The organism is Sinorhizobium sp. FG01 (genome assembly GCF_002531875.1).
Classification (GTDB): domain Bacteria; phylum Pseudomonadota; class Alphaproteobacteria; order Rhizobiales; family Rhizobiaceae; genus Sinorhizobium; species Sinorhizobium fredii_C.
On record NZ_NWTB01000007.1, the window covers coordinates 115,343 to 343,256 of the forward strand.

Annotated in this window: 209 protein-coding genes, 2 tRNA genes, 2 pseudogenes and 2 riboswitches (2 of these 215 cut by a window edge); of the genes and pseudogenes, 109 read left to right on the top strand and 104 right to left on the bottom strand. The window is 64.0% G+C overall.

Annotated elements, in window-relative coordinates; translation table 11 throughout:
* From CO656_RS12925 to CO656_RS12955, 7 genes are all read right to left on the bottom strand, one after another.
* Nucleotides 1-366 carry the 5' portion of a GMC family oxidoreductase N-terminal domain-containing protein gene (locus tag CO656_RS12925; protein WP_097526049.1) on the bottom strand. It extends 1,290 nt beyond the left edge of the window, so the window shows 366 of its 1,656 coding nt (coding positions 1-366); it begins with the start codon at nt 364-366; its stop codon lies off the left edge, out of view.
* 89 nt (nt 367-455) lie between these two features.
* Nucleotides 456-1,229, bottom strand: coding sequence for a 3-ketoacyl-ACP reductase (locus tag CO656_RS12930; RefSeq protein ID WP_097526050.1), 774 nt, complete (start codon nt 1,227-1,229; stop codon nt 456-458).
* The gene (locus CO656_RS12935) at nt 1,226-2,746 is read right to left on the bottom strand and encodes a GMC family oxidoreductase (protein WP_097526052.1); all 1,521 of its coding nucleotides are present in this window, start codon (nt 2,744-2,746) and stop codon (nt 1,226-1,228) included. The genes CO656_RS12930 and CO656_RS12935 overlap by 4 nt, the downstream gene beginning before the upstream one ends.
* Nucleotides 2,743-3,855 carry an ABC transporter ATP-binding protein gene (locus CO656_RS12940; RefSeq protein WP_097526054.1) on the bottom strand — a complete coding sequence of 371 codons (1,113 nt, stop codon included), beginning with the start codon at nt 3,853-3,855 and terminating at the stop codon, nt 2,743-2,745. Before CO656_RS12940 ends, CO656_RS12935 begins: the two co-directional genes overlap by 4 nt.
* Before the next feature lie 4 nt (nt 3,856-3,859).
* Nucleotides 3,860-4,741, bottom strand: coding sequence for a carbohydrate ABC transporter permease (locus CO656_RS12945; protein ID WP_097526056.1), 882 nt, complete (start codon nt 4,739-4,741; stop codon nt 3,860-3,862).
* Complete coding sequence (locus CO656_RS12950) at nt 4,741-5,619, bottom strand: sugar ABC transporter permease (protein WP_037418313.1); 879 nt, start codon at nt 5,617-5,619, stop codon at nt 4,741-4,743. The genes CO656_RS12945 and CO656_RS12950 overlap by 1 nt, the downstream gene beginning before the upstream one ends.
* 239 nt (nt 5,620-5,858) lie before the next feature.
* A complete protein-coding gene (locus CO656_RS12955; protein ID WP_234819771.1) occupies nt 5,859-7,091 on the bottom strand; it encodes an ABC transporter substrate-binding protein in 1,233 nt (410 codons plus the stop codon).
* Between the two features lie 343 nt (nt 7,092-7,434).
* Between CO656_RS12955 and CO656_RS12960 the strand changes: the two genes are divergently transcribed.
* Nucleotides 7,435-8,511, top strand: a complete 1,077-nt coding sequence (locus tag CO656_RS12960) for a LacI family transcriptional regulator (RefSeq protein ID WP_097526057.1) — start codon at nt 7,435-7,437, stop codon at nt 8,509-8,511.
* A gap of 107 nt (nt 8,512-8,618) precedes the next feature.
* Here the strand turns inward: CO656_RS12960 and CO656_RS12965 are convergent, their stop codons facing one another.
* From CO656_RS12965 to CO656_RS12985, 5 genes are read right to left on the bottom strand one after another with little or no spacing between them, the layout of a single operon-like run.
* Complete coding sequence (locus CO656_RS12965) at nt 8,619-10,127, bottom strand: aldehyde dehydrogenase family protein (protein ID WP_037418304.1); 1,509 nt, start codon at nt 10,125-10,127, stop codon at nt 8,619-8,621.
* Nucleotides 10,127-10,906, bottom strand: coding sequence for an enoyl-CoA hydratase/isomerase family protein (locus tag CO656_RS12970; protein WP_037418301.1), 780 nt, complete (start codon nt 10,904-10,906; stop codon nt 10,127-10,129). Before CO656_RS12970 ends, CO656_RS12965 begins: the two co-directional genes overlap by 1 nt.
* Nucleotides 10,899-12,518 (bottom strand): acyl CoA:acetate/3-ketoacid CoA transferase, encoded by a 1,620-nt coding sequence (locus CO656_RS12975; protein ID WP_097526059.1) that lies wholly within the window; start codon nt 12,516-12,518, stop codon nt 10,899-10,901. Before CO656_RS12975 ends, CO656_RS12970 begins: the two co-directional genes overlap by 8 nt.
* On the bottom strand, nt 12,518-13,519 hold the full coding sequence (locus CO656_RS12980) for a Gfo/Idh/MocA family oxidoreductase (protein ID WP_037418295.1): 1,002 nt from the start codon (nt 13,517-13,519) through the stop codon (nt 12,518-12,520). The genes CO656_RS12975 and CO656_RS12980 overlap by 1 nt, the downstream gene beginning before the upstream one ends.
* Nucleotides 13,516-14,559 (bottom strand): LacI family DNA-binding transcriptional regulator, encoded by a 1,044-nt coding sequence (locus tag CO656_RS12985; protein ID WP_097526061.1) that lies wholly within the window; start codon nt 14,557-14,559, stop codon nt 13,516-13,518. Before CO656_RS12985 ends, CO656_RS12980 begins: the two co-directional genes overlap by 4 nt.
* Before the next feature lie 292 nt (nt 14,560-14,851).
* Here CO656_RS12985 and CO656_RS12990 point away from each other — a divergent pair, with 292 nt between their 5' ends.
* Entirely contained in the window at nt 14,852-16,024 is a 1,173-nt protein-coding gene (locus CO656_RS12990) for a dihydrodipicolinate synthase family protein (protein WP_037418337.1), read from the top strand.
* Between the two features lie 51 nt (nt 16,025-16,075).
* On the opposite strand, the gene CO656_RS12995 is transcribed toward CO656_RS12990, so the two are convergent.
* A complete protein-coding gene (locus CO656_RS12995) occupies nt 16,076-17,413 on the bottom strand; it encodes an aspartate aminotransferase family protein (protein ID WP_097526062.1) in 1,338 nt (445 codons plus the stop codon).
* A 146-nt stretch (nt 17,414-17,559) separates the two neighbouring features.
* Here CO656_RS12995 and CO656_RS13000 point away from each other — a divergent pair, with 146 nt between their 5' ends.
* Nucleotides 17,560-18,108 (top strand): cupin domain-containing protein, encoded by a 549-nt coding sequence (locus CO656_RS13000; RefSeq protein WP_097526064.1) that lies wholly within the window; start codon nt 17,560-17,562, stop codon nt 18,106-18,108.
* A 220-nt stretch (nt 18,109-18,328) separates the two neighbouring features.
* Here CO656_RS13000 and CO656_RS13005 read toward each other — a convergent pair whose 3' ends face one another.
* Genes CO656_RS13005 through CO656_RS13020 form a run of 4 tightly spaced genes read right to left on the bottom strand, consistent with a single transcriptional unit; the run spans nt 18,329 to nt 23,996 of the window.
* On the bottom strand, nt 18,329-19,561 hold the full coding sequence (locus CO656_RS13005; RefSeq protein WP_097526067.1) for a pyridoxal phosphate-dependent aminotransferase: 1,233 nt from the start codon (nt 19,559-19,561) through the stop codon (nt 18,329-18,331).
* Nucleotides 19,562-19,580: 19 nt separating this feature from the next.
* On the bottom strand, nt 19,581-21,113 hold the full coding sequence (locus CO656_RS13010; protein ID WP_097526069.1) for an aldehyde dehydrogenase family protein: 1,533 nt from the start codon (nt 21,111-21,113) through the stop codon (nt 19,581-19,583).
* A 47-nt stretch (nt 21,114-21,160) separates the two neighbouring features.
* Nucleotides 21,161-22,582, bottom strand: coding sequence for an FAD-binding oxidoreductase (locus tag CO656_RS13015; protein WP_097526072.1), 1,422 nt, complete (start codon nt 22,580-22,582; stop codon nt 21,161-21,163).
* Between the two features lie 13 nt (nt 22,583-22,595).
* A complete protein-coding gene (locus CO656_RS13020; protein WP_097526074.1) occupies nt 22,596-23,996 on the bottom strand; it encodes a VOC family protein in 1,401 nt (466 codons plus the stop codon).
* Between the two features lie 112 nt (nt 23,997-24,108).
* Here CO656_RS13020 and CO656_RS13025 point away from each other — a divergent pair, with 112 nt between their 5' ends.
* The 4 genes from CO656_RS13025 (at nt 24,109) to CO656_RS30810 (ending at nt 35,770) form a co-directional block, all read left to right on the top strand.
* Nucleotides 24,109-25,002, top strand: a complete 894-nt coding sequence (locus CO656_RS13025) for a LysR family transcriptional regulator (RefSeq protein WP_037418277.1) — start codon at nt 24,109-24,111, stop codon at nt 25,000-25,002.
* A 347-nt stretch (nt 25,003-25,349) separates the two neighbouring features.
* Complete coding sequence (gene ndvB, locus CO656_RS13030; protein ID WP_097526075.1) at nt 25,350-33,962, top strand: cyclic beta-(1,2)-glucan synthase; 8,613 nt, start codon at nt 25,350-25,352, stop codon at nt 33,960-33,962.
* A 195-nt stretch (nt 33,963-34,157) separates the two neighbouring features.
* The gene (opgC, locus tag CO656_RS13035; protein WP_097526076.1) at nt 34,158-35,312 is read left to right on the top strand and encodes an OpgC domain-containing protein; all 1,155 of its coding nucleotides are present in this window, start codon (nt 34,158-34,160) and stop codon (nt 35,310-35,312) included.
* 131 nt (nt 35,313-35,443) lie between these two features.
* Entirely contained in the window at nt 35,444-35,770 is a 327-nt protein-coding gene (locus CO656_RS30810) for a nitrilase-related carbon-nitrogen hydrolase (RefSeq protein ID WP_272938897.1), read from the top strand.
* A gap of 572 nt (nt 35,771-36,342) precedes the next feature.
* Here CO656_RS30810 and CO656_RS13045 read toward each other — a convergent pair.
* Entirely contained in the window at nt 36,343-38,100 is a 1,758-nt protein-coding gene (locus CO656_RS13045) for a glucan ABC transporter ATP-binding protein/ permease (RefSeq protein ID WP_037418268.1), read from the bottom strand.
* A 368-nt stretch (nt 38,101-38,468) separates the two neighbouring features.
* Between CO656_RS13045 and CO656_RS13050 the strand changes: the two genes are divergently transcribed.
* Entirely contained in the window at nt 38,469-39,209 is a 741-nt protein-coding gene (locus CO656_RS13050; RefSeq protein WP_037390409.1) for an autoinducer binding domain-containing protein, read from the top strand.
* Between the two features lie 184 nt (nt 39,210-39,393).
* On the top strand, nt 39,394-42,849 hold the full coding sequence (gene pyc, locus CO656_RS13055) for a pyruvate carboxylase (protein WP_097526077.1): 3,456 nt from the start codon (nt 39,394-39,396) through the stop codon (nt 42,847-42,849).
* Nucleotides 42,850-43,178: 329 nt separating this feature from the next.
* Here the strand turns inward: pyc and CO656_RS13060 are convergent, their stop codons facing one another.
* From CO656_RS13060 to CO656_RS13070, 3 genes are all read right to left on the bottom strand, one after another.
* Entirely contained in the window at nt 43,179-43,940 is a 762-nt protein-coding gene (locus CO656_RS13060; RefSeq protein ID WP_037418262.1) for an amino acid ABC transporter ATP-binding protein, read from the bottom strand.
* Entirely contained in the window at nt 43,937-44,617 is a 681-nt protein-coding gene (locus CO656_RS13065; protein ID WP_097526078.1) for an ABC transporter permease subunit, read from the bottom strand. The genes CO656_RS13060 and CO656_RS13065 overlap by 4 nt, the downstream gene beginning before the upstream one ends.
* A gap of 105 nt (nt 44,618-44,722) precedes the next feature.
* Nucleotides 44,723-45,496, bottom strand: a complete 774-nt coding sequence (locus CO656_RS13070) for an amino acid ABC transporter substrate-binding protein (RefSeq protein ID WP_097526211.1) — start codon at nt 45,494-45,496, stop codon at nt 44,723-44,725.
* A gap of 270 nt (nt 45,497-45,766) precedes the next feature.
* On the opposite strand from CO656_RS13070, the gene CO656_RS13075 reads away from it, so the two are divergent.
* The 3 genes from CO656_RS13075 to ispG all read left to right on the top strand — a co-directional run bounded on the left by CO656_RS13075 (nt 45,767) and on the right by ispG (nt 49,450).
* Nucleotides 45,767-46,549: a DeoR/GlpR family DNA-binding transcription regulator gene (locus CO656_RS13075; protein WP_097526079.1), complete on the top strand. Its 783-nt coding sequence runs from the start codon at nt 45,767-45,769 to the stop codon at nt 46,547-46,549.
* Nucleotides 46,550-46,625: 76 nt separating this feature from the next.
* Entirely contained in the window at nt 46,626-47,819 is a 1,194-nt protein-coding gene (locus CO656_RS13080) for an MFS transporter (RefSeq protein WP_179864761.1), read from the top strand.
* Between the two features lie 377 nt (nt 47,820-48,196).
* A complete protein-coding gene (ispG, locus tag CO656_RS13085; protein WP_097526080.1) occupies nt 48,197-49,450 on the top strand; it encodes a flavodoxin-dependent (E)-4-hydroxy-3-methylbut-2-enyl-diphosphate synthase in 1,254 nt (417 codons plus the stop codon).
* A 182-nt stretch (nt 49,451-49,632) separates the two neighbouring features.
* Here ispG and hisC read toward each other — a convergent pair whose 3' ends face one another.
* Both hisC and CO656_RS13095 read right to left on the bottom strand, forming a co-directional pair.
* A complete protein-coding gene (gene hisC, locus CO656_RS13090; protein ID WP_097526081.1) occupies nt 49,633-50,688 on the bottom strand; it encodes a histidinol-phosphate transaminase in 1,056 nt (351 codons plus the stop codon).
* 6 nt (nt 50,689-50,694) lie between these two features.
* A complete protein-coding gene (locus CO656_RS13095) occupies nt 50,695-51,609 on the bottom strand; it encodes a polyprenyl synthetase family protein (RefSeq protein ID WP_097526082.1) in 915 nt (304 codons plus the stop codon).
* A gap of 150 nt (nt 51,610-51,759) precedes the next feature.
* Here CO656_RS13095 and mtgA point away from each other — a divergent pair, with 150 nt between their 5' ends.
* From mtgA to rpmF, 3 genes are all read left to right on the top strand, one after another.
* Complete coding sequence (mtgA, locus tag CO656_RS13100; protein WP_097526083.1) at nt 51,760-52,533, top strand: monofunctional biosynthetic peptidoglycan transglycosylase; 774 nt, start codon at nt 51,760-51,762, stop codon at nt 52,531-52,533.
* A 76-nt stretch (nt 52,534-52,609) separates the two neighbouring features.
* Nucleotides 52,610-53,257, top strand: coding sequence for a glutathione S-transferase family protein (locus CO656_RS13105; RefSeq protein ID WP_097526084.1), 648 nt, complete (start codon nt 52,610-52,612; stop codon nt 53,255-53,257).
* Between the two features lie 194 nt (nt 53,258-53,451).
* The gene (gene rpmF, locus CO656_RS13110; protein WP_026186748.1) at nt 53,452-53,637 is read left to right on the top strand and encodes a 50S ribosomal protein L32; all 186 of its coding nucleotides are present in this window, start codon (nt 53,452-53,454) and stop codon (nt 53,635-53,637) included.
* 139 nt (nt 53,638-53,776) lie between these two features.
* Here the strand turns inward: rpmF and phaR are convergent, their stop codons facing one another.
* Complete coding sequence (gene phaR / locus CO656_RS13115; RefSeq protein WP_037390320.1) at nt 53,777-54,355, bottom strand: polyhydroxyalkanoate synthesis repressor PhaR; 579 nt, start codon at nt 54,353-54,355, stop codon at nt 53,777-53,779.
* Nucleotides 54,356-54,579: 224 nt separating this feature from the next.
* Between phaR and CO656_RS13120 the strand changes: the two genes are divergently transcribed.
* From CO656_RS13120 to CO656_RS13155, 7 genes are all read left to right on the top strand, one after another.
* Nucleotides 54,580-55,761 carry an acetyl-CoA C-acetyltransferase gene (locus CO656_RS13120; RefSeq protein WP_037418236.1) on the top strand — a complete coding sequence of 394 codons (1,182 nt, stop codon included), beginning with the start codon at nt 54,580-54,582 and terminating at the stop codon, nt 55,759-55,761.
* Nucleotides 55,762-55,869: 108 nt separating this feature from the next.
* On the top strand, nt 55,870-56,595 hold the full coding sequence (locus CO656_RS13125) for a beta-ketoacyl-ACP reductase (protein WP_097526085.1): 726 nt from the start codon (nt 55,870-55,872) through the stop codon (nt 56,593-56,595).
* A gap of 860 nt (nt 56,596-57,455) precedes the next feature.
* Nucleotides 57,456-60,470 (top strand): helicase-related protein, encoded by a 3,015-nt coding sequence (locus CO656_RS13135; protein ID WP_179864766.1) that lies wholly within the window; start codon nt 57,456-57,458, stop codon nt 60,468-60,470.
* Nucleotides 60,471-60,477: 7 nt separating this feature from the next.
* Nucleotides 60,478-60,888 carry an RNA-binding S4 domain-containing protein gene (locus CO656_RS13140; protein ID WP_097526088.1) on the top strand — a complete coding sequence of 137 codons (411 nt, stop codon included), beginning with the start codon at nt 60,478-60,480 and terminating at the stop codon, nt 60,886-60,888.
* Nucleotides 60,889-61,304: 416 nt separating this feature from the next.
* Nucleotides 61,305-61,643 (top strand): ferredoxin FdxA, encoded by a 339-nt coding sequence (gene fdxA, locus CO656_RS13145; protein ID WP_037390327.1) that lies wholly within the window; start codon nt 61,305-61,307, stop codon nt 61,641-61,643.
* 404 nt (nt 61,644-62,047) lie between these two features.
* Nucleotides 62,048-62,614, top strand: a complete 567-nt coding sequence (locus tag CO656_RS13150) for a CarD family transcriptional regulator (protein WP_018235988.1) — start codon at nt 62,048-62,050, stop codon at nt 62,612-62,614.
* 482 nt (nt 62,615-63,096) lie between these two features.
* Nucleotides 63,097-63,963: an RNA polymerase factor sigma-32 gene (locus CO656_RS13155; RefSeq protein ID WP_064252367.1), complete on the top strand. Its 867-nt coding sequence runs from the start codon at nt 63,097-63,099 to the stop codon at nt 63,961-63,963.
* A gap of 16 nt (nt 63,964-63,979) precedes the next feature.
* Here CO656_RS13155 and ampC read toward each other — a convergent pair whose 3' ends face one another.
* From ampC to thiB, 5 genes are all read right to left on the bottom strand, one after another.
* Nucleotides 63,980-65,164 (bottom strand): class C beta-lactamase, encoded by a 1,185-nt coding sequence (ampC, locus tag CO656_RS13160; protein ID WP_097526089.1) that lies wholly within the window; start codon nt 65,162-65,164, stop codon nt 63,980-63,982.
* 150 nt (nt 65,165-65,314) lie between these two features.
* On the bottom strand, nt 65,315-66,826 hold the full coding sequence (locus tag CO656_RS13165) for a M48 family metalloprotease (RefSeq protein WP_037418120.1): 1,512 nt from the start codon (nt 66,824-66,826) through the stop codon (nt 65,315-65,317).
* Nucleotides 66,827-67,131: 305 nt separating this feature from the next.
* Complete coding sequence (locus CO656_RS13170) at nt 67,132-67,854, bottom strand: ATP-binding cassette domain-containing protein (RefSeq protein ID WP_097526090.1); 723 nt, start codon at nt 67,852-67,854, stop codon at nt 67,132-67,134.
* Nucleotides 67,851-69,473 carry a thiamine/thiamine pyrophosphate ABC transporter permease ThiP gene (gene thiP, locus CO656_RS13175; protein ID WP_097526091.1) on the bottom strand — a complete coding sequence of 541 codons (1,623 nt, stop codon included), beginning with the start codon at nt 69,471-69,473 and terminating at the stop codon, nt 67,851-67,853. The genes CO656_RS13170 and thiP overlap by 4 nt, the downstream gene beginning before the upstream one ends.
* A gap of 7 nt (nt 69,474-69,480) precedes the next feature.
* Nucleotides 69,481-70,509 (bottom strand): thiamine ABC transporter substrate binding subunit, encoded by a 1,029-nt coding sequence (gene thiB, locus CO656_RS13180; protein ID WP_097526092.1) that lies wholly within the window; start codon nt 70,507-70,509, stop codon nt 69,481-69,483.
* Nucleotides 70,510-70,557: 48 nt separating this feature from the next.
* Nucleotides 70,558-70,673: riboswitch (TPP riboswitch) on the bottom strand.
* A 155-nt stretch (nt 70,674-70,828) separates the two neighbouring features.
* Between thiB and CO656_RS13185 the strand changes: the two genes are divergently transcribed.
* The 4 genes from CO656_RS13185 to CO656_RS13200 all read left to right on the top strand — a co-directional run bounded on the left by CO656_RS13185 (nt 70,829) and on the right by CO656_RS13200 (nt 74,702).
* The gene (locus tag CO656_RS13185) at nt 70,829-71,308 is read left to right on the top strand and encodes a GNAT family N-acetyltransferase (RefSeq protein ID WP_097526213.1); all 480 of its coding nucleotides are present in this window, start codon (nt 70,829-70,831) and stop codon (nt 71,306-71,308) included.
* Between the two features lie 84 nt (nt 71,309-71,392).
* Nucleotides 71,393-72,043 (top strand): thiamine diphosphokinase, encoded by a 651-nt coding sequence (locus tag CO656_RS13190; RefSeq protein ID WP_037418112.1) that lies wholly within the window; start codon nt 71,393-71,395, stop codon nt 72,041-72,043.
* A 4-nt stretch (nt 72,044-72,047) separates the two neighbouring features.
* Nucleotides 72,048-73,874 (top strand): ABC-F family ATP-binding cassette domain-containing protein, encoded by a 1,827-nt coding sequence (locus CO656_RS13195; protein ID WP_097526093.1) that lies wholly within the window; start codon nt 72,048-72,050, stop codon nt 73,872-73,874.
* 81 nt (nt 73,875-73,955) lie between these two features.
* Nucleotides 73,956-74,702, top strand: coding sequence for a sulfite exporter TauE/SafE family protein (locus CO656_RS13200; protein WP_097526094.1), 747 nt, complete (start codon nt 73,956-73,958; stop codon nt 74,700-74,702).
* Here CO656_RS13200 and trmD read toward each other — a convergent pair.
* The 6 genes from trmD to CO656_RS13230 all read right to left on the bottom strand — a co-directional run bounded on the left by trmD (nt 74,684) and on the right by CO656_RS13230 (nt 79,160).
* Nucleotides 74,684-75,400 carry a tRNA (guanosine(37)-N1)-methyltransferase TrmD gene (gene trmD / locus CO656_RS13205; protein WP_097526095.1) on the bottom strand — a complete coding sequence of 239 codons (717 nt, stop codon included), beginning with the start codon at nt 75,398-75,400 and terminating at the stop codon, nt 74,684-74,686. The genes CO656_RS13200 and trmD overlap by 19 nt on opposite strands.
* A gap of 10 nt (nt 75,401-75,410) precedes the next feature.
* Nucleotides 75,411-75,974 carry a ribosome maturation factor RimM gene (gene rimM / locus CO656_RS13210; RefSeq protein ID WP_097526214.1) on the bottom strand — a complete coding sequence of 188 codons (564 nt, stop codon included), beginning with the start codon at nt 75,972-75,974 and terminating at the stop codon, nt 75,411-75,413.
* Between the two features lie 134 nt (nt 75,975-76,108).
* Nucleotides 76,109-76,483 (bottom strand): 30S ribosomal protein S16, encoded by a 375-nt coding sequence (rpsP, locus tag CO656_RS13215; protein WP_037418100.1) that lies wholly within the window; start codon nt 76,481-76,483, stop codon nt 76,109-76,111.
* 37 nt (nt 76,484-76,520) lie between these two features.
* Entirely contained in the window at nt 76,521-76,856 is a 336-nt protein-coding gene (locus CO656_RS13220; RefSeq protein WP_037418097.1) for a chorismate mutase, read from the bottom strand.
* Between the two features lie 12 nt (nt 76,857-76,868).
* The gene (gene ffh, locus CO656_RS13225; protein WP_037418094.1) at nt 76,869-78,431 is read right to left on the bottom strand and encodes a signal recognition particle protein; all 1,563 of its coding nucleotides are present in this window, start codon (nt 78,429-78,431) and stop codon (nt 76,869-76,871) included.
* Nucleotides 78,432-78,707: 276 nt separating this feature from the next.
* Nucleotides 78,708-79,160 carry a MarR family transcriptional regulator gene (locus CO656_RS13230; protein WP_097526096.1) on the bottom strand — a complete coding sequence of 151 codons (453 nt, stop codon included), beginning with the start codon at nt 79,158-79,160 and terminating at the stop codon, nt 78,708-78,710.
* A gap of 126 nt (nt 79,161-79,286) precedes the next feature.
* Here CO656_RS13230 and CO656_RS13235 point away from each other — a divergent pair, with 126 nt between their 5' ends.
* The 6 genes from CO656_RS13235 to CO656_RS13260 all read left to right on the top strand — a co-directional run bounded on the left by CO656_RS13235 (nt 79,287) and on the right by CO656_RS13260 (nt 85,626).
* On the top strand, nt 79,287-80,294 hold the full coding sequence (locus tag CO656_RS13235) for an MBL fold metallo-hydrolase (protein ID WP_097526097.1): 1,008 nt from the start codon (nt 79,287-79,289) through the stop codon (nt 80,292-80,294).
* A 90-nt stretch (nt 80,295-80,384) separates the two neighbouring features.
* Nucleotides 80,385-81,287, top strand: a complete 903-nt coding sequence (gene dapF, locus CO656_RS13240; RefSeq protein WP_179864767.1) for a diaminopimelate epimerase — start codon at nt 80,385-80,387, stop codon at nt 81,285-81,287.
* Nucleotides 81,284-82,558, top strand: coding sequence for a tRNA (N(6)-L-threonylcarbamoyladenosine(37)-C(2))-methylthiotransferase MtaB (gene mtaB, locus CO656_RS13245; protein ID WP_097526099.1), 1,275 nt, complete (start codon nt 81,284-81,286; stop codon nt 82,556-82,558). The genes dapF and mtaB overlap by 4 nt, the downstream gene beginning before the upstream one ends.
* A gap of 15 nt (nt 82,559-82,573) precedes the next feature.
* Nucleotides 82,574-84,253: a signal recognition particle-docking protein FtsY gene (gene ftsY / locus CO656_RS13250; protein ID WP_097526100.1), complete on the top strand. Its 1,680-nt coding sequence runs from the start codon at nt 82,574-82,576 to the stop codon at nt 84,251-84,253.
* Between the two features lie 150 nt (nt 84,254-84,403).
* Nucleotides 84,404-85,036 carry a septation protein A gene (locus CO656_RS13255; RefSeq protein WP_037418204.1) on the top strand — a complete coding sequence of 211 codons (633 nt, stop codon included), beginning with the start codon at nt 84,404-84,406 and terminating at the stop codon, nt 85,034-85,036.
* On the top strand, nt 85,033-85,626 hold the full coding sequence (locus CO656_RS13260) for a DUF2585 domain-containing protein (RefSeq protein WP_097526101.1): 594 nt from the start codon (nt 85,033-85,035) through the stop codon (nt 85,624-85,626). The genes CO656_RS13255 and CO656_RS13260 overlap by 4 nt, the downstream gene beginning before the upstream one ends.
* Nucleotides 85,627-85,885: 259 nt before the next feature.
* On the opposite strand, the gene CO656_RS13265 is transcribed toward CO656_RS13260, so the two are convergent.
* The 5 genes from CO656_RS13265 to ccmA are packed head-to-tail and all read right to left on the bottom strand — an operon-like array spanning nt 85,886 to nt 88,777.
* Entirely contained in the window at nt 85,886-86,497 is a 612-nt protein-coding gene (locus tag CO656_RS13265; RefSeq protein ID WP_037418080.1) for a DsbE family thiol:disulfide interchange protein, read from the bottom strand.
* Nucleotides 86,494-86,670, bottom strand: coding sequence for a heme exporter protein CcmD (gene ccmD, locus CO656_RS13270; RefSeq protein ID WP_083853990.1), 177 nt, complete (start codon nt 86,668-86,670; stop codon nt 86,494-86,496). Before ccmD ends, CO656_RS13265 begins: the two co-directional genes overlap by 4 nt.
* The gene (locus tag CO656_RS13275) at nt 86,667-87,437 is read right to left on the bottom strand and encodes a heme ABC transporter permease (protein WP_097526102.1); all 771 of its coding nucleotides are present in this window, start codon (nt 87,435-87,437) and stop codon (nt 86,667-86,669) included. The genes ccmD and CO656_RS13275 overlap by 4 nt, the downstream gene beginning before the upstream one ends.
* Before the next feature lie 60 nt (nt 87,438-87,497).
* The gene (ccmB, locus tag CO656_RS13280; RefSeq protein WP_097526103.1) at nt 87,498-88,157 is read right to left on the bottom strand and encodes a heme exporter protein CcmB; all 660 of its coding nucleotides are present in this window, start codon (nt 88,155-88,157) and stop codon (nt 87,498-87,500) included.
* A complete protein-coding gene (gene ccmA, locus CO656_RS13285; protein WP_037418072.1) occupies nt 88,154-88,777 on the bottom strand; it encodes a heme ABC exporter ATP-binding protein CcmA in 624 nt (207 codons plus the stop codon). Before ccmA ends, ccmB begins: the two co-directional genes overlap by 4 nt.
* 269 nt (nt 88,778-89,046) lie before the next feature.
* On the opposite strand from ccmA, the gene acnA reads away from it, so the two are divergent.
* From acnA to CO656_RS13300, 3 genes are all read left to right on the top strand, one after another.
* Nucleotides 89,047-91,737: an aconitate hydratase AcnA gene (acnA, locus tag CO656_RS13290; RefSeq protein ID WP_097526104.1), complete on the top strand. Its 2,691-nt coding sequence runs from the start codon at nt 89,047-89,049 to the stop codon at nt 91,735-91,737.
* Nucleotides 91,738-91,950: 213 nt separating this feature from the next.
* Entirely contained in the window at nt 91,951-92,724 is a 774-nt protein-coding gene (locus CO656_RS13295; protein WP_097526105.1) for a thioredoxin family protein, read from the top strand.
* Between the two features lie 450 nt (nt 92,725-93,174).
* Nucleotides 93,175-93,579 (top strand): DUF2794 domain-containing protein, encoded by a 405-nt coding sequence (locus CO656_RS13300; protein WP_179864768.1) that lies wholly within the window; start codon nt 93,175-93,177, stop codon nt 93,577-93,579.
* Between the two features lie 153 nt (nt 93,580-93,732).
* Here the strand turns inward: CO656_RS13300 and CO656_RS13305 are convergent, their stop codons facing one another.
* From CO656_RS13305 to CO656_RS13320, 4 genes are all read right to left on the bottom strand, one after another.
* Nucleotides 93,733-94,290 carry a GNAT family N-acetyltransferase gene (locus CO656_RS13305; protein WP_097526106.1) on the bottom strand — a complete coding sequence of 186 codons (558 nt, stop codon included), beginning with the start codon at nt 94,288-94,290 and terminating at the stop codon, nt 93,733-93,735.
* A 117-nt stretch (nt 94,291-94,407) separates the two neighbouring features.
* Nucleotides 94,408-95,145 carry a Bax inhibitor-1/YccA family protein gene (locus CO656_RS13310; protein ID WP_037390358.1) on the bottom strand — a complete coding sequence of 246 codons (738 nt, stop codon included), beginning with the start codon at nt 95,143-95,145 and terminating at the stop codon, nt 94,408-94,410.
* A 211-nt stretch (nt 95,146-95,356) separates the two neighbouring features.
* Nucleotides 95,357-97,912, bottom strand: coding sequence for an ABC transporter permease (locus CO656_RS13315; protein WP_097526107.1), 2,556 nt, complete (start codon nt 97,910-97,912; stop codon nt 95,357-95,359).
* Entirely contained in the window at nt 97,909-98,634 is a 726-nt protein-coding gene (locus CO656_RS13320) for an ABC transporter ATP-binding protein (protein ID WP_037418060.1), read from the bottom strand. The genes CO656_RS13315 and CO656_RS13320 overlap by 4 nt, the downstream gene beginning before the upstream one ends.
* A gap of 69 nt (nt 98,635-98,703) precedes the next feature.
* On the opposite strand from CO656_RS13320, the gene CO656_RS13325 reads away from it, so the two are divergent.
* Nucleotides 98,704-99,345 carry an arylesterase gene (locus tag CO656_RS13325; RefSeq protein WP_097526108.1) on the top strand — a complete coding sequence of 214 codons (642 nt, stop codon included), beginning with the start codon at nt 98,704-98,706 and terminating at the stop codon, nt 99,343-99,345.
* 112 nt (nt 99,346-99,457) lie between these two features.
* Entirely contained in the window at nt 99,458-100,045 is a 588-nt protein-coding gene (gene thpR / locus CO656_RS13330; protein WP_097526109.1) for an RNA 2',3'-cyclic phosphodiesterase, read from the top strand.
* On the opposite strand, the gene CO656_RS13335 is transcribed toward thpR, so the two are convergent.
* Entirely contained in the window at nt 99,985-100,458 is a 474-nt protein-coding gene (locus tag CO656_RS13335; RefSeq protein WP_179864769.1) for a low molecular weight protein-tyrosine-phosphatase, read from the bottom strand. The two genes, thpR and CO656_RS13335, sit on opposite strands and share 61 nt — an antisense overlap.
* 71 nt (nt 100,459-100,529) lie before the next feature.
* On the opposite strand from CO656_RS13335, the gene CO656_RS13340 reads away from it, so the two are divergent.
* The 4 genes from CO656_RS13340 (at nt 100,530) to rlmN (ending at nt 103,666) form a co-directional block, all read left to right on the top strand.
* Complete coding sequence (locus tag CO656_RS13340; RefSeq protein ID WP_097526111.1) at nt 100,530-100,847, top strand: 4a-hydroxytetrahydrobiopterin dehydratase; 318 nt, start codon at nt 100,530-100,532, stop codon at nt 100,845-100,847.
* Nucleotides 100,848-100,922: 75 nt separating this feature from the next.
* The gene (locus tag CO656_RS13345; protein ID WP_097526112.1) at nt 100,923-101,300 is read left to right on the top strand and encodes a YkvA family protein; all 378 of its coding nucleotides are present in this window, start codon (nt 100,923-100,925) and stop codon (nt 101,298-101,300) included.
* Nucleotides 101,301-101,695: 395 nt separating this feature from the next.
* Nucleotides 101,696-102,199, top strand: coding sequence for an invasion associated locus B family protein (locus CO656_RS13350; protein WP_037418046.1), 504 nt, complete (start codon nt 101,696-101,698; stop codon nt 102,197-102,199).
* Nucleotides 102,200-102,430: 231 nt separating this feature from the next.
* Nucleotides 102,431-103,666: a 23S rRNA (adenine(2503)-C(2))-methyltransferase RlmN gene (gene rlmN, locus CO656_RS13355; protein WP_097526113.1), complete on the top strand. Its 1,236-nt coding sequence runs from the start codon at nt 102,431-102,433 to the stop codon at nt 103,664-103,666.
* Between the two features lie 25 nt (nt 103,667-103,691).
* Here the strand turns inward: rlmN and CO656_RS13360 are convergent, their stop codons facing one another.
* On the bottom strand, nt 103,692-104,333 hold the full coding sequence (locus CO656_RS13360) for a LysE family translocator (protein ID WP_097526114.1): 642 nt from the start codon (nt 104,331-104,333) through the stop codon (nt 103,692-103,694).
* A gap of 166 nt (nt 104,334-104,499) precedes the next feature.
* Here CO656_RS13360 and CO656_RS13365 point away from each other — a divergent pair, with 166 nt between their 5' ends.
* A complete protein-coding gene (locus tag CO656_RS13365; protein WP_097526115.1) occupies nt 104,500-105,717 on the top strand; it encodes an argininosuccinate synthase in 1,218 nt (405 codons plus the stop codon).
* Between the two features lie 415 nt (nt 105,718-106,132).
* On the opposite strand, the gene CO656_RS13370 is transcribed toward CO656_RS13365, so the two are convergent.
* Both CO656_RS13370 and CO656_RS13375 read right to left on the bottom strand, forming a co-directional pair.
* Nucleotides 106,133-107,371: a multidrug effflux MFS transporter gene (locus tag CO656_RS13370; protein WP_097526116.1), complete on the bottom strand. Its 1,239-nt coding sequence runs from the start codon at nt 107,369-107,371 to the stop codon at nt 106,133-106,135.
* Nucleotides 107,368-107,841: a MarR family transcriptional regulator gene (locus CO656_RS13375; protein WP_037418035.1), complete on the bottom strand. Its 474-nt coding sequence runs from the start codon at nt 107,839-107,841 to the stop codon at nt 107,368-107,370. Before CO656_RS13375 ends, CO656_RS13370 begins: the two co-directional genes overlap by 4 nt.
* A gap of 276 nt (nt 107,842-108,117) precedes the next feature.
* Here CO656_RS13375 and rplS point away from each other — a divergent pair, with 276 nt between their 5' ends.
* From rplS to CO656_RS13410, 5 genes are all read left to right on the top strand, one after another.
* Nucleotides 108,118-108,651: a 50S ribosomal protein L19 gene (rplS, locus tag CO656_RS13385; RefSeq protein WP_064242464.1), complete on the top strand. Its 534-nt coding sequence runs from the start codon at nt 108,118-108,120 to the stop codon at nt 108,649-108,651.
* Between the two features lie 129 nt (nt 108,652-108,780).
* Nucleotides 108,781-109,590: a basic amino acid ABC transporter substrate-binding protein gene (locus CO656_RS13390; protein WP_097526117.1), complete on the top strand. Its 810-nt coding sequence runs from the start codon at nt 108,781-108,783 to the stop codon at nt 109,588-109,590.
* A 175-nt stretch (nt 109,591-109,765) separates the two neighbouring features.
* Nucleotides 109,766-110,584: an amino acid ABC transporter permease gene (locus tag CO656_RS13395; RefSeq protein WP_037418189.1), complete on the top strand. Its 819-nt coding sequence runs from the start codon at nt 109,766-109,768 to the stop codon at nt 110,582-110,584.
* Between the two features lie 433 nt (nt 110,585-111,017).
* The gene (gene leuC / locus CO656_RS13405) at nt 111,018-112,427 is read left to right on the top strand and encodes a 3-isopropylmalate dehydratase large subunit (protein ID WP_097526118.1); all 1,410 of its coding nucleotides are present in this window, start codon (nt 111,018-111,020) and stop codon (nt 112,425-112,427) included.
* A 143-nt stretch (nt 112,428-112,570) separates the two neighbouring features.
* Nucleotides 112,571-113,110 carry a histidine phosphatase family protein gene (locus tag CO656_RS13410; protein ID WP_097526119.1) on the top strand — a complete coding sequence of 180 codons (540 nt, stop codon included), beginning with the start codon at nt 112,571-112,573 and terminating at the stop codon, nt 113,108-113,110.
* A 12-nt stretch (nt 113,111-113,122) separates the two neighbouring features.
* On the opposite strand, the gene CO656_RS13415 is transcribed toward CO656_RS13410, so the two are convergent.
* Nucleotides 113,123-113,671 (bottom strand): L,D-transpeptidase, encoded by a 549-nt coding sequence (locus CO656_RS13415; RefSeq protein ID WP_097526120.1) that lies wholly within the window; start codon nt 113,669-113,671, stop codon nt 113,123-113,125.
* Between the two features lie 144 nt (nt 113,672-113,815).
* On the opposite strand from CO656_RS13415, the gene CO656_RS13420 reads away from it, so the two are divergent.
* Together CO656_RS13420 and CO656_RS13425 are read left to right on the top strand one after the other, a co-directional pair.
* Nucleotides 113,816-114,499: a response regulator transcription factor gene (locus tag CO656_RS13420; RefSeq protein WP_037390380.1), complete on the top strand. Its 684-nt coding sequence runs from the start codon at nt 113,816-113,818 to the stop codon at nt 114,497-114,499.
* Nucleotides 114,500-114,561: 62 nt separating this feature from the next.
* The gene (locus tag CO656_RS13425; RefSeq protein WP_097526121.1) at nt 114,562-115,017 is read left to right on the top strand and encodes a Crp/Fnr family transcriptional regulator; all 456 of its coding nucleotides are present in this window, start codon (nt 114,562-114,564) and stop codon (nt 115,015-115,017) included.
* Nucleotides 115,018-115,047: 30 nt separating this feature from the next.
* On the opposite strand, the gene CO656_RS13430 is transcribed toward CO656_RS13425, so the two are convergent.
* From CO656_RS13430 to tesB, 6 genes are all read right to left on the bottom strand, one after another.
* A complete protein-coding gene (locus CO656_RS13430) occupies nt 115,048-115,854 on the bottom strand; it encodes an exodeoxyribonuclease III (protein ID WP_097526122.1) in 807 nt (268 codons plus the stop codon).
* A 129-nt stretch (nt 115,855-115,983) separates the two neighbouring features.
* Nucleotides 115,984-116,646 carry an outer membrane lipoprotein carrier protein LolA gene (locus tag CO656_RS13435; RefSeq protein WP_097526216.1) on the bottom strand — a complete coding sequence of 221 codons (663 nt, stop codon included), beginning with the start codon at nt 116,644-116,646 and terminating at the stop codon, nt 115,984-115,986.
* Between the two features lie 115 nt (nt 116,647-116,761).
* Nucleotides 116,762-119,416, bottom strand: coding sequence for a DNA translocase FtsK (locus CO656_RS13440; RefSeq protein ID WP_097526123.1), 2,655 nt, complete (start codon nt 119,414-119,416; stop codon nt 116,762-116,764).
* A 338-nt stretch (nt 119,417-119,754) separates the two neighbouring features.
* Entirely contained in the window at nt 119,755-121,182 is a 1,428-nt protein-coding gene (locus CO656_RS13445; RefSeq protein WP_037418009.1) for an ammonium transporter, read from the bottom strand.
* A gap of 26 nt (nt 121,183-121,208) precedes the next feature.
* Complete coding sequence (locus CO656_RS13450; protein ID WP_014766401.1) at nt 121,209-121,547, bottom strand: P-II family nitrogen regulator; 339 nt, start codon at nt 121,545-121,547, stop codon at nt 121,209-121,211.
* Nucleotides 121,548-121,798: 251 nt separating this feature from the next.
* A complete protein-coding gene (tesB, locus tag CO656_RS13455) occupies nt 121,799-122,677 on the bottom strand; it encodes an acyl-CoA thioesterase II (RefSeq protein WP_097526124.1) in 879 nt (292 codons plus the stop codon).
* Nucleotides 122,678-122,860: 183 nt separating this feature from the next.
* On the opposite strand from tesB, the gene CO656_RS13460 reads away from it, so the two are divergent.
* Nucleotides 122,861-124,075, top strand: a complete 1,215-nt coding sequence (locus CO656_RS13460) for a ubiquinone biosynthesis hydroxylase (protein ID WP_097526125.1) — start codon at nt 122,861-122,863, stop codon at nt 124,073-124,075.
* 21 nt (nt 124,076-124,096) lie between these two features.
* On the opposite strand, the gene CO656_RS13465 is transcribed toward CO656_RS13460, so the two are convergent.
* Nucleotides 124,097-124,303 carry a DUF1737 domain-containing protein gene (locus tag CO656_RS13465; RefSeq protein WP_097526126.1) on the bottom strand — a complete coding sequence of 69 codons (207 nt, stop codon included), beginning with the start codon at nt 124,301-124,303 and terminating at the stop codon, nt 124,097-124,099.
* Nucleotides 124,300-125,205 (bottom strand): CoA ester lyase, encoded by a 906-nt coding sequence (locus CO656_RS13470; protein WP_097526127.1) that lies wholly within the window; start codon nt 125,203-125,205, stop codon nt 124,300-124,302. Before CO656_RS13470 ends, CO656_RS13465 begins: the two co-directional genes overlap by 4 nt.
* Before the next feature lie 101 nt (nt 125,206-125,306).
* On the opposite strand from CO656_RS13470, the gene CO656_RS13475 reads away from it, so the two are divergent.
* The 8 genes from CO656_RS13475 to CO656_RS13510 all read left to right on the top strand — a co-directional run bounded on the left by CO656_RS13475 (nt 125,307) and on the right by CO656_RS13510 (nt 131,534).
* Nucleotides 125,307-125,549 carry a hypothetical protein gene (locus CO656_RS13475; RefSeq protein WP_097526128.1) on the top strand — a complete coding sequence of 81 codons (243 nt, stop codon included), beginning with the start codon at nt 125,307-125,309 and terminating at the stop codon, nt 125,547-125,549.
* A 123-nt stretch (nt 125,550-125,672) separates the two neighbouring features.
* Nucleotides 125,673-126,278 carry a 3-isopropylmalate dehydratase small subunit gene (gene leuD, locus CO656_RS13480; RefSeq protein ID WP_097526129.1) on the top strand — a complete coding sequence of 202 codons (606 nt, stop codon included), beginning with the start codon at nt 125,673-125,675 and terminating at the stop codon, nt 126,276-126,278.
* An 11-nt stretch (nt 126,279-126,289) separates the two neighbouring features.
* On the top strand, nt 126,290-126,670 hold the full coding sequence (locus CO656_RS13485) for a RidA family protein (RefSeq protein ID WP_097526130.1): 381 nt from the start codon (nt 126,290-126,292) through the stop codon (nt 126,668-126,670).
* A gap of 48 nt (nt 126,671-126,718) precedes the next feature.
* Entirely contained in the window at nt 126,719-127,558 is an 840-nt protein-coding gene (locus tag CO656_RS13490; RefSeq protein ID WP_097526131.1) for a MoxR family ATPase, read from the top strand.
* Nucleotides 127,555-127,854 carry an NUDIX domain-containing protein gene (locus tag CO656_RS31395; protein ID WP_337441791.1) on the top strand — a complete coding sequence of 100 codons (300 nt, stop codon included), beginning with the start codon at nt 127,555-127,557 and terminating at the stop codon, nt 127,852-127,854. The genes CO656_RS13490 and CO656_RS31395 overlap by 4 nt, the downstream gene beginning before the upstream one ends.
* Before the next feature lie 334 nt (nt 127,855-128,188).
* Nucleotides 128,189-128,266, top strand: a riboswitch (SAM riboswitch).
* 61 nt (nt 128,267-128,327) lie between these two features.
* The gene (gene metA / locus CO656_RS13500; protein WP_097526132.1) at nt 128,328-129,251 is read left to right on the top strand and encodes a homoserine O-succinyltransferase; all 924 of its coding nucleotides are present in this window, start codon (nt 128,328-128,330) and stop codon (nt 129,249-129,251) included.
* Nucleotides 129,251-130,435 (top strand): VWA domain-containing protein, encoded by a 1,185-nt coding sequence (locus CO656_RS13505; RefSeq protein WP_097526133.1) that lies wholly within the window; start codon nt 129,251-129,253, stop codon nt 130,433-130,435. The genes metA and CO656_RS13505 overlap by 1 nt, the downstream gene beginning before the upstream one ends.
* An 82-nt stretch (nt 130,436-130,517) precedes the next feature.
* A complete protein-coding gene (locus CO656_RS13510; protein WP_097526217.1) occupies nt 130,518-131,534 on the top strand; it encodes an aldose epimerase family protein in 1,017 nt (338 codons plus the stop codon).
* A gap of 447 nt (nt 131,535-131,981) precedes the next feature.
* On the opposite strand, the gene CO656_RS13515 is transcribed toward CO656_RS13510, so the two are convergent.
* Together CO656_RS13515 and CO656_RS13520 are read right to left on the bottom strand one after the other, a co-directional pair.
* Complete coding sequence (locus tag CO656_RS13515; RefSeq protein WP_097526134.1) at nt 131,982-132,674, bottom strand: hypothetical protein; 693 nt, start codon at nt 132,672-132,674, stop codon at nt 131,982-131,984.
* A 150-nt stretch (nt 132,675-132,824) separates the two neighbouring features.
* A tRNA-Gly gene (locus CO656_RS13520) sits at nt 132,825-132,899 on the bottom strand.
* A 252-nt stretch (nt 132,900-133,151) separates the two neighbouring features.
* Here CO656_RS13520 and CO656_RS13525 point away from each other — a divergent pair.
* The 4 genes from CO656_RS13525 to CO656_RS13540 all read left to right on the top strand — a co-directional run bounded on the left by CO656_RS13525 (nt 133,152) and on the right by CO656_RS13540 (nt 135,725).
* Entirely contained in the window at nt 133,152-133,661 is a 510-nt protein-coding gene (locus CO656_RS13525) for a prolyl-tRNA synthetase associated domain-containing protein (RefSeq protein ID WP_037418183.1), read from the top strand.
* Nucleotides 133,662-133,722: 61 nt separating this feature from the next.
* Nucleotides 133,723-134,700, top strand: a complete 978-nt coding sequence (gene trxA, locus CO656_RS13530) for a thioredoxin (protein ID WP_097526135.1) — start codon at nt 133,723-133,725, stop codon at nt 134,698-134,700.
* A 145-nt stretch (nt 134,701-134,845) separates the two neighbouring features.
* A complete protein-coding gene (locus CO656_RS13535; RefSeq protein WP_037389940.1) occupies nt 134,846-135,526 on the top strand; it encodes an LON peptidase substrate-binding domain-containing protein in 681 nt (226 codons plus the stop codon).
* A gap of 10 nt (nt 135,527-135,536) precedes the next feature.
* Complete coding sequence (locus CO656_RS13540; protein ID WP_018235934.1) at nt 135,537-135,725, top strand: Trm112 family protein; 189 nt, start codon at nt 135,537-135,539, stop codon at nt 135,723-135,725.
* A 36-nt stretch (nt 135,726-135,761) separates the two neighbouring features.
* Here the strand turns inward: CO656_RS13540 and CO656_RS13545 are convergent, their stop codons facing one another.
* On the bottom strand, nt 135,762-136,196 hold the full coding sequence (locus CO656_RS13545; protein ID WP_037389938.1) for a metallopeptidase family protein: 435 nt from the start codon (nt 136,194-136,196) through the stop codon (nt 135,762-135,764).
* Nucleotides 136,197-136,364: 168 nt separating this feature from the next.
* On the opposite strand from CO656_RS13545, the gene CO656_RS30815 reads away from it, so the two are divergent.
* From CO656_RS30815 to CO656_RS13570, 6 genes are all read left to right on the top strand, one after another.
* On the top strand, nt 136,365-137,318 hold the full coding sequence (locus CO656_RS30815; protein ID WP_234819764.1) for a hypothetical protein: 954 nt from the start codon (nt 136,365-136,367) through the stop codon (nt 137,316-137,318).
* On the top strand, nt 137,254-138,774 hold the full coding sequence (locus CO656_RS13550; RefSeq protein WP_272938898.1) for a DUF6504 family protein: 1,521 nt from the start codon (nt 137,254-137,256) through the stop codon (nt 138,772-138,774). The genes CO656_RS30815 and CO656_RS13550 overlap by 65 nt, the downstream gene beginning before the upstream one ends.
* Nucleotides 138,771-142,124 (top strand): error-prone DNA polymerase, encoded by a 3,354-nt coding sequence (locus CO656_RS13555; protein ID WP_097526137.1) that lies wholly within the window; start codon nt 138,771-138,773, stop codon nt 142,122-142,124. Before CO656_RS13550 ends, CO656_RS13555 begins: the two co-directional genes overlap by 4 nt.
* Nucleotides 142,125-142,418: 294 nt before the next feature.
* Nucleotides 142,419-142,730: a (2Fe-2S)-binding protein gene (locus CO656_RS13560; RefSeq protein WP_037417961.1), complete on the top strand. Its 312-nt coding sequence runs from the start codon at nt 142,419-142,421 to the stop codon at nt 142,728-142,730.
* Nucleotides 142,696-143,181, top strand: coding sequence for a bacterioferritin (gene bfr, locus CO656_RS13565; RefSeq protein ID WP_018235917.1), 486 nt, complete (start codon nt 142,696-142,698; stop codon nt 143,179-143,181). The genes CO656_RS13560 and bfr overlap by 35 nt, the downstream gene beginning before the upstream one ends.
* 540 nt (nt 143,182-143,721) lie before the next feature.
* Nucleotides 143,722-144,888: a calcium-binding protein gene (locus CO656_RS13570; protein WP_234819765.1), complete on the top strand. Its 1,167-nt coding sequence runs from the start codon at nt 143,722-143,724 to the stop codon at nt 144,886-144,888.
* A gap of 67 nt (nt 144,889-144,955) precedes the next feature.
* On the opposite strand, the gene CO656_RS13575 is transcribed toward CO656_RS13570, so the two are convergent.
* The 14 genes and pseudogenes from CO656_RS13575 to rplU form a co-directional block, all read right to left on the bottom strand.
* Entirely contained in the window at nt 144,956-145,486 is a 531-nt protein-coding gene (locus tag CO656_RS13575; protein ID WP_037417951.1) for an RNA pyrophosphohydrolase, read from the bottom strand.
* A gap of 46 nt (nt 145,487-145,532) precedes the next feature.
* Nucleotides 145,533-146,738: a divergent polysaccharide deacetylase family protein gene (locus tag CO656_RS13580; RefSeq protein ID WP_037417948.1), complete on the bottom strand. Its 1,206-nt coding sequence runs from the start codon at nt 146,736-146,738 to the stop codon at nt 145,533-145,535.
* 146 nt (nt 146,739-146,884) lie between these two features.
* Complete coding sequence (locus tag CO656_RS13585; RefSeq protein WP_037417945.1) at nt 146,885-148,207, bottom strand: S41 family peptidase; 1,323 nt, start codon at nt 148,205-148,207, stop codon at nt 146,885-146,887.
* Entirely contained in the window at nt 148,197-149,624 is a 1,428-nt protein-coding gene (locus CO656_RS13590) for a murein hydrolase activator EnvC (protein ID WP_234819766.1), read from the bottom strand. Before CO656_RS13590 ends, CO656_RS13585 begins: the two co-directional genes overlap by 11 nt.
* Before the next feature lie 95 nt (nt 149,625-149,719).
* Nucleotides 149,720-150,202 carry a 23S rRNA (pseudouridine(1915)-N(3))-methyltransferase RlmH gene (rlmH, locus tag CO656_RS13595; RefSeq protein ID WP_037417938.1) on the bottom strand — a complete coding sequence of 161 codons (483 nt, stop codon included), beginning with the start codon at nt 150,200-150,202 and terminating at the stop codon, nt 149,720-149,722.
* A 161-nt stretch (nt 150,203-150,363) separates the two neighbouring features.
* Nucleotides 150,364-150,810, bottom strand: coding sequence for a ribosome silencing factor (gene rsfS / locus CO656_RS13600; protein ID WP_097526218.1), 447 nt, complete (start codon nt 150,808-150,810; stop codon nt 150,364-150,366).
* A gap of 89 nt (nt 150,811-150,899) precedes the next feature.
* A complete protein-coding gene (locus CO656_RS13605) occupies nt 150,900-151,508 on the bottom strand; it encodes a nicotinate-nucleotide adenylyltransferase (protein WP_037417934.1) in 609 nt (202 codons plus the stop codon).
* A gap of 14 nt (nt 151,509-151,522) precedes the next feature.
* A complete protein-coding gene (locus tag CO656_RS13610) occupies nt 151,523-152,806 on the bottom strand; it encodes a glutamate-5-semialdehyde dehydrogenase (RefSeq protein WP_037417931.1) in 1,284 nt (427 codons plus the stop codon).
* Nucleotides 152,799-153,980, bottom strand: a complete 1,182-nt coding sequence (gene proB / locus CO656_RS13615; RefSeq protein WP_097526139.1) for a glutamate 5-kinase — start codon at nt 153,978-153,980, stop codon at nt 152,799-152,801. The genes CO656_RS13610 and proB overlap by 8 nt, the downstream gene beginning before the upstream one ends.
* Nucleotide 153,981: 1 nt before the next feature.
* On the bottom strand, nt 153,982-154,992 hold the full coding sequence (gene obgE, locus CO656_RS13620; RefSeq protein ID WP_037417924.1) for a GTPase ObgE: 1,011 nt from the start codon (nt 154,990-154,992) through the stop codon (nt 153,982-153,984).
* A gap of 175 nt (nt 154,993-155,167) precedes the next feature.
* Nucleotides 155,168-155,752 (bottom strand): GNAT family N-acetyltransferase, encoded by a 585-nt coding sequence (locus tag CO656_RS13625; protein WP_097526140.1) that lies wholly within the window; start codon nt 155,750-155,752, stop codon nt 155,168-155,170.
* Complete coding sequence (locus tag CO656_RS13630; protein WP_037417909.1) at nt 155,749-156,396, bottom strand: GNAT family protein; 648 nt, start codon at nt 156,394-156,396, stop codon at nt 155,749-155,751. The genes CO656_RS13625 and CO656_RS13630 overlap by 4 nt, the downstream gene beginning before the upstream one ends.
* Before the next feature lie 131 nt (nt 156,397-156,527).
* Complete coding sequence (rpmA, locus tag CO656_RS13635) at nt 156,528-156,797, bottom strand: 50S ribosomal protein L27 (RefSeq protein ID WP_012709652.1); 270 nt, start codon at nt 156,795-156,797, stop codon at nt 156,528-156,530.
* Nucleotides 156,798-156,896: 99 nt separating this feature from the next.
* Nucleotides 156,897-157,208 (bottom strand): annotated as a pseudogene (gene rplU / locus CO656_RS13640) (50S ribosomal protein L21); the annotation flags it as partial.
* Nucleotides 157,209-157,509: 301 nt separating this feature from the next.
* Here rplU and CO656_RS13650 point away from each other — a divergent pair.
* Nucleotides 157,510-157,599 (top strand) — tRNA-Ser (locus CO656_RS13650).
* A 26-nt stretch (nt 157,600-157,625) separates the two neighbouring features.
* On the opposite strand, the gene CO656_RS13655 is transcribed toward CO656_RS13650, so the two are convergent.
* Both CO656_RS13655 and CO656_RS13660 read right to left on the bottom strand, forming a co-directional pair.
* Nucleotides 157,626-158,402, bottom strand: a complete 777-nt coding sequence (locus CO656_RS13655) for a DUF429 domain-containing protein (protein ID WP_037417828.1) — start codon at nt 158,400-158,402, stop codon at nt 157,626-157,628.
* A 40-nt stretch (nt 158,403-158,442) separates the two neighbouring features.
* On the bottom strand, nt 158,443-158,952 hold the full coding sequence (locus CO656_RS13660; RefSeq protein WP_097526219.1) for a hypothetical protein: 510 nt from the start codon (nt 158,950-158,952) through the stop codon (nt 158,443-158,445).
* Nucleotides 158,953-159,142: 190 nt separating this feature from the next.
* On the opposite strand from CO656_RS13660, the gene CO656_RS13665 reads away from it, so the two are divergent.
* Entirely contained in the window at nt 159,143-159,304 is a 162-nt protein-coding gene (locus tag CO656_RS13665; protein ID WP_097526141.1) for a hypothetical protein, read from the top strand.
* A 100-nt stretch (nt 159,305-159,404) separates the two neighbouring features.
* On the opposite strand, the gene CO656_RS13675 is transcribed toward CO656_RS13665, so the two are convergent.
* Entirely contained in the window at nt 159,405-160,727 is a 1,323-nt protein-coding gene (locus CO656_RS13675) for an amidase (protein ID WP_097526142.1), read from the bottom strand.
* 284 nt (nt 160,728-161,011) lie between these two features.
* Between CO656_RS13675 and CO656_RS13680 the strand changes: the two genes are divergently transcribed.
* The 5 genes from CO656_RS13680 (at nt 161,012) to ppa (ending at nt 166,339) form a co-directional block, all read left to right on the top strand.
* Entirely contained in the window at nt 161,012-161,422 is a 411-nt protein-coding gene (locus CO656_RS13680) for a KTSC domain-containing protein (protein ID WP_234819775.1), read from the top strand.
* Nucleotides 161,319-162,878, top strand: a complete 1,560-nt coding sequence (locus CO656_RS13685; RefSeq protein ID WP_097526143.1) for an alkaline phosphatase — start codon at nt 161,319-161,321, stop codon at nt 162,876-162,878. Before CO656_RS13680 ends, CO656_RS13685 begins: the two co-directional genes overlap by 104 nt.
* A 129-nt stretch (nt 162,879-163,007) precedes the next feature.
* Nucleotides 163,008-164,834 (top strand): translational GTPase TypA, encoded by a 1,827-nt coding sequence (gene typA / locus CO656_RS13690; RefSeq protein ID WP_097526144.1) that lies wholly within the window; start codon nt 163,008-163,010, stop codon nt 164,832-164,834.
* A gap of 202 nt (nt 164,835-165,036) precedes the next feature.
* The gene (locus tag CO656_RS13695; RefSeq protein WP_097526145.1) at nt 165,037-165,543 is read left to right on the top strand and encodes a GNAT family N-acetyltransferase; all 507 of its coding nucleotides are present in this window, start codon (nt 165,037-165,039) and stop codon (nt 165,541-165,543) included.
* A gap of 262 nt (nt 165,544-165,805) precedes the next feature.
* Complete coding sequence (ppa, locus tag CO656_RS13700; RefSeq protein WP_037417814.1) at nt 165,806-166,339, top strand: inorganic diphosphatase; 534 nt, start codon at nt 165,806-165,808, stop codon at nt 166,337-166,339.
* Here ppa and CO656_RS13705 read toward each other — a convergent pair whose 3' ends face one another.
* Both CO656_RS13705 and CO656_RS13710 read right to left on the bottom strand, forming a co-directional pair.
* Nucleotides 166,340-166,663, bottom strand: a complete 324-nt coding sequence (locus CO656_RS13705) for a DUF167 domain-containing protein (RefSeq protein ID WP_097526146.1) — start codon at nt 166,661-166,663, stop codon at nt 166,340-166,342.
* 1 nt (nt 166,664) lies between these two features.
* Nucleotides 166,665-166,958 carry a YggT family protein gene (locus CO656_RS13710; protein WP_012709685.1) on the bottom strand — a complete coding sequence of 98 codons (294 nt, stop codon included), beginning with the start codon at nt 166,956-166,958 and terminating at the stop codon, nt 166,665-166,667.
* 129 nt (nt 166,959-167,087) lie between these two features.
* Between CO656_RS13710 and CO656_RS13715 the strand changes: the two genes are divergently transcribed.
* On the top strand, nt 167,088-168,335 hold the full coding sequence (locus tag CO656_RS13715) for an MFS transporter (RefSeq protein WP_097526147.1): 1,248 nt from the start codon (nt 167,088-167,090) through the stop codon (nt 168,333-168,335).
* Nucleotides 168,336-168,480: 145 nt separating this feature from the next.
* Here CO656_RS13715 and CO656_RS13720 read toward each other — a convergent pair whose 3' ends face one another.
* The 6 genes from CO656_RS13720 to hemC all read right to left on the bottom strand — a co-directional run bounded on the left by CO656_RS13720 (nt 168,481) and on the right by hemC (nt 174,494).
* A complete protein-coding gene (locus CO656_RS13720) occupies nt 168,481-169,245 on the bottom strand; it encodes a glutamine amidotransferase (RefSeq protein WP_097526148.1) in 765 nt (254 codons plus the stop codon).
* A 2-nt stretch (nt 169,246-169,247) separates the two neighbouring features.
* Complete coding sequence (locus CO656_RS13725) at nt 169,248-169,733, bottom strand: TerB family tellurite resistance protein (protein ID WP_037417803.1); 486 nt, start codon at nt 169,731-169,733, stop codon at nt 169,248-169,250.
* 30 nt (nt 169,734-169,763) lie between these two features.
* Nucleotides 169,764-171,389, bottom strand: a complete 1,626-nt coding sequence (locus tag CO656_RS13730) for a heme biosynthesis protein HemY (RefSeq protein ID WP_097526149.1) — start codon at nt 171,387-171,389, stop codon at nt 169,764-169,766.
* Nucleotides 171,390-171,408: 19 nt separating this feature from the next.
* Nucleotides 171,409-172,689 (bottom strand): COG4223 family protein, encoded by a 1,281-nt coding sequence (locus CO656_RS13735; protein WP_097526150.1) that lies wholly within the window; start codon nt 172,687-172,689, stop codon nt 171,409-171,411.
* Nucleotides 172,690-172,850: 161 nt separating this feature from the next.
* Nucleotides 172,851-173,561 carry a uroporphyrinogen-III synthase gene (locus CO656_RS13740; RefSeq protein ID WP_097526151.1) on the bottom strand — a complete coding sequence of 237 codons (711 nt, stop codon included), beginning with the start codon at nt 173,559-173,561 and terminating at the stop codon, nt 172,851-172,853.
* A gap of 3 nt (nt 173,562-173,564) precedes the next feature.
* Nucleotides 173,565-174,494 (bottom strand): hydroxymethylbilane synthase, encoded by a 930-nt coding sequence (gene hemC, locus CO656_RS13745; protein ID WP_097526152.1) that lies wholly within the window; start codon nt 174,492-174,494, stop codon nt 173,565-173,567.
* A 175-nt stretch (nt 174,495-174,669) separates the two neighbouring features.
* Between hemC and tsaD the strand changes: the two genes are divergently transcribed.
* The 5 genes from tsaD to CO656_RS13770 are packed head-to-tail and all read left to right on the top strand — an operon-like array spanning nt 174,670 to nt 178,244.
* Nucleotides 174,670-175,764 carry a tRNA (adenosine(37)-N6)-threonylcarbamoyltransferase complex transferase subunit TsaD gene (gene tsaD, locus CO656_RS13750; protein ID WP_097526153.1) on the top strand — a complete coding sequence of 365 codons (1,095 nt, stop codon included), beginning with the start codon at nt 174,670-174,672 and terminating at the stop codon, nt 175,762-175,764.
* A gap of 10 nt (nt 175,765-175,774) precedes the next feature.
* On the top strand, nt 175,775-176,776 hold the full coding sequence (locus CO656_RS13755; protein WP_097526154.1) for an NAD(P)H-dependent glycerol-3-phosphate dehydrogenase: 1,002 nt from the start codon (nt 175,775-175,777) through the stop codon (nt 176,774-176,776).
* Nucleotides 176,777-176,807: 31 nt separating this feature from the next.
* Nucleotides 176,808-177,101: a YciI-like protein gene (locus CO656_RS13760; protein ID WP_037417790.1), complete on the top strand. Its 294-nt coding sequence runs from the start codon at nt 176,808-176,810 to the stop codon at nt 177,099-177,101.
* Nucleotides 177,102-177,108: 7 nt separating this feature from the next.
* Nucleotides 177,109-177,540, top strand: a complete 432-nt coding sequence (locus CO656_RS13765; protein WP_037417789.1) for an EVE domain-containing protein — start codon at nt 177,109-177,111, stop codon at nt 177,538-177,540.
* A 35-nt stretch (nt 177,541-177,575) separates the two neighbouring features.
* The gene (locus tag CO656_RS13770; RefSeq protein WP_037417788.1) at nt 177,576-178,244 is read left to right on the top strand and encodes a methyltransferase; all 669 of its coding nucleotides are present in this window, start codon (nt 177,576-177,578) and stop codon (nt 178,242-178,244) included.
* 291 nt (nt 178,245-178,535) lie between these two features.
* On the opposite strand, the gene CO656_RS13780 is transcribed toward CO656_RS13770, so the two are convergent.
* Nucleotides 178,536-179,183 (bottom strand): hypothetical protein, encoded by a 648-nt coding sequence (locus CO656_RS13780; RefSeq protein ID WP_097526155.1) that lies wholly within the window; start codon nt 179,181-179,183, stop codon nt 178,536-178,538.
* Nucleotides 179,184-179,488: 305 nt separating this feature from the next.
* Here CO656_RS13780 and sdhC point away from each other — a divergent pair, with 305 nt between their 5' ends.
* The 17 genes from sdhC (at nt 179,489) to CO656_RS13865 (ending at nt 197,627) form a co-directional block, all read left to right on the top strand.
* On the top strand, nt 179,489-179,881 hold the full coding sequence (gene sdhC, locus CO656_RS13785; RefSeq protein ID WP_097526156.1) for a succinate dehydrogenase, cytochrome b556 subunit: 393 nt from the start codon (nt 179,489-179,491) through the stop codon (nt 179,879-179,881).
* Between the two features lie 13 nt (nt 179,882-179,894).
* The gene (gene sdhD / locus CO656_RS13790) at nt 179,895-180,275 is read left to right on the top strand and encodes a succinate dehydrogenase, hydrophobic membrane anchor protein (RefSeq protein ID WP_037417785.1); all 381 of its coding nucleotides are present in this window, start codon (nt 179,895-179,897) and stop codon (nt 180,273-180,275) included.
* Nucleotides 180,276-180,281: 6 nt separating this feature from the next.
* Nucleotides 180,282-182,123 (top strand): succinate dehydrogenase flavoprotein subunit, encoded by a 1,842-nt coding sequence (gene sdhA, locus CO656_RS13795; RefSeq protein WP_097526157.1) that lies wholly within the window; start codon nt 180,282-180,284, stop codon nt 182,121-182,123.
* A gap of 18 nt (nt 182,124-182,141) precedes the next feature.
* The gene (locus CO656_RS13800) at nt 182,142-182,921 is read left to right on the top strand and encodes a succinate dehydrogenase iron-sulfur subunit (protein ID WP_037417782.1); all 780 of its coding nucleotides are present in this window, start codon (nt 182,142-182,144) and stop codon (nt 182,919-182,921) included.
* A gap of 146 nt (nt 182,922-183,067) precedes the next feature.
* Entirely contained in the window at nt 183,068-183,667 is a 600-nt protein-coding gene (gene msrA / locus CO656_RS13805; protein WP_097526158.1) for a peptide-methionine (S)-S-oxide reductase MsrA, read from the top strand.
* Between the two features lie 138 nt (nt 183,668-183,805).
* Nucleotides 183,806-184,342 carry a protease inhibitor Inh/omp19 family protein gene (locus CO656_RS13810; protein WP_037389823.1) on the top strand — a complete coding sequence of 179 codons (537 nt, stop codon included), beginning with the start codon at nt 183,806-183,808 and terminating at the stop codon, nt 184,340-184,342.
* Nucleotides 184,343-184,457: 115 nt separating this feature from the next.
* On the top strand, nt 184,458-185,612 hold the full coding sequence (zapE, locus tag CO656_RS13815; RefSeq protein ID WP_097526159.1) for a cell division protein ZapE: 1,155 nt from the start codon (nt 184,458-184,460) through the stop codon (nt 185,610-185,612).
* A 179-nt stretch (nt 185,613-185,791) separates the two neighbouring features.
* Nucleotides 185,792-186,757: a malate dehydrogenase gene (mdh, locus tag CO656_RS13820; protein WP_064242549.1), complete on the top strand. Its 966-nt coding sequence runs from the start codon at nt 185,792-185,794 to the stop codon at nt 186,755-186,757.
* Nucleotides 186,758-186,870: 113 nt separating this feature from the next.
* Nucleotides 186,871-188,064 carry an ADP-forming succinate--CoA ligase subunit beta gene (gene sucC / locus CO656_RS13825; RefSeq protein ID WP_037417773.1) on the top strand — a complete coding sequence of 398 codons (1,194 nt, stop codon included), beginning with the start codon at nt 186,871-186,873 and terminating at the stop codon, nt 188,062-188,064.
* A 17-nt stretch (nt 188,065-188,081) separates the two neighbouring features.
* Entirely contained in the window at nt 188,082-188,984 is a 903-nt protein-coding gene (gene sucD, locus CO656_RS13830) for a succinate--CoA ligase subunit alpha (protein ID WP_097526160.1), read from the top strand.
* A 239-nt stretch (nt 188,985-189,223) separates the two neighbouring features.
* Nucleotides 189,224-192,220, top strand: coding sequence for a 2-oxoglutarate dehydrogenase E1 component (locus tag CO656_RS13835; protein ID WP_037417768.1), 2,997 nt, complete (start codon nt 189,224-189,226; stop codon nt 192,218-192,220).
* 61 nt (nt 192,221-192,281) lie between these two features.
* Nucleotides 192,282-193,523, top strand: coding sequence for a 2-oxoglutarate dehydrogenase complex dihydrolipoyllysine-residue succinyltransferase (odhB, locus tag CO656_RS13840; RefSeq protein WP_097526161.1), 1,242 nt, complete (start codon nt 192,282-192,284; stop codon nt 193,521-193,523).
* A gap of 162 nt (nt 193,524-193,685) precedes the next feature.
* Nucleotides 193,686-194,327 carry a LysE family translocator gene (locus tag CO656_RS13845; RefSeq protein ID WP_097526220.1) on the top strand — a complete coding sequence of 214 codons (642 nt, stop codon included), beginning with the start codon at nt 193,686-193,688 and terminating at the stop codon, nt 194,325-194,327.
* A 1-nt stretch (nt 194,328) separates the two neighbouring features.
* Nucleotides 194,329-194,832: a hypothetical protein gene (locus CO656_RS13850; protein ID WP_097526162.1), complete on the top strand. Its 504-nt coding sequence runs from the start codon at nt 194,329-194,331 to the stop codon at nt 194,830-194,832.
* Nucleotides 194,829-195,581, top strand: coding sequence for an SDR family oxidoreductase (locus CO656_RS13855; RefSeq protein WP_097526221.1), 753 nt, complete (start codon nt 194,829-194,831; stop codon nt 195,579-195,581). Before CO656_RS13850 ends, CO656_RS13855 begins: the two co-directional genes overlap by 4 nt.
* 39 nt (nt 195,582-195,620) lie before the next feature.
* A complete protein-coding gene (gene lpdA, locus CO656_RS13860; protein ID WP_095678016.1) occupies nt 195,621-197,027 on the top strand; it encodes a dihydrolipoyl dehydrogenase in 1,407 nt (468 codons plus the stop codon).
* 111 nt (nt 197,028-197,138) lie between these two features.
* Nucleotides 197,139-197,627 carry a DUF2867 domain-containing protein gene (locus CO656_RS13865; protein WP_097526163.1) on the top strand — a complete coding sequence of 163 codons (489 nt, stop codon included), beginning with the start codon at nt 197,139-197,141 and terminating at the stop codon, nt 197,625-197,627.
* Here the strand turns inward: CO656_RS13865 and CO656_RS13870 are convergent.
* Nucleotides 197,620-198,699: a TraB/GumN family protein gene (locus CO656_RS13870; protein WP_037417753.1), complete on the bottom strand. Its 1,080-nt coding sequence runs from the start codon at nt 198,697-198,699 to the stop codon at nt 197,620-197,622. The genes CO656_RS13865 and CO656_RS13870 overlap by 8 nt on opposite strands.
* A 227-nt stretch (nt 198,700-198,926) precedes the next feature.
* Nucleotides 198,927-199,859: a tyrosine recombinase XerC gene (locus tag CO656_RS13875; RefSeq protein ID WP_097526164.1), complete on the bottom strand. Its 933-nt coding sequence runs from the start codon at nt 199,857-199,859 to the stop codon at nt 198,927-198,929.
* A gap of 143 nt (nt 199,860-200,002) precedes the next feature.
* On the opposite strand from CO656_RS13875, the gene CO656_RS13880 reads away from it, so the two are divergent.
* Complete coding sequence (locus CO656_RS13880; protein WP_097526165.1) at nt 200,003-200,914, top strand: GNAT family N-acetyltransferase; 912 nt, start codon at nt 200,003-200,005, stop codon at nt 200,912-200,914.
* Nucleotides 200,915-200,966: 52 nt separating this feature from the next.
* A pseudogene (locus CO656_RS13885) lies at nt 200,967-202,078 on the top strand (AAA family ATPase).
* Nucleotides 202,079-202,158: 80 nt separating this feature from the next.
* On the opposite strand, the gene fsa reads toward CO656_RS13885, so the two are convergent.
* The gene (gene fsa / locus CO656_RS13890) at nt 202,159-202,812 is read right to left on the bottom strand and encodes a fructose-6-phosphate aldolase (RefSeq protein ID WP_037417741.1); all 654 of its coding nucleotides are present in this window, start codon (nt 202,810-202,812) and stop codon (nt 202,159-202,161) included.
* Between the two features lie 175 nt (nt 202,813-202,987).
* Here fsa and CO656_RS13895 point away from each other — a divergent pair, with 175 nt between their 5' ends.
* The 7 genes from CO656_RS13895 (at nt 202,988) to CO656_RS13925 (ending at nt 211,020) form a co-directional block, all read left to right on the top strand.
* Nucleotides 202,988-205,192, top strand: coding sequence for a primosomal protein N' (locus tag CO656_RS13895; RefSeq protein ID WP_037417738.1), 2,205 nt, complete (start codon nt 202,988-202,990; stop codon nt 205,190-205,192).
* Between the two features lie 119 nt (nt 205,193-205,311).
* The gene (locus tag CO656_RS13900) at nt 205,312-205,698 is read left to right on the top strand and encodes a hypothetical protein (protein WP_037418140.1); all 387 of its coding nucleotides are present in this window, start codon (nt 205,312-205,314) and stop codon (nt 205,696-205,698) included.
* 251 nt (nt 205,699-205,949) lie between these two features.
* Nucleotides 205,950-206,516, top strand: coding sequence for a F0F1 ATP synthase subunit delta (locus CO656_RS13905; RefSeq protein ID WP_097526166.1), 567 nt, complete (start codon nt 205,950-205,952; stop codon nt 206,514-206,516).
* Entirely contained in the window at nt 206,516-208,045 is a 1,530-nt protein-coding gene (gene atpA, locus CO656_RS13910; RefSeq protein ID WP_037417733.1) for a F0F1 ATP synthase subunit alpha, read from the top strand. Before CO656_RS13905 ends, atpA begins: the two co-directional genes overlap by 1 nt.
* A 27-nt stretch (nt 208,046-208,072) precedes the next feature.
* Nucleotides 208,073-208,954 carry a F0F1 ATP synthase subunit gamma gene (locus CO656_RS13915; protein WP_097526167.1) on the top strand — a complete coding sequence of 294 codons (882 nt, stop codon included), beginning with the start codon at nt 208,073-208,075 and terminating at the stop codon, nt 208,952-208,954.
* A gap of 24 nt (nt 208,955-208,978) precedes the next feature.
* Nucleotides 208,979-210,496, top strand: a complete 1,518-nt coding sequence (gene atpD / locus CO656_RS13920) for a F0F1 ATP synthase subunit beta (protein WP_097526168.1) — start codon at nt 208,979-208,981, stop codon at nt 210,494-210,496.
* 119 nt (nt 210,497-210,615) lie between these two features.
* Nucleotides 210,616-211,020: a F0F1 ATP synthase subunit epsilon gene (locus tag CO656_RS13925; RefSeq protein ID WP_037389780.1), complete on the top strand. Its 405-nt coding sequence runs from the start codon at nt 210,616-210,618 to the stop codon at nt 211,018-211,020.
* A 311-nt stretch (nt 211,021-211,331) separates the two neighbouring features.
* Here the strand turns inward: CO656_RS13925 and CO656_RS13930 are convergent, their stop codons facing one another.
* On the bottom strand, nt 211,332-212,435 hold the full coding sequence (locus CO656_RS13930; protein WP_097526169.1) for a saccharopine dehydrogenase family protein: 1,104 nt from the start codon (nt 212,433-212,435) through the stop codon (nt 211,332-211,334).
* Nucleotides 212,436-212,559: 124 nt separating this feature from the next.
* Here CO656_RS13930 and CO656_RS13935 point away from each other — a divergent pair, with 124 nt between their 5' ends.
* The gene (locus CO656_RS13935; RefSeq protein WP_037389775.1) at nt 212,560-212,991 is read left to right on the top strand and encodes an Lrp/AsnC family transcriptional regulator; all 432 of its coding nucleotides are present in this window, start codon (nt 212,560-212,562) and stop codon (nt 212,989-212,991) included.
* A 7-nt stretch (nt 212,992-212,998) separates the two neighbouring features.
* Here the strand turns inward: CO656_RS13935 and CO656_RS13940 are convergent, their stop codons facing one another.
* From CO656_RS13940 to CO656_RS13960, 5 genes are all read right to left on the bottom strand, one after another.
* Entirely contained in the window at nt 212,999-213,895 is an 897-nt protein-coding gene (locus tag CO656_RS13940; RefSeq protein WP_097526170.1) for a DUF6030 family protein, read from the bottom strand.
* Between the two features lie 185 nt (nt 213,896-214,080).
* Complete coding sequence (locus tag CO656_RS13945) at nt 214,081-214,932, bottom strand: metal ABC transporter permease (protein WP_037417723.1); 852 nt, start codon at nt 214,930-214,932, stop codon at nt 214,081-214,083.
* Complete coding sequence (locus tag CO656_RS13950; RefSeq protein ID WP_097526171.1) at nt 214,929-215,789, bottom strand: metal ABC transporter permease; 861 nt, start codon at nt 215,787-215,789, stop codon at nt 214,929-214,931. The genes CO656_RS13945 and CO656_RS13950 overlap by 4 nt, the downstream gene beginning before the upstream one ends.
* The gene (locus tag CO656_RS13955) at nt 215,786-216,715 is read right to left on the bottom strand and encodes a manganese/iron ABC transporter ATP-binding protein (RefSeq protein WP_037417717.1); all 930 of its coding nucleotides are present in this window, start codon (nt 216,713-216,715) and stop codon (nt 215,786-215,788) included. The genes CO656_RS13950 and CO656_RS13955 overlap by 4 nt, the downstream gene beginning before the upstream one ends.
* Nucleotides 216,712-217,617, bottom strand: coding sequence for a metal ABC transporter substrate-binding protein (locus CO656_RS13960; protein WP_097526172.1), 906 nt, complete (start codon nt 217,615-217,617; stop codon nt 216,712-216,714). Before CO656_RS13960 ends, CO656_RS13955 begins: the two co-directional genes overlap by 4 nt.
* 123 nt (nt 217,618-217,740) lie before the next feature.
* Here CO656_RS13960 and CO656_RS13965 point away from each other — a divergent pair, with 123 nt between their 5' ends.
* Complete coding sequence (locus tag CO656_RS13965; protein ID WP_037417711.1) at nt 217,741-218,169, top strand: Fur family transcriptional regulator; 429 nt, start codon at nt 217,741-217,743, stop codon at nt 218,167-218,169.
* Between the two features lie 46 nt (nt 218,170-218,215).
* Here the strand turns inward: CO656_RS13965 and CO656_RS13970 are convergent, their stop codons facing one another.
* From CO656_RS13970 to glpD, 9 genes are all read right to left on the bottom strand, one after another.
* Complete coding sequence (locus CO656_RS13970; protein WP_097526173.1) at nt 218,216-218,818, bottom strand: nucleoside deaminase; 603 nt, start codon at nt 218,816-218,818, stop codon at nt 218,216-218,218.
* 80 nt (nt 218,819-218,898) lie between these two features.
* Nucleotides 218,899-220,371 (bottom strand): nucleobase:cation symporter-2 family protein, encoded by a 1,473-nt coding sequence (locus tag CO656_RS13975; RefSeq protein WP_097526222.1) that lies wholly within the window; start codon nt 220,369-220,371, stop codon nt 218,899-218,901.
* Between the two features lie 280 nt (nt 220,372-220,651).
* The gene (locus CO656_RS13980) at nt 220,652-222,376 is read right to left on the bottom strand and encodes an ABC transporter substrate-binding protein (protein ID WP_037417705.1); all 1,725 of its coding nucleotides are present in this window, start codon (nt 222,374-222,376) and stop codon (nt 220,652-220,654) included.
* A gap of 80 nt (nt 222,377-222,456) precedes the next feature.
* Entirely contained in the window at nt 222,457-222,738 is a 282-nt protein-coding gene (locus CO656_RS13985; protein WP_097526174.1) for a DUF2160 domain-containing protein, read from the bottom strand.
* Between the two features lie 30 nt (nt 222,739-222,768).
* Nucleotides 222,769-223,593 carry a carbohydrate ABC transporter permease gene (locus tag CO656_RS13990; protein WP_018235192.1) on the bottom strand — a complete coding sequence of 275 codons (825 nt, stop codon included), beginning with the start codon at nt 223,591-223,593 and terminating at the stop codon, nt 222,769-222,771.
* A 20-nt stretch (nt 223,594-223,613) separates the two neighbouring features.
* Nucleotides 223,614-224,480 carry a sugar ABC transporter permease gene (locus CO656_RS13995; protein ID WP_037417699.1) on the bottom strand — a complete coding sequence of 289 codons (867 nt, stop codon included), beginning with the start codon at nt 224,478-224,480 and terminating at the stop codon, nt 223,614-223,616.
* Nucleotide 224,481: 1 nt separating this feature from the next.
* On the bottom strand, nt 224,482-225,552 hold the full coding sequence (locus tag CO656_RS14000; protein WP_097526175.1) for an ABC transporter ATP-binding protein: 1,071 nt from the start codon (nt 225,550-225,552) through the stop codon (nt 224,482-224,484).
* A gap of 22 nt (nt 225,553-225,574) precedes the next feature.
* The gene (locus tag CO656_RS14005; RefSeq protein ID WP_037417693.1) at nt 225,575-226,645 is read right to left on the bottom strand and encodes an ABC transporter ATP-binding protein; all 1,071 of its coding nucleotides are present in this window, start codon (nt 226,643-226,645) and stop codon (nt 225,575-225,577) included.
* 41 nt (nt 226,646-226,686) lie between these two features.
* On the bottom strand, nt 226,687-227,914 hold the 3' portion of the coding sequence (gene glpD, locus CO656_RS14010; RefSeq protein ID WP_097526176.1) for a glycerol-3-phosphate dehydrogenase. Its footprint extends 290 nt past the window's final position; only the last 1,228 of its 1,518 coding nucleotides appear in the window; its start codon lies beyond the right edge, outside the window; it ends in the stop codon at nt 226,687-226,689.

Sequence of the window (227,914 nt, forward strand, 5' to 3'; positions counted from 1 at the left end):
GAAATAGGGAAGCACGCTGCGATAGTCCCAGCCGGCGCAGCCGTCCTCGCTCGCCCAGAGATCGTAATCGACGGCATTGCCGCGGGTGTAGAGCTGCGCATTGATCGACGAACCGCCGCCGATCACCTTCGCCTGCGTATAGCGCAGCACCCTGCCCTTCATGTGCTTCTGCGGCACCGTGTGCCAGCCCCAGCTCGCCACGCCCTTGGTCATCTTGGCAAAGCCGGCCGGCATGTGGAACAGCGGATTCCAGTCGCCGCCGCCGGCTTCCAGCAGCAGCACCTTGACCGTCGGATCCTCGCTCAGCCGATTGGCAAGCACGCAGCCGGCCGGGCCGGCACCGGTGATGATGTAGTCGAATGCCATTCTCCGTTCCTCCGCCGCCTCTATTGGAACGTTCCAAATAGAAGTCGTGATAAATCTGGCGGACGCCTCTGACGAGACGCTCCTTGCTGCTAAAGTCGACTGATCGACAGGCCCCCATCGGCCTGAATGACTGAGCCGGTGGCGAAAGCAAATTTGCCGCTGGCGAGGCCGGCAACGATATTGCCGATATCCTCGGGCTCGCCCCAACGCTTGACCGGTACCAGCCCGCCGGCGATCAGCGCATCGTATTTGCCGGAGACGGCGGCGGTCATGTCGGAGCGGATGATCCCCGGGCGCACCTCGAAAACCGCGATGCCAGTCTCGGCGAGCCGCAGCGCCAGGCCTTGGCTGAAGGCGGCAAGGCCCGCCTTGCTCATGCAGTAGTCGAGCCGCTCCGGCGAGGTCATCGCCGCGGAGACCGAGGTGATGTTGATGATCGAACGTGGCGCGCCCGCCTCGACCGCAAGCATGGCCTTCAAAACGGCTTGGGTAAAAAAGACCGTGCCGCGCAGGTTGATCCCGACGATCGTGTCGAAATTCTCCGGCTTCAGGTCGAGGAAATCGCCGCGCACCACGGAGGCGATGCCGGCATTATTCACAAGGCAGTCGATCCTGCCGAAGGCGGTGATCACCGCGTCGACGGTTGTCTGGTGACCGGAAAGATCCGCAATGTCGGCCCGGAGGAAGATGGCGCGTGCCCTGAGCGCCTCAAGTTCGGCGATGACCGGCGCCACGCCGTCCGCGTCACCGATGCCGGTAATCGCGATATCGAAACCACCGGCCGCAAGAGCCCGGGCGATGCCGAGGCCGATGCCGCGGCGGCCGCCGGTGACGATCGCGACGGGGCGAGCCTTGTCCGTCATGCCCGGAGATCCTCCCTAACGATATGATCGGCGACGCGCAGCGCCTGGGCCGCGACCGTCAGGGCCGGATTGACGGCGGCGGAGGTCGGCAGGAAGCCTGCATCGACGACGAAGAGGTTCGGATGGTCGAAGGCGCGGCAATGGACGTCGAGCGGCGCCTGTGCCGGGTCATTGCCGATCCGCACCGTTCCGCACTGGTGCGACGGCGTCCGCTTGTCGAAGGCGCGCGCCAACACCACCGGAAAGCCTGCCTGCTTCAGCACCGCCTTCAGCTTGGCGACGAGCTTCAGATGCGCATGCCAGTTGGTGCGTACCCATTGGAGCAGGATGCGGTCGCCGTCGACCATGATGCGGCTTTCGGGCGACGGCAGATCCTCGCTCATGGCGTAGAAGTCGATGGCGCGGGAAGAAACCTGGCCGAGCAGCCATTCGGGCATCGACCGCATGTTGGCCTTCAGGATCGCGCCGGAGACGCGGCCGAGGAGCTGGATATTGCCGAGCGGCGGCCCACCCTCGCCATCGGAAAGATAGAAATCGTTGAGGCCGAAGGTCTTCTGGTAGACGGAATCGTTGCGATACCAAGGGCTGAGCGCGATCACCGCGCTCGAATTGTGGTTCATGAAATTGCGGCCGACCTGGTCGGAGCGGTTGGCGAGGCCGGCCGGGTTGCGGTCGTCCGCCGAGCGCAGCAGCAGAACGGCCGATTGCACGGCGCCGGCGGAGAGAATGACGAGCTTTGGCGAGAGACTGTGTTCCACACCGTCTTTGACATAGTGCACGGAAGCAATCGCCTTGCCGTCTGGCGCCGTAGTCAGCAGCGTAACCCGCGAACCGGTCTGCAGGCGGACATTCGGATATTCGAGCGCCGCAGTCAGCGCCGCCGTCTCGGCGTCCATCTTGCCGTCGAAACTGTTCGGATGTGCGTCCCAGGGCGTCTTGCCCTTGGCGAGCCAGCGGTCGATATCGATGCCGAGCGGCAGCGAATAGGGATGCAGGCCGTTTTCGCGCAGCCGCTTGCGCACCTTGGCGATCGCCGGCTCGTCCGGCACCGGCGCATGCGGATAGTCGTTCGAATGCGCCGGTTCGGTCGGGTCCTCGCCGAGGCGTCCGCGCACCTGGTAGAGCGCTTCCGCCCTGGCGTACCAGGGTTCGAGCTCCTCATAGGAAAAGGGCCAGGCGGGCGAGACGCCGTCGAGATGCCGCATCTCCTCGAAATCCTCGCGGCGGTAGCGTGTGAGCACCGCCCCGTAGAATTTCGAGTTGCCGCCGACATTGTAGTAGTTGCCGGGGTTGAAGTCGGCGCCGCCCGCCTCGTACCAGGTCTCCTTCGGCCGGAAATGTCCGCGCTGGAAGATCGCCCGCTGGTCGCGATTGACCGGCAGGTCCTCGATGTGGTGGCCGGCCTCGAGGATGAGGATTTCGGCGCCCGAAGCGGCAAGTCCCGCGGCCACCGTGGCGCCGCCGACACCCGAACCGATGATGACGATATCCGGCTGGCTCTGCATGCTCTGGCTCATGCGATCCGCATCTGGCTCTCGGGGTCGAAGAACACCGCCTTGTCGAGATTGAAGGCGAGCCGCGACGTCTGGCCGGGGGCGATGCGGGCGTCTGCCCTGAGCCGCGCGACGATTTCCTTGCCCCCGAGACGGGTCACCGCGAAGGTATCGGAACCCGCGGGTTCGACCACCTCGATCAGGCAGTCGCCCTCGGCGACGAACTTCGCATTGCGGTCGGCGCCGTCCGGATCGGTCAGTGCCTCAGGACGGATGCCGAAGACCACGTCACGGCCAGCATAGGCGGAGAGCGCACCGTCATGCGGCATGGCGAGCTTCAGCGGCTCGGCATTCGGCCGCTCCAGCGTGACCGCGACGTTCGCCCCGGCCGCTTCGATCCGCGCCTTCAGCAGGTTCATCGCCGGCGATCCCATGAAATCGGCGACGAACATATTGGCCGGGTTGTTGTAGATCTCGGCCGGCGTTCCGAACTGCTGCAGCACGCCGTCCTTCAACACGGCGATCTTGGTGGCGAGCGTCATCGCCTCGATCTGGTCATGCGTCACATAGACGATCGTCGTCTTCATGCGGTGGTGCAGGCGCTTGATTTCGGTGCGCATGTCGACGCGCAGCTTCGCGTCGAGGTTCGACAGCGGCTCGTCGAAGAGGAAGAGTTTCGGGTCGCGCACCAGTGCCCGGCCCATGGCGACGCGCTGGCGCTGTCCGCCGGAAAGCTGGCCGGGCTTGCGCTCGAGCAGATGACCGATCTGCAGCATGTCGGCGACCTGCTTGATCGCCTTGTCGCGCTCATCCTTCGGCACGCCGCGGATTTCCATGCCGAAGGCGATGTTCCCGGCGACCGTCATATTCGGGTAGAGCGCATAGGACTGGAACACCATGGCGATGTCGCGCTTCGACGGGTGCAGCCCCGAGACCGAGCGGCCGTCGATGGCGATGTCGCCCGAGGTGATCGGCTCCAGCCCAGCGATCGTGTTGAGCAATGTCGACTTGCCGCAGCCAGACGGGCCGACGAGCACGAGAAAGCCGCCCTGTTCGATCTCGATGTTGATATCCTTCAGGATCTCCAGTGAGCCGTAGGATTTGCGCAGATTGCTGATTTTCAAGAATGACATGGGCTTACCCTTTCACGGCGCCGGACATCAGCCCGCGGACGAAGTAGCGGCCGGACACGATATAGACGATGAGCGTTGGCAGGGCGGCGAGGATCGCGCCGGCGAAGTGGACGTTGTATTCCTTGACCCCCGTCGACGAGCTCACCAGGTTATTGAGCGCCACCGTCATCGGCGTCGAATAGGGGCCGGAGAACGAGGCACCGAACAGGAAGTCGTTCCAGATATTGGTGAACTGCCAGATGACCGAGACGACGATGATCGGCCCGGAGGACGGCAGCATGATCCGCCGGAAGATCTGGAAGAAGCTCGCTCCGTCGATCTGCGCGGCGCGGACTAATTCGGTCGGGAAGGCCTCGTAATAGTTGCGGAAATAGAGCGTCGTGAAGCCGATGCCGTAGACCACATGGACGAGGATCAGCCCCCAGATCGACCCCGCAATGCCGAGAATGCCGAGGATGCGCGCCATCGGGATCAGCACGATCTGGAACGGGATGAAGCAGGACAAGAGCAGCATGCCGAAGAAGATGTTCGCTCCCGGGAAGCGCCACTTGGTCAGTACATAGCCGTTGAGCGCACCGATGATCGTCGAGATCGCAACGGCCGGAACGACCATCAGGATCGAGTTGATGAAGAAGGGGCGGAGACCGGTCGGCTGCACGCCGATCTGCGCCGTCGACCAGGCGGAAAGCCAGGGCTCGATCGTCCAGGTCTGCGGCAGGTTGAGCATGCCCCCCTGGCGAATTTCGTCGAGCGGCTTCAGGGAATTCACCACCATCACGTAGAGCGGCAGCAGCGAATAGAGCGCGAAGAGGATCAGCGCCAAGTAGATCAGCGCCCGAGTCAGGCGGTTGTGCGAGATGACGTTCTCGGGACTGGGAGCGCCCATCAGCGTTTTCCTCCCCGGATTTCGGAATAGAGATAGGGGACGATGATCGAGAAGATCATCACTAGCATGATGATTGCCGACGAGGCGCCGATCGCCATCTGATTGCGGGTGAAGGTGTAGGAATACATGAAGGTCGCCGGCAGCTCCGTCGCCTGCCCCGGCCCGCCGCCGGTCAAGGCGATGATCAGGTCGTAGGCCTTGATGGCGAGATGGGCGAGAACGACGAAAGCCGAGAGGAAGACCGGCCGCATCAGCGGTATGATGATCCGCCGGTAGATGGTCGGCGTCGTCGCCCCGTCGATCTGGGCGGCCTTGATGATCTCGTTGTCGACGCCGCGCAAGCCCGCCAGGAACATCGCCATGATGAAGCCGGTCGACTGCCAGACGGCGGCGATGACGACGCAATAGATCGCGTAGTTGCGGTCCTTGATCCAGTTGAAGGAGAAGCTCTCCCAGCCCCACAGATGCATGGTGTTCTCAAGCCCGATGCCGGGGTCGAGGAACCACTTCCAGGCGGTGCCGGTGACGATGAAGGAGAGCGCCATCGGATAGAGATAGATCGGCCGGAGAAACCCTTCGGCGCGGATCTTCTGGTCGAGCAGGATCGCCAGCGCCAAGCCGAGCACCGAGCAGATGACGATATAGAGCGTCGCGAAGATCGCCAGATTGCTGACCGCCCGCCACCAGTGCGGCAGCGCCCAGAGCCGGCTGAAATTCGTGAGCCCGACGAAATTGTAGGACGGCAGCATCTTGCTGTCCGTCAGCGACAGGAAGCCCGTATAGACGATGAAGCCGTAGACGAACACCAGAACTATGAGAAAGCTGGGGGCGAGCACGAGCTTCGGCAGAAGCTCCTGCAGCCGGGTGCGGCTATCCATGTTTGTTACCACCGTATCGTTTCTTTTTTGCCCCTCATCCGCCTGCCGGCACCTTCTCCCCGCACGCGGGGAGAAGGGATATGCCGCGGCGCCTCCGCCCCCTCCCTCCCGGGAAAGGGGACAGCTCAGCCCTCAGGAGATGAAAGGCACGCCGAGCTCGCTGTTTGTCCCTTCTCCCCGCAGGCGGGGAGAAGGTCTCGGCAGCGGGATGAGGGGCAAGCCCCTCCCCCGCACCACCCTTACTTCGCAGCCTCGACCGCCGCGGCGAGTTCCTTCACCGCCTCTTCGGAGCTGAGCTCGCCGTTGAACTGGCGGGTCACCACGTCGTAGATGGCGTTCTTGACGGCGGCCGGGTTGGCGTGGCCATGCGCCATGGAGCCCATGAGCGTGCCGTTGGCATTGGCTTCGGCAAGGTCCTTGATGCCCTTCTTGCCGCAGGCGTCGAAGTCGGTATCCGGAACGTCGGTGCGGGCCGGAACCGATCCCTTGACGACGTTGAAGGCCGACTGGAAGGTCGGGCTTTCGATCGCCGAGGCCATCTGCAGCTGCGCCGGGACCTTGTCGTCCGAGACCTTGAACATCGCGAACTGGTCGGAGTTGAAGGTGACCGAGCCTTGCGTTCCCGGGAAGCGCATGCAGACGAAATCGGTGCCCGGCACCTTCTTCGCCTTCAGGAATTCGCCCTTCGCCCAGTCGCCCATGAACTGCAGGCCGGCCTTGTTCTCGATGACCATCGCCGAGGCGAGGTTCCAGTCGCGGCCGGAGAAGTTGTCGTCGACATAGGATCTGAGCTTCGTCATCCGATCGAAGGCTTCCTTCATCTTGTCGCCGCCGAGCGTCGCCGGATCGAGGTCGATGAAGGCCTTCTTGTAGACGTCGTTGCCGAGCGAAAGCACGACCGCGTCGAAGATCGTCGCATCCTGCCAGGGCTGGCCGCCGTGAGCGACCGGAGTGATGCCCTGCTCCTTGAACTTGTCGAGCAGCGCGATCAGCTCATCCCAGTTGGCCGGCTCCTTGCCGCCGGCCTTGTCGAGCGCCGCCTTGTTGATCCAGACCCAGTTGGTCGAATGGACGTTCACGGGAGCGGCGATCCAGTGGCCGTCATATTTGGAGAACTGCTGCAGGGCGGCGGGAACCACCTTGTCCCAGCCCTCCTTGGCGGCGATCTCGTCGAGGTTGCCGAGCGCCCCTTCCTTGGCCCAATCGAGAATGTCGAAGCCGAGCATCTGCACCGCCGTAGGCGCATTGCCCGAGGTGACGCGGGCGCGCAACACGGTCATTGCCTCGGTGCCGCCGCCGCCGGCCACCGGCATATCGGTCCAGGTGATGCCCTTACTTTCTAGGTCCTTCTTCAGAACGTCGAGCGCCGCCGCTTCGCCACCGGACGTCCACCAGTGCAGCACCTCCACGTTCTCTGCTGCGCGCGCGGCGGTTGCCGCCAACATCAGTGCTGCAACAGCCGTCGTCGTCATCAACTTGCGCATCGTTTCCTCCCGTTTGCAAGTTACCGAAGCGGAAATCTCCTCCGCCTTGCTTGATTTGCCGCCCACTCTCAGGGGCAGCTTGGGCTTGCGGCATGCACCGCCCGCTCAATTTAAAACGTTACAAATCGCCACGAGTCAAGCGGACCCGCCGTTCGACCACTCTTCCGCCGAAACAGTCTGAGTTACCTGCGTTCTGCGGCACAACGCAGATGCTGCGGCGCAGCAGAAAATCCGCGCTAGGACGGTTTAAATCGTTTGCATCATACGATTGCCTGATGGTTGGCGTCACGTTACAAATGCCGCTCTTGACCGCTTGCAGGGAAGCATTCGTTTGGCCGATCCTACGAAACCCGTTCGCCCGGAAGGAACCGCGCAAAGGCGCGGCAAGCCCACCCTGCGCACCATCGCCGACATCACCGGTCTCGCCGTCACCACGGTCTCGCGGGCGCTTGCCGATGCGCCGCAGATCTCGCTCGAGACGCGCCAGCGGGTGCGTCAGGTGGCGCTCGACATCGGCTACTCCCCGGACCGCGCCGCCCAGCGCCTGAAGACCGGGCGCACCAACGTGATCGCGGTGCTGCTCGCGCCGCACGAAGAGATCCTCGGCTACGGCACTTCGGTCATGGCCGGCATCGCCCGCGCGCTGCAGGGCACCGCCTACCACCTGATCGTCATGCCGAACTTCCTCGATGCGGCGAATATCGATGCGGTGAACTACGTTATCCGCAACGGCATGGCCGACGGGTTGATCTTCTCGCGCACCGAACCTCTCGATCCGCGCGTCAAGCTGCTTTCGGAGGCCGGCTTTCCCTTCGTCACCCACGGCCGCACCGAGCTTGCCACCGCGCATCCCTTCGTCGACTACGACAATTTCACCTTCACCTATGAGGCGACGCGGCGGCTGATCGCCAAGGGCCGCCGCAAGCCGGCGCTGATCAGCGGCCCGTCCGATTTCACCTTCAGCGGCCACATCCTGCATGGCTTCATGACGGCTGTGCGCGAGACGGGCTGCGCCTACGAAATCCTCTCCGACATCGACCTCGACAGTCCGGCGGGCGCGATCCGCGACCGGATCCGCCGGCGCCAGACCGAGAAGGATCCGCCGGACGGCTTCACCTGCGGCGGCGAGGTCTGCGCCTTGGCGACGATCACCGGCATGAGCGATTGCGGCCTGAGGCTGGGGCTCGAATACGACATCGTCGCCAAGCAGACCTCGCCGCTGCTCGGGGCCATCCAGCCGCAGGTCGACACCATCTATGAGGACCTGACCGAGACCGGCGCGCATATGGGACGCATCCTGCTGCACCGCATCGGCGGCAGTACCGATATCGGCGAGCTGCAATTGCTGCTCGACCCGGAGCTTCGCTTCAAGATGCCCGCCGAAGTCCCGGGAGACGGCGCGGTCTGACTGGCGGGCGGTCGACGAGCCAAGGCACGGCATCCGCCTCCCCTGCCTCATCGTTGCTGCGAACCTAGCGAGTAATCGCATCTTCGACCTGCCTCCCGATCCCGATCTCAGCGCGGCATCCACCAGCTGGTGCGCCGGCCGATATGCATGTTGAGCGTCTTGGTTTCCGTGTAGTCTTCCACCGCATGCCGCCCGAGTTCACGCCCGAGACCCGACTGGCGGTAGCCGCCAAAGGGCAGTTCGGAGGCGCCGTCCATGAAGGTATTCATCCAGATCGTGCCGGCACGTACACGCCGCCCGATCGTCAGGCACGTGTCGAAGTCGCGGCTCCAGACGCCGGCCGAGAGCCCATAGTCGATCGAATTGGCGATGCGGATCGCCTCCTCGGTCGTCTCGAAGGTGAGGACCGAGAGGACCGGCCCGAAAACCTCCTCGCGCGCCACCGCCATTTCCGGACGGACGGACGAAAGAATGGTCGGCGCCATGAACTGGCCCATGCCGAGATCGAGCGCTGCACCGCCGTGGCTGACGGCCGCCCCCTCGCCCGCGGCGGCAGTTACATAGCCGGCGATCTTTTCCAGATGCTGCGGCGTGATGATCGCGCCGACCTGCGTCTCCGGATCGAGCGGGTCGCCGACCTTGACCTTGGCCGACAGGCTGGCGATCCGGGCCGTGACCTCCTCGGCGATGTCGCGATGCAGGATCAGCCGCGAGCCGGCATTGCAGCATTCGCCGGCATTGAAATAGGCGCCGAACACCGCCGCATCGACGAACTCGTCGAGATTGGCGTCGGGGAAGACGATCTGCGGGTTCTTGCCGCCGAGTTCGAGTGACACCTTCTTTAGGGTCTGCGCCGCATTCGCCATGGTCAGCCGCCCCACCCCGGTCGAGCCGGTGAAGGAGACCATGTCCACATCCGGATGGGTGGTGAGCGGCGCACCTGCCTCCGGCCCGGTGCCGACGATGATGTTGACAACGCCTGCCGGAACTCCTGCGGCCTCGAGAATTTCGCCGAGGACGAGGGTCGAGGCGGAGGTGAGTTCCGAAGGCTTGACCACTGACGTGCAGCCGGCGGCCAGCGCGAAGGGCAACTTCTGGCTGACGATCAGAAAGGGGAAGTTCCAGGGCGTGATGATCGAGACGACACCGATCGCCTCGCGCAGCACGACGCCGAGGGTTCCGTCGCCGAGTGTGTTGTAGCTTTCGCCGGAAAGCTCGCGGGCGAGCGCTGCGGCATAGCGCCAGATATCGGCCGCACCCGCGAGTTCACCCTTGGCCTGGCTGATCGGCTTGCCGGATTCGATCGCGTCGAGAAAGGCAAGCTCCTCGGCGCGCGCGGCAATCATGTCGGCAGCGCGGAGCAGGATCAGCGAGCGTTCGGATGCCGTCATGCGCGGCCAGGGACCGTCGTCAAAGGCGCGTCGCGCCGCGGCGATGGCGCGCTCGGCATCCACCTTGGTCGCCGCGGCATAGCGGCTGACGACGACGCCATGACCGGGCGCCACGCGCTCGATTGTCCGGTCTTCGGTGCCGGCCATCCATTGGCCGTCGATCAGCATGCGGAATTCGCGGACCGTGTAGTCGCCAAGCGGCTTCGGCCTCAGCAGAACCATCATCACCATTCTCCCTTGAAGCGCGCTTCGCGCTTTTCGCTGAAGGCCGCGACGCCTTCCCTGAGATCGCCGGTCTTGGCGACGAGGATCGAACCCAGCGTCTCGACGGCGGCACCCTTGTCCTCGCCATTCGCCGAAGCGATCATCAGCTTCGATATTTCGAGCGCCGCCGGGCCGCGGCGAGCGATCCGCCCGGCATAATCCCGCGCCGCGGCCATGACCGTACCGGTCTCGACCACGGCATCGACGAGCCCTTCGGCCCTCGCCGCCTCCGCCGAGAACATCTCGCCGCCGAGCACCATGCGCCGCACGATCTGCGCGCCGAAACGGGCAACGAGGCGCTGAGTGCCGGACCAGCCGGGCACCATGCCGAGGCTCGTTTCCGGCAGGCCGATCTTCACCTGGCTTTCGGCGATGCGGATATCCGCCGCCGCGGCCAGTTCGAGGCCGCCGCCGAGCGCATGGCCGTTTAAGGCGGCGATCACCGGCATGCGCAGCGTCGCGAGGCGCTCGAAAACCCGGTGGCCGAAGCGCACCCAGTCATGGCCGAAGGCGACGGCATCCATGCCGCCCCAGGCCTTGATGTCGCCCCCGGCGGAGAACGCCTTGCCCTCGCCCGTAAGGATCGCGGCGCGCACGTCGCGATTTGCCTCGACCGCATCGCAGGCGGAAGCGAGCGCCTTCAGCATGTCGATGTCGAAGGCATTGAGTTTTTCCGGCCGCGCGACGGTCATCGTCGCGACGGCACCGTCGATCTCGATACGGATGCGCTCGTCAGCCATCAGCACCTCCCCTGATCTCGCGCCGGCGCTTCGCCGGCAGCTTGAGCCCCAGCGGCGCCTGGTGGAAGAGCGCCGCGTCCATCACCCTCAGCCTGTCGGAAACCACCAGCGGGAATTCCGACTGGTCGAGGATATGCGCCTCAATGTCGACGCCCGGCGCAATCTCGGTGAGCAAGAGGCCCTCGGCCGTCAGCTTCATGACGCAGCGCTCGGTGACGTAGGTGATGTCCTGCCCCTGCTCGATGGCCCGGCGTCCCGAGAAGGTGACGTGCTCGACCTGATTAACGAGCTTCTTGAGCTTGCCTTCCTTCTCGATGACGAGTCGCCCGTCCGTGACGCCAAGTTTCGCGCCGGCGTTGAACATGCCGGAGAAGACGATCTTCTTCGCCCGCGCGGTGATGTCGACGAAGCCACCGGCGCCGGCGGTCACATGCGGGCGGAAGCTGAGCTTCGAGACATTGACCGAGCCGCTACGGTCGATCTCCAAGAAGGAGAGCAGCGACGCGTCGAAGCCGGCGCCCTGGAAATAGGTGAACTGGTAGGGCGACGGCATGAAGGCATCGGCATTGGAGGCGCAGCCGAAGGCGAAGTCGAGCAGCGGCACACCGCCGACCGCGCCCTGTTCGATCACCCAGGTGACGGCACCATGCAGCCCCTCTTCCAAGAGGATGCGCGGCACGTTGGCCGAGATGCCGAAGCCGAGATTGACGGCGCTTCCCGCCTCGAGCTCCTGCGCGACGCGGCGGGCGATCACCTTCTGGATATTGAATTCCGGGACGCGGAAACTGTCGAGCGGCCGGAAGATCTCGCCGGAAATCGCCGGATCGTAGAGCGTCTGTGTCGTCTGCTTCTGATCCGGATCGACGACGACGTAATCGACGAGCACGCCCGGCACCCGCACGTCGTGCGGTTTGAACGAACCTTCCTTGGCGATGCGCTTCACCTGGGCGATGACGATGCCGCCATTGTTGCGGGCGGCGAGCGCCTGGTCGAGCCCGCCGAGATAGGCGCCCTCGTGCTCATAGGTGAGATTGCCGCGCTCGTCCGCGGTGGTCGCGCGGATGATCGCCACCTCTGGCGCGATCGCCTTGAAATAGAGCCAGTCCTCGCCCTCGAAGGTAATCTTCTTCACCACCGGTTCGGCGGCGGCGGCAGCATTCATGGCGCAGCCTTCGCGCGACGGATCGACGAAGGTGTCGAGACCCACCTTGGTCATCACGCCCGGGCGTTTTGCCGCCGCCTCGCGGTGCATGTCGAAGAGGATGCCGGATGGAATGTTGTAGGCCGCGACTTCATTCGCGCCGATCATCTGCCAGATCAGCGGTGGCTCGGCACTCGAGGGGCCGGAAGGATAGGAGCCGCCGATGATCGTCTTCAGCAGACCCTTCCGGGCGATGTAATCGACCCCCTTGATGCCGCTCATGTCGCCGGCGGCAATCGGATGCAGCGTCGTCAGGTCGCGCGGGTGGCCGGTCGCCTCGAAGCGCTCGCCGATCGCCTTCAGCATCAGGTCCGGGCAGCCGAGACCGCTCGAAGAGGAGACCGAAACGACGGCGCCGTCCGGGATCATTGCAGCCGCTTCTGCCGGCGAAATATGCTTGCTCATCGACATCAGAGTCCCGTTTCGATGTGGGCGGCGACGCCGGTGGCCGCGGCCTTGACGACGGCGAGGCCGGTGGCGAGCGACCAGACTCCGTCCTCGCCCGTCGCCGACGGCCGGCCGTTTCCTTCGATTGCGGCATGGAAGGCGTTGAGGGCCGTTTCGTAGAGATTGCGGTGGTCGAGCGGCAGCTCGACCTCGCCCTCTTCATTCCTCAGCGTCACGGTGCCGACCGGGCGCTGGGTCATGACGTTGCGGCCGATCAGCGAACCGTCGGTGCCGTGCACTTCGAGCCCGGTCTCGGCATATTTCGTCGTGAAGGCATCGTGGAACTGGGCGATCACGCCGGAGCGGAAGCGCAGGACCCCCATGACGCCATCCTCGAGCCCCTCCTTGCCCATGCCGGCGCTGTGGCTGATGGCCACCGCCTCGATTGGATCGTCGTCGAGAATGAAGCGCAGCGTATCGGCATCGTGCACGGTGATGTCGAGGATCACGCCGCCGCCGGCTTCCGGCTTGTCGAGCCGCCAGCCCTGGAGGTGCGGCGGCAGATAGACGGCGTGGAACACCCGTGCCGCAATCGGCCTGCCAATCCGGCCGGCGGCGATCGCCTCGCGCATCGCCCGGTGCGTGGCGGCGTTGCGCAGGTGATGGTTGGTGCCGAGCACCACGCCGGCCTCGCATGCCTTCAGCACCATCTCGCAGCCGTCGTTGAGGTTCATCGCCAGCGGCTTCTCGCACAAAACATGCTTGCCGGCGTGAATCGCCGCGAGCGCCTGGTCGTGATGAAGCTCGTTGGTCGTCGAGATATAGACGGCATCGACCTCCGGATCGCCGACCAGGTCGTCGATACCGGTGACCGCCTTCGCGATGCCGTTTTCCGCGGCATAGGCCCGGCCACGCTCCTCGCTCGAACTCAGCACCGAAACGACCTCGCCGCCGGCGGCACGGATCGCCCTGATCACCCATTCGCGCGCGATGGTGCTCGCGCCGATCAATCCCCATCGGATCATGACGATATCTCCTTCACTCTGCCTTCGACGAGGCCGCCGCAGCTCTGGCGAACGACGAGCCGCACCGGGTTGATGATCGCTTCAGGCTCGGCACGCCCGGCATTGATCTGCTTCAGCAGCAGTTCCGCCGCGCGCTCGCCCATGCCCTGCGGCTGGACGGAGACGGTGGTCAGCGCCGGCACCGCGGTCTTCGCCTCGATCACGTCGTCGAAGCCGATCACCGCGAAATCCGCTCCCGGCTCCAGCCGCCGCGCCCGCAATCCATCGCAAACGCCGAAGGCGACGGCATCGTTGAAGCAGAGTGCGGCGCTCGGCCGTTCCTTCAGCATCATCGCCTGCTCGATCGCCGTGACGCCGCCGGCCCGCGACGGTGCCGAGCCGATGATCAGTTCGTCGAGTACCGGGACGCCCGCCTCGCGAAGCGCATCGCGATAGCCGCGCATGCGCGCCTCGAAGACGGCCGTATCGGGGAAGCCCCCAAGAAATGTGATCCGCCGGTGGCCGCGCTCGATGAGATGGCGAACCGCTGCCATGGCTCCGGCCTGGTTGTCGGAGGTGAGCGACGAGACGCCGGCGCCGGCGATGTCGCGCACGACGAGGACGACGGGAATGCCGCTCGCGACGAGCGGGGCGAGGTCGGCCGCTTCCGTGCCGCGTGCCGGCGAGATGATCAGCCCGGAGACCCCATGCTCGCGCATCGAGGCGATGACCTCGCGCTGGCGCTCGATCTTCTCGCTCGTATTGGCAAGGAACTGGACGAAGCCCGCCGACTGCACCACCGCATCGACGCCGACGGCAAGCTCCGCGAAGAAGCTGTTCGTCAGGTCGTTGACGACGATGCCGATGATCTTCGACTTCGCCTGGCGCAGATTGGCGGCGCTGCGATTGTAGACATAGCCGAGATCGCGGATCGCCGCATTTACCTTGGCCCGCGTCGCCTCGTTGACGAGCGGGCTTCCCTGCAGGACGAGCGACACGGTCGACTTCGACACGCCGGCGGCGCGCGCTATGTCGACAACGGTCACCCGCTCCTTCGCCATCACCGTTCTCCCATCGGATTTCATCTGTTGCATCCTTAATAATTGGAACGTTCCAATTCCGTCAAGAGGCTTCCGTTCACTTTTCTTCCGGCGTCGTGGAGATCATGGAACACCTATCATCTATAGGAACCGACTTGAAACGCGTTGCATGTCAGTGCTTTTGAGTGTTCACTGCGCAGACAAGATGCCGCGCCGCCCCATCGGCGCTACGGCGTGAGGACAAAATTTCCGCCTTGCAATTTGGAACGATCTAAATTACTCGTTGCCGCAAATCTGAAGAGGATCAATGCCGATGACCAGCCTTTTGCTGCCGCGCCAGGACGGCTCGCTCGAAGAATACCGGCTCCAGGGAACCCCGATCGGCCGGCCGACTGCGGTGCCGACGTTCAACCGCATCGCCTATGCGGCCGCCCATGTCGTTTCCGATCCGCTGCGCGATGCCGATCCGTGGGGCAAGCCGGCGATCGATTGGGACGCGACGATGGCCTTCCGCCATCATCTATGGGGGCTTGGCTTCAAGATCGCCGAGGCGATGGACACGGCGCAGCGCGGCATGGGGCTTGCCTGGCCGGCCGCGCAGCAACTGATCCGCCGTTCGCTTGCCGAAGCGCGCAGCGTTGCCGGCGCCGATCTCGCCTGCGGCGCCGGCACCGATCATCTCGCTCCCGCGGACGCACGGTCGATCGAGCATGTCATTGCCGCCTATGAGGAGCAGGTCGGCTTCGTCGAAGGCGAGGGCGGCCGGGCGATCATGATGGCAAGCCGGGCGCTCGCTCGCGTGGCCCGCTCCGGGGACGACTACCGGCGCGTCTACGGCCATATCCTCGCCCAGGCGAAGGACAAGGTCGTGCTGCACTGGCTCGGCGACATGTTCGACCCGCAACTCAAAGGTTATTGGGGCTCCGAGAATTTCGAGGAGGCGCTCGAAACGGTGCTGTCGATCATCAGGGAGAACAGCGCCAAGGTCGAAGGCATCAAGATCTCGCTGCTCGACAACGCCAAGGAAGTAGCGCTGCGCAACGGCCTGCCGGAGGGCGTGCTCTGCTTCACCGGCGACGACTTCAACTATGCGGAACTGATCGAGGGCGACGGCGAAAAATACAGCCATGCGCTGCTCGGCATCTTCGACGCCGTCGCGCCCTCGGCCTCGAAGGCGCTGGCGGCGCTTGCGGGCGGCGATCTCGCCACCTTCCGCGGCGTAATCGAGCCGACAGTGCCGCTGTCCCGCAAGATCTTCGAGGCGCCCACCCAATATTACAAGGCCGGCGTCGTCTTCCTCGCCTGGCTGAACGGCCACCAGCGCCATTTCACCCTGCCGGCCGGGCTGCAGTCGGCCCGCGGGCTCTCGCACTATGCGGAGATCTTCCGCCTCGCCGACCGGGCCAATGTGCTCGACAGGCCGGAGCTGGCGGCGGCACGGATGCGCAGCCTGATGGCGGTTCTGGGGGTAGAGCAGGCGGCTTGACGTCGGCTGGCCCCTCCCTTGGAGGGGCCGTGTGCAAGCGCACCGGGGCCGTTACTTCACCCTTTTCAAGGCATCGCCGAGGATCGAGACGATCTCGCCGAATTGCTGCTTCTCGACAATCAGCGGCGGCGAGAAGGCGATGATGTCGCCGGTGACGCGGATCAACAGACCCTTTTCGAAGCAATCGACGAAGACGTCATAGGCGCGGGCGCCGGGCGCGCCGTCGCGGGATTTGAGTTCGATGCCGGCGATCAGGCCGATGGTGCGGATGTCGATGACATGCGGCAGGTCCTTCAGCGAATGCATCGCCTCGTGCCAGTCCTCCTGCAGTCCGGCGGCGCGGGTCATCAGGCCCTCGTCGCGATAGATGTCGAGGGTGGCGATGCCGGCGGCGCAGGCGGCCGGATGGCCGGAATAGGTGTAGCCGTGGAAGAGCTCGATCTGGCTTTCCGGCCCCTGCATCAGCGCGTCGTGCACCTTGCGGCTGGCAAAGACCGCGCCCATCGGGATTGCGCCGTTGGTCAGCCCCTTGGCGGTGGTGACGAGGTCCGGCGTGACGCCGAAATAGTCGGTCGAGAAGGCGGCGCCGAGGCGGCCGAAGCCCGTGATCACCTCGTCAAAGATCAACAGGATGCCGTGCTTGTCGCAGATGGCGCGGAGCCGCTCGAGATAGCCCTTCGGCGGGATCAGCACGCCGGTCGAGCCGGCGACGGGCTCGACGATGCAGGCGGCGATCGTTTCGGCGCCGTGCAGGGCCACCAGCCTTTCGAGATCGTCGGCGAGCTCCGCCCCATATTCCGGCTGGCCCTTGACGAAGGCGTTCTTCGCAAGATCATGGGTGTGGCGGAGATGATCGGAACCGGGAAGCTGCGGGAAGACGCGGCGATTGTTGAGGATGCCGCCGACCGAGATGCCGCCGAAGCCGACGCCGTGATAGCCGCGCTCGCGGCCGATCAGACGCGTGCGGGTGCCCTGGCCGATCGAGCGCTGATAGGCGAGCGCGATCTTCAGCGCCGTGTCGACCGATTCCGAGCCCGAGCCGGTGAAGAACACCCGGTCGAGCTTGGCGCCGGCCGGGCCCGGCGCAATTTCGGCCAGCCGCTGGGCGAAGTCGAAGGCGATCGGATGGCCCATCTGGAAGGACGGGGCGAAGTCCATGGTCGAAAGCTGCCGCTCGACGGCGGCGGCGATCTGCCGGCGGCCGTGGCCGGCATTGACGCACCAGAGGCCGGCGGTGCCGTCGAGAATCCTGCGTCCGTCGACGCTGGTGTAATGCATGCCCTCGGCCGAGGCGAGCAGGCGCGGCGCCGCCTTGAACTGGCGATTGGCGGTAAAGGGCATCCAGTAGCTGTCGAGAACCGGTGTGTTGGGCTTATTGTGGGCGTCCATGGCATCCTCCTATCAGGTGCGGGATTGACGCCACGATTTCGATTGCCAAACAAGTCTTTTTCTTCAGTCAACTAAGCTATTGAATTTCATGGGTAGCTTTTGATAGAGTTTCGATATTCCGAACAACGTCAACACCGAAATCTGCCATGAACGTCGATATCGGCAGCCGCCTGCGGCATGTGCGGCTGATGCACAATCTCTCCCAGCGGGAACTGGCCAAGCGGGCGGGCGTCACCAACTCGACCATTTCGCTGATCGAAGCGAACGCCTCGAACCCGTCGGTCGGTGCGCTGAAGCGGATTCTCGACGGCATTCCGATCGGGCTTGCCGAATTCTTCTCCTTCGAGCCGGAAAAGCCGCGCAAGGCCTTCTACGCGGCCGAGGAGCTGGTGGAGATCGGCAAGGGGCCGATCTCCTATCGCCAGATCGGCGACAACCTCTTCGGCCGCAGCCTGCAGATCCTGAAGGAGTGCTATCAGCCCGGGGCAGACACCGGCAAGGTGCCGCTGGTGCATGAGGGCGAGGAGGGCGGGATCGTGCTTTCCGGCCGCCTTGAGGTGACCGTCGACGATGAGCGCCGCATCCTTGGGCCGGGCGACGCCTATTATTTCGAAAGCCGGCGCCCGCACCGCTTCCGCTGCGTAGGGCCGGTGCCCTGCGAGGTGATCAGCGCCTGCACGCCGCCGACGTTTTGAGGGCAAAGAGGCCGCGGCGACGACAGCGCGAGAATGCCCCTCCCCAACCCCTCCCCACAGGTGGGAGGGGCTTTGGTGCGCGTGGCGCCCGGGCTGCCATTTTCCCAAGCTCGACCCTGCTGCAACGATGCAAGAGAGGCGAAGTGAGTGCGGCGGGTTAAGCCCCTCCCACCTGTGGGGAGGGGTCGGGGAGGGGTCTTACGACCCGTACTCACCAGACTTAAGAAAGCCGCGCACAGGCCGCGGCAATGCGGGTGAGCGCCTCCTTCAGCTCCGCTTCCGAGGTCGCGTAGGAGATGCGGAAGAAGGGCGAGAGGCCGAAGGCCGAGCCGGGGACCACGGCGGCGTGGGCGTCGTCGAGCAGATAGGCGCAGAAATCCGCATCGGTCTCGATCCGCTTACCGGAGGGCGTCACCCGGCCGAGCATGCCGGCGCAGCCGGCGAAGGTGTAGAAGGCGCCTTCCGGCACGCGGCAATCGAGGCCGTCGATGGCGTTCAGACCGCTGACGACGAGATCGCGGCGGCGCTGAAAGCTCGCGGTGCGTTCCTTCAGGAAATCCTGTGGTCCGGTCAGCGCCGCAACGGAGGCTGCCTGGCTCACGGAGGACGGGCAGGAGGTCGCCTGGCTCTGGACGACGGCCATCGCCTTGATGAGGGCGCGCGGGCCGCCGGCATAGCCGATCCGCCAGCCGGTCATGGCATAGGCCTTTGACACCCCGTTGACGGTCAGGGTGCGGTCTTTCAGCCGAGGTTCGAGTTGGGCGGGGGTGACGAAGCGGAAGCCGTCATAGACGATGTGCTCGTACATGTCGTCGACGAGCAGCCAGACATGCGGATGCTGCAGCAGAACGTCGAGCAGCGGCCGGTAGTCGGCTGCGCTGTAGGCGGCACCGGACGGGTTCGAAGGCGAGTTGAGCAGTACCCAGCGGGTCTTCGGCGTGATCGCCGCTTCGAGCTTTTCCGCTGTCAGGCGGAAACCGGACGATTGATCGCAGGCGATCAATACCGGCTTACCCTCGCAGATCTGCACGATGTCCGAATAGGAGGTCCAGTAGGGCGTCGGGATGATCACCTCGTCGCCGGGGTTGATCGACGCCATCATGGCGTTGAAGAGGATCTGCTTGGCGCCGGTGGCGACGGTGATCTCGTCCAACTCGTAGGCGATGCCGTTCTCGCGCTGGAGCTTTTCGCTGATCGCCTTCTTCAATTGCGCCGAGCCGTCGAGCGCCGTGTACTTCGTCTCGCCACGCCGGATCGCTTCCCAGGCGGCCTGCTTGACGTGGTCGGGCGTGTCGAAATCCGGCTCGCCGGCGCCGAGGATGATCACCGGCTTGCCGTCGCGCTTCATGGCGCTGGCGCGCGCGCCGATCTTCAGGATTTCCGAGACGCCGATCGTGGCGATCCGTGAGGCGGGCTGAAAACCCGCCTCCTTGACCGTTGCATTGATGGTCATGACCGATCCTGTGCGATGATTATTCGATGTCGAACGACACGCCCTGAGCCAGCGGCAGAGCCTTCGAATAGTTCACCGTGTTGGTGGCGCGGCGCATATAGGCCTTCCAAGCGTCGGAGCCGGATTCGCGGCCGCCGCCGGTCTCCTTCTCTCCGCCAAAGGCGCCGCCGATCTCCGCACCGGACGTGCCGATATTGACGTTGGCTATGCCGCAGTCGGAGCCGTCGGCCGAGAGGAAGCGTTCGGATTCCTGCATATCGCGGGTGAAGATCGACGACGAGAGGCCTGCCGCGACCGCATTGTGATCGGCGATCGCCGCGTCGAAGTCGCTATACTTCATGACATAGAGGATCGGCGCGAACGTCTCTTCGAGCACGGGGCCTGCCTGCTTCGGCATTTCGACGAGCGCCGGTTTGACGTAGTAGCCGTTGTCGTAGCCGAGCTCGACGCGTTCGCCGCCGGTTACCGCGCCGCCCTCCGCCTTGGCCGCGGCAATCGCCTTCTGCATGTTGTCGAAGGCGGCCTTATCGACGAGCGGTCCGACCAGCGCGGCCGATTCCAGCGGGTTGCCGACGGAGACCGACTGATAGGCCTTCTTCAGCCGCGGCACGAGCTGGTCGTAGACGCTTTCATGGACGAACAGACGGCGGAGCGTCGTGCAGCGTTGGCCGGCGGTGCCCATGGCGCCGAAGGCGATGGCGCGCAGCGCCATATCGAGATCGGCGGAGGGGCAGACGATGCCGGCATTGTTACCGCCGAGCTCGAGGATCGAGCGGGCGAAGCGCTTGGCAAGCCGCGGACCGACCTCACGACCCATGCGGGTAGAGCCGGTTGCCGAGACGAGCGGAACCTTCGGATGGTCGACGAGCACTTCGCCGATCGTGCGGTCGCCGATCAGCACCTCGGAGAGGCCGTCAGGCGCATCGCCGAAGCGGGCGAGGGCGCGTTCGAGGATAGCCTGCGATGCAAGGGCGGTCAGCGGCGTCTTTTCAGACGGCTTCCAGACGACGGCATTGCCGCAGACGAGCGCCAGTGCCGCATTCCACGACCAGACGGCGACCGGGAAGTTGAAGGCCGAGATGATGCCGACGACGCCGAGCGGGTGCCAGGTTTCCATCATGCGGTGGCCCGGACGCTCGGTGGCGATCGTCAGGCCGTAAAGCTGACGGGAAAGGCCGACGGCGAAATCGCAGATGTCGATCATTTCCTGGACTTCGCCGAGACCTTCCGACGGGATCTTGCCGGCTTCGAGCGAGACGAGGCGGCCGAGGTCGGCCTTGAAGGCGCGCAACTCCTCGCCGAGCAGACGGACGAGCTCGCCGCGCTTCGGCGCCGGCACCAGCCGCCAGGCGCGGAAGGCCTCATCGGCTTTCTCGATCTTCCTGGCGGCTTCGGCGGCCGAAACGGTCCTGAGGCTGGCGATCTGCTCGCCGGTGACGGGGCTGTAGGAGGGCATGTCACCGCCCGTATAGAGCTCCTTGGCGACACCCATCTTGTCGAGGAGGGCGGCTGCCTCCTTTGCGACATCGATCTTCTTCGCTGCAATGTTCATCTGTCTAACTCCCGTGTTTTCCTTGTTGGCGCGGGCTGCGCGGCGACCTAACCGAAGCGCACGCTGCCGAGCTTGCCCGGCGAGGTGATCGTCTTCAGGCCGGCGGCCATCTCTTTCAGTTTTTCCGGCGTGTAGAGATCGTAAACTGCCTGGTTGCGGCGACCGATTGCATGCTCTGCGCTGAAGCTGCCTCGATATTGCTCGACCGCGACCGTGAAGACCCATTCGCGCAGGCGCTGTTCGAAGGTCGCATCGGTCAATAGCGGGCTATCTTTCGCAGCGACCAGATTGAAGTGAACGCCGCCGTCGCCGATATGGCCGAAATCGCAAACCGTCACGCCGGGAAATTTCTCCGGCATTTCCGCCTTCATATGGTCGCAGAAGGCCATGATGTCACCCCGGCGGAACGACAGATCGAAGGCGATCAGCTTGCCGAGGTGCTTTACGCCCTCAGAAAGCGCATGGCGCAGTGCCCAGGTCTCGTGCGGCCGCCCGATGAAGGCGTCGGCGAGCGGCGCTTCCTCCAGCTCCCAGATTTCCGCCAGCGCAGATTCGAGAACCGCATCGAGCGGTTGCTCGCCCTCGCGCGGCGCCCATGTTCGGAAGATTTCGGCGAGGATGACGTAGTCGGGAATATTGCCGCCCTGGAACGGATTCCTGAGCGACGGCACATGGGCGAAAGCGGCGGCGATGGCGTTTTTCGACATGCCCTCGAAGGCGGAAAGATAGGCGCCGAGGCGCTCTTCCACGGCCTTCAAGAGCGGCAGCACTTGCGCCCCGCTTGCCGGCACGAGGAAGGCGGTCGCCACCTGCTTCGGAAGTCGCTCGAGGTTGAGCACGCACTCAGTGACAATGCCGAAGGCGCCGGAGGTGCCGATGAAGAGCTGCTTCCAGTCGACGCCGGTATTGTTCTTGCGCAGCTCCGAGTCGAGGTCGAGCACCGTGCCTGCCTCGTCGGCAAGAACCACCTTCAGGCCCAGCGTGTTGCGGCGGACGTCGCCATATTTCAGGAAACGCGAGCCGCCGGTGTTGGTGCCAATCATGCCGCCGAGACGCGGATCGGCGCCGAGGTCGATCGGGAAGAACAGGTCGTGCTCCTCGAGCTTCCTGTTGAGATCGGAAAGACGGAAGCCGGCATCGACGCGAACCGAGCGATTGTCGAGGTCGAGCTCGAAACGGCGGGTGAGCCGATCGAGGCTGAGCACCATTTCAGTGCCGGAACCATCGGGCGTCGAGCCGGAGACGAGACCGGTATTGCCGGCTTGGGGGATGAGCGCGATGCCGTTGCGCACGCAATAGGAAACCGCGGCGGAAGCTTCGGCCGTCGTCGCTGGACGCAAGACGGCGGCGGCGCGACCGCGGTCGTAGCGCGCGCCTACCTCATAAGCTTCCATATCCTGCTGGCGCTCAACGACGCCCTTGTCGCCAAGGAGCTGCACGAGCGCGTCCATATGGTCCGGTTCAATCATCCTTGACCTGTCGTCATTCGGCGGCCATGGCGGCGGTCAAGGCCTTAAGGCAGGCCTCGATCGATGCCTTTTCAATGCCGGCATAGTGGGCGAACTCATCGAGAACGGCGGCGCCGAGATCCGTCTCGAAGCGCTTCTGGTTGGGGCTTGCGACGAATTCCTGCTGCGCGCCGTCGCCGAGGTTCGACTGGAAGATACCGGCGGCGCTGACCGGAAGGAAGTCCTCGTAGACGATCGGATCGAACTGAACGAGGCCTTCGGCGATCAGCCTGTCGAGATCGCGGCGGCCGGGAAGCTTCGTCTGCCGGCCTTTTTCGGTCAGAGAATAGCTGAAATAGCCGAGACCCGCTTCACGGATTTCCGCCCAGCTGTCCGGAAAGCCCCTGAATGCGTCGGCGAGCGCCGCTTCATAATCCCGGGCATTGGAGCCATCGGCGGCGGGGCGCACGATGCGGCGCGATTCATCGAGCAGCCGGTCGTAGAGGCCGCGGCCCTTGGGGGTCAGCGCTATGCCGCGCTGTTCGATCTCGCCGAAGCGGGCCGTGTGGGAACCAGGCTTCCAGCCGCCACCGGCGTCGAGGAAGGAAACGGCTTCCTCGAGCGCCTTGAAGGACGTCTGGCGGAGCAGGATGGGGCAATGGCGGGTCGGCGGCCCTTCGACGACGGCCTTCGGCGCGATCCCGTATTCCGGCATCAGCGCCTGCACACGGTCGATGTCGAGGGTGCGCGGCGTCAGGTGGTTGATATGCGGCCCTTTGAACGAGACGACGTCGGCGATCAGTCGGTGGGCGTCATGCAGGCGCTTGTACATGTCGGCGCTGACATTGGCCTTGTCGTGCCAGCGGAAGGTCTCCAGTACCTCGGCGACGAAGCGCTCGGCATCCTTCTTGTCGAGCCCGCCGTCGCGCTCGGCCTTTTCGGTGAGTTCGACCGCGGCAGGCGTGAAGATCCGGCGCTCCTTGAGGATCGCGTCGGCCTCGGAGCGCAGCGTCTCGTCGGCGATCAGATCCAGCCGCAGCAGCGAGGTGAAGACGCGGAACGGATTGCGCTTCAGCGACGCCTCGCCGACCGGGCGGAAGGCGGTGGAGTGCACCGGAACGCCGGCGGTGGAAAGGTCGTAGTAACCGACCGGATACATGCCCATCACGGCGAAGACCCGGCGCATCATCGAGAGCTCCGCCGGTGTGCCGAGGCGGATCGCCCCGTGCCGCTCCTCGGAGATACGGTCGAGCGTATCGGTCGCCTCGAGACGCTCCTTGAGCGCCGCATCCGCCGAAAGCGTGTCGGCATTGACCTTCGCCACCAGTTCCATCAGCGTCCCGTAGGCGGGAACCTCGTTGCGATACATCGCCGACATCGCGGCGGAAAAGGCCGAGCGGATATCGTCGGCGGATACGAAACTATTTTCTTTCACTGGGGCTCGCCTCGCGCTAAGGGTGACGACAAGATCATTCTTAATTCTGATCATATCGGAAGGTGACGGGCTTTGATCGCGTTGCTTCCGACTATGTTGATGCGAGGCTGGAATGAAGTTAAGCCGACGACTGGTTCCCGACGTGACGACGCTGCAGGCCTTCGAATGCGCAGCGCGCCACGGCAGCTTCACCCAGGCCGCGGCCGAGCTCAATCTCACCCAAAGCGCCGTCAGCCGGCAGATCAAGGATCTTGAAACGCAGCTGGGCGTGCTGCTCTTCGAGCGGGTCCGCCAGCGGGTCATCCTCTCGGATGCGGGCCAGAAATTCCTGCCGGAAGTTCGCCGCCTGTTACACCAGACCGAGGAGTTGATGGTGCGCGCCATGGCCTCGGCGCGGGCCGATTCGAGCCTTTCGGTCGCCTCGTTGCCGACCTTCGGCAGCCGCTGGCTGGTGCCGCGCCTGCCCGATTTCCTGAGGCGCTATCCCGGTACGGTGTTGAACATCGCCTCGCGCTCCGCACCGTTCGATTTCGACGAGCAGAATTTCGATCTGGCGATTCACTACGGCCAGCCGGTCTGGGCGCGAGCCACCTGCAGCTATCTCTGCAGCGAGGTCATCGTGCCGGTGGCAAGTCCGACGCTTCTCGCCGCGAATTCGGTCGAGGCGCTGGAAGACATCGGCGGCGGCCCGCTGCTTCATCTCGCGACACGGCCGAAGCTCTGGGCGCAATGGTTCGATGCGAACGGCATCGACAGTCACGGTGCCTATCGGGGCAACCGCTTCGACCAATTCGCGATGGTCATCGAAGCGGCTACCGCAGGTCTCGGTTTTGCCCTTTTGCCCCGTTATCTGATCGAGCAGGAACTCGCCGCAGGCACGCTGCGGATTGTACTCGATCGACCGATGCAGACGGAAAACAGCTATTATCTCGTCGTGCCGGAAGGCAAACTGGAAAACCCGATCAGCCGCGCCTTCCGGGAATGGATCAGCGAGCAGGTCGGCTGACGCAGCCGGGGAGGGTGGAAAGCAGCCTTTCCGTGGGTCCCCCTTGGGATTGCGACGCTGCCATATACCAGGAAGGGGCCGGACTTGAGGGAAGCATTCATCGAGCCAGCGGGAGCGCGCCGCCGCGCCGCATCGTTGCCGCGGCCGTCCCGCGCAAATCGTCCAAGACGGTGCTCGCAATCCTTGCAAGCCGAAGGCACTGCGGCTAAAAAATGCCACTTTCATGCATCACGCGGCCGTGACATCCAGCGCGCCGTCGGCTTTGCGATATCTAAGCCCCAGGTCCCGGCCGGCGCCTGCTTCCGCGGGTACCCGGCCCCGGGATGATGAGGGCGGATGGGGGACACATGACTGTGTCTAGAAACGCGCCGGCGCCGCCTGGATCTTCCGGGCCGCAGCCACTTCGGCAGATCAACGAGAACCGGGCCCATCAACCCCGGTTGGAACAAGAATCCATACCCATGCTGCAACAAACGACGTCGTCCAACACACCGCGCGAACCGGAAGCGAAGCAAATCGATTACAACGATTCGATCCGTTCGACCTATTTCTCGATCGACGACCTCAGGGCATGCGGGGCCGAGCTTGCGTTGAACGGCGTTTCCTCCCTGCCGGGGTTCTTTCCCTTCGAGTTCCGCACCAGGCATCGGGAGAACGAAAAGGAAATCTTCCGCGTCTACCGGGCGACGGCGGCCGATGTCGAAGCCGGGGCCTCGATCACTCCGGCGGCCGAGTGGCTGCTCGACAACCACCACGTCGTCGAGGAAGCGATCCAGGAGGTCCGGCGCGACTTTCCGCGAAAATTCTACCGCCAATTGCCGACGCTGTCGGTCTCCGGAACGACCATACCGCGCACCATGGCGCTTGCCTGGCTCTTTGTGGCCCACACGCACAGCACAGTTTCGCGGGAGACCGTCACCGCGATGGTGGAAGGCTTCCAGGAGCATGAGACCTTAAAGATCGGCGAGTTGTGGGCACTGCCGTCGATCCTTCGCTTCGTGCTCATCGAAAACCTCAGACGCATCGCGATCCGCGTCGAACGCTCACGCGGCATGCGGCGGAAGGCGAACGAGGTGGCCGACCAGATCATCCGCCTCGGCGATCCGGATCGATGCCGGGCGCTGCTGGCGGACTCGGAAGCGCTCGCCGCCGACAATACCTTCATCGCCCAGCTTCTCTACCGCATGCGCGACGGGTCGCAGACCTCCGGCGCGGTCATCGCCTGGATCGAGGAGCGGCTGGAGCGCCGCGGCACCGACGTCGAGGAGGCGCTGGTTGCCGAGCAGAACCGCCTGTCGTCCGGGAATGCGACGATGAGCAACATCATTCGCGGCCTGCGCGAAATCGACGACACCGACTGGGCCGTCTGGTTCGAGAGCGTCAGCAAGATCGACGCGACGCTGCGCGAAGGCTCCGACTATTCGGCGCTCGATTTCGGCTCGCGCAACAAGTATCGCGACACGATCGAAAAGCTCGCCCGCCGGTCCGGCTACAGCGAGCACGAGGTCACCGAAACCGCGATCGAGATGGTCGAGGAGGCGAAGGCCGCCGCCGCCGTCGAGGCTCCGCTGCATGAGCCTAATGTCGGCGCTTTCCTAGTCGGCAAACGCCGCAAGGATCTGGAGAGGCGGATCGGCTATTCACCGTCGGTGCTGCAGCGGATGATCCGCCTGGTGCGCAAGCTGGACTGGTTTGCGATCGCCGGGCCGAACATCCTCCTGACCATCCTGGCGATGATCGCCGTCTATGCCTTCGCCAGCCCGATGGACATTCCGAGCGGCGCCAAGCTGATCATGCTGCTGCTTTTCGCGCTCCCGGCCTCCGAGGGCGCGATGGGCCTGTTCAACACGCTCGTCACGCTCTTTGTCAGGCCGTCGCGGCTCGTCGGCTACGAATTTCTCGACGGCATACCCGAGGATGCCCGCACGCTGGTCGTGGTGCCGTGCCTGATCGCCAAGCGCGACCACGTCGACGAACTGGTGCGCAATCTCGAGGTCCACTATCTCGCCAACCCGCGCGGCGAGATCTATTTCGCCCTCTTGAGCGACTGGGCAGACAGCAAATTCGAGGAGACGCCCGCCGATTCGGATGTGCTCGAATACGCGAAGCGCGAGGTGGCGGCGCTCTCGGCCCGCTACGCCTATGACGGCAGGACCCGCTTCTTCCTGCTGCACCGCCGCCGGCTCTACAACGAGGCCGAAGGCGCCTGGATGGGCTGGGAGCGCAAGCGCGGCAAGCTGCACGAGCTCAACCTGCTGCTGCGCGGCGATCGCGACACCTCGTTCCTCCAGGGCGCCAACACCGTGCCGGAGGGCGTGCAATATGTCATGACGCTTGATTCCGACACGCGCCTGATGCGCGACGCGGTGACGAAGCTGGTCGGCAAGCTTTACCACCCGATCAACCGGCCGGTCGTGGATCCCCATGGCCAGAAGGTCGTCGCCGGCTACAGCCTGCTGCAGCCGCGCGTGACGCCGTCGCTGACGACGGGCAGCGAGGCCTCGGCCTTCCAGCGCATCTACTCGATCAACCGCGGCATCGATCCCTATATCTTCACCGTCTCCGACGTCTACCAGGACATCACCGATGAAGGCAGCTTCACCGGCAAGGGCCTCTACCACGTTGATGCCTTCGAAGCTGCGCTCAAGGGGCGCATCGAAGAGAATGCGGTGCTCAGCCACGACCTGCTCGAGGGCTCCTATGCGCGCTGCGCGCTGGTCACCGACATCGAGCTCGTGGAGGACTTTCCGACCCGCTACGAGGTGGAAATGTCGCGCCAGCACCGCTGGGCGCGCGGCGACTGGCAGCTCCTGCCTTACATCTTCAGCCTGGCGAACGGCCTCTCCATGCTCGGCCGCTGGAAGATGTACGACAACCTGCGCCGTTCGCTGATCCCCGTCGCCTGGCTCGCGGCCTCCGTCATGGGTTGGTACTACATGGAGCCGGCGGATGCGCTGATCTGGCAGATCGTGCTGATCTTCAGCCTGTTCGTCGCCCCGACGTTGTCGCTCATCAACGGCATCATGCCGCGCCGCAACGATATCGTCGCCCGCGCGCATATCCACACGGTGCTTTCCGACATCCGTGCCGCCAATGCCCAGGTCGCGCTGCGCATCGTCTTCATCGCCCACAATGCGGCGATGATGGCGGACGCGATCGTCCGCTCGCTCTACCGCACCTTCGTCAGTCGCAAGCTGATGCTCGAGTGGCGCACGGCCGCGCAGGTCCAGAGCGCCGGCCATGGCTCGATCGGCGACTATTTCCGCGCCATGTGGACGGCGCCGGCTCTCTCCCTCGTCTCGCTAGCGCTCGCCGCCATCTCCGACACCGGGCTGCCCTTCATCGGCATTCCCTTTGCCCTGGTCTGGGCGGCGTCGCCGGCGGTCGCATGGTTCGTCAGCCAGTCGGCGGAAACCGAAGACCAGCTCGTCGTCTCCGACGAGGCGATCGACGAGATGCGCAAGATCGCCAGGCGCACCTGGCGCTATTTCGAGACCTTCGTAACCGCCGAGCAGAACTTCCTGCCGCCGGACAATTTCCAGGAAACGCCGCAACCGGTGCTGGCGGAACGCACCTCGCCCACGAATATCGGCGTCTATCTTCTCTCGGTGATGTCGGCGCGCTCCTTCGGCTGGATCGGCTTCGAGGAGACGATCACCCGGCTCGAGCAGACCATTGCGACGATCGATCGCATGCCCAAATACCGCGGCCATCTGTTCAACTGGTACCGCACGCGGGGCCTCGAAACGATGGAGCCGCGCTATATCTCGTCGGTCGACAGCGGCAATCTCGCCGGTCACCTGATCTCGGTCTCGTCCATGTGCCGGGAATGGGCCGAGGCGCCCTCCGCCCATGTCCAGGGCAATCTCGACGGCATCGGCGACGTAGCGGCGATCCTTGCCGAGGTTCTGGCCGAATTGCCGGACGACCGCAAGACTGTCCGGCCCCTCAGGAAGCTGATCGAAGAGCGTATCGCCGGCTTTCAGAACGCGCTCGCCGCGGTCAAGCGGGAGCACGAATTCGCGTCGATCCGGGTCATCAACCTGGCGGTGCTTGCCCGCGACATGCACAAGCTGACCCTCAATCTCGACCACGAGGTCCGCAGCGCCCAGAGCGGCGAAGTGGCGAAGTGGGCGGGCTCGCTGGTGGCGACCTGCGAGGCGCACATCGCCGACGGCGTCTTCGATCTGGGTGCGATCGATTCGCTGCGCCAGCGCCTGCTGGTGCTGAAGGACCGGGCCCGCGACATCTCCTTCTCGATGGATTTCAGCTTCCTGTTCCGGCCGGAGCGGCGGCTGCTGTCGATCGGCTACCGGGTGAACGCCAACGAGCTCGACGAGGCCTGCTACGACCTCCTGGCTTCGGAAGCGCGGCTGACCAGCCTGTTTGCGATCGCCAAGGGGGATCTGCCGACCGAGCATTGGTACAAGCTCGGACGGCCGATCGTGCCGATCGGTGCGCGCGGCGCGCTCGTCTCCTGGTCCGGCTCGATGTTCGAATATCTGATGCCGCCGCTCGTCATGCAGGAGCGCCAGGGCGGCATCCTGAACCAGACGAACAATCTGGTGGTGCAGGAGCAGATCAACCATGGCCGGCGTCTCGGCACCCCGTGGGGAATCTCCGAGGCTGCGTTCAACGCGCGCGACCACGAACTGACCTACCAGTACACCAATTTCGGCGTGCCGACGCTTGGCCTCAAGCGCGGTCTCGGCCAGAACGCGGTGATCGCGCCCTATGCGTCGATTCTGGCCTGCATGTACGATCCGAAGTCGGCGCTCGCCAATCTCGCGCGCCTGCGCGAGGTCGGGGCGCTGGGTGCCTATGGCTACCATGATGCGGTGGATTTCACGCCAACGCGGGTGCCCGAAGGGCAGAAATGCGCCGTCGTGCGCAACTACTATGCCCACCACCACGGCATGTCGATCGCCGCGGTCGCGAACGTCGTCTTCAATGGACAGTTGCGCGAATGGTTCCACGCCGACCCGGTCATCGAGGCGGCGGAACTGCTGCTGCAGGAGAAGGCGCCGCGCGACATTCCGGTGATGGCGGCCAAGCGCGAGCCCGAATCGCTCGGCAAGGGCCAAGCCGACCTGCTTCGCCCGGAGGTCCGGGTCATCGAAGACCCGCTGTCGCAGGATCGGGAGACGGTTTTCCTGTCGAACGGCCACTATTCGATCATGCTGACGGCGAATGGCGCCGGCTATGCGCGCTGGAACGGCCAGGCGGTCACCCGCTGGAAACCGGATCCGGTAGAAGACAGGACGGGAACGTTCATCTTCCTGCGGGACACCGTGTCCAGCGAGTGGTGGTCGGCGACCGCCGAGCCGCGCCGCATCGAGGGCGAGAAGACGCTGACCCGCTTCGGCGACGACAAGGCCGAATTCGTAAAGACAGTCGGCGATCTGACGAGCGAAGTCGAATGCATCGTCGCCACCGAACACGATGCCGAAGGCCGCCGGGTGATTCTGCTCAATACGGGCACGGAAGACCGCTTCATCGAGGTCACCTCCTATGCCGAGCCGGTGCTTGCCTATGAAGACGCCGACAGCGCGCATCCGGCCTTCTCGAAAATGTTCATCCGCACCGAGATCAGCCGGCAGGGCGACGTCATCCGGGTGTCGCGCAACAAGCGCGGCCCCGGCGATCCCGATATCGAGGTCGCGCATCTCATCACCGACAATGCCGGGAGCGAGCGCCACACCCAGGCGGAAACCGACCGTCGCCGCTTCCTCGGCCAGGGCCGCACTTTGTCGGAGGCCGCTGCCTTCGACCCGGGCGTGAGCCTGTCGGGCACGGACGGCTATACGCTCGATCCGATCATGGCGCTCCGGCGCGTCGTCAGGGTTCCGGCCGGCAAGAAGGTCAGCGTCATCTTCTGGACGATCGCCGCCCCGGACCGCGAGGCGGTCGACCGGGCAATAGACCGCTATCGCCACCCGGAAACCTTCAATCACGAACTCATCCATGCCTGGACCCGCAGCCAGGTGCAGATGCGCCATGTCGGGATCAGCTCGAAGGAGGCGGCGAGCTTCCAGATGCTCGGCCGCTATCTCGTCTATCCGGACATGCATCTTCGCGCCGACTCGGCGAGCGTCAAGAGCGGCCTCGCCTCCCAGGCGGCGCTATGGCCGCTGGCGATCTCCGGCGACTTCCCGATCTTCTGCCTGAGGATCAACGACGACGGCGATCTCAACATCGCCCGCGAGGCGCTCCGCGCGCAGGAATATTTGCGGGCCCGCGGCATTACCGCCGATCTGGTGGTGATCAACGAGCGCGCCTCGTCCTATGCGCAGGACCTGCAGCACACGCTCGATTCGATGTGCGAGAACCTGAGGCTGCGCGGCCTGTCGGACGGCCCGCGCCAGCACATCTTCGCGGTGCGCCGCGACCTGATGGAGCCGGAGACCTGGTCGACGCTGATCTCGGCTTCGCGTGCCGTCTTCCACGCCCGAAACGGCACGATCACCGACCAGATCGCCCGGGCCGCCGCCCTCTACGCAAAGCCTGCGGAAGAGGCGAAGGAGCGGCCGCAGATGCTGCTGCCGGTGAACCAGGATGGAGCCGGCGGACGGGAGGCGACCGTCTCCGGCGAGGATCTCGAGTTCTGGAACGGCTTCGGCGGCTTTGCCGACGACGGCCGCGAATATGTCGTGCGGCTGCGCGGCGGCGAAGCGACGCCTCACCCGTGGATCAACGTCATGTCCAACGAGGGCTTCGGCTTCCACGTCTCGGCCGAGGGGGCAAGCTTCTCCTGGAGCCGCAACTCGCGCGACTACCAGCTGACCCCCTGGACCAACGACGCCGTCGTCAACCGTCCGGGCGAGGCGATCTTCATCCGCGATATGTCCAGCGGTTCGGTGCTGACGCCCTATGCTTCGCTCTCGCGGCGCAAGTCGGCGATCTTCGAGGCGCGCCATGGCCTTGGCTATTCGCTCTTCAGGAGCAAGCAGGACGAACTCGAGATCGAAGCGGCCCATACCGTGCACCGGTCGCTGCCGGCCAAGCTGGTCCGGCTGTCGATCGTGAACCGCGGTTCGGCGACCCGCAAGCTGCGCATCTACGGCTATGCCGAGTGGGTGCTCGGCAACAATCGCAGCCGCACCGCGCCTTTCGTGCTCAGCGAATGGCAGGCTGCTTCGAAGGCGCTTCTCGCGACTAATCCCTATAGCATCGATTATGCCGGACGGACGGCCTTCTTCGCCATCGACGGCGCGCCGGCGAGCTACACGGCGAGCCGCCGCGAGTTCCTCGGCCGGAGCGGCGCAATCCTTGCCGCGCAGGCCGTGCTGTCGGGGGCCGAGCTTTCCGGGGCGATGGAAGTGGACGGCGATCCCTGCGCCGCGCTTGCGACGGATCTCACCATCGAGCCGGGCGCCGAGCGGCAGATCACCTTCTTCCTCGGCGACGCCGACAGCAAAGACCAGGTGGACGGAATTCTCCAAGAATTGCGTGTCGGTTCCTTCGACGGAACGCTGGAGGCGTCGAAGGCCTTCTGGAGCGAGTTCACCGGCGTCGTGAAGGTGAAGACACCCGACCGGGCCTTCAACCACATGGTCAATCATTGGCTCCCCTACCAGAGCCTCGGCTGCCGGATCATGGCACGCTCGGCCTTTTACCAGGCGAGCGGCGCCTTCGGCTTCCGCGATCAATTGCAGGATACGCTCGCCTTCCTCACGCACCGGCCCGAACTGGCACGGGCGCAAGTGCTGAACGCCGCTTCCCGGCAGTTTGTCGAAGGCGACGTGCAGCATTGGTGGCTGCCGGGCTCCGGCGCCGGCGTCCGCACGATGATTTCCGACGACGTCGTCTGGCTCGCCTATGCGGTGGCGCACTATTGCACGGTCACCGGCACGAAGGACATTCTCGACGAGAAGCTGCCCTTCATTGTCGGGCCGGCGCTCGAGGAGGGACAGCACGACAGCTTCTACACGCCGGAAATCGCCGATGAGGTCGCCGACATTTACGAGCATTGCGCCCGCGCTCTCGATCTCGCCATCAAGCGGACCGGGGCCAACGGCCTGCCGCTGATCCTCGGCGGCGACTGGAACGACGGCATGAACCGCGTCGGCGAGGCCGGCGAGGGCACGAGCGTCTGGCTCGGCTGGTTCCTGGCGGGCGCCTTGCGGGCCTTCCTGCCTCATGCGCGCGAACGCAAGGACGAAGCCCGCATCGCGCGCTGGGAGACGCATCTCGATATCGTCAAGCGGGCGCTCGACGAGGCCGGCTGGGACGGCGACTACTATCGCCGCGGCTATTATGACGACGGCACGCCGCTCGGCTCGGCGGAAAACAACGAATGCAGGATCGATTCGATCGCGCAATCGTGGAGCACGCTCTCGGGCGAGGGTGACGCGGAGCGTTCCAGGCGCGCCATGGACGCTGTGTTGGCGGAACTCGTCGATCCGGAAAAGCGCATCGTCCGGCTGTTCACGCCGCCGCTCGAAAAGACCAAGCAGGATCCGGGCTACATCAAATCCTATCCGCCGGGCGTGCGCGAGAATGGCGGCCAGTATACCCATGCGGCCACCTGGGTCGTGCTGGCCTTCGCCACCCAGGGGCGGCCGGAGGAAGCCTGGCGGGCCTTCCAGATGCTGAACCCGATATCGCATGCGCGCAGTCGCGAAGACGCCGAGCATTACCGCGTCGAACCCTATGTGGTCGCCGCCGATATCTATGGCGAGGGCCCGATTGCCGGCCGCGGCGGCTGGACCTGGTATACGGGTTCGGCGGGCTGGCTCTACCGCGCCGGCCTCGAGGGCATCCTCGGCATTCGCCAGCGAGGCGACAGGCTGGCGATCCAGCCGGTCCTGCCCGAACAGTGGGACGGCTATTCCGCCGACGTCCGGCTGAACGGCGCCACGCACCGGATTTCCGTCAGCCGCGACAAAAAAACCGGTGGGGTGATCGTCAGCGTCAATAATAGTGTCACAAAAAACGCGCATGAAGGCATTTTGCTGTAAGCTCCGGAATTGAATCGGAGAGGAACCGGCTTTGTACCGAACGTGCGAGGCCGGTTTCTCTTTGCGCCAATTTTGGAGCGCGCCCTGACTTTCGGGCCGCGATTTCATCGACGCTGCCAAGCGCCCTTTGAGGGCGGCGGCGTCCGGTTTTCAACAAGGGGTGGGGCGGGGCGCCAAATCCCGGATAAGGACCGCATGCTGCAAAAGACTTCTTGGGGCGGCATAGACCGGATCGGAACCGCCCCGGTCACGACAGGGCGCGACACACGCCTCGACGTGTTTAGAGCGCTCTGCCTGTTGACGATCTTCATCAACCACGTTCCGGGCCAGTATCTCGAATACCTCACCCACAAGAACATCGGCTTTTCCGACTCGGCAGAGGCCTTCGTGCTGATTTCCGGCCTTTCGGTCGGCGTCGCCTATTGCGGCCGGTTCGTGGCGGGCGCGCGGTTGGCGCTGACCCTGAAGGTGTGGCGGCGGGCGCTGACGCTCTATGTCGCGCATATCATGACGAGCGTGGTGACGCTGGCAATCTTCGCCGGCGGCGCCCTCTATTTCGGCCGCCAGGATCTGATCGGCGAGATCAACATCCGCCCGATCGTCGATCAGGCCGAGCAGGGCATCGTCGCCATGGTGCTGCTCGGCCACCAGCTCGGCTACAACAACATCCTGTCGATGTATGCGGTGCTGTTCCTGATGCTGCCCGGCATGCTGTGGCTGAATGCCGTCAGCCCGCGATTGCTGTTCGGATTCTCGGCAACGCTTTGGCTGGCCGCCGGCTGCTTCAAGCTGGTGCCGTACAATTTCCTCGACGAGGGCTATTGGTTCCTCAATCCGTGGTCCTGGCAGTTCCTGTTCGTGATCGGGATCATCGCGATGACCCATGTGCGCCGCGGCGGCAGCCTGCCGCGCAGCTGGTGGCTGATCGCGCCTTCCGCAGCCTATCTGATGATATCGGCCGCCTGGGTGCTGTTTTCCTGGTGGAACATCGACCTTTCCTTCGGCCTGCCGGCAGTGCTCACCGGCTTCGACAAGACCTTCCTGTCGCTGACGCGGCTGCTGCACGTGCTGGCGCTTTCCTACCTTTTGGCGATCACTCCACTCGTCAGCCGCCTGACGCGGCTCGACACCAATCATCCGCTGGTGATGATCGGGCGCAATTCCCTGGCGGTTTTCATCTTCGGAACGATCCTCGCCATGGCGGGGCAGGTGCTGCTCTTCGTCACCGGCAAGAACCCGATCATCGGCTCCCTCTTCGTCGTCGCCGGTATCGGCCTGCACTTCGTCTATGCCTATTACCTCGACTGGCTGAAGGAGGTAGGGAGTACGAAGCCGCTGAGGGTGGCATAAGAGCGCACGGATTGGGTCGATTTGCATGAATTCGATGTGGCGTAAGATGCGTCCGAGGCCTCATCGATTAGCGGATGTGGAGGGCTCATTCCTTGAAAGTGCCCACAGCATAGACGCCGGCATCGGCGGCGATTTCGCAAAACGCAACTGCAATAGGCGAGATGATCAGGAGCGCGGCGCTTCAAGGCGCGCGGCTGATCAGCTTCTGCGAAGGCGCGCTGTCGGGCTACGGGAAGGCGCAAATAGGAAGTCCTGATCATTGGCGGGACTTCGATTGGGATCGACAGGAAACCGCGCTTCGGGGTATGGCCGAAGTCTGCAGGCAATTCCGCATCTTTGCTGTCGTCGGTGCTGCGCATCGGCTCTGCGGAACCTACCCGCCGCACAACGGCCTCTACGTGTTCGCGGACGATGGGAAGCTGCTGACGAGATACGATAAGAGATCTCTGCGAGCTTGACGGCTGGTATACGCTAGGACTGCAGCCGGTCACGTTCGAGGTCGATGGTTATCGTTCGGCTGCGCGGTGTGCATCGAGTCGCAATTTCCGGAGATATTCGCCGAGTACGAGCGTCTTGGTGTCGATGCGGTTCTATTTTCCTCCTATGGCAGTTCCCCACATTTCCAAATCGCGCTGCAGGCGTATGCGGGGCTGAACTGCGTCTGGATAGCGGCCGTGACGCCAGCACAGGCTGCCCATGAGGGGGCCGGTGGGATGATCGGCACCGATGGGAGGTGGATCAGTCGAGGCTCGGACGCACTTGAGCCGAGCCTCGCGGTAGCAATGCTCGATCGGGCAGATCCAGCTTATGAAATCGCGCTTCAAAGAGCGCGCCCCTGGCATGCCAAGGCAAGGCAGGGAGACATTTACCGGGAAAAGATGGTGGACGACCCGAGAAGCCTAGACAGGAGCGTCTATTAACCTCGCGCGGACGAGAAGCACATGCGCCTTCCGCGGCCATCGCATTGCCCCAAAAGGAAATGCCCCGAAACGGGTCCGGGGCATTCGTTTGTTCGCAGGCAAGATGGGCGTCACGCCGCCGTGAGGCTCTTGCGGACATCCTCGTCCGTCAGGATACCGCTTGCCCTGAGCAGCGCCGCGAAGCGGCCGTTGCTCTGGCTGAGTTCGCTGAAGCCGCCCATTTCGACGATCCGGCCTTGATCCATGAAGATTACCAGGTCGGCCTCGCGCACCGTCGACAGGCGGTGGGCGATGATGAAGGTGGTGCGGTCCTTGCGCAGCGCATCGATCGCCTCCTTGACGCGCGCCTCGGTTTCCACGTCGAGCGCGCTGGTCGCCTCGTCGAGCACCAGGATCGGCGCGTTCTTGAGGATGGCGCGGGCAATGGCGATCCGCTGGCGTTCGCCGCCGGAGAGCCGGTTGCCGCGCTCGCCGACCATCGTGTCGTAGCCGTTGAGGCGGCCTTCGATGAAGTCGCTCGCGGCGGCAGCCTCGGCGGCGGCCATCACTTCTTCCAGCGAAGCATCCTCGCGGCCGAGGCGGATGTTGTCGCCGATCGAGCGGTTCATCAGGCCGGCGTCCTGGAAGACGGTGGCGATCGAACGGCGCAGCGACTTGCGCGTCACCGTCGAGATATCGACGCCGTCGATCAGGATCTGGCCGTGCTTCGGCTCATGGACCCGCTGCAGCAGGTTGACGAGCGTTGTCTTGCCAGCACCGGTCGGGCCGACGATCGCGACCGTCTGGCCGGCCTTGGCCGTGAACGAGACGTTGCGCACGCCCTGAGCGGAGTTGGCGAAGTCGAAGGAGATGTCGCGGAACTCGACTTCGCCGACGACGCGGGTGAGTTCCTTGGCGCCGGCCGGTTCATCGCGTTCGCGGACCGAATCTTCGAGCTTGTAGAAGTCCTCGAGCTTGGCGCGCGCCTCGAAGATCTGCGTCACGAAGGCCTTCATCTGGTCGAGACGGCCGATCAGCAGGTTGGCGAAGCCGATGAAGGCGATGACCTCGCCGACGCCCAGTTCGCCGCGCTGCACCAGGACGGTGCCGATCACGAGGATCGCCATCATCGAGATGGTCGAGGCGACGCGGTGGAGTGCGCTCGCCAGTGCCCACCAGTCAAGCACCGGGAACTGCGCGGAGAGGAGCCGCTCGGTGAACTTCTTGAGTTCCCGCGTTTCCGCTTCGATACGGTTGTAGCTGTGAACCACGGAAACGTTGCTGATCGAGTCGGAGACGTGAGAGAAGACCGTATGATAATGGTTCTCGACCGAAGCCTGGCCATCCTTCGTGCGCTTCATCACGGCCTTGCTGATCAGCACATAGGCGGCGCCGAGCACGACGAGGACCATCGACAGGCGGAAGTCCATGGCGAAGGCGGTCGGCACCAGCAGTACGAGCGCCACCGCGGTCGCAAGGTGCTGGCGCATGAATTCGAGCCACAGGCCGAAGAGGGTCTCGCAGGCACGCAGCAGCGTGTGCAGCGCATTGGAGGTGCCGCGCTGGCTATGCCAGGAGAGCGGCATGGAGACGATTCGGCCGAAGGCTTCCGTCAGCAGCGTCGCCCGGCGGCCATGTGCAAGGCGGTCGGCCCCGCGGGAGACGAGCACGAAGGCGATCGTGTTGAAGACGCCGAAGCCGGCCCACATAAGCAGCATCGGCGCGACGTCTTTCTGCGTGGAGATCGCGTCGATGATACGGCCGAAGAGGATGGGTTCGGCGATCGTGATGACAGCCAGGACGATATTGGCGATGACGATCGCCCCGACACGAAATTTGTGGACAGCAAGATACTGAAGCGCTCTTGCATACACCTGGAATAAAGACACTGTCTCACCCCTTCTGGGCATCGGATTTTCTGCCGCAACAGTCCTGCGGCACTGCGTTGCGCCCTTGCCGATCAGCGCAGGATTGCCCTGGTAGACCGACAAAGCCGCGCGAGACGGCCCTTGAGAAAAACCTGCGGAAAACGCGGAGCGGGCAAATCAGACGGCTTGATCATCCGGTCCAAGGGAGGAATTGGTGGACGATCCATCGTTCGCAATCTCTTGCCACGACTCCGATTTTTTGCAGGTTTCGTACAGGACCGGGCGTGATAAGAAGAATTATCGCGGTTGCAACATGAATGGCTTCTGAACGGCGTATTCATAGAAGAATTCGCAAGCGCTCGCTGTCCGTTCCGACCACAGGGTGTTCCATGAATATAACGTTGCTCGTACAGTTTCTGGCGCTTCTGGAGGAGATGAAGACGCGCGAGGAAATCCTGCCCGAGTTCGAACGGCTGCTCGACCGCTGCGGCTTCGATTTTTACGGCGTCGTGCGCCAGCCCAAGCCGCACGAGAACCCGCTGCGGTTGCTGCTCGCCGGCCGATGGCCGGAGGGTTGGCCGCAGATCTACATCCGCAAGAAATATGTCGTCATCGACCCGACGATCCGCTATCTCGGCCACGCCCAGCGCGGCTTCCGCTGGCGCGACACGCTCGTCGCCTTCCGCTCCGACCCGCACCGCAAACGCATGGAAAGCATGATGGTCGAGGCCCGCAATCACGGGCTTTTCGACGGCTACATCTTTCCCGTGCACGGCCGGCGCGGGTTGATGGGCAACCTGACCGTCGGCGGCCGGGTGGTCGATCTGAGCCCGGTGGAACTGAGCCTTTTCGACGCGATCGCCAAGCGGCTGTTCTGGAAACTGCTCGAGCTGACCGATCCGGAGATCATGGCGGAGCTCGTCTCGCGCGTCGAGGTGCAGATGACGCGGCGCGAAATGGAGGCGCTGAACTATCTCGCCGACGGCATGACCTCCAACGACATCGGCAAGGTGCTCGACATTTCGAGCCACACGGTCGACTGGTACATGAACGGCATCCAGGAAAAGCTGAAGGCGAAGAACCGCCATCACGCGGTTGCCATCGCCTTCCGGCTGGGGCTGATCTCCTAGCTTCTCAAGTAAAAATCGCCGCCCCAGACTCCTTCTGGAACTGTCCGTACGATCCGAAGCTCCGCCATGACCCAATGGGTTAGGCTTCGTGTCGCATCTGAAATTGCACTTCATTCCTTGACTCGCTAATAGTTCTTTTCGCGGGTGCAGCATTCCGCGTTTCCAAGTCTATGAGGAGTCCGACTTGTCCATTTCGAAGATCCTTGTTGCCAACCGTTCCGAAATCGCCATCCGCGTCTTCCGCGCGGCCAATGAGCTGGGGCTTAAAACGGTCGCGATATGGGCTGAGGAGGACAAGCTGGCACTGCACCGTTTCAAGGCGGACGAGAGCTATCAGGTCGGACGCGGCCCGCATCTTGCCCGCGACCTCGGGCCGATCGAGAGTTATCTGTCGATCGACGAGGTGATCCGCGTCGCCAAGCTGTCGGGCGCCGACGCCATCCATCCGGGCTACGGGCTCTTGTCGGAAAGCCCGGAATTCGCCGAGGCCTGTGCCGCAAACGGCATCACCTTCATCGGACCGAAGCCGGAGACGATGCGCCAGCTCGGCAACAAGGTCGCGGCCCGCAACCTGGCGATCTCGATCGGCGTGCCGGTCGTGCCGGCGACCGAGCCGCTGCCCGACGATCCCGACGAAATCAAGCGGCTTGCGGAGGAGATCGGCTATCCGGTGATGCTGAAGGCCTCCTGGGGCGGCGGCGGCCGCGGCATGCGGGCGATCCGCGATCCCAAGGACCTGATCCGCGAGGTGACCGAGGCCAAGCGCGAGGCCAAGGCCGCGTTCGGCAAGGACGAGGTCTATCTGGAAAAGCTGGTCGAGCGGGCCCGCCACGTCGAAAGCCAGATTCTCGGCGATACGCACGGCAATGTTGTGCATCTGTTCGAGCGCGACTGCTCGATCCAACGGCGCAACCAGAAGGTCGTCGAGCGCGCCCCGGCCCCCTACTTGAGCGAGGCCCAGCGCCAGGAACTCGCTGATTACTCGCTGAAGATCGCCGAGGCGACGAACTATATCGGCGCCGGCACGGTCGAGTATCTGATGGATGCCGACACCGGCAAATTCTACTTCATCGAGGTCAATCCGCGCATCCAGGTCGAGCACACGGTGACCGAGGTCGTCACCGGCATCGATATCGTCAAGGCGCAGATCCACATCCTCGACGGCTTTGCCATCGGCACGCCGGAATCGGGCGTGCCGAAGCAGCAGGACATCCGCCTCAACGGCCATGCGCTGCAGTGCCGCATCACCACGGAAGATCCGGAGCAGAACTTCATCCCGGATTATGGCCGCATCACCGCCTATCGCGGCGCCACCGGCTTCGGCATCCGCCTGGACGGCGGTACCGCCTATTCCGGCGCGGTGATCACCCGCTACTACGATCCGCTTTTGGAAAAGGTCACCGCCTGGGCGCCGAAGCCGGACGAGGCGATCCAGCGGATGAACCGGGCGCTCCGCGAATTCCGCATCCGCGGCGTCGCCACCAACCTCACCTTCCTCGAGGCGATCATCGGTCACCCGAAGTTCAAGGACAACAGCTACACGACGCGCTTCATCGACACGACGCCGGAGCTGTTCCAGCAGGTGAAGCGCCAGGACCGCGCCACCAAGCTCTTGACCTACCTCGCCGACGTCACCGTCAACGGCCATCCGGAGGCGAAGGGCCGGCCGAAGCCGAACGACGATATCGCCGCCCCGGTCGTGCCGTTCATCAATGGCGAGGCGAAGCCCGGCACCAAGCAGAAGCTCGACGCGCTCGGGCCGAAGAAATTCGCCGAATGGGTGAAGGCGCAGCCGCAGGTGCTGCTGACGGACACGACCATGCGCGACGGCCATCAGTCGCTCTTGGCGACGCGCATGCGCACCTATGACATCGCCCGGATCGCCGGCACTTATGCAAGGGCGCTGCCGAACCTGTTTTCGCTCGAATGCTGGGGCGGCGCCACCTTCGACGTGTCGATGCGCTTTCTGACCGAGGACCCGTGGGAGCGGCTGGCGATGGTGCGCGAGGGCGCGCCGAACCTGCTCCTGCAGATGCTGCTGCGCGGCGCCAACGGCGTCGGCTACAAGAACTATCCGGACAATGTCGTCAAATACTTCGTTCGCCAGGCGGCCAAGGGCGGCATCGACGTGTTCCGCGTCTTTGACTGCCTGAACTGGGTCGACAACATGCGCGTCTCGATGGATGCGGTCGCCGAGGAGAACAAGATCTGCGAGGCGGCGATCTGCTACACCGGCGACATTTTGAATTCCGCCCGGCCAAAATACGACCTCAAATACTATACCGATCTCGCGGCGGAGCTGGAGAAGGCCGGCGCCCATATCATCGCCGTCAAGGACATGGCCGGTCTCCTGAAGCCGGCCGCCGCCCGGGTGCTGTTCAAGGCACTGAAGGACGCGACCGACCTGCCGATCCACTTCCACACGCACGACACGTCCGGCATCGCCGCCGCGACGGTGCTGGCGGCGGTCGAGTCCGGCGCCGATATCGTCGATGCGGCGATGGATGCGCTTTCCGGCAACACCTCGCAGCCCTGCCTCGGCTCGATCGTCGAGGCGCTGTCGGGCTCCGAGCGCGACCCCGGGCTGAACCCGGAATGGATCCGCCGCATCTCGTTCTACTGGGAAGCGGTGCGCCACCAATATGCGGCCTTCGAGAGCGACCTCAAGGGGCCGGCCTCTGAAGTCTACCTGCACGAAATGCCCGGCGGCCAGTTCACCAATTTGAAGGAACAGGCCCGCTCGCTCGGCCTCGAGACCCGCTGGCACGAGGTGGCGCAGGCCTATGCCGACGCCAACCAGATGTTCGGCGACATCGTCAAAGTGACGCCGTCCTCGAAGGTGGTCGGTGACATGGCGCTGATGATGGTCTCCCAGGACCTGACGGTTGCCGACGTCGAGAACCCGGCGAAGGACATCGCGTTCCCGGATTCGGTCGTGTCGATGCTGAAGGGCGATCTCGGTCAGCCGCCGGGCGGCTGGCCGGAGGCGCTGCAGAAGAAGGCGCTGAAGGGCGAGGCGCCCTATACGGCGGTGCCGGGTTCGCTGCTGCCGCCGGCCGATCTCGACGCGGAACGCAAGACGATCGAGGAGAAGCTCGGCCGCAGCGTCGATGACTTCGAGTTCGCTTCCTACCTGATGTATCCGAAGGTCTTCACCGACTATGCGCAGGCCTGCGAGACCTATGGTCCGGTCAGCGTGCTGCCGACGCCCGCCTATTTCTACGGCATGGCGCCGGGCGAGGAGCTCTTCGCCGATATCGAGAAGGGCAAGACGCTGGTCATCCTCAACCAGGCGCAGGGCGAGATTGACGAGAAGGGCATGGTAAAGATGTTCTTCGAACTGAACGGCCAGCCGCGCTCGATCAAGGTGCCGGACCGCAACCGCGGCGCTTCCGCCGCCATCCGCCGCAAGGCCGAAGCCGGCAACGCCGCCCATCTCGGCGCGCCGATGCCGGGCGTCATCTCGACCGTCGCGGTTCACCCCGGCCAGCCGGTCAAGGCCGGCGACGTGCTGCTCTCCATCGAGGCGATGAAGATGGAGACGGCGCTGCACGCCGAGAAGGATGGCGTCGTTGCCGAGGTGCTGGTCCGGGCCGGCGATCAGATCGATGCCAAGGATCTGCTGGTGGTGTTTGGCTGATAAGGGCAACCCTTCAATACAAACGGCCGGAGTGATCCGGCCGTTTGTATTTGCTGTAAGGCGAAGGTGACAACGGTCTGCAGCGGAGCCCAGCTTCCCCCGTCGTCATCCTCGGGCTTGACCCGAGGATCCATGCACGAGCTGCAACCTTCACGGAGCGGTCCACACGCAGGACCCTTGCGACTGGGTTCGGAACGCGATGGACCGGATGCTTGCGTGTGGATCCTCGGGTCAAGCCCGAGGATGACGATGGAGAGGGGAGATGCCCTCCCTGCTAAGCGTGCGCGCAGCCGTGCCATGGGAAAGCCGTCGTCACGGCGAACATTCTCTCAGATATCATAGCTCATCGGCGCACTGAGCGAGGCGATGAACCTTTTCGTGCGCTCCCGCTCTGGCGTCGAAAAAATCTTGCGCGGCGGGCCGCTTTCGACGACGACGCCGGCGTCGAGGAAGACGACGTGATCGGCGACGCGGGAGGCGAGGCGGAGGTCGTGGGTGGCCATGATCATCGTCGTGCCTTCGCGCGCGAGGCGGCTGAGCACCTCCACCACTTCTTCCGCCAATTCCGGGTCGAGCGCAGAGGTCGGCTCGTCGCAGAGGAGAACGCGCGGCGAGGGGGCGAGCGCCCGGGCGATTGCCACGCGCTGCTGCTGGCCGCCGGAGAGCGTCGCCGGCCAGGCATCGGCCTTGTGGGCCATGCCGACCTTTTCGAGGAGTTCGAGCGCCCGGGTGCGGGCCCGGTCGGCCGGCCATTTGAGAACGGTGACGAGGCCTTCCATGACGTTGCCGAGGGCGGTCTGGTGCGGGAAGAGCTGGAAGTTCTGGAACACCATGCCGGTCTGCCGGCGCAGCCGCTGGATCGCCTGCCAGCCGACCTTGCGGCCGGGGGCGAAGTCAAGCCGCTCGTCGCCGAGGCGGATTGCGCCGCTGGTGGGGATTTCCAACAGGTTGACGCAGCGCAGAAGCGTGCTCTTGCCGCCGCCGGAGGGGCCTACCAAGGCTGTGACGGTTCCTTCCGCCAGGCTGACGCTGATGTCGTTCAGGACCGCGTTGGTGCCGAAGCGCTTTACGATGTGCGTGAGCTCGATCATGCGCGCGCCTCCAGGAAACCGCCATAGCGGGCGAAGCGTTTCTCCAGCCTCACCTGGAGAGCGGAAAGCACGGAACTCATCACAAGATAGATCAGCGCTGCCTCGATATAGAGGATCAGGGGTTCATAGGTCGTGGCGACGATGCGCTGCGCCGTCTGGAAGAGCTCCGGTACGGTGATCGCCGCGGCGAGCGAGGTGTCCTTGACCAGCGATATGAAGGTGTTCGACAGCGGCGGCACGGCAACGCGGCCCGCCTGCGGCAGGATTGTCCGGCGCATCGCCTGGCTCCAGCTCATCCCGATCGAATAGGCGGCTTCCCATTGCCCGCGCGGCACGGAGGAGATCACCGCACGAATGATCTCGGACGTGTAGGCGCCGATGTTCAGCGTGAAGCCGATCAGCGCCGCCGGAAAGGCGTCGAGCAATATGCCGAGGCTCGGCAGGCCGTAGAAGATGACGAAAAGCTGAACGAGCAGCGGCGTGCCGCGGATTACCCAGACATAGAAGCGCGCCACGGCGACGAGGGGCGCCGGTGCGAACAGCCTGACGATGGCGGTGACGAGGCCCAGCAGCAGCCCGAGAACGAAGGAGAGCAGGGTCAGCGGCACCGTGAAGATCAAGCCGGCCCAAAGCAGGGTCGGCAGCGATTCCGCCATGAGGTTCAGCCAGTTGGGCAAGGGGAAGCCTTTCAAGACGCGCGGATCCGCTCCGGGGCCGGAACGGATCGTAACTCATAGGGCGAGATCAGGAAAAGTGGGAAGCGCCTTTCCGCTCGCCGGCGCTTACTTGGACACGTCAGCGCCGAAATATTTCTGCGAGATTTTCTCGTAGGTGCCGTCGGCCTTGATTTCGTTGAGCGCCTTGTTGATGGCTTCGAGCAGCTCCGGTTCGCCCTTGCGGATGATGATGCCCGAATAGTCGGCATCGGCCTGCTCGGCAGCGACCTTCACGGGGGCGTCCGGCTTTTGCTTCTTGAAGTCGAGGAAGGACAGGCTGTCGTTGATGGTCGCGTCGGCGCGGCCGGTCAAGACGAGCTGGATCGACTGGTCGAAGCCGTCGGTGCCGACGAGCTCGGCGCCCGAGGCTTGCGCAAGCTTGCCGAAGTTGCTGGTCAGCGATTGGGCCGACTTCTTGCCCTTCAAGTCGGTGAAGTCCTTGATCTCCTCGTTGTCGGCCTTGACGATCAGCACCGCCTTGGAAGCGATATAGGGCTCGGAAAAGTCGTATTTCTTCTTGCGTTCCTCGGTAATGCCGACCTGATTGATGACGGTGTCGTAGCGGTTGGCGTCGAGGCCGGCGATCAGGCCGTCCCACTTGCCTTCGAGGAACTCGGCCTTGACGCCGAGGCGCTCGGCGACCGCCTGGCCGATCTCGACGTCAAAGCCAACGAGCGTGCCGTTCGCATCATGATAGCTGAAGGGGGCATAGGTGCCCTCGGTGCCGATCTTCAGCACGCCGGCCGATTTGATGTCGTCGAGATTCGACCCTGCCTCGGCCGGCGCAAAGGCGGCAAGTTGCAGCAGGGCGGCAGCGAAAAGTGTCGGAAGGAGCTTCATTGTCTTGTTTCCATCTTTGTTGTTCTCCGGCCCGTCATCCGGATTGCGGGCGAGACTCGCACAAAATCCGGGCCGCCAGAGCGCATAAAAGACCAATCCCCAGCCGGTTCGGTAGAATATTTTCTCAGGCGAACCGTCCGCCGCCGGAACGGACCCCATAAGAACCTTCAGGCGGCGTGCCTGTTCCCAATGATCCAAGGTTGAAACTGCACGGCAAGAGTGGTACTCACGTTTAAAGCGATTCATGCACGTTTATGCACGATTAGGAAAATGGCGATCGAACTGCTGCTCCGCGAAAGAAAATCCCTGATCCGGGAGCGCCTGAGAACCAATGGCCGCGTTCTGGCGGCGGATCTCGCGCGCGAACTCAACGTTTCCGACGACACGATTCGGCGCGACTTGCGCGAAATGGCCGCGGCTGGTCTTTGCGAGCGCGTCTATGGCGGCGCCCTGCCGATCGCTCCGGACGCAGGCTCGTTAAGCGAGCGAGCGGCGCTCGCTCCGGAACGCAAGGCGTCGCTGGCGCGGGCATCGGTCGGCTTCATAGAGCGCGGCATGACCGTGTTTCTTGATGCGGGCTCGACCAATCTGGCGATCGCCCGGGTGATCGCCCCGGACCTCACGGCGACGATCGTCACCAACACGCCGCTGATCGCCTCCGCCTTGATGGAAAAGCCGGGGCTCGACCTTATCCTGATCGGCGGACCCCTCGACCGTGCGGTCGGCGCGGCGGTCGGGGCGAGGGCACAGCGTGACGCCGCGTTGCTGCGGCCCGATCTCTGCCTTCTCGGGACATGCGGTGCCGACGCCGAGGCGGGGCTGACGGCCTTCCATTTCGAGGATGCGGAATTCAAGCGGCTGATCGCCTCGCGCAGCCGCTCGGTGCTTGCCGCCATCACGACGGACAAGCTCGGCACGGCCGCGCCGCATGCCGTGGTCGGTATCGACGCCGGTTCGACTCTCATCCTCGAGGCGGATGCACCGGAGGCCGAGATCGCCGCATTCACCGCGCGAGGGGCACGTGTCGTTCTTGCGGGCGAGCGCGCCGGATGAGCATCGCGGCACAGCCCGAACGGCAAACGTATCAGAATCAGTTTGAGCCGGCTTGTCCGGCAGCGGAAGGTTAACAATGGATCAGCGCACAGACACCGCCCCGAAGGTCGCAGTCCGACAGGGCTACATGTCGAAGAACCGGCTCGCCGTCTCCCTCCTGTTCCTGATGAACGGCTTCGTCACCGGCAGCTGGGCCCCGAAGATCCCCGAATTCAAGGATCGACTCGGGATCGGCGAGAGTGTGCTCGGCCTCCTTATCCTCGTGTTCGGCATCGGCTCGCTGGTGCTGATGCCGATCGCCGGTGGCTACATTGCTCGCATCGGCTCGCAGAAGGTGGCCAAGGCCACGGCGATCATCCTCTCGCCCCTGCTGCTCGTGCTGACGCTGGTGCCGAACGTCTGGGCGGCGGCGCTCGGCATGTTCCTGCTCGGCGGCTTCGTCGGCGCCATGGACGTGGCGATGAATGCCAATGCCGTCGAGGTCGAGAAATCGATGCGCCGCGCCATCATGTCCTCCTGCCACGCCTATTGGAGCCTCGGCGGTCTGATCGGCGCCGGCATCGGCGGCTTCCTGATGGCCCGCGTCGGCGTCCTGCCGCATGCGATCGTGGTGACTTGCCTCTGCGCCGCGATCCTTGCTGCTGCCTGGCCGATGATCCTTGCAGATCAGCCGCATCCCGCGGCCGCCAAGGAGAAGCTCAGACTGCCGATGACGCCGCTGCCGTGGCTTGTCGGCCTGATGGCGCTGTTCTCCATGGTGCCGGAAGGGGCTGTGCTCGACTGGGGCGCCCTCTATCTCCGCAATGAACTCGGCGCCTCGGTCGAGCTATCGGGCTTCGGCTTTGCCGCCTTCTCGGCGACGATGGCGGCGATGCGTTTTGCAGGCGACCATGTGCGCGATCGCTTCGGGGCGACGACGACGCTGCGCGTCTGCACCGTCACTGCGCTGGTGGGAATGGTTCTGGCGGGGCTTGCGCCGAATGCGGCCTTAGCGGTTCTCGGTTTTGCGATCGCCGGCATCGGCATTTCCAACATGGTGCCGATCGCCTTTTCGGCCGGCGGCAACATGCCCGGCCTGCAGCCGGGCATCGGCCTCGCCGTCGCGACCACCATGGGCTATTCCGGCATGCTGTTCGCGCCGTCGCTGATCGGCTTCATTGCCGAGCACAGCGGTTTCGCGGTGATCTTCGCATCGCTCCCCGTTCTCTTCGTCGTCGTGCTTCTCCTGTCGCACCACGCCGTTCATGCGGATCAAGGCGGGGAGCATTAGATCGCCGTTGCACGGAACGCGGCTGGCACAGGCGACTGCCCCTCAACCGGCCTGCCGGCCACGTTCTCCCCGCAGGCGAGGCGAAGGTGACTCGCGGCTTGTTCCGAACTCCCTCGTCCGCTCGGCGTATGCTGTCGGCCGTGCTCTGCGGCGAAAGGGGAGCGAGGCTTGCGGCAGACCCCTTCTCCCCGCCTGCGGGGAGAAGGTCGCGGCAGCGGGATGAGGGGCGCTTCCCGCGCCGTCGGTCGCCGCCATCAATTCGCCGTCAGCGCATGATGTTGCCGTTGACAAGTACGCTTTCCTTCGCCACCTGAATGACGAAAGCCGGAGCGGTTTCCGTATCACGCTCCGCCCGCGGGATCCAAAGAGAGGCCTTCATGTCTTCTGCCTTCGATTTCGAGCCAAAGCCGCGCCGTGCCTCGGTCGCCGTCGATGTCGGCGGCGTCATCGTCGGCGGTGCCGCGCCGGTCGTCGTCCAGTCGATGACGAATACGGATACGGCCGATATTGACGCAACGGTCGCGCAGGTGGCGGCTCTTCACAAAGCGGGCTCGGAACTGGTGCGCATCACCGTCGACCGCGACGACAGTGCGGCCGCCGTGCCGAAGATCCGCGAGAGGCTGCTGCGGCTCGGCATGGACGTGCCGCTCGTCGGCGACTTCCACTATATCGGCCACAAGCTCCTGGCTGACCATCCGGCCTGCGCCGAGGCGCTTGCCAAATACCGCATCAATCCGGGCAATGTCGGCTTCAAGGACAAGAAGGACAAGCAGTTCGCCGAGATCATCGAGATGGCGATCCGATACGACAAGCCGGTGCGCATCGGGGTGAACTGGGGCTCTCTCGACCAGGAACTGCTGACGCGGCTGATGGACGAGAACCAGGCCGCGGGCTCGCCGCTGACGGCGCAAGAGGTGACGCGCGAAACGATCGTGCAGTCGGCTCTCCTCTCGGCGGAATTGGCGGAAGAGCTCGGCCTGCCGCGCAACCGCATCATCCTTTCCGCCAAAGTCTCCGGCGTTCAGGACCTGATCGCCGTATATGCGCTGCTTGCCGCCCGCTCCGACCATGCACTGCATCTCGGGCTTACCGAGGCCGGCATGGGCACCAAGGGCATCGTCGCCTCCTCGGCCTCGCTCGGCATCCTGATGCAGCAGGGGATCGGCGACACGATCCGCATCTCGCTCACCCCCGAGCCCGGCGGCGACCGCACCCGCGAGGTGCAGGTGGCGCAGGAGCTCCTGCAGGTGATGGGCTTCCGCCAGTTCATTCCCGTCGTCGCCGCCTGTCCCGGCTGCGGCCGCACCACCTCCACCGTCTTCCAGGAACTTGCCCAGAAGATCCAGGAGGACATCCGCGCCAGCATGCCAGTCTGGCGCGAGAAGTATCCGGGCGTCGAGGCGCTGAAGGTCGCCGTCATGGGCTGCATCGTCAATGGCCCCGGCGAGAGCAAGCATGCCGATATCGGCATTTCGCTGCCCGGCACCGGCGAGATGCCGGCCGCACCGGTCTTCATCGACGGCCAGAAGGCGATGACCTTGCGCGGCCCGAAGATCGCCGAGGACTTCCAGCTTCTCGTTGCCGACTATATCGAGAAACGCTTCGGCCACGGCCAGGCGGCGGCGGAGTAGCGCCGTCATCTGCCCCTCATCCGGCCTGCCGGCCACCTTCTCCCCGCAAGCGGGGCGAAGGGGACTTGCGGTGACGCTTCAACCCCCTCACGCCGTTTGCGGGGGAGGGCTAGTCCTCGGGTTTAACCCGGGTTAAATCCGAGGAGAGGGGCGGCCGCACTCGCTCGAGACAGGCCGCGGCCTCAGAGAACCTCGTCGAGCGCCGCGACCAGTCTTGCGCATTCCTCGTCGGTGCCGATGGTGATCCGCAGGAAGTCCGCGATTCGCGGCTTGGCGAAATGGCGGACGATGACGGCGCGTTCGCGCAGCTTCGCGGACAGCGTCTGTCCTTCATGGTCCGGATGACGGGCGAAGACGAAATTCGCCTGCGACGGCAGGACCTCGAAGCCGCGCCTTTCCAACTCATTGGTCAACCTCGCGCGCGTCGCGATGATCTTGCCGCGGGTTGCCTCGAACCATGCGTCGTCCTTGATCGCAGCCGTCGCACCGGCCTGGGCGGCGCGGCCAAGCGGGTAGGAATTGAAGCTGTCCTTTACGCGCTCGAGCGCCTCGATCAGCGCGCGCTGGCCGATGGCGAAACCGACACGCAGGCCGGCCAGGGCCCGCGACTTGGAAAAGGTCTGCACGACCAGCAGGTTGTTGTATTTCGGCACGAGGTCGATCGCCGATTCGCCGCCGAAGTCGATATAGGCCTCGTCGATCACCACCGGCTGGTCGGGGTGCTCCGCCACCAGTCTTTCGATCTCGGCAAGCGGCAGGCCGATGCCGGTCGGCGCGTTGGGATTGGGAAGGATGATCGCGCCTGAGGCGCGGCGATAGTCGGCAATGTCGATGCGGAAGGCCGCATTGAGCGGCACTTCGATCGCTTCGATGCCGAAGAGCCCCGCATAGGTCGGATAGAAGCTGTAGGAAATGTCCGGATAGAGCAGCGGCTCGTCGTGCTTCAGCAGTGCGGCGAAGGCGTGCGCCAGCACCTCGTCGGACCCGTTGCCGACGAAGACCTCGCCGGCCGAGACGCCATAGCGTGCGGCGATCGCCTCCCTCAGGCCCAGTGCGACCGGATCCGGATAGAGCCGGAGATCGGCGCTTGCCGCCGTCCGGATCGCCTCGAGCGCCTGCTCCGAGGGCCCGTAGGGGCTCTCATTGGTGTTGAGCTTGACGAGGTTTGCAATGCGCGGCTGCTCGCCCGGAACATAGGGCTTCAGCGTCGAAACGATCGGCGACCAGAATTTGCTCATTTTAGTTCAGTTCCTCCGGTTCGCGATGAAACGGGCGGTTTCGACGAGAACGGCCGAACGGCTGCCGTAGGGCGCCAGCAGTTCTTCCGCCTCGACCACCAGTCTTTCAAGCTCTCGTTCGGCCCAGGACTGGCCGTGTAGGGCGACGAGCGTGCCCTTGCCGCGGGCGGCGTCCTTGCCGGTGGCCTTGCCCATGGCCTCGGCGTCGGCGGTGAGGTCGAGAAGGTCGTCGGCAAGCTGGAAGGCAAGGCCGATCTTCTCACCGAAGGCGCGCAGGCTTCTGCGATCCTCGGCCGCGGCGTCGGCAATGATCGCCCCCGCCTCGCAGGCGAAACGGAGGAGGGCGCCGGTCTTCATCGCCTGCAGCGTGACGATCCCCGCCTCGTCGGGGGCATCCTTCTCGGCGGCGAGGTCGAGCGCCTGGCCGCCCGCCATACCGCCATGGCCGGCGGCGCGCGCCAACGCAAGCACAAGCGCCGTCTTCTGGCGGTCGGCAAGCGGCGTTTCCGGTGCCGCGATGATGTCGAAGGCAAAGGTCAGGAGACTGTCGCCGGCAAGGATCGCCGTTGCTTCGTCGAAGGCAATGTGCACGGTCGGCTGACCGCGCCTCATATCGTCGTCGTCCATCGGCGGCAGGTCGTCATGGACGAGCGAATAGCAATGCACGCATTCGAGCGCCGCACCGATTTTGATCGCTGCCTCGGGGCTGCCGCCGAGAAGGGCGGTGCTTTCGGTGACGAGGAACGGGCGCAGCCGCTTGCCGCCGTTGAGCACGCCGTGGCGCATGGCCTCGAGCAGCCGTGGCGGGCGGGCAATTTCGTCCGTCTGGGCGGCAGGTCCGAGGAGTCCGGAAAGCTGGCTCTCCACCGCCAGCGCCGCGGCCTTGAGGCGCTGCGCAAAAAATGTTGTCTCGTCTTGCATGAGAGGCTCTTTGGCACGGGGAAGAGCGGCTTTCAACGGACTTTGTAGTCGCAGTTCGCGCGTTTTGTTCGGGATGAGTGCACAGCCGCCCTTGTCTTTCTCGGAGAAAGGCCGTTCAACTTTCGCGTTTCATGAAATAAGAGTGGGGGAATGGACAGAGGGGTAGACAGTCAGGCGGTGGACATCGTTCCGGAAGAACGCGAGGAGGGCGAGTTGTCCGCCGGCCGCTGGTCCACCTTGCGCCGCACCTGGCGAACGCGGCGCCGGCGTCTCGTTCTCGCGGCACTCTCCATTCTCCTGCTTCCCTACCTGCTTATCTTCGTCTACCTCGCCGATTTCATCCATCCTGTTTCCACATTGATGTTGCGCGACCTCGTGCTGCTGCGCGGCTATGACCGGCAGTGGGTGGAGTTCGACGATATCGCGCCGGTTCTCGTCCAGTCGGTGATGATGTCCGAGGACGGCCAGTTCTGCGCTCACAACGGGGTCGACTGGACGCAGATGCGCGGCGTCGTCGAGGATGCGCTGGATGGCGAGCAGACCCGCGGCGCCAGCACCATCCCGATGCAGACGGTCAAAAACCTCTATCTCTGGAACGGCCGCTCCTTCATTCGCAAGGGCTTGGAACTGCCGCTCGCCGTCGTCGCCGATCTCGTCTGGAGCAAGCGGCGGATGATGGAAATCTACCTGAATGTCGCCGAGTGGGGCGACGGCATCTACGGCATCGAAGCCGCGGCGCAGCATCATTTCGGCGTTTCCGCCGCCAAGCTTTCGCGCCGCCAGGCCGCTCTGCTCGCCGTAGCGCTCCCCAATCCGATCGACCGCAATGCCGGCAAGCCGGGGCGGGGATTGAGGCGTCTCGCCTCGGTGATCGAGCGCCGCGCCGGCCGGTCCGGCGACTACATCACATGTCTTTATGATTGAGATGAAGGCAATTCATTGGTCCTGCCGCCGGTGATGTGGCAATCCTCTCGCCGAAACCAAATACAGTGAGGGATCCATGGCCAAGCTCGTTCTTTATGTCGGCAACAAGAATTATTCGTCCTGGTCGCTTCGGCCATGGCTGGCGCTCGAAGGCTGCGGCATCCCCTTCGAAGACGTCGTCATTCCTTTCGACTTTCCGGCGGGAAACCCGAAATTTCACGAGATCTCGCCGACGGGGCGCGTGCCGGTGCTTCACCACGGCGATACGCGCGTCTGGGAATCGCTGGCGATCATCGAGTACGCGGCCGAGCTCTTCCCGGAAGCCGGCCTCTGGCCGGAGGACCGCGAGGACCGGGCGCGGGCGCGCAGCTATTCGATGGAGATGCTCTCCGGCTTCCGTGCGTTGCGCGGCGCCTGCCCGATGAACATCCGCCGGTCGGTGAAGGCGATCGAGCTTCCCGATGGGGTCATGGCGGACGTTGCGCGGATCGAAGCGATCTGGCGGGAAGCGATCGCCTGCTCCGGCGGACCGTTTCTCTTTGGCCGTTTCACCGCCGCCGACGCGATGTTTGCCCCCGTCGTCAACCGTTTGGAAGTGTACGAACTGACGATCGATCCGGGAACGCTCGCCTATATGGAAGCCGTCAAGTCGCACCCGGCCTTCCGCAAGTGGGAGGAGGCGGCCAAGGCAGAGCCGTGGATCGTGCCAGAGGACGAGGCTTGAAGCCGGAGCGGACGCGGACGGAGAACCGCTTCACACTTTTCCTCGACCCGCTCCCATTCGAAAATTTGCGCGCGGGGACTGGTCAAACCGTGGTCGGCCATGTATAAGCGCGCGAAATTTCCGAGATCGACATCTGTTTGACCCGGCCATTTTCGGCTGCTGAACAGTGTTTTGCCCGATAAGTGGAGAATGAAATGGCTGTACCGAAAAGAAAAACGAGCCCGTCCAAGCGTGGCATGCGCCGTTCCGCTGACGCCCTCAAGGCTCCGACCTACGTCGAAGACAAGAACTCCGGCGAACTGCGCCGTCCGCACCACATCGACCTGAAGACCGGCATGTATCGCGGCCGTCAGGTGCTGACGCCGAAGGAAAACGCATAAGCGTTTCCGCTGGCGGATGAAGTTCGAAGGGTCGGCTCTGCCGGCCCTTTTTTCGTTGCTGCGGTCGGGATCATCCTTGAGAACCCCTCCCGACCCCAGGGGGAGGGTTGGGGAGGGAATCTTCGTTCGCGAGGAAACGTCAGCCCAAGTTGTCGAGCTTCGTCTGCAATGCGCGCAGTTGTTCCTTGAGCTCGTCGATGTCCTTCGCCTCGGCCTTCTTGCTTTCCTTGGCCGGAGGAGCGGCCATGAAGGGCGAGAACATCTGCATCGCCTGATGGAACATTTCGGTGTTGCGCTTGACCTGCTCCTCGACGAGCTGCAGCGGTACCTGCAGGTTCTTGCCGAGCGGCGTGTCGCCGAAAGCCTTGTTGATCTGCTCGCGCATTTGGGCCTGCTGTTCCGTGAAGGCCTGCATCGAATGTTCGAGGTAGCTCGGCACGACCATCTGCATCTGGTCGCCGTAGAAGGAAATCAGCTGGCGCAGGAAGGAAATCGGCAGAAGCGTGTTGCCGGTCTTCGATTCCTGCTCGAAAATGATCTGCGTCAGCACGGAATGGGTGATGTCTTCGCCGGACTTGGCGTCCTGCACGATGAAGTCCTCGCCCCTCTTCACCATCACCGCCAGATCGTCGAGGGTTACATAGGTGCTCGTGCCGGTATTGTAGAGCCGCCGGTTGGCGTATTTCTTGATAACGATCTGGCCTTCGTTCTTCGCCATCAGGGTCTCCTCTACCCATCATCCCGTCTTTATTGTGTTTTTTAAGAGTATCCGCAAAAGAGCGCCGCTGACAATCTCTTTGTGCGTTGCGGCGACGCAGGTGCAAAAGGTGATGAACGGCGCCGGCCGTGAAGCTTTTGTTGCAGAGCATCAAGACGTTTGACTTGCGCTCCTGCCTTTGCCAGTCTGCTCGTCCAGGCAAAGGAAACAAGAGGAAACGTCCCATGAGCAATCCCTCCATCGTGATCGCCAGCGCCGCTCGCACCGCAGTCGGGTCCTTCAACGGCGCCTTCGGCAACACTCCCGCTCATGAACTGGGTGCAACGGTCATCAAGGCGGTCCTCGAACGGGCCGGAGTCGAGGCGGGCGAGGTCGACGAGGTGATCCTCGGCCAGGTGCTGCCGGCCGGCGAGGGGCAGAACCCGGCGCGTCAGGCGGCGATCAAGGCCGGTCTGCCGCAGGAAAAGACCGCCTGGGGCATGAACCAGCTCTGCGGCTCGGGCTTGCGCGCCGTCGCCCTCGGCATGCAGCAGATCGCCACCGGCGATGCGAACATCATCGTTGCCGGCGGCATGGAGTCGATGTCGATGGCGCCCCATTGCGCGCATTTGCGCGGCGGCGTCAAGATGGGCGACTACAAGATGATCGACACGATGATCAAGGACGGCCTGACCGACGCCTTCTACGGCTACCACATGGGCATCACCGCCGAGAACGTCGCGCGCAAGTGGCAGCTTACCCGCGAGGAGCAGGACGAATTCGCGCTTCGTTCGCAGAACAAGGCGGAAGCCGCACAGAAGGCCGGCCGGTTCGCCGACGAAATCGTTCCCTTCGTCGTCAAGACCCGTAAGGGCGACGTGACCGTCGACCAGGACGAATATATCCGCCATGGCGCCACGCTGGATTCGGTCGCCAAGCTCAGGCCCGCCTTCGACAAGGAAGGCACGGTAACCGCCGGCAATGCCTCCGGGCTCAATGACGGCGCGGCCGCGACGCTGCTGATGACCGAGGCGGAAGCCTCCAGGCGCGGCATTCAGCCGCTCGCCCGCATCGTCTCCTGGGCAACCGCCGGCGTCGATCCGCAGATCATGGGCACCGGCCCGATCCCGGCCTCCCGCAAGGCGCTCGAGAAGGCCGGCTGGGCGATCGGCGACGTCGAACTCGTCGAGGCCAACGAAGCCTTCGCGGCCCAGGCCTGCGCGGTCAACAAGGATCTCGGCTGGGATCCGTCGATCGTCAACGTCAACGGCGGCGCGATCGCCATCGGCCATCCGATCGGCGCGTCCGGCGCCCGGGTTCTGAACACGCTGCTCTTCGAGATGAAGCGGCGCGGCGTTTCCAAGGGCCTTGCGACCCTCTGCATCGGCGGCGGCATGGGCGTCGCCATGTGCGTCGAGCGCCTGTAGCAGTTCGCGGCATGCAAGGGCATCCGCCCTGTTTGATCGAGCGTGCGGCCTGGAGCTCCGGGCCGCCGAAGGACAATTTTTGACAGTTAACCCAAGTGGGAGGCAAAGATGAGCAGGGTAGCATTGGTTACGGGTGGGTCCCGCGGTATCGGCGCTGCGATTTCGGTGGCACTGAAGGCGGCCGGCTACAAGGTGGCCGCCAACTATGCCGGCAATGACGAAAAGGCCCAGGCCTTCAAGCAGGAAACCGGCATTCCGGTCTATAAATGGGACGTCTCCAGCTATCAGGCCTGCGTTGACGGCATCGCCAAGGTGGAGGCGGATCTCGGGCCGGTCGACGTTCTCGTCAACAATGCCGGCATCACCCGCGACGCGATGTTTCACAAGATGACGCCGGAACAGTGGGGCGAAGTCATCAACACCAACCTCACCGGCCTCTTCAACATGACCCATCCCGTTTGGTCGGGCATGCGCGACCGCGGCTTCGGCCGCGTCATCAACATCTCGTCGATCAACGGCCAGAAGGGGCAGATGGGCCAGGCGAACTATTCCGCAGCCAAGGCCGGCGATCTCGGCTTTACCAAGGCGCTGGCGCAGGAGGGCGCGGCTAAGGGCGTGACCGTCAATGCGATATGCCCCGGCTATATCGGCACGGAGATGGTGCGCGCGGTACCGGAGAAGGTGCTGAACGAAAGGATCATCCCGCAGATCCCGATCGGCCGCCTCGGCGAGCCTGACGAGATCGCCCGCTGCGTCGTGTTCCTGGCATCCGACGAGTCGGGCTTCATCACCGGCTCGACGATCTCGGCGAATGGCGGGCAGTATTTCGCCTGACACCCGCGGAGTCTCGGCATCATGCGGCGCTCTTCGGGGCGCCGCTTTCCTTTTCCGTCCGTTGCCCGAGCTGCGGCGCGGCGTCGGGCGAGACCGGACTCGCGGCCGGTGATCCCCGACACACTATATCTGGTAGCGCACTAAGCGGACGTCGCGCCGTTGCCGCCCGGAAGGGAGAGTCGCACCGATTCATCCGGCTGTCCGAAATGGCGATTCCTATTCCGGGAATCGAGGCGGCAAAAATGCAATTTTGGTCAAAATTTTTCAGCTGTTCCAGAGTCTTGGATTCGGAATCCTTTGAACCGGTTGCGTCATCGGACGCCGGAAAGCGGGCGCTTGAGAAGCGTGAAGCGCGCGCCTCGTCAACAGATTCAGCATATGGTGCGATTCGGCTCGACGTGGTCTATATGTAGCCGTGAACATACAGAGAATCGGCGCGAGTCAGCGATTCGTCTCCGATTCGTTCCACCGCTGTTCCAAGTGGCGATATTCGCATGGAAACTGAGCCCCAAGATATGGCCGGCAACAGCCTGGATTGTTTTATTGCTCGCGCCCCCTTGCGCTCGCGCTCGTGCATGGGCATCTGTTGCCCGCCGGGGTGCTGGCGCTCCGGCTCCTACTGCATGTACCTTAAATCGGAGCCGATTTAAGGATAAAAACATGCAGCAATCAGAAGTGCTGCAGCGACCTTTGTGCGTGTGGAAGACGTGCGGCGCTGTGGAGCATTTTGCAGTCAGGTGGACTCACCTGACGTTGCACAAATGCGGCAAAGACAAAAAGATAGAGCGGGAGCGCGAACGCATGTGAGCGAATCCCGCTCTAGAGACTGCCCGGGATCGATGACCTTGTCCTTTCAATCCATGATCCTGAGCGGCCGCGGGGTTGCCGCGGTCCTCGGACCCACCAATACCGGCAAGACGCATTATGCCATCGAGCGCATGGTCGCGCATGACAGCGGCGTCATCGGGTTGCCTTTGCGATTGCTTGCTCGCGAGGTCTATACGCGCCTCGTCGAGAAGGTCGGGCACCACAATGTCGCGCTGATCACCGGCGAGGAAAAGATTGCGCCGCATCGCGCCCGCTATTCGGTCTGCACGGTGGAGGCGATGCCGCGCGAAACGACGGCTTCCTTCGTCGCGATCGACGAGGTGCAGCTCGCCGGCGACCTCGAGCGCGGTCACATCTTCACCGACAGGCTCCTGCATCTGCGCGGACGGGGAGAGACGCTCCTCCTCGGTGCCGCGACCATGCGGCCGATCCTCGAGCATCTTCTGCCCGGCATCACGGTGGTCGAACGGCCACGCATGTCGCAGCTTCTCTATGCCGGCTCGAAGAAGATCACCCGGCTGCCGCATCGCTCGGCGATCGTCGCCTTTTCGGCCGACGAGGTCTATGCCATCGCCGAGCTCATCCGGCGGCAGCGCGGCGGCGCCGCGGTGGTGCTCGGCGCGCTCTCGCCGCGGACCCGCAATGCCCAGGTGGCGCTCTATCAGGAGGGCGACGTCGACTATCTGGTGGCGACCGACGCTATCGGCATGGGGCTCAATCTCGATGTCGACCACGTCGCCTTCGCCCAGGATCGCAAGTTCGACGGCTACCAATACCGCAACCTCAATCCGGCCGAGCTCGCCCAGGTTGCCGGCCGCGCCGGCCGACACATCCGCGACGGCACCTTCGGAGTGACAGGCCGCGTCGACCCCTTCGAGGACGAGCTCGTGCACCGGATCGAATCGCACGAATTCGATCCGGTCCGGGTGCTGCAATGGCGCTCCAAGGCCGTCGACTATTCCTCGCTGAAGGCGCTGAAGCACAGCCTCGAGGCGGCACCGGCCGTATCCGGTCTGACGCGGGCCCTTCCGGCCGTCGACCAGCAGGCGCTCGAGCACCTGGCGCGCTATCCGGAAGTCGTCGACGTCGCCACGACCGCGGAACGGGTTGAGAAGCTGTGGGAAGCCTGTGCGCTTCCCGATTACCGCCGCATCACGCCGGCGCAGCACGCCGACCTGATCGCGAGCATCTATGCCGATCTCGTCCGCCATGGCGCTGTCAATGAGGACTTCATGGCCGAGCAGGTCCGCCGCGCCGACCATACGGATGGCGAGATTGACACACTTTCGGCGCGAATCGCGCAGATCAGGACCTGGACCTATGTGTCCAACCGGCCCGGGTGGCTTGCCGATCCGACACACTGGCAAGAAAAGACGCGGGAAATCGAAGATCGATTGTCCGACGCGTTACATGAAAGGTTGACGAAACGCTTCGTTGACCGCAGGACATCTGTGCTCATGAAGCGCCTGAGAGAGAATGCGATGCTGGAAGCAGAAATCAGTGTGAATGGTGATGTCTTCGTCGAAGGGCACCACGTGGGTCAGCTAACCGGTTTTCGGTTCACGCTCGTGGCCGGCAGCGAAGGAACGGATGCCAAGGCTGTCCAGGGTGCTGCCCAAAAGGCGCTGGCGCTGGAATTCGAGGCCCGCGCCGCCCGCCTGCATGCGGCCGGCAACAACGATCTGGCGCTCTCGTCGGACGGACTCGTGCGCTGGCTCGGCGATCCCGTGGCGCGGCTTGCGGCAAGCGACCACGTCATGCGGCCCCGCGTCATCCTGCTCGCCGACGAGCAGCTGCAGGCGAATGCCCGCGACCACGTCGTGGCGCGGATCGAGCGCTTCGTGAACCATCACATCAGCACGGTCCTGAAGCCGCTCGACGACATCTCGCGCGCCGAGGATCTCGAAGGCCTGGCGAAGGGTCTCGCCTTCCAGCTCGTCGAGAATCTCGGCGTCCTCTTCCGCCGCGACGTCGCCGAAGAGGTGAAGTCTCTCGACCAGGAGAGCCGGGCGTCGATCCGCAAATACGGCGTCCGCTTCGGCGCCTACCACATCTTCCTTCCGGCGCTCCTGAAGCCGGCGCCTGCGGAGCTGATCACGCTTCTCTGGGCGCTGAAGAACGACGGCCTCGACAAGCCGGGCTACGGCGAACTGATCCCCATGCTTGCCGCCGGCCGGACCTCGGTCGTCACCGACGCGTCCTTCGAGCGGACCTTCTACAAGCTTGCCGGCTTCCGCTATCTCGGCAAGCGCGCCGTTCGGATCGATATCCTGGAGCGTCTCGCCGACCTCATCCGCCCGCTCCTGCAATGGAAGCCGGGCGCAACGCCGCGGCCGGACGGCGCCTATGACGGCCGCCGTTTCACGACGACGACCTCGATGCTCTCGATCCTCGGCGCGACCCCCGACGACATGGAAGAGATCCTCAAGGGTCTCGGCTATCGCGCCGACAGCGTGACCGCCGAGGAAGCGGCGGCCTTTCTGGCAAAGCAGGACGGCACGCCGGCGGAGGCCGCGCCGACCGACGAGGCGGCCGGGGAGCATGTCGAAGCCGATGCGGACGCCGCGGCGGAACCTGCCGAGGAGGATGCGGCACCGGCGGAAGTGGATTCGGCAGAAGCCGCTCCGGCCAAGGCAGAAGCCGCCTCGACGGAGGCGACCAGCGACGAGTCTCCCGTGGCGGAGCAGCCGGAAGAGCCGGCCGAGCCGAAGCCGGTGCTTCTGTGGCGGCCGGGCACGCGTCAGGACAACCAGCGCAGCGGCCGCCATCAGGGAGACCAGCGCCGCAGCGGCCAGCGCTACGGTGAGCGTCACGGTCAGGGCGAGGCAAGGGAAGGCGGCCGCAAGGGCGGTGCACCGGCGCGCGGCAAGGCTCAGGACGGCAAGCCGGGCGGCCAGCGCAAGGAGCGCCAGGACCGTCACGAGCGTCACGACCGGTCGGACCGGTCTGGCAAGTTCGACAGCCGCCCGCCGCGCAAGGAGAAGCCGATCGATCCGGATTCGCCCTTCGCGAAGCTCGCCGCGCTCAAGGAGCAACTGAAAAAGTAGGCGGACCATGGAGAAACAGCCAGCCTCATCGCCTGCCGCGCGCCAGCGGCTCGACAAGTGGCTGTTCTTCGCCCGGCTGACCAAATCGCGCTCGCTCGCCCAGAAGGCGATCGAGGCCGGCCATGTGGCCGTCAACGGCGTCCGGACGACGCAGCCGTCGGCGCAGATCAAGGCCGGCGACAGGCTGGAGCTTTCGCTCGAACGGCGCGACCTCGTCGTGCGGGTCCTGCTGCCGGGTAACCGGCGAGGTCCCTATGAGGAGGCGCGGCTGCTTTACGAGGACCTGACGCCGCCCGCACCCGCCGAGCGTCGCACAGCCTTTGAACAGGCAACCCGCGATCGCGGCGCAGGACGGCCGACGAAACAGGAGCGGCGCGAGACGGACCGGCTGAGGCCCGATTTCGGCGACGACGACTAGCGTCCTCCATCGTGGTTTGGGCGGCGGTCGTGGTACGGGAGATGCCGTCGCGGCTGTCCTCTGAGGGGCCGTCCAGCAACTTTGGATGCTTCGATCCGATAGTCCGGCGATGCTGGAAAACTCTGCCCTTTTCGCGGCAAAAGTCGAGTGGATTATTCTTGCAAAGGCCGCTTAAAGCCTTTACGTCACAAGCCATGTTGCAGCACCCCGCGCCGTTCGGGCGCGCAAGGGTCGCTGTGTGAAATTTGAAATGCTGCATGGTCTTATCCTTGAACCGGTGCCGATTTAAGGAACCCTGCAGGAGGTGGCACTTGCGGTTTGCTTCGGGCAGCTATGCGCGCCGGACATTCCTAGCATGCGCGGACGATCGAGCATTGCCGACTGCCATCTGATGAGAGCATTGGCTGGAGTACCTCATGACGTATGTCGTGACCGACAATTGCATTCGCTGCAAGTACACGGACTGCGTGGAAGTCTGCCCGGTGGACTGCTTCTACGAGGGCGAGAACTTTCTCGTCATCCATCCGGACGAGTGCATCGATTGCGGCGTGTGCGAACCGGAATGTCCCGCAAATGCGATCAAGCCGGATACCGAGCCAGGCCTCGACATGTGGTTGAAATTGAACGCCGATTTTGCGACGCAGTGGCCGAACATCACGGTCAAGCGCGACCCTCTGCCGGAAGCGAAGGAGATGGACGGCGTCGAAGGGAAGTACGAGCAGTATTTCTCCGAGAAGCCCGGCCAGGGCGACTGAGGCCCGGCCGCTCGGTTCGCCGCGGCTGACGGAGCGCTAAACGCGCGAGGCCGGAAATCTGGGGAAATCCCATCGGTGCCTCGCAGGTGCGAGCATGGCGGCTTGATCGTTGCCATGCAGCAAATTATTGATTTCCGCTCTTTTTTATGATAGGTTCCAGACACTGATCCACAGAGGGTGCTTTTGCGCGCCCGAAAACCAGCACGAAAGCAAATCGATTTCCACGGCGCGGCACTTTCAAAATAGGCAACGTTCCGTTGCTCGTGACTGCGACGCAAGAAGCCGTTTGCATTTCGTTGGACGGACCAGGATTGACCCCACCCGGCGGTATCCCCGTCTATCCGGGCCTCACGACCCGGCCCGGCCGATCGAGGCCGGTGCGCACTAGGGAGTGTTTGAAACGAATGACGACCCAGCAGAAAAAATCTTCAACGCGCCAAGGCTTCAAGACCGGTGAATCGATCGTTTATCCGGCTCATGGCGTTGGTCAGATCGTGGCGATTGAGGAGCAGGAAGTCGCCGGCATGAAGCTCGAGCTTTTTGTCATCGATTTCGAAAAGGACAAGATGCGTCTCAAGGTGCCGGTGGCTAAGGCCGTCAGCATCGGGATGCGCAAACTGTCCGAAACCGATTTCGTCGACCGCGCATTGAAGGTTGTGCAGGGCAAGGCACGCGTGAAGCGGACCATGTGGTCGCGTCGCGCGCAGGAATACGATGCCAAGATCAATTCCGGCGATCTCATTTCCATCGCGGAAGTGGTGCGCGATCTTTATCGTGCGGAAAACCAGCCGGAACAGTCCTATTCCGAGCGCCAGCTCTACGAAGCCGCTCTCGACCGCATGGCGCGCGAAATCGCTGCCGTGAACAAGATGTCGGAAACGGAAGCCGTGCGCCTCGTCGAAGCCAATCTGAACAAGGGGCCGAAGCGCGGCAAGGCCATCGAGGAAGACGAGCAGGACGAAGCCGCCTGACCGGCAGCGAAACGCTTCGCCAGCATTCAGCAATTGGATCTAGGCCCGGCATCAGCGCCGGGCCTTTTTTCTTGCCTCAGTGCCTTTCGCGCGCCGCACAATGCTACTGCATGTCTCCTTATATCGACCTCCATTTAAGGACCAAGACATGCAGCAGTTCAAAGTGCTCAGCGACCTTTGCGCGATTAGACGCGCGGGCGCTGCAGGTGCATGGCTCGCGACCTGCAATCTAAAATCGTTACCGCGACAGGGAACTTTTCGACCCGGCGCACGTTTCTCGTTCACGGGATAGGCGCGCGCCTGCATTCCCGCGCGATCGTGGTTCTGTGAGTGCTCACCGTTTCAGGTCGTATTCCTCGATGTAGGGCACTGCTTCAATTCGTCAAGCAGGGCCGGCCGCCCTTCAACCGACCGCCGCGACAGGCGTTCGGCTCTTCTAGGATCAACAGTGTTGGCGTTCGGCGCCAGCCAGGGAGCAATCGATGAAGACCCTTACAGCAGACAGGCGTTTGATTAAGATTGCAATGGATGCCCCTTATCTCGAGCGAGACGAGGAGCATGCGCTGGCGGAGGCCTGGCGGAACGACCACGACCAGGAAGCCCGAAACAAGATCGCCATGTCGCATATGCGGCTGGTGATCGCCATGGCCGCCAAGTTCCGTAGCTTCGGCCTGCCGATGGGCGATCTCGTCCAGGAGGGGCATATCGGCCTTTTGGAGGCGGCGGCGCGGTTCGAGCCGAGCCGCGAGGTGCGTTTCTCGACCTACGCCACCTGGTGGATTCGCGCATCCATGCAGGACTTCGTGCTGCGCAACTGGTCGATCGTCAGGGGCGGCACCAGCTCGGCGCAAAAGGCGCTGTTCTTCAACTTGCGCCGGCTCAGGGCCCGCCTCGCCCAAGGCGACCGCCAGCTTACATCGCAGGCTATGCACGAGGAAATCGCTGCCGCCCTCGGCGTCAGCCTCGCCGACGTGCAGACCATGGATGCCCGTCTCTCCGGAAACGACGCCTCCCTGCAGGCGCCGGTCGGCCACGGCGACGCCGATGGCGGTGCGCGGCTCGATTTCCTGCCGAGTGATGCGCCGCTCCCCGACGAGCAGGTGAGCGACATGATCGACGGCGAGCGGGCGCGCCGCTGGCTGCAGCTCGCGCTGACGCAGCTGACCGAGCGCGAGATGAAGATCATCCGGGCACGCCGTCTTTCCGAGGACGGCGCAACCCTCGAGGAGCTCGGTCTGGCGCTGGGCATATCGAAGGAGCGTGTGCGGCAGATCGAAACCCGGGCGCTGGAGAAGCTGCGGACGGCGTTGGCGGCAAAGGCCCCGGCACTGACTGCCGCCATGCACTGATCGCGCGCTGAAGCCGTTATTGGGCGCTCGTTCCTGCGTCCTCAAGTGCCGTCAGAATTCGATAGGCGGCCTTCACCCGTGCCGGAATGGGATAGCCCCTGTTGGCAAGAATGACGATGCCAATCCGCTGCGTGGGCACAAAGGCGGCATAGGCGCCGAATCCGCCCGTCGAACCCGTCTTGTTGATCAGCACGTCCTCCCGTGGCGCCCGCGGCGGATCGTGCCTTGTGACCTTGTTGGGTTTCAAGCTCACCTCGGGCGAGTTTCCTGCCAGCAGCGCCTCAAGCTCGACCGGGTAGGGATACATCTCCCACCCAAGCCCTTGCGTCATGTCACCGACACTGAAGTAACCGGTGTGCGTTGCGGCGATCGCCCCCCGGAGCGTCTCGTCGACTGCTGCGCCGCCCATATTGGCCTCGACAAAGCGGATCAGATCGCCGGCCGTCGTCTTGACGCCATAGGCTTCCGAATCGAGCACGCCGGGATTCACCCGGACCGGCTTGCCGGCTTTCGAATAGCCATGGGCATAGTCGTCCATGCGATCTTCCGGCACGCTGATATGGGTCTCGGTAAGACCGAGTGACGGGAAGAGCGTCTTTTCCATGAGATCGTCGAAAGACTTTCCCATGCCTCTGGCGGCAAGGTAGCCGAACAGGCCGATGCTGGGATTCGAATAGAGCCTGTGGGTGCCGGGGGCGTAGTCCGGCCGCCAGGCTTTGAAATAGGCGACCATCTCGTTCTCGTCGGTGACCGACGCCGGAAACTGCAAAGGCAGGCCGCCCGCCGAATAGGTGGCGAGATCGAGAAGACTGATTTCCTCGAAGCGGCTTCCGGCGAGTGTCGGCAGGTATTTGCTGGCGCTGCCGGAGAGAGACAGGTCTCCACGCGCCTCGCCGTAGGCGGCGAGCGTTGCCGTAAAGGTCTTGCTGATCGAGCCGATCTCGAAAAGCGTCCGATCGCCGACCTTCCGTCCGGTTTCCTTCGAAGCGACGCCGTAGTTGAAGACGTATCGTCTCCCCTCGACCGTCACTGCGACAGCCATTCCGGGAATGTCGTATTCCTTCATCACCGGGCCGACCGCCTCGTCAACGACGCGCCCGATGTTTTCCCGGTCGTCGCCGGCAATTGCCTGTGTGCATGCGCCGCTGAAAAGAGAAACGGCCGCAACGACTGCAAGCGTCTGAAAGTGCCTGTTTTTCATGCTGATTCATCCCCGTCCAAGACCGTCAGTGGCTTACTTACTGCATGATTCCTTGAATCGTAGCCGAATTAAGGAAGAAGGCGGCAATTCAAAGTTGTTACACTTTGAGGGTGCGTTGCCGAAGAATGAGGAGAGAGCGGCGGCCATCACCTATTCGGCGATGATCTTCACCTTGTCGCCCGGCTTTACGGTGGATGTGACCTGCATGGCGTTGATGAGCCGGAAAAGGTCGAGCTTCCTGTCCGTTCCCATCATCCGCGCCGCCAATGTGGCGCTCGTGTCGCCCGGCCGCACCGTCACCACCCTGATGCGCAGCGGCTTCAGGGATTGGACTTCGGCCGTAGACATGCGGCGGAAGGAGCTGCGCAACTGGCTCGCGGTCGCTTCAAGCGCGGTCGATCCCTTCGGAACCGCGGTCAGGAAGCGATAGATGCGGTCGCCGAGCCGGATGACGGTGACGTCGAAATCCCAGCGATCGGCGGAGGCACGCGCCGTCGCAGCCTCAAGGCCGCTGACGGAAACGGGACGAATGGTGTCGGGCTGCAGGCCGGTCACCCAGCCGCTGGCAATGTAGTCGGTCAAGTTGCGGCGGGCGTTGTCGGAAATGCCGTCGAAGCGGATGGCGACCTCGCCCGGACCCGTCGCCAGCACGGCTTCGGCCTTGTTGTCGATCTGGAAACCCTGGGGCACGTCGAAGCGTATGCCGAGTTGGCCGTGCAGGAAGGTCTGGCCGCGGACATAGCCTTCCTCCGGGCTGTCGCCATAGAGCAGCCCGTCAATGCCGGCGAGATAGTAATCCCGGCCGCGGTCGCCGCTCGTTCCTTCTGGGCCGAAGGCGCGCGCATGCCGGCGCGCCAGTTCGACGCGCTGCGGCGCGTTCGGGTGGCTCGACAGGAAGTCGAGGCTCTGGTCCGCTTCGGGATCGACCGCGGTGAAGCGGCTATAGGCAGCCATCGAATCGAGGAAGCGCGCGGCGGCGTAGGGATCGTAGCCGGCTTCGCCGAGCATCCTAACACCGATCACGTCGGCCTGCAGTTCCTGGTTGCGCGAGAAAGCCGCAAGCCGCAGCTTGCCGCGGGCGAGCGCCTGCTTGCCGGCAAGATTGGAGGACAGCACTTCGGAGACGACGCGGCTGGCGATCACCTCCGCCTCTTCGCGCTGCTGGCGCTGGATGCCGTGATTGGCGGTGACGTGCGCCATTTCGTGCGAAAGCACTGCGGCGACTTCCGAGGCGTCGTCGGCAAGCGCCAGCAAGCCGCGCGTGACGTAGAGATAGCCGCCCGGCAGCGCAAAGGCGTTGATTGCCGGGGAATTGAGGATGGTGATGCGGTAGGACTGCTGCGGGTTTTCCGAAACCGCCGTCAGCGCGCCGGTGATGCGGGCGACGAGCCGTTCGGTCTTGGCGTCCTTGTACTCGCCGCCGTAGCTCGCGACGATGCGCGGATGCTCGCGCGCGCCGAGCTGGGCGCGCGGATCGTTCTTCTGCACCTCCTCGACAATCTGCGGATTGGAGGAGGGCGAGACGGCGGGCTCGTAAGTCTGCTCGATGATCGACTGGCAGGCGGAAAGAAGGCTGAATGAAGACAGCGCAACCAAAGCGCGCAAAACCATGCCGGCATGCCGCGTCGGAAACCAGTCTCTTGTGACTGTCTGCCTTGCCATTCCTCAGCCCGTTCCATCCGCCGATGGCGCCTCTCGCCCTCGACGAAAAATCCTACTTTTTCAGCCGCATAACGCCGCCGGCGCCGGGTTTCTCAGCCATAACTCTGCTGTATCGATTTAACCGGCGCCTGCCTAGCTGATCCCAGTAGAAATAGTTGCCCCGTGGTATCACAGCAACGGATGCGCGAGTAACCTGCGCATCCGACCGGACGTTCCGCGCGTCGCATAGCGGGGCGGTCAAATTGTGGCGAAACGCGCATTGTCCAAAGATACTGCCGTAGTGCCCCGACCAATGGCTCATTCCTTCACCGGATCTCGTCATTGCCAAGAAACCGGTTGATCGCTGCCAGGTCCCGCCTCGCAAGAAACCGATTGAGGGGGTCGTGAGCGACGATACGCCCGTCGTCGAGGAAAAGCACGCTGTCGGCGAGGCTCTTCACGTCATCGGGATGATGCGTGATCATCAGGATGGTGTTGGCTTCCTCGCGGTGAAGGTCGCTCAGAAGTTCGCGCATCTCGGCGCGCATTCCCGGGTCGAGCGCGGCGAAGGGTTCGTCGAGCAGCAGCAGCGGCCGATGCCGCACCAGCGCGCGGGCGAGCGCCACCCGCTGCCGCTCGCCGCCGGAAAGCGTCGGCGGCAGCCTTCTGCCGAAGCCGGCGAGCCCGACCCGCGCCAGCGCATCCTCGATCCTGTCGTGATCGGGCGGGCCGAGCCTCAGCGAGGGGCTGATTCCAAGGCCGACATTGGTCGCGACGTCGAGATGGGCGAAGAGATTGTTATCCTGGAAGATGACGGACACGGGCCGTTCTGCCGGAATGCGGCCGGCCATGTCGTCGCCGAGGATCCTTACATTGCCAGATTCCGGTGTTTCGAAGCCGGCGATGACACTGAAAAGCGTCGATTTTCCGGAGCCGGAGGGGCCGACGACGGCGGCGAACTGCCCGGCCGGAACCGCGCAGTCGAAGGCCAGGGCTGCCGTTTCAAAGCGGACCCTCACGTCATTGAGGGACAAGGCAAGCGAACTCATGCGGCTCGTCCTTCCGCCGCCTTCTCTCCCGCCGTGCCGAGCACGGTCAGAGCGAGGCAGATGAGCCCCAGCATCAAGGCAATGCCGGCGGCGTCGGCGGTACGGTAGCTGCCCATCCGGCTATAGAGCAGCCAAGGTAGGGTCGCGAGATCCTGCGAACCGAAGAGGGCAACGGCGCCGAGATCGCCGAGCGACAGCGCGAGCCCGAAGGAGAGCGCCATCAGGAGCGGCTTGCGTAGCGCCGGCCAATCGATCCATCGCAGGCGATGGAAGCCGCGGATGCCGAGGCTGGCGGCAAGGCGCTCCGTTCGCGCGGCATGGGTCGCCATGGCCGGGGCCAGGACCCGGTGGACGAAGGGAAGCGCCATCAGCGCATTGATCGCGATCACGACGAAGGGAGCGAAACGCGCAACATCGCCGAAGGGCCGCAGGAGGAGGAACCAGCCGGCGCCGAGCACGACGGGCGGCGCGAGCAGGATGAAGGAAGTGCTGGCACCGATCGTGCCGGCAAACAGACGGGCGGGCATACCGCGGCGGCGCCTTCCGAGGAGCAGCCGTTGCGCCCGGATCATCAGACCGGCCATCGCGACCGAAATGGCGGCGGAGGGAAGGGCGATGGCGGCGCTGGTGATTAGCGCCCGACGGAATGCCGGCTCGCTGACGAGGCGGGCGAGATCGGCCTGCAATCCCGACGCTGCGATGGCGATGAAGGGCAAGCCGACGAAGACGAGGGCGAGCGCCAGCCAGATGCCGTCGGCAGCGCGCGAAAGGCCACTCAGGCCGTCGAACCGCCGGGCTGCCCGCCCGCTCGTCTGGCCTTCTTCGGGGGGCGGAGCGAGAAATCTTAGGGCGATCAGCAGCGCGCCCGTCAGCGCGACCTGAAGGCCGGAAAGGGCGATCGCCCGGGGCGGGTCGAAATCGAAGCGCAGCGCCTGGTAGATCGCCACCTCGATCGTGCTCTGGGCCGGGCCGCCGCCGAGCGTCAGCACCAGCGTGAAGCTGGTGGCGCAGAGCATGAAGACGAGGCCGGCAATGCCCGGCAGCAATCCCCGGATCGCCGGCCATTCGATGAATCGGAAGATCGCTAACGACCCCATGCCGAGATTGGCGGAGCTGCGCCAATATTCGCCGGGAATGCGCTCGAGTCCGGCAAGCATCAGCCGGGCGGCAAGCGGCATGTTGAAGAAGACATGGGCAAGCAGGATGCCGAACAGGCCATAGACGCTGATCGGCTGCTGGCCCATTGCCGAGAGAACGTGGTTCAGAATGCCCTGCCGGCCCCAGACCTCGATCAGGCCGAGCGCCGCGACGAGCGCCGGCAGGCCGAGCGGCAGGGCCATCAGCCGCAGCATCCAGATCCGGCAGGGGAAGGACGCCTGCCGTGCCAATGCGCGTGCCACGGGAATGGCGAAGAGGATCGACAGGGCCGTCGAGAGGCCCGCCTGCAGCAGCGTGAAGCGCGTGACGCGCCAGATATAGGCGTCGAACAGGCCGTCGGCGTTGCTCTCGCCCGTCTGCGTGATGAGGGCCATTCCCGCCATGCCGACAAAAAGCAGGATGCCGCCGAGGCAGAAAGCCGCGGCGGCGATCGTCATCCTGCTCTCGGTGCTGTCGAACAAGCCGGCCTCAGTTCTCGCTCATCGCCGCCAGCCATTCGTCGATCCAGGCCTTGCGGTTGGCCGCGACCTCCTCCGAGGGCAGCAGCAAGGTCTTTTCGGGATTGACGAGTTTGCCAAAGGCTTCCGGCAGCGGCTCTTTGGTGGTGCCGACCGGCATCATCCAGTTGGTCGTCGGAATGATCGACTGGAATTCCGGGCCGGTCATGAAGGCGAGGAACTGGCGGGCGAGTTCCGGCTCCTTGGCGTTCTTCGTCACGCCGGCCACTTCGATCTGGATGTAATGACCCTCGGCGAAGGCTGCTGCCTGATAACGATCCGTTCCTTCCGCCACCATGTGGTAGGCAGGGGAGGTGGTGTAGGAGAGCACCATCGGCGCCTCGCCCTTGGTGAACAGGCCATAGGCTTCAGACCAGCCGGGGGTCACCGTCAGCACGCGCTCCTTGAGCTTGGCCCAGGCCTCGCCGGCCTTGTCGCCATAGACCGATTTCACCCAGAGCAGCAGGCCGAGGCCGGGCGTCGAGGTGCGCGGGTCTTCGATGACGATCTTTTGCGCAGGATCGCCCTCGACCAGCTCCTTGAGGCTCTTCGGCGGGCTCTTCAGGGTCTCGGTGTCGTAGACCACGGCGAAGTGGCCGAAGTCATAGGGCACGAAGGTATCGTCGGAAAAATCGCCGGGAACCTTGAGGCCTTTTGTGTCGAGGCCGTGCGGGGCGAAATAGCCGGTGGCCTTGGCCTCGGCGACGAGGTTGGTATCGAGGCCGAGAACGATGTCGGCCTTCGAACCCTCGCCTTCCAGCTTCAACCGCGTCAGGAGCTCGACGCCGTCGGCAACGCCGACATAATTCACCTTGCAGTCGCAGGTCTTGCCGAAGGTTTCGGCGACCTTGGCGCCAGGACCCCATTCGGTGATGAAGCTCTCATAGGTGTAGATCGTCAGCGTCTTTTCGGCAGCTGCGGCGCTCGCGGAAAATGCCGCGATGGCCACGGTGGCGATAGCCAGCCGGCCAAGGATCTTGCGATGGAGTGAACTGGACATCTGGGCACTTCTCCCTGTTGTTGATGTTGCACGGGAAAAGCGCGTATCGGTCCGATCGCTTCTAATCCCTCCGCCGGTACGAGCCGGATCAGGTTCCGCGGGTTGGCTCGAAGCCTCTCAGCCATTGAATCCGCGAGCGGTTCCAGGCACCCCGTTAGAGCAACCAAGATTTAGCTTCGGGCGGCAGCCAAGGCAAGCGGAGTTTCGGCCGGAGCATTGGCCCTTGGCGCTGCCTGCGCTATTAAGAGGCCCGAAGCCTGCAAGGCTTTGAAATTCAAACAACGGCGGCGGCGTTTTGTTCGCCAAGCGAGGCCATTTCATGCCGGATATGCTCGTTCGCCTCTATGCTTTGCCCGAGGATCGCGCGTCACGGCTCGGCCCCGACGTTGCCATTCGGCGCGCCCTGGCGCCCGAGCGCAGGATCGTCGTCTCCTGGATCGAGGAGCGCTTCGGCACCCTTTGGGCGGGCGAGGCGGAAGCGGCCTTCTCCTCGACGCCGACGCGGATCCATCTCGCGCTCTGCAAGGGCGAGCTTGCCGGCTTTGCCTGCCATGACGTGACGGCGCTCGGCTTCTTCGGTCCGACGGGCGTCGACAAAACATTGCGCGGCCGCGGCATCGGCGAGGCTTTGCTCTTCGAGAGCCTCTCCGCCATGCGCGCCGCCGGCTATGCCTATGCGATCATCGGCGGCGTCGGCCCGGCCGAATTTTACTCGCGCGCCGTCGGCGCGGTGGAGATTCCCGATTCGACGCCCGGCCTCTATGCCGACATGCTGTTGCCAGAGGAAAGCGGAAGTTGATCCAAGCAGTCCTGTTGGCCAAACGGCCCGAAGAGGCGTTCTACCCTTTTCCTTCGCTGCCGCTTTGCGCTATGGGCTTCTGCCATGACCCGATCGACCTTCACCATTCTTCTCGGCGGCGCGCTCAGCTTGACGGAGCGGCTGACGGCGCAGCTTTCCGGCAGCCGGTTCATCGCGGCGGACGGCGGCATGCGCCACGCGAAGACCCTCGGCATCGTCCCGGATCTCTGGGTCGGCGATTTCGATTCGACCGACGAAACGCTGCTGGCGGCATTCGCCCAAGTCCCGCGGGAAAACTATCCCGCCGCCAAGAACGCCACCGATGGCGAGATCGCGGTCGAGGCCGCGCTTGCGCGCGGTGCGACCACGCTGATCTTCGCCGGCGCGCTCGGCGGCACCCGCAGCGACCATGCCTTCCTGCATCTCTTGCAACTCGCGGCGCTTGCGGAAGAGGGCCACGATGCGTTCATGACCTCGGGCGAGGAGGAGGCCTATCCGCTGATGCCGGGCACCCGTGAGATCGACCTGCCGAAGGGCAGCCTGTTTTCGGTCCTCGGATTCACCGAGCTTTCCGGACTGTCGATCGAAAACGTCCGCTATCCGCTCGACGGCTTCGCGCTTTCCTTCGGATCGTCCCGGACCATTTCCAACGTCGCGGAAGGTCCGGTCCGCTTCTTCCTGAAATCCGGCCGGGCCGTGGTCCTCGCCCGCCCCTACGATCTTTCCGGAGCCTGACGCCTTGGCGCCCCCCATCCTCAAGCTTGACGACATCTTCCTGACCTTCGGCGGCACGCCGCTTCTCGCCGGCGCCAATCTGCAGGTCGAGCCCGGCGACCGCATCTGCCTCGTCGGCCGAAACGGATCCGGCAAGTCGACGCTGATGAAGATCGCCGCGGGCCTCGCCGAGGCGCAGTCCGGAGAGGTTTTCCGGCACCCGTCGGTGACAATCCGCTATCTGCACCAGGCGCCGGATTTCGACGGCTTCGATACGGTGCAGGCCTATGCGGAGGCGGGGCTGGGACCCGGCGACGATCACTACCGCGTCACTTACCTGTTGCAGCATCTGGGGCTGACCGGCGACGAAGACCCGAAGCGCCTCTCCGGCGGCGAGGCGCGGCGCGCCGCGCTTGCCCGTGTGCTCGCGCCGGAGCCCGATATCCTGCTTCTCGACGAGCCGACCAACCATCTCGACCTGCCGACGATCGAGTGGCTCGAAGACGAGCTCAGCCGCAGCCGCTCGGCACTCGTCTTGATCTCGCACGACCGGCGCTTTCTCGAAAAAGTCTCGACCGCCACCGTCTGGCTCGATCGCGGCCAGTCGCGCCGGCTCGACCGCGGCTTCGCCCATTTCGAAGCCTGGCGCGACGAGGTACTGGAGGCGGAGGAGCTCGAACAGCACAAGCTCGGCAAGGCGATCGAGCGCGAGGAGCACTGGCTGCGCTACGGCGTCACGGCGCGGCGCAAGCGCAACATGCGCCGCCTGGGCGAGCTGCAGGACATGCGGGCGCGCCACCGCGGCCACAAGGGGCCGCAGGGGACGATCCAGGCGACCGTCGCCGATGCCAGGGAATCCGGCAAGCTGGTCATCGAGGCGGACAAGATCACCAAGGCCTATGGCGAGCGCACGATCGTCGCGCCCTTTTCGATCCGCGTCCATCGCGGCGACCGCATCGGCCTGGTCGGCCCGAACGGCGCCGGCAAGACGACGCTGCTGAAGCTCCTGACCGGACAGATCGAGCCGGATTCCGGCAGGGTAAAGCTCGGGACCAATCTGGAGATGGCGACGCTCGACCAGAAGCGCGAGGATCTGAACTTCGACGAGACGCTGGCGCACTACCTGACCGACGGACGCGGCGAGACGCTTCTCGTCAACGGCGAGCAGCGCCACGTCACCGGCTACATGAAGGAATTCCTCTTCCAGCCGGAACAGGCGCGCACGCCGATCAGCGAACTTTCCGGCGGCGAGAGGGCGCGGCTGATCCTCGCCCGCATCCTGGCGAGCGCCACCAACCTGCTGATCCTCGACGAGCCGACCAACGATTTCGACATCGAGACGCTCGACCTGCTGCAGGAAATCGTCGCCGGCTTCGCCGGAACGGTGATCCTCGTCAGCCACGACCGCGATTTCCTCGACCGCACCGTGACCTCGACCATCGCGCCGGCCAATCCGGAGGCGCCGGACGGCCGCTGGATCGAATATGCCGGCGGCTATTCCGACATGATGGCGCAGCGCCGTGGCGCGATCGAGGAGCGGCGCCGGGCCGAAAAGGCCGAGAAGACCAAGCCGAGCGAAACGGCAGCCGAAGCGGTCGAACCGCAGAAGGCCAAGGGCAAGCTCTCCTACAAGCAGAAATTCGCGCTGGAGAACCTGCCGAAGGAGATCGCCAGCACCGAGGCCGAAATCGCCAAACGCGAAGAGAAGATGCACGATCCGGCGCTCTTTTCCCGCGATCCGGAAGGCTTCGCCAAGCTCGCCGCCGAGCTCGAAAAGCTGAAGGAGAAGCTGGCGCGCATGGAGGAGGAATGGCTGCAGCTCGAAATGCTGCGTGAGGAACTGGAGGGCTGAGGTCAGACCGCGATCCGTGAGCGGACTTGCGGCCGATTGTTCCAGCCGCTATCCCGGGTCGCGGGCTTTACGAGGACGGCCATGACGATATTCCAGGCGCTGTTGCTTTTTGTTGCGGGCTTCCTGTCCGGTGCCGTCAATGCGATTGCCGGCGGCGGCACGTTTCTGACCTTCGGCGCGATGACGCTTAGCGGCCTGCCGCCGATCGTCGCCAATGCCACCTCCTCGATCGTGCAGTTTCCGGGCTACGTCACCTCGGCGCTCGCCTATGCCAAGGAGATCCGCGCCGACCGCAGGAATGCCGTCCTCCTCGGGGTGATATCGGCGGTCGGGGGGCTCGCGGGCGCGCTTCTCCTGCTGTCGCTCTCCAACCCGTCGTTCCGCGCGATGGTGCCCTGGCTGCTGATCGCCGCGACGGCGATCTTTGCGGCGGGCCCTCTCCTGAAGCCGAAGGCCCGCAGCGACGAGCACCGAATCGGGCCGTTCGGTGTGGCGAGCCAGATGGCGACATCCGTCTATGGCGGCTTCTTCGGGGCCGGCATGGGCATCATGATGCTTGCGGTGCTCGGGCTTGCGACCGGCGGCAGCTATCACCGGCTGAATGCGCTGAAGAATTTCATCTCGATCGTCATTGCGCTGATCGCCATCCTGGTGTTCGCCGCAGGCGGCGTCGTTTCCTGGCTCCATGCGGTGATCATGGTGCCGGGTGCCGCCCTCGGCGGCTATTCCGGCGTCTGGGCCGCCCGGCGCGTTCCGCAGGCGGTCATCCGCGCCATCGTCGTCGCCGTCGGCCTGCTGCTCGCCGCTTATTATTTCTTCACGGGCTGAGGCGGATCACTCTCGAAGGCACGCGCCAGCAGATCGGGGCGGCGTTCCGCCGTCAGCCGCCGCGCCTCGGCCGCGCGCCATTTGGCGACGGCGCCGTGATTTCCTGATGTCAGCACCGCCGGAATCTCGTGGCCTTCGAAGACCTGCGGCCGGGTATATTGCGGGTGCTCGAGCAGCCCGCCCTCGAAGCTTTCGTGCACGCCGGAGAGTTCATTGCCCATCACCCCGGGCAGGACGCGCACGACCGCATCGAGCAGCACCAGCGCCGCCGGCTCGCCGCCGGACAGGATATAGTCGCCGATCGACACTTCTTCGAGATGGCGCGTGTCGATGACCCGCTGGTCGACGCCCTCGAAGCGGCCGCAGACGATGACGGCGCCGGGACCGGCGGCAAGCTCGCGAACGCGCGCCTGCGTCAACGGTCGGCCGCGCGGGCTCATCAGCACGCGCGGCCGGTCGTCATCCGCCGCGACGTGGTCGATGGCGCGGGCAAGAACATCCGGCTTCAACACCATGCCGGCGCCGCCCCCGGCCGGCGTGTCGTCGACGGTGCGGTGCTTGTTCTCGGCGAAATCGCGGATCTGCACCGCCTCGATCGACCATTGGCCGCGCTCCAGCGCCTTGCCGGCGAGCGACACGCCGAGATGCCCCGGAAACATCTCCGGATACAGCGTCAGGACCGTGGCGCGAAAGGACATCGCCGGCGGCTCACTTGCGCTTCGTCGGGAATTGCTTGTCGAGGCTCTCGTCCTTGTCATCGACGAGCCCGGCGGCGACCGGATCGACCAGCAGCTTGCCGGCCTCGAGATCGATCTCCAGCACCGACCATTCGGTGAACGGGATCAGCACCGGCCGGCGGCCGGGTCCCTTGAGCTCCAGCAGGTCCCCGGCGCCGAAGTCGAAGACGCCGGTCACCGAGCCGTAGCTCTTGCCAGTGCCGTCGATCGCTTCCAGGCCTTCGAGATCGGCATAGAAAAACTCATCCTCGTCGAGGTCGTCGTCGGGGAGGTTGTCGCGTTCGATGAAGAGTTCGAGGCCGTTCAACGCTTCCGCCGCGGTTCGGTCGTTGATGCCGCGGAAGCGGACGATGACCACGTTCTTCGCTTCACGGATTTCCAGCACCTCGAAGACGCGGCCGTCCTCGCTGTGCAGATTGCCGTAGTCGCCGAGCGCCGTCGGATCTTCCGTAAAGGACTTTACCCGCACTTCGCCGCGCAGGCCTTGCGCCGCGCCGATCGTCGCCATCAGGACAGGGTTCTCGAGCTTGGTCATTTTCGGCATCCAGGCAGGAGGGGTTCTTGCCACCGCTCCAATTCTTTGCCCGCTCCAATTGTTCGAACGTGCACATAAAGCAAAACGGGCGGCATGAAAATGCCGCCCGTCTGCTAACACCGTCCTGACGGTTATTATTCCGCGGCTGTTTCCGCAGCGGCAGCGGCGGCATCCTCGGCCTTCTGCTTGGCTTCGGCGGCACGCTCCTGTGCCTTCTTGCCCGGCAGTGCCTTGGTCGGGTTGTTGCGGGCCGGGCGCTTGGCAAGGCCTGCCTGGTCGAGGAAGCGCAGGACGCGGTCGGTCGGCTGGGCGCCCTGGGCGATCCAGTGGCTGACGCGCTCGGCGTTCAGCTCGACGCGCTTTTCGTCGTCCTTGCCGAGCATCGGGTTCCAGGAGCCGATCTTTTCGAGGAAGCGGCCGTCACGCGGGCTGCGCGCGTCGGCAACGACGATCTGGTAATAGGGGCGCTTCTTGGAACCGCCGCGGGCGAGACGAATTTTCAGTGCCATTTCAGTTACTCCTTGCAGGCTTTCTTGACCGCTTCGTTCAAGCGGAACGGGTGGTGCCGGCGCTGCCCGCGGGCTGCGAGCGATCGGCGGCGATGGCTTCATGATGCCGGATGACTTCCTTGATGATGAAGTTCAGGAACTTCTCGGCGAAATCCGGGTCCAGATTGGCATCCTTGGCCAAGTGGCGAAGGCGTTCAATCTGGTATTCTTCGCGCGCCGGATCGGCCGGCGGCAGCTTGTGCTTGGCTTTGAGAACGCCGACCGCCTTGGTGCAGCGGAACCGTTCGGCCAGCATGTGGACGAGCGCGGCATCGATATTGTCGATCGATTGCCGGTAGCCCGCCAATTCCTCTTTGATCTCGGGATCAAGCATTCGTCGCGATCCTCACTTCTTCTTAGGTAAACCGGGAAGGCCGGGGAATCCGCCGAGACCGGGCAGCTTGCCGCCACCCAGGCCCGGCAAACCGCCACCGAGGCTCGGCATTCCGGCACCCGACTTGCCGAGGCCGGCGGCCTCCGCCTGCTTCTGCAGCGCTTCCAGCTGTTTCGGATCCATCTTCGAAAGATCCGGCATGCCGCCGCCCAAGCCGCCAAGGCCCATCTTGTTGGCAAGGCCGCCCATCATCTGCTTCATCATGCCGCCTTTCCCCTTGCCGCCCATCATCTTCATCATGTCCGCCATCTGGCGGTGCATCTTCAGAAGCTTGTTGATGTCGGCGGCGTCGGTTCCCGAGCCGCTGGCGATGCGCTTCTTGCGCGAATGCTTGAGCAGATCCGGATTGGCGCGCTCGGCCTTGGTCATCGAGGAGATGATGGCGAGCTGACGCTTGAAGAGACTGTCGTCGAGGCCGGCAGCGGCCATCTTGTCCTTCATGCCGGCCATGCCGGGCATCAATCCCATGATGCCGCCCATGCCGCCCATCTTCTGCATCTGGCGCAGCTGGTCGGCGAGGTCGTTGAGGTCGAATTTGCCCTTGGCCATCTTGGCGGCCATGGCGGCCGCCTTTTCGGCGTCGATGTTTTCCGCCGCCTTTTCGACCAGCGAGATGATGTCGCCCATGCCGAGGATGCGGTCGGCAACGCGGCGCGGGTGAAACTCCTCGAGCTCGTCCATCTTCTCGCCGACGCCGATCAGCTTGATCGGCTTGCCGGTGACCGCACGCATCGACAGCGCCGCACCGCCGCGGCCGTCGCCGTCCATGCGGGTCAGCACCAGGCCGGTGATGCCAACGCGATCGTCGAAGTTGCGGGCGAGGTTGACGGCGTCCTGGCCGGTCAGCGCATCGGCGACGAGCAGGATCTCATGCGGATTGGACTTCCGCTTGATCTCCGCCATCTCGATCATCAGCGGCTCGTCGATATGGGTGCGGCCGGCGGTGTCGAGGATGACGATGTCGTGGCCGCCGAGCTTCGCCGCCTGAACGGCGCGGGCGGCGATATCGGTCGGCGACTGGCCGGCGATGATCGGCAGCGTGTCGACGCCGGTCTGCACGCCGAGTTGGCGCAACTGCTCCTGGGCGGCCGGACGACGGGTATCGAGCGAGGCCATCAGGACCTTCTTCTTGTCGCGCGCCGTCAGCCGCTTGGCGATCTTGCCGGTGGTCGTCGTCTTGCCGGAGCCCTGCAGGCCGACCATCATGACGACGACCGGGGCCGGCGCATTGAGGTCGATCGTCACGCCCTCGGAGCCGAGCATGGCAACAAGCTCGTCATGGACGATCTTGACGACCATCTGGCCGGGCTTGATCGATTTCAGGATTTCGGCGCCGACCGCCTTCTCGCGAACCTTCTCGGTGAAGGACCGCACGACATCGAGCGCGACGTCGGCTTCGAGTAGCGCACGGCGAACCTCCCGAAGCGCCGCGGAAACGTCCGCTTCCGACAGGGCGCCGCGGCCGGTCAGTCCATTCAATATGGAACCAAGACGGTCCTGGAGGCTCTCGAACATTCTCTCTTCCTTCTGGTTTCCGGTTCGCTTCAGGCTCCCGAAAACTTGGGTACCCTCGCGCGGAAAACAAGGCGCAAAGCCAAAAACCACCCGAGGGCGCAACGCGCTGTCGGGTGTTGACCTCCGGGCTCTCTTTATACCTTTGCGGGGCCCGGTCGGCGGCTTCGAAGTCATCACTTGCGAAGGAATTTGCCGCGATAAACAGCAAAGCGACCGAAAAGTCAAGTTACGGGAGAACCTTGCGCGAAGAGGAAGAGCGGCGTCAAGTTCCTTCGCTCACCGTCGGGCGAGCGCCTCGAAGGCGGCGTCGATCCGTGCCATGACTCTGAGCGCCACGACTACCTCGGTCTGATTGATATCGCCGAGGACCGCATGCAGCATTTCGAGTTCGCGCCGATGGACGGCGTTGAAGAGATCCCTGCCGGCCGGGCTCGGCGCGCAGAAATAGGCCCGCCGGTGTTCCGGATTGGGCCTTTTCTCGATCAACCTTTTGCCGATCAGGCCGGCGGCGACGCGCTGCACGAACTGCCGCTTCATCGACAGCCGCCTGGCTGCCTCCGGCACGGTCAGCGGCTCCTCGCAGAGGAGTTCCAGCACGGAGCGCTCGGCAACACTGATTCCCGCACCCTCGAGCATGTTCTCGACTGTTCTGCTGACGTTGAGATGCACGGGCCGGACAAGCTTGATCGCCTTGTAGAGCCGTTCCAGTCTGTCGAATCGGGCAAGCATGATGGTATGGTAGCAATCGAGTTGCCATTCACAAGAAATTATTAACGGATTTGGCGTTCACACTGTGATCGAGCGCCGGAGCGCCTATCTTTTCGGCATCGATGTAATCGACAGCTTGGGACGGCAATGGGCACAGGCGGCAACCGCTACTACAGGGGACCCGTTTCGGATCATTTCGACGGCATTCGTTTCTACAATCCCGGGGGAATGGCGCCGCGCGGCTTCGCCGACCTGTTGCGCTGGCAGCTGCGCGGCAAGCGCGTGCGCTGGCCGAAACACTACGACAGCCCCTTCATCGAAGTCCGGCCTGAGCTCAATGTCGACGGCGACCGGCTGCGGGTGACGATGATCGGGCACGCGACGCTCCTGATCCAGGTGGCCGGCCTGAACATACTGACCGATCCGGTCTGGTCCCATCGTGCCAGCCCCTTCGCCTTTGCCGGGCCGCATCGCCATAACGCACCGGGCATTCGCATGGACGACCTGCCGCCGATCGACGTCGTGCTGGTCACCCACAATCACTACGACCATCTCGATGTAGAAACACTCGGCACGCTGCATGCCGAGCACGCGCCGCTGATCGCAACGCCGCTCGGCAACGACACGATCATCCGCCGCGCCGTTCCGGATGCGGAGCTCGCGGTTCTCGATTGGGGCGAGCGGATCGAGATCGACGACGGCGTCGTCGTCCATGCGGAACCCTGCCATCATTGGTCGGCCCGCGGCATGCGCGACAGGCGGATGGCGCTCTGGTCCGCCTTCGTCATCGAGACTCCGGTTGGCAAGATCTATCATGTCGGCGATACCGGCTTCCACGGCGGCATCAACTATCGCGCCGCCCGCGACAAGCACGGCTCCTTCCGCCTCGCCAACCTTCCCTTCGGCTGCTACGAGCCGCGCTGGTTCATGGAAAGCCACCACCAGAATCCGGAAGAAGCGGTCATGGGCATGATCGCCTGCGGCGCAGAGCACGTGGCGGGTCATCATTGGGGCACGTTCCGTTTGACGGATGAGGGCATCGAAGAGCCGTTGAGGGCCCTGGAGGCCGCGCTTGCCAGGGCCGGCGTCGAGCCACGCCGCTTCCGGCCGCTGCGGCCTGGCGAAGTCTTCGACGTTCCCGCCTCGGCGGAATAATGCGCCACTGGTAATTTCCGGCCTTTTCCGCCATATACAGCCCAAATGAAGGGCGCCCGGGGTCGGGGGCCGAGCTTGGACAATCGCGACATGGCCGATCAGGTGCAATTTGCCAGGATGAACGGGCTTGGAAACAAGATCCTGGTCGTCGACATGCGCGGCCGCAGGGATCGCGTCACGCCCGAGGCGGCGATCGCGCTCAATGCCGATCCGGCGACCGAATTCGACCAGATCATGGCGATCCACGATCCGAGGGCCGCCGGCACGGACGCCTGGATCGACATCGTCAATTCCGACGGCTCGATGGCGCAGGCTTGCGGCAACGGCACCCGCTGCGTCGTCCAGGCGCTCTCCGCCGAGACAGGCAAGAAGGCGTTCCTGTTCCATACGGTCGCCGGCCTGCTCGAGGCCAAGGAGCATGACGGCGGCTTGATCTCGGTCGATATGGGAGCCCCGCGCTTCGGCTGGAGCGAGATCCCGCTCGCCGAGGAATTCCACGATACACGGCGGATCGAGCTGCAGATCGGGCCGATCGACGATCCGGTGCTGCATTCGCCCTCGGTCGCTTCGATGGGCAATCCGCATGCGATCTTCTGGGTGGAGAACGACGTCTGGAGCTACGAGCTCGAGCGCTTCGGGCCGCTGCTCGAAAATCACCCGATCTTTCCCGAACGCGCCAATATATCGATCGCCCGTGTCCGTTCACGTGAGGAGATGGACCTCAGGACGTGGGAGCGGGGCGCGGGGCTGACGCTCGCCTGCGGTTCCGCCGCCTGCGCCGCCGCGGTCAGCGGCGCCAGAACCGGCCGCACGGATCGGACCGTGACGGTGAACGTTCCGGGCGGGCCGCTTAAGATCGAATGGCGCGAGCGCGACGACCACGTGATCATGACGGGGCCGGCCGAATGGGAATGGTCGGGCAGGCTCGATCCCGCCACCGGTGCTTTTGAGCGTGATGCGGCGAGCGGCGCAAACGGAGCGCGAGCGCTTTGAGCGGCGTCGAGGTCATAACCTTTGGCTGCCGCCTCAACACTTATGAATCGGAAGTGATGCGGGCGGAGGCCGAGAAGGCGGGGCTGAACAACGCCATCCTCGTCAATACCTGCGCGGTCACGGCCGAGGCCGTGCGCCAGGCGCGCCAGGCGATCCGCCGCGCCCGGCGCGACAATCCGCATGCCCGCATCGTCGTCACCGGCTGCGCCGCCCAGACCGAGAAGGAAACCTTCGCCGAGATGGCCGAGGTCGATGCGGTTCTCGGCAACGAGGAGAAGCTCAAAAGCGCCTCCTATCGGGCGCTGCCGGATTTCGGCGTTTCGGCCGAGGAAAAGCTGCGCGTCAACGACATCATGAGCGTGCGCTCCACGGCGCCGCAGATGGTCAAGCACATCGACGGCCACGTGCGCGCCTTCATCCAGGTGCAGAACGGCTGCGATCACCGCTGCACCTTCTGCATCATCCCCTATGGCCGCGGCAATTCCCGCTCCGTGCCGATGGGCGCGGTCGTCGAACAGGCGCGCCGGCTCGTCGAAGGCGGCTATTGCGAGATCGTCTTGACCGGTGTCGACGCGACGAGCTACGGCGCCGATCTGCCCGGAACGCCGACGCTTGGGCTGCTCGCCAGGACGCTTTTGAAGCAGGTGCCGGAAATTCTCCGCCTCAGGCTCTCGTCGATCGACAGCATCGAGGCGGACAGGCATCTCCTCGACCTCATCGCGGACGAGCCGCGCTTCATGCCGCATCTGCATCTGTCGCTGCAGCATGGCGACGATCTGATCCTGAAGCGCATGAAGCGACGCCATTCGAGCGCCGATGCCCGCGCCTTCTGCGCCGAGGTTCGGCGTTTGCGGCCCGAGATCAGCTTCGGCGCCGACATGATCGCCGGTTTTCCGACAGAGACCGAAGAGATGTTTGAGAACGCCGCGCGGCTTGCCGAGGAGTGCCGCATCGCCCATCTCCACGTTTTCCCCTATAGCCCCCGTCCGGGCACCCCGGCGGCCCGCATGCCGCAGCTCGACCGGGCGCTCGTCAAAGAACGGGCCGCGCGGCTGCGCGTCAAAGGAGCAGAGCTCTACGCGGCCCATCTCGACCGCATGATCGGCAGCGACCAGACGATCCTCGTCGAGATGAACGGGCTGGCGCATACGGAGAATTTTACCCTCGTCGATGCGGCCGGCCTCGAGCCGCGCTCGCTCGCTACGGTCGCAATCACCGGCCACAACGGCAAGCATCTGACGATGCACAGAGAACAGATGGCTGCGGCCTGATATCCGGACATTCCCATGGCGATTGGTTTCATCAAGAAGATCTTCTCCTTCGGCAAGGATACCGTCGAAGAGAAACCGCTGCCGCCGCAGGAGGCGCCGGTAGCGCCGGTTGCCGATGAGGCCGCTGGTACGCCCTCTGTCCCTGCGGCGAGCGCCGAGGATGATCGGACTGCCATCGAGGAGGCGAAGTCTGGTGCGGACGAGATTGCGCCATCTGCCGAACGTGCCCCCGAGATTGAGACCGGTCATGAAGAGGCAAGGTCCGAGAAAGACCTCGTCATCGAAGGCGAGAGCGTGCCCCATCCAATCTTCCCCCTTGTGAGGGAGATGCCCGGCAGGGCAGAGGGGGGTGAAGCTCCTTCCGAAGACGCTCCGTTTGCCGGTGAAGCCGCGATACCCCCCTCTGTCCCTTCGGGACATCTCCCCCACAAGGGGGGAGATCAGGGGGAGATCGAGGCAGCCGCCGACAACAGCCGAACCGTCGTCGAGGAGGCAGAGGCCGGTGGTGCAGGCGAAATTGCGCCGACAGCCGAGCCCGCCCCGGATGAGGTTGGTACCCGTAGCGAAGAAGTTGACGAAAGCGTTGCGATAGACGGCGAGGGCGCGCCCCATCCAATCTCCCCCCTTGTTGGGGAGATGCCCGGCAGGGCAGAGGGGGGTGCCCCTTCCGCAGACCAGGCCGCGCTTCGCGACGAAGCCGCCCCGAGCCTCCCCAAGGGCTTTGCCGCCGCCGACAAACGCCCTCAGGAAGCAGTGCCCGCCGCCCAGCCGAAGCTTTCCTGGTATCAGCGGCTGCGCCGCGGCCTCGCCCGCACATCGTCGCAGCTCACCGGCCAGATCGCCAGCCTCTTCACAAAGCGCAAGCTCGACGAGGCGACGCTGCAGGAATTGGAAGATCTGTTGATCCAGGCGGACCTCGGCGTCGAGACGGCGATGCGGATCACCGACGCACTCTCCTCGGAGCGCTACGGCAAGGACGTGACCGGCGAGGACGTCTCGCGCATCATGGCCGGCGAGATCACCAAGGTGCTCGCCCCGGTCGCCAAGCCGCTAGAACTCGATCTCAGCCACAAGCCGCATGTGATCCTCGTCGTCGGCGTCAACGGCACCGGCAAGACGACGACGATCGGCAAGCTTGCCGCAAAACTTTCCGGCGCCGGGCTGAAGGTGATGCTCGCAGCCGGCGACACCTTCCGCGCCGCGGCGATCGAGCAGCTGAAGATCTGGGCGGAGCGGACGAAGTCCGACATCGTCGCCTCCAAGCTCGGCGCCGACGCCGCGGGCCTTGCCTATGAGGCCTACCAGCTCGCCCGCGAGAAGAAATCGGACGTGCTGATCATCGACACGGCCGGGCGGCTGCAGAACAAGGCCGAGCTGATGGCCGAGCTCGAAAAGATCGTCCGCGTCCTCGGCAAGCTCGATCCGGATGCGCCGCACACGGTGCTGCAGACGCTCGATGCGACGACCGGGCAGAATGCACTGCAGCAGGTGGAGATCTTCCGCAATGTCGCGGGCGTCAGCGGGCTGATCATGACCAAGCTCGACGGCACGGCGCGCGGCGGCATCCTGGTGGCGATCTCCGCCAAGCACAAGCTGCCGGTCTATTTCATCGGCGTCGGCGAGGGTGTCGACGATCTCGAACCCTTCGAGGCGAAGGATTTTGCCGAGGCGATCGCCGGCGTCGCCGCCGGCTGATCAAGAAACGCGAGGCTTGCGGTGGCAACGCCGGTTGATATGGTTTTGCCGCAATGCTGGTGTTATGAGCGGCCAGAGAGCGGGACGAGGAAAGCGGTTTTCCGCCCGCGTCCCGTTCCAGCAAGTGGTATGACAGAACAGGATCCGCACATGTCGACAATCGAGGCAGAGAAGCCCCGGACGGAGGTAAGCCCGCTCCTGAAGCTCGTACTGGAGCTCGGGCCGCTGATGGTGTTCTTCTTCGCCAATTCGCGCGGCGACTGGCTGGCTGGGCGCTTTCCGGTGCTCGCCGAACTCGGCGGTCCGATCTTCATCGCCACCGGCCTTTTCATGGCGGCGACGGCCGCGGCGCTCGCCGTCTCCTGGATCATGACGCGAACCCTGCCGATGATGCCGCTCGTCTCCGGCATCGTCGTCTTCGTCTTCGGGGCGCTGACGCTGTGGCTGCAGAACGATACCTTCATCAAGATGAAGCCGACCATCGTCAACACGCTGTTCGGCGCGATCCTGCTCGGTGGGCTCCTGTTCGGCAAGTCGCTACTCGGCTATGTATTCCATGCCGCCTTCAAGCTCGATGAGGACGGCTGGCGGAAGCTGACGATCCGCTGGGGCGTGTTCTTCCTGTTCCTCGCGGTGTTGAACGAGATCGTCTGGCGCTCCTTCTCGACCGATTTCTGGGTCGCCTTCAAGGTCTGGGGGACGATGCCGATTACCATTCTCTTCACCCTTGCCCAGATGCCGCTGATCATGAAGCACTCGCTGGAACAGGAGAGGGCCGAGTGACGATCGCCGCCGGTACGGACGACAACAGACAACGCAGCACCTGGATTTGGCTGATCGCCTGCCTCGGCGTCGTCGTCATCCAGATCCTGATGCAGCATCTGATGGGGCGGCTGTGGATCTGCGAATGCGGCTATGTGAAACTCTGGGAGGGCGTCGCCAATTCCAGCGGCAACTCGCAGCACATTTCCGACTGGTACACGCCGTCGCACATCATCCACGGCTTCCTGTTCTACGGCCTCGGCTTTCTGCTGCTGCGCGGAAAACCGCTGAGCGCCCGCCTGCTGCTCGCGACCGTCATCGAGTCGGCTTGGGAGATCGTCGAGAACACGCCGATGGTGATCAACCGCTACCGCTCGGCGACGATCTCGCTCGACTATTTCGGCGACAGCATCCTTAATTCCACTATGGACACGCTCGCCATGGCCGCAGGCTTCCTCATTGCCTCGCGGTTGCCGGTGGCGGTAACGGTCACGATCGCGATCATCCTCGAACTCTTTACCGGCTGGCTGATCCGCGACAACCTGACGCTCAACGTGCTGATGCTTGTCTGGCCGCTTGATGCGGTGAAGGCGTGGCAGGCGGGGCTGTAGACCCGTTAGATCTTCCGGCCGGGTTTGCCCCTCAACTCGCTGCCGCGACCTTCTCCCCGCAGGCGGGGAGAAGGGACTTCGCGGAAACGCTGAGCGCCCTCTTCAACGCAAGGCGTTGAAACGGGGAAGCCGCGTTTCCGTTACCTTCCCACAGGCGGATCGATGAGGATGAGTGGGCGCCACGAGTCTCTTCGCCCCGCGCGCGGGGAGAAGGTGGCCGGCAGGCCGGATGAGGGGGCAACGCTAGCTAAAATGCCACCTACGATCCGGCAAGCGCCTTCTCGATCGCCGGCATCAATCCTTCCTTCAAAGTCCGCTCGTCGAACGGCCCGGCGCGCTTGTAGAGGATCGTGCCGTCGGCGGCGACGAGGAAGGATTCCGGGATGCCGTAGACGCCCCAGTCGATCGCCGCCTTGCCGTTCGGATCGATGCCGACCGCCGAGAAGGGGTTGCCGAGTTCGCCGAGGAACCGCAGCGCGTTGTCGTTGCGGTCCTTGTAGTTGATGCCGACGACGGTCAACCGGGGGTCCTTCGAAAGTTCGAGGATGACCGGATGTTCCTGGCGGCAGGGCACGCACCAAGAGGCCCAGACGTTGACGAGCGTCAGTCTGCCCTTGACGGCCGTATCGGTGAGCGCCGGCATCGGCTGGCCTGAGGGCGTCACGGCGCCTTGGAGCGGCGGCAGATCGAGCTTCGGCGCCTTGGTGCCGATGAGCGCCGAGGGAATTTCGCTGATGTCGCGGCCGGAATTCAACTGGCTCCAGAAGATCAGCGCCAGCGCCGCGAAGATCAGAAGCGGAAGCGCCGCCAGCAAATAGCGCAAGGGGCCGGGCCTGCGCTCGTCCGGCTGCGGCGCCTGCGTGCTCGTCATCGAGCTTCTCCGGCTGGAGCTTCCGCCGAACGGCGGCGGATGCCGGCGGCCTCGAGTGCCCTCAATTCTCGTTGCCGGGCACGGCCGTCGCCGACAACCCAGACGACGAGGCCCGCAACGACCGCGAAGGCGGCGGCATAGCTGGCAAAGACATAGGCTGCATGGCTCATCATGGCGCCAAGTTCTCCCGGCCGGCATTGCGGGCCGCCTGGCGCCGGAGCGACGTCACCCGGCGGCGCCAGATCTCGTTGCGCATTGCGGCGATGTGCAGCGTGAAGAACAGGAGCGTGAAGCCGACCGCCATGATTATGAGCGGCCACAGGAATTCCGGATCGATGGTGGGGCCGTCGAGGCGCATGACGCTTGCCGGCTGATGCAGCGTGTTCCACCATTCGACGGAGAATTTTATGATCGGGATATTGACGAAACCGACGAGCACCAGCACGGCCGAGACGCGGGCCGAACGGGCCGGATCGTCCATGGCCCGGTTCAGCGCCATCAGTCCGAGATACATAAGGAAGAGCAGGAAGACCGAGGTCAGCCGTGCATCCCAAACCCACCAGGTGCCCCACATCGGCTTGCCCCAGAGCGAGCCGGTGACGAGCGCCAGGAAGGTGAAGCAGGCGCCGATCGGTGCGGCCGCCTTGGCCGAGACATCCGCCAGCGGATGGCGCCAGACGAGCGTGCCGAGTGCGGATATCGCCATCAGCGTGTAGCACATCATCGACAGCCAGGCGGAAGGCACGTGCACATACATGATGCGCACCGTCTCGCCCTGCTGGTAATCGCCCTCGGTGGTGAAGGAGAGCCAGAGCCCGGCGGCGAAGGCGAGCACCGTGAGTGCGGCAAACCATGCCAGTACGCGATCGGCGAGCGCCAGGAACCGGGTCGGGTTGGCGAGATCGCTGAATTTGCGGATGGCCAGGCTGTTATCGCTCATGACGGCTGTTTAACGCGGAAGCACCTTCTCCGCAATTGACCCAGGTCAATCACGATTGCGTCAGTCGGCCGAATGCCGCAGCGCCGCGGCCGCCGCAACCGGTCCGATGACCGCGAAGAACAGGGTTATCGCCATCAATATCATGAAAGGCGGCAGGAAGGGGGCGGGATCCTCGACCGCGGCATAGACGGCGCTCACCCCGAAGATCAGCACGGGAATGGCGAGCGGCAGCACGAGGATCGAGACGAGCAGCCCGCCGCGCGGCAGGGCGACAGCGACGGCCGCGCCGACCGCCCCGATGAAGGTGATCGCCGGCGTCCCTGCAAGGAGGGTAAGCATTGTCGCGCCGATGGCGAGCTCGTCCATGTTCATGAACAGGGCGAGAAAGGGCGAGGCGACGACCAGCGGCAGTCCGGTGGCGGCCCAATGGGCGGCGCATTTGACGAAAACCGAGAGGATGAGCGGCGTCTCGTGCATCAGCATGAGATCGAGCGAGCCGTCTTCGCGCTCCGCCTGGAAAAGCCGGTCCAGGCCGAGAAGCGAGGCGAGCAGCGCGCCAATCCAGAGGATCGCCGGGCCGATGCGGGAAAGCAGATTGAGATCCGGCCCGACGCCGAAGGGGATCACCGACACGACGGTCATGAAGAAGAGCACGCCGATCATCGCGCCGCCGCCGGCGCGCACCGAAAGCTTCAGGTCCCGGAAGAAAAGAGACATCAATGCGAAAACCCCGTCATCTGCAAGGTCTTCGACTGCCCGATCCCCAGCGCCTGGTGGGTGGCGGCGATGACGATGCCGCCACGCTCGAGATGGCTCGTGACCAGCCCGGCAAAGAGCCTGTCTGCGCCGGCATCGAGTGCGGCGGTCGGTTCGTCGAGAATCCAGATCGGTCGATAGGCGACGAGCAGCTTCGCCATCGCCATCCGCCGCTGCTGCCCGGCGGAAAGATAGCCGAAGGGCAGATGGGTAATGTCGGCGAGGCCGACGGCGGCTGCCGCCGCGGCAAGATCGAGGCCGGAGCCGCCCGGCGAATTGCCGAGAAAACGCTGCCAGAAGGAAAGATTTTCCTCGACCGTCAATTCCCGCTTCATCGCATTGCGGTGGCCGAGATAGTGGCTGAGCTCGTGCGGATGCTCGAAACCGGCAGGTCCGTCCTTGAGCGATATCCTCCCCGTTTCGGCACGAAGAAGACCCGCAAGAACGCGCAGCAGGGTCGACTTTCCAGAGCCGTTCGGCCCCGTCACCACGAGCGCCTCCGCGGCTGCAAGCGAAAAGGAAATATCGTTGAAAATCAAGTCTTCGCCTCGCCTCGCACTCAAACCCTCAACCAGCAGGCGCATCGATCTTAAGCTTTCCTTGACGCTCTTTTTCGCAGAGCAAAAAAAGTTCCGATTGGACCTTGGTTGGTCTGGCACGAATTGGAGAAATTATCTATAAGGCGGCCAACACGCCAGCGGTCGGCGTGAATTTCATCCAAGCGCCGAACATGGAATGACATTCCACGTACGGACAGCGGAAATGGCCGCACCCGCATCCCATTTCGCGCTTCACAGGCGCTCGGGCGTTCGTACGTCAGCTTTTGGCGATCAGACGGAACGGGGTATTTCCAGTGTCCAAATCCCTAGACAGCTTTAATTGTCGCTCCACGCTCACGGTCAACGGCGTGGATTATGTCTATTACAGCCTGCCGAAAGCGGAAGCGAACGGCCTCGCCGGTGTCTCCAAGCTTCCCTATTCGATGAAGGTGCTGCTGGAAAACCTGCTGCGCAACGAGGACGACCGCTCGGTCACCAAGAAGGACATTGAAAACGTCGCCGCATGGCTCAGCGACAAGGGCACTGCGGAAAACGAAATCGCCTACCGTCCGGCGCGCGTGCTGATGCAGGACTTCACCGGCGTCCCGGCCGTCGTCGACCTCGCGGCGATGCGCGACGCCATGGTGTCTCTCGGCGGCGACCCGGAGAAGATCAACCCGCTCGTTCCCGTCGACCTCGTCATCGACCACTCGGTCATCGTCGATGAATTCGGCACGCCGCAGGCCTTTGCCAAGAACGTCGAACTCGAATATCAGCGCAACGGCGAGCGCTACCGCTTCCTGAAATGGGGCCAGCAGGCGTTCAAGAACTTCCGCGTCGTGCCGCCCGGCACCGGCATCTGTCACCAGGTCAATCTGGAATATCTCGGCCAGACGGTCTGGACCCGCGAAGAGAACGGCGAAATCACCGCCTATCCGGATACCTGCGTCGGCACCGACAGCCACACCACGATGATCAACGGCCTCGGCGTGCTCGGCTGGGGCGTCGGCGGCATCGAAGCGGAAGCAGCGATGCTCGGTCAGCCGGTCTCGATGCTGCTGCCGGAAGTCATCGGCTTCAAACTCACCGGCAAGCTCAAGGAAGGCGTGACGGCAACCGACCTGGTGCTGACCGTCGTGCAGATGCTGCGCAAGAAGGGCGTCGTCTCGAAATTCGTCGAATTCTTCGGCCCGGGCCTCGACAACATGACGCTCGCCGACCGCGCCACCATCGGCAACATGGGTCCGGAATACGGCGCCACCTGCGGCTTCTTCCCGGTCGACGCCGAAACGATCAACTACCTGACGATGTCCGGTCGTGAGGAACAGCGCATCGCGCTGGTCGAAGCCTATTCCAAGGCTCAAGGGATGTGGCGCGAGGGCGACGGTTCGGACCTCGTCTTCACCGACACGCTGGAACTCGACCTCGGCGACGTCGTGCCGTCGATGGCCGGCCCGAAGCGCCCCGAGGGCCGCATCGCGCTTGAAAACATCGCCTCCGGCTTTGCCGTCGCGCTCGAAAACGACTACAAGAAGCCCGGTCAGCTTTCGAACCGCTATGCCGTCGAAGGCACGGATTTCGACATAGGCCATGGCGACGTCGCGATCGCGGCAATCACCTCCTGCACCAACACCTCGAACCCGTCGGTGCTGATCGCCGCAGGCCTGCTTGCCCGCAACGCGGTCGCCAAGGGCCTGAAGACCAAGCCTTGGGTGAAGACATCGCTGGCGCCCGGATCGCAGGTTGTCGGTGAATATCTGGCGAAGTCCGGCCTGCAGAAGGACCTCGATGCGCTGGGCTTCAATCTCGTCGGCTTCGGGTGCACCACCTGCATCGGCAACTCCGGCCCGCTGCCGGCGCCGATCTCGAAGACGATCAACGACAAGGGCCTGATTGCCGCCGGCGTTCTTTCCGGCAACCGCAACTTTGAAGGCCGCATCTCGCCGGACGTCCAGGCAAACTACCTCGCCTCGCCGCCGCTTGTGGTCGCCTACGCACTCGCCGGCACGGTCCAGAAGGACCTCATCAAGGAGCCGATCGGCGAAGACAAGGACGGCAAGCCGGTCTACCTGAAGGATATCTGGCCGACCTCGCAGGAAATCCAGGAGTTCATCTTCAAATACGTGACCCGCGAACTTTACGCGACCAAATACGCGGACGTCTTCAAGGGCGACGAAAACTGGCAGGCCGTCCAGGTCCCGGCCGGGCAGACCTATGCCTGGGACGAGGCCTCGACCTATGTGCAGAACCCGCCCTATTTCGTGGGCATGGGCAAGAGGGGCGCCGGTATTTCCGACATCAAGGGCGCCCGCGTCCTCGGCCTCTTCGGCGACAAGATCACCACCGACCACATTTCCCCGGCCGGTTCGATCAAGGCCGCCTCACCGGCAGGCTCCTACCTGCTCGGCCATGGCGTGACCGTTGCCGACTTCAACCAGTACGGCACGCGCCGCGGCAACCATGAAGTGATGATGCGCGGCACCTTCGCCAATATCCGTATCCGCAACCACATGCTCGGCCCGAACGGCAAGGAAGGTGGCTACACCATCCACTATCCGTCCAAGGAAGAGATGTCGATCTACGATGCGGCCATGCAGTACAAGGAAGAGGGCGTTCCGCTCGTCATCTTCGCCGGCGTCGAATACGGCAACGGCTCCTCGCGCGACTGGGCGGCCAAGGGCACCAACCTTCTCGGCGTCAAGGCCGTGATCGCCCAGTCCTTCGAACGCATCCACCGCTCGAATCTCGTCGGCATGGGCGTCATCCCCTTCGTCTTCGAAGAGGGCACTACCTGGGATTCGCTGGGCCTGAAGGGCGATGAGGTCGTCACGATCGACAACCTCGCCAATGTCCAGCCGCGCGAAAGGCGCGTCGCCAAGATCTCCTATGGCGACGGTTCGGTGAAGGAAGTGCCGCTCATCTGCCGTATCGACACGCTGGACGAGGTCACCTACGTCAATAATGGCGGCATCCTGCAGACGGTTCTGCGCGATCTCGCGGCCTGAACCGGCCGTCCGCATTCTGCTTCAACGATCTGGCCGGGGCATCAGCCGATGCCCCGGCTCTTTTTTTGCGCTAACTGCCGCCGCTTATGTCCGTCGACGTTTTCCCCAGCCTGCCCGCAGGTCACTCCAACGTGACTTTCTGTTGAAACCGGCCCGTCGTATGTAATGTACTCCCCTGATGGAAGCGCCCGCCCGACAAATACAAGTGACGCCATGACTTTCGCCTTGCTGCCAATACTCCGCCGCCTGGCCCTGACCATGGGCCTGCTCGGTGCCATCAGCGGCACGGCGGCGGCCGACGACGGCAAGGCGTTCAAGGGTGTGGTCGAGCTTTTCACCAGCCAGGGCTGTTCGTCCTGTCCGCCCGCCGACGCCGCCTTGAAGGCGCTTATCGACGAGGGCGAGGTCGTGGCACTCGCCTATCACGTCGATTACTGGAACTATCTCGGCTGGGCCGACACGCTTGCCACCAAGGAAAACACCGAGCGGCAGTATGCCTATGCCCGCATGCTCGGCCGCAGTGGCGTCTACACGCCACAGGTGGTTCTGAACGGCCGCGATCACGTGAACGGCTCCGACCTCCAGGCGGTCAAGTCCCGGCTGGCGACGATGAGCGCCGGCGGCGGCGGGCTCGCCGTGCCGGTCGATGCCACGATCGGCGGCGAGGAAATCTCCATCAAGGTCGGCGCCGGTGAGGGCAAGGCGAATGTCGTCGTCGTCTATTTCGACCGGGCCCGGGAGGTCAAAGTCGAAAGAGGCGAGAACAAGGGCAAAGAAATCGCCTATTGGCACGCGGTCAAGGATATCCAGACCATCGGCATGTGGGACGGCAAGCCCGCCCAGTTCACGCTCCCCGCCTCGGTGCTGATCGAGGGGCGCGGCAATAGCGGCTGCGCCATCCTGCTGCAATCGATGAAGGATGCGGAAACGCCGGGCCCGATTATCGGCGCCGCAACCCTTCTCGCCGGCCCGCAAGGCAAGCTGTAGCGACGCGAAGGGCTCCGGTCAGGAGTTTGCCCCTTGTCTGCTCGTGTAGGGACGTAAGCGGGTGCGGCATCGTCCCTTCGCCCCCGCTTGCGGGAAGAAGGTGGCGGCAGCCGGATGAGGGGCAGATGCGAGCGCACGCGCCGAATTCGAGGCGGAGGGATGGTTCGGCCCGGCAGCATCGAGGGGCTGGGGCTGAGGGTTCGAAGTTACCGGACCGAACCGGTCATGTCTGCGTTTGGAAACCTCCCGCAGCATGACAACCTGTCCGGACATACGGTGGCAACGACTCGTCCGGCAGCGGTCGGAGTTTTGCGGTGAATTGGGGCGGCGATTTGACTGAATTGCGGCAAGGGCAAGAATTGCCCGCCTTGCCAACAGCTTCCGGCTTGCTTTTCGTCTCTCGTCAGGCACACTGTCATGGTCCTGTCACATCAGAAGGCCGAATTGCCGATGACCGATCAATCGGATTTGCCGGAGGGCGAAGCGCGTCACCAGGGCCAGACCACATCGAATGTGGTCGTCGATTTTCACGAATACAAGCAAGCCAAAAACCCCCCGCCAGTCACCTTCCACCGCCGTGAGCTGGACCTCGTTCTGAGACTCTACGGCCGCATGGTCGGTGAGGGCGAATGGCGCGACTACGCGATCGACCATTTGAAGGACCGTGCCGTGTTCTCGGTGTTCAAGCGCGCCGGGGAAGTCTCGCTCTACCGCATCGAGAAGAACCCCAAACTCGCCGCCAAACAGGGTGCCTACAGCGTGCTGAACGCTCAAGGCACGATCCTGAAGCGCGGCCACGAGCTGGCACAGGTCCTCAAAGTCTTCGACAAGGTGCTGAAGCTCGTCGAGACATAACGCAGCGTCTCCATTTGGAATTGCCCCTCATCCGCCTCCCGGCACCTTCTCCCCCGCAAGCGGGGCGAAGGACTATGCCGCGCCGGCTCCAGTCCCTCTACCCGCGTACGGGGAGAAGGTTAGTCCTCGGGTTTAACCCGAGGAGAGGGGCAATCAGCTCCGGTAAAGCGTATCCGGATAGGCGCCCTCGGCGGGCAGGGTGTCCATTCCCTCGCCGAGAGGAAGCTGCATGATCGCGGTATCCAGCCAGCGCCCATGCTTGAAGCCGGTTGCCTTCATCGTTCCCTGATGCTCGAAGCCGACGGCGCGATGAACGGCGATCGAGGAGGGATGGGCGCCGCCGATCACCGCCACCATCTGGCGAAAACCGAGCGCGGTGCACCGCTTGACGAGCTCCTCGAGCAGCGCCCTGCCGATGCCTTGGCCGCGCGATTCCCGCGCCAGATAGATCGAATCCTCCACCAGGAACCGATAGGCGGTCCGGGTGCGGAAGGCCGACGCATAGGCGTAGCCGAGCACGCTGCCCTGCTCGTCCGCGGCGACGATATAGGGATAGCCGCTGCCGGTGATCGTCGAAAAGCGCAGCGCCATCTCCGCCTCGGAGGGCGGCGTCACCTCGTAGGTCGCGACACCGTTCAGGACCGACTCGCGGTAGATCTCGGTGATGGCGGGAAGATCGGCGGCGACGGCGTCGCGAAGCGTGAAGGTCATGGGAGATTTTTCGTTGTTGTGACTGCTGCAGCATTCGCATGAAGCGGCCGGACCGATCAAGATTCGGCGCAACAAAAAAGGCGGCCGAAGCCGCCTTCTTCGTCAATCCAGTCCCGACTACTCGTTCTTGTTGCCCAGGAACTGCAGCAGGAACATGAACAGGTTGATGAAGTCGAGGTAGAGCGTCAGCGCGCCCATGATAGCCTTGCGGCCGGCAACCGCGACGTCATCGGCCTCGAAGTACATTTCCTTGATCTTCTGCGTGTCGTAGGCGGTCAGGCCGGCGAAGACCAGAACACCGATCACGGAGATCGCGAAGCCGAGGGCCGACGAAGCAAGGAAGATGTTGACGATCGACGCGATGATCAGGCCGAACAGGCCCATGATCAGGAATGTGCCGAAGCCCGACAGATCCTTTTTTGTCGTGTAGCCGTAGAGCGACAGGGCGCCAAACGAGGCGGCCGTCACGAAGAACGTCTGCACGATGCTCTGGCCGGTGAAGACCAGGAAGATCGAGGACAACGAAAGGCCCATCAGCGCCGCGTAGATCCAGAACGTCGTCTGGGCGGCGGAAACGCTCATAGAGTTGATGCGGAAGCTCATGAAGAAGACCAGCGCAAGCGGTGCCAGCATCACGACCCACTTCAGCGGCGAGGCGTAGATGAGCTGGGCGAATGCCGGATTGGAGACGGCAAGCGCATAGGTCCCGTAAGCTGCCACGCCGGTGATCGCCAGCCCCAGGGCCATCAGGTTGTAGACCTTCAGCATGTAAGCGCGAAGGCCTTCATCGATCACGGCACCCGCCTGAGCGCCGGCGGGCGACATTCGGGTTTGGTAGTTTCTCAGATCAGCCATTGTTTCCTCTTTAAGCCCCGGTTGGAATTACGGTGTCGGGCGGCGGGTGTCTGTGCCAGCTCACGCCCAGGCGCCGCTGCGGGGCTCCAGCATGCCTGTGGATAAATATGATGGTGAAAGCCGCGCCGCACAAGACCCGGCCGGGCCTGAATCGAGCAAAGCCGGGCTTTTGGGCGATCAAACACGGGTGATTAACGGTTAATCGCCACCGCTACAGTTCGCGCAGGACCGGCGCGGCCTTCTGCCCGAGGATGCGCCAAGTCCCGGCAAGGCCGATGCCGACCGTCACGACGAGGGCAACGGCGATCGTAGCGAAGGCCACGTCCGGCAGGAAATTCGACGGCAGCGTCATGATGCGGCTGACGACGAACCAGGCCGCAACTCCGCCTGCCAGGAGCGCGAAGACGGCGGTGGCCACGCCGAGAATAAAATATTCGTAGCTGAAGGCGCGGATCAAGGTTCCCCGGGTGGCGCCGAGGGTCTTCAGCACCACCGCGTCGTGGATGCGTGCCCGGTTTCCGGCGGCAAGCGCGCCGGCGAGCACCAGCACGGATGCGATCAACGCCACGGCGGCCGCGGCGCGGATTGCCGTCGCAAGCTGCCCGAGCAGCGTGTTGACGATGTCGAGCGCGTCCTTGACGCGAACGCTGGTGATCGTGGGATAGGTGTTGGTGACGGATTTCAGCACCGCCGCTTCTTCCGCCGCCGTGGCATCCGGGTCGATGATCGTCGCCAGCCAGGCATGCGGCGCGCCGGCAAAGGTGTTGGGCGAGAAGACCATGACGAAATTGATCGACAGCGATTCCCACTCGACATTGCGGAAATTGGCGATCCGGGCGGTGACGTTGCGGCCGAGCACGTTGACCGTGACCGTGTCGCCGAGCTTCAGGCCAAGCTCGCCGGCCTCTTCGGCCGAGAAGGAGACGAGCGGCTCGCCGCTGTAATCCGCGGGCCACCATGCGCCCGCGGTGAGCGTCGAATTCTCCGGCTTGTTCTTCGCGTAGGTGATGCCGCGGTCGCCGCGCAAGACCCATTGTCCGCCGGGCGGCACGGTGCGGCTGTTCACGTCCTGGCCGTTGAGGGCGACGATGCGGCCGCGCAGCATCGGCACCTCGACGATCTTGCCCTTCGGCATCGCCCTGCCGAGCAGCGACCGGAAGCCGTCTATCTCATGACCCTGAATGTCGACGAAGAAGAAATTCGGCGCGCGCTCCGACATGCTGCCGGTCAGCTCGCGCCGCAGATTGCCGTCGATGAGCGCGAGCGTGACCAGAAGCGCGAGGCCCAGCCCGAGCGACAGGACCACCGACGGCGTCAGTGCGCCGGGCCGGTGTATATTGCCGATTGCCAGCCGCAGGGCCGGCGAGTGGACGCGCGGGCTGCGCCGCGCCAGCCAGCCGATGAGGAAGGCAACGGCCCGCAGGACGACGAAGGCAAAGGCGATCGCGCCGAGAAAGATCAGCGAGATGTAGCGGTCATAGGCGGTCCAGACGGCAAGGCCCGCGAGCGCCGCCAGGCAGACGAGCGCGCCCGCGAGATAGGGCCAGGCGGGAAAGCCGCTCGGCTCGAAACCCTGCTGGCGGAAGAGGGCGGTGGCCGGCACCCGGCGCGCCCGGCCGAGTGGCAGGACCGCAAAGGCAAGCGCCGTCAGCAAGCCGAAGAGCGCCGCAAGGCCAAGCGCCGAGGGATAGAGCTCGAAGGATGTCGACACCGGCAATACGTCGGCGAGGAACTGCGCCGCCACGAATGGGATCAGGGCACCGAGCGCGAGGCCGATGGCAATGCCGATCGAGGCGATCATCAGGATCTGTGCGAGGTAGACCGTCGCCACCAGCGAGGCCGGCGCGCCGAGGCATTTGAAGGTGGCGATGACGCCGCGCTTGCCGTCGAGATAGGAGCGCACCGCATTGCCGACCCCGACCCCGCCGACGATCAGCGCTGTCAGCCCGACGAGCGTCAGGAACTGCGAGAAGCGGGTGATGTTGGCGTTGAGCGACGGGGCGGCATTGCTGCTGGTGCGGATCGACCAGCCGGCTGTGGGAAAACGCGCCTGCGCTTCCGTCCGGATCGAGGCGACACGCGACGGATCGGCGAGCCTGATCTTGTAAGCGTGCTCGACGAGGCTGCCGGTCTGCACCAGGCCGGAAACAGCGAGCGCCTCGGCCGACACCATCAGCCGCGGCGCGAAGCCGAATCCGTCGGACAGTGCGTCCGGCTCGCGAATGATCGTGGCATTGACGCGGATCCGCGCATTGCCGAGAAGGACCTCGGCGCCCGGGGCGATGCCGAGCCGCTCGAGGAGCAGCGGCGCGGCAACCGCACCGTAGACATCGCCATCCTTCGCAAGGAGTTCGGCAAGCGGCCCTGCCGGCTCGCTTTCAAGCGCGCCATAGAGCGGATAGGCGCCGTCGACGGCCTTCAACTCCACGAGCGCCTGGTTCGACCCGTCCGGAAGGCGCGCCATCGAGCGCAAGCCGGCGGATGCCGAAACGTCGCCGAAGCCCTCGAGAAAGGCGCGCTCCTCGGGCGTCGCGAGGCGGTTGTTGAGCTCGAAGCGGATATCGCCGGCAAGGATCTCCTGGCCCCGCGAGGCGATCGTCGCGCTGATCGACTGCGACAGCGAATTGACCCCGGCGATCGCCGCCGTGCCGAGCGCGATGCAGGCAAGAAAGATATAGAAGCCCTTGAGACCGCCGCGCATCTCCCGGAGCGCCAGACGAAGGGCGAGGAACGGGCGAAGGCGGCGGATGACCGTGGCTGCGCTCATGCGGATGCGGCCTCCGGACGGGCCGGTTCGGCGAGCGGCGCGGCCTCGGCCCCGGAGACGATCTCGCCCGAACGGACCCGCACCTGCCGGGAGCAGCGCCCGGCGAGGGCCGCGTCATGGGTGACGAGAATGAGGGTCATGCCGCGCTCGCGCTGCTCGGCAAAGAGCAGGTCGGCGATCTGCCGGCCCGTCTCGGCATCGAGATTGCCGGTCGGCTCGTCGGCGATCAGCAGTTTCGGCGACGGCGCCAGCGCCCTGGCGATCGCCACGCGCTGCTGCTCGCCGCCGGAAAGCTGTCCCGGATAATGCGTCAGCCGTTCGCCGAGCCCGACGGCGACTAGCTCTCGGCGGGCGATGCCGAAGGCGTCGCGGACATTGGCGAGTTCCAGCGGCACCGCGACGTTTTCGAGCGCCGTCATATTGGGGATCAGATGAAAGGACTGGAAAACGATGCCGATATTGCGGCCGCGGAAATCGGCGATCTCGTCCTCGCTCATCCGGTGCAGGGCCGTGCCGTCAATGACGATCTCGCCGCGATCGAGGCGCTCGAGGCCGGCCATGACCATCAGGAGTGTCGATTTTCCCGAGCCGGACGGCCCGACGATGCCGACGGATTCGCCGGCATTGATGGTCAGGCTCATGCCCTTCAGCACGTGCACCGAGGCTGCCGCCTCGCCGAGGGTCAGGTCCGCATTTTTCAGTTCGATGATGGTTTTTGCCACGCGGAACGACCCTATATGAAACAAGAATGGATTGACGAAAAGATTGCCCGCCGATTTAGGAACGGAAGCATGCGATTGAAAGATTTTCTCCCGTTTTTCTTGAGCCTTGCAATGACAATCGCGTTATCGGCGGCAGCCCGGGCCGAAAGCCTCAGCCTCGTCGGCTTCGGCGACAGCCTGATGGCCGGCTACCAGCTTCCGCCGGAGGATGCTTTCCCCGCCCGGCTTGAAAAGGCGCTCAAGGACAAGGGCTTCGATGTCACGATCGCGAATGCGGGCGTCTCCGGCGACACGACTTCGGGCGGTCTCGCCCGCATAGATTGGTCGGTGCCTGACGGAACGAAGGGCGTGATCCTCGAACTCGGCGCCAATGACGCGCTGCGCGGCGTCTCGCCCGAGGAAACCCGCAAAAACCTCGAGGCTATGATCGACCGGCTCCAGGAGCGCGGCATTGCGGTGCTGCTCGTCGGCATGATGGCGCCGCCGAACATGGGTGCCGACTACGGCGCGCGCTTCAATTTGATTTATTCCGACCTCGCTAGGGAACACAAACTCGCCTTCTACCCTTTCTTCCTCGACGGAGTCGTAACCAAAGCAGGACTGCAACTCGACGACGGCATGCATCCGAACAGCGATGGCATTGCCGTAATGGTGGAGCGTTTTCTTCCAACTGCCGAGCAATTCGTCAGATCACTGCACAAAGGAGAATAACGAACATCCACAATTAAGCAGATGTTAATTTCTCAACTCGCCAAATAACAGTTGCGTGCAGAGTCGATGCGTGATTCGCTAAGACATCTGCAAGAGATTCGGGGAGCTCGCCATGCCGAGACTATTCACCGCCCTCGAAATTCCGCACAATGCAGCAATGAGTCTTTCGTTGCTGCGCGGAGGTCTTCCCGGAGCTCGATGGATCGATGTGGAGAATTACCACATCACCCTGCGTTTCATCGGCGATGTCGATTGGCGCACCGCCAATGAAATCATCGACGGCCTCGACCGCATCGAACGGCCGGAATTTCAGTTGCAATTGACCGGCATCGGTGCCTTTGGCTCGAAGAAGCCGCACTCGGTCTGGGCCGGCGTCAGCAACAATCCGGACATGTATGCGCTGCAGGCGGAAATCGAACGCATCTGCCAGCGTCTCGGCCTGCCGCCGGACCCGCGCAAGTTCACGCCGCACGTGACGCTGGCGCGACTACGCGCTTCACGTGTCGACGACGTCGTCGAGTATCTGTCAGGGCGCGGCAATTTCATGACCGCGCCCTTTATCGTTCCGCGCTTCGTCCTCCTATCCTCGCGCGACTCGGTCGGCGGCGGGCCCTATCTGACGGAAGAGGTGTTCCCGCTTCACGAAGGGCGCGTGAGCTTCGCAAGCAGCGAGGAGCAGCCGGCCTCCAGCATCTGGTAGAGCGCCTCGAAGGCATCCGCCGTTTCGTAATAGGGATCCGGAACGTCGTCGTTCCGGCCCGCGGCAACGTTCATGAACAGATGCACCTTGTGGAATGTCTCGGGCGAGGCGAGCCTCCGCAGCTCGGCGACATTGCGGCGGTCCATGCCGAGGATCAGGTCGAAGGCGGCAAGATCGGCCGCGTCGATCTGCCTGCCGCGCAGACCGGAAATGTCGATGCCGTGGGCTCTGGCGACTGCGATCGAGCGGCGGTCGGGAGGATGGCCGATATGCCAGGCACCCATGCCGGCTGAATCGACCGAGACCACATCGCCATAGCCGTTTCGGCGCGCAAGCTGACGCATGATGCCCTCTGCCAATGGCGATCGGCAGATATTGCCGAGACAAACGAAGAGAATTCTGACGGGTTTCATGGTATCCATGGAGCATTCGACCGCACGTCCACGCGGCATGGTTAGCCTGAAAAGGGCAGGGAGAAAACCGCATGAGGCCCGAAAAGCTCGATGCCGAGACTATCGCCGAGCATCTCCACAGGATGGAAGGCTGGGTTCTCGCCGAGGACGGAGCCTCGATCTGGAAGGCGTTTCGCTTCCGCAATTTCGCCGAAGCCTTCAGCTTCATGACGCAATGCGCTCTCGCGGCGGAGGAGCTCAACCACCACCCGGAATGGTTCAATGTCTACAACAAGGTCGATGTCACGCTTTCGACGCATGATGCCAGCGGCCTGACGGAGCTTGACTTCAAGCTGGCGGCGAAGATGGACCAGGCGGCTGCCGGGCGGATGCCGGATCATCTGAAGTAAGGCCATCTAAATACGGCCATTTGAAATGGCGCCTGCCATGCCCATATCTGGCTGGTGACAAGCGGAACGGACGCGATGGACGACGTGAAGATTGGTGAAATTCTCCTTCCAGGCGAGGAATCCGAACAGGAGCGCCGCGAGCGCAAGGTGCGCCGCCGCTTCTGGCCGACCTTCCGCCGGGCGGTTCGCCAGATTCCCTTCAGCCGCGATCTCGTCGCCGCCTATTATTGCGCGGTGGACCCGCAGACGCCGACGCGCACCCGAGGGGTACTGCTCGCGGCACTGGCCTATTTCGTCCTGCCGCTCGATTTCGTGCCCGACGTGCTCGCCGCCGTCGGCTTCTCCGACGACGTCGCCGTATTGACTGCCGCCTTTGCGGCGATCAGCGGCCAAATCAAGGAGACACATTATCACAAGGCCGACGAGACGTTCGGCGAGCGACTCGACGACTAGCGACGCCACCCCGTTGCCGAGGTCGCCGCATTGCCGCCCGCGACGACAAACTCTTGCCCGATTCTTTGTGACATAGATTCCGTAAACGTGACGGCTGTGGGCGTGAGGCAGCAGAACGGCGCGTCCGACGAGATTTGAGACAGGAAGATCACCGGCCACGGCCCGCCAGTACCGATGTCCGACCGGACCGGCAAATCCGCACAGGGACGAACCGCACGCCCGCAATGGCCCAAGGCTGCGGGCGCACTGTTCCTGTGGGGCAAAACGGGACGATTGCGGCGATCGTTGACGGTTTGGTAACCTGAATTAAGTCAAAATAAATTCAAATCGTGACTATGCGTTGCCCGTGTAAGCCTGGTTCGGGCAACCGCAAGCTAGGAAATCGGCAGGAACTCATGTTTGCAAGAAAGATCGCAACTGCAATCGTACTCGTAATGGCGGCAGCCGGCGTGGCTTCCGCGCAATCGCCGACGCGAATCCAGCAGTTCAACGCCTGGGGCGCGTACTCCTATCAGTCGGGCGGCGGCAAGGTCTGCTATGTCCTGTCGGTTCCAAAGGAAAAGAGCCCTGCCGGCGTCGACCACGGAGACATCTTCTTCCTCGTCTCGCAGCGCCCGGGGCAGAACATCAGCTACGAGCCGCAGGTGATGATGGGCTATCAGCTACAGGACAATTCGAAGGTCAACGTGGTCATCGACGGACGCACCTTCATCATGTTCACCAAGGGCAACTCTGCCTGGGTCGAGAATGCCGCGGAAGAGCCGGCGCTGGTCGCGGCGATGAAATCGGGCAAGGACATGTCGGTCAACGCCAAGTCGCGCAAGGGCACGGCAACCTCCTACTCCTATTCGCTCTCCGGCATCTCCGCCGCCTTGAAGCAGATCGAGGCCTGCAAGTAGGCCGGACCCTGCGTTCCTGACTCAGAGGCCGGCTGCTCAGCCGGCCTTTTTGCTTTCGGCTGAAGCGCTCATGGTGACTCGCCGCAAAAAGAATGCTAAAGCGCCCGCAATCCAGAGCCCTGCGCCCCGTGTGAGCGCGCCCGAAGGCTCGCCATACTTCAGTTCGAGCATCGGAAGATGATCCGGAGACGCATATCCGGACAGCCCCCGCTCCATGACAGGACCACGAGCATGCCAGCCACCGAGATCTTGAACAGGCCGGATATCGTTAAGGCGCCGCAGGTGCGCGTCGCGCCGCAAACGGAAAAGCCGTCGCTGATCGGCCTCTTGCGCGAGGACATGGCCAAGCTCTTGGTCGAGAAAGGCGTGCCGGAGCGGCAGGTGAAGATGCGCGTCAGCCAGCTGTGGCATTGGCTCTATGTGCGCGGCGTCTCGGACTTCGACCAGATGTCGAATGTCTCCAAGGACATGCGCGAAATGCTCAAGCAGCATTTCACCGTTGCCCGGCCCGAAATCGTCGAAGAGCAGGTTTCGGGCGACGGCACGCGCAAATGGCTGTTGCGCTTTCCGCCGCGCGGCGCCGGACGGCCGGTGGAAATCGAGACCGTCTATATTCCCGAGGAAGGCCGCGGCACGCTCTGCATTTCGAGCCAAGTCGGCTGTACGCTCACCTGTTCCTTCTGCCACACCGGCACGCAGAAGCTGGTGCGTAATCTGACGGCCGAGGAAATCCTCTCGCAGCTTCTGCTCGCCCGCGACAGGCTCGGCGACTTTCCGGAGCGCGACACGCCGCAGGGCGCGATCGTGCCGGCCGAGGGCCGCAAGATCACCAATATCGTGATGATGGGCATGGGCGAGCCGCTCTATAATTTCGAGAACGTCAAGACGGCACTGCTGATCGCCTCGGACGGCGACGGCCTGTCGCTCTCGAAGCGGCGCATCACGCTGTCGACCTCCGGGATCGTTCCGGAAATCTATCGCACCGGCGAGGAGATCGGCCTCATGCTGGCAATCTCGCTGCACGCCGTCAAAGACGAACTGCGCGACATGCTCGTGCCGATCAACAAGAAATATCCGCTGAAGGAGCTGATGGAGGCCTGCCGCGCCTATCCGGGCCTTTCCAATGCGCGCCGCATCACCTTCGAATATGTAATGCTGAAGGACGTCAACGACAGCCTGGAGGACGCCAAGGAACTGGTGAAGCTCCTGAAGGGCATCCCGGCGAAGATCAATCTGATCCCCTTCAATCCCTGGCCGGGCACCAACTACCAGTGTTCGGACTGGGAGCAGATCGAAGCCTTCGCCGACTTCATCAACCAGGCCGGCTACGCCTCGCCGATCCGCACCCCGCGCGGCCGCGACATCCTCGCCGCCTGCGGCCAGCTCAAGTCGGAATCGGAGCGCATGCGCAAGGTCGACCGACTCGCCTTCGAGGCGATGATGATCGCCAACCACGGCGAGGATTGAGGGGCAAGAGCCCTCGGGATGGACGTCACCGCGCCTGCGTCAGAAAAATCTTCACGGCAAACACCGAAAACACCCCGGCAAAGCTGTAGTCGAGCGCTCGCATCGCCCGCCTGTTGCGCTGCAGCCAGGCCGCCAGCCAGTCGGCGGCTAGCACCACCAGCGCGTTGACCGGCATGCCGATAGCGATGAAGAAGAAACCGAGGAACAGGAGCTTGCCGGTCACCGCCGGGTCGTCGGCGCTGACGAATTGCGGCAGGAAGGTCATGAAGAAGATCACGACCTTGGGGTTCAGGATGTTGACGGAGAAGCCGGTCGAAATGTTCGAAAGCGCCGTACCCTTCGCCTCCGCCACCTTCGTTACCGACAGGCTGGAGCCGTAGCGGATCGCCTGGATCGCGAGCCACAGGAGGTAGGCGGCACCGCCGGTCTTCAACACCAGGAAGGCGGTCGGCGAGGCGGTGATCAGCGCCGAGATGCCGAAGGCGACGAGCAGCGTGTGGACGACGATGCCGAGCCCGGTGCCGACCACGACGAAGAGCGCGGCCTTCTTGCCCTGCGCCAGTGCCCGGCTGATCGACAGCGTCATGTCGGGTCCGGGCGTTGCCGCCAGCAGCAGGCTCGCGCCGGCAAAGGTAAGGAGGGTCGGCAGGCTTGGCAGGAAGTCCATGGCTATTCCTCAGGCGCAGGTCTTTGCTGATACCGAAGCTTACATCCTTTCGCCAGCAGATTCGTCCGAATGCCGCTTGTTCCGCTTGTATCGCTTCGAGTTCTGGCTAAAGTGCCGCAGATTTTGCACGGCGGCATTCCGCCCTCGAATAGCACGGACAGACATCATGGCATCGCACAAAGACGTGAAGAAGGTCGTACTCGCCTATTCCGGCGGTCTCGACACCTCGATCATCCTCAAATGGCTGCAGACCGAACTCGGCGCCGAAGTGGTGACCTTCACCGCCGATCTCGGCCAAGGTGAGGAGCTTGAGCCGGCGCGCAAGAAGGCGGAGATGCTCGGCATCAAGGAGATCTATATCGAGGACGTGCGCGAGGAGTTCGTGCGTGACTTCGTCTTTCCAATGTTCCGCGCCAATGCGGTCTACGAAGGCGTCTATCTGCTCGGCACCTCGATCGCCCGGCCGCTGATCTCCAAGCACCTGATCGACATCGCCAGGAAGACCGGTGCCGACGCCATCGCCCATGGCGCGACCGGCAAGGGCAACGACCAGGTCCGCTTCGAGCTATCGGCCTATGCGCTGAATCCCGATATCAAGATCATCGCTCCCTGGCGCGACTGGTCGTTCAAGAGCCGCACCGAGCTGCTCGAATTCGCCGAAAAGCACCAGATCCCGGTCGCCAAGGACAAGAAGGGCGAGGCGCCCTTCTCCGTCGACGCCAACCTGCTGCATTCCTCATCGGAAGGCAAGGTGCTGGAAGACCCGGCTCAGGAAGCGCCGGAATATGTGCACATGCGCACGATCTCGCCGGAGGCTGCTCCGGACCAGGCGACCATCATCAAGATCGGCTTCGAGCGCGGCGACGCCGTTTCGATCGACGGCGTGCGCCTGTCGCCGGCGACGCTGCTTGCCAAGCTCAACGACTACGGCCGCGACAACGGAATCGGCCGCCTCGACCTCGTCGAGAACCGTTTCGTCGGCATGAAGTCGCGCGGGGTCTATGAGACCCCCGGCGGCACGATCCTGCTCGCCGCCCACCGGGCGATCGAGAGCATCACCCTCGACCGTGGCGCAGCGCATCTGAAGGACGAGCTGATGCCGCGCTATGCCGAGCTCATCTATTACGGCTTCTGGTTCTCGCCGGAGCGCGAGATGCTCCAGGCGGCCATCGACAAGAGCCAGGAGCATGTCGAAGGCGAAGTGACGCTGAAGCTCTACAAAGGCAATGTGATGGTCACCGGCCGCGAGAGCGCGAAGTCGCTCTATTCCGACAAGCTGGTCACCTTCGAGGACGACCAGGGCGCCTACGACCAGAAGGACGCTGCCGGCTTCATCAAACTGAACGCCCTGCGCCTGCGCACGCTCGCTGCCCGCAACCGCTGAGGCCGGAATTCCTCGAGACAGAGCTGCGGCGGAGCAATCCGCCGCAGTTTTTTCGTGCCGGGCGGTTTGAAGGCAAAGCCGGTTTCAAGGGGAGCATCTACGGCCGGCTCCCTTCCGCCTGCCCCTCATCTGCCTGCCGGCATCTTCTCCCCGCGCACGCCGCGCACGGGGACGGCGAGACAAGCCGCAATCGCTTGGTCCCTTCTTGACCCGCAGGCGTGCACATTTCTCGACGGCCGCCGTTTGGTGCCGGGATCGAGGCATTCCCTCTTCTCCCCGTGTGACGGGGATAAGAGGCCGGCAGGCAGATGAGGGGCATGCCCGGCAGCAGAGGGGCATCCACCCCGAGCGCAGCTCAATTCATCTCGTCGTGGTGTCGTGGATGGAAAACCGTCACACGTCCCTGCAACTGTCTCTATTCCGCCGCTTCGCTCAACGGCGCTTCGGCTGGTGCCGGCGCGGCGAGCGGCCTCAGCCGAACCGCCTTGCGATACCAGATATAGCTCGCCATGGAGATCAGGCCGAAGCCGGGGATGATCGTCCCGAGCGCCAGGGCGGGCGCGCCGACGAGGGCGGCAAGCGCGCCGCCGAGAAGGCCGGAGCCCATCTGGATGAAGCCCATCAACGCCGACGCCGTGCCTGCGATATGCGGGAAGGGCGCCATCGCCGCGGTCATCATATAGGGCATGACGAAGGCGATGCCGAAGGCGTAGATGCCGATCGGAGTCATGACCGAGAGGAAGGTCGGCTCCATTGCTTGCATTGCAAAGGCAAGGATGAGGCTCGATGCGCCGATGAAAGAGAGGCCGACGGGCACCAGCGCCTGCGGCGTGAAGCGCCGCATCAGGAGCCGCACCGTCACCGTGCCGGAAAAGAACAGACCCGATTGCATCAGCATGCCGACGCCGAACTCGGTGGGCGTCAGCCCGACCTCGCTGATCAGCACGAAGGGCAGCATCGTCGCCCAGGCGTAGAGCGCGCCGACGGCGCCGGCGATCACCAGCGTCGACGATAAGAAGCGGCTGTCGGCCAGCAGTTCGCGATAGGCGGCAAGGATCGGCCGCAGATGCCCCTTGCTGCGGTCGGGCGCCACCGTCTCGGCCATGAAGAAATGCACGGTCAGGCAGGCCATCAGTGCGAAGCCGACCATCAGCAGGAAGATCGACTGCCAGCCGAAAAGACCAAGCGCAATGCCGCCGAGCGTCGGCGAGACGGCCGGCCCGAGCGCCAGCATCATGCCGATCATGTTCATGATGCGGGCGGCGCTCGTGCCGGTGAACTGGTCGCGGACGATGGCGCGGGCGACCGTCATGCCGACCGAGGCGCCGATCCCCTGCACCAGCCGCCCGGCGAGCAGCACGGCGATCGATGGCGCAAAGGTGGCCATCAGACTGCCGGCGAGATAGATGGCCATAAAGATCAGCGTCGCCGGCCGGCGGCCGATAACGTCGGAAAGCGTGCCCGAGACGAGCTGGGCGAAGGCGAAGCCACCAAAATAGAGCGACAGCGTCATCTTGATCGCCGCCTCGCTGGAGGCGAAGGCGCGGACGAGCTCCGGCATGGCCGGCGTATAGAGCGCCATGGAAACAGGACCGAGCGCCACCAGGAAGGCGCCGATGATGCTCGTGCGCCGTTCGCTCATCCTGAGCGTCATTGCGTCTTCTCCTTGCCGGCAAGACAGGGATCCAGGCGGCGAAGATTGTCGCGGAGGATCCGGAGGCTGCCGCGCAGCTGCTCGCGGCCCTCGTCGCCGATGCTCTCGGTATAGGCGTTCATCATTCCCCTGAGCCCGCTCATCAGCTCGGAAAGCAGCGGGTCGGCCTTTTCGGTGATGACGACATTCTTGGCGCGCCGGTCGGCCGGATCAGGCACCCGCGCCACCAGCTCCAGTGCCTCGAGGCGATCGAGATAGGCCGAGAGCGTCATCGGCTCGATCCCCATGCGCGTGGCGATCTCCGCCTGCTTGATGCCCTCGGTCACGGCGACCTGGATCAGCGTGCGCGCTTCCCCGGGGGTGATGCCGAGCGCCATCGCATTGACCTTGCGGTCGAAGGCGCCGCGCAGCAGCCGCGAGACATCGGTGAGCAGCAATCCGATCGTGTCGGATTCGAGTTTCCTGGGCATCCGGTTCGATCACGCAGAAAAAATAATAAGGTTTCCTTATCATATCTCGGGCGCGCGTACAATCGGCGCGCGGGCCATACGAGAAAATCTGCGATCGGGGATGACAAGCAGTCTCGTTTGGTGTATGTGCCGCCCCGGTTCGGGTTCTTGCCCGTCGACCACCAAGAAAGAATGGCGAATCCGCTCCTGTCCTTAAAGAGGGCAAGGCCTGAAGGAAATCCGACAGGCCGGCCGAGAGCGCTCTGGCTGTTTCAGAAGAAAGCAAAGGTTAGACCGATGAACATCATCCAGCAGCTGGAAGCCGAACAGGCCGCCAAGATCGCCGCCAAGCGCACCCTTCCCGATTTTTCCGCCGGCGACACCGTCCGCGTCAACGTCCGCGTCGTCGAAGGCAACCGTACCCGCGTCCAGGCCTATGAAGGCGTCTGCATCGCCCGCTCCGGCGGCGGCCTCAACGAGAGCTTCACGGTTCGCAAGATTTCCTACGGCGAAGGCGTCGAGCGCGTATTCCCGGTTTACTCGCCGCTCGTCGAGAGCGTCGAAGTGGTCCGCCGCGGTAAGGTCCGCCGCGCCAAGCTCTACTACCTGCGCGATCGTCGCGGCAAGTCGGCTCGTATCGTCGAGAACACCGGCACGCGCGCCCGCAAGCTGAACGAAGCCGAGCGCCAGGCAGTCGCCGACGAGAAGGCACGCATCGAGGCCGAGAAGGTCGCAGCCGCCCAGGCGCTCGCCGCCGAAAAAGCAGCCGCCGAAGCGGCGGAAGCAAAGGCAGCCGAAGAGGCAAAGGCAGCCGAAGCGGCCGCAGAATAAGATTTCGACTCTTCGGAGTTATTCGCAAAGGCGGCCTCCCGGCCGCCTTTCTTTTTTAGCACTATCTGCTTGTCTTCCCGGCGAAATTCGTGACATTTTCGGTCGCCACAATTTTCGGGAGTTCCTCCAATGACAATCCGCCGCCACGTGCTCGCGGGCATCGCCGCTGCCCTCGCCGTTCCCTTCGCATTCTCCGCGTCCGCCGTCGCGAGCGACCTGCCCGACCTTGGCGGCAAAACGGTCGTCGTCGTCACCGAGAACGCCTATCCGCCGCTGCAGTTCGTCGAGCCGAAGTCGGGCCAGGCGGTCGGCTGGGAATATGACGCGATGAACGAGATCGCCAAGCGGCTGAACTTCAAGGTAGAATATCAGAACACCAGCTGGGATGCGATGATCCAATCGGTATCCGACGGCCAGTATCAAATCGGCATGACCGGCATCACCATCAAGGACGACCGCAAGGAGAAAGTCGACTTCTCCGATCCCTATATGCGCTCGCAGCAGTTCATGCTGGTGCGCGCCGACGAGGCGCGCTTCAAGGACGCCAAGAGCTTCGCCGCGGTCGAGGACGCGCTGATCGGCGCCCAGCCCGGCACCTCGCCCTTCTACACCGCCGTCTATGAAATTCTCGACGGCAACGAGCAGAACCCGCGCATCAAGCTGTTCGAGACCTTCGGTGCGACGGTCCAGGCGCTGAAGGCCGGCGACGTCGATCTGGTGCTGACCGACAGCGTCGCGGCGAAAGGCTATGTCGACGCCTCCGAAGGCACGCTCAAGGTGGTCGGCGAGCCCCTCGGCACCGAGGATTTCGGCTTCATCTTCCCGAAGGGATCCGATCTCGTCCAGCCGGTCAACGCCGCACTCAAGGCGCTGAAAGAGGACGGCACCTTCGACGCGCTCAACAAGAAGTGGTTCCTCGACTACAAGATGGGCGGCTGATCGCTACTGCATGATTCCCTAAATCGGAATCGATTTGAGGACAAAATCATGCAGCATTTCAAAGTACTACAGCGACCTTAGCGCGTCCTATTGGACGCGCGGCGCTGTGGAGCGGGATGAGGAAAAGTGCATGCGATTTTCCGCTCGCATCCCGCGTCTCAACTATGGAATCACGATGGCGCCGGTGAATTCATCCGCTTCCGAGAAGGGCGACTATCCCTGGTGGCTGGTCGCCCTCCTTGTAATCGCCGTGGCGCTCGCCGCGGTGATCGCCGCCAATGACATCTTCGCTCAGGTCTTCGCGGTCGTCCTGAAAGGTCTCGGCGTCACCGTCTTCGTAACCCTGGTCGGCTTCGCGCTCGCGACCATGCTCGGCCTCGGCGTGGCGCTGATGGCGCTTTCCGAGCACGCGGCACTGCGCCAGGCGGCGCGCTTCTACACGGAAGTCATTCGCGGCGTGCCGATCCTCGTCCTGCTCTTCTATATCGCCTTCGTCGGTGCGCCGGCGCTGGTGACAGCCGTCAATTTCCTGGCGACGCCGCTCGTCAAGGCGGGCGTCATGGAGCCGCTCGTCGTGCGCGACGTTTCGCTGATGTGGCGGGCGATCATCGCGCTGATGATCGGCTATTCCGCCTTCATCGCCGAGGTCTTCCGCGCCGGCATCCTTTCCGTCGACAAGGGGCAGGTGGAGGCGGCCAAGGCGCTCGGCCTGACGCGCTACCAGCGCTTCCGGCTCGTCGTCCTCCCTCAGGCGATCCGCGTCATCCTGCCGCCGCTCGGCAACGACTTCGTGGCGATGGTCAAGGACTCCTCACTCGTCTCGGTGCTCGGCGTCGCCGACATCACCCAGATGGGCAAGGTCTACGCCTCGGGCTCGTTCCGCTTCTTCGAGACCTATTCGATCGTCGCCTATGTCTATCTCATCCTGACGATCGGTCTGTCGCTGGCGCTTCGGGGGCTCGAGCGGCGGCTGAGAAGGGCAGAGGCGCGGTAGGGCGCGTTCCCCTCGCAAGGCCCCTCCCCAACCCCCCACATGGGGGAGGGGCTCCGATGCCGCGCCCAAACCTCCCTTCTGCACCGCTGCAGCCGCCTCTTGCGCCGAGGTGATCGAAGAGGGTGCCGCGCGCGCCAAGCCCCTCCCCCTTGTGGGGAGGGGTTGGGGAGGGCTCTGACCGTCCACTGCCTGCCATCTCGCCAATTGCCGAACAGTCGAAAAATTGATATGAGCACCGGCCATGGAATCCAAGTTCGGATGTCGCGCCCAGAAAATCGTCGTGCTGCAGGACCACAAGCGTCTGCCGGCACGGTTCTTTGCGCATGTCTGCGGCGCTCTGACGAGCCGCCTATCCTGATCGCCTGATCAGCGTTGTTTCCGGCAGCATCGCCGCCGGCTTTTCCGTATTTTAAAATTCGATGGATATCTCGCTATGAGCGCACCGCGTACCCTCTATGACAAGATCTGGGACGATCATCTGGTCAATCAACAGGATGACGGCACCTGTCTGCTCTACATCGACCGTCACCTCGTGCACGAGGTGACGAGTCCGCAGGCCTTCGAAGGACTGCGCATGGCCGGCCGCAAGGTCCGGGCGCCGGAAAAGACGCTGGCCGTCGTCGACCATAACGTGCCGACCTCGCCGGACCGCCATCTCGGCATCAAGAACGAGGAAAGCCGAATCCAGGTCGAGGCGCTTGCCAAGAACGCCGCCGATTTCGGCGTCGAATATTATTCGGAGAACGACAAGCGCCAGGGCATCGTCCATATCGTCGGACCCGAGCAGGGCTTCACGCTGCCGGGCATGACGATCGTCTGCGGCGACAGCCACACCTCGACGCATGGCGCCTTCGGTGCTTTGGCGCACGGCATCGGCACGTCGGAAGTGGAGCACGTGCTGGCCACCCAGACGCTAATCCAGAAGAAGGCGAAGAACATGCTGGTGCGCGTCGACGGGCAGTTGCCGCCCGGCGTCACCGCCAAGGACATCATCCTCGCCATCATCGGCGAGATCGGCACCGCCGGCGGCACCGGCCACGTCATTGAATTCGCCGGCGAGGCGATCCGTTCGCTGTCGATGGAAGGCCGCATGACGGTCTGCAACATGACGATCGAAGGCGGCGCCCGCGCCGGCCTGATCGCGCCGGACGAGACGACCTTCGCCTATATCAAGGACAAGCCGCGCGCGCCGAAGGGCAATGCCTGGGACATGGCGCTCGACTACTGGAAGACGCTGCACACCGACGAGGGCGCCCATTACGACCGGGTCGTCGTGCTCGACGCGGCCAACTTGCCGCCGATCGTCTCCTGGGGCTCCTCTCCGGAAGACGTCATCTCGGTCCAGGGCGCCGTTCCGAATCCGGACGACATCCAGGACGAGACCAAGCGCGCTTCCAAATGGCGGGCGCTCGACTATATGGGCCTGAAGCCGGGCACGAAGATCACCGACATCGCCATCGACCGGGTGTTCATCGGCTCCTGCACAAACGGTCGCATCGAGGACCTGCGCGCCGTTGCCAAGGTCGTCGAAGGTCGCAAGGTCGCCCCGACCGTTTCGGCGATGATCGTGCCGGGCTCGGGCCTCGTCAAGGAACAGGCGGAGGCCGAGGGTCTCGACAGGATCTTCAAGGAGGCCGGCTTCGACTGGCGCGAACCGGGCTGCTCGATGTGCCTGGCGATGAACGACGACCGGCTGAAGCCGGGCGAGCGCTGCGCCTCGACCTCGAACCGCAACTTCGAGGGCCGCCAGGGCTTCAAGGGCCGCACCCATCTTGTCTCCCCCGCAATGGCCGCCGCCGCCGCGGTGGCGGGCCATTTCGTCGATATCCGCGAGTGGAAATAAGCCGGTTCGAACTTTTCCGGCAATTTGGCCGCCCTCTCGAGGGCGGCCTTTTTCATTGAGCGTCACAAGAAGCTTCCGCGGGCAGACAAGTGGCGTCAACGGTGCCACAATGGCCGCGTTCCACCTGACCCGCGAAGAACCTCATGGCTGATCACGATGAGACCGCCGCACGCCGCCTGATGCTGCTCCGCCATGCGAAATCCGCCTGGCCCGAAGGCGTGGCCGACCATCGCCGGCCGCTCGCCGGGCGCGGGCGAAAGGCTGCCCCGGTGATTGGCGCCTATATGGCCGAGCAGGGCCTCGTGCCGGATCTGGCGCTTGTTTCCACGGCGCGACGCGCCCAGGAGACCTGGGAACTGGTGGCCGAGGCGTTGCCGGCCAGCGTCGACTCCCGTGACGCCGTCGGGATCTACGAGGTCGCGGCCAAAGCCATTCTCGGCGTGATACGGGGCGTGGAGCCGTCGGTGCGCAGCCTCCTCCTCGTCGGGCACAATCCAGGCATGGAGGAGCTTGCACTGCTCCTTGCCGGCGAGGGCGAGGCGCTGCCGCGCCTGCGTGAAAAATTTCCCACGGCCGCCCTCGCGGTCATCGATTTCGATGCCGGGCAATGGTCGGAGATCGAGCCCGGCAGCGGCCGCCTCGTCCGGTTCGTGACGCCGCGCATGCTCAAGCAGAAGCAATGACGGTCTTCGCGGCTATGCCACCCGGACAGCCGTTCCCCGGCGCATATGCCTCAGCAGCCGCTTCATCGCCGGCAAGCTGACGGCGATGCAGCCTTGCGTCGGCTCATAACCGGGGCGAATGAGATGAAAGAAGATCGCCGAGCCGGCTTGTCGCCGCCTGGACGAGATGTTCCAATCCATGACGAGGCAGATGTCGTATAGTCCGTCATCGCGCATCATCGCCTCGTGGCTTGCGGCAAACGGTGCCCTGACGGGGCGGTTGTAGGAGGCGTGGCCCGGCGCGTCGCACCAGAGCATGTCGCGGCGGGTCCTGCGGATCGGCAGCCGTGTCGGCGGCAGGGACACGCGGTCCCGGCGCGCGAACCCGCCGATCAGCCTCATCGTCGCCCGCGGCGTTGCGCCATCGCCTTCCCGCTTCATGGCCGTGAGGCCGCTTCGCCCGATCGCCGCCTGCTCGGTCTTTCCGTCGAAGCTCAGAAGCGCGCGGCGGCGATCGCGCGGCGCAGTGCGCACCACAATGGTGGATTTCCGCGATCTTACTCCCGACGTTTTCTTGCGCATTATTCTCACAAATTCTTGCTTTGCCCGTGAGCTCGCGGCCACCCTAAGCACGGTTCCAAGGCGACAAGATTGCGCGGCCGCCGCGCTTTGCCAAGGGCGGCATTTGAGCTAGTTTGAAATTCAGGAAGCAACAGGAACTGTCCCATGGCGACGCGCACTATCCTCCTTGTCGACGATGACAATGACCTGCGTGAGACGTTGATAGAGCAGCTCTCTCTTTACGAGGAGTTCGACCTCCTGCAGGAAGCGACCGCCGGCAAGGGTATCCAGACGGCGCGCGCCCGCCAGGTGGACCTGTTGATCATGGATGTCGGCCTGCCGGACATGGACGGCCGCGAGGCGGTGAAGCTGTTGCGCAAGAGCGGATTCAAGGCGCCGATCATCATGCTGACCGGTCACGATACCGATTCGGACACGATCCTCGGGCTCGAGGCCGGCGCCAACGACTATGTCACCAAGCCCTTCCGTTTCGCCGTGCTGCTGGCCCGTATCCGCGCCCAGCTGCGCCAGCATGAGCAGAGCGAGGACGCTACCTTCAGCGTCGGTCCCTACACGTTCAAGCCGAGCCAAAAATTGCTGACGTTGGATAACGGCCAGAAGATCCGGCTGACCGAGAAGGAGGCGGCGATCATCCGCTACCTTTACCGGGCCGACCAGAAGGTGGTGACCCGCGACGTCCTGCTCGAGGAGGTCTGGGGCTATAATTCCGGCGTGACGACCCACACGCTCGAGACGCATGTCTACCGGCTGCGCCAGAAAATCGAACGCGACCCTTCCAATGCCGAGATTTTGGTGACAGAGAACGGCGGCTACAAGATCGTTCCGTAAGGCGGGATTTGCGGGTTTTCCCCTCCCCATCTTGCTCGTAGGTGAGTCAGGAGAATTGCTGCGTGACGCTCAATGACGACATCGCGCTTCTGTCCAACGTCTCGCTCTTCGCCGATATCGGCGACGACAAGCTTCGGCTGATCGCCTTCGGCGCCGAGCGTCGTCGCTTGGCGAAGGGCCACGAGCTCTTTCGCGAAGGGGCGCCGGCGGACTGCGCCTATGCGGTCGCCGCCGGGAGCTTTTCGCTCTCCAAGCTCAATGCCGAGGGCCGGCCGCAGCAGGTCGACAGCGTCGGCCGCGGCGCTCTGCTATCGGAACTGGCGCTGATCTCGATGGTCGAGCGCAAGTTCACCGCGACCGCGGACGAGGACAGCGAGGTGATCCGCATCAACCGGCCGCTTTTCCGCCGCATGCTGGAAGAATACCCGGAGGTGACGGCAATGGTCGAAGCCCGGATCCGCGACAATCTGCAGGCGATGATCCGCCGCGTCGAGGCGCTCGCCGGGCGTTTTGCCTAGTCGAAGATGCTTCCCAAGCGCGTGGCGATCTCAAAGCTCGAAATGTGCAATCACCGGCACATGGTCCGAGGGGCGCTCCCAGCCGCGTGCTTCCCGGAGGATGTCGACGCGCAGGAGTTTCGTCGCGAGATCGGCCGAGGACCAGATATGGTCGAGGCGGCGGCCGCGGTCGGCGGCGGCCCAGTCCTTGGCCCGGTAGCTCCACCAGGTGTAGAGCCTCTCGGGCGGCGGGGTGTGCTGGCGCATCAGGTCGACCCAGGAGCCGCCGGTCATGACGGTGGTGAGCCCGTCGGTTTCGACGGGCGTGTGGCTGACGATCTTCAGGAGCTGCTTGTGCGACCAGACGTCGTGCTCGAGCGGCGCGATGTTGAGGTCGCCGACCAGAATCGAGGAAATGCCCGCCTCGGCCTCGGCGTGCAACAGCTTCATCTCGTCGACAAAATCGAGCTTGTGGCCGAATTTCGGGTTGATGGTGCGATCCGGCTCGTCCCCGCCGGCCGGCACATAGAAATTGTGCAGGCGGATGGTCTTGCCGCCGGCCGCGAAGACGACGGAGAGATGGCGTGCATCGCCGACGCCGCAATAGTCGCGGCGATCGGTCAATTCGGTCAGCGGCAGGCGGGAAATGGTCGCAACGCCGTGATAGCCCTTCTGCCCGTGCATTTCGATGTAGTTGTAGCCGAGCTTCTTCAAAGGTGCGGACGGAAACTGATCGTCCGGGCACTTGGTCTCCTGCAGGCAGAGGATGTCGGGCTGCCAATTCACCAGCAGATGCTCCACGAGCGGCATGCGCAGGCGGACGGAGTTGATGTTCCACGTGGCGATGGAAAGCGGCATTCTCATTCCTCTGAATAGCGGGATGTCCGGCAGTACGGGCGTTTTAAGCAGGTCCGGGGCCAATCGACAAGCATGAAAAAGGCCGCCCGAAGGCGGCCCTGGAGTCCTGTCGCGGCCACGCCCCTATGGCTATTTGCCGCCCTTGTTGCGCACCTCGTCATAGGGAATGCGGAACACCTTGTCGTCCAGTGCGATGCCGGTCTGCACGTTGAAGATCATCACCGAGGTGTCTTTCTTCTGCGCGTCGGTGATCGTCCATTGCCTGAGATTGTAGGTCCGCGGGTCGAACATCATGGTGATGGTCGAGTCGCCGAAGATCGAGCGGTCGCCGAGCACGATGGTGATGAGGTCGGGTTCGACCCGGACGTCGCGCACCATGCGGCTGCGGAGATCGATCCGCTCGCTCAGAAGCAGATTGAGCGGCGTCTTCGACAAGGGATAGATGTCCCAGGTCTTCAGCTTCATATTGCCGATGACCACCGACCGTCCGTCGGCGATGACGCGCATCGGCGACGGCGCCTCGTAGTTGAAGCGGATGCGGCCGGGGCGGCGGATGTAGAACTTTCCGCCGGTCTGCTCGCCGCGCGGACCGAACTGGACGAATTCGCCCGCCATCGTCTTCACCGATGAAAAATGATCGGCGATCTTCTGGGCGACGGCGGGGGCCTGCGCCGAAGCGGGGGCCGCGTCCAGCGTCGTGCCGGCGATGCCTGCGAGCGCTGCCAGGCCGCAAACGAAGACGCGCCGCGAGATCGCCCGAGTGTCGCCGCCGCCGTTTCTTGTCTCTGTCATCGCAGTCTCCTTCATATCAGCGTCATTTGGAGCGCAAGTGGGGCGCCTTCAAGGCGTTATCTGCTGCCGCGGCGGCCCGCCTCTCAAATGACCGTTACCGGCCGGTCTTTCAGACTTACCGGCCCGTGATCTCCGCCTCGGTCGGCACCAGGATTTCGCGCTTGCCGGCATGGTTGGCCGGACCGATGATGCCTTCCTGCTCCATCCGCTCGATCAGCGATGCCGCCCTATTATAGCCGATGCCGAGGCGCCGCTGCACGTAGGAGGTCGAGGCCTTGCCGTCACGCAGCACGATCGCCACCGCCTGGTCGTAGGGGTCCTCGGAATCGGCAAGGTTCGAGGTGCCGGCCGGTCCGCCGCCGTCGTTCTCCTCGTCGTCGTCCTCGGTGATCGCGTCGAGATATTGCGGCACCCCTTGCGTCTTCAGATAGGCGACCACCTCTTCCACTTCGGTGTCGGAGACGAAGGGGCCGTGGACGCGCTGGATGCGCCCCCCGCCGGCCATGTAGAGCATGTCGCCCTGGCCCAGCAGCTGCTCGGCACCCTGTTCGCCGAGAATAGTGCGGCTGTCGATCTTCGAGGTCACCTGGAAGGAGATGCGGGTCGGGAAGTTCGCCTTGATCGTGCCGGTGATGACGTCGACCGACGGGCGCTGCGTCGCCATGATGACGTGGATGCCGGCGGCGCGCGCCATCTGGGCGAGCCGCTGTACCGCCCCTTCGATGTCCTTGCCGGCGACCATCATCAGGTCGGCCATCTCGTCGATGATGACGACGATATAAGGCATCGGCGAAAGGTCGAATTCTTCGGTCTCATAGACGGCTTCGCCGGTCTGGCGGTCGAAGCCGGTCTGGACGGTGCGGGTGATCGCTTCGCCCTTCAACAGCGCCTGCTCGACGCGGGTGTTGAAGCCGTCGATGTTGCGGACGCCGATCTTCGACATCTTCTTGTAGCGCTCTTCCATCTCGCGCACGGTCCATTTGAGCGCGACGACGGCCTTTTTCGGGTCGGTGACGACCGGCGAGAGCAGATGCGGAATGCCGTCATAGACGGAAAGCTCGAGCATCTTCGGATCGATCATGATCAGCCGGCACTGGTCGGGGGTGAGCCGATAGAGCAGCGACAGGATCATCGTGTTGATTGCCACCGACTTGCCCGAGCCGGTGGTGCCGGCGACGAGCAGATGCGGCATCTTGGCGAGGTCGGCGACGACCGGTTCGCCGCCGATCGTCTTGCCGAGCGCCATGGCGAGCTTGGTCTTGGTGGTCTCGAAGTCGCGCGAGCCGATCAGCTCGCGCAGATAGACCATTTCGCGCCGCTGGTTCGGCAGTTCGATGCCGATGGCGTTGCGGCCCGGCACGACGGCGACGCGGGCGGCGATCGCGCTCATCGAGCGGGCGATGTCGTCGGCAAGGCCGATGACGCGCGACGACTTGATGCCGGGCGCCGGTTCGAGTTCGTAGAGGGTGACCACGGGGCCGGGGCGGACATGGATGATCTCGCCCTTGACGCCGAAATCCTCGAGCACGCCTTCGAGCATGCGGGCATTCTGTTCGAGCGCATCGGCCGAAAGCGAGGCATCGCGCGCCACATTCTTCGGCTCGGCGAGGAAATGGATCGGCGGCAGCGCGAAGTCGCCGTCATCCTCGACGAAGGAGCGCTGGGCTTCCCGTTCGACGCGCTGTCCGCTCTTCGGCCGTGCCGGCGGCGGAGCGACCCGCGAGCCGCCTATCGCGACCATCGGCTTGGCGGGGGCCGGTCTCGGCGCCCAGTCGGCGGCAATATCGTCCTCGTCGTCCGGCAGGATGCCGGCGGGGCGGGGCTCGTCGATGTCGAAGGGCGGGTCGTCTTCGTCGGCGACGATCGGCGGCGGCGTGACGACGCGGCGTTCGGCACGCTCGAGCGACGGTTCGATGCGCGCGCCGCCCACCTGCGCCTTCGGCCGGACCGGCTCGTTGAGGGTGCCGAACTCGTCGTTGTTGAAATCATAGGGCTCGTCGTACTGGCGCTTGGCGCGGCTGGCGCTCATGCCGATGGCCCGCCGCAGCCGGGCCTGTGCCGTGAAGCGCATATGAGCGAGAGAACCCATCAGCAGGGTCAGCGGACCTTCGTCGTCCTCATCCTCGAGTTCTTCGCGGATAGTGCGCGCCTTGCTGGGAACGGGTTCGGGTGCCTGCTCCTCTTCCGCCTCGTCGCTGACGCCGATCAGGCCGGCGCTGAAGATCAGCGCCCAGGCCGCCGGCCCGGCGAAGAGGCAGGCGAGAACGGTCGCGAAGGTGCCGGTCGGGAACGTGCCGGTGAAGAGGGCCGGGAAACGCAGGATCATGTCGCCGAAGACGCCGCCGAGACCGTTCGGCAATGGCCAGGTGATCGGCGCCGGCACGCAACTCAAGGCGGCGCTTGCGAGCACCGAGCCGACGAACCAAAGGCAGAACCGCTTCACGACCTTGTCGAAGGGCTTGTTGCCGATGAGCACGAGCGCCCAGGCGACGGCCGGCAGCAGCGCCACGACGCTTGCCAGGCCGAAGAATTGCATGAAGATGTCGGCAAAGGCGGCGCCAGCATAGCCGAGCAGGTTGGTCGGCTCCTCCGAGGTGGCATAGGAGAAGCTCGGATCGGCAACGTTCCAGGTCGAAAGAGCGGCAACGGCGAGCGCCAGGGTGCCGAACAGCGCAAAACCCGCCAGCGACGCGGTCTGGCGCCAGAGGAAGGTGGTCAGCACGAACCGGTTGGTACGGCTGTCAAGCGTTGCGGGGTTGCTTCTGCTCATATTGCCTGCTGTCCGTTTCGATCCGCCGGAGCGCCACGCATTTTGCGAGTAACGGTGGGAACATTCCAGCCATTGATTGCAGAACATCCTTGCCCGACCCCAACCGGTTTCGGCGCAGAATGCTCCGGGCACATTGCGTGCCATGGAATCAACCTAAGCGTAGTAGGGTTAATGCGACATTAACCATCCGCGTGTGGCGCCGAATTACCGGTGGATAGGCCGGTCGAGGAACAAAAAAAGCCCGGATCGCGAGATCCGGGCGAAAGGCGATCCACGAAATATGCGGATCGCGACGGGACTTTTGGCGGCGCCGTTTTTTGCCGGCGCCGCAATCGCGCTTAGCTGGCGTGGTAGGCGGCCTCGCCGTGCGAGGAGAGGTCGAGGCCTTCGCGCTCCGCTTCGACCGAGACGCGCAGGCCGACGATCGCATCGACCACCTTGAAGAGGATGGCGGAACCGATACCGGACCAGACGACGGTGACGAGGACGCCCTTCAGCTGCGCCCAGACCTGCGTTGCCGTGCCGGCGTAGCCGGCGGCGAAGTCGGCGGTCGAATAGTCAACGATGCCTGCACCGCCGAGCGCCGGATTGACGAGGATGCCGGTTGCGATCGCACCGAGGATGCCGCCGACGCCGTGGATGCCGAAGACGTCGAGGCTGTCGTCATAGTGGAACTTGTTCTTCACCACGTCGACGAAGAAGTAGCAGACCGGCGAGACGGCGAGGCCGAGCACGATCGCGCCCATCGGGCCGGCAAAGCCGGCGGCCGGGGTCACCGCGACGAGACCGGCAACGGCACCCGAGGCGGCACCGAGCATCGAAGCCTTGCCGCGGACGAGCGTTTCGACGACGGCCCAGGAGATGATCGCAGCTGCGGTCGCCAGGAAGGTGTTGATCATGGCGAGGGCCGCGTAAGCATTGGCTTCGAGGTTCGAGCCGGCATTGAAGCCGAACCAGCCGACCCACAGCAGCGAGGCGCCGACCATAGTAAGCGTCATCGAATGCGGAGCCATGATCTCTTTCTTGTAGCCCGTGCGCTTGCCGAGCATGATCGCGCCAACGAGGCCCGCGATGCCGGCATTGATGTGGACGACGGTGCCGCCGGCGAAATCGATCGCGCCGAAGGAGAAGATCAGGCCGGTCGGGGCCGTATAGGCGCTCGGGCCGCCCCAGAACCAGACCATGTGGGCGACCGGGAAGTAGACGAAGGTGACCCACAGGATGACGAACAGCATGACGGCCGAGAACTTGATGCGCTCGGCGAAGGCGCCGACGATCAGCGCCGGGGTGATGCAGGCGAAGGTCATCTGGAAGACGACGAAGACGTATTCGGGGATGAAGACGCCCTTCGAGAAGCTTTCCGCAAGCGTCGTCGTGTCAACGCCGGCCAGGAACATTTTCGAGAAGCCGCCGATAAAGGAATTGAGCGAGCCGCCATCGGTGAAGGCCAGCGAATAGCCGTAGGTCACCCAGATGATCATCACGACGGCGGTGATCATCAGAACCTGCATCAGCACCGACAGCATGTTCTTGGCACGCACAAGACCGCCATAGAAGAGCGCGAGCCCGGGAATGGTCATCAGGAGGACGAGGATGGTCGACAGCAGCATCCAGGTGGTGTCGCCCTTGTCCGGAACCGGCGTTGCTGCAACGGCCTCGGCAGCGGCGGGCGCCGCCTCCTGGGCAAAGGCAACGACCGGCGCGAGCAAGGCGGCGGCGGTGGCGCCCACGCGTCGAAGAGAAGTGGAAAGGTTGAATGACGACATCGAAAAATGCTCCCTGATCGGCGCTCTTACAGCGCTTCTGAATCGGTTTCGCCGGTGCGGATGCGCACGGCGTGGTCAATCGAATAGACGAAGATCTTGCCGTCGCCGATCTGGCCGGTCTTGGCGGCCGAGGCGATCGCGTCGACGGCCTTGTCAACGATCTCCGACGGAACCGCGATCTCGATCTTCAGCTTCGGCAGGAAGCTTACGGCGTATTCGGTGCCACGGTAAATTTCGGTGTGCCCCTTCTGGCGGCCGTAGCCCTTCACTTCGGTCACGGTCAAACCCTGGATGCCTACGGCGGTCAGGGCTTCGCGAACCTCATCGAGCTTGAACGGCTTGATAATGGCCATCACAATTTTCATCGGCTTCCCATCCTTGTCTGCCTCCGCGCGGAGGCCGTCTCTCCTTGCTGCTTAAGCGCGTGAAGCGCTGGGCAACCGAAAAGTCACATTCAAGGGGCGTGCCAGATTCAATTTAGGCGGCGTAAATTCAGGAAAAGACACGAAAAAACCACGACTCCTGCGCTCGCCGGCGCGGAATGCTAAAAAAGCAGCCAATTAAAAAGCCGATAAAATAGGCAAAAGCCAAAAAATGGCTCAATATTGTTTATTTTTTACTCAACTGCCTTTTTACGGATCAGGCCTTCCTGCGCCACCGAGGCGATCAGCACGCCGGAACGATCGAACAGGCTGCCGCGCGTCATGCCGCGTGCGCCATGCGCGCTCGGACTGTCCTGGGTGTAGAGCAGCCAGTCGTCCATTTTGGAGGGCCGATGGAACCACATGGCATGGTCGAGGCTCGCGACCTGCAGCGTCCGATCGAAGACCGAGGTGCCGTGCGCATAGAGCGAGGTATCGAGCAGGGTCATGTCGGAGAGGTAGGCAAGCACGGCCGCCTGCAGATGCCGCTCGTCCGGCACCTGGCCGACGGCCTTCACCCAGACGTCCTGCCGCGGCGCGGCCTTGTCGCGTGAGAAATAGTGCTCGAGCGAGGTCGGCCGGATCTCGATCGGCCGCGGCCGTTCCCAATAACGGCGGATCGCTTCCGGTGCATGGACGAGGAATTTCTCCCGCAGCTCCTTTTCGCCCGGCAGGGCTTCCGGCATCGGCACGTCGGGCATGTCGAACTGATGGTCGAAACCGCCCTCGTCGAACTGGAAGGAGGCCGACATGGAGAAGATCGCCTTGCCGTGCTGGATCGCCACGACGCGGCGCGTCGCGAAGCTCGATCCGTCGCGGATGCGGTCGACCTCGTAGATAATCGGCACGGTCGGGTCGCCGGGCCGCAGGAAATAGGCGTGCAGCGAATGGACGTAGCGGCCGGCATCCACGGTGCGTTGCGCGGCAACGAGCGCCTGGCCGATCACCTGCCCTCCGAACACCCGCTGCCACCCGACCTGGGGGCTCAAGCCGCGGAACAGATTCTCCTCGAGCTTCTCGAGATCGAGAATGGCGAGAAGCGCATCCATGGGGGTTTCGGCGGGGCGCGACATTTCGGCGGTCTCCTCTACAGCGGCGCGCGTCTTTTCAGACGCGCAAAGGCGGCTGTACACTTTGAGTTGCTGCATGTCTCCTTAAATCGCCCCGACTCAAGGAGACATGCAGCAGTAGGAACGGCGATGGCATTGATCTATATACGCACGGATCGATGCTCAAGTGCGACGGGAGAAGGCGGGATGATCGATGTACTGATTGCCGGAGGCGGTTATGTCGGCCTGTCGCTTGCCGTATCGCTGAAGAAAGCGGCTCCCCATTTCGCCGTGACGGTCGTAGACGGTGCGCCGGAGGACGCCTGGAAAAGGGACGAACGGGCCTCCGCGGTGGCGCTTGCCGCAGAGCGCATGCTCGACGTGCTCGGGGTCTGGAGCGCGATCGCGCCGGAGGCCGAACCGATCCTCCGAATGGTGATCACCGATTCGAAAGCCGCCGATCCCGTCCGTCCGGTGTTCCTGACCTTCGAGGGCGACGGCGGCGAGGGCCGTCCCTTTGCGCATATGGTGCCGAACACCGCGCTGGTCGGCGCCTTGCGCGACGCCTGCCTGGAGCTCGGCGTGGCGATCCGCCAGGCGGCGATGGTCGAGAGCTTCAAGAGCGGCGACCACGCTGTTGCCGTGACGCTCGCCGGCGGCGAGGCGCTCGAGGCGCGGCTGCTGGTCGCCTGCGACGGCGTGCGTTCGAAATTGCGCGAGGCGGCCGGCATCAAGGTCGTCGAGTTCGATTACGGCCAGTCCGGCATCGTGACCACGGTCGAGCACGAGCGGCCGCATGGCGGCACGGCGGAGGAGCATTTCCTGCCGGCCGGCCCCTTCGCCACCCTGCCGCTCAAGAACAATCGCTCCTCGCTCGTCTGGACGGAGAGCAGCTACGATGCCGAAAGGCTGTTGAAAGAGGATGACTTCATTTTCGAGGAGGAGCTGCAGCGCCGCTTCGGCCACAAGCTCGGCCATCTCAAGGTGGTGGGCGGCCGCAGGGCCTTTCCGCTCGGCCTGACGCTGGCGCGCGATTTCGTCGCCCCCCGTTTCGCGCTGGCGGGCGATGCCGCCCACGGCATCCACCCGATCTCCGGCCAGGGCCTCAATCTCGGCTTCAAGGACGTGGCCGCCCTTGCCGAAACGATCGTCGAGGCGGATCGCCTCGGCCTCGATATCGGCTCGCTCGCCGTCCTCGAGCGCTACCAGATCTGGCGGCGCTTCGACACGTTCCGGATGGGCGTGACGACGGATGTGCTGAACCGGCTGTTCTCCAACGACATCACGCCGGTGAGGGTGCTGCGCGACGTCGGCCTCGGCCTCGTCGATCGCCTGCCGTCGCTCAAGAATTTCTTTATCCGCCAGGCGGCCGGCATTGCCGGCGAAGCGGACCCGCGATTGCTGTCGGGGCAGCCTATCTGAGGAAGCGCTCGGGGTTCGGTCTCACTGCTCCGACAGCTTCATATCCGGCTGGTAATCCTTGCCCTCCACCTCTTTCACCACCGCCTGGCCGCATTGCATGTGCTGGGTATCGGCGTTGAAGGCATAGGTGGGCGAGCCGTGCAGGCTCCAACCCTGGTTCAAAGCCGCCGTCACCTTGTGGCAGAACGAAGCGTCGTCGGGGCCCGTCAGAAATCTGTAGAGTATCAAGGTTTCACCTTTCGCCTTTCGATAATGTTCGCTTTCGCGGCGAGTTTCAGGGCCTGGTCGAGATGGAGGCGCTCGACCATGCGGCCGTCGAGATTGATCACGCCCTTGCCGGCATGTTCCGGCCGGGCGAAGGCATCGATGATCGCGCGCGCCTCGTCGAGCGCCGCCTGGTCTATGCCGAAGCAGCGATTGGCTTCGTCGATCTGGGCGGGGTGGATCAGCATCTTGCCGTCGTACCCCATGTCGCGCCCCTGCCGGCACTCGGTCCCAAAACCCTCCGCGTCGCGAAAATCGTTGAAGACCGCGTCGATGGCGTCGAGACCGCTGCCGCGGGCGGCAAGCAGGACCTGCATCAGCCATGGCACGAGATAGGTGCGGCCGGGAAGGGCGGGAACGCCCGTCGCCTTGCGCAGGTCGTTGAGGCCGACGACGAAGCAATCGAGCCGACCGCCGACGGTGCGCCCCATCTCGGCGATCGCCGGCACGTTGATGACACCGCGCGGCGTCTCGATCATCGCCCAGAGCCGCAGGCTTTCGGGCGCGTCGTTGTCGGAGAGCCAATCGAGCACCGCTTGGATGTCGGCAGGGCTTTCGACCTTCGGCAGAAGAATGGCGTCCGGGCGCAGCACGACCGAGGCGGCAAGATCCGCTTCGCGGAATCCCGATTCCGCCACATTGATGCGGATGATCGCTTCGCCGTCGGGACGGTTTGCGGACAGATGGCTGACAAGGGCGTCGCGGGCTTGCGCCTTGTGCTCGGGCGTCACGGCATCCTCGAGGTCGAAGATCACCGCGTCTGCGGCAAGGTCCTTGATCTTGGCGAGCGCGCGGGGATTGTCGGCAGGAACGCTAAGCACGGAGCGGCGGAGCCGCACGGGATGATGATCTGTCGCACGTGTCATGCAACCCGTTGTGCCCGCCTTTGTTGCCTTGCGCAAGGTCGAAGGCCCCTCTTGCAAGCGGTGCCGCGAGCCACCACATGGCTTAAAGAAAGGTGACGAACATGCAAAGCATCCGCTCTGTTCTTTTCACGGCCGCCGCCATTGCCATCACGGTCGCGGCCTTCGTGCTGACCGCCTCGCTCGCCCTGGCGCTTGCCGGCATCGCCGCCGTCGTCGCGATCGGCAGTGCGATCGCCGCGCGGTTCAGGGCGAAGCCGATGCCGGCACGGGCCCGGGCAAATGCCGGCCAGCAGCGCGAAATGCGGATCTGGAACGACGGGCGCGGCACGATCATCGATCTCTAGAAACGCTCAAAGGACGCTCCAGAAGCGAGCCGCCAAGGCCCGCAGCACAGATTCTCCTTCATTTCGGCGCGAAACTGATCTAAACGCTCTCCCAACACTTCCGCTGAAATCGAAGGCTAGACCATGGACAAGTTCGTCAAGCTCACCGGCGTTGCTGCGCCCCTGCCCGTCGTCAACATCGACACGGACATGATCATCCCGAAGGACTACCTGAAGACGATCAAGCGCACCGGCCTCGGCACGGGGCTTTTCGCCGAGGCGCGCTACAACGAGGACGGCACGCCGAACCCCGATTTCGTGCTCAACAAGCCGGCCTATCAGAACGCCAAGATCCTGGTTGCCGGCGACAATTTCGGCTGCGGCTCCTCGCGCGAGCATGCGCCCTGGGCGCTCCTCGATTTCGGCATCCGCTGCGTCATCTCGACGTCTTTCGCCGACATCTTCTACAACAACTGTTTCAAGAACGGCATCCTGCCGATCGTCGTCAGCCAGGCCGACCTCGACAAGCTGATGGACGATGCCAACCGCGGCTCCAATGCCGTCTTGTCTGTCGATCTGGAAGCCCAGGAAATCACCGGCCCGGACGGCGGTTCGATCAAGTTCGAGATCGATGCCTTCAAGCGCCATTGCCTGCTGAACGGCCTCGACGACATCGGCCTGACGCTCGAAAAGGCGGGCGCCATCGACAGCTTCGAGAAGTCGACCGCCGCATCGCGCCCCTGGGCCTGAACGGCTCGCGGATGACGCGCAGGCTGATTTCGACCGGATCGCCCTTCGAGAAGACGGCAGGCTATTCGCGTGCCGTCGTCAAGGGCGACTGGTGCTTCGTCTCCGGCACGACCGGCTACGACTACGCCAGCATGACCATGCCGAAGACGGTCGAGGAACAGGCGCGCAACTGCCTGAAGACGATCGAGGCTGCGCTGAAGGAAGCCGGCTTCTCGCTCTCGGACGTCGTGCGCAATCATTACTACGTCACCGACGCCAGCTTCGCCGACCGGGTCTTCCCGATTTTCGGCGGGGTTTTCGGCGAGATCCGCCCAGCCGCGACGATGGTCGTTTGCGACCTGATCCGCCCGGAAATGCTGATCGAAATCGAGGTCACGGCATTTCGCGGGTGAGGCGGGATCGGTTTTCGCGCATTCATCAACCTCGAGAGTAGCAGGTCCATGCAGTTTGAAGGTACCGCCGACTATATTGCCGACAAGGACCTGATGGTCGCCGTCAATGCGGCGATAAGGCTGGAGCGGCCGCTGCTCGTCAAGGGCGAGCCAGGCACCGGCAAGACCGAGCTCGCCCGCCAGATCGCCGCGGCACTTGGCCTCGACCTCATAGAGTGGAGCGTCAAATCGACCACCAAGGCGCAGCAGGGGCTCTACGATTACGACGCCGTCTCGCGGCTGCGCGACAGCCAGCTCGGCGACGCCCGCGTCAACGACGTGAAGAACTATATCCGCAAGGGCAAGCTCTGGCAGGCTTTCGAGGCGTCGGAAAAGGTGGTGCTGCTGATCGACGAGATCGACAAGGCGGACATTGAATTTCCCAACGACCTCTTGCAGGAACTCGACCGGATGGAGTTCCACGTCTACGAGACCGGCGAGACGATCCGCGCGCGACACCGGCCGATCGTCGTCATCACTTCGAACAACGAAAAGGAACTGCCGGACGCCTTCCTGCGCCGCTGCTTCTTCCACTATATCCGCTTTCCCGATGCCGAGACGCTCGCCCGCATCGTCGAGGTCCACTATCCGGGCATCCGCAAGACCCTGCTATCGGCGGCCCTTGCCGCCTTCTACGGCATCCGCGAGGTGCCGGGGCTCAAAAAGAAGCCCTCGACCTCCGAGGCTCTCGACTGGATCCGCCTTCTGGTCGCCGATGAGATCGATCCGGCCGACCTGCGCGCCGATCCAAAATCGATGCTGCCGAAGCTGCACGGCGCCCTTTTAAAGAACGAGCAGGACGTGCACCTGTTCGAGCGCCTGGCCTTCATGGCGCGCCGCGACGCATGAGCCCGGACGCGCAAAAGGTCCTGATCTACGCCACCTGGCGGGGTTCGCTGCTGGTCTTCGACGAACCGGATTTTCCCGAAATCGAGCTGCAGGTGCCGGGCGGCACGATTGAGCCGGGCGAGAGCCCGGAAGGCGCGGCCCGTCGGGAATTTTTCGAGGAGACCGGGCTCACGCTGCCGGACACGGCGACGCAATTCGCCACCCGGGATTTTCGCTACGGGAAAGGTGATAGGGAAATCTGCCATCGCCGCCACTATTTCCACGTCGCCCTTGAAGGCGAACAGCGGCAAACATGACTGCATCACGAAATGACGCCGGACGGCGGTGGAGCGCCGATCCGCTTCCGCTTCTTTTGGATGAGCCCCGAAAAGGCCGTCACGCGTCTGGGGTACGGAATGCAGGAAGGTCTGGACTTGCTGCAGTGCGCGACGCTTCGCCCTTTTCCTCGGGTTTGCCCCTCTCCTCGGGCTTAACCCGAGGACTAGCCCCCGCTCGCGGGGGGGAGAGCTTGGGCGCCGCCGCGAGTCCCTTCTCCCCGTTGAACGGGGAGAGGTGGCCGGCAGGCCGGATGAGGGGCCGCAAACCCCAAGACTCCTTTTCCATTGACCACCTGCCCCGCGCCACGCTATCAAACGATCCTGTGGTGATTTGGCCGGCCGGCTTGCAGCCACGTTAAAGAAATCGCTAAAGGGCCGAGGAAAGAACGGATTTCCGAGGACCGGTCGCGATCATCTCGCCGCCGGTTTTTTTGTATTGATCGAGTGGAACCATGCCCATCAAGATTCCCGATACGCTGCCCGCCTTCGAAACGCTCGTCAACGAGGGCGTGCGGGTGATGACCGAGACGGCGGCGGTCCGCCAGGACATCCGGCCGCTGCAGATCGGGCTCTTGAACCTGATGCCGAACAAGATCAAGACGGAAATCCAGATCGCCCGGCTGATCGGCGCGACGCCGCTGCAGGTGGAGCTGACGCTGGTGCGCATCGGCGGCTACCGGCCGAAGAACACGCCCGAGGAGCATCTCTTCGCCTTCTACGAGACCTGGGAGGAGGTCAAGGGCCGCAAGTTCGACGGCTTCATCATCACCGGCGCCCCGGTCGAGACGCTCGACTATGAAGAGGTCACCTATTGGGACGAGCTCAAGCGCATCTTCGACTGGACGGAAACGCATGTGCACTCGACGCTGAACGTCTGTTGGGGCGCGATGGCGGGGATCTACCACTTTCACGGTGTTCCGAAATATCCGCTCAAGGAAAAGGCCTTCGGCGTCTATCGCCACCAGAACCTCAAGCCCTCGTCGGTCTATCTGAACGGCTTTTCCGATGACTTCGCCGTCCCCGTGTCGCGCTGGACCGAGGTGCGCCGCGCCGATATCGACCGGGTTCCGAGCCTCGAGATCCTGATGGAATCGAAGGAGATGGGCGTTTGCCTGGTGCACGAGAAGAAGGGCAACCGGCTCTACATGTTCAATCATGTCGAATATGATTCAACTTCGCTTTCGGACGAATATTTCCGCGACGTCGATGCCGGCGTGCCGATCAAGCTGCCGCACGACTACTTTCCGCACAATGATTCGACCCTGCCGCCGCAGAACCGCTGGCGCAGCCATGCGCATCTCTTCTTCGGCAACTGGATCAACGAGATGTACCAGACGACACCCTACGAGCTCGAAAAGATCGGCAGCGGAGAGTGATGTTCATCCCCTTCTTCCTCGAACTGAAGGCAGAGAAGATCCCGGTGACGCTTCGGGAGTTTCTGTCGCTGATCGAGGGAATGGAGAAGGGGATCGCCGCCTTTGACGTGGAGGCCTTCTATTTTTTGGCGCGCACGGCGCTGATCAAGGACGAGCGCTACATCGACCGCTTCGACCGGGTGTTCCGGCATTGCTTCGCCGGGCTCCAAGCGGTTTCCCCGTCGCAGAATGTTGCCGAAGTGGCGATCCCCGAGGAATGGCTGAAGAAGCTCGCCGAGAAATATCTGACCGAGGAGGAGAAGAAGCTCGTCGAGGCGCTCGGCGGTTTCGACAGGCTGATGGAGACGCTGCGCCAGCGGCTTGCCGAGCAGACCGGCCGTCACCAGGGCGGCTCGAAATGGATCGGCACGGCCGGCACCTCGCCCTTCGGCGCCTATGGCTACAATCCCGAAGGTATCAGGATCGGCCAGGAAGGCTCGCGTCATCGGCGTGCGGTCAAGGTCTGGGACCGGCGCGAGTTCAAGGACTACGACGACACAGTCGAGCTCGGTACCCGCAACATCAAGGTGGCGCTGAAGCGGCTCAGGCGCTGGGTGCGCCAAGGGGCGGCCGACGAACTCGACCTCTCCGGCACGATCCGTTCCACCGCCGAGCACGGCTATCTCGACGTGGTCACCCGGCCGGAGCGCCGCAATGCCGTCAAGCTCCTGATGTTCTTCGACGTCGGCGGATCGATGGACGACCACATCCGCATCGTCGAGGAGCTGTTCTCGGCGGCCCGCGCCGAGTTCCGCCAGATGGACTATTTCTACTTCCACAATTGCGTCTATGAGGGCCTGTGGAAGGACAATCGCCGCCGCCGCGCCGACATTACCCGCACCACGGAGGTCCTGCGCACCTATGGCAGCGATTACCGCGCCATCTTCGTGGGCGACGCCGCGATGAGCCCCTACGAGATCAGCCATCCGGGCGGCTCGGTCGAGCACTGGAACGACGAAGCGGGGGCGCTCTGGCTCGAGCGCCTGACGGCGCATTTCCCGCGGTCGATCTGGCTCAACCCGGTGCCGGAGAGCCATTGGCGCCATACCCATTCGATCGGCGTGATCCGCGCGCTCTTTCACGGGCGGATGTTCCCGCTGACGCTCGCCGGCCTGCAGGCGGCGACCAAAGAATTGTCGCGTTGAAAAGTGTGACTTTCCGGTTGCCGCCCCGCCGGAAATGACGCAGTTTGTCGCCCGCTTGGATGATGTCGCGAGGGGAGAAACGATGAGCACCGACACGGAAATCTTCGGCCACCTGCCGTCCGGCGAACCGGTGCATCGGCTGACGCTCACGGGCGGCGGGCTGACCGCCAGGGTTTTGACCTGGGGCTCGGTCATCCAGGACCTGCGGCTCGACGGCCATCAGGCGCCGCTCGTGCTCGGCTTTGAGGATTTCCAAAGCTATCCGGCCCATTCCTCCTATTTCGGCGCCACGCCCGGGCGCAACGCCAACCGCATCGGCGACGGGCGCTTCATGCTCGACGGCAAGGCCTATCAACTCGAGCTCAACGAGAAGGGCGTCACACATCTGCACGGCGGCAGCGACAATATCGGCAAGCGCAACTGGACGATCCTCGACCGGGCGGAGGGCAGCGTGACGCTCCGGATCACCGATCCCGATGGCCGCGCCGGCTATCCCGGCAACTGCACGGTGACCTGCACCTATGCGCTGAAGCCGGGCGGCACGCTGAACGTCCTCTACGAAACCGAGACCGACGCGCCGACGCTCGCCAATGTCTGCCAGCACAGCTATTTCAATCTCGACGGCGGCGAGGACGCGCGCGGCCATGACATCATGATCGCCGCCGACCATTACCTGCCGACGGACGAGCGGCTGATCCCGACCGGCGAAATCCGCCCCGTCGCCGGCACTGCCTTCGACCTCCGCGAGATGACCTCGCTCAAGCGCCAGATGCAAGGCGACAGGATCGCCTATGACCATAATTTCTGCCTCTCGCCGGAGCGCATGCGGAAGCGCTCGGTGGCGCTGGTGCGCAGCATCAATTCCGGCGTCTCGCTGGAGGTGCGGACGACCGAGCCCGGCGTCCAGCTTTACACCGGATCCAAACTGAACGTGCCGGTCTCTGGCCTCGAAGGCCGCCGCTACGGCCCCTTCGCCGGCTTCTGCCTCGAGACGCAAGTCTGGCCCGATGCGGTGAACCACCGAGGTTTTCCGAATGGTGTGCTGAGGCCGGGTGAGGTGCTCCGGCAAGAGACGGACTACGTTTTCGCCAAGAGCTGAAACGGATATATAGCGCGAAGTATCTAAAGGTGCTCAAAGAGGGAGAGAGCGAAGCTTCGTGTGTTTGCCGATCGGAACTCGTGCATCGAAGGTGCGGCAACGATGCTTGTCAGATGATACATGTCAGGCCATCTGGAAACGATTGTCGCTGCCACCATGTGCATAGGCGATTTTTGATAGGCGGGCGCCAAGACAAAGCCGTGTAACCCAGCGGAGCGTAGTGCTGCTCGTTCTGCCGAATTTCTGAGAACTCGGGTATCTCCGGTGATGAACATCCACGATTCCGCTGAGGTGCGCAGAAATTCTATCCATTCCAAATCGGTGAATTTCGCCCGCGCGGTAAGCCGGAGAGATCTTTGATGTGCAGGGCCGAGTGGCCAAAGTGACTTATGAAACCATGTAATGTTGAGGCGAGAACTGGCGAGGTGCAGTTGTCGAACAGAACCTTCACGCAGCCATCCGCTGACTGAGAGAACCTTCAAATTCCACGGCGCGGCGCACCGATGATTCGGGCACGTCAAAGGCCCGAGCTGCGCCGACAATGCCCTCTTGCTTTGCGGCCGCGTCCAATATGGCAGTTGGCACGCTTGAGGCGGCATCAATTGGTTGCCCAAATGAACGCGCAGGGTCGACAACAACGTTCAACCGCCGCCCTCCTGGCCACCAAAGCAGAGGGTCGCCATTCTCCGCGAAGTCCCCCGTCTTCAATATTGGGTCGATGATTCCCTTGAACTCATACTGGCGGCGAAAGATGTTCAGCAGGCGTTCTCGTTCCTGGCCGTCGGGGTCGGTCTCGATGACGTGCAAGAATATCTTACGTCCATCAGTCCGAAATCGGTCGGTAGAAAGAGGGTGGTCGCGGCCGAGCTCCTCACGGGCAATCTGAATTGCAGCGCGCACCTTTATTGCTGAAATACCTGCTCGAATGAACGCGTCTGCAACTCTGATTTCCATCAGGTCTCTGAAGTCGAGCACCAACCGATCATCACCAAGATTGATTGCCGGAGCCCAGAGCGGTGCGTACGTAGAACCCTTGACGGAGTGTCCGCGCAGCCATCGAGAGATTTTCGACGCGGGCACGTGAAGGAGGCGTCCTGCTTCCGCAGGCGTGTATAGTCCCACTCCTATCAGGTAGCTCATCCCGAAATCTCCTACGCCCATAGATTCAATAAACGAGATTCCTGTCAACAACTTTAAGCAAGTGCTCGCGAGCGCTGACAGTGAGCTTGTTAGGACGCGTTTTAGACAGGCAAAAGCTGCTAGAAAGCTGCTGATAATCTTTGAGAAAACTGGAGCGGGCGAAGGGATTCGAACCCTCGACCCCAACCTTGGCAAGGTTGTGCTCTACCCCTGAGCTACACCCGCTCATCAGACCCAGGTCCGGGGTAGTCTGTGGACCGTGGGTTGCCGCCCCGTCTTGCGGCGACCGGCGCTATATGGCCTATCGATTTTTCAAATGCAACAGGGAAATGGCGCGGAAGGCAAGAATTTTTTCGGGCTAATCCCAAAAGGCCGCCATGCCGCGATCCCCCGCCGTTGGCCGCCCTTGAGATTGCGTAAGCCGGCCCTTCCTCGTAAAGCAGGACAAAATCTAAAGCCGTCGGAAGGATCAAGATGATGAGCGAGGCACAGCCGAAATCCGCGGAAGACCTATTCCGCTTTCTCGACGAACTCGGTATCGAGCACAGGACGAAGCAGCATCAGCCGGTCTTTACCGTCGCCGAATCGGTGGCGCTGCGCGATGAAATTCCCGGCGGACATACAAAAAACCTGTTCCTGAAGGACAAAAAGGACAATTATTTCCTGCTGACCGTCGAGGAGAATGCGACGGTGGACCTGAAGACCATTCATCAGACCATCGGCGCGGCCAGCAAGGTCTCCTTCGGCAAGCCGGAGAAGCTGATGGAATATCTGGGCGTGATCCCCGGCGCCGTGACCGCCTTCGGCGCGATCAACGACACCTCGGGCAAGGTGAAGATCATTCTCGACGAGGGGCTGATGGAATTCGACACGATCAACTGCCACCCGCTCTCGAACGACCAGACGACCTCGATCGCCGCCACCGATATGCTGCGCTTCATGGAGGCGACCGGACACGAGCCGCTTGTCTTGAAAGTGACGGCCTGACATACGATCTTTGGCGCGGAAAGCATCAAGTCGGGCGGCAAGCCCGCGAGGAGAGAGAAGAATGGGCGGTAGCGACAATCCCTATGCAGGTTCCTTCGGCAACCAGATGACGGCCTCGGCCTCGTTCGGCGGGCAGCCGGCACCGAATGCCGCGGCCGCCGGCGACCTGATCAAGGAGACGACCACCGCCGCCTTCGCCCGCGACGTGCTCGAGGCCTCGCGCCAGCAGCCGGTGCTGGTCGATTTCTGGGCACCCTGGTGCGGCCCCTGCAAACAGCTGACGCCGGTCATCGAGAAGGTGGTCAAGGAAGCCGCCGGCCGCGTAAAGCTCGTCAAGATGAACATCGACGACCATCCGTCGATCGCCGGACAGCTCGGCATCCAGTCGATCCCGGCGGTCATCGCCTTTGTCGGGGGGCGTCCCGTCGACGGCTTCATGGGCGCTATCCCCGAGAGCCAGATCAAGCAGTTCATCGACCGTATCGCCGGCCCGGCCGTCGACGATTCCAAGGCAGAGGTCGAGGCCGTGCTTGCCGACGCCAAGGCGCTTTTCGAAGCCGGCGATGCCCAGAACGCCGCCGGCCTCTACGGCGCCGTGCTGCAGGCGGAGCCGGAAAACACCGAGGCGATCGCCGGCGTGGTCGAATGCATGATCGCGCTCGGCCAGCTTGCCGAGGCGCGCCAGGCGCTCTCGCAACTGCCGGAAGAACTGGCGAAAGCCGCGGCAATCGGTGCTGTTTCGAAGAAGCTCGATCAGATCGAGGAGGCTCGCAAGCTCGGCGATCCGGTGGCTCTCGAGCAGCAACTGGCGCACAACCCGGACGACCACGCGGCACGGCTGAAGCTTGCCAAGATCCGCAATGTCGAGGGCGACAGGACCGGCGCCGCCGAGCATCTCCTGACGATCATGAAGCGCGACCGCAGCTTCGAGGACGACGCCGCCCGGCGCGAGCTCCTGTCCTTCTTCGAAGTCTGGGGACCGAAGGATCCGACGACGATTGCCGCCCGGCGCAAGCTGTCTTCTCTTCTCTTCTCCTGACCGGAAGACAGCCGGCAGCCGAGCCGTTTTTTGCGTCTCCGATCGCAGCTTTTGCCTTGAGATTTTCGAGGGATGCACCATTTCTTGAGCGTGCGGCCCGCGTTTATGAAATGAGGAACGCCGCGATCTTCAGGGGCAATCGGAAATGCATGTCGGAAATGCGCGTTATCTCAGTCCGAAGGATCTGCCGGAGATCATTCCGGTGTTCCCCCTGACGGGCGCGCTGCTGCTTCCGGGTGCCCAGCTTCCTCTCAACATCTTTGAACCCCGCTACCTCGCAATGTTCGATGACGCGCTCTCCGGTGACCGGCTGATCGGCATCGTCCAGCCCTCCTTTGCCGAAGGCCGCAGCGACATCGATTCCTCGCCGGTGCCGGCACTCTGCCAGGTCGGTTGCATCGGCCGCATCACCTCCTTCGCCGAAACCGGCGACGGCCGCTACATCACCTCGCTCACCGGCGTCTGCCGCTACAGGCTGTTTGCCGAAATTTCCGGCGTGCGCGGCTATCGCCGCTTCCGCATCGGCCCCTTCGCGGCCGATCTCGAAGGGCCGGACGACGAGGCCCTCGTCGACCGCGAGGCGCTGCTCGCCGCCTTCCGCGCCTATCTCGACGCCAACAAGCTGGAGGCCGACTGGGAAAGCGTCGAGCGGGCGAGCAACCGTACGCTCGTCAATTCGATGGCGATGATGTCGCCCTACGGGCCGGCGGAGAAGCAGGCGCTGCTCGAAGCGCCCGATCTCAAGACGCGGGCCGAAACGCTGATCGCGATTACCGAGATCGTACTCGCCCGCAATTTCGGCGATCTCGACAACATTCTGCAGTGAAGACGAAGCCATGGACGCAAACGCCAGCAGGGTCGATCCGAAACTTCTCGAATTGCTCGTCTGTCCGCTGACAAAGGGGCGGCTTAGCTACGATGCCGAGGCCCACGAGCTGGTCTCGGAAAAGGCCCGCCTCGCCTATCCGATCCGCGACGGCGTGCCGATCATGCTTGTCTCGGAAGCGCGCAAGATCGAAGATTAGGCGACGGTTGCTTGCCGATGGAAGGTCGTTTGTGCCCTAACCGCCGACGTGCTCGACGCTCGCCTCGATCCGCTCCATGTCGTCGTCGGAAAGACCGAAATGGTGGCCGATCTCGTGAATCAGCACATGGGTAATGATATCGCCGAGTGTTTCCTCGTTTTCCGCCCAGTAGTCGAGGATCGGGCGGCGGTAGAGGGTGATGCGGTTGGGAAACTGGCCGGTCTCCATGGTGAAGCGTTCGCCGATGCCGCGGCCTTCGAAGAGGCCGAGCAGGTCGAAAGGCGTCTCGAGCGCCATGTCTTCGAAGACGTCGTCGCTGGGGAAATCGGCAACTTCGATGATGAGGTCCGTCGTCAGCTTGCGGAATTCGTCCGGTAGGTGGCTATAGGCTTCAAAAGCAAGCTGTTCGAATGTGGTAAGCGTCGGTGCGTGGCGTTCCCGCCAATCATCGGTCTGGTCAATGCGGGCCATAGGCACTCCTTGTTGCCCTCATATAGCGATTTCCCGTTTGTTTTTCGAGTGTTGAATTCTGTTCAGGCGAGGCTGAGGAATAAATTCTTATTCTTTGCTGTTGACTCTTCCTGCCAGCTCTGGAATCCATAAGAACATAACATGAACATTTGATGGGAGTTGACCGTCATGGCCGAGAACGCCGTGCAACGGCAAACCATACTTTCCCTTCGTGACACCATAGCACGGATTGAAAATTGCAGCTTGCCTGGAATCGTGCGGACCGCCAAGACGGCCGATGCCGCCGGCTTTCGGCGCGGCAGTGAAGGGACCTTGCATCGCAAGGTGCTGCCGCTCGGGATCGGGTCGCTCGACGGTCTCCTCAAGGGCGGGCTGCCGCTCGAAGGGATGATGGAAATCCGCAATGCCGAAACCCGCGATGCGGGCGCGGCCGCCGGCTTCGTGGCGGCGCTTGCGGTGCTCTACCAGCAGGAGAGGAGGGAGAAAGGCCATCTCGCTCCGGTGCTCTGGATCAGCCAGGCGCTCGCTTGCCGCGAGGCGGGGCAACTCTATGCGCCCGGCCTCAAGTCCTATGGGCTCGATCCGGAGCGCTTCCTCTTCGTCGCGGCGCGCACCGTCAAGGATGCGCTCTGGGTCGCCGAGACGGCGCTTTTGGTGCCGGTCTTCGCCGCGGTCGTTCTGGAAATCCGCGGCAATCCCGCCTGTCTCACCTTGAGCGAGAGCCGGCGCCTCAATGTCCGGGCCCGGGCGGGTCATGTGCCTCTGCTTCTCTTCCGCCAGGCGGGCAAGGAGGAGGCGAGCAGCGCCTTTTTCCGCTTCCAGATCAAGCCGGCGCCGGCCGGCGAACGTCCTCTCCCCGATGGCTCGGTGCTTTGCGGCAGCATCGACCATCCCGCCTTTCACCTCCTTGTCGAAAAAAGCAGGGCTTATGCCGCTGCCGACATCTTTCTGGAATGGAACGCCCATGACCGCCGCTTCTACCCCCTCGACGAACGCCGGAGCGCCGCTCTTCAGGCCAACGGACAGCCAGAGAATCCTGTCGATCCACTTTCCTCACCTGCCGGCCGACCGCCTCGCGCGCAGCCGCTGGGGCGCCTCCTGGCTTTCGCGCGGGCGTCCTGATCATCCGCCGGTCGTTTTCGCCGCCAAGATCGACAATGCCATGCGCCTCGTCGCGCTCGACACGCTTGCCGAGAAGATCGGCCTGAAGCGCGGGCAGGGGGCGGCGGAGGCCCGCGCCATGTGCCCGGCGCTCGACGTGATCGCCGCCGATCCGGCGGCCGACCAGGCCTTTCTGGAAGGGCTTGCCGACTGGTGCGGCCGCTACACGCCGCTGGTCGCGCTCGACGGAAAGGACGGCCTGTTTCTCGACATCACCGGCTGCGCCCACCTGCATGGCGGCGAGAAGGGGCTTGTCAGCGATCTCCTGTCCCGGCTTTTCTCGCTCGGCGTCGAGGCGCGGGCGACCGTCTCCTCCGCAGCCGGCCTTTCCTGGGCCGCCGCCCGCTACGGCGATGTGGCCGTCATCGAAGCGGGAGAGGCCGGTCGGGTTCTTGCACCCTTGCCGGTTGCGGCGCTCCGCCTGCCGGAGGAAACCGCCGCAGCCCTCGAGCGCGTCGGGCTGAAACAGATCGGCGACCTTCTCGAAGCGCCGCGCGCGCCGCTTGCCCGCCGCTTCGGTTCCCTCCTTCTCCTCAGGCTCGATCAGGCGAGAGGCGCGGCGGACGAACCTTTGTCGCCGCGCCTGCCGGTGCCGAGCTTTGCCGCCGAGCGCCGGCTCGCCGAACCGCTGATGGACGAGGAATACATTCTCGAACTGACCCGTCACCTTGCCAAGGACGTCCGCACCTCGCTGGAGCGGCATGGCGAAGGCGGGCGGCTGTTCGAGCTTCTTCTGTTTCGCGTCGACGGACGGGTATTCCGTGTGCGGGCGCATGCGGCCATGCCGTTGAATGATGCCGGCCGCATCGCGGCGCTCTTTCGCGAACGGCTGCAGGCGGTCCATGACGATCTCGATGCCGGCTACGGCTTCGAAATCCTCAGGCTGGCCGTTTTGCGCAGCGAAAGGCTCGATCCGGCGCAGCAGGATTTTTCCGGCGTGCCCGAGGAAAGCCAGCCGCTTGCCGCCTTCATCGACAAGGTTGCCGCCCGGTTCGGCCCCGATTGCCTGATGCAGGCGAGCCTTGCCGAAAGCCACCTGCCGGAGCGGGCGGGCGGGTTTGCCGCGGTCAGGAATGTGGCGGCGGTGATGGCGCCGCCTGGCTCTGACGACAGGGTCTTTCCGGAAAACCGCCCGCTTCGGGTTTTCGCCTACCCCGAACTGGTGGAGGCGACGGCCGAGGTGCCGGACGGCGCCCCGCGCAGCTTCAACTGGCGAAAGACCCAGTATCGCGTCGCCCGCGCCGAGGGTCCCGAGCGGATCGCCGCCGAATGGTGGATCGACGGGGAGGACCATCCGACGCGCGACTATTTCCGGGTCGAGGATCAGGAGGGCCGCCGTTTCTGGCTGTTCCGCGAAGGCCTTTACGGAAGGGAAGTCGCGGCAGCCCGCTGGTTCATGCACGGAGTTTTCGCATGAGCGAGGCGCCGATCTTCTACGAGCTTGGAGCGCGCACGAATTTCTCCTTTTTAGAAGGGGCGGCGCCGGCCGAGGAGATGATCGTCTTTGCCAAGAAGATCGGGCTTTCAGGCCTCGGCGTCGCCGACCGCAACAGCGTGGCCGGTGTCGTCAGGGCCCATGCCAAGGCAAAAGTGGAGAATTATCCTTTCCAGCCCGGGGCCCGCCTGGTCTTTGCCGATGGCACGCCGGACATTCTCGCCTATCCCCGGAACAGGCAGGGCTGGGGGCATCTCTGCCGACTGCTCAGCGCCGGCAACCTGCGTTCGAAGAAAGGCGACTGCACGCTTCATCTCGCCGATCTTCTCGAATGGCAGGAGGAACTGCTGCTGATCGTCATGTCGGGCGAAGGCCGGCCGCAGCCGGAAATCCTGGGCACGCTTCTTGAGACATTGCGGGAGCATGCCGGCAACCGGCTCTATCTCGGCCTTGCGCCCCGTTATGACGGCTTCGACCGGCATGACTTCGCCGTTCTCGCCGCCCTCGCCAGGAGCCTCGATGTCCGGCTTCTGGCCACCAATGACGCACTCTATCACGATCCGCACTACCGGCCGCTTGCGGATGTGGTCACCGCCATTCGCGAGCATGTGTCGATCGCCAGCGCCGGCTTCCTCCTCCAGAAGAATGCCGAAAGGCACCTGAAGGGCCCGCAGGAGATGGTCCGGCTTTTCCGCGACTATCCCGAAGCGATCGTCAATGCGGGCAAATTCTTCAAGCAGCTTTCCTTCAGCCTCGACGAGCTCAGCCATCAATATCCGGACGAAAACGCCGCGGGCGAGACGCCGGCCGAAAGCCTGCGGAGGCTCGTCGCCGAAGGTGCGCGCGAGCGGTATCCTTCCGGCGTGCCGGAAAAGGTAAAGCGGCAGATCGAATACGAGCTCGAACTCATCCACGACAAGAAATACGAGCCCTATTTCCTGACCGTCCACAAGCTGGTGAAATTTGCCCGCAGCGTGAACATTCTCTGCCAGGGGCGGGGGTCTGCCGCCAACTCCTCCGTCTGTTTCTGCCTCGGCATCACCGACGTCGATCCGCAGAAGTTCACGCTGCTGTTCGACCGCTTCCTGTCGCGCGACCGCGACGAGCCGCCCGATATAGATGTCGACTTCGAACACGAGCGGCGCGAAGAGGTCATCCAATATATCTACAGAACCTACGGCAAGGAGCATGCCGGGCTCACTGCCGCGGTGATCAGCTACCGCTCGCGTTCGGCCGGCCGCGAGGTCGCCAAGGCCTTCGGCCTGTCGGAGGACATACAATCGGCTCTCGTCAGTTCCGTCTGGGGCTGGGGCACTTCGCCCTTCACCGAGGAACAGGCGAGGGGGGCGGGGCTCGACATGGCGGATCCGCTGACGAGGCGCGTGCTTGCCTATGCCAGCCTGCTCATGAACTTCCCGAGGCACCTCTCCCAGCATGTCGGCGGCTTCGTCATCACCCGCGACAGGCTCGACGAGGTTGTGCCGATCATGAACACGGCCATGCCCGACCGCTACATGATCGAATGGGACAAGGACGATCTCGACCAGTTGAAGATCCTCAAGGTCGACGTGCTGGCGCTCGGCATGCTGACCTGCCTCGCCAGGGCCTTCAAGTTCCTGGAAGCCCATTACGGCAAGCCGAAAACGCTCGCCGAACTCTACCAAGACCAGAAAGAGGCCGTTTACGACATGATCTGCCGCGCCGATACGGTCGGGGTGTTCCAGATCGAAAGCCGTGCGCAGATGAGCATGCTGCCGCGGCTCAGACCGCGCGAAATGTACGATCTGGTGATCGAGGTGGCGATCGTCCGCCCGGGTCCCATCCAGGGCAACATGGTGCATCCCTATCTGAAGCGGCGCGAGGCGCAGCGCCGGGGAGAAGCGGTCGACTATCCGAGCGAGGAATTGAAGGCGGTCCTGGAAAGAACGCTGGGCGTGCCGCTGTTCCAGGAGCAGGCAATGCAGATCGCCATCACCGCCGCCGGCTTCTCGCCGAGCGAGGCCGATCGCCTGCGCCGCGCCATGGCGACCTTCAAGCGGACCGGCACGATCCATACTTTCGAGCGGAAGATGATCGATGGCATGGTCAAGAACGGCTATGAAAGGGAGTTCGCCGAGCGCTGCTTCAACCAGATCAAGGGTTTCGGCGAATATGGTTTTCCCGAGAGCCATGCCGCCTCCTTCGCCTCGCTCGTCTATGCCTCCTCCTGGTTCAAGGCCTATTATCCGGATGTCTTCTGCGCCGCGCTTCTGAACTCGCAGCCGATGGGCTTCTATGCGCCCGCGCAGCTCGTGCGCGATGCCCGCGAACACGGGGTGAAAATCCTGCCGGTCGACGTCAACCACTCGGACTGGGATGCCCTGCTCGAAGGCGAGAGGATGTTCAGCAAGGATGCGGTCGACCCGCGCCATGCGGATATGCGGGATGTGATCAAGTCGCAGAAGGCCGTCCGGCTCGGTTTCCGGCTGGTCAAGGGATTGCGGCAAGCGGATATGGGGGCGCTCGTCGCGCGCCGCGGCGAGGGATACCGGTCCGTTCACGATCTCTGGGTCCGCTCCGGGCTGACGCGGGCCGTGCTGGAGCGTCTTGCGGATGCGGATGCCTTCCGCTCCATCGGCCTCGACCGGCGAAGAGCCCTCTGGGCGGTGAAGGCGCTCAACGAGCAGTCGGCGGTCGAGCGCCTGCCGCTTTTCGATGGGGCCGGTTCGACGGACCTACAGGTCGAGCCGGCGGTTGCCCTGCCGGACATGCCCGCCGGCGAACATGTCATCCATGACTATCGCTACCTGACGCTGTCGCTGAAGGCCCACCCGGTCTCCTTCATGCGGGAGGATTTCTCGCGCATGAGCATTCTTTCAAGCCGGGATCTGGCGCGGACCCCGGCCGGAAGACGGGTGACGGTGGCAGGCCTTGTGCTCGTTCGCCAGCGGCCGGGTTCGGCCAATGGCGTCATCTTCATGACGATCGAGGACGAAACCGGTGTCGCCAACATCATCGTCTGGGAGAAGACCTTCCAGAAATATCGGCGGCAGGTCATGGGATCGCGGCTCGTGAAGATACGCGGTCGCTTACAGAGCGAAAGCGGCGTCATCCATGTGGTCGCCGAACATATGGAGGACATGACGCCGATGCTCGGGCTCTTGCGCAACGAGGCCAGGCGCTTCGGAGCCAATGATCGGGCCGACGAGGCGCTCAGGCCGACCGCGGATGCCCGCGACAAGAAAGCACTCCGGCAATTGCGCCTGATGCCTTCTCAACAAGAGGGACGAAAAACGTCGGAGTCGGGGAGCGAGGTGGCCGAGGTCATGCCGAAGGGACGCAACTTCCATTGATCCTCGGTCGGCTTGCCAACTGCAGATCGTTGCATCGCCCGATTGTCTCCGGCTTTGGCTGCGGGTAAGCCTGTGTAAAAATGTCGCAGCCTTTCCGACCCAATCTGCAAGCCATGAGAGAAAAATCGGTGCCTTAGAATCCGCTAATCCGATGAAAACACGAAATTTTTCCTCAAGATTAGAACGCCTCTAATATACCCTTCAACTTTATGGAGAGGAGTTTTTTGTTGACGGCAAATATCCTCTTTTGCTTTATCGCAAATTCAGGATGTTGCGTTTGACGGGCAAGACGAAATGCTGGTTTGCAGCTGCAATTTCATCACCGAAAAAGAGATCGAGGACACGATCATCGGCCTCCTCGATGAGGACTGTTGGCAGCTGATCGTGCCGGCGAAAGTCTATCACGCGATGGAAAAGCGCGGTCGTTGCTGCGGCTGTTTCCCCAATGTCGTCGACATCATCATCCGCACCACCGAGCAATATCACGCCCGTCGCGACTCGACGGACGCCGAGATATTTGATTTCATGACCCGCCTAAAACAATTCCACGAAGAAAACCGGAGGGCGGATCTTGAAAGGCGACGCAAAGGTCATCGAGCAGCTTAACGAAGCGCTCTTTCTCGAACTCGGTGCCGTAAACCAGTACTGGGTGCATTACCGCTTTCTCGAAGACTGGGGCTACACGCTGCTTGCAAAGAAGGAGCGTGAGGAATCTATCGAGGAAATGCACCACGCCGACAAACTCATCGCACGCATCATCTTCCTCGAAGGCCATCCGAACCTGCAGACGGTGGCGCCGCTGCGCATCGGCCAGAATGTCAAGGAAGTGCTGAAGGCCGACCTGGCCGGCGAATACGACGCCCGCACGGCCTACAAGAATTCCCGCGACGTCTGTCACGCGGCCGGCGACTATGTCTCGATGAAACTCTTCGAGGAACTGCTCGCCGACGAGGAGGGCCACATCGACTTCCTCGAGTCGCAGATCCAGCTGCTCGAAACGATCGGCGAGGAAAAATACGGGCAGCTCAACGCCGCCCCGGCAAACGAAGCCGAATAGTATCGAATTTGTTTGGATAAAAGCGCCGCGCGTGCTACCCGCGGCGCTTTTGTATTGAGCTTATTGCAAGATAGCCCGCACCGTACGGATGTTGCGCAAAGGTCCATGCGCAAGACCCAATCGCGTCATGATGTGCGATGCGAGAATTGAAGCAGCGCACCACGCCCGGATCGACAGCGGCGACGTTTCGGCCCAACGCATTTGACTGTTCCGACAGGAACAGGAGAGACCTCATAACTCGCGCATAGATGGCAGCGGAACGGAAGCTCCGTTCTCGAGGTCATGCGAATGCATGATCCGGTATGGGGGTCGAAGCAGGTCACGGAAATTTGCCGGTTCTCGTTCATTTCACGCTGTTTTTCCGGCTCGCTCATGGTCAGTTTGCAGAGCGGATGCGCCTCAATGCGACAAGGCATTGAAATGCGGGGGCTGCGTTGGCGACAGCCGGCCGGACATGGGCAGTGCGGCCTTTGAGCAATCGAGCGGCACGCCCGCGGCATTTCTCCGAACAATCCGATTTGCGTCAATCTCATCGGCGGCGTGGGAAGCAACACCTTCGTCGGCGGCAGCCTCAATGACGAGTTGAGCGGCGGCGGCAACAACGACACCCTCAACGGCGGCGCCGGCGACGACACGATATCGGGTGATGCCGGCAACGACAGATTGAGAGGCGGCGCTGGCAATGACATCATCCGCGGCGCGGGCCTCGCCGGTACCGAGGGCAAGGACGTGATCTATGCCGAGGACGGCAATGACACGGTCTATATCGGCATCGGCGACAAGGCGGACGGCGGCGCCGGAACCGACGTGCTGAACCTTGATCTCACTGGGCAGACGCGGGAAATCAGTTTTGCCTTCTCTGGCGCAGCGGTGATCGTCGATACGGCGACATGGTTCAACGGCTTCGAAGGGCTTGATTATGCGGGCAGCAACGGCCGTGACAGGGTGAGCGGCGGCGCTCTCGACGACACGCTCAAGGGCAACAACGGCGACGACACCCTGCACGGCGGAAACGGCAACGATACGCTCCGCGACGGCGCCGGCGACGATCAACTCTTCGGGGATGCTGGCGACGACCTTCTCATCCGCGATGATCCATCAGGCAGGGATGTGTTAGACGGCGGTAGCGGTGTCGATACGCTTTCCTTCAGCGAAGGATCGACTTCGGTCGTTCTCGATCTCCAGGATCAGGCGGCGAGCAAGGGCCTGGCACTCGGTCTCACGGTGACGAACGTCGAAAACATCAGAGGCAGCGGCGCCGACGATGAGATTCGCGGCAATGCAAACGGCAATGTTCTTTATGGCGGGAAGGCGGACGACATCCTCGATGGCCGCACGGGCAACGACATGCTGGTCGGCGGCAAGGGCGATGATTGGCTGACCGGCGGTGCCGGCAACGACCGGTTCGTCTTCGATAAGGACGGATTCGACGGCGAGGGAGACGTCATCACCGATTTCACCCGTGGCCAGGACAAGCTCGTCATCGAGCGCGACGCCTTCGGCATCGCGGGGGGCGATGCGGCGGTGACACTCGTGACAGGCACCGACCCCGCAGCGACGAGCGGAAAGGGCATGTTCCTGTTCGAGACGGACAATGGCCGTCTCTGGTTCGATGCCGACGGCTCGGGTACTGCCGAAGACCCGCAACTGGTCGCCATCCTGCAGAACGTCAGAACACTTACGACGAGCGACTTCGTCCTCGCCTGACGAAGGTCCGAACGATCCGCGATCAGTAGCCCGTCCCGTTTTTGCGGGGCGGGCTCCGACGGCGGGCCTACCTACCCACCAGATGCGCGAAGGCGGCGACGACCTCTTCATAGGCCTTGCGCTTGAAAGGCACGATTAGGCCCGGCAGTTCGCGCATCGGCTTCCATTCCCAGGCGTCGAATTCGGGGTCGTGGCCGCCCGGCGGCGGGTTGATGGCGATCTCGCTTTCGTCGCCTTCGAAGCGGAAGGCATACCAGCGCTGCGTCTGGCCGCGAAACTTGCCCTTGAGGCCGATGCCAATCAGGTGCTCCGGCAGGTCGTAATTGATCCAGTCGGGCGCCTCGGCAAGCAGCGAAACGCTGCGCATGCCGGTCTCCTCGTAAAGCTCGCGATAGGCGGCTTCAAGCGGGTCCTCGCCCTCGTCGATGCCGCCCTGCGGCATCTGCCAGAGCTGCGGCGAGCCATCATATTCCGAATTGCCGACCGCGAGCCGATGTCCGGCCCAGACAAGCCCCTCATGATTAAGGACCATGACGCCGACACAAGGCCGATAAGGCAGGTCCTCTGCCTTCAAAGCCTTGCCCTTGTCTTTACCCATGTCGTCATTCCCTTGCATGTGCTGTCAGGTATTCAGCCTGCTTAGATCAGTTTTGTTGCGGATCGTTGACGAGAGCCGAAACGCCGACGAATTCGATGCCGCGCCCGCCGGCCTCCTCCATCCAGTCGGCGATCGTCGCCACGCTCTCTTCGAAGGCGGAGGCGACGCCGATCGCCGTGCCGTTGCGCCGCGCGACGCGTTCGAGTTCGTCGAGCTTGCGCAGGATCGCGCTGCGGCTGAGTTCGCTGTCGAGAACCAGATCGGCAAAGCCATGCGGCACGCCCAAGGCGCCAGAGAGCGTTCCGGAAAGCGATTGCGCCGAGGTGCCGTCGTCGAGAAACAACAGGCCGCGCTTACCGAGGTCGCGCATCACCGGCTCGAGCGCATCCGCATCGGAGAGAAAGCGGCCGCCGAGATAGTTCATGACGCCGGTATAATTGGTGATCTGGCCCATGCTGCGGTGCAGCTCGGTGAGGTTCTTCGTGGCGCCGCGAGAGACGAGAAGCGCATGCGGCCCGGGGTCGTTGTCCGGATAGTCGAAGGGCTCCATCGGGATCTGCAGGAGGATCTCGTGGCCGTCGCGGCGCGCATCCTGCATCCAGCGCTGCAGGCTGTTGCCGGCCGCGGCGAAGGCGAGCGTCACGTCCGGCGGCAGATCGCGGATCGCCCGCTGGGTCCCCGTCTGGCTGAGGCCGAGGCCGCCGACGACGAGCCCGATGCGGGTGCCGCGGGCGCCGGACCAGGGCCGGGCATATTGATCCATGGGCCGCAAACCGTCCGGACCGACGGTCGGCAACCGGCCCTCGGGCGTTGCTTCGATGAGGTCCTCGTTCGGAAGCGCCGCCATGCGGGGGTCCTGGCCGCGCATCGCCCCGGCGCTGATCAGCGCCGGGCCCTCGCCATCGCGCGGCCTCGGCGTGAATTTCGTGACCGTTGCGCCGTCGTCGGTGAGGATCTCCTCGACATGGGCGCCGGAACGGGCGCCGCTCGGGCGAAGCGAGCCGGCTGCTCCTTTCGGCTTGGCGGGGGATGCGACTTGCTCGGCGGGCGCCTGGCTCGCTTCTGCGCTCGCTACCGGATCCGGAGTGCGGAGCAGGGGATCGGGCGCCAAGGCGGCCCAGCCGGAAAGCCCGGCGACGACAAGGGTGAAGATGCCAAGAAATGCATAGCCGGACAGCCGGCGCGGGTCGCGCTTGCGCCGAGGCCGCTTCTTCGGGCCCTGGCCAAGGGGGGCATTGAGATCAGTTCCCAAACGGAGCCTCGACCTTTGGAACGTTGCCGGTGAGGGATGCGCCCCGCTCGCGAGAATCATCGGCAGTCGGCTACATCGCCGATGCATAATATAAAGGCGCCGGGTTGAACAGCCCGGCGCCTTTGTCTCATCCGCTTCGCGTCCGCTTACTTCTTGAGCTCGGCCTGTTCGGGATTGGCCGGGAAGGACGGATCCGTCTTCTTGCCGCGCAGGAGGTCGAGCGCGTAGTTCAGCTGAATGTCGTCCTTGGCCTCCGGCGGCACATAGGCGACCGAACCGGAGCCCTCGTCGTCCTCGTTCTGGCCCTTGATGTGGCCGCGCAGATCGGACTCGCCCTGGGCCTCGACCTTGCCGAGGAGTTCCGGCGGCAGCGGCTGTTCGACCTTGATGTCCGGGGTGATGCCGGTGCCCTGGATCGACTTGCCGGACGGCGTGTAATAAAGCGCGGTCGTCAGGCGCAGTGCGCCGGCGTCGCCGAGCGGAATGATCGTCTGAACCGAGCCCTTGCCGAAGGAACGCGTGCCGAGCACGGTCGCGCGCTTCATATCCTGCAGCGCACCGGCGACGATCTCCGATGCCGAAGCTGAGCCGCCGTTGACGAGGACGATGACGGGCTTGCCGTCCGTCAGGTCGCCCGGCGTCGCGTTGAAGCGGCGCGTCTCGTCCGGGTTGCGGCCGCGGGTCGAGACGACCTCGCCGCGTTCCATGAAAGCGTCCGAAACATTGATCGCCTGGTCGAGCAGACCGCCCGGGTTGAGTCGCAGGTCGAGCACATAGCCCTTGAGCTTGTCGGTCGGGACGTCCGCCTTGACTTTCTCGATGCCCTTCTTCAGGTCGTCGAAGGTCTTCTCCGTGAAGGAGATCACTCGGAGATAGCCGACATCGCCTTCAACGCGGTATTTGACGGCACGCACGGCGATCACGTCGCGAACGATCGTCACTTCGATCGGCTTCTCCGCACCCTTGCGCAGGATGGTGAGCTTGATCGGCGTGCCGACGGCACCGCGCATCTTGTCGACCGCTTCCTCGAGCTTCAGGCCGCGGACGTCCTGCCCGTCGATCTTCGAAATCAGGTCGCCGGCAAGCACCCCGGCGCGGGCGGCAGGGGTATCGTCGATCGGGCTCGTCACCTTGACGAGATCCTCTTCCATCGTCACCTCGATGCCGAGGCCGCCGAACTCGCCGCGCGTCTGGGTGCGCATATCCTCGGCATCCGCCGAGTTCATGTAGCTCGAATGCGGGTCGAGCGAGGAGAGCATGCCGTTGATGGCATTCTCGATGAGCTTGTCGTCCTGCGGCGGCGTCACGTACTGAGCGCGCACGCGCTCGAACACATCGCCGAAAATCGCCAGCTCGCGATAGGTGGACGAATTGGCCGCCACAGCCGGGATCGTTGCCGAATAGACGACGCCCATCGCCGTCGCCCCCATCAGCGCCCCGACCAGAACAAGTGAAGCTCTACGTATCATTTCGCGCCTTTCCAACTTCTGCTGCGGTCCACCACGGTCGGGAATCAACCGGCTTTCCGTCTTTTCGGAATTCAATGTAAATCGTTGGCCTGTCGGTTTCCAGCGTCAAGGCCGCCGCACTCGCCACTCTTTTTGCACCCATCGTCGCCACCGGCTCGCCTGCCACGACGAATTGCCCCGGGCGGACGCTCACGCTCTCCATTCCGGCAAGCACGATATGGTAGCCGTCGCCGGGATTTAGGATGATCATCTGTCCGTAGCTGCGGAAGCTGCCGGCATAGACAACCCATCCGTCCGCCGGCGTGGTCACCAGCGCGCCTGCATTGGTTTCCAGCATGATCCCCTGCAGCGAGTGCCCGGTGCCGTCCGCGTCGCCGAATTGCCGCAGGATCGAGCCTGCGACCGGATAGCTGAGCCTCTGTTGCAATTCCGAAAACACATATGCGGGCGCAATACGGTTTTTGTCGGGCACCGCGCTCTTGGCCAATTCCCGCGCCGCCTGGCGCTCGGCCTCGTTCATCCGCAGCCGTTCCTCCTCCTGCGCGCGCGCCGTCGCGGCTGCCTCGCGCACCGAGGAGATCTCGTTTTCGAGCGAGGAGATCAGCCCCTCGAGATTGGTCGCCTGCAGGGCCAGTTCCTCCGCCTTGAGCTGCTCGGAGGCGAGTTCCGTCGCGTTCTGCTGCCGCAGCTTTTCCTTCTCGGCGACGAGCATAGACATGCGCCGCTCTTCCTCGAGATTGGCGGTCATCGTCGCCGACAGATCGTCCCGCTGCCTCGCTATGCCGGCGCGGATGTCGGAAAGCGCCTTGAGATCGGCGACGAGGCTGTCGGTCTGCTCGCGTATTTCTGGAACGACGGCGCCGAGCAGGATGGCGCTGCGAACGGAGCCAAGCGCATCTTCCGGCGTCACCAAGATCGCCGGCGGTGGGTTGCGGCCCATCCGTTGCAGGGCGGCAAGCACCTCGGCGAGTACGCCGCGCCGGCCCCTGAGCGAGCGCTTGACCACGTCCTCCTTGGCGCGCAGCTCGTTGAGCTTCTTCTCGCCCTCGGCGATCTGCCGTTCGAGGTCCTGGCGCTTCGCCGCCGAATCGACGATCGCCGAGCGCAGCGCCGCATTGCTCTTGTCGATCTCGGCAATCGTTTGCTCGAGAGCCGCGGCGCGATCACGCGAAACGCCGATCGTCTTCGACAGCGCCTCGAGTTCGCTGCGTGTGCTGTCGCGCCTCAGGGTCAGGTCGGCGGCGGGATCCGGCGGCCCCTGCGTCGCAGCGGTCGGGCCCGGAGCGGCCGCGCCGGGATCCTGCGCCAGTGCCGGCGCGCCGCTCAACAGGAGAACGGCGGCGATCGCCGCGTGCCGACCGACCTGCCCGACGGCAAATTTCATCCGGGCGACGTCTCTGTTCCTGGCGCGCGTCATCCTGTCTCGTGGGCTAAGCAAATAAATCAGGAAACCCTAATCCGATTTGCCGCAGCCCACCAATACATATTCTTGTTATTGCCGACGAATGAGATTCACGCACGATGATACGGATGACCGGCCAAAATCGTCACGGCCCGATAGAGCTGTTCGGCAATCAGGATGCGCACGAGCTGGTGCGGCCAGGTCATCTTGCCGAGGCAGAGGACGGAATCGGCCCGGGCATGAAGCGTCGGGTCGAGCCCGTCGGCACCGCCGATGGCGATCATTAGATCGCGCTTGCCGCCGTCCCGCAACGTGCCGAGCAGCGTCGCGAAACTCTCCGAATCGAGCGCCTTGCCGCGTTCGTCGAGCAAGAGCAGCAGGCTGCCCTCGGCAAGCGCCTTTTCGAGCTGGGCCGCTTCCTCGCGCTTGCGTGTTTCCGCGTTGGCGGCGCGGCTCTCGTTGACTTCGACGACGCGCGCCAGTTCCAGGCCGATGGCCGGTCCCGCCTTGGCGAAGCGATCGAGGTAACGGGCTGCGAGATCCTTTTCCGGCCCCGCCTTGAGGCGGCCGACTGCGAAAAGTCCGATTCGCATTGACCCGTTTCCATCCCCACCGGCATCCGATCGAAGGGGATTTCGATCGGCAAAAACCCTTCTGCTGCCATCCTCCCGGTCGGGTGATGGCAGCGGCATCTCAAATCGGCACCGGTCGTCGCTCCGTCCTGAGGCGATCGGTCAGGGACGGGCGGCGCGTCTCAGTGCAGGGTGCTGTCCTCGACCTCCGGGGCCGCCCACATCTTTTCGATGTTGTAGAATTCCCGGATCTCGGGCCGGAAGATGTGAACGATCACATCGCCGGTGTCGATCAGCACCCAGTCGCCACCTTCGAGACCTTCGACGCGGGGATTGCCAAGGCCCTCGTCCTTCAGGTCCGTCACCAGGTGGTCGGCAATGGCCATAACATGCCTGTTCGAACGCCCGGAGACGACGACCATGAAGTCTCCCAACGCCGACTTTCCGGCAATGTTGATGGTGATGATATCTTCTGCCTTCGAGTCCTCTAGGCTTTCGAGGACCAGCTTAAGCGCACGGACAGCGGCTTCGTCGCTCAGTTCCGTGCTGCGCGGGATTGCGGAGACCGCATATCCCTTGGCGTGTGCTGTTGTCAGGGTCTTTCCTTTCCGAATGAACAGAACAAGCACTTCCGGTCCGTGATTGAGGTCGAACCGTGCGTCAAATGTAGGCACCAAACCGGTACGGTTTCAAGACGCGAGACGTAAATGACGGGAATTCACCCGGATTTGGCGGAACGGAGCGCCGTCGAGCTTAGTGAGGAGCGGGGTCCGTGGATGAAAGTCCAGGCCGGCGGCGGCCGAGATGCGACGCTCGGCGCGTCGTCCTCGTCGATTCGCGCCTGACTGAAGGTCCTGGCCATGGGCGACGACAGATAGGCGAGCGTCGAGCCCGGCCTGTCGATCACCGCGATCGGGAAGGTGCCGACGATCCGGCGCCAGTCCTGCCAGCGATGAAAGCTCCGGAGATTGTCGGCCCCCATCACCCAGACGAAGCGGACGCCGCGGTTGCGTGCCCGGACGAACTCCAGGGTGCGCGCCGTATAGCTCTGTCCGAGCGCCTGCTCGAAGGCCGTGATCTTGATGCGCGGATTGCCGGCGATCTTCTCGCTCATCGCGATCCGCTCGGCGAGCGGCGCGAGATTGTTGCGGTCCTTCATCGGATTGCCGGGCGTCACCATCCACCAGAGCTGGTCGAGCCCGAGCTTGCGCAGCGCCGTCTCGGCAACGAGCACATGGCCCTCATGGGGCGGGTTGAACGATCCGCCGAACAGGCCGACGGCCATGCCGCTCTCGACATGCGGCATGCGCAGATATTCCGGCTTCACATCCGCAGGTGTCGTCAGGGCCGCACCTGTCCTGTGCCGCGCACGCGATATTTGAACGAGGTCAGCTGCTCGACGCCGACCGGACCGCGGGCATGCATCTTGCCGGTGGCAATGCCGATCTCTCCGCCCATGCCGAACTCGCCGCCATCGGCAAACTGCGTCGAGGCATTGTGCAGCAGGATCGCCGAGTCTATTTCGGTGAAGAAGCGCTCGACGACGGCCGCGTCTTCGGCGATCACCGCCTCCGTGTGGGCCGAAGACCAGCTGTTGATGTGCTCGATGGCGCCGGAAATGCCGTCGACGAGCTTCGCCGAGATGATCGCGTCCAGATATTCGGTGGCCCAGTCTTCGTCGGTTGCGCCTCTCAGGCCCGGCAACAGGCCTTGTAGCTCGTCGGAAACGCGCACCTCGCAACCGGCGTCGAGCAAACCCTTAAGCAGCGGTTTCGCCAGCCGGTCGGCGGCGTTGCGGTCGATCAGCAGCGTCTCGGCGGCGCCGCAGATGCCGGTTCGGCGCATCTTGGCATTGACGACGATGTTTTTCGCCATATCGAGATCGGCGGAGGCATCGACATAGATATGGCAAAGGCCTTCGAGATGGGCGAAGACCGGCACGCGCGCCTCGTTTTGAACCCGGGCGACGAGGCTTTTGCCGCCGCGCGGCACGATAACGTCGATCGCCCCGTTCAGCCCCGAAAGCATGGCGCCGACGGCGGCGCGGTCGGCGACAGGCACCATCTGGATCGCTTCTTCCGGCAGGCCGGCAGCCTTCAGCCCCTCGGCCAGGCAGGCATGGATCGCCCGCGACGAATGGAAGCTGTCGGAGCCGCCGCGCAGGATCACCGCATTACCCGCCTTGAGGCAGAGCGCGCCGGCATCCGCCGTGACGTTCGGACGGCTTTCATAGATCACCCCAATGACGCCGAGCGGCGTGCGGACGCGCTCTATATGCAAGCCGTTCGGCCGGTCCCATGCGGCAATGACGTCGCCGACCGGATCCTTCAGCGCCGCGATCGCCCGGATGCCGTCCGCCATGTCGCGGATGCGGCCGTCCGTCAGCGTCAGCCGGTCGATGAACGCCTTGGCGACACCGCTCTCTTCAGCGTTTGCGAGATCGGTCGCGTTGGCGGCGAGGATGTCGCTGCTCCTCGCGATGATTGCCTCGGCCATGCCGATGAGCGCCGCATGCTTGCGCTCGGCGCTGGCAATGGCGAGCGGCCGGGCGGCCGCCTTGGCGCGACGGCCGATCTCCAGCATGATCGCATTGACGTCTGAGCCGTTCTCGACCGTGTCAAGCATGGAGCTTGCCTTTCTTCTCGTCCTTTTCCGCCCCGGATCGTGGTTCCGAGGGAGCCGTCATTACCATATCGTCGCGATGCACCATGGCGGTGCGGCCGGCGTAGCCGAGGATCGCGGCGATCTCGGCCGATTTCTTGCCGGCGATCTGGCGCGCCTCGTCGGCGTCGTAGCCGGCGAGCCCGCGGGCGATCTCGCGGCCGGAATTGTTGAGGATCGCGATCGTGTCGCCGCGGCTGAACGTTCCGGTCACCTGGCGGACACCGGCCGGAAGCAGGCTCTTGCCGGAGCGCAGCGCCGTCTCCGCGCCGGCATCGATCGCAATCGAACCGGCCGGCAGGAGCTGTCCGGCGATCCAGGTCTTGCGCGCCGTCACCGGCGAGCGGGAAGGCGCGAACCAGGAGGAACGGGGGCCGGCCTCGATCGCCTTCAGCGGATGCACCGGCTTGCCGGAGGCGATGATCATCGCGCAACCGGCCGTTGTGGCGATCTTGCCGGCATCGATCTTGGTGCGCATGCCGCCGCGCGACAGTTCCGAGGCCGCACCGCCGGCCATCGCCTCGATCTCCGGCGTGATTTCCGCAATCGTCTCGAGGAAGCGGGCTTCCGGATCGAGATGCGGCGGGGCCGTATAGAGCCCGTCGATGTCGGATAGCAGCACGAGCAGGTCGGCGCCGACCATGGTCGCCACGCGGGCGGCGAGCCGATCGTTGTCGCCATAGCGGATTTCGGTGGTGGCGACCGTGTCGTTCTCGTTGATGATCGGCACGGAGCCGAGCTTCAGCAACTGGTTGATCGTGGCGCGCGCATTCAGGTAGCGGCGTCGCTCCTCCGTATCGCCGAGCGTCAGCAGGATCTGGCCGGCGATGATCTGGTCGGTCGAAAGGCTTTCCGACCAGGCGCGGGCGAGGGCGATCTGGCCGACGGCGGCGGCCGCCTGGCTTTCCTCGAGCTTCAGGGCGCCGGCCGGCAGGTTCAATACGGTGCGGCCGAGCGCGATGGCGCCCGAGGAAACGACCAGCACTTCGACGCCCTTGCCCTTTAGCGCCGCGATGTCGGCGCACATGGCGTCGAGCCAGCTCTTTTTCAGCCCCGTCTGGCGGTCGACGAGCAGGGCCGAGCCGATCTTGATGACGATCCGGCGGTGCTTTTCGAGCGGTTTGCGGTTCGCGGCCATGTCAGGCTTGCTCCTCGCCGGCCTTGGCGGAGGAAATGACGTCGCGCAGTGCCCGCAGCGCCTCGGTCATGCCCTTGTTGGTCACGGCCGAGATGAGGAGCGGCGGCGCGCCGCAGGCTTTGGCGAGCGCCTTCGATTTCGCCTTCAACTCCTCGTCGGTGAGCACGTCGATTTGCGACAGCGCGACGATCTGCGGCTTGTCTTCGAGCCCGCCGCCGTAGGCCTCCAGCTCGTGCTTGACGGTCTTGTAGGCCTTGGCGACATCTTCCTCCTGAGCCGAAACCAGGTGCAGCAGCACCCGGGTGCGCTCGACATGACCGAGGAAGCGGTCGCCGATCCCGACGCCCTCATGGGCGCCCTCGATCAGCCCGGGAATGTCGGCGATGATGAATTCCTGCCCGTCGACGGTGGCGACGCCGAGATTGGGGTGCAGCGTCGTGAAAGGATAGTTGGCGATCTTCGGCCGGGCGCGCGTGCAGGCGGCAAGGAAGGTCGACTTGCCGGCATTCGGCAGGCCAACGAGGCCCGCATCGGCGATCAGCTTCAAGCGCAGCCAGATGGTCTTCTCCTCGCCCTCGAGGCCGGGATTGGCCCAGTTCGGCGCCTGGTTGGTCGAGGATTTGAAATGGGCGTTGCCGAAGCCGCCATTGCCGCCGGCCGCGAGCCGATAACGCTGGCCTTCCGCGACCATGTCGACGATCAGCGTCTCGTTGTCTTCCTCGAAAATCTGCGTGCCGACCGGCACCTTCAGCGTTACGTCGGCACCCTTCGCGCCGGTGCGGTTGCGGCCCATGCCGTGAACGCCGGTCTTGCCCTTGAAGTGCTGCTGGTAGCGGAAGTCGATGAGCGTGTTGAGGCCGTTGACCGCCTCCACCCAGACATCGCCGCCGCGGCCGCCGTCGCCGCCGTCCGGTCCGCCGAACTCGATGAATTTCTCGCGGTGGAAAGAGACGGCGCCGGCGCCGCCATCTCCGGACCGGATATAGACTTTCGCTTCATCGAGGAATTTCATCGGCTCGCCATTTCTTGCGTGTTCGGCTTCATCTGGGGTGAGGAAGGATAAAGCTGGAAAACCGCGCATCCTTGCTCTCTTGCAGTCGCCGCCATCGATATAGGCGGTTCCGGCAGAGGTCAAAGACTATCGCATGAAGGACCCGCCAAAGCTGAGCTCCGGCGGGTTCTGTTCGTCAAGCCGGCCGGCGCAGGTCCTCCGCCGTCAACCGCGTTTCGATATGCGCCATCATGGCATTGCGCGCGAGCGCATAGATCTGGCTGCAGCCGGTGATGCGGAAGCCGAGCTTCTCCTGCACCTTGAGCGAGGCCGGGTTGTCGGCAAAGACGCCCGAATGCAGCACCGCCTCCGGCATGCGGCGGAAGAAGCGTTCGACGGCGGCATGGACGGCCTCGCTGGCCAGGCCCTTGCCCCAATAGAAGCGGTTCAGCCAGTAGCCAACGTGCCATTCGCCCCGCCGGAATTCGATGCCGACGCAGCCGATATGGACGTCGTCGCCGGAGGTGACGGCGAGCATCCAGTCGGGCAGGACGCTTGCCGTCTGACGGTTCAGCCAGTCGAGCGCATCTTGCTGGTGGTAGGGCGCCGGCACCCGAGCCAGCATGCGCGCCACCTGGAAATCGCCGAGCGATTCGGCGATCGCCGCGGCATCGGAAAGCCGGTGCGGGCGCAGACGCAGCCGCTGCGTCTCGATGATGGGGCAGGGGCCGGGATCGGGGCGGGCGACCACCCGCGACCGTTCGGGAACGAGCGCGTTCATCGCATGCCTCCCCAGCTTCTGAGCGAAACCCAAGTCTTGCGGTCGAGCCGGTACCACTCGACGGCAATGGTGCCGCCGAGCGCCAGGCTGTCGACCATGCCGGAGCCCTGGAACTGGAAGCCGCACTTCTGGATGACCCGGCGCGAAGCCATGTTCATCACACGGCAGCGCGCATCGATCTGGTCGATATCGCGGGTGCGGAAGGCCATGTCGGTCAGTGCCTGCGTCGCCTCCGTCGCATAGCCTTTGTTCCAATGGGGTTCGCCCAGCCAGTAGCCGAGCTCGACCGTCTTGCCGTCGGCATGCGGCTCGATCCCGCAGCAGCCGAGGAATGCGCCATTGTCCGCTTTGGTGATCGCGTAGACGCACTTGCCAATCGTGCCGGGGCCAATCGTGCCGGCTTTGGCGCGTCGCACGAAATCGGCCGCATCCGCCGTCGTGTAGGGGTGCGGCATGCGCGAGACCATGGTGGCGATATTGGCGTTGTTGGCAAGATGGGCAAGGGCGTCGATATCATCTTCGTGGGGCGCGCGCAAAACGAGCCGGGGCGATAACAGTATCGGGCAATCGGTCCTTGACCGCTGAGGCCTCAGCCTTTGTTCGGGAGACCGTGATTGGTCTTCCCTCAAGAGCTCGGTTTGCATGGTTCTTCCTCCAGAGACGTGAAAAGGGGAGCTGGGTATTGCCCCATCTCCCCTTTGAAGTCTGGCTTTTGAACCTTGCGGGTGCGTCAGCCGGGTCGATGAGACGCCGGCTGTTTTAGAGCGCTACCGGCTTATTCCGCTGCTTCGGCTTTCGGCATTACAGACACGTAGACTCGGCCGTTGGCCTTCGTACGGAAGTCCACGTTGCCCGCCGTAAGCGCAAAAATCGTATGATCCTTGCCAAGGCCGACATTGGCGCCGGCATGCCACTTCGTGCCGCGTTGGCGCACGATGATGTTGCCCGCAATGACGGCTTCGCCGCCGAACTTCTTCACGCCAAGGCGCTTGGACTCAGAATCGCGACCGTTGCGCGACGAACCGCCAGCTTTCTTGTGTGCCATTGGTGTTCTCCTTTAAACCTTCGATCCCGGAACTCAGTTTGCAGCTTCAGCTTCAGCGGCGGCTTCGGTCTTCTTCGAAGACTTCTTCGCCTTGCCGCCGGCCGCAGCGATGTCCAGGATGCGGACGATCGTCTGATGCTGGCGATGGCCGCGCGAACGCTTGGAGTTCTGGCGGCGGCGCTTCTTGAAGGCGATGACCTTCTTGGCGCGGCCCTGGTCCACGACCTCGGCGCTGACGACGGCACCTTCGACAAACGGAGCACCGATGGTGGCATCGGCGCCGACGCCGACCATCAGGATCTCGGTGAATTCAATCTTGTCGCCTTGAACGCCTTCCAGCTTTTCGATGGTGATGACGTCGTCGGCTGCCACGCGGTACTGCTTACCACCGGTCTTGATGACTGCGAACATATTTTGTCCTTTCATGTTCGGTCCGGCTCTTTGCCCGAGGACAAGGCCGTCTTTTTGTCAGTCGTTACGTTGAGCGGAGAGATGCGAGGAACCCCCTTGACCTCCGCCAGTGAACGGGCACAAACCATTACCCGCCGCGGTGCGGGCAGGCCACACCACTTCATGGCGCGGATTACGGGAGTCGCCCTTCCTTGTCAAGGCGAAAGCCACCGACTTGAAGATATTCTTCTTTCTGCCCCTTGTCAGCGGCCGAAACTGCCGCTATGAACCGGCCGCGCTTCAAAGCGCCAACCGGCCCCGCGGAGAGGTGGCAGAGTGGTTGAATGCACCGCACTCGAAATGCGGCATGGGTGCAAGCCCATCGGGGGTTCGAATCCCCCCCTCTCCGCCATAAATCACGCCCAAGTTTAAACAGGTTCACCGCCGCGTCGTGCCACCGCACGCGGCCGCCACCTTGCTCCGACTCAGGGCGTCGGCAGCCCACCCCGCCCAGAGTTCCGCCGGCGGCAGCCAGATCCATCCTCCGGCCGGATCGCCGACGACCTCCGACTTGCCGGCCGCGGCGCAGGCGGCGGTCAGCAGGCAGATCCAGGCAGCGCGTCTTTCGTGGTCGGTTTCGGTGGTGATGTTCTGCAGCAAGCGGCCATTGTGCCAGCCGATGAAATCGAGGAGGCGAGCGATGACACCGGTCTCGGCCGCTTGCGCATAGAGCCAGTCGAACTTCTTGCGTTTCGCGGCTTTTGATATGGCGAAACGCTCATCGGCGAGAAGAACCCCGAGAAAGGCGTTGGGGAAGGCCTCGATGATTGCGGCGCCGGGGATGACGGCTCGGCCGATCGGTGCGGCAGCGGCCAGGTGGCCAACTTGTGCGGCGGTCTCGGCGGCGGCTTTTCTGAGAGCGAGACCGTGGCCGAAGTGACTGAGGCCCGGCTTGCAGCGTCGCTGGAAGGCGCCGCGGGTCAAGAGGCGCTCGCACAGGCGGTCGAGCCTGTCGGGGGCGTCCGGCGGCGTCAAGGGGCCGTCGATGGCGATCATTGCGAAAGACGTCGAGAGGGGGATGTGCCGCTGCCGCCGCTCCCAATCGGTGTGGGTCCTTGCGGAGCCGACGGCCTCGCCGAGGCTCCAGGCGATGCCGGTGGTCGGGCGGGACCGGGCGTAGCCGACGTCGATGCCGAGCAGCTTGTCGAAGCTCATCCTTTCCGCTCCCGTTTCCGCCCAGTCTATGCGTTTCCGCTCAGCGCCTGTTGGCGCGCAGCCATGCCTCCAAGGCGGCAATGACCGACAGTCTGAGACTGGCGCCGCGGGCGAGTGCGCCGGAAAGCGCGCGGCCCTCGGCTTCGCATCCCATCTCCTGCATCACGTCCTCAGGCGTCATGCGGCGCCGGTCCATGATCGCCTTGATCTCGGCGATGGTGGAGGCAAGCAGGTAGCGGCCGCTGGCGATGGGTGTTTGCGCCGGCCGCGGATCGGAAGACGTCGGCGCAGGGGAGGTCAGTCTCGGGGCGAGTGGCCGCGCGCCTTTGGCGGCAAGCCAGATCAGGAAGGCGTCGCGTTCGGCATCCGTCGCTTTCGCCCAGGAATTCTTGAGCTTCTCGATGCGGGTGCGCTCCGGCTCGATGCCGGCGAGGACGAAGGCCTTGCGCGCCGAGCCGATCTCACCGGCGAGCAGGGCGCGATAAATGTCCGGGAAATCGGTCTTCAGCCGCTGCAGGTGGGCGTCATCGCGCCTCGTCTTCTTCGACATCATGGACCTCGACACTCGATTTCGATGGTCCTCTACCGCGCCTGAGCGGCGAGGGCGAGGAAAAACATCGGCCAGCTGGTTGGTCGGCGTCGATTGGCGAGGTTGCGGCGGACCTCAAGCTCTGCACAAGCCGGCCCTTTCATCCTGGCGCCAACAGCCGGAATGATTCGTGGCGAAGGAAGGACGATGAATGTCTGACATTGTTGAGCACTATAGCGACCCGCAGGATGCGAGCGTGGCTCTCTACCTGATGGAAAACGACGGCGACGAACTCACCGATATTCTGGTCGCCGCGCTGGAAGATGCGTTCCGGATCCTCGATGAGGATTGGTCTTTCCAGACGATGCACTGAGGGCGGTCGGCGCTACAGCGCCGCGCGTCTTATCAGACGCGCAAAGGTCGCTGTAGCACTTTGAATTGCTGCATGGCTTTGTCCTTAAATCGAGGTCGATTTAAGGAGACATGCAGTAGCCGCCCTGCAACAATCGCTCCACGGATGCGGCCACCCGCAGCAGCGTTCCGTCGAAGCCGTTTCGAGCCATCAGCATCAGCCCCGCCGGCAAGGCAGTGCCGGGCATCGGCAGCGTGATGGCCGCCAGGTCGAACTGGTTGGCGACCTCGGTGTTGCGCAACAGCAGACCCTCGACACGGCGATATGCCTGCCTGTCCTGCTCCACGGAGGCGAACGGGACAGCGGGGATCGGCGTCGTCGGCAGCAGCACGAGGTCGAAGGGCGCGAGGCGCTCGTCCATCGCGCGGACGAGCGCACGCCGCGTCAGCAGCAGGCTTTCGATGGCCGCGTCGGGAACGGCGAGACGGCGGCGGAGCGGGGATTTGACGCGCGCATCGACCGGCGCGTTTTCGTCGGGGAGCCAGTCCGCATGGATGCGGCTTGCCTCGAGCCCGGCGAGGGAGCCGATTGCGGTGGCTTCGGCGAAGCGGCGCAGGAGATCGTCGAGGTCGCATGCGGCAATTGTTGCGCCCGCGCGCGAAAGCCTCTGCAGGCTTGCTTCGAAGGCCGCGGCGATATCGGACGCGAGGTCGTCGAAGAGCACACCCTTCGGGATCGCGAGCTTCAGCCCGGCAATCGGCAGCGGCGTCAGCGGTTCGGATGGCTCGCCGGCCATGATCGCATCGGCCGCCGCGCAATCGGCGACGCTCAGCGCCAGCGGGCCGATCGAATCGAGGCTGGGCGACAGCGGAAAGGCACCGTCGAGCGGCACGCGGCGGGCGGTCGGCTTGAAGCCGACAAGCCCCTGCAGCGCAGCCGGAATGCGCACCGAGCCGCCGGTGTCGGAGCCGATGGCGATTTCGCTCGTGCCTTCCGTCACCGAAACACCCGCTCCCGAGGACGAGCCGCCGGGGATGAGGCTCGCGTCCCGCGCGTTGCCGGGCGGCGGATAATGCGGGTTGAGGCCGACGGCGGTGAAGGCGAATTCGGTCATATGGGTCTTGCCGATGATCACCGCGCCGGCGGCGCGCAGGCGCCGGACGATCGTCGCGTCCGCCGCTGCGGGCGGCGCGCTGCGCCGGATGATTGAACCGGCAAGCGTCGGCTCGCCGGCAACGTCGAAGAGATCCTTTATCGAGACGATGCGGCCGTCGAGCGGACCGAGACCCGTTCCTTCCCGGCCCCTGCGATCGGAGGCATCCGCTTCGGCGCGGGCGGATTCGGTATAGAGCTTCATGAAGACGCGTTCGTCGCCGAGGCGCTCTCCCAAGCGGGTGAGAATGGCTTCGAGCCGATCGCGGGACTGGGCGTTCGAACGGGTCAAGGCAAAGACCTCATAGGTGCCGCGGCCGACGCATACCGGATTTTTGGGATCAGATGGGTGCGAGCGGCAGGCGAGTGCAACCGTTTATGGAATTGCCGCATTGTTATAGAATGCAAGCGGCAAGGATTTCCAGAGACCCAGGAAGACGTCGATGCCGAACCGGAAATCTCCTGTCACTCTCGACTCTACGGCAATCCAAGCGGTGAAATACGACGCGCCGCGTCGGATGGTTGAGCATCTGGTTCGTCGGCAACCACCGACCTTATCATTACCTTGACGTACCGGTGCATGTTTACGAGGAACTCCTGCAGGAGGATTCGGCCGGCGGCTATTTCAACCACCACATACGCGACCATTACGGTTTCCTTTTCATCCCGCTGCCGCAACCTTCCTCCCCGCAGGCGGGGCGAAGATGCCGGCAGGCAGATGAGGGGCACCGACATCGGCGGAGGTTCCCTTCGGGAACTCCGCTTCCTTCACAGAACTGTCGCCAATCCGTTCAAATAGTTTCATGCGCCTGTAAAGCCGCTGACATGCATGGCGCCAATGGTCCGCTTGCGAGAACGATGATTCGCGGACCGGAGGCAGGATTTGGCGGCTGTTCGAGACACGCTTACCAGGCGTTCCTTTCTCCTATCGGCTGGCGCTGCCGGTCTCGTCGCTTCTTCCGGGCTTGCGACCCCCTTTTACGCTAGGGGCTACGGCCGGCCGGAGTTCGTTCACGGCGTGCAGTCCGGCGATGTCGATACACGGTCGGGAATGATCTGGACGCGGGTCGACCGGCCGGCGCGGGTCGCGGTCGAATATTCGACCACCGAGAGCTTTTCGAACGCCGCCCGGCTCCCCGACATCGATGCGACGCCGCAGACCGATTGCGCGGTCAAATCCAGCCTCGACAATCTGCTGCCCGACCAGGACATTTTTTACCGCTTCACCGCCACCGATCTCTATGACGGCAACCGCGTTTCCGAGCCGATCGTCGGCCGCTTCCGCACCGCGCCCCTGCGCCGCCGGTCGGTGCGCTTCGTCTGGTCCGGCGATACCGCCGGCCAGGGCTGGGGGATCGATGAGGTCGGCATGAAGACCTATTCGACGATGCGGCTGCACGAGCCGGATTTCTTCATCCATTCCGGCGACACGATCTATGCCGACAACCCAATCCCCGACGAGATCAAGCTGCGCGACGGCGGCATGTGGAAGAACCGCATCGTGACGCCGGAGAAGCGCGATGTCGCCCGGACGCTCGAGGAATATCGCGGCCAATGGAAATACAATCTGCTTGACGAGCACGTGCGGGAGCTCAATGCCGCCTGCCCGACCTTCTATCAATGGGACGACCACGAGGTCCTGAACAACTGGTCGGCCTCGACGGATCTTCGCGACGACCCGCGCTATCCGGAGAAGGACGTGGCGGTCTATGCATCGCGGGCGGCGCGCGCCTTCCACGAGATGACGCCGATCCGTACCCTGCCGACGCAGCCGGGGCGGATCTTCCGCAGGATCGCCTATGGGCCACTGCTCGACGTCTTCTTCGTCGATCTGCGCTCCTATCGCGGCGCCAACCAGGGCGGCGAGGCCGGCCTCCTGGGCTGGCGCCAGACGGACTGGCTGAAACGCGAACTTGCGGCATCCAGCGCCACCTGGAAGGTGATCGCCTGCGACATGCCGATCGGTCTCGTCGTCTGGGACGACTATTCGAGGAAGCGCGGCTCGGACGCGGTCGCTAATGGTGACGGAGGTGCGCCCAAGGGGCGCGAGACGGAATTTGCCGATCTGCTGCGCTTCATCCGCGACAATGCAATCGACAACATCGTCTGGCTGACGGCCGACGTGCATTACACGGCCGCGCATCACTACGACCCGTCGCGCGCCGCCTTCAAGGACTTTTCGCCCTTCTGGGAATTCGTCTCCGGGCCGCTCCATTCCGGCACCTATGGACCGAAGGAGCTCGACATGACCTTCGGACCGGACGTTCGGTTCATCAAGGCGTCTGGCGGTGGCGTCGACAGCAACCTGCCGCCCTCGGCCGGCCTGCAATTCTTCGGCATCGTCGACATCAGCGGGCAGACGCGGCAGCTGACCGTGCGGCTCATGGACCGGCAGGACAAGGAGCTTTGGCGCGTGACGCTCGATCCGGCGGCCGTTGGGTGACTTGCTTTTTGCAAACCTGCTCCGCGCGCCGGCCCCCTTTCGCTCGTGCAAAAAAACCTGTATGAGCGCGGCAACTGAAAAAGCGGTGCCCGCCCTGACGCGCGCGCCCAGAACTTTCCGAGACAAAAAATGAGCATTCGTAACATCGCGATCATCGCGCACGTTGACCATGGGAAGACCACGCTCGTCGACGAACTTCTGAAGCAGTCGGGCTCGTTCCGCGAAAACCAGCGCGTTGCCGAACGCGTCATGGATTCCAACGATCTGGAAAAGGAACGCGGTATCACCATTCTCGCCAAGGCGACCTCGGTCGAGTGGAAGGGAACGCGCATCAATATTGTCGACACCCCCGGCCACGCCGACTTCGGCGGTGAGGTCGAGCGCATCCTGTCGATGGTGGACGGCGCGATCGTGCTGGTCGATGCCTCCGAAGGCCCGATGCCGCAGACCAAGTTCGTGGTCGGCAAGGCGCTGAAGGTCGGCCTGAAGCCGATCGTCGCGATCAACAAGATCGACCGGCCGGACGGCCGCCACGAGGAAGTCATCAACGAAGTCTTCGACCTCTTCGCCGCGCTCGACGCGACCGACGAGCAGCTCGACTTTCCGATCCTCTATGGTTCGGGCCGTGACGGCTGGATGAACGTCAATCCCGGAGGTCCGAAGGACCAGGGAATGGGCCCGCTGCTCGATCTGGTTCTGAACCATGTTCCCGAACCGACGGTGGCGGAAGGGCCGTTCCGCATGATCGGCACGATCCTCGAGGCAAACCCCTTCCTCGGCCGCATCATCACCGGTCGCGTCCACTCCGGTTCCGTCAAGCCAAACCAGGCCGTGAAGGTGCTCGGACAGGATGGCAAGCTGCTCGAATCCGGCCGTATATCGAAGATCCTCGCCTTCCGCGGCATCGAGCGTCAGCCGATCGAGGAAGCCCATGCCGGGGACATCGTCGCGATCGCCGGTCTCACCAAGGGCACCGTCGCCGACACCTTCTGCGATCCTTCGGTGGCCGAGGCTCTTACGGCCCAGCCGATCGACCCGCCGACCGTCACCATGTCCTTCATCGTCAACGATTCGCCGCTTGCCGGCACCGAGGGCGACAAGGTCACCTCGCGCGTCATTCGCGACCGACTGTTCAAGGAAGCGGAAGGCAATGTCGCGCTCAAGATTGAGGAATCGTCCGAGAAGGACTCCTTTTTCGTTTCCGGCCGCGGCGAATTGCAGCTCGCCGTTCTGATCGAAACGATGCGTCGCGAGGGCTTCGAGCTTGCCGTCTCGCGTCCCCGCGTCGTCATGCACAAGGATGACAACGGCCAGCTTCTCGAGCCGATCGAGGAAGTCGTCATCGACGTCGACGAGGAGCATTCCGGCGTCGTCGTGCAGAAAATGTCCGAGCGCAAGGCCGAAATGGTCGAACTGCGCCCGTCGGGCGGCAACCGCGTCCGCCTCGTTTTCTTCGCCCCGACCCGCGGCCTGATCGGCTACCAGTCGGAGCTCCTGACCGACACGCGCGGCACGGCGATCATGAACCGGCTGTTCCACGACTATCAGCCCTACAAGGGCGAGATCGGCGGCCGCATCAACGGCGTGCTGCTCGCGAACGAGCCGGGCGAGGCGGTCGCCTACGCGCTGTTCAACCTCGAAGACCGCGGCCCGATGGTGATCGAGCCGGGCGAGAAGGTCTATGAGGGCATGATCATCGGCATCCATACCCGCGACAACGACCTCGAAGTCAACGTGCTGAAGGGCAAGAAGCTCACCAACATGCGCGCCGCCGGCAAGGACGAGGCGGTCCGCCTGACGCCGCCGATCAAGATGACGCTCGAGCGGGCGCTCTCCTGGATCCAGGACGACGAACTGGTGGAAGTGACGCCGAAGTCGATCCGGCTTCGCAAGCTGCATCTCGATCCGCATGAGCGCAAGCGCTTCGAAAAGGCCCGCACCGCCGGCGCCGCGTAATTTCGAGAAAATCGACAGCTGCATGAGGACCCCGGAGCGATCCGGGGTTTTTTGCTGTGTGTGCCTTTCGCGGCCGGCTTGCGGATAAAGTTAAAATCACGTTAACCTTCTCATGGATGCCGCTAAAGTTGCCTGTGGGTTAAGCTTGGCCGGCAGACGGGCGGGATTCCGGTTCGCCGAGCCGTGTGTTTAGAGTCAGGTCATGAAGACTGTTTCGATCGAGGTCAGGCCCGGGGAGCCGCATGAAGCGGCGGCGATTGCCGATGTGCATCGCGCATCCTGGCTACAGGCCTATGGCGGTCTCATCCCGCACCGCCCGCTGGTGAAGATGGTCAACCGGCGCGACGAGACCTGGTGGCGAAAGGCGACGCGCGGTCCGGCGACACTGCTCGTCGTCGACGTGGCGGGAACGATAGCCGGCTATGCCACGCTTGGCCTGAGCCGGGCGCGAGCGCTGCCGCAGGAAGGCGAGATCTACGAAATCTATCTGCGCCCGGAATATCAGGGCCTCGGGCTTGGGCGGAAGCTCTTCGGCGAGGCGAAGAGCTTGTTGAAATCGCTCGGCTGCGAAGGGCTCGTCGTCTGGTGCCTGGAGGACAGCGAACTCGCCTATAACTTCTTCCTCTCGGCCGGCGGGCGCGACGTTGCCGAGGGCATGGAAGACTTCGGTGAGAAGTACCTGAAGAAGGTCGGCCTCGTCTGGAAATAACGACCTCCAGGGCAAATGCATTTCGCCGCAAGCCCTCATGCATCCCGGCGCTGCCGAAGATGATATCTGGCTGCTATTGCCAAGCGGCTCCGGGCAAGGCGTCTGGCCACCGACTTTCCTCCGGGACAAAATCCGCTCTGCCCATATTTGGCCGTGTCGCCTGCCTATGGCAATTCCGCCCGGCTGGACGAAAGTCATGTTGCATCGCCGCATGTTTCCCTTTATCCGACGGGCGACTTCTTAAACGGCCCTGGAGGTGCTCATGCGGATCGACGCGATTTCCATTGGAAAGAATCCACCCGAAGATATCAACGTGATTGTGGAAGTGCCGGTCGGCGGCCATCCGATCAAGTACGAGATGGACAAGGAAGCCGGCACGCTGGTCGTCGATCGCTTCCTCTACACGCCGATGACTTATCCGGGCAATTACGGCTTCGTCCCGCACACGCTTTCCGATGACGGCGATCCGATCGACGTCTTGATCTGCAATACGCGGCCGCTGGTACCGGGCTGCGTCATCAATGTCCGCCCGATCGGCGTGATGATGATGGAAGACAATTCCGGCCAGGACGAAAAGATCATCGCGGTCCCGTCGGCTCACCTGACCAAGCGCTACGACAAGGTCCACGACTATACCGACCTGCCGGAAATCACGCTCAAGCAGATCGAGCACTTCTTCGAGCACTACAAGGATCTGGAGCCCGGCAAGTGGGTGAAGATCTTCGGCTGGAAGGATGCGGGCGTCGCCAAGCAGCTGATCCGCGAAGCGGTCGAGCGCGCCAAGGCGAAGAAGTAATTATGTTGCCGCGCCGGCGATCTCGGCGAGGCGCTTCTGTAGAACCTCCGGATCGGCCTCGATCCGGAGGATTTTTTTGCGCTGCGTGGCGCCGGAGACGAGGGAGATCCTGTTCCTGGCGATGCCGAAGGATTGGGCTAGCAGGGCGATTAGCGCCTGGTTCGCCTTGCCCTTTTCCGGCACGGCGCGCACCCGCACCTTGAGGTGCTCCTCGCCGTCGGCCGCCGTTTCCAAACCGTCGATCGCGTCTCGGCCGCCGTTCGGCGTCAGCCTCACCGCCAGGCGCGCATGGTCGCCGAAGCCAGCCAGAGCTCGCCGGCCCATGTCAGCGAATGAGCGCCGGCGCGATCGTCGTGTTCAGGAAGAGCTGGATGAAATAGAGGATGACAAGCACGACGAGCGGAGAAAGATCGACGCCGCCCATGTCCGGCAGGAAACGGCGGATCGGCCGGTAGAGCGGTTCGGTCAGTTGGTAGAGCGAGCGGCCGATCATGTTGATCGCCTGGTTGTTCACGTTGATCACGTTGAAGGCGTAGAGCCAGGAGAAGATCGCCGACGCGATGATCAGGAACCACGCGATATTTATGATGAAGTTCAAGGTACCGATGACAGCAATCATGCCAGTCTCCAAATCTATGTCGCCAGACATGTAGACATTGGGAACGAAACGAGCAAGTACGACGCTCGCACCCCGCGCCATCATGTTTAACGATGCGGGGCGTTGTTATCCCCGGAGAGTGCTTCCGCCATGTCGGCCGTCCACACTGCGCATCGTTTCGCCGCCTTCCGGCATGTCGGCTACCGACGCTATTTCGTCTCGCGCTTCCTTGCCTATTTCGCCGTGCAGATCATGGCGGTCTCGGTCGGCTGGCAGATTTACGACCTGACGCGGGATCCTTTCGCGCTTGGCCTGATCGGCCTTTTCCAGTTCCTGCCGTCGCTTCTCCTCATCCTCGTCACCGGCAGCGTGGCGGATCGCTACAATCGCCGCGTCATCATGGGGCTCTGCATGCTCGTCGGCACGCTCTGCGCCGCGGCCTTGCTGGTGCTGACGGTCACCGGCTTGTTCGCGCCCTGGCCGGTCTATGCGATCCTCATCGTCTTCGGCATCGAGCGGGCCTTTCTGACGCCGGCCGCGCAATCGCTGGCGCCCAATCTCGTGCCGGTCGAGGATCTGCCGAATGCGATTGCCTGGAATTCGAGCTCCTGGCAGACGGCGACGATCGTCGGACCCGTGGCGGGTGGCCTGATCTACGGCCTGGGCCCGATGGTGCCCTATACCGTCAGCCTCTGCTTCTTCGCGGCTGCGGCGCTGATGGTGTTTGCCGTGCCGAAGCCCGCCCAGCGCTCGCCCGCCTCGGCGCAGAACTGGCAGACGATCACCGCCGGCTTCCGCTACATCAAGGCCGAGAAGGTCGTGCTCGGGGCGATCTCGCTCGACCTCTTCGCGGTGCTGCTCGGCGGCGCGGTGGCGCTGATGCCGGTTTTCGCGCGCGATATTCTGGTGCTCGGCCCATGGGGGCTGGGCCTGTTGCGCGCTGCCCCGGGCGTCGGCGCCGTCGGCATGGCCATCTGGCTCGCCGCCCACCCGATCTGCAACCGGGCAGGTCTCTCCATGTTCGTCGGCGTGGCGCTCTTCGGCCTAGCCACGATCGTCTTCGGCCTGTCGGCGACGCCGTGGATATCGATCGCCGCGCTCGTCGTCATGGGTGCGGCGGACATGATTTCGGTCTATGTGCGCGAAAGCCTGATCGCGCTCTGGACGCCGGACGAGCTGCGCGGCCGGGTGAATGCCGTCAACGCGGTATTTGTCGGCGCCTCCAACGAGCTTGGCGAGTTTCGCGCCGGCACTATGGCGGCCGGCTTCGGCGCCGTCTTTGCCGTCGTCTTCGGCGGGCTCGGCACGCTGCTGGTGTCGCTCATCTGGGCGACCGGTTTCCCGCAATTGCGCAGGATCGACAGGCTCGACGTGCCGGAGAGGCGCTCGACTGCATAATTTCGGCCGGCGCAGCGAAAATGCAGAAACGGCCCCTCATCCCGCTGCCGCGACCTTCTCCCCGTGTTGACGGGGAGAAGGGGCGACGCCGCGCCGGCCCAAGTCCCCTCTCCCCGTCAAAACGGGGAGAGGGTTAGTCCTCGGGTTAAACCCGAGGAGAGGGGCATTCATCATCGGGCACACGAGGTCCCGCCGCTGTTTCGCCGCGCAAAAAGATCAGCTCGAGAAAATTCTCCATCCAGGTGCGCAAGGGGTGGTCGTGGATCATCCGGCCTTCGAGATGCGCCTTGCCGAATTGGGCGCCGGGCAGCACGAAGCGGTGGGCGCCGTGCACGACCCAGCGATGCATCATCGCGCGCGTCAGTTCGCCGTGGAACTGGATACCCCAGGCGTTCTCGCCGTAGCGAAAGGCCTGGTTCGGATAGGTGTCGCCGGTCGCCAGCAGTTCGGCACCCTTCGGCAGATCGAAGCCTTCGCGGTGGAAGTGGTAGACCATGGCCGGCCAGTCGAGCAGCGCCTTGCCGGCCTCGGTGGCCTCAAGCGGATACCAGCCGATTTCGGTCATGCCCTGGTGATGGGGGGCGACCTTGCCGCCGAGATTGCGGGCGAGCATCTGGGCGCCAAGGCAGATGCCGAGATAGGGCTTGTTTTCGAGGAGCGGCACCGACAGCCAATCGATCTCGCGGCGAACGAATTCCTCCTCGTCATTGGCGCTCATCGGCCCGCCGAAGATGATCGTACCCGAATGACCCTCGAGCGTCGGCGGCAGCTCGTCGCCAAGCGCCGGGCGGCGGATATCGAGGGAAAAGCCCTTCTGCTCGAGAATATGGCCGACGCGGCCTGCGCTCGACCGCTCCTGGTGGAGGACGACGAGGATCGGTCTGTTGGCGTCGCAAGCTTCTCGCGGCATCGTCAGCTTTCCTGTTGTGCCTCGTTCTCCTCCTCAACCATGTCGATCTTGGCCGCTGCCTCCCGCCGTTTCAAGACCCGGTCGCGCCCGGAGACGCCAAGGAGATCGGCGATCCGCCAGATTGCGTGATCTTCCATTTCGCTGCGTGCGCCGTCGGCATAGACGATGTCCCACAGCATGCCGACGAGTTCGATGCGCTGGTCCTCGGAGAGGTGGCGCTTGATCTCGGAAGTGAAGCGGTAGAAGTCGATCGCCTCGCTTTCGGCGGTTTCGCCGGCCGCGACCAGCGCGTTGAGCGCAGCATCGTCGAGCCTGTAGTGCTCCTTGATGATCTTGCGCAACGTGCGGCGTTCCGACGAACGGATGGCGCCGTCCGCCTCCATCACCTGAAAACAGAGCCCGATGACCGCCACGCGCGGATCGTCCTTGTCGATTCGCGCACCCGTACCCGTCAGTTCTTCGAGAAACCCTCGAAACCGTTCAAACATGCCTATGCCCGCAACCCTTGAGACCAGAACTCAGAACAGCCGGAAGGTGGCCTTGCTGCCTTCTTCCACCACCCGCTCGCGCACGCCGGGATCGTCCGGCGGACGCCCGAAGAACGGTGCGGCCTCCTCGTCCGCGGCAGCGGTTTCCTCGCTCTTGGTGGGCGGAACCAAGGGTTCTTTCCGCTCGGGCACCTTTATCGGGGCAGGTGTCGGCGACGGGGGTTCCGCTTCCAGCACGGGAGGGCCTGCTTCAGGCTTGATCGCAGCCGGGGCCGCCGGCGCGATCGCCGGCTGGTCGGGTGCTACCGGAGGCAGGCTGCGGATGGCATCGTCGGGGCTGAGGCGACCGTCCTCGGTGGGGCCGGCAAGCGGCGACGGGGGTGCCTTCCATTCGAAGGCGTCGAGCCGGCCGCTGACCGGCGAGACCGGCAGCCAGGTCGGCGAGGTCACGCCATCGGCGGTCCAGGCCGGGTCGCGCGGGCTTCTGAGCGCCTGCGCCATCCAGTGGCGGATGCGGCCCTCGTCGCCGGTGTCGGCCTCTTCGATGTCGGCAAGCAGCAGGAAGATGCTCTCGCTCGGTGCCAGCCGGACGGCGGCTTCGGCCTTTTCCCGGGCAAGCGCCAGTTCGCGTGCCTCAAGAGCTGCATCGGCGACCGTTGCCAGGCTGACGGCATTGTTGCCGCGGAGCGTTTCCAGCCTTTTGGCGCGCTTCAGCCGGTCGACGGCGGAATCGCCGCCGCGCGCCCGGACGTAAAGCCGGGCCACGTCCGGATGCGGTTCCTGCTTCCAGATTCTTTCGAGGACAGAAGCGCCCTTGCGCAGATTGTCCTCGCGAAACAGCGCCTTGGCGGCGACGAGCGCCGCCGGCACCAGCCGATCGTCGAGCTTCAGTGCGGCGAGCGCGTCGTCGCGGGCGGCCTTCGGATCGGCCTCCAGCTTGCTCGTGGCCCGGGCGGTGAGCAGCACGGCCTTCTTGCGGTTCGCTTCCTTCTTGTCGAGAACATTGGCGGCGCGGCTCTGGTCGAGAAGGTGAATTGCCTCGTCCCACTCGCCCGCCTGGCTACGCTGGTCGAGGGTCGCAAGTGTCGCCCAGGAAAGGTGCGGCGCCTTTTCGGCAGCCCGTTCGGCATATTGGCGGGCGGCCTCGTTGGCACCCAGCCGCTTGGCTTCGAGATAGAGCCCGCGCAGACCAAGCTCGCGTGTCTCCTCGTCGTCCGCCATCAGCTCGAACTTCTTGCGCGCATCGTCATATTTGCCTTCGATCAGCGCCGTCTGCGCCTCCAAGAGGTGGATGAGCGGCTCCTGGTCGACGCGGATCAGGCCGCGCGCGCGGCTGGCCATCTTGCGCGCCAGCGCGGCGTCGCCGGCGCCCGCTGCGATCAGGCCGGTCGAGAGCGCCTGGTAGCCGCGATCGCGCTTGCGGGCGCGGAAGTAGCGCGTCACCGTATAGGGCGACAGCCAGATCGTGCGGATCAGCCAAAGGACGATCAGGATCGCGGCGACGACCGAGATCAGGATGGTGGCGGCGCGCATCAGGCTCATTTCGATGCGCTGGCCCTGCCAGATCAGCGACAGCTCTCCCGGCCGATCCGCCAGCCAGGCAAAGCCGAGTGCGAGCGCAAGGACGAGCAGGATGAAGAACAATATCCGGACCATCTAGTCTTGTTTCCTCCCCTTAGCCTTGGGTGCCGTTTCGCGTCATGGTCGCCGCCACGGCCGCACCGATCGCGGTTTCGACGCGCAGTCGCCGGTCGAGCTTCTCTTTGAAATTCTGGCCCGCCGCTTTCGCCGCGTCAGGAAGGCCTTCCCATTCGAGCGAAGCGCCCTTGAGGTCGCCATTGTTGAGCTTGTCTTCGATGCGGGCGATCATCGCCTCCGGCGTGTCTCCCTCGACGCTGCCGACCGGCCGGACGCGAATGCCGGACATGGCGCTCGAGATGAGCCGGGCAAAAATGCCTTCGTTCGGGTCCGGCTGGTGCAGGGCGTCGAGCATTGCGGTCGCCGTTGCCGGAAACGCCTCACGCAGATCCGTCCGTGTGGCGACGCCGGTCTTGGCGTCCTCGGCAAGCGCTTTCACCGCAGCGTCTTCAGGCGCGATGCTGCGCAACGCGTCGAGTTCGGCGAGAAACGGCCCGCCGCGATCGATTGCGGTCTTCAGCGCGGTGACGGCGACCGCTTTGGCCATTTCGATGTCGTTCACCGGCTCATTAAGCTTTTGCTCGGCCTGGTCGATGCGGCCGGCGAGTTCGGCCTTGGCGGTGTCCGCCGATTGTCGGGCGTCGGCGAGATCGGTTTTCAGCGCAGCGATTTCCTTGGTCAGGTTGGCGACCTCGGCCTGGAGCGCCGTCACATCGGGTGCGTTCGCCGCCGAGGGGGCCGCCTGTTCCAGCGCGGCGAGGCGGCTTTCCAGCGGAGCGAGGTCGACCGCCTCTGCCGCGGCCGTCGGCCGCGACCGGAGCTCGGCCTTGATCGCCTCGATTTCACCCGTCAGGTTCTGCTCGGCCGATCCGTTGCCGCGATCCGGCCCCGGTGCCGGTACATAGCCGGCATATTGCAAGACGCCGGCGCCGAGAAGCGCGACGAGGCCGCCAAGGATGCCGGCGGCAAGCGCCCCGGCGCTCGTCCCCTGCCTTCTCTTCGGTTCGGCTGTCGCGCCGCTGCTCAGATGCGGGGGCTCCTCGTCGAAAGCGGCGGCAGCCGCGTTGGCGCGTTCCTCCTCGGTTTCCGCTTTCCGTTCGGCCTCTTCTTCTACGGCCTTCTCCGCTTCGACGTCGTCCGCCGCAGGTCCGGTCGCGTCCGGGGCCGTTGTCGCCGAGATCTCCGCCGGCTCGTCGGTCACCGGCTCCTGGCTGGCGATCGATTCCGTCTCTTCGGTGACGGTTCTCTCCGCCTCCAGGTCGATCGTCAGCGGTTCCTTTTCCGGTTGCGAGCGGCGCGGCGGCTTCTCCGATACCATAGTGACCTCTTACCGTTCTGTCGGGCTCTGAAAGCCAAACCTAGTCAGGGAAGCGCAACAGGGAAAGTCCCCGGGCCTCGTTTTTGCGGCATTTGCCTTAGATGAGCTGACCGACGGCGGGAAGCCAGCGGAAAATCGTCGCTGCCTTTGCTGATCCCGCCTCAAAGGATCTTCAGCAGGCTTTCCTCGTCGGGCGCAGGTGCCACTTCTGCTGCAGCGCCGCTGGGCAGCGCCTCTTTGACAGTGGCGCTGAGGCAGAGGTAACGGGTGGAAAAGTCGGCGCAATCAACGCCGCTGTCGCGCATCAGCGCGGCAAGCCGCCGAGCCGTTTCGCGTGAGTAGAGCAGCACCGCGTCGAACGGGCCGGAGCGGGTGAGGGCCGGCAGCGTTTCCAGCGGATGGTCGACAGGAATCATGCGGTAGCATTCGACGGTCACGTGATCGATCGCCCGCTGACGAAGCGAATGTTCGAAGCCATCGGCGCGCGGCAAGCCGGCGAAATAAAGCAGAGATCCGGTTCCGGGGCCAAGAAAGCCGGCAACCGTTTCCGCCAGCGCTTCGCCGGTTCCCACGCCGACCCGGACGTCAGTGAAGCCGAGATCGGTGGCGACGGCCGCCGTCGCCGCACCGACGGCGAAAAGCGGCGTCGATAGATGCGCTTGAAGTGCGGGACCGAGCTCGGCCAGAACACGGATCGCCTCGGCGCTGGTCACGGCAATCGCGTCATGGGGCCGCCCGAAGCCGGCGCGGAGCGCGGCGACAAAATGCTGCGCCTGAATCAGCGGCAGGACGGTGGGCTGGTGTCCCATCGCTTCGAGCTTCAGCGCCGTTCGTTCGGCTGCCGGGCGAGGACGGGTGACGAGCACGCGCATCGGTCAGGTCCAGCTCGAAAAGAACCCCGGTCCGGCCTTGGCACGGATCTGTTCGCCGGCCTTGCGCCCAAGTTCCGCCGCCTCCGCAGCCTTGCCGTCGATTTCGATGCGATGCGAGGTGGCGCCGTCGGGCGTCAGGATCATGCCAAAGAAGCGGATATGGGCGCCGTCCGACTGCGCGTAGCCGGCAATCGGCGTGCGGCAGGAGCCGTCGAGCGACGCCAGGAAGCCGCGCTCGCAGGCGACCGCCTCATGGGTGCGCGGGTCGTCGATTGCGGCAAGCAGCGTATTTACCCGGTCGTCGCCGACGCGGCTTTCGATGCAGATCGCGCCCTGGGCGGGGGCCGGCGGAAACGCCTCAGGATCGAGCAGTTCGGTCGGCACGTCGGTCATGCCGAGCCGCTTCAGCCCGGCATAGGCGAGCAGCGTGCCGTCGACCTGGCCTTCGGTGAGCTTGCGCAGCCGCGTCTCGACCTGGCCGCGATAGGTGATGACGTTGATGTCGGGCCTCAGTCGCCGGATCAGCGCCTGGCGGCGCAGCGACGACGAGCCGACGGTGGCGCGCTCGGGCAGATCCACAAGCTTCGGGGCTGTTCGCCCGACGAAGGCATCGCGGATATCCTCGCGCGGCAGGAAGGCGGAGAGACACAGCCCGTCGGGCAGCTTCGTCGGCATGTCCTTTGACGAATGGACGGCGAAGTCGAGATCGCCCGACAGAAGCTGCTGCTCGAGCTCCTCGGTGAACAGGCCCTTGCCGCCGATCTCGGCGAGCGGCCGGTCGGTGATGCGATCGCCCTTCGTCGACAGCACGACGACTTCGAACATTTCCGGCGGCAGGCCATGGGCGGCGGCCAGGCGGTCGCGCGTCTCATGAGTCTGGGCGAGCGCCAGCGGACTGCCGCGCGTGCCGATGCGGAAAGGTTTTGTTTGCATCCTTGGCCATCCGTTGTTACTGCAGGTTTCCTTCGATCGGAAACGATCTGAGAAAAAACCATGCAGCACTTCAAAGCGTTACAGCGTCCTTTGTGCCTCTGAAAGACGCACTGCGCTGTAGGAGTTCCGTGTACCCACCTTTATTGGTGACCGCAATCTTTGAGTATACCACGTCATGTCCCCGCCCTTGCGCATCCTCGGCATTGAGACAAGCTGCGACGAAACCGCGGCTTCCGTCGTGCTGCGCGACGAGGAGGGCGGCGGCCGGATTCTTGGCGACGTGGTGCTGAGCCAGCTTGAAGAGCACAGCGCCTATGGCGGCGTCGTGCCGGAGATCGCCGCGCGCGCCCATGTCGAGGCGCTCGATGCGCTGATCGAGGAAGCGTTGCTGCGGGCCGGGGTGACGCTCACGGACATCGACGCGATCGCTGCGACGAGCGGTCCCGGCCTGATCGGCGGCCTGATCGTCGGGCTGATGACCGGCAAGGCGATCGCCCGAGCGACCGGCAAGCCGCTCTACGCCATCAACCATCTCGAAGGCCACGCGCTGACGGCGCGGCTGACGGACGGACTTGCCTTTCCCTATCTGATGCTGATCGTCTCAGGCGGCCACACGCAACTGATTCTGGTCAAGGGCGTCGGCGACTACGAGCGCTGGGGCACGACCATCGACGACGCGCTCGGCGAGGCCTTCGACAAGACGGCGAAGCTGCTCGGCCTTCCCTATCCGGGCGGGCCTGCGGTGGAACGGGCGGCCCGAATCGGCAATCCCGAGCGCTTCGACTTCCCCCGGCCGCTCGTCGGCGATGCCCGGCTCGACTTCTCCTTTTCCGGCCTGAAGACGGCGGTGCGGCAGGCAGCGCAATCGCTGGAGCCGGTCACCGAACAGGATATCGCCGACATCTGCGCCTCGTTCCAGCGGGCCATTGCGCGGACGCTGAAGGATCGCGTCGGCCGCGGGCTGAAGCGGTTCAAGGGCGAATATCCATCGGTCGATCGGCCGGCGCTGGTCGTTGCCGGGGGCGTGGCCGCCAACCAGACGCTCCGGCAAACGCTGCAGGCGCTCTGCGACACGCACGGCTTCCGCTTCGTCGCGCCGCCGCTTCAGCTTTGCACGGACAATGCGGCGATGATCGCCTGGGCAGGCGCCGAGCGGCTGGCGGCGGGGCTGCCGGCCGACGGGCTCGATGTCGCGCCGCGTTCGCGCTGGCCGCTCGACAGCGAGGCCCGGGCTTTGATCGGCTCCGGAAAACGCGGCGCCAAGGCATGACGGACAGAAGATGAGTGCTAACCAAACGATCGTGCCAAAGATCGCCGTCGTCGGCGCGGGCGCCTTCGGCACGGCCCTTGCGGCTGTTGCGGCGGCAAAGGCCAATGCGGACGTGACGCTGCTTTCGCGCCGCGAGGAAGTGGCGGCGGAATGCCGTCTGACCGGCCGCAACGAAAGGGCTTTGCCCGGCATCGCGCTTCCCGCTGGGCTTGGCTTTTCCGCCGATGCCGCGGCGCTGGCGGGAGCCGATATCGTGCTCTTTGCCATGCCGTCGCAGGAACACAGGACCGCGGCGCAGACCTACGGCGCGGCGATCGGCGCCGATGCGACGATCGTCACCTGCGCCAAGGGCATGGAGCAATCGACCGGCCGGCTGCTGACCGAGTTGCTTGCAGACGAATTGCCGGGCCACAGGATCGGCGTCCTTTCCGGGCCAGGCTTCGCCGCCGACATCGCCAAAGGCCTGCCGACGGCGATGGTCGTCGCCGCTCCCGACATGGCAATTGCGACGCAACTGGCCGAAGCACTGTCCGGACCGACCTTCCGGCTCTACCCGTCGACCGACCGCATCGGCGTCCAGCTCGGCGGCGCGCTCAAGAACGTGCTGGCGATTGCCTGCGGCATCATCGAAGGGGCGGGCCTCGGCGATTCCGCCCGCGCGGCGCTGATCTCCCGCGGCCTTGCGGAAATGTCGCGCTTCATCGCCGCACGCGGCGGCGAGGCCGATACGGTGCGCGGCCTGTCGGGCCTCGGCGACCTGGTGCTGACGGCGACCAGCCACCAGTCCCGCAACCTGCGCTTCGGCATAGCACTCGGCAAGAACGGCCGTGCCGACGGCAGCGGCGGCGAGCTCGTCGAGGGCGCCTTTGCCGCGTCGGTGGCGGGGCGCGTGGCACAGGACCTCGGCATCGAGATGCCGATCACCGAAGCCGTCGCCGCCATCATCGACGGCAGGCTCGATGTGCGCACTGCTCTCGAACAATTGATGTCGCGGCCGATCACCCAGGAGTGACGCCGGCCCGCGCATTCTCATAGGAGGAACCATGCTCTTCGCACTGCTCTGCACGGATAAGCCGGGCGCCCTGCAATTGAGGCTCGACACGCGGCCCGACCATCTCGCCTATCTCAACGACCTCAACGCCAAGGGCGTCCTGAAGATCGCCGGCCCCTTTCTCGGCGCCGACGGCAAGCCGACGGGAAGCCTGGTGATCGTCAAGGCCGAGACGATCGAAGAAGCTGAGGAGATCGCCGCGGCCGATCCCTATGCCAAGGCGGGCCTCTTCGCCAATGTCGAGATCAAGGCCTACAACTGGGTCTTCAACAATCCGGACGCGTGAGGGAGCGATGGCCCACTGGCTCTATAAATCCGAACCCAACAAATGGTCCTGGCAGATGCAGAAGGATGCCGGCGAGAAGGGCACCGAATGGACGGGCGTGCGCAACTATCTGGCGCGCAACAACATGCGGGCGATGAAAATCGGCGACAAGGGCTTCTTCTATCATTCCAACGAGGGGCTGGAGATCGTCGGCATCACCGAGGTCTGCGCCCTTTCGCATCCGGACTCCACCGCTGACGGCGATGCCCGCTGGGACTGCGTCGACATCCGCGCCGTGATCGACATGCCACGTCCGGTCTCCTTGAAGGAAATCAAGGAAAACCCGAAACTCGCCAAGATGTCGCTGGTGACCTCGATGCGCCTCTCCGTCCAGCCGGTGACCGAGGACGAGTGGATCGAGGTCTGCCGCATGGGTGGGCTCGACAACCCGCCGAAGTAATTGCTCTCGGCGCACGCCCCCCCGAGTCTCCAATCTTGAAAACGGATCCGGAAAGCTTCATCCGCGCCAATACCGGCATTCTCTCGCCGCCGCATGTACCGGAGATCCGGCTGCATCTGGCGAGCGAAGCGCATGACCTGTGGCTGAAGACCGAGGAGGAACTGGAGGCGATCGGCCTGCCGCCGCCCTTCTGGGCCTTTGCCTGGGCGGGCGGGCAGGGTCTCGCCCGCTATGTCCTCGATCATCCGGAGGTGGTGCGCGGCCGCCGCGTCGTCGATTTCGCCTCCGGCTCCGGTCTCGTGGCGATTGCCGCCATGCTGGCCGGCGCCGCCGAGGTTCTCGCCGTTGATATCGATCCCTGGGCCGAAACGGCCGTGCGGCTCAATGCGGATCTGAATGGCGTTGAAGTGAGGTTTCTCGGCGAGGACATCATCGGCCGCGAGTGTGAGGCCGACGTCTATCTCGCCGGCGACGTCTTTTACGACAAGGGCTTTGCCGATCTGCTGCAGCCTTGGTTCGAGGCGCTCGGGAGCGCCGGTGCCGCGGTTATCGTCGGTGATCCGGGCCGCGCCTATTGCCCGCGCGAGCGGCTGGCGGCGCTTGCGACCTATGAGGTGCCGGTCACCAGGGCGCTCGAGGACAGCGAGGTGAAGCGGACCACGGTTTGGCGGTTTGGGGCCGCCGACACGAACGTTGGAGCGTGATTGGATCCTTACCGTCAGCGCGCGCGGTAGTCGTCGCGGGCGACCGGGATTCACCCCCCTCTGCCCTGCCGGGCATCTCCCCCACAAGGAGGGAGATCAGCCAGAAGCACAGATGCTGCCCCGCCGCTCCGCCGAAGTTGCCGACTCCGGCCGTAAACCCGCAACGGCGCTGATCGGGCGAGACATCGCCGCTTGCCAATCTCCCTCCTTGTGGGGGAGATGCCCGGCAGGGCAGAGGGGGGTATTAGCACCGCTTCCTGATTTTGGCGCTTTCCTACCCTTCACATCGCTCTACGGCCGGACGACACACACACCGTGCTCCCAGGCGCAGGCGCTGGCATTGGTCTGCGGCGAGACGACGATGATTTTCGGGCGCTCGGCCGGCGGGGCGGCCTCAAGGTTATCCCCGGCGACATAGGAATAGCTGCCGGTCTGGCTGAAATAGATGCCGGTGCCCACATCCTCATAGGCTGAAAGATTGCCGGCATAGGTGCCGAGGCCGGGGATATCGGAGGGGAAATCATAGCCGCCGTCGATGTCGCCGCTATAGCGGCCGGCGCCGTAGCCCCTTCCGTCAATGACGATCCAGGGGCCTCGATTGCGATCACGCCGCACGAAGTGCGGGGGCCAGTGCTTGCGTCGGACATGGCGGGTGCGGGTCTGAACGTCGCGGAGGCCGCCCGTCTCGAAGGACGAGAAATCATCGATGCTGGAATTGACGGAGCGGTGGCGCCGATGGCCGGCGAAATGGCGGAGGTGCCGCGCCTTGCGCCAGGCGCGGTGCGGCGGGCGATCCTTGAGCCGGACATGCCGCACGCGCGTCTCCACGTCCTGGAGGCCCCTGTCGCTCCCGGCGCTCGCAGGCAGGCCGGCGGGGATTGCCAAGGCCAGGGCCAGGAGTAGAACTTTGGTCGCGTGGACCGCGCGCAACAGATTCATTCTGCCATGCCCCTCGGATGCGGTTAACGAACTCTTAACCGCATCCTGATGTAAGCGCTGCCAAATGTCACGAATTTGATTGGCTTTTTCCGGCCTTATCGTTAACGGCGGGATGTCTCCGGCAGACCGGAAAATGCCGCTTTTCGTCTAATCGATTTTATTTATTTTGCACTGCAAACATACTTGTCGTTAAGCAATATGGTGATTAAAGGTCCGAATGACTGAATTGCGCACAATCGGGTGCGATACCGGATTAGAATAGTCTAGTTAAAGGGCGAGAAATCCGGTCATTTCGTGAGGTTCCGATGACGGATGTCACAAGAAGCCGGCCGCTCTCGCCGCATCTTCAAATCTACAAACCAATTCCCACCATGGTCATGTCGATCATGCACCGCATCACCGGCGGCGCACTGTATTTCGGCACGGTCATAGTGGCCTGGTGGTTGATCGCCGCCGCCTCGGGTGCGGCCTATTACGATTGGGTGAACTGGCTGTTTGGCACGCTGATCGGCAAGCTCGTGCTGTTCGGCTACACCTGGGCGCTGATGCACCACATGCTGGGCGGCCTGCGCCATCTCGTCTGGGACCTCGGCTACGGCTACGAAAAGCACTTCGCGACGAAGATGGCCAAGGCGACGCTCGCCGGATCGGTGACGCTGACGCTCGTCATCTGGATCATCGCTTCTCTGCTTCGCTGACAGGGGAAACACCATGGATATGCGCACACCCCTCGGCAAGGTTCGCGGCCTCGGCTCGGCCAAGGAAGGCACGGACCACTTCTGGCGCCAGCGCCTGACGGCCGTTTCCAACATTCCGCTGTTGATCTTCTTCGTTTTCTTCGTCGCCCGCTACGCCGGCGCGCCGCATGCAGAGCTCCTCGCGGCGCTCTCCAATCCCTTCGTCGCGGTGATCCTCGGTCTCGTCGTGACCTCGGCGCTCATCCACATGCGGATCGGCATGCAGGTCATTATCGAGGATTATGTTCATGCGGAGGGCGTCAAGATTGCGCTTCTCATGCTCAATACATTCTTTGCGATCCTGATCGGCGGGCTCTGTCTTTTCGCCATCCTGAAGATCGCTTTCGCAGGATAACTCGCCATGGCATCGATCAGTTCACCGGCTGCAAACGGCAAAGCCTATCAATATGTCGATCACGCCTTCGACGTCGTCGTCGTCGGCGCCGGCGGGGCGGGCCTGCGCGCCACCCTCGGCATGGCCGAACAGGGCCTCAAGACCGCCTGCATCACCAAGGTCTTCCCGACGCGCTCCCACACGGTTGCAGCACAGGGCGGCATCGCCGCCTCGCTGCAGAACATGACGCCGGACAGCTGGCAGTGGCATCTCTACGACACCGTCAAGGGCTCCGATTGGCTCGGCGACGTCGACGCCATGCAGTACCTGACCATGGAGGCGCCGAAGGCGGTCTACGAGCTCGAGCACTACGGAGTGCCGTTCTCGCGCAACGAGGAAGGCAAGATCTATCAGCGGCCGTTCGGCGGCCATATGCAGAATTATGGCGAAGGTCCGCCGGTGCAGCGGACCTGCGCAGTCGCCGACCGCACCGGCCATGCGATCCTGCACACGCTCTACGGCCAGTCGCTCAGGAACAACGCCGAATTCTTCATCGAATATTTCGCCATGGACCTGATCATGGCCGAGGACGGCCGCTGCACCGGCGTCGTCGCCTGGAATCTGGACGACGGCACCATCCATCGCTTCGCCGCGAAGATGGTGGTGCTGGCGACCGGCGGTTACGGCCGCGCCTATTTCTCGGCGACCTCGGCGCACACCTGCACCGGCGACGGCGGCGGCATGATCGCCCGCGCCGGCCTGCCGCTGCAGGACATGGAGTTCGTGCAGTTCCACCCGACCGGCATCTACGGTTCGGGCTGTCTGATCACCGAAGGGGCGCGCGGCGAGGGCGGCTATCTCGTCAACTCGGAAGGCGAGCGCTTCATGGAGCGTTACGCTCCGTCGGCCAAGGACCTCGCCTCGCGCGACGTCGTCTCGCGCTGCATGACGCTGGAAATCCGCGAAGGCCGCGGCGTCGGCAAGAACAAGGATCACATCTTCCTGCACCTCGACCATCTCGATCCGGCGGTGCTGCACGAGCGGCTGCCGGGCATCTCGGAATCGGCGAAGATCTTCGCCGGCGTCGACGTCACCCGCGAGCCGATCCCGGTGCTGCCGACCGTTCACTACAACATGGGCGGCATCCCGACCAACTACTGGGGCGAGGTGCTGAACGCCGACGCTCAGAACCCCGAGCGCATCGCGCCCGGCCTGATGGCGGTCGGGGAAGCCGGCTGCGCCTCCGTGCATGGCGCCAACCGGCTGGGCTCCAACTCGTTGATCGACCTCGTCGTCTTCGGCCGCGCCGCGGCGATCCGCGCCGGCCAGATCATCGACCGCCAGGAATCGATCCCGGCGCTTGATGCGGCCGCCTGCGATCGCATCGTCGAGCGCTTCGACCGGCTGCGCCATGCCAAAGGCGGTACGCCGACGGCGGTGCTGCGCGACAAGATGCAGCGCGCCATGCAGGAAGACGCGGCCGTCTTCCGTACCCAGGAATCGCTCGAATCCGGCTGCCGGCGGCTATCGGAAATCTGGAAGGAACTTTCCGACATCAAGGTCACCGACCGCTCGATGATCTGGAATTCCGATCTCGTCGAGACGCTAGAGCTCGAGAACCTGATGGCGAACGCTATCACCACGGTCTACGGCGCCGAAGCGCGCAAGGAAAGCCGCGGCGCACACGCCCGCGAGGACTACAAGGATGGTCCGCTCGGCGGCCGCGACGACATGAACTGGCGCAAGCATACGCTGGCCTGGGTCAATGACGCCGGCGACGTCCGGCTCGAGTATCGTCCGGTGCACACCGAGCTGATCGCCGACGGCATCGATCCGAAAAAGATCGAGCCGAAGGCGCGGGTATACTGATCTCGAGGACTAAGGCACATGGTTGAACTCGCTCTCCCGAAGAACTCGCAGGTTAATGAAGGCAAAGTCTGGCCGAAGCCGGTCGGCGCAACCAATCTGCGCGAATACCGCGTCTATCGCTGGAACCCGGACGACGGCAAGAACCCGCGCATCGACACCTATTACATCGACATCGACGACTGCGGCCCGATGGTCCTGGACGGGCTGCTGTACATCAAGAACAAGATCGATCCGACGCTGACGCTGCGGCGCTCCTGCCGCGAGGGTATCTGCGGCTCCTGTGCGATGAATATCGACGGCACTAACACGCTCGCCTGCACCAAGGGCATGGAGGAGATCAAGGGCACGGTGAAGATCTACCCGCTACCGCACATGCCGGTGGTCAAGGACCTGGTGCCGGATCTCACCAATTTCTACGCCCAGCACCGCTCGATCGAGCCCTGGCTGAAGACAGTGTCGCCGACGCCTGCCAAGGAATGGCGGCAGAGCCACGAGGACCGCCAGAAGCTCGACGGGCTCTACGAGTGCATCCTCTGTGCCTGCTGCTCGACCTCCTGTCCGAGCTACTGGTGGAACGGCGACCGCTATCTCGGTCCCGCCGTTCTCTTGCAGGCCTATCGTTGGCTGATCGACTCCAGAGACGAGGCGACCGGCGAGCGGCTCGACAATCTCGAGGATCCTTTCCGTCTTTACCGCTGTCACACGATCATGAACTGCGCCCAGGCCTGTCCCAAGGGGCTGAATCCGGCCAGGGCGATCGGCGAGATCAAGAAGATGCTGGTCGAGCGGCGGTTCTAAAGCGTCCCGGGCTCAAAAATCATCGAAATTGGACGGCGGGCAGAGGGCCCGCCGTCTTGCTTTTCACAACTCTCGCATCGACGTGTCGGTAAGTGAATTGAAAGCCGCCGCGAGGCGCATAGGTATTAGAGGGTGGAGGGTCGCTGATGCTTCTCGCTCGCCTGCTTGTCGCAACTGCCGTAAGCTGTCTCCTGCCGTCGGCGCGAGCAGCCGAGCCGCAACACGCGATCCTCGCCGGCGGCTGTTTCTGGTGCGTCGAGAGCGATTTCGATGACGTGCCGGGCGTTGTCGAGACGATTTCCGGCTATGCCGGCGGCAGGAGCGAAAATCCGACCTATCAAGATTATGCGAAGGGCGGCCACCGCGAGGTGGTGCGGATCAAGTTCGATCCCGACAAGGTCTCCTATGCGGAACTCGTCGGCGTGCTGTTCCGCACGACCGACCCGACCGATGGCGGCGGCCAGTTCTGTGATCGCGGCTTCTCCTATTCGACGGCGATCTACGCGCTCGATGAGCAGCAGGCGATGCAGGCGAAGGCCGAGAAAATCAAGGCCGAGGCGGAACTCGGCAGGCCGATCGTGACGCCCGTCGAGGGCCCCGCGAAGTTCTGGCCGGCCGAAGACTACCACCAGGATTTCGCGACGCGGAATCCGATCCGCTACTGGTATTACCGCAATGGCTGCGGCCGCAACCGGGCGGTCGAGGCCCTTTGGGGTGAGCGGGCCTATGCCGGCGTCAGCCATTAAGCTTTCGCCGCAAGCGTTTCCATCGTGCAACAGCCAAGGCCGAAACGTGGTGCCTTGATCTCACGGGTGGATTTGCTGTAATTCGGCCTTTATTATCGCATTGCATCATCGTTCGAGGACAATATAGGGGGTAAAGACATGCGGGTTTTTCATGCGGCGGCGGGGCTTGTTATTGTGCTTGCGCTGACCGGATGCCAGCGGACATCCTTTGGCGGCTTCGGTTCCCAGGATGTTTCTGCCGCGCCTGCTCCCCTGCAAGCGCAGCCGGTGCCGTCGGTCTCGGCGGGCCAGCTGCCCGATCCGACGACGAGCACCTCGCAATTCCCTAGCGCTCCGACAGGCACCCCGGCCGGCGCGCCCGCGGGCACGCAGGTGGCCGCCGCCACCAACGCCCTCGACGTGACGAAGGAATCCATGGTCGGCAACTGGCGCGTTTCGAGCGCCGGCAGTTCCTGCGACATGTTCCTGACGCTGACCAATCTCGGCAGCGGCTCGCGCGGCGGCACGCGCGGCTGCGCCGGCGAACTGACGGCGATGGGATCGTGGGAAGTGGCCGGTAAGCAGGTCGTGCTCAAGGATCGCAGCGGCAATCCGATCGCCCGCCTCTACAAGACCGCCGATTCGCGCTTCGACGGCTCGACCAATGGCGGCCAGCCGGTCAGCCTCAGCCGCTGACCTATTCTCGGTCCGGCTTTCCGGACCTCGAGACGGCCTGTCGTCGGGGTGGGGCTTCCGCCTGCAGCCTTAAGTCTCACCTCCCAAAACAGCCCCTGGTCTATCCAGGTGCACCGTGCTCAATCCTGACGACAGTATTCTCCACAGACTCGAAGCGCTCGTTGCGGGCGGAGAGCGGCAGCGTGACCCGGCGCAATTTGCAATCGCAAGACGGCTCGACCATCTGACCGCGGAGCTCATGGCCAGCCGGCCGTCGCGCAAGGCGAACGCGCTCGGCTGGCTGTTCGCGGCCCGCAAGAAGGACCAGGCGCCGGTCAAGGGTCTCTACATCCATGGCGGCGTCGGCCGCGGCAAGACCATGCTGATGGACATGTTCTTCGACGCGGTGCCGATACAGCGCAAGCGGCGCGCCCATTTCCACGAGTTCATGGCGGATGTGCACGAGCGCATCTACAAGCACCGGCAGAGGCTGAAGAACGGCGAGACCAAGCAGGCCGATCCGATCCCGCCGGTCGCTTCCGAGCTCTTTGCCGAGGCGCGGCTCCTGTGTTTCGACGAATTCTCGGTGACCGACATTGCCGACGCGATGATCCTCGGACGCCTCTTCGGCGAACTCTTCGCAAAGGGCTGCGTGCTCGTCGCGACCTCGAACGTGGAGCCTTCCGAGCTTTATCGCGAGGGGCTCAACCGCGGGCTGTTTCTGCCTTTCATCGATCTCCTGAAGGCCCATGCGGAACTCATTTCGCTCGACACGGACACCGACTATCGCCTGCGCAAGACGGACGGAAATCCCGTCTGGCTGTCGCCGCTCGGACCGGAAGCGGAAGCCGCGATGGATCGCGCCTGGTATGTCGCGACCAACGGCGCGCCCGCCGGGCCGGCGGAGATCGGCCGGAAGGGGCGGAAGATCCGCGTGCCGGATGCGGTCGGCGACTGTGCCCGCTTCACCTTTGCCGATCTCTGCGCCCAGCCGCTCGGCGCGGCCGACTATCTTGCCATCCTCTCGCACTACAGGACGATCTTCCTCGACCACGTTCCGCATCTCGGGCCGCATATGCGCAACGAGACGAAGCGCTTCATCATGCTCGTCGACGCGCTCTACGACCAGGGCGCCCGTCTCTTCGCCTCCGCCGCTGCCGAACCGGAACGGCTGCTGATCGCCAAGAAGGGCATTGAAGGCTTCGAATTCGACCGGACGGTTTCCCGTCTGATCGAGATGCAAAGCGAGGAATATGCCGCGCAACATACTGAAAACACGGCCTTTCCATGACGTAACGATGACTGACAATCTTACCTTTACGTAAGAATTTTTTGATCTAACCGATTGAATTTGCTCCATCAGAAACTATGGATTGATATTTTGCCATTTGCCGTTTAAGGGCTTTCCGCGAGGGTTTGGCGTTTGCCGCGTTTCAGGCCTCGATCATGGATCACAAAGGAAGCACTTTCATGGCGCGCAACAAGATCGCACTTATTGGTTCAGGGATGATTGGTGGCACGCTGGCGCATCTCGCCGGCCTGAAAGAATTGGGTGACATCGTTCTGTTCGATATCGCCGACGGCATCCCCCAGGGTAAGGGCCTCGACATCGCCCAGTCCTCGCCGGTCGAAGGTTTCGACGCATCCCTGACGGGCGCAAGCGACTATGCGGCGATCGAAGGTGCCGACGTCTGCATCGTCACCGCCGGCGTTCCGCGCAAGCCCGGCATGAGCCGCGACGACCTGCTCGGCATCAACCTGAAGGTCATGGAACAGGTCGGCGCCGGCATCAAGAAATATGCTCCGAACGCCTTCGTCATCTGCATCACCAACCCGCTCGACGCCATGGTCTGGGCGCTGCAGAAGTTCTCCGGGCTGCCGAAGAACAAGGTCGTCGGCATGGCCGGCGTGCTCGACTCCTCGCGCTTCCGGCTCTTCCTTGCCCAGGAATTCAACGTTTCGGTTCAGGATATCACCGCCTTCGTTCTCGGCGGCCATGGCGACACGATGGTGCCGCTCGCCCGCTATTCGACCGTTGCCGGCATTCCGCTGACCGACCTCGTGCAGATGGGCTGGGTCACCAAGGACCGTCTGGAAGAAATCATCCAGCGCACCCGTGACGGCGGCGCTGAGATCGTCGGCCTTCTGAAGACCGGCTCGGCCTATTACGCTCCGGCCGCTTCCGCGATCGAAATGGCCGAAGCCTACCTCAAGGACAAGAAGCGCGTGCTCCCCTGCGCGGCGCATCTATCCGGCCAGTACGGCGTCAAGGACATGTATGTCGGCGTGCCGACGGTCATTGGCGCCGGCGGCGTCGAGCGCATCATCGAGATCGACCTCAACAAGGGCGAGAAGGAAGCCTTCGACAAGTCGGTCGCCGCCGTCGCCGGGCTTTGCGAAGCCTGCATCGGCATCGCGCCCAGCCTGAAGCAGTAATCGCCTCACGTCGGGCGGACATCCAGATCCGCTCGGCCTCCTCTTTGTTTTTGCCGCATTGGTGCGTAGGTGCCCCACCTGCCCGCACAATGCTCCCAGACAGGAAAACAACCATGAACATTCATGAGTATCAGGCCAAGGCTCTCCTGAAGAGCTATGGCGCGCCGGTCGCGGAAGGTGTCGCGATCTTCTCCGCCGACGAGGCTGAAGCCGCTGCCAAGTCGCTCCCGGGCCCGCTTTACGTGGTCAAGAGCCAGATCCATGCCGGCGGTCGCGGCAAGGGCAAGTTCAAGGAACTTTCCGCCGACGCCAAGGGCGGCGTGCGTCTCGCCTTCTCGGTCGATGAAGCCAAGGCTCATGCCAAGGAAATGATCGGCAACACGCTCGTCACTGCGCAGACCGGTGCTGCCGGCAAGCAGGTGAACCGCCTCTACATCGAGGACGGCGCCGACATCGATCGCGAACTCTATCTTTCGCTGCTCGTCGACCGCTCGGTCGGCCAGATCGCCTTCGTCGTTTCGACGGAAGGCGGCATGGACATCGAGGCTGTTGCGCACGACACGCCGGAAAAGATCGTCAACGTCGCGATCAACCCGGAAGCTGGCGTCACCGCCGCCGATCTCGCCAAGCTCACCTCGGCCCTGAAGCTCGAAGGCGAAGCCAAGGCTGACGCCGAAAAGCTCTTCCCGATCCTTTACAAGGCCTTTGTCGAGAAGGACATGAGCCTGCTCGAGATCAACCCGCTGATCGTCATGAAGAACGGCCGCATGCGCGTTCTCGATGCCAAGGTCTCTTTCGACGGCAACGCCCTGTTCCGCCACGACGACATCAAGGCGCTGCGCGACGAAACCGAAGAAGACGCCAAGGAAATCGAGGCCTCCAAGTGGGATCTCGCCTATGTCGCGCTCGACGGCAACATCGGCTGCATGGTCAACGGCGCGGGTCTCGCCATGGCGACGATGGACATCATCAAGCTTTACGGCAAGGAGCCGGCGAACTTCTGCGACGTCGGCGGTGGCGCCGGCAAGGAGAAGGTCGCGGCAGCCTTCAAGATCATCACGGCCGACCCGAAGGTCGAGGGCATCCTCGTCAACATCTTCGGCGGCATCATGAAGTGCGATGTCATCGCTGAAGGTGTCGTTGCGGCCGTGCAGGAAGTCGGCCTCAAGGTTCCGCTGGTCGTTCGTCTCGAAGGCACGAATGTCGAGCTTGGCAAGAAGATCCTGAACGAATCCGGCCTGGCGATCACCGCCGCCGACGATCTGGATGACGCTGCCAAGAAGATCGTCGCTGCGATCAACGGCTAACTGAAGGACCAGACCTCATGTCGATTCTCGTCAATAAGAACACCAAGGTCCTCGTTCAGGGCCTGACCGGCAAGACCGGCACCTTCCATACCGAACAGGCGCTTGCCTATTACGGCACGCAGATGGTCGGCGGGATTCACCCGAAGAAGGGCGGCGAAACCTGGACCGGCTCCAAGGGCGAAACCCTGCCGATCTTCACCTCGGTTGCCGAAGGCCGTGAAAAGACCGGTGCGGACGCATCCGTGATCTATGTTCCGCCGGCAGGCGCTGCGGACGCGATCATCGAGGCGATTGATGCGGAAATCCCGTTCATCACCTGCATTACCGAGGGCATCCCGGTTGCCGACATGGTGCGCGTCAAGGCTCGCCTCGACCGCTCCAAGTCGCGCCTGCTCGGCCCGAACTGCCCCGGCATCCTGACGCCGGAAGAATGCAAGATCGGCATCATGCCGGGCTCGATCTTCCGCAAGGGCTCGGTCGGCATCGTCTCGCGCTCCGGCACGCTGACCTATGAAGCCGTGTTCCAGACCTCCAACGAGAGCCTCGGCCAGACGACGGCCGTCGGCATCGGCGGCGACCCGGTCAAGGGCACGGAGTTCATCGACGTGCTCGAGATGTTCCTGGCGGACGAAGCCACGACCTCGATCATCATGATCGGCGAAATCGGCGGCTCGGCCGAAGAGGATGCCGCGCAGTTCCTCATCGACGAGGCCAAAAAGGGCCGCAAGAAGCCGATGGCCGGCTTCATCGCGGGCCGTACCGCGCCGAAGGGCCGTACCATGGGCCACGCCGGCGCCGTCGTTTCCGGCGGCAAGGGCGATGCGGAATCCAAGATCGCTGCGATGGAGCAGGCAGGCATCCGCGTGTCGCCGTCGCCGGCCCGTCTCGGCAAGACGCTGGTCGAAGTCCTCAAGGGCTGATCGGAAGACTTCTGCCCGGGTCGGGGCGATTCGGCCCGGGCAGCCTGCGGCCCGCGTGTTTCCTTGGCTGATTGAAGATCAGGACATGCGGTAACGAAATGCCACGGTGGTTCGGGCGCGTCCTTCCGATGTGCGGCGCCGTAGGAAAGGGCGCCAGGCGCGCCGAACGAACATGAATGACCGGGATACCCGGCAACCCAACTCAGTCAGGAGGCGGACAGAACAGTCCGCGTGAGACCATGACAAGGCAAGAGGCCAACGAGCAATTCCAGCTCACTTCGTTTCTGGACGGCGCCAATGCCGCCTATATCGAGCAGCTCCATGCGCGCTACGAAGCGGACCCCGCGTCCGTGTCGGCTGAATGGCAGGCCTTCTTCAAGGCGCTCGCCGACCGGCCCGAAGACGTCGTGAAGGCAGCCAAGGGCGCCTCCTGGAAGAAGAAGAACTGGCCGATCACCGCGAATGGCGAACTCGTCTCGGCGCTCGACGGCGACTGGGGCACGGTCGAGAAGGCTATCGAGAAGAAGGTCAAGGCGAAGGCTGAAGAAGCCGCCGCAGCGACCGGTACCCTCGCCAGCGCTGCCGACATCCATCAGGCGACGCGCGATTCCGTTCGCGCCATCATGATGATCCGCGCCTATCGCGCCCGCGGCCACCTGCATGCCAAGCTCGACCCGCTCGGCCTTGCCGCCCCGGTCGAGGACTACAACGAGCTTTCGCCTTCGAACTACGGTTTCGACGAGAAGGACCTCGACCGCAAGATCTTCATCGACAACGTGCTCGGCCTCGAATACGCGTCCATCCGCGAAATGGTCGAGATCCTCGAGCGGACCTATTGCTCGACGATCGGCGTCGAATTCATGCACATGTCCAACCCCGAGGAGAAGGCCTGGATCCAGGAGCGGATCGAGGGACCGGACAAGGGCGTCGAGTTTACGCCCGAGGGCAAGCGGGCGATCCTGCAGAAGCTCATCGAAGCGGAAGGCTTTGAGCAGTTCATCGACGTCAAGTACAAGGGCACCAAGCGCTTCGGCGTCGACGGCGGTGAATCGCTGATCCCGGCGCTCGAACAGATCATCAAGCGCGGCGGGCAGCTCGGCCTCAAGGAAATCGTTCTCGGCATGGCCCATCGGGGCCGCCTGAACGTCCTCTCGCAGGTCATGGCCAAGCCGCATCGCGCCATCTTCCACGAGTTCAAGGGCGGCTCCTATGCGCCCGACGACGTGGAAGGCTCCGGTGACGTCAAGTATCACCTCGGCGCTTCGTCCGACCGCGAGTTCGACGGCAACAAGGTGCACCTGTCTCTGACGGCGAACCCGTCGCATCTCGAAATCGTCAACCCGGTGGTCATGGGCAAGGCGCGCGCCAAGCAGGACCAGATGGCAACCGTCTTTGAGGGCGATATCATTCCGCTGCGCGAGCGCGTCAAGGTGATGCCGCTGCTGCTCCACGGCGATGCAGCCTTCGCCGGACAGGGCGTGGTTGCCGAAATCCTCGGGCTCTCCGGCCTGCGCGGCCATCGCGTCGCCGGCACCGTCCACTTCATCATCAACAACCAGATCGGCTTCACCACCAACCCGGCCTTCTCGCGGTCCTCGCCCTATCCGTCGGACGTCGCGAAGATGATTGAGGCGCCGATCTTCCACGTCAACGGCGACGATCCGGAAGCCGTCGTCTACGGCGCCAAGGTGGCGACCGAGTTCCGGATGAAGTTCCACAAGCCGGTGGTGGTCGACATGTTCTGCTACCGCCGCTTCGGCCACAACGAGGGCGACGAGCCGGCGTTCACGCAGCCGAGGATGTACAAGGCGATCCGCGCCCACAAGACTGTCGTCCAGCTCTATTCGGAGCGACTGATCGCCCAGGGCATCATCACCGAGGGCGAAGTCGAGAAGATGAAGGCCGACTGGCGCGCCCATCTCGAGCAGGAGTTCGAGGCCGGCCAGTCCTACAAGCCGAACAAGGCCGACTGGCTCGACGGTTTATGGTCGGGCCTGCGCACCGCCGACAACCAGGATGAGCAGCGCCGTGGCCGGACCTCGGTGCCGATGAAGCAGCTCAAGGAAATCGGCCGCAAGCTCTCCGAGATCCCGGCCGGGTTCAACGCGCATCGCACCATCCAGCGCTTCATGGAAAACCGCGCCAACATGATCCAGACCGGCGAGGGTGTCGACTGGGCGATGGCCGAGGCGCTCGCCTTCGGGACGCTCGTCACCGAGGGTACGAAGATCCGCCTATCGGGCCAGGACTGCGAGCGCGGCACCTTCTCGCAGCGCCATTCGGTCCTCTACGACCAGGAGACCGAAGAGCGCTACATTCCGCTCGCCAATCTGTCGCCGAGCCAGGCGCGCTACGAGGTCATCAACTCGATGCTCTCCGAAGAGGCGGTGCTCGGCTTCGAATACGGCTATTCGCTCGCCCGTCCCAACGCGCTGACGCTCTGGGAAGCCCAGTTCGGCGACTTCGCCAACGGCGCGCAGGTGGTCTTCGACCAGTTCGTCTCGTCCGGCGAACGCAAGTGGCTGCGCATGTCGGGCCTCGTCTGCCTGCTGCCGCACGGCTATGAAGGCCAGGGGCCGGAACACTCCTCGGCCCGCCTCGAGCGCTTCCTGCAGCTCTGCGCGGAAGACAACATGCAGGTCGCCAACGTGACCACCCCGGCGAACTACTTCCACATCCTGCGCCGCCAGGTGAAGCGCGATTTCCGCAAGCCGCTGGTCCTGATGACGCCGAAGTCGCTGCTGCGCCACAAGCGGGCAATCTCCAGCCTGTCCGAGATGGCCGGCGAGAGCTCCTTCCACCGCCTGCTATGGGACGATGCGGAAGTCATCAAGGACGGCCCTATCAAGCTGCAGAAGGACTCGAAGATCCGCCGCGTCGTTCTGTGCACGGGCAAGGTCTATTACGACCTTCTGGAGGAACGCGAAAAGCGCGGCATCGACGACATCTATCTGCTGCGCGTCGAGCAGCTCTATCCGTTCCCGGCGAAAGCGCTCATCAACGAACTCAGCCGCTTCCGCCATGCGGAGATGGTCTGGTGCCAGGAAGAGCCGAAGAACATGGGCGCCTGGTCGTTCATCGACCCCTATCTCGAATGGGTCCTTGCCCATATCGACGCCAAGTATCAGCGGGTGCGCTACACCGGCCGTCCGGCCGCCGCTTCGCCGGCAACCGGCTTGATGTCCAAGCACCTGGCGCAGCTGGCCGCCTTCCTTGAGGACGCGCTGGGGGGCTGATTAAGCCCTCCACGGTCTGCCAATCGACAGAAACAGATATCTGATCAACGGAACAAAAATCATGGCAACAGAAATCCGCGTTCCTACCCTCGGCGAATCCGTCAGCGAAGCGACCGTCGGTACCTGGTTCAAGAAGGTCGGCGATGCGATCAAGGCCGACGAGCCGATCCTTGAGCTCGAGACCGACAAGGTGACGATCGAAGTGCCGGCGCCGGCCGCCGGCACGCTCAGCGAGATCGTCGCCCAGGCGGGTGAGACCGTCGGCCTCGGCGCGTTGCTCGGCCAGATCGCCGAAGGCGCCGGTGCCGCCGCTGCCGCCCCCGCCGCCGCCGAGAAGAAGCCGGAACCTGCAGCCGCCGCTGCTGCTCCGGCTGCACAGTCTGCCGCTGCGGCGCCGCAGGCCCAGTCCTCGATGCCGGCTGCTCCGTCGGCCGCCAAGCTCATCGCGGAGAACAACCTTTCCCCCGACCAGATCGACGGTTCGGGAAAGCGCGGCCAGGTGCTGAAAGGTGATGTGCTCGCTGCCGTCGCAAAAGGAATTTCGGCACCCGCCGCCGAACCGCCCAAGGTCCAGGCGCGTGCGCCGGCGCCCACCGAAGACGCCGTCCGCGAAGAGCGCGTCAAGATGACCCGCCTGCGCCAGACGATCGCCCGGCGTTTGAAGGACGCGCAGAACACGGCAGCTATGCTCACCACCTATAACGAGGTGGACATGAGCGCCGTCATGAGCCTGCGCAACAAGTACAAGGACATCTTCGAGAAGAAGCACGGCGTGAAGCTCGGCTTCATGGGCTTCTTCACCAAGGCCGTCACCCATGCGCTCAAGGAGCTGCCGGCTGTCAACGCGGAGATCGACGGCACCGACATCATCTACAAGAACTACTGCCATATCGGCGTTGCCGTCGGCACCGACAAGGGCCTGGTGGTCCCGATCGTGCGCGATGCCGACCAGATGTCGATCGCCGAGATCGAGAAGGACATCGGCCGCCTCGGCAAGGCGGCACGCGACGGAACGCTGTCGATGGCCGACATGCAGGGTGGTACCTTCACCATCTCCAATGGCGGCGTCTACGGTTCGCTGATGTCCTCGCCGATCCTCAACGCGCCGCAGTCGGGAATCCTGGGCATGCACAAGATCCAGGACCGGCCGGTGGCGATCGGCGGCCAGGTCGTCATCCGCCCGATGATGTATCTGGCGCTCTCCTACGACCACCGCATCGTCGACGGCAAGGAAGCCGTGACCTTCCTGGTGCGCGTCAAGGAAAGCCTTGAGGATCCGGAGCGCCTGGTGCTCGACCTCTAATGAAAGCGGGGGCGCGAGCCCCCGTTTCCTTCTCGCCGCGCGCAGCCGTCGACGCGGCCGCTCGACAGCGATGAGGCAGGGGGCTAGGCTCCAGCAAAGCACGCTATGCGCGCATTCAGGCTCGCCCGGCTCCATCCTGAACTTCAACGACCGGTGACAATCATGAGCGCTTACCTGATCGAACTTGCTTCGCTGATGGCGATCTTTGTCTTTGCCATCGTATCGCCCGGCGCCGATCTTGCCATGGTCATCCGCCAGTCACTGGTCAACGGACGCCGGGCAGCGATCATCACCTCCTTCGGCATCGGCGCGTCGCTGATGTTTCATATCAGCTACACCGTACTCGGCCTGGGGCTGATCATTTCGCACTCGATCTATCTCTTCAATATCGTCAAATGGTGCGGCGTCGCTTACCTGATCTATATCGGCGTCAAGGCGCTTCGGGCCGGGCAGACCGAGATCGACGCGGAGCCGGGCGAGGATGCCGGAGCGCGCAGGGGCCAGTCGGCGCTGAAGGCCTTCGGCCTCGGCTTTGCCGCCAATGCGCTCAACCCCAAGGCTGTTTTCTTCTTCCTGTCTATCTTCTCGACGGTCGTCGGCGCGCATACGCCGATGGTCGTGAAATTCGGCTACGGCCTTGTCATGGCGAGCGCTCTAATCCTCTGGTTCGTCGGCGTCAGCCTGTTCATGACAACGCCAAGGATGCGCGCCGCCTTCACACGGGTAAGCAAGTGGATCGACCGGGCAAGCGGCATGGTCTTCATTGCGCTCGGCCTGAAGCTCGCGACCGAAAAGGCTGCCTGAGATGCCCGACGGGCCAGCCATCTTCGCTTTCGTCGCGCTGGCGCTGGCCGCCCTTCCTGTGCTTGCCGCGGATTGCAAGCAGGCCCGGGCGATCTACGCCGACCCGGCCGGTGGCTATGAACTGCGTTTCGAGCCGGTCGGATCGGAAGCAGCGGTCACCAGCAATCACTTCAAGATCCGCGTCGAGGGCACCGGGCTGACGCTCGACGGCGTCGTCTTGCCCTCGGGCGAGCCGGAACGCCCGAACGGCATCGTCATGAACAATTGCCCTACCGGGGACGTGACCGGCGCCGACCTTGCGGCCTGCACCGTCTGGCAGGGTCCGATCTATGCCGTCGACAGCGCCGGCTCGATCGGATTGCTTCAAGCCGAAGACGCGCCGGCGGCGCGGCAGATACTGCTTCCGAATTTCGGCCCGTCGCTGCGCCAATCGAGCGCCTGGGGCGAAGGCAAGGCCTCGTCGGACAGTTCCGATATCTTCGACTTCAAGGGATGCGCCGCGTGAGTGGCGGCCGCGTCCTTCTCGTCACCGGCGGCAGCCGCGGCATCGGCGCCGCCGTCTGCCTCGCCGCGGCGTCTGAAGGCTGGCGGGTGGCCGTCAACTATGCCTCAAACCGGCTGGCCGCCGAGAATGTCGTGGCAAAAATTGCCGCTGCCGGCGGCTCGGCGGTCGCCGTCCACGGCGATGTCGGTTCCGAGGACGGCATAAAGGCGATCTTTGCGGCGGTCGACGCGGCCTTCGGCCGGCTCGACGGGCTCGTCAACAATGCCGGCATCATCGGCCCGCCGCAGCGGATCGACGAGGTCTCGCCCGAACGGCTGGAGCGGATGTTCCGTGTCAATGTGACCGGCACCATTCGCTGCGCGGCGGAGGCCGTGCTCCGGATGTCGACGCGTCATAGCGGCAAGGGCGGCGCGATCGTCAACCTTTCCTCCGCCGCGGCCGTGCTGGGCGCGCCGGGTCAATATGTCGACTATGCCGCCGCGAAAGGCGCGGTCGACAGCTTCACTATCGGCCTCGCGCGCGAAGTGGCGTCCGAGGGTGTTCGCGTGAACGCGGTCCGCCCCGGCATCATCGATACGGATATCCATGCGTCCGGCGGCCTGCCCGATCGCGCCCGCGACATGGCGCCGTCGATCCCGATGCAGCGTTCCGGCACGGCCGGCGAGGTGGCCGACGCGATTCTCTATCTCCTGTCGGATAAGGCGACTTATGTGACCGGAGCCATTCTCAATGTCAGCGGCGGGCGATGACCGTCCTTTCAACGACGACCCTCCCAGAAGGATTATCAAATGGCTTATGATCTCATCGTTATCGGTAGCGGTCCCGGCGGCTATGTCTGCGCCATCAAGGCGGCGCAACTGGGCATGAAGGTGGCCGTGGTCGAGAAGCGCAGCACCTATGGCGGCACCTGCCTCAATGTCGGCTGCATTCCTTCCAAGGCGCTGCTGCATGCTTCCGAGATGTTCCACCACGCCGCGCATGGCCTCGATGCGCTCGGCGTCGAGGTCGCAAGCCCGAAGCTCAATCTGCAGAAGATGCTCGCCCACAAGGACGCGACCGTTAAGGCGAATGTCGACGGCGTCTCCTTCCTCTTCAAGAAGAACAAGATCGACGGCTTCCAGGGCACCGGGAAGGTACTCGGCCAGGGCAAGGTGTCCGTCACCAACGACAAGGGCGAGGAGCAGGTCCTCGAAGCCAAGAACATCGTCATCGCCACCGGTTCGGACGTTGCCGGCATTCCCGGCGTCGATGTCGCTTTCGACGAGAAGGTGATCATCTCCTCGACCGGCGCTCTCGAACTGGAGAAGGTGCCGACGAGCATGATCGTCGTCGGCGGCGGCGTCATCGGTCTCGAGCTCGGTTCGGTCTGGGCGCGCCTCGGCGCCAAGGTGACCGTTGTCGAGTTCCTCGATACGATCCTCGGCGGCATGGACGGCGAGGTCGCCAAGCAGCTCCAGCGGATGCTGGCGAAGCAGGGTCTCGACATCAAGCTCGGCGCCAAGGTGACCGGCGTGGTGAAGTCGGAAAACGGCGCGAAGGTGACCTTCGAACCGGTCAAGGGCGGCGAGGCGACGACGCTCGACGCGGAGGTGGTGCTGGTCGCGACCGGCCGCAAGCCCTGCACCGAGAACATGGGTCTCGCCAAGGCGGGCGTCGTCCTCGACTCGCGCGGCCGGGTGGAAATCGACAATCACTTCCAGACGAGCATCGCCGGCGTCTACGCCATCGGCGACGTGGTGCGCGGGCCGATGCTCGCCCACAAGGCGGAGGACGAAGGCGTCGCCGTGGCGGAGATCATCGCCGGTCAGGCGGGTCACGTGAACTACGACGTCATTCCGGGCGTCGTCTACACCCAGCCGGAGGTCGCCTCCGTCGGCAAGACCGAGGAGGAACTGAAGGCCGCCGGCGTCGCCTACAAGGTCGGCAAGTTCCCCTTCACCGCCAATGGCCGCGCCCGCGCCATGCTTCAGACGGACGGTTTCGTGAAGATCCTCGCGGACAAGGAGACGGACCGCGTCCTCGGCGGCCATATCATCGGCTTCGGCGCCGGCGAGATGATCCACGAAATCGCCGTGCTGATGGAATTCGGCGGCTCGTCCGAGGACCTCGGCCGCATCTGCCATGCCCATCCGACCATGTCGGAGGCGGTGAAGGAAGCGGCGCTTTCGACCTTCTTCAAGCCGATCCACATGTGATCGGCACCTCTGTGACAATTGGCCCGGGGCTGCGACAAGCGGCCCCCTCCCTTCGGACGCCGTCCGAAGCAATCATGAATCCCTCACCGGTTAGCCGGAAAGGACGTGTTCATGAAACCACGCAGCGTTGCCGCCCGCTTGCCCAATGTCTGCCTGCCCGGCGCCGACTGGGCGGACTGCTATGAGCTTCTCCATCTCGGGGAACGCATCACCGCACACGAAGCGGCAAGGCGGGCGCTCGGCAGTGCGCCGCACTGGGTTCGCAAACTTCTGGCGCTGCGCAACCGCATCGTTGCGCCGCTTGGTCTCAAGGCCGGCGCCCCTTTCGCAGATGCCAGCCTGATCGGCGCCTTCCCGATCCCCACCGGCAGCGATCGCGAAATCGTCCTCGGCCTCGATGACCGGCATCTGGATTTCCGCATCGCCGTGGAGGTGCGCGACGGTCCGGCCGACAGCCAAGTGATCGGCATCACGACGCTGGTGCGCCGCAGGAACCTGTTCGGTTACTTTTATCTCGCCGCCGTCACGCCCTTTCACAAGGCGATCGTTCCGGCATTGCTCGCGCAGCTGAACGAACCGGCGCAATCGATCCTCAATTGACCGGCGTGACGGTGAAGCCCTGCCGGCGCAGGAGCTCGACCAGCCCTTCCTTGCCGGGCAGATGCAGCGCGCCGACGGCCATGAAGACGTTGCCGCCTTTCAGGATAGGCTTGGCGCGCACCGCCATGACCCTGTTGCGGTCGATGATGATCCGCTGCTCGAAGTCGGCATAGCCGAGATCGCCGGGCGAGAGTTTTTCGGCCACCGAGCGCATCATCGGCAGGATCATGCCGGTGTCGCCGGCAAGGTAGAGGTCGGTCATCGTCGTCAATACGTCGTCGATCGTCTTGCCGAGCGCGAGCGTTTCGATCAGCGCCCGCAGATGCCACTCGACGGGAAGCGAGTCCATCGCGGCGAGCTGCTCAACCAGGCTTTCCAGTCCCTTCAGGCTCTTGCCCTGGCTCACGGCATCCTCGGCGAGCTTCTTGTCGAGGAAGGACGCGCCGGCGGCCTTGCGGGTGAATTCGCAGGCCGGCAGGGCGACGAAGCTGGCGATCATCCAGGGCTTCATCTTGGCGACGAGGGGCAGGGGAATGCCGCGCGCCTTGAGGCCGTTTTCGAGAAGTGCCCGGTCCTTCGGCTCCAGGAAATCGTTGATCGTCCTGTTGCCGGCAAACATGGTGAGGTCGGGATGCATCAGGATGGCGGCGCTCGCCTTTTTCTCGTCGATGATCTCGTCGGATTCGACGACGACGGTTTGCGCCGCGGCATAGGCTTCGGCGCCGCCGGCGGGCATGGCGAGCACACGCGGATCGGTGACGTGCATGGTGCCGAGCAGGAAGGACGGCGCCAGTCCTTGTCCTTCGATCTTCCACAGCAGGCCCTTGCCGTTCGGCACCGCATCGGCCTCGCGGCGTATCGCGGCGAGGCGGGCCGGATCGGATTGTTCGAGACCGGCAAGGATGTTGCTGCCGCCGCAGTCGGCATGTTCCGCGGCTTCGGCTTCCGAGATGGAGAGCAGGGCGACGAGGAGGCTTGCGGCCATCAGCACATGCAGAAGCGCGATCAGCCACAGCAGGGCATCGCTCGCCTTGGCGGCCAAAGTGCGAACCGGTTCTGTGAGCGTCGTCATGAGTATCGGGTCCCCCGGGGATGTGCTTCAAACCCTACGCCGCCTCGGTCACGGGTTCCTTAAAGCGCATGGTTAATCGGCGAGCGCGTCGAATCCTAGGCTGAGGAGAAAGCGATCGCAATTTTTGGCTATAGTGCCGTGCGTCCTCCAGGACGCACAAAGGACACTGTAAGTCTTTGAGCGCATCGTACTTTCCGAGAATCGGGTCCGATTTTCGGGCCGAAGCGCTAGGCGCGCGGATGGGCGCGATCGTAGATTTCCAGCAGCCGTGCGGAATCGACGCCGGTATAGACCTGCGTGGTCGACAGGCTAGCATGGCCGAGCAGTTCCTGGATGGTGCGCAGATCGCCGCCGCCGGCGAGCAGATGAGTCGCGAAGGAATGGCGCAGCGCATGCGGCGTCGCCGAATCGGGCAGGCCGAGGGCCGAGCGCAGCTTCTGCATCTCGCGCTGGATGATCGCCGGCTGCAGCCTGGCCCCCCGGGCGCCGCGAAAGAGCGGCTCTTCGGGGCCGATGTGATAGGGGCAGAGTTTCCGATAGGTCGCGACCGCCTCCATCGCCGCGGCGATCAGTGGGACGATCCGGGTCTTGCCGCCCTTGCCGGTGATGCGCAGCGATAGAGCGCCGGAAAAATCGTCCGGCGTCAGGTCCAGCGCTTCCGAGATGCGCAGGCCGCAGCCGTAGAGGAGCGTCAGAACCGCAGCGTTGCGGGCGGCGATCCACGGTTCCTCGGCGAGCTGCGCCTCCGCCGTCACGACTTTCACGGCATCCCGATCGGTCAAAGGCTTCGGCAGCGACTTCGGCTGTTTCGGCGAGCGCACGGCGCCGGCGCCGGCGGCGTTGGCAAGACCGTTTTTCTCGAGGTAGCGCAGGAATGACCGCAGCCCGGCGAGGCCGCGGCCCAGCGTGCGCGCTCCGGCTCCGGCCTTGCGGCGCTGCGCGAGAAAGCCGCGCAGATCGGCCGGCCTGAGCGTCCGGATGTCTGCGAGCCGCGGCGGCCCGGCGAGATGTCCGGTCAGGAAGGTCAGGAACTGCCGTGTGTCGCGCTCATAGGCTTCGATGGTCTTGTCGGACAGGCGGCGTTCTTCGGCAAGGCTTGCGAGCCAGCGCCGACGCTCCGCCATCACCTCCGGATGGCCGATCACGAGAAGTTCGTTCATTTCGGTCCTGCGATCAAACTCTGCTAATTCCCGGTGCAGAGCATGCCCCCGGGCCCTTATGTTTTTGCTAACGTTCTCTTGGAATTTGTCATTCTTGGATCATATTGAATTGCGATGTTCGGGCAGCAACAGCGGATGGGACCATGGCGAGACGTGATTCGGCGAGCGCGCTGGCGCATTTTGCAGAGGCAGTTGCGCTGGTCTCGCAGGGGCGCCCCGGCCACATCGTCGACACGCTGATCGCCGAGCGCGGCCAGAAGATCGTTCGCCATCCGTTGTGGCCAGTGATGCGGCCCTTTCTCTACACATTGCTCAACTACCGCAAGGCGATCGAGTTCGCCAATGCCGTCGCCAACATGCCGGGCTTTCAGGCTTTCGAGCACCTCAGTTCCTTGCTCGCGCTCGACATCCGCGTCGACAAGGCCGAGCGGATTCCAGCAAAAGGCGGGTTCCTCCTCGTCAGCAACCATCCGACGGGCATCGCCGACGGCATCGCCGTTTTCGATCTCCTGAAGAGCCGCCGCCCGGACATGATGTTCTTCGCCAATCGCGACGCCATTCGCGTCAACCCGCGTTTCGTCGAGATGGTCATTCCGGTGGAGTGGCGCGAAGAGTACAAGTCCAAGCTCAAGGCGCGCGAGACGCTGCAGGTCACCAACCGGGCCATCGAAGAGGGGAAGGCGACGGTGCTCTTTCCCTCCGGCCGCATCGCTTACTGGGCCGAGGGGCGCCTCAACGAACGCCCCTGGAAAAGTTCCGCCGTCGGCTTCGCCCGGAAATACGACCTGCCGATCCTGCCGGTGCATATGAGCGCGCGCAATTCCGGCCTGTTCTACTGGTTCGCCAAATGGTCGACGGAACTGCGCGACATGACGGTCTTCCATGAGCTCCTGAACAAGAAGGGCGACATTTTCGATTTTCGTGTCGGCAATCTTATCCCTCCGGAGGCGCTCGACGGCGATCCGGCAGAGGTCACCCGCGCGCTCGAACGCCACACGGTTTTTGACCTCGCCAGGGACAGGGACGCGATGTTCAACCGCAGCGCGTGGCGATAGGGCCGAAGTTTGGCGGTTTTGCTGAGGCGCGAGGCGGGTTAAATAAACGCCCATGCTGCTGCGCTCGATGTTTGCCGAGAACTATCGCTCGCTTCGGTCGATCCGCATGGATCTGACCGGTGTCAACCTGTTCATCGGCGAGAACGGCGTCGGCAAGTCCAATCTCTACCGCGCACTCCAGCTCGTCCAATCGGCGGTTCGCGGCAAGCTCGCCTACGAGATCGCCAAGGAGGGCGGCATGTCCTCGGCGCTCTGGAGCGGGCCGCGCCGGGCCGGCAGGCCGGTGCGGATCCGCTTCGATACGGAGCTTCTGGATGAGGAGCGGGCGATTACCTTTCGCTACAGGGTCGAGGCAGGGCTGAGGCCGCCGAGCGCGGCGGCCGGTTTTGCCTTCGAGCCGCAGGTCAAGGAGGAAGAGCTCAGCGTCGAGACCGGCAGCCGCCCGGCGATGATGATGAAGCGCTCCGGTCCCGGCATCTTCGTGCGCGGCGAGCGTCGTTGCAGTCGGAGACGGCGATCGCCCTTCTCGGCGACGCCGGCCATTACCCGGAGATCGGCACGTTCCGACGGGCGGTCGATCAATGGCGCTTCTTTCACGGCTTTCGCACCGATCGCGATTCGCCGTTGCGATCGCCGTGCCTGGCCGTGACCGCGCCGATGCTTGACGAGGACGGTGCCAACATGGCTGGCGTTTTCGCCACGCTCCGGCATATTCGACAGGAGACGGTCGACCTCGACCGCGCCGTCGCCGATGCGTTCGGCGGAGCCTTCCTCGACGTCCCCGATCCGGGCCAGTTCGCCGAGTTCTCGCTTGTCTTTCCGGAGTTCCCGTATCGCCCCTTCTCGGCGCGCGAGCTCTCTGATGGGCAGATACGCTTCCTGGCGCTGGCGGCGGCGCTGTTATCCTATCGCCGGCCGCCGCTGATCGCGCTCAACGAGCCGGAGACGAGCCTCCATCCGGACATGCTGCCGGCGCTCGCCGAGATGATCGCCAGCGCTGCGCGCGACAGCCAGATCTGGATCGTCACCCATTCCGAAAGGCTGGCCGAGGCGGTTCAGGAGCGCTGTGGCGCTCGGCCGCGCCGCGTGATCCGCAAGGACAGCGCCACCTGGATCGACGGCATGCGGCTCACCGGCCTGATGGATGATGACGAAGAGGAATGAGGGGCAATCCTGGGAGGCCGAAAGCACGGAGGCCCCGCATCGCTGCGAGGCCTCGTATTCGTCCTATCGGGATCGAAGGATCAGGCGATCCTCTGGCCGGTCTTGGCCCAGTCGGCGAGGAACATTTCCAGGCCCTTGTCTGTCAGCGGATGCTTGACCAGCGCCTTCAGCGTCGCCGGCGGGGCGGTGACGACGTCGGCGCCGATCAGGGCGGCTTCCTTGACGTGGTTGACCGTGCGGATCGAGGCGGCGAGGATTTCCGTCTCGTAGCCGTAATTGTCGAAGATGTGGCGGATCTCGCGAATCAGGTCCATGCCGTCGAACGCGATGTCGTCGAGGCGGCCGATGAACGGCGAGACGAAGGTGGCGCCGGCCTTGGCGGCGAGCAGCGCCTGGTTGGCCGAGAAGCAGAGGGTGACGTTGGTGTGATGACCGTCCGAAGTCAGTGCCTTGCAGGCCTTCAGGCCGTCGAGCGTCAGCGGCAGCTTGATGCAGATATTGTCGGCGATCTTCGCGAGAGCGCCCGCTTCCTTCATCATGTCGCTATATTCGGTGGCCGTCACTTCGGCCGAAACCGGGCCCTCGACGATCGAGCAGATTTCCTTGGTGACCTCGACGATGTCGCGCCCGGATTTCAGGATCAGCGACGGGTTGGTGGTCACGCCGTCCAGCAGGCCGAGATCGTTCAGTTCCCGGATTTCCTTTACGTCGGCGGTATCAACGAAAAATTTCATGGGACCGTTCCTTTGGCATTCAGCCGTTCGGGCGCCTTTCCGCTTACGGGGAAAACCACGGCGGAAATCGCGCGCGTTGAAACTCGGGTGGAACCGTGACAAACCCTGCTCCTGCAGGGAGGCGGTTCGCTGTGCAGTTTTCTTTAACTGAAAGCGGTGGCAAGGTCACGGCAAAATGACGCTTGATTCAACCGATTTATTCCGCGCTCTTTTCGACCGCCGCGTGGTGCCCGTCCTGGTGCCGATGCCGGCGCCGAGGGCCTATTCCTACGCGGTGCCGGAGGGCATGGCGGTCGAGCCGGGCTCGATCGTGCAGGTGCCGCTCGGACCGCGGCTGGTCGTCGGTGTCGTCTGGGACGGTACGGACGATGGTTCGGTCGATCCGAAGAAGCTCAAGGAGATCGAGAAGGTCTTCGACTGCCCGCCTCTGACGCGCGACATGCGCAGCTTTCTCGACTGGGTGGCGACCTATACGGTCACGCCTCCCGGGCTTGTCGCCCGCATGGCGCTGCGGGTGCCGACCGCCTTCGATCCCGAGCCGATGGTCGAGGCCTTGCGCCTGACCGAGCGGCGGCCCGAACGGATGACCGCCGCTCGCGAGCGCGTCCTTGCGACGGCGACCGACGGCTTCTCCTGGACCCGCTCGGGACTTGCCCACGCGGCCGGCGTCTCTTCCGGTGTGATCGACGGTCTTGCTGCGCAGGGCGTCTTCGAAACGGTGTTCATGCCGCCGCCGCCGGTGGTCGCCGCGCCCGATCCGGATTTCGCCGCGCCGCGGCTCGAGGGACCGCAGAGGCAAGCCGCTGCCGATCTGCTCACGGCCGTCGAGGAAAGAAAGTTCTCGGTGTCGCTGATCGACGGCGTCACCGGCTCCGGCAAGACCGAGGTCTATTTCGAGGCGGTCGCCGCGACGCTGAGGGCCGGCAAGCAGGTGCTGATCCTGCTGCCGGAAATCGCGCTCACCGCAAGCTTCCTGGAGCGTTTCCAGGAGCGTTTCGGCGCCAAGCCGGCGGAATGGCATTCCGACCTCGCCCCCCGCATGCGGGAGAAGGTGTGGCGGCAGGTCACGACCGGCCAGGTGCGCGTCGTCGCAGGCGCCCGCTCGGCGCTGTTCCTGCCCTTCGAGGATCTCGGTCTGATCATCGTCGACGAGGAGCACGACCCGGCCTACAAGCAGGAGGACCGGGTGTTCTACAATGCCCGCGACATGGCGGTGGTGCGCGGGCGGATCAGCGGCTTTCCGGTGGTGCTGGTTTCCGCGACCCCCTCCGTCGAGAGCCGGGTCAATGGCGAGGTCGGACGCTACCGGCCGATCCACCTGCCGACCCGTTTCGGCGATGCGGCGCTGCCGCATCTTGGGGTCGTCGACATGCGTCGTCATCCGCCCGAACGCGGCGGCTTCCTCTCGCCTGTACTCGTCAACCAGATCGGTAAGGCGATCGGCCGCGGCGAGCAGGCGCTCCTGTTCCTGAACCGCCGCGGCTATGCGCCGCTGACCCTCTGCCGTGTCTGCGGCCACCGCTTCCAGTGCCCGGACTGCTCGAGTTGGCTGGTCGAGCACCGCTTCCGCGGCCAGATCCAGTGCCACCATTGCGGCTATTCGGAGCGGACGCCCGAGGCTTGCCCGGAATGCGGCACGCTCGACCACCTGGTCGCCTGCGGCCCGGGGGTGGAGCGCATCGCCGAGGAGGTCGAGCGGCATTTCCCCGATGCCCGCACCATCGTGCTCTCCTCCGACCTGATGGGCGTGAAGCGGCTGAGGCTGGAGCTCGAGGCGATTGCCCGCGGCGAGGCGGATATCGTCATCGGCACGCAGCTCGTCGCGAAGGGGCACAATTTCCCGATGATGACGCTGGTCGGCATCGTCGATGCCGATCTCGGCCTTGCCAATGGCGATCCGCGCGCGGCCGAGCGGACCTTTCAATTGCTGTCGCAGGTGACGGGCCGCGCCGGGCGTACCGGCCTGAAGAGCCTCGGGCTCCTGCAGACCTATCAGCCGCAGCACCCGGTGATGCAGGCGATCGTCTCGGGCGATTCGGACGCCTTCTACGACCGCGAGATCCATGAGCGCGAGCGCGCGGCGCTGCCGCCCTTCGGCCGGCTCGCCTCGATCATCGTCTCGGCGGAAACGCGCAGCGATGCCGAGGGGCATGCGCGGGGCCTGCGCAACGCCGCGCCGCGCGTCGATGGCATCTCCATCCTCGGGCCGGCGGAGGCGCCGCTCGCTCTCATCCGCGGCCGCCATCGGTTCCGGCTGCTCGTCCACGGAAGGCGCAACAGCGACATGCAATCCTTCCTGAAGGCGATGATTGCCGGCGGACCGAAGGAGCGCGGCTCGATCAGCGTCCAGCTCGACGTCGATCCGCAGAGTTTTCTGTGATTGCAGCCAGACCTGCCATGCAGCCGATTCCCATCGCCGCGAACATGCGCTAGACCAAAGTGGCACTGCCGAGAATCGCTTCTCGGCGGAGGCTGTGATGATCTGCCGCGGGGATGGAGATGGAGTTCTATATTCCGACGGAAACCGGGGAATTCCTGGCCTTTTGCGCGGCGGGGGCGGCGATGCTGATCGGCCTCGTCATGCTCTTTGCTCCGCGTCTCGCCTTTCGTGCCGCCGGCATCGGCATCGCCGAGGGCCGGCGCGGCGGATTGGCGGAGGTGCGCTCCACCATGGGCGGCATGCATGTCGGTCTCGGCCTCGGCGCCATCCTGCTCGCCCAGCCGATGGTCTATCTCGCCGTTGGCTCGGCCTTTGCGCTCGCAGCGTTCGGCCGCATATTGTCGATGATGAGCGACAACGGCGCGACGCTTTTCAACTGGGCCGCACTTGTCGTCCAGGCGGCGCTCGCCATCCTGCCGCTCGCCTATGTTTTCGGGTTCATCTGACGAACTCGGGACAGGCGCAAATCCGGGCTCCAGCAATTTACGGCAAAATTCCGTCGAAGGGGGCGGTGTTATGCCGCATTCGTGCCGTTGGCGTGTTGCGAGTCCAAACGTCCTATGCTAGACGAACCGCGAATTGCGGGGGAAGTGGGTCGAAAAGGCCTCGATATCCTGCGAATTATTGCAGCAAATTCAAGATGTTACGCCGGCGGTTCGCCGCTGCTGACGCTCTTGGATGAATTTGAGAGAAGCTTGTGCCCGTGGCCGACACATCCCAGCTTATTTCCGGTGTTGCAGAAAGATATGCGTCCTCGCTTTTCGAGCTCGCCCTGGAGGCTGGTTCCGTCGAGGCGGTCGGTGCCGAACTCGATCGCGTCCAGGCGCTGATCGATGGCAGCGACGATCTGAAGCGGCTGATCGTAAGCCCGGTCTTTTCCGCCGAGGACCAGTTCAAGGCCGTTTCGGCGCTCGTCGCACAGTTCGGCTTCTCCGGTCTGGTCGGCAACTTCCTCAAGGTCGTGGCGCGCAACCGCCGCCTGTTCGCGCTGCCGGGCAGCATCAGGGCGTTCCGCCTGATTGCCGCACGCCACCGCGGCGAAATCACTGCCGACGTCACGTCGGCACATGCGCTCACCGAGGCGCAGCAAAACGAATTGAAGGCGACGCTCAAGGGCGTCACCGGCAAAGACGTGGCGGTCAACGTCACCGTCGACCCGTCTATTCTTGGAGGTCTGATCGTCAAGGTCGGTTCCCGCCAGATTGACACCTCCCTTCGCACCAAACTCTCTACCCTTAAGCTTGCACTGAAAGAGGTCGGCTGATGGATATCCGCGCCGCGGAAATTTCCGCAATTCTCAAAGATCAGATCAAAAATTTCGGCCAGGAAGCAGAAGTCTCCGAAGTCGGCCAGGTGCTCTCCGTCGGTGACGGTATTGCCCGCGTCTACGGCCTCGACAATGTCCAGGCAGGCGAGATGGTCGAATTCCCGGGTGGAATTCGTGGCATGGCGCTGAACCTCGAAGCCGACAATGTCGGTGTGGTTATCTTCGGCTCCGACCGTGACATCAAGGAAGGCGACACCGTCAAGCGGACCGGCGCCATCGTCGACGTTCCGGTCGGTCCGGAACTGCTCGGCCGCGTCGTCGATGCGCTCGGCAACCCGATCGACGGCAAGGGCCCGATCAACGCCAAGCAGCGCGCCCGCGTCGACGTCAAGGCGCCCGGCATCATTCCGCGCAAGTCGGTGCACGAGCCGATGTCGACCGGCCTCAAGGCCATCGACGCGCTCATCCCGGTCGGCCGCGGCCAGCGCGAGCTGGTTATCGGCGACCGCCAGACCGGCAAGACCGCGATCATCCTCGACACGATCCTCAACCAGAAGGCCATTCACGACAATGGTCCTGAAGGTGACAAGCTCTATTGCGTCTACGTCGCCATCGGCCAGAAGCGCTCGACGGTTGCGCAGTTCGTGAAGGTGCTCGAAGAGCGCGGCGCCCTGCAGTACTCGATCATCGTTGCCGCCACGGCTTCCGACCCGGCGCCGATGCAGTACCTCGCACCGTTCGCCGGCTGCGCAATGGGCGAATACTTCCGCGACAACGGCAAGCATGCGCTGATCGGCTATGACGACCTTTCCAAGCAGGCCGTCGCCTACCGCCAGATGTCGCTGCTCTTGCGCCGCCCGCCGGGCCGCGAAGCCTATCCGGGCGACGTCTTCTACCTGCATTCCCGCCTGCTGGAGCGCGCCGCAAAGCTCTCCGACGAAAAGGGCGCTGGCTCGCTGACCGCTCTTCCGGTTATCGAAACGCAGGGCAACGACGTGTCCGCGTTCATCCCGACCAACGTGATCTCAATTACCGACGGCCAGATCTTCCTTGAAACGGACCTGTTCTACCAGGGCATCCGTCCGGCCGTAAACGTCGGTCTGTCGGTTTCGCGCGTCGGCTCCTCGGCCCAGATCAAGGCGATGAAGCAGGTCGCAGGCTCGATCAAGGGCGAGCTCGCCCAGTACCGCGAAATGGCCGCCTTTGCGCAGTTCGGCTCGGACCTCGATGCCGCTACGCAGCGTCTGCTCAACCGCGGCGCCCGCCTGACCGAACTCCTGAAGCAGCCGCAGTTCTCGCCGCTGAAGACGGAAGAGCAGGTCGCGGTGATCTTCGCCGGCGTCAACGGCTACCTCGACAAGCTGCCGGTCAACCAGGTCGGCAAGTTCGAGCACGGGCTGCTTTCCTACCTGCGTTCGGAAGGCAAGGCCGTTCTGGATACCATCCGCACGGAAAAGGCGATCTCGGACGACACCAAGGCCAAGCTGAAGGCTGCCATCGACAGCTTCTCCAAGTCTTTCGCCTGAGCGGACTTCAACTAGGACGGACAACGGATGCCTTCACTTAAGGATCTGAAGAACCGGATCGCCTCCGTCAAGGCGACGCAGAAGATCACCAAGGCGATGAAGATGGTCGCCGCGGCGAAGCTTCGGCGTGCCCAGGAGGCGGCCGAGGCCGCTCGGCCCTATTCGCAGCGCATGGCTGCCGTTCTCGCCAACATCGCCCAGGCGGTCGGCGGGGACGACAGCGCGCCGGCGTTGATGACGGGCACCGGCCGCGACGACACGCACCTCTTGGTCGTCTGCACGGCCGAGCGCGGCCTTTGCGGCGGCTTCAACTCGCAGATCGCCCGCTTTGCCCGCGATCACGTGCGCAAGCTGCTCGCCCAGGGCAAGACGGTCAAGATCATCTGCGTCGGCAAGAAGGGTTTCGATATCCTGCGGCGCGAATTCGCGTCGCTGATCATCGATCGCGTCGACTTGCGCGAGGTCAAGAAGATCGGTTTCGAGAATGCCGACCGGATCGGCCACAAGGTCATCGAACTCTTCGAAAAGGGCGAGTTCGACGTCTGCACCTTGTTCTATTCCGAGTTCAAGTCCGTCATTTCGCAGGTTCCGACCGCCCAGCAGCTCGTTCCAGCCTCGGCCGGCCCGGTTGCTGCCGAGGCAGACAGTGCATCGGCGATCTACGAATACGAACCGGACGCTGGCGCCATCCTCACCGATCTCATTCCGCGCAACATTTCCGTCCAGATCTTCCGGGCCCTGCTCGAGAACGTCGCCGGCGAAATGGGCGCCAAGATGAGTGCCATGGACAATGCGACGCGCAATGCCGGTGAGATGATCAACAAGCTGACGCTCAACTACAACCGTCAGCGGCAGGCGCAGATCACCAAGGAACTCATTGAAATCATCTCGGGCGCGGAAGCGCTCTAAGGTTACGAGAAGAGGGTAAGAATTATGGCTAAGGCAGCTACCCCGAAAGAAACCGCAGCGGCGAAGAAGCCCGCTGCTCCGAAGAAGGCAGCTACCCCCAAGACAGCCGCTGTTGTGGCTACGGGTGCTGTCGGCCGCGTGACGCAGGTCATCGGCGCCGTCGTCGACGTCGCCTTCGAAGAGGGCCAGCTCCCGCAGATCCTGAACGCGCTGGAAACCGACAACAAGGGCAACCGCCTGGTTCTCGAAGTCGCCCAGCATCTCGGCGAAAACTCCGTCCGCACGATCGCCATGGACTCGACCGAAGGTCTGGTTCGCGGCCAGTCGGTCACCGACACCGGCGGCCCGATCTCGGTTCCGGTCGGCAAGGAAACGCTCGGCCGCATCATGAACGTCATCGGCGAGCCGGTCGACGAAGCCGGCCCGGTCGAGACCTCGGCCCGCCGCGCCATCCACCAGGACGCGCCGGCCTATGTCGAACAGTCTACGGAAGCGCAGATCCTGGTCACCGGCATCAAGGTCGTCGACCTGCTCGCACCCTACGCCAAGGGCGGCAAGATCGGCCTCTTCGGCGGTGCAGGCGTCGGCAAGACCGTTCTGATCATGGAACTGATCAACAACGTCGCCAAGGCACACGGCGGCTATTCGGTGTTTGCAGGCGTCGGCGAACGCACCCGCGAAGGCAACGACCTCTACCACGAAATGATCGAATCCGGCGTGAACAAGCACGGCGGTGGCGAAGGCTCGAAGGCTGCGCTGGTTTACGGCCAGATGAACGAGCCGCCGGGCGCCCGCGCCCGCGTCGCGCTCACCGGTCTGACGATCGCCGAGCACTTCCGCGACGAAGGCCAGGACGTTCTGTTCTTCGTCGACAACATCTTCCGCTTCACCCAGGCAGGCTCGGAAGTGTCGGCTCTGCTCGGCCGTATTCCGTCGGCCGTGGGCTATCAGCCGACGCTCGCCACCGACATGGGCGCGATGCAGGAGCGCATCACCACGACGACCAAGGGCTCGATCACCTCGGTGCAGGCGATCTATGTTCCGGCCGACGACTTGACCGATCCGGCGCCGGCGACCTCGTTCGCCCACCTCGACGCGACGACCGTTCTGTCGCGCTCGATCGCCGAAAAGGGCATCTACCCGGCCGTGGACCCGCTCGACTCCACGTCGCGCATGCTCGACCCGATGATCGTCGGCGAAGAACACTACGAAGTGTCGCGCAAGGTCCAGTCGACCCTGCAGCGCTACAAGGCGCTCCAGGACATCATCGCCATCCTCGGCATGGACGAGCTTTCCGAAGAGGACAAGCTCGCCGTTGCCCGCGCCCGCAAGATCGAGCGCTTCCTGTCGCAGCCGTTCTTCGTCGCCGAAGTCTTCACCGGTTCGCCGGGCAAGCTGGTCGCTCTCGAAGACACGATCAAGGGCTTCAAGGGTCTCGTCAACGGCGAGTACGACCACCTGCCGGAAGCCGCCTTCTACATGGTGGGCTCCATTGAGGAAGCCATCGAGAAGGCCAAGAAGCTGGCTGCCGAAGCCGCCTGACAGGCATCGTAAACCGTGGCGCGGGCCTCTCGCGCCGCGGTTTTCATTCCGGCCGCATGGACGCGGCTGAGACGTGCACAGCCGCCGTTCCGCGGCGCGCTTACCAGAAGTGAATGGTCATGGCCGACAGTTTCAATTTCGAGCTTGTTTCCCCGGAGCGCCTGCTGCTTTCCGCGCAGGTGACCGAAGTCGTCATCCCGGCAACCGAGGGTGAGATGACCGTGATGGCCAACCACGCTCCGACCATGACGACCGTCAAGCCGGGCGTCGTTACGGTCAAGACGGCCGACGGCAAGACAGAGCGTTTCGCCGTCTTCGGTGGCTTCGCCGACATCCTGCCGACCGGCTGCACGCTGCTTGCCGAATCGGCGGTGCATGTCGACGAACTCGACCGCACGGTCCTCGAAAACCGCATCGACGAGGCGCGCGCTGAGTTGGAAGGCGCGATCGACGAGAAGAAGACCCGCGTCGAGCAGTTCATCGCCGAACTGACGAGGCTCGGGGAGATCGTCATCCCCGCCTGAAAGGGACATCCCGATAAGGGAAACGACCAATAAGTGCATTGGACCCCGCCTCGAGCGGGGTTTTTTGTGACTGTTTGCTCGCGCTGGACGTCTGGAGCCCGAATTGCCCCTCTCCTCGGGTTTAACCCCGCTCGCGGCGAGAGGGGACTTGAGCGGGCGCGGCATACCCCTTCGCCCCGCTTGCGGGAAGAAGGTGGCCGGCAGGCCGGATGAGGGGGAGATGCGACACTCCAAGTTCCGCTGTAGACACAGAATGCCCGGACTTGGCCCGGGCATTCTCGCTCCATCCGCCTCGTAAGAGGCGTGGCAATCTAGCCCGCCGCGCGTTCCGTTTCGTGCCTCTGGGCGTAGTAGTGGCCGAAGCGGTTGGCGAGGAAGGTGTCGAGGGAAATGTCCTCCTGGCGGACGAAGCCCCTGGTCGGGATCTTTTCTTCGGCTAGCAAGTCGAGAACAGCGCAGATGCTGCCGGCCGTGGTGATCTGGATGCCGCTGTGCATGCGTCCGGCAACGACGCCGCTATAGACCTTGTTGGCATAGGTCTCCTGGATGAGACGGCCCTGGCGGAAGCCGGAGACGGTGACGAAGATGACGACGACGTCCTGGGTTGTGGTCGGCAGGGCGTTCTCGAGGATATCCTTCAGCACCTCGCGGCGGTGGCGCAGGCCGAGATCGTTCAGCAGCGCCTTGAAGATCGCCGCGTGGCCTGGGTAGCGGATCGTCTTGTAGTTGAGCGTCCGAACCTTGCCCTTCAGCGTCTCGCACAGCGTGCCGAGGCCGCCGGAGGTGTTGAAGGCTTCGTAGGTGACGCCGTCGAGCGAAAACTCCTCGCGCTCCTCCATTGCCGGAACCTCGATCAGCGACCCTTCGACGATCGCCTCGCAGGGTTCGATATATTCGTTGATGACGCCGTCGGTGCTCCAGGTGAGATTGTAGTTGAGCGCATTCGACGGATATTGCGGCAGGGCGCCGACGCGCATGCGCACGCTTTCGAGCGTGTCGAAATGCCGGGTCAGATCATTGGCGACGATCGAGATGAAGCCGGGGGCCAGACCGCATTGCGGGATGAAGGCGGTCTTCGCCTCCGTCGCGATCGCCTTGACCTGTCGGGTCGATTCGACGTCTTCGGTGAGGTCGAGATAGTGGATCTCCGCTACCGCTGCAGCCTCGGCGATCGCGACCGTCAGGTGGAAGGGAGCGGCGCTCAAGACCGCGAACTTGCCGGTCAGCAAGCCGACGAGGGCCTTCCTGTCGGCGATGTCGATGGCGACGGTCGAAATCGCGTCGTGGCTCTCGACCTGCTGCAATTGCTCGGCGCTGCGGTCGGCGATGCAGACGCGGTAATCGCCGGTATGGGCGAGCATCCAGGCAATCGTCGAGCCGATCTTGCCGGCGCCGATGATAACGATGTCTTTCATTCTTTTCCCCCAGGGTATGAGCCTCTTCAGCGGCTATTTTCCTGCGGAGGAGTGTTGATTTGAAGTATCGAAACGAGTAAATCGGAGGGCGACAATCGGCATATCGCCGAAAGAGATCGACGATATGCAGGTCACCGACAAGGACCGCGAACTTCTTGCCATCCTCAGCGACAATGCGCGCATGCCGACGGCGACGATCGCCCGGCGGCTCGGCCTTTCGCGCACCACCGTGCAGGCGCGCATAGAGCGGCTGGAGCGCGAGGGGGTGATCGCCGGGTATGGCGTGCGGCTGGCGGAAAGCTACGAAAAGGGACTGGTGAAGGCACATGTGCTGATCACGATCGCGCCGCGGGCGCTGAGCCGCGTGACGCCGGAGTTGAGCGCGATCCGCGAGATCCGCACCCTGCATTCGGTCAGCGGCAGCTTCGACTTGATCGCCATCGTCGCCGCGGCATCGATCAGCGAGCTGGACCTGCTGATCGATCGGATCGGCGAGATCGAGGGCGTCGAAAAGACGCTGTCGTCGATCATTCTGTCGACCCGCATCGATCGCTGACGCTTCGTCAGCGGACCGTGGTGCTGTCGGTCGGGTCGCCGCCGTCAGGCAAGGTTTCGGTTCTCGGCTGGCGTGGTGCGGGAGTCCTGTTCCAAGTTTCCGGGCCGCGGATGGTGGAAACAATCGAGCCATCCCATGGCGCCAGCCATTTCTCGCGATCGAAGTAAAGCTCGGCGGCGCTTTTCGCCCGCCTGGGCGCCGCCTGGTTGGCGAGGAAGTTGTAGCGTGGCGTGTCGCCGGATTCGCGTTTGAACTGGATGCGGCTGCCGAAGCGCTTGAGATCGAATTCGCTGAGCGCCTGTATCTTCAACGTGACGCTTTCGCTATCGGCCCAGTGCACCTGCTTCAGGAAGACCGAAGCGGCCGTCGCCGCGGCACTGGTAACCGCCTGGGTGTCTTCGGAATGCTCGATGTTGAGCTTCACCCGAAACGAGGTGATTTCATCCTCGTCGCTGCCTTTGACGAAGATGAAGATGGAAGAGCTTGTCGCCGCGCCGGGGCGGACAAAGGACACGAGCGAGGAACATTCCCAGCGGCCGCTCTCGGCCGACTTCCATGCAAGTTCGCGAAAACCGGCCTCGCGCAGGCGCTCGCACAAAGCGCGCGGGTCGCTGCGGATCTGCCGGATGAATTGCTGTTCGGGCGTGCGGAGGTCCGCGAACGTCCGGACCGGCAGCAGCGCCCGCAACGGCTCGGTTTCCTTGGGACGCGGGCGGGCCGCTTCGGGCGCCGGCGTCGGCGCGGCTTCACGGAGCACGTCCTGAAACCCCATCGCCGTCAGCACCTGTTTCAGATTGCGTTGCTCGTTGGCGAGCAGCACAGTCGCCAGGATCGCCGTGAAGACCAGCGCCACGGCGGACAGGAAGAAAGCGACGCCGGAACGGCCTTTCTGCTTCTTCTCCATGCCACCGTCGCTCCGCCTCGGAGAGGGCGATGTCCGCGCGCCCGCTCTACCCCTGAAAGACGGCGCACAATAGGGGATGATGGCGCCGCCGTCCAAGGGGCATCCTGTTCGGAAGAACGAAGTCAGGACCAGCCCAAGAACCCTTCCGCTTGTGGGGCCATAGGTGGGGAGGGGGCTTTGGTGAATTATTCGACGCTCGTCCGCTTCGCTTCCATCCGAGCCGTCCGCCAGGTGGAAAATGCGAAGGCAACGAGGAAGATTGCCGTCATCAGGAGGACGATGGTCGGGGCCGGGGCGCTGTCGATGAAGAAGGAAAGGTAGACGCCCGAGAAGGAGGCGACGACGGCGACGGCGACCGCAGCGATCAGCATGCCGCGAAACGTCCGCGTTACCAGATAAGCGATTGCGCCGGGGGCGATCAGCATGGCGATGGCAAGGATCAATCCGACGGCCTTCAAGGCGCCGACGATCGTCAGTGACAGGATGGCGAGCAGTCCGTAATGCAGCCAGCCGACCGGCAGGCCGACGGCACGCGCCTGGGCCGGATCGAAGGCGTGCAGCAGCAGGTCGCGCCATTTCAGCGAGAGAATGCCGGCGGCGAGGAGTGCGATCAGGCCCGTCTCGAGGATGTCGCCCCAGCCGATGCCGAGCATGTCGCCGAACAGGATGTGGTCGAGATGCACGTCGCTCTGGATGTTCACATAGAGCACGAGGCCAAGGCCGAACATGCCGGAAAAGACGACGCCCATCACCGTGTCCTGCTTGATGCGGCTGTTGTCCTTGAGGTAGCCGGTGAGCAACGCGCAGCACATGCCGGCGGCAAAGGCGCCGACGGCAAGCGGCAGGCCGACGATGTAGGAGATCACGACGCCAGGGAAGACCGCGTGCGAGATGGCGTCGCCCATCAGCGACCAGCCTTTCAGCACCAGGAAACAGGAGAGCATCGCCGTTGGGATCGCCACCAGCACCGAGATCATCAGCGCGTTGCGCATGAACCCGAATTCGAAGACGACAAGGAGCATGTCGAGCGACATCATTGGGTGACCTCCAACGCTTCGGAGGCGCGGCGGCGGGCGGCGATGAGGCCGTGCTTGGGGGCAAGAACGAAGGCGGAGAGGAAGATCAGCGTCTGAAGCACGATGATGATGCCGCCGGTCGCGCCGTCGAGGAAGTAGCTGGCATAGGCGCCGGCGAAGCTTGTTGCGGCGCCGATGGCGATGCTGATCAGGATCAGCCGCGGAAAGCGGTCGGTGATCAGATAGGCGGTGGCCCCGGGGGTGACGACCATGGCGATGACGAGAAAGGCGCCGACGGTCTGCAGCGCCGCCACGGTGCAAGCCGAGAGCAGCGTGAAGAACAGCACCTTGATGAGCGTTGTGTTGATGCCGATCGAACGGGCGTGGCTTTCGTCGAAGAAGGTCACCATCAGGTCCTTCCATTTCGCCGAGAGGATCAGGAGCGAGGCGATGCCGATGATGGCGAGCTGCAACGTGTCGGCTGGGGTGATGGCGAGGATGTTGCCGAGCACGATCGTCTGGATGTTCACGGACGTCGGCGACAGCGACACCATGAAGAGGCCGAGGCCGAAGAAGGAGGTGAAGATCAGCCCGATGATCGTATCCTCCTTCAGCCGGGTGCGCTGGTTGAGGAACAGCATGGCGGCGGCGGCAAGCGTGCCGGAAAAGAAGGCGCCGAGGGAGAAGGGGAGGCCGAGCATATAGGCGCCGGCGACGCCCGGCACGATCGCGTGGGAGAGCGCGTCGCCGATCAGCGACCAGCCCTTCAGCATCAGATAGGCGGAGAGGAAGGCGCAGACGGCGCCGACGAGCGCGCTGACCCACATGGCGTTCAGCATGTAGCTATACGTGAACGGCTCCAGAAGCGTTGCGATCATTCCTTGTCCGCCTCGGTTTCGGGCTTGGCCGGTTGCGTCACCATCTGGCCCTTTGCGCCATACATGACGAGCGGCCGTTCATCGTCGGTGATGACGGAAAGCTGGCGGGGATCGGCATCGTCGTGCAGGCTGTCGCCGCCGAGCACGAAATGGCGCAGCACGCCGCCGAAGGCGAGTTCGAGATTGTCGCGGGTGAAGGTGGTCTCGGTGGGCCCGTAGGCGAGAATCGTGTTTTTCAGAAGGATGGTGCGGTCGCAGAATTCCGGCACGCTGCCAAGGTTGTGGGTGGAGACCAGCATCACCCGCCCCTCGTCGCGAAGCGCCACGAGCAGACGGATGATTGCGTCCTCGGTCTTGACGTCGACGCCGGTGAAGGGCTCGTCCAGCAGGATGACGCGACCGTCCTGGGCAAGCGCACGGGCAAGGAAGACGCGCTTTTTCTGGCCGCCGGAAAGCTCGCCGATCTGGCGCTTGCGGAAATCGCTCATGCCGACCCTGGCGAGTGCCGCCTCGACCGCTTCATGGTCGGCCCGCTTCGGCATGCGCAGCATGTTCATGTGGCCGTAGCGGCCCATCATCACCACGTCCTCGACGAGCACCGGGAAATTCCAGTCGACCTCCTCGGCCTGCGGCACATAGGCGACGAGATTCTTCTTCAGCGCCTGCGGGACGCCGAGCCCGAGGATCGAGATGTCGCCCTTGGCGAGCCGGACGAAGCCCATGATGGCCTTGAACAGCGTCGACTTGCCGCTGCCGTTGACCCCGACCAGCGCGGCGATCGTGCCGGTCGGAATTTCGAAGGAGGCGTCCTGCAGGGCGCGGTGGCCGTTGCGGTAGGTGACGGTGGCATTGCGGACGCGAATGCCGCCGCCCTCATCCTGAGGACCCGTCCGCGGAGTAGGTCGGGCCTTTACCTGAAGGTTCATTGCGAAAGACCTTTCGCGATCGTTTCGGACGTAACACGCAGGAGATCGATATAGGTCGGGACCGGTCCGTCGGCCTCGCTCAAGGAATCCACATAGAGCACGCCGCCGTATTTGGCACCCGTCTCGCGCGCCACCTGCTGGGCCGGATCGGGCGAAATGGTGCTTTCGGAGAAGACCACCGGAATGCGGTTGGCCCTGACTGCGTCGATCACCTTGCGCACCTGCTGCGGCGTGCCCTGCTGGTCGGCATTGATCGGCCATAGGTAGAGCTCCTTCAGGCCGAAATCGCGGGCGAGGTAGCTGAAGGCGCCTTCGCTCGAAACCAGCCAGCGCTTTTCCGCCGGGATCTTGTCGAGCTCTGCCTTGATCGGGGCGATGGTGGCCTCGATCCTCTTCTTATAGGCGTCGGCATTGGCCTTGTAGATCTCGGCATTGGCCGGGTCGAACTTCACGAGGGCGTCGCGTATGTTGTCGACATAGATCAGCGCCGCCGAGGGCGACATCCAGGCATGCGGATTCGGCTTGCCCGTATAGGGGCCTTCGGCAATGCCCATTGGCTCGACGCCCTCCGAGACAACGACGCCCGGGATGCCGTCGAAGTTCTGGAAGAACTTTTCAAACCAGAGCTCCAGATTGAGGCCGTTCCAGAGGATCAATTGTGCGTCATGCGCCTTCAGGATGTCGCGCGGTGTCGGCTGATAATTGTGGATCTCGGCGCCGGGCTTGGTGATCGATTCGACGATCGCCGCGTCGCCCGCAACGTTTTGCGCCATGTCGGCAATGACCGTGAAGGTGGTCACCGCCTTGAACTTGTCCGCCGCCGCTGCCGCGCCGGGCAGGAGGGAAAAGGCAGCCATTGCCGCTGCTGCCGTCAGAATCATGCGCCGCGTCCGATCGATCATCCATCACTCCTCAATCTTGAACCTGCGCTATGGGTAGGCGAATGGCCTGCATAAGTCAATGCAAATGAGAACCATTTGCAACTAGCTATTTTCAAAGCCATTGCCCTTGGCTAGTGTCGCCGGATGAGACAAGCCAAGCATCGGATCGCTGAACTGGAGGGAATTCTTCGTGAAGGAGGGGTGCGCGTCACCCGCCAACGGGCGGCGATTCTGAAGATCCTGGCCGAAGCCGAAGACCATCCGGATGCGAGCGAACTGCATCGGCGCGCCAAGGAAATCGACGCGACCGTGTCGCTCTCGACCGTCTACCGCACCCTGTCGGCGCTGGAGCAGCAGGGGGTTGTGCAGCGGCACGCTTTCGAGAATGCCACGGCCCGTTTCGAAACCGCCGACGCGCCGCATCACGACCATCTGATCGACATCGAAACGGGAGCGGTAATCGAGTTCCGCTCCGACAAGATCGAACAACTGCAGGCGGAAATCGCTGCCGAGCTCGGCTACGACCTGGTGCGCCACCGGCTGGAGCTCTACTGCCGGAAGCGCAAGGATTGAGGGGGAAGGTTCAGTCTTCGACGGAGACCAAGCCGCGAAGGCGGGCTTAGTTCAGCGGAATGGCATTGTTCTCCTTGCCAGCTTGGTAGGCGGAGGAGAGTTCGGCATATTTCCGGCTGATCGCCTCGGCGCGCCGCTGAAGACCGCGATCGATCTCCGGAAGCTCGGCGATGAGATCGGTAATCGATTGGCCCTTCCAGAAGGCGTTCGTCCGATTGTACCCGCCCGGCTCCAGTGTGAAGACTTCCTTGAGGATCTTCAGGTCGTGCGGGATCGAGAAGGAGTCGCGCGAATCCTCGTGGCTGAAGAAATAGTAGAAATTGTCGAAGCCAGCCCAGGTGATCGCCGACAGGCACATGGAGCAGGGTTCGTGCGTCGACAGGAAGATGAGGTCGCGCGAACCCGGGCGCTCGGTGCCCGCCAGTTCGTAGAATCGTTTCAAGGTATGCACTTCGCCGTGCCAGAGCGGATTCTCGGTTTCGTTGTTGGTCTCGACGAGGACGATCGAGAGATCGGATTTCCTCAGCAGTGCGGCGCCGAATATCTTGTTGCCGGCAGCGACCCCGGCTTCCGTCGCCGGGATGATGCCGTGTTCCATGGTGGTCAGGAGGGCTTCGAGCAGCCCGAGCATTTCGTGTTCTGGTTGCATGACCGTTCCTTTGTTGTGTTCGCGTCCCTCGGGCGAGGCCACAATTCGATGTGGCGGTTCGGGATTACAGCGTCGCGCGTCTAGTGCGCTTCCGACGCGATCACCGGCACCTCGGTGCCTTTCGCGTCGTAGAGCTTGCCATTGAGAAAATAGTCGCCATCGTGCAGCCGCGCGATATCCTGGTATCGAAGCGTCCGCTCCGTCCCCGCGACGAACACCGATTGCTGGTCGGAGTTGCCGGTGGTCAGGTGGTTGAAGATCAGATTGAGGCTGATTGCCATCAAGGCGGCAGAACTGATGCCGGAATGGAAGATCGTCGCAAACCAGGCCGGGAAGTGCTCGTAGAAGCTGGGGGAGGCGATCGGGATCATGCCGAAGCCGATCGAGGTGGCGACGATAACGAGGTTCATATTGTTGTTGTAGTCGACCTTCGAGAGGGTGCGGATGCCGCTCGCCGCAACCGTGCCGAAGAGCACGATGCCGGCGCCACCGAGCACGGCGCTCGGAACCGCCGCCACGATGCGGCCCATGACCGGCAGCAGCCCGAGCATCACGAGAAATAGGCCGCCCGTCGCCACCACGTAGCGGCTCTTGACGCCGGTGACCGCCACCAGCCCGACATTCTGAGCAAAGGCGCTCTGGGTGAAGGAGCCGAAGACCGGCGCCACGAGGCTCGACAGCATGTCGGCCCTCAAGCCATCGCCAAGCCGGCGCGAATCCACTTTCGTCTCGATGATTTCGCCGACGGCAAGGATGTCCGCCGAGGTCTCGACCAGCGTCACCATGATGACGATGAACATCGACACGATCGCGGCAATCTCGAAGGTCGGATAGCCGAAGTAGAAGACGGTTGGAAGGGCGAAGAAGGGTCCTTCGGCCACTTTGGAGAAATCGGCCATGCCGGCGAAGTAGGCGATGCCGGTGCCGATGATCAGCGCCAGCAGGATCGAGAGCCGCGAGATCGCGGCGCTTCCGAGCTTGCTGAGCAAGAGCACGATGACGAGTGTTACCGCCGCAAGCTGGATATTGACCGGGCTGCCGAAGTCGGGTGCGGCGCTGTTGCCGCCCATTGCCCAGCGTGCCGCGACCGGCATCAGCGTCAAGCCGATCGTGGTGATCACGATGCCTGTGACGAGCGGCGGGAAGAATCGGGTGACCCGCGAGAAGATCGGCGTGATCAGAAGACCGATCAGCGATGCGGCCATGACCGCCCCCAGCACCGACTGCATGCCGCCATTGCCGGAAATGGCGATCATCGTCGCGACGCCGGAAAAAGATACCCCCTGGACCAGTGGCAACCGGCTTCCGAAGAAAGGCAGGCCGAGAGTCTGCAGGATCGTGGCGAGGCCCCCGGCAAAAAGGGAAGCCGTGACGAGCAGGCCGATCTCGGCGGGACTGAGGCCGGCGGCCTGACCGAGGATCAGCGGCACGGCAACGATGCCGCCATACATTGTAAGCACGTGCTGCAGGCCATAGGCCAGGTTGGCGCCGATGCCGAGCTTTTCATCCTCCGGGCGCGTCTGCGCCGCAGTTTCCTCTGCGCTGTTTGCCAAGGTAATCTCCTCCAATACCTTTTCGTGCATTCCCCACACCTCCTCCACGAGATGGGTGGCAAACTATGGCATCGGCTGCGGAGTCTGACTTTATCGAAAAAGGGGAAACAGTTTGCGGTTGTACTGCGGCAATGCGTTCGGTCAGGTCCGATGCCCCGAACAATGGTGTGGCTCCCAGCCGCAAGGAAAGCGAAAGCCGGAGCTGTTGTCAGCCCCGGCGCCGCATCTCCGTTCGTATGGCGCCGCCCGGACATCCGGGCGGCGCTTTCGTTCGCTGGACTTAGTTGGTCTGCCAGCTCTTGACCAGTTCGTCGTAATTAACGGTGATCGGCTTTTCCTTCTCGTTCTCGACCTTGAGCTGCGGAGCGAGGTTGCCGGCCTTCACCGCTTCGGCGTTCCAGTATTCGAGATCGTGCTCTTCGGCGAGCTTCGGACCGATGTCGCCCTGGATGCCGGCGCGCTCGAGGCGCTGCAGCACCTTCTCCTGCTCGGCGCAAAGCGAGTCCATGGCTTCCTGCGCCGTCTTGGCGCCGGAAGACGCATCGCCGATCGCCTGCCACCACAGCTGGGCCAGCTTCGGATAATCAGGCACGTTCGTGCCGGTCGGCGACCATTGCAGGCGGGCCGGCGAACGGTAGAACTCGATCAGCCCGCCAAGCTTCGGAGCGCGCTCGGTGAAGCTCGGATGGTCGAGGGTCGACTGGCGGATGAAGGTGAGGCCGACATGGCTCTTCTTCACGTCGATGGTCTTCGAGGTGACGAACTGTGCGTAGAGCCAGGCGGCCTTGGCGCGGTCGTCCGGGGTCGACTTCAGAAGCGTCCAGGAGCCGGCGTCCTGATAGCCGAGCTTCATGCCGTCCTTCCAGTAAACGCCGTGCGGCGACGGGGCCATGCGCCATTTCGGCGTGCCGTCGGCGTTGACGACCGGCAGGCCGTCCTTGACCATGTCGGCGGTGAAGGCCGTGTACCAGAACATCTGCTGGGCGATCGCACCCTGGGCCGGAACCGGACCGGATTCGGAGAAGGTCATCCCTTGAGCTTCCGGCGGAGCGTAGTTCTTCAGCCAGGTCAGGTATTTCTCGATCGAATAGACTGCAGCCGGGCCGTTGGTGTCGCCGCCGCGTGCGACGCAGGAGCCGACCGGACGCGAGTTCTCGTCGACCTTGATGCCCCACTCGTCGACCGGGCGGCCGTTCGGGATGCCCTTGTCGCCGTTGCCGGCCATCGACAGCCAGGCGTCGGTGAAGCGCCAGCCGAGCGACGGGTCCTTCTTGCCGTAGTCCATGTGGCCATAGACCTTCTTACCGTCGATCTCTCGGCCGTTGAAGAACTCGGCAATGTCCTCATAGGCCGACCAGTTGACCGGAACGCCGAGGTCGTAGCCGTACTTGGCCTTGAACTCTTCCTGAATCTTAGGATCGTTGAACCAGTCGTAGCGGAACCAATAGAGGTTGGCGAACTGCTGGTCGGGAAGCTGGTAGAGCTTGCCGTCCGGTGCGGTGGTGAAGGACTTGCCGATGAAGTCGTCGATGTCGAGGTTCGGGTTGGTGACGTCCTTGCCCTCGTTGGCCATCCAGTCGGTCAGGTTGCGGGCCTGCTGGTAGCGCCAATGGGTGCCGATGAGGTCGGAGTCGTTGATATAGGCGTCGTAGACGTTCTCGCCCGACTGCATCTGCGTCTGCAGCTTTTCGACGACGTCGCCTTCGCCGATCAGGTCGTGGGTGACCTTGATTCCAGTGATGTCGGAGAAGGCCTTGGCCAGGGTCTTCGCTTCATACTCGTGCGTGGTAATCGTTTCGGAAACGACCTTGATCTCCATGCCGGCAAAGGGCTTCGCCGCATCGACGAACCATTGCATTTCCGCTTCCTGGGACGCGCGGTCGAGCGAGGAGAGATCGCCGATTTCCTTGTCGAGGAACTGCTTCGCCTCGTCCATGCCGGCGAAGGCCGTCCCGGTAAGTGCCAGCAGCATCGCCGCCGTCGTAGTCAAAAGATGCCGTCGCATAAATTTCCTCCCTTTGGGTTTTGCGATTGCGTTTCCTTGCAGTTTCGAAGGGCGCAACCGGCGCCCTTCATTCCGATGCCTCAGACGTAGCGGAACACGGCGATGGCGTAGATCACCGAGAGGGCAACCGCCCACCAGAGATTTGCGCCGACCAGCCCGAGCCAACCGAGGTGAATGAATGCGCTTCCGAGCAGCGAGACGAAGAGCCGGTCACCGCGGGTCGTCTCGAAGCGCAGGACCCCGACGCGTGGGTTTCCGCCTGGCGAGACATATTCCCAGACGCCCATGCCGACGAGCATCAGCGCGATCGCCAGGAAAAACAGCGCTGTCGGCAGCGTCCATGCCATCCATGAAAAGTCCATTGGCGAAATCTCCCTTGAATGGTTTCAGCTCTAGACGCGGCCGAGCGCGAAGCCCTTGGCGATGTAATTGCGGACGAAGTAGATGACGAGCGCGCCCGGGATGATCGTCAGCACGCCGGCGGCGGCAAGCACGCCCCAGTCGAGACCGGAGGCCGAAACCGTCCGCGTCATCGTCGCGGCGATCGGCTTGGCGTCGGTGGTCGTCAGCGTGCGGGCGATCAGAAGTTCGACCCAGGAGAACATGAAGCAGAAGAACGCGGCGACGCCGATGCCCGAGGCGATCAACGGCACGAAGATCTTCACGAAGAAGCGCGGGAAGGAATAGCCGTCGATATAGGCGGTCTCGTCGATCTCCTTCGGCACGCCGGACATGAAGCCCTCGAGGATCCAGACGGCGAGCGGCACGTTGAACAGGCAGTGGGCGATCGCCACGGCGATATGTGTGTCGATCAGGCCGAAGGCGGAATAGAGCTGGAAGAACGGCAGCGCGAACACCGCCGGGGGCGCCATCCGGTTGGTCAGGAGCCAGAAGAATAGGTGCTTGTCGCCGAGGAAGCGGTAGCGCGAGAAGGCATAGGCCGCCGGCAGCGCCACGCTGACCGAGATCAGTGTGTTCATCACCACGTAGGTGATCGAGTTGATGTAGCCGTTGTACCACGAGGGGTCGGTGAAGATCACCGCGTAATTGCGGAGCGTCGGGTTCTGCGGCCAGAGCGAAAAGGTGCTGAGGATCTCGCTCGTCTCCTTGAAGCTCATGTTGACGAGCCAGTAGATCGGCAGGAGCAGGAAGACGATGTAGATCGTCGGCACCAGCCAGGAGAGGCGCTGCGAAAGCGGTTGCTTGTTGGTCATCATGATGTCTCCTCCCTTCTTTCTCAGCCCTGCGCGTCGCTGGTGGTCATCACGGTGTAGAAGATCCACGACAAGAGCAGGATGATGAGGAAGTAGATGATCGAGAGGGCTGCGGCGGGGCCGAGATCGAACTGGCCGATCGCCATCTTGACGAGATCGATCGACAGGAAGGTCGTCGAGTTGCCCGGACCGCCGCCGGTGACGACGAAGGGTTCCGTATAGATCATGAAGCTGTCCATGAAGCGCAGCAGGAAGGCAATCAAGAGCACCCGCTTCATCTTCGGCAGCTGTATGTAGCGGAACACGGACCAGCGCGAGGCGCCGTCGATCTTGGCGGCCTGGTAATAGGCATCCGGGATCGACACGAGGCCGGCATAGCAGAGCAGCACGACGAGGCTCGTCCAGTGCCAGACGTCCATGATGATCAGCGTCACCCAGGCGTCGAGCGGGTTTTGCACGTAGTTGTAGTTGATGCCGAGCGTGGCGAGCGTGCGGCCGAGCAGGCCGATGTCGACCCGGCCGAAGACCTGCCAGATGGTGCCGACGACGTTCCACGGGATCAACAGCGGCAGCGCCATCAGCACCAGGCAGATCGGCACGCCGATCCCCTTCTTCGGCATGTTGAGAGCGATCACGATGCCGAGCGGGATCTCGATCGCCAGGATGATCGCCGAGAAGACCAGGTTGCGGGTCAGCGCATCCCAGAAGCGATCGGATTCGAGCACGTCCATGAACCAGTCGGTGCCGGCCCAGAAGAATTCGTTGTTGCCGAAGGTGTCCTGTACCGAATAGTTGACGACGGTCATCAGCGGGATCACCGCCGAGAAGGCGACGAGCACCAGAACCGGCAGGACCATGAACCAGGCCTTGTTGTTCCAGGTCTTTTCCATGTCAGGCCTCCTCGCCGATGCGCCAGGAATCGGCGTAGATATTGATTGCCTTCGGGTCGAAGGTGACGCGCGGTTCGGCGGGGATCTCGCCGTCCTCGTCGACGATGATCGAGATCGGCCGGTCGGCGAAGCGGGCGCGGACGATCTTGTGGCGGCCGATATCCTCGACCTTGGTGATCGCCACCGGCATGCCCTCGCGGCCGAGCGAGATGAATTCCGGCCGAATGCCGAGCTCGGTCTTGGCGCCGGGCGCCACCTGCGGCTTGAAATTAAGGGCGATGCTCTCGCCGCCGACCGCTGCCCTGTTGCCGGCGATCTCGGCCGGCAGGACGTTCATGCCCGGCGAGCCAATGAAATAGCCGACGAAGGTGTGGCGCGGACGCTCGAAGAGCTCGGCCGGCGTGCCGATCTGGACGATCTGGCCGTCATACATGACGACGACCTTGTCGGCGAAGGTGAGCGCCTCGGTCTGGTCGTGGGTGACATAGACCATGGTGAAGCCGAACTGCTTGTGCAGGCGCTTGATCTGCGAGCGCAGTACCCATTTCATCTCGGGATCGATGACGGTCAGCGGCTCGTCGAACAGGATGGCGCTGACGTCGGAGCGCACCAGGCCGCGGCCGAGCGAGATCTTCTGCTTCTGGTCGGCGGTCAGCCCCCGCGCGGTCTTGTTCGCCCAGCCGCCGAGGCCGGTCATCTCGATGATCTCCTTGACGCGGTGGTCGACCTCGGCCTCCGGCACATGGCGGTTGCGCAAGGGGAAGGCGAGATTGTCGTAGACGGTCATGGTGTCGTAGATGACCGGAAACTGGAACACCTGGGCGATGTTGCGATGCTGTGTCGTCAGCTGCGTCACGTCGGTGCCGTCGAACAGGATGCGGCCTTCCGACGGGTTGATCAGCCCCGAAATGATGTTGAGCAGCGTGGTCTTGCCGCAGCCGGAAGGACCGAGCAGCGCATAGGCGCCGCCGTCGTTCCATTCGTGATGGACTTCCTTCAGCGCGTAGTCGGCTTCCGACTTGGGCTTGGCGCCATAGGCGTGGCGGATATGTTCGAGATTGATGCGTGCCATGGTCTCCTCCCAGCGCCTCCCTTTACGCGGTCCCGCCGGTCGCCCGGCCGTCCGGCCCGAAGGCCATCAGGTGGCGGGTGTCGACGAAGACCTCGAGGGTCGCGTCCGGTTCGATGTCGTGAATGCCGGGCGCCAGCATGACCCAGCGCGCATCGGCGAAGCCGACGTGAATAAAGCTTTCCGACCCGGCGATCTCGGAAATCGCCGTCTTGACGGTGAGCGGATTGCCACTGCCGTCGGGGTGGTCGAGAGAGATGTGGTGCGGCTGGAAGGCGACCGTGCACGGCCCATCGGCAACAGCCGCGAGATGCGCGGGAACGGAAAGCACCGGCTTACCTTCGAGCGTGAAATGGGAGCCGGCTTTCACCAGCGCGATCGTGTTGAGCGGCGGATCGGCGAAGGTGCGGGCGGTGACGATGTCCACCGGGCGGCGGTAGACGTCGATGGTGCTGCCGAACTGGGTGATGCGGCCCTCGCTCAAGGCGGCGGTATTGCCACCGAGCAGCAGCGCTTCCGAAGGTTCCGTCGTCGCATAGACGAAGATCGCGCCGGAAGCCGCGAAGATCTTCGGCAGTTCCTCGCGCAGTTCCTCGCGCAGCTTGTAGTCGAGATTGGCGAGCGGCTCGTCGAGCAGCACCAGGTCGGCATTCTTGACGATGGCGCGGGCAAGCGCGGTGCGCTGCTGCTGGCCGCCGGAGAGATTGAGCGGCGTGCGGTCGAGATAGGGGGTGAGCTTCAGGAGCTCGGCGGCCTTGCGGACCTCCCGGTCGATTGTGGCGTTGTCGACACCCTTGATCCGCATCGGCGAGGCAATGTTGTCGTAGACCGTCATCGCCGGATAGTTGATGAACTGCTGGTAAACCATGGCGACGGAGCGCTGCTGGACCCGCACGCCGGTGACGTCGGCGCCGTCGAAATGGATCGAACCGGAGGCCGGTTTGTCGAGGCCAGCCATCAGCCGCATCAGCGACGTCTTGCCGGACAGCGTCGGGCCGAGCAGCACGTTGAGCGACCCGCGCTCCAGCACAAGGTCGGTCGGGTGGATATGCGTTTCCCCGCCCACGACCTTGGATATGTTCTTCATTGCAAGCATCGAATTCTCCACCCAGCCATCGGCATTTCAGTTGCAGGACATCAGGCGGCGGCGCTGGCCGCGTCCCGCATGTATTCCTCCAGCTCCGCTACTTCCGCCCGCGACAGCTTCAGTCCCAGCTTTGTCCGGCGCCAAAGCACGTCCTCCGCACGCAATGCCCATTCCTGTGCGATGAGCCAATCGACCTCGGCCGCATAGAGATCGGCTCCGAAGCGCCTTCCGAGATCGGCCTCGCTTGCGGCATTGTCGAGAAGCTGCTTCGCGCGCGTGCCATACAGGCGCACCAGTCGGCGGGCATGCGAAGCCGCCAGAAAGGGATAGTGCGCTTTCAATTTGGAGACCTCGGCATCGTAACCCGCAGCCGGAAAATCGCCGCCCGGCAGATGCGATCCGGCCGTCCACTTGCCGCCCTTGGCCCCGATCGCTTCACCGATCTTATCGAGTGCCGCTTCGGCCAGCCGCCGGTAGGTCGTGAGCTTGCCGCCGAAGATATTGAGGAGCGGCGCCTGGCCGGTCTGGCCTTCGAGACGCAGCACATAGTCGCGCGTCGCCTCCTGCGCCTTGCTTGCCCCGTCGTCATAGAGCGGGCGGACCGCCGAATAGGTCCAGACAATGTCGTCCTTAGTCACCGGATCGCTGAAATACTCACTCGCCGATCTGCAGAGATAATCGATCTCTGCGTCGCTGATGCGCACCTCGGCCGGATTGCCGGTGAAATCCCGGTCGGTGGTGCCTATCAGGGTGAAATCGTCTTGGTAGGGAATGGCGAACATGATCCGTCCGTCCGGGTTCTGGAAGAAATAGGCGCGCGGATCGTCGAACTTCTTCCTCAGGACGATGTGGCTGCCCTGGACCAGGCGGACATTGTGGACGTCGTTCTTGCCGATCGCATCGGCGAGCACTCGGTCGACCCAGGGGCCGGTGGCATTGACGAGCAGACGGGCGCGCACCGTTTCGCGCTTGCCGGTAAGCGCGTCCTCGGTTTCGACCACCCAGCGGCCGTCGCCGCGGCGGGCCGATACGACGCGGGTGCGGGCCATGATCCTTGCGCCGCGATCGGCGGCATCGCGGGCGTTCAGCACCACCAGCCGGGCATCGTCGACCCAGCCGTCGGAATATTCGAAGGCCTTGACGAAGAGGCGCTTCAGCGGCGCGGCGGCCGGATCGCGGGTCATGTCCAGCGTGCTCGTCGCCGGCAGCAGCTTGCGGCCGCCGATATGGTCGTAAAGAAAGAGGCCGAGGCGGATCAGCCAAGCCGGCCGCAGGCCG

Excerpts from the sequence above, each read along its gene's own strand:
- CO656_RS12930 (WP_097526050.1), bottom strand. The coding sequence starts at position 1,229 with ATGACGGACAAGGCTCGCCCCGTCGCGATCGTCACCGGCGGCCGCCGC.
- CO656_RS12935 (WP_097526052.1), bottom strand. The coding sequence starts at position 2,746 with ATGAGCCAGAGCATGCAGAGCCAGCCGGATATCGTCATCATCGGTTCG.
- CO656_RS12940 (WP_097526054.1), bottom strand. The coding sequence starts at position 3,855 with ATGTCATTCTTGAAAATCAGCAATCTGCGCAAATCCTACGGCTCACTG.
- CO656_RS12945 (WP_097526056.1), bottom strand. The coding sequence starts at position 4,741 with ATGGGCGCTCCCAGTCCCGAGAACGTCATCTCGCACAACCGCCTGACT.
- CO656_RS12950 (WP_037418313.1), bottom strand. The coding sequence starts at position 5,619 with ATGGATAGCCGCACCCGGCTGCAGGAGCTTCTGCCGAAGCTCGTGCTC.
- CO656_RS12955 (WP_234819771.1), bottom strand. The coding sequence starts at position 7,091 with ATGACGACGACGGCTGTTGCAGCACTGATGTTGGCGGCAACCGCCGCG.
- CO656_RS12965 (WP_037418304.1), bottom strand. The coding sequence starts at position 10,127 with ATGATGGTTCTGCTGAGGCCGAAGCCGCTTGGCGACTACACGGTCCGC.
- CO656_RS12970 (WP_037418301.1), bottom strand. The coding sequence starts at position 10,906 with ATGGCTGACGAGCGCATCCGTATCGAGATCGACGGTGCCGTCGCGACG.
- CO656_RS12975 (WP_097526059.1), bottom strand. The coding sequence starts at position 12,518 with ATGTCGATGAGCAAGCATATTTCGCCGGCAGAAGCGGCTGCAATGATC.
- CO656_RS12980 (WP_037418295.1), bottom strand. The coding sequence starts at position 13,519 with ATGATCCGATGGGGATTGATCGGCGCGAGCACCATCGCGCGCGAATGG.
- CO656_RS12985 (WP_097526061.1), bottom strand. The coding sequence starts at position 14,559 with ATGGCGAAGGAGCGGGTGACCGTTGTCGACATAGCGCGCGCCGCCGGC.
- CO656_RS12990 (WP_037418337.1), top strand. The coding sequence starts at position 14,852 with ATGACCAGCCTTTTGCTGCCGCGCCAGGACGGCTCGCTCGAAGAATAC.
- CO656_RS12995 (WP_097526062.1), bottom strand. The coding sequence starts at position 17,413 with ATGGACGCCCACAATAAGCCCAACACACCGGTTCTCGACAGCTACTGG.
- CO656_RS13000 (WP_097526064.1), top strand. The coding sequence starts at position 17,560 with ATGAACGTCGATATCGGCAGCCGCCTGCGGCATGTGCGGCTGATGCAC.
- CO656_RS13005 (WP_097526067.1), bottom strand. The coding sequence starts at position 19,561 with ATGACCATCAATGCAACGGTCAAGGAGGCGGGTTTTCAGCCCGCCTCA.
- CO656_RS13010 (WP_097526069.1), bottom strand. The coding sequence starts at position 21,113 with ATGAACATTGCAGCGAAGAAGATCGATGTCGCAAAGGAGGCAGCCGCC.
- CO656_RS13015 (WP_097526072.1), bottom strand. The coding sequence starts at position 22,582 with ATGATTGAACCGGACCATATGGACGCGCTCGTGCAGCTCCTTGGCGAC.
- CO656_RS13025 (WP_037418277.1), top strand. The coding sequence starts at position 24,109 with ATGAAGTTAAGCCGACGACTGGTTCCCGACGTGACGACGCTGCAGGCC.
- ndvB (WP_097526075.1), top strand. The coding sequence starts at position 25,350 with ATGACTGTGTCTAGAAACGCGCCGGCGCCGCCTGGATCTTCCGGGCCG.
- opgC (WP_097526076.1), top strand. The coding sequence starts at position 34,158 with ATGCTGCAAAAGACTTCTTGGGGCGGCATAGACCGGATCGGAACCGCC.
- CO656_RS13050 (WP_037390409.1), top strand. The coding sequence starts at position 38,469 with ATGAATATAACGTTGCTCGTACAGTTTCTGGCGCTTCTGGAGGAGATG.
- CO656_RS13060 (WP_037418262.1), bottom strand. The coding sequence starts at position 43,940 with ATGATCGAGCTCACGCACATCGTAAAGCGCTTCGGCACCAACGCGGTC.
- CO656_RS13070 (WP_097526211.1), bottom strand. The coding sequence starts at position 45,496 with ATGAAGCTCCTTCCGACACTTTTCGCTGCCGCCCTGCTGCAACTTGCC.
- CO656_RS13075 (WP_097526079.1), top strand. The coding sequence starts at position 45,767 with ATGGCGATCGAACTGCTGCTCCGCGAAAGAAAATCCCTGATCCGGGAG.
- CO656_RS13080 (WP_179864761.1), top strand. The coding sequence starts at position 46,626 with ATGGATCAGCGCACAGACACCGCCCCGAAGGTCGCAGTCCGACAGGGC.
- ispG (WP_097526080.1), top strand. The coding sequence starts at position 48,197 with ATGTCTTCTGCCTTCGATTTCGAGCCAAAGCCGCGCCGTGCCTCGGTC.
- hisC (WP_097526081.1), bottom strand. The coding sequence starts at position 50,688 with ATGAGCAAATTCTGGTCGCCGATCGTTTCGACGCTGAAGCCCTATGTT.
- CO656_RS13095 (WP_097526082.1), bottom strand. The coding sequence starts at position 51,609 with ATGCAAGACGAGACAACATTTTTTGCGCAGCGCCTCAAGGCCGCGGCG.
- mtgA (WP_097526083.1), top strand. The coding sequence starts at position 51,760 with ATGGACAGAGGGGTAGACAGTCAGGCGGTGGACATCGTTCCGGAAGAA.
- CO656_RS13105 (WP_097526084.1), top strand. The coding sequence starts at position 52,610 with ATGGCCAAGCTCGTTCTTTATGTCGGCAACAAGAATTATTCGTCCTGG.
- rpmF (WP_026186748.1), top strand. The coding sequence starts at position 53,452 with ATGGCTGTACCGAAAAGAAAAACGAGCCCGTCCAAGCGTGGCATGCGC.
- phaR (WP_037390320.1), bottom strand. The coding sequence starts at position 54,355 with ATGGCGAAGAACGAAGGCCAGATCGTTATCAAGAAATACGCCAACCGG.
- CO656_RS13120 (WP_037418236.1), top strand. The coding sequence starts at position 54,580 with ATGAGCAATCCCTCCATCGTGATCGCCAGCGCCGCTCGCACCGCAGTC.
- CO656_RS13125 (WP_097526085.1), top strand. The coding sequence starts at position 55,870 with ATGAGCAGGGTAGCATTGGTTACGGGTGGGTCCCGCGGTATCGGCGCT.
- CO656_RS13135 (WP_179864766.1), top strand. The coding sequence starts at position 57,456 with ATGATCCTGAGCGGCCGCGGGGTTGCCGCGGTCCTCGGACCCACCAAT.
- CO656_RS13140 (WP_097526088.1), top strand. The coding sequence starts at position 60,478 with ATGGAGAAACAGCCAGCCTCATCGCCTGCCGCGCGCCAGCGGCTCGAC.
- fdxA (WP_037390327.1), top strand. The coding sequence starts at position 61,305 with ATGACGTATGTCGTGACCGACAATTGCATTCGCTGCAAGTACACGGAC.
- CO656_RS13150 (WP_018235988.1), top strand. The coding sequence starts at position 62,048 with ATGACGACCCAGCAGAAAAAATCTTCAACGCGCCAAGGCTTCAAGACC.
- CO656_RS13155 (WP_064252367.1), top strand. The coding sequence starts at position 63,097 with ATGAAGACCCTTACAGCAGACAGGCGTTTGATTAAGATTGCAATGGAT.
- ampC (WP_097526089.1), bottom strand. The coding sequence starts at position 65,164 with ATGAAAAACAGGCACTTTCAGACGCTTGCAGTCGTTGCGGCCGTTTCT.
- CO656_RS13165 (WP_037418120.1), bottom strand. The coding sequence starts at position 66,826 with ATGGCAAGGCAGACAGTCACAAGAGACTGGTTTCCGACGCGGCATGCC.
- CO656_RS13170 (WP_097526090.1), bottom strand. The coding sequence starts at position 67,854 with ATGAGTTCGCTTGCCTTGTCCCTCAATGACGTGAGGGTCCGCTTTGAA.
- thiB (WP_097526092.1), bottom strand. The coding sequence starts at position 70,509 with ATGTCCAGTTCACTCCATCGCAAGATCCTTGGCCGGCTGGCTATCGCC.
- CO656_RS13185 (WP_097526213.1), top strand. The coding sequence starts at position 70,829 with ATGCCGGATATGCTCGTTCGCCTCTATGCTTTGCCCGAGGATCGCGCG.
- CO656_RS13190 (WP_037418112.1), top strand. The coding sequence starts at position 71,393 with ATGACCCGATCGACCTTCACCATTCTTCTCGGCGGCGCGCTCAGCTTG.
- CO656_RS13200 (WP_097526094.1), top strand. The coding sequence starts at position 73,956 with ATGACGATATTCCAGGCGCTGTTGCTTTTTGTTGCGGGCTTCCTGTCC.
- trmD (WP_097526095.1), bottom strand. The coding sequence starts at position 75,400 with ATGTCCTTTCGCGCCACGGTCCTGACGCTGTATCCGGAGATGTTTCCG.
- rimM (WP_097526214.1), bottom strand. The coding sequence starts at position 75,974 with ATGACCAAGCTCGAGAACCCTGTCCTGATGGCGACGATCGGCGCGGCG.
- rpsP (WP_037418100.1), bottom strand. The coding sequence starts at position 76,483 with ATGGCACTGAAAATTCGTCTCGCCCGCGGCGGTTCCAAGAAGCGCCCC.
- CO656_RS13220 (WP_037418097.1), bottom strand. The coding sequence starts at position 76,856 with ATGCTTGATCCCGAGATCAAAGAGGAATTGGCGGGCTACCGGCAATCG.
- ffh (WP_037418094.1), bottom strand. The coding sequence starts at position 78,431 with ATGTTCGAGAGCCTCCAGGACCGTCTTGGTTCCATATTGAATGGACTG.
- CO656_RS13230 (WP_097526096.1), bottom strand. The coding sequence starts at position 79,160 with ATGCTTGCCCGATTCGACAGACTGGAACGGCTCTACAAGGCGATCAAG.
- CO656_RS13235 (WP_097526097.1), top strand. The coding sequence starts at position 79,287 with ATGGGCACAGGCGGCAACCGCTACTACAGGGGACCCGTTTCGGATCAT.
- dapF (WP_179864767.1), top strand. The coding sequence starts at position 80,385 with ATGGCCGATCAGGTGCAATTTGCCAGGATGAACGGGCTTGGAAACAAG.
- ftsY (WP_097526100.1), top strand. The coding sequence starts at position 82,574 with ATGGCGATTGGTTTCATCAAGAAGATCTTCTCCTTCGGCAAGGATACC.
- CO656_RS13255 (WP_037418204.1), top strand. The coding sequence starts at position 84,404 with ATGTCGACAATCGAGGCAGAGAAGCCCCGGACGGAGGTAAGCCCGCTC.
- CO656_RS13265 (WP_037418080.1), bottom strand. The coding sequence starts at position 86,497 with ATGACGAGCACGCAGGCGCCGCAGCCGGACGAGCGCAGGCCCGGCCCC.
- ccmD (WP_083853990.1), bottom strand. The coding sequence starts at position 86,670 with ATGATGAGCCATGCAGCCTATGTCTTTGCCAGCTATGCCGCCGCCTTC.
- CO656_RS13275 (WP_097526102.1), bottom strand. The coding sequence starts at position 87,437 with ATGAGCGATAACAGCCTGGCCATCCGCAAATTCAGCGATCTCGCCAAC.
- ccmA (WP_037418072.1), bottom strand. The coding sequence starts at position 88,777 with ATGCGCCTGCTGGTTGAGGGTTTGAGTGCGAGGCGAGGCGAAGACTTG.
- CO656_RS13295 (WP_097526105.1), top strand. The coding sequence starts at position 91,951 with ATGACTTTCGCCTTGCTGCCAATACTCCGCCGCCTGGCCCTGACCATG.
- CO656_RS13300 (WP_179864768.1), top strand. The coding sequence starts at position 93,175 with ATGACCGATCAATCGGATTTGCCGGAGGGCGAAGCGCGTCACCAGGGC.
- CO656_RS13305 (WP_097526106.1), bottom strand. The coding sequence starts at position 94,290 with ATGACCTTCACGCTTCGCGACGCCGTCGCCGCCGATCTTCCCGCCATC.
- CO656_RS13310 (WP_037390358.1), bottom strand. The coding sequence starts at position 95,145 with ATGGCTGATCTGAGAAACTACCAAACCCGAATGTCGCCCGCCGGCGCT.
- CO656_RS13315 (WP_097526107.1), bottom strand. The coding sequence starts at position 97,912 with ATGAGCGCAGCCACGGTCATCCGCCGCCTTCGCCCGTTCCTCGCCCTT.
- CO656_RS13325 (WP_097526108.1), top strand. The coding sequence starts at position 98,704 with ATGCGATTGAAAGATTTTCTCCCGTTTTTCTTGAGCCTTGCAATGACA.
- thpR (WP_097526109.1), top strand. The coding sequence starts at position 99,458 with ATGCCGAGACTATTCACCGCCCTCGAAATTCCGCACAATGCAGCAATG.
- CO656_RS13335 (WP_179864769.1), bottom strand. The coding sequence starts at position 100,458 with ATGAAACCCGTCAGAATTCTCTTCGTTTGTCTCGGCAATATCTGCCGA.
- CO656_RS13340 (WP_097526111.1), top strand. The coding sequence starts at position 100,530 with ATGAGGCCCGAAAAGCTCGATGCCGAGACTATCGCCGAGCATCTCCAC.
- CO656_RS13345 (WP_097526112.1), top strand. The coding sequence starts at position 100,923 with ATGGACGACGTGAAGATTGGTGAAATTCTCCTTCCAGGCGAGGAATCC.
- CO656_RS13350 (WP_037418046.1), top strand. The coding sequence starts at position 101,696 with ATGTTTGCAAGAAAGATCGCAACTGCAATCGTACTCGTAATGGCGGCA.
- rlmN (WP_097526113.1), top strand. The coding sequence starts at position 102,431 with ATGCCAGCCACCGAGATCTTGAACAGGCCGGATATCGTTAAGGCGCCG.
- CO656_RS13360 (WP_097526114.1), bottom strand. The coding sequence starts at position 104,333 with ATGGACTTCCTGCCAAGCCTGCCGACCCTCCTTACCTTTGCCGGCGCG.
- CO656_RS13365 (WP_097526115.1), top strand. The coding sequence starts at position 104,500 with ATGGCATCGCACAAAGACGTGAAGAAGGTCGTACTCGCCTATTCCGGC.
- CO656_RS13370 (WP_097526116.1), bottom strand. The coding sequence starts at position 107,371 with ATGACGCTCAGGATGAGCGAACGGCGCACGAGCATCATCGGCGCCTTC.
- CO656_RS13375 (WP_037418035.1), bottom strand. The coding sequence starts at position 107,841 with ATGCCCAGGAAACTCGAATCCGACACGATCGGATTGCTGCTCACCGAT.
- rplS (WP_064242464.1), top strand. The coding sequence starts at position 108,118 with ATGAACATCATCCAGCAGCTGGAAGCCGAACAGGCCGCCAAGATCGCC.
- CO656_RS13390 (WP_097526117.1), top strand. The coding sequence starts at position 108,781 with ATGACAATCCGCCGCCACGTGCTCGCGGGCATCGCCGCTGCCCTCGCC.
- CO656_RS13395 (WP_037418189.1), top strand. The coding sequence starts at position 109,766 with ATGGCGCCGGTGAATTCATCCGCTTCCGAGAAGGGCGACTATCCCTGG.
- leuC (WP_097526118.1), top strand. The coding sequence starts at position 111,018 with ATGAGCGCACCGCGTACCCTCTATGACAAGATCTGGGACGATCATCTG.
- CO656_RS13410 (WP_097526119.1), top strand. The coding sequence starts at position 112,571 with ATGGCTGATCACGATGAGACCGCCGCACGCCGCCTGATGCTGCTCCGC.
- CO656_RS13415 (WP_097526120.1), bottom strand. The coding sequence starts at position 113,671 with ATGCGCAAGAAAACGTCGGGAGTAAGATCGCGGAAATCCACCATTGTG.
- CO656_RS13420 (WP_037390380.1), top strand. The coding sequence starts at position 113,816 with ATGGCGACGCGCACTATCCTCCTTGTCGACGATGACAATGACCTGCGT.
- CO656_RS13430 (WP_097526122.1), bottom strand. The coding sequence starts at position 115,854 with ATGCCGCTTTCCATCGCCACGTGGAACATCAACTCCGTCCGCCTGCGC.
- CO656_RS13435 (WP_097526216.1), bottom strand. The coding sequence starts at position 116,646 with ATGACAGAGACAAGAAACGGCGGCGGCGACACTCGGGCGATCTCGCGG.
- CO656_RS13440 (WP_097526123.1), bottom strand. The coding sequence starts at position 119,416 with ATGAGCAGAAGCAACCCCGCAACGCTTGACAGCCGTACCAACCGGTTC.
- CO656_RS13445 (WP_037418009.1), bottom strand. The coding sequence starts at position 121,182 with ATGTCGTCATTCAACCTTTCCACTTCTCTTCGACGCGTGGGCGCCACC.
- CO656_RS13450 (WP_014766401.1), bottom strand. The coding sequence starts at position 121,547 with ATGAAAATTGTGATGGCCATTATCAAGCCGTTCAAGCTCGATGAGGTT.
- tesB (WP_097526124.1), bottom strand. The coding sequence starts at position 122,677 with ATGTCGCGCCCCGCCGAAACCCCCATGGATGCGCTTCTCGCCATTCTC.
- CO656_RS13460 (WP_097526125.1), top strand. The coding sequence starts at position 122,861 with ATGATCGATGTACTGATTGCCGGAGGCGGTTATGTCGGCCTGTCGCTT.
- CO656_RS13470 (WP_097526127.1), bottom strand. The coding sequence starts at position 125,205 with ATGACACGTGCGACAGATCATCATCCCGTGCGGCTCCGCCGCTCCGTG.
- CO656_RS13475 (WP_097526128.1), top strand. The coding sequence starts at position 125,307 with ATGCAAAGCATCCGCTCTGTTCTTTTCACGGCCGCCGCCATTGCCATC.
- leuD (WP_097526129.1), top strand. The coding sequence starts at position 125,673 with ATGGACAAGTTCGTCAAGCTCACCGGCGTTGCTGCGCCCCTGCCCGTC.
- CO656_RS13485 (WP_097526130.1), top strand. The coding sequence starts at position 126,290 with ATGACGCGCAGGCTGATTTCGACCGGATCGCCCTTCGAGAAGACGGCA.
- CO656_RS13490 (WP_097526131.1), top strand. The coding sequence starts at position 126,719 with ATGCAGTTTGAAGGTACCGCCGACTATATTGCCGACAAGGACCTGATG.
- CO656_RS31395 (WP_337441791.1), top strand. The coding sequence starts at position 127,555 with ATGAGCCCGGACGCGCAAAAGGTCCTGATCTACGCCACCTGGCGGGGT.
- metA (WP_097526132.1), top strand. The coding sequence starts at position 128,328 with ATGCCCATCAAGATTCCCGATACGCTGCCCGCCTTCGAAACGCTCGTC.
- CO656_RS13505 (WP_097526133.1), top strand. The coding sequence starts at position 129,251 with ATGTTCATCCCCTTCTTCCTCGAACTGAAGGCAGAGAAGATCCCGGTG.
- CO656_RS13510 (WP_097526217.1), top strand. The coding sequence starts at position 130,518 with ATGAGCACCGACACGGAAATCTTCGGCCACCTGCCGTCCGGCGAACCG.
- CO656_RS13515 (WP_097526134.1), bottom strand. The coding sequence starts at position 132,674 with ATGAGCTACCTGATAGGAGTGGGACTATACACGCCTGCGGAAGCAGGA.
- CO656_RS13525 (WP_037418183.1), top strand. The coding sequence starts at position 133,152 with ATGAGCGAGGCACAGCCGAAATCCGCGGAAGACCTATTCCGCTTTCTC.
- trxA (WP_097526135.1), top strand. The coding sequence starts at position 133,723 with ATGGGCGGTAGCGACAATCCCTATGCAGGTTCCTTCGGCAACCAGATG.
- CO656_RS13535 (WP_037389940.1), top strand. The coding sequence starts at position 134,846 with ATGCATGTCGGAAATGCGCGTTATCTCAGTCCGAAGGATCTGCCGGAG.
- CO656_RS13540 (WP_018235934.1), top strand. The coding sequence starts at position 135,537 with ATGGACGCAAACGCCAGCAGGGTCGATCCGAAACTTCTCGAATTGCTC.
- CO656_RS13545 (WP_037389938.1), bottom strand. The coding sequence starts at position 136,196 with ATGGCCCGCATTGACCAGACCGATGATTGGCGGGAACGCCACGCACCG.
- CO656_RS30815 (WP_234819764.1), top strand. The coding sequence starts at position 136,365 with ATGGCCGAGAACGCCGTGCAACGGCAAACCATACTTTCCCTTCGTGAC.
- CO656_RS13555 (WP_097526137.1), top strand. The coding sequence starts at position 138,771 with ATGAGCGAGGCGCCGATCTTCTACGAGCTTGGAGCGCGCACGAATTTC.
- CO656_RS13560 (WP_037417961.1), top strand. The coding sequence starts at position 142,419 with ATGCTGGTTTGCAGCTGCAATTTCATCACCGAAAAAGAGATCGAGGAC.
- CO656_RS13575 (WP_037417951.1), bottom strand. The coding sequence starts at position 145,486 with ATGGGTAAAGACAAGGGCAAGGCTTTGAAGGCAGAGGACCTGCCTTAT.
- CO656_RS13585 (WP_037417945.1), bottom strand. The coding sequence starts at position 148,207 with ATGATACGTAGAGCTTCACTTGTTCTGGTCGGGGCGCTGATGGGGGCG.
- CO656_RS13590 (WP_234819766.1), bottom strand. The coding sequence starts at position 149,624 with ATGACGCGCGCCAGGAACAGAGACGTCGCCCGGATGAAATTTGCCGTC.
- rlmH (WP_037417938.1), bottom strand. The coding sequence starts at position 150,202 with ATGCGAATCGGACTTTTCGCAGTCGGCCGCCTCAAGGCGGGGCCGGAA.
- CO656_RS13610 (WP_037417931.1), bottom strand. The coding sequence starts at position 152,806 with ATGCTTGACACGGTCGAGAACGGCTCAGACGTCAATGCGATCATGCTG.
- proB (WP_097526139.1), bottom strand. The coding sequence starts at position 153,980 with ATGGCCGCGAACCGCAAACCGCTCGAAAAGCACCGCCGGATCGTCATC.
- obgE (WP_037417924.1), bottom strand. The coding sequence starts at position 154,992 with ATGAAATTCCTCGATGAAGCGAAAGTCTATATCCGGTCCGGAGATGGC.
- CO656_RS13625 (WP_097526140.1), bottom strand. The coding sequence starts at position 155,752 with ATGAACGCGCTCGTTCCCGAACGGTCGCGGGTGGTCGCCCGCCCCGAT.
- CO656_RS13630 (WP_037417909.1), bottom strand. The coding sequence starts at position 156,396 with ATGCAAACCGAGCTCTTGAGGGAAGACCAATCACGGTCTCCCGAACAA.
- rpmA (WP_012709652.1), bottom strand. The coding sequence starts at position 156,797 with ATGGCACACAAGAAAGCTGGCGGTTCGTCGCGCAACGGTCGCGATTCT.
- CO656_RS13655 (WP_037417828.1), bottom strand. The coding sequence starts at position 158,402 with ATGAGCTTCGACAAGCTGCTCGGCATCGACGTCGGCTACGCCCGGTCC.
- CO656_RS13660 (WP_097526219.1), bottom strand. The coding sequence starts at position 158,952 with ATGTCGAAGAAGACGAGGCGCGATGACGCCCACCTGCAGCGGCTGAAG.
- CO656_RS13665 (WP_097526141.1), top strand. The coding sequence starts at position 159,143 with ATGTCTGACATTGTTGAGCACTATAGCGACCCGCAGGATGCGAGCGTG.
- typA (WP_097526144.1), top strand. The coding sequence starts at position 163,008 with ATGAGCATTCGTAACATCGCGATCATCGCGCACGTTGACCATGGGAAG.
- CO656_RS13695 (WP_097526145.1), top strand. The coding sequence starts at position 165,037 with ATGAAGACTGTTTCGATCGAGGTCAGGCCCGGGGAGCCGCATGAAGCG.
- ppa (WP_037417814.1), top strand. The coding sequence starts at position 165,806 with ATGCGGATCGACGCGATTTCCATTGGAAAGAATCCACCCGAAGATATC.
- CO656_RS13705 (WP_097526146.1), bottom strand. The coding sequence starts at position 166,663 with ATGGGCCGGCGAGCTCTGGCTGGCTTCGGCGACCATGCGCGCCTGGCG.
- CO656_RS13710 (WP_012709685.1), bottom strand. The coding sequence starts at position 166,958 with ATGATTGCTGTCATCGGTACCTTGAACTTCATCATAAATATCGCGTGG.
- CO656_RS13715 (WP_097526147.1), top strand. The coding sequence starts at position 167,088 with ATGTCGGCCGTCCACACTGCGCATCGTTTCGCCGCCTTCCGGCATGTC.
- CO656_RS13720 (WP_097526148.1), bottom strand. The coding sequence starts at position 169,245 with ATGCCGCGAGAAGCTTGCGACGCCAACAGACCGATCCTCGTCGTCCTC.
- CO656_RS13725 (WP_037417803.1), bottom strand. The coding sequence starts at position 169,733 with ATGTTTGAACGGTTTCGAGGGTTTCTCGAAGAACTGACGGGTACGGGT.
- CO656_RS13730 (WP_097526149.1), bottom strand. The coding sequence starts at position 171,389 with ATGGTCCGGATATTGTTCTTCATCCTGCTCGTCCTTGCGCTCGCACTC.
- CO656_RS13735 (WP_097526150.1), bottom strand. The coding sequence starts at position 172,689 with ATGGTATCGGAGAAGCCGCCGCGCCGCTCGCAACCGGAAAAGGAACCG.
- CO656_RS13740 (WP_097526151.1), bottom strand. The coding sequence starts at position 173,561 with ATGCGCGTGCTCGTCACCCGTCCTCGCCCGGCAGCCGAACGAACGGCG.
- hemC (WP_097526152.1), bottom strand. The coding sequence starts at position 174,494 with ATGCAAACAAAACCTTTCCGCATCGGCACGCGCGGCAGTCCGCTGGCG.
- tsaD (WP_097526153.1), top strand. The coding sequence starts at position 174,670 with ATGTCCCCGCCCTTGCGCATCCTCGGCATTGAGACAAGCTGCGACGAA.
- CO656_RS13755 (WP_097526154.1), top strand. The coding sequence starts at position 175,775 with ATGAGTGCTAACCAAACGATCGTGCCAAAGATCGCCGTCGTCGGCGCG.
- CO656_RS13760 (WP_037417790.1), top strand. The coding sequence starts at position 176,808 with ATGCTCTTCGCACTGCTCTGCACGGATAAGCCGGGCGCCCTGCAATTG.
- CO656_RS13765 (WP_037417789.1), top strand. The coding sequence starts at position 177,109 with ATGGCCCACTGGCTCTATAAATCCGAACCCAACAAATGGTCCTGGCAG.
- CO656_RS13780 (WP_097526155.1), bottom strand. The coding sequence starts at position 179,183 with ATGAATCTGTTGCGCGCGGTCCACGCGACCAAAGTTCTACTCCTGGCC.
- sdhC (WP_097526156.1), top strand. The coding sequence starts at position 179,489 with ATGACGGATGTCACAAGAAGCCGGCCGCTCTCGCCGCATCTTCAAATC.
- sdhD (WP_037417785.1), top strand. The coding sequence starts at position 179,895 with ATGGATATGCGCACACCCCTCGGCAAGGTTCGCGGCCTCGGCTCGGCC.
- sdhA (WP_097526157.1), top strand. The coding sequence starts at position 180,282 with ATGGCATCGATCAGTTCACCGGCTGCAAACGGCAAAGCCTATCAATAT.
- CO656_RS13800 (WP_037417782.1), top strand. The coding sequence starts at position 182,142 with ATGGTTGAACTCGCTCTCCCGAAGAACTCGCAGGTTAATGAAGGCAAA.
- msrA (WP_097526158.1), top strand. The coding sequence starts at position 183,068 with ATGCTTCTCGCTCGCCTGCTTGTCGCAACTGCCGTAAGCTGTCTCCTG.
- CO656_RS13810 (WP_037389823.1), top strand. The coding sequence starts at position 183,806 with ATGCGGGTTTTTCATGCGGCGGCGGGGCTTGTTATTGTGCTTGCGCTG.
- mdh (WP_064242549.1), top strand. The coding sequence starts at position 185,792 with ATGGCGCGCAACAAGATCGCACTTATTGGTTCAGGGATGATTGGTGGC.
- sucC (WP_037417773.1), top strand. The coding sequence starts at position 186,871 with ATGAACATTCATGAGTATCAGGCCAAGGCTCTCCTGAAGAGCTATGGC.
- sucD (WP_097526160.1), top strand. The coding sequence starts at position 188,082 with ATGTCGATTCTCGTCAATAAGAACACCAAGGTCCTCGTTCAGGGCCTG.
- CO656_RS13835 (WP_037417768.1), top strand. The coding sequence starts at position 189,224 with ATGACAAGGCAAGAGGCCAACGAGCAATTCCAGCTCACTTCGTTTCTG.
- odhB (WP_097526161.1), top strand. The coding sequence starts at position 192,282 with ATGGCAACAGAAATCCGCGTTCCTACCCTCGGCGAATCCGTCAGCGAA.
- CO656_RS13845 (WP_097526220.1), top strand. The coding sequence starts at position 193,686 with ATGAGCGCTTACCTGATCGAACTTGCTTCGCTGATGGCGATCTTTGTC.
- CO656_RS13850 (WP_097526162.1), top strand. The coding sequence starts at position 194,329 with ATGCCCGACGGGCCAGCCATCTTCGCTTTCGTCGCGCTGGCGCTGGCC.
- lpdA (WP_095678016.1), top strand. The coding sequence starts at position 195,621 with ATGGCTTATGATCTCATCGTTATCGGTAGCGGTCCCGGCGGCTATGTC.
- CO656_RS13865 (WP_097526163.1), top strand. The coding sequence starts at position 197,139 with ATGAAACCACGCAGCGTTGCCGCCCGCTTGCCCAATGTCTGCCTGCCC.
- CO656_RS13870 (WP_037417753.1), bottom strand. The coding sequence starts at position 198,699 with ATGACGACGCTCACAGAACCGGTTCGCACTTTGGCCGCCAAGGCGAGC.
- CO656_RS13875 (WP_097526164.1), bottom strand. The coding sequence starts at position 199,859 with ATGAACGAACTTCTCGTGATCGGCCATCCGGAGGTGATGGCGGAGCGT.
- CO656_RS13880 (WP_097526165.1), top strand. The coding sequence starts at position 200,003 with ATGGCGAGACGTGATTCGGCGAGCGCGCTGGCGCATTTTGCAGAGGCA.
- fsa (WP_037417741.1), bottom strand. The coding sequence starts at position 202,812 with ATGAAATTTTTCGTTGATACCGCCGACGTAAAGGAAATCCGGGAACTG.
- CO656_RS13895 (WP_037417738.1), top strand. The coding sequence starts at position 202,988 with ATGACGCTTGATTCAACCGATTTATTCCGCGCTCTTTTCGACCGCCGC.
- CO656_RS13900 (WP_037418140.1), top strand. The coding sequence starts at position 205,312 with ATGGAGTTCTATATTCCGACGGAAACCGGGGAATTCCTGGCCTTTTGC.
- atpA (WP_037417733.1), top strand. The coding sequence starts at position 206,516 with ATGGATATCCGCGCCGCGGAAATTTCCGCAATTCTCAAAGATCAGATC.
- CO656_RS13915 (WP_097526167.1), top strand. The coding sequence starts at position 208,073 with ATGCCTTCACTTAAGGATCTGAAGAACCGGATCGCCTCCGTCAAGGCG.
- atpD (WP_097526168.1), top strand. The coding sequence starts at position 208,979 with ATGGCTAAGGCAGCTACCCCGAAAGAAACCGCAGCGGCGAAGAAGCCC.
- CO656_RS13925 (WP_037389780.1), top strand. The coding sequence starts at position 210,616 with ATGGCCGACAGTTTCAATTTCGAGCTTGTTTCCCCGGAGCGCCTGCTG.
- CO656_RS13930 (WP_097526169.1), bottom strand. The coding sequence starts at position 212,435 with ATGAAAGACATCGTTATCATCGGCGCCGGCAAGATCGGCTCGACGATT.
- CO656_RS13935 (WP_037389775.1), top strand. The coding sequence starts at position 212,560 with ATGCAGGTCACCGACAAGGACCGCGAACTTCTTGCCATCCTCAGCGAC.
- CO656_RS13940 (WP_097526170.1), bottom strand. The coding sequence starts at position 213,895 with ATGGAGAAGAAGCAGAAAGGCCGTTCCGGCGTCGCTTTCTTCCTGTCC.
- CO656_RS13945 (WP_037417723.1), bottom strand. The coding sequence starts at position 214,932 with ATGATGTCGCTCGACATGCTCCTTGTCGTCTTCGAATTCGGGTTCATG.
- CO656_RS13950 (WP_097526171.1), bottom strand. The coding sequence starts at position 215,789 with ATGATCGCAACGCTTCTGGAGCCGTTCACGTATAGCTACATGCTGAAC.
- CO656_RS13955 (WP_037417717.1), bottom strand. The coding sequence starts at position 216,715 with ATGAACCTTCAGGTAAAGGCCCGACCTACTCCGCGGACGGGTCCTCAG.
- CO656_RS13960 (WP_097526172.1), bottom strand. The coding sequence starts at position 217,617 with ATGATCGATCGGACGCGGCGCATGATTCTGACGGCAGCAGCGGCAATG.
- CO656_RS13965 (WP_037417711.1), top strand. The coding sequence starts at position 217,741 with ATGAGACAAGCCAAGCATCGGATCGCTGAACTGGAGGGAATTCTTCGT.
- CO656_RS13970 (WP_097526173.1), bottom strand. The coding sequence starts at position 218,818 with ATGCAACCAGAACACGAAATGCTCGGGCTGCTCGAAGCCCTCCTGACC.
- CO656_RS13980 (WP_037417705.1), bottom strand. The coding sequence starts at position 222,376 with ATGCGACGGCATCTTTTGACTACGACGGCGGCGATGCTGCTGGCACTT.
- CO656_RS13985 (WP_097526174.1), bottom strand. The coding sequence starts at position 222,738 with ATGGACTTTTCATGGATGGCATGGACGCTGCCGACAGCGCTGTTTTTC.
- CO656_RS13990 (WP_018235192.1), bottom strand. The coding sequence starts at position 223,593 with ATGATGACCAACAAGCAACCGCTTTCGCAGCGCCTCTCCTGGCTGGTG.
- CO656_RS13995 (WP_037417699.1), bottom strand. The coding sequence starts at position 224,480 with ATGGAAAAGACCTGGAACAACAAGGCCTGGTTCATGGTCCTGCCGGTT.
- CO656_RS14000 (WP_097526175.1), bottom strand. The coding sequence starts at position 225,552 with ATGGCACGCATCAATCTCGAACATATCCGCCACGCCTATGGCGCCAAG.
- CO656_RS14005 (WP_037417693.1), bottom strand. The coding sequence starts at position 226,645 with ATGCTTGCAATGAAGAACATATCCAAGGTCGTGGGCGGGGAAACGCAT.